208 protein-coding genes (1 of these 208 cut by a window edge) are annotated in these 230,686 nt (G+C 62.7%); 116 read left to right on the top strand and 92 right to left on the bottom strand.

The window, feature by feature from the left end; genetic code table 11:
- The 9 genes from JFC13_RS12030 to JFC13_RS19900 form a co-directional block, all read left to right on the top strand.
- Positions 1–1,053, top strand: the 3' portion of a protein-coding gene (locus JFC13_RS12030; RefSeq protein WP_198397309.1) for a GcvT family protein. It extends 1,551 nt beyond the left edge of the window; the window shows 1,053 of its 2,604 coding nt (coding positions 1,552–2,604); the start codon falls outside the window, past its left edge; its stop codon occupies positions 1,051–1,053.
- A 245-nt stretch (positions 1,054–1,298) separates the two neighbouring features.
- Positions 1,299–2,462 carry a thiolase domain-containing protein gene (locus JFC13_RS12025; protein ID WP_198397308.1) on the top strand — a complete coding sequence of 388 codons (1,164 nt, stop codon included), beginning with the start codon at positions 1,299–1,301 and terminating at the stop codon, positions 2,460–2,462.
- Positions 2,462–4,282: an AMP-binding protein gene (locus tag JFC13_RS12020; RefSeq protein WP_198397307.1), complete on the top strand. Its 1,821-nt coding sequence runs from the start codon at positions 2,462–2,464 to the stop codon at positions 4,280–4,282. The genes JFC13_RS12025 and JFC13_RS12020 overlap by 1 nt, the downstream gene beginning before the upstream one ends.
- On the top strand, positions 4,279–5,151 hold the full coding sequence (locus JFC13_RS12015) for an SDR family NAD(P)-dependent oxidoreductase (RefSeq protein WP_198397306.1): 873 nt from the start codon (positions 4,279–4,281) through the stop codon (positions 5,149–5,151). Before JFC13_RS12020 ends, JFC13_RS12015 begins: the two co-directional genes overlap by 4 nt.
- 109 nt (positions 5,152–5,260) lie before the next feature.
- On the top strand, positions 5,261–6,313 hold the full coding sequence (locus JFC13_RS12010) for a DctP family TRAP transporter solute-binding subunit (protein WP_232488538.1): 1,053 nt from the start codon (positions 5,261–5,263) through the stop codon (positions 6,311–6,313).
- Between the two features lies 1 nt (position 6,314).
- Entirely contained in the window at positions 6,315–6,878 is a 564-nt protein-coding gene (locus JFC13_RS12005) for a TRAP transporter small permease (protein WP_198397305.1), read from the top strand.
- Complete coding sequence (locus tag JFC13_RS12000; protein WP_198397304.1) at positions 6,875–8,452, top strand: TRAP transporter large permease; 1,578 nt, start codon at positions 6,875–6,877, stop codon at positions 8,450–8,452. Before JFC13_RS12005 ends, JFC13_RS12000 begins: the two co-directional genes overlap by 4 nt.
- 44 nt (positions 8,453–8,496) lie before the next feature.
- Complete coding sequence (locus tag JFC13_RS11995) at positions 8,497–9,264, top strand: SDR family NAD(P)-dependent oxidoreductase (protein WP_198397303.1); 768 nt, start codon at positions 8,497–8,499, stop codon at positions 9,262–9,264.
- A complete protein-coding gene (locus JFC13_RS19900) occupies positions 9,261–10,046 on the top strand; it encodes an MOSC domain-containing protein (RefSeq protein ID WP_198397302.1) in 786 nt (261 codons plus the stop codon). Before JFC13_RS11995 ends, JFC13_RS19900 begins: the two co-directional genes overlap by 4 nt.
- A gap of 42 nt (positions 10,047–10,088) precedes the next feature.
- Here the strand turns inward: JFC13_RS19900 and JFC13_RS11985 are convergent, their stop codons facing one another.
- The 3 genes from JFC13_RS11985 to JFC13_RS11975 all read right to left on the bottom strand — a co-directional run bounded on the left by JFC13_RS11985 (position 10,089) and on the right by JFC13_RS11975 (position 12,927).
- On the bottom strand, positions 10,089–11,051 hold the full coding sequence (locus JFC13_RS11985) for a PCC domain-containing protein (RefSeq protein ID WP_198397301.1): 963 nt from the start codon (positions 11,049–11,051) through the stop codon (positions 10,089–10,091).
- Positions 11,048–11,947, bottom strand: a complete 900-nt coding sequence (locus tag JFC13_RS11980) for an IclR family transcriptional regulator (RefSeq protein ID WP_198397300.1) — start codon at positions 11,945–11,947, stop codon at positions 11,048–11,050. Before JFC13_RS11980 ends, JFC13_RS11985 begins: the two co-directional genes overlap by 4 nt.
- 71 nt (positions 11,948–12,018) lie before the next feature.
- Positions 12,019–12,927, bottom strand: a complete 909-nt coding sequence (locus JFC13_RS11975; RefSeq protein ID WP_198397299.1) for a LysR family transcriptional regulator — start codon at positions 12,925–12,927, stop codon at positions 12,019–12,021.
- Positions 12,928–13,041: 114 nt separating this feature from the next.
- On the opposite strand from JFC13_RS11975, the gene JFC13_RS11970 reads away from it, so the two are divergent.
- Positions 13,042–14,562: a M20/M25/M40 family metallo-hydrolase gene (locus JFC13_RS11970; protein WP_198397298.1), complete on the top strand. Its 1,521-nt coding sequence runs from the start codon at positions 13,042–13,044 to the stop codon at positions 14,560–14,562.
- A 661-nt stretch (positions 14,563–15,223) separates the two neighbouring features.
- Here the strand turns inward: JFC13_RS11970 and JFC13_RS11965 are convergent.
- Positions 15,224–15,919: a YoaK family protein gene (locus JFC13_RS11965; RefSeq protein ID WP_198397297.1), complete on the bottom strand. Its 696-nt coding sequence runs from the start codon at positions 15,917–15,919 to the stop codon at positions 15,224–15,226.
- A 197-nt stretch (positions 15,920–16,116) separates the two neighbouring features.
- Between JFC13_RS11965 and JFC13_RS11960 the strand changes: the two genes are divergently transcribed.
- Genes JFC13_RS11960 through JFC13_RS11935 form a run of 6 tightly spaced genes read left to right on the top strand, consistent with a single transcriptional unit; the run spans position 16,117 to position 23,804 of the window.
- The gene (locus JFC13_RS11960) at positions 16,117–17,730 is read left to right on the top strand and encodes an ABC transporter substrate-binding protein (protein ID WP_332839399.1); all 1,614 of its coding nucleotides are present in this window, start codon (positions 16,117–16,119) and stop codon (positions 17,728–17,730) included.
- On the top strand, positions 17,727–18,683 hold the full coding sequence (locus tag JFC13_RS11955; RefSeq protein ID WP_198397296.1) for an ABC transporter permease: 957 nt from the start codon (positions 17,727–17,729) through the stop codon (positions 18,681–18,683). Before JFC13_RS11960 ends, JFC13_RS11955 begins: the two co-directional genes overlap by 4 nt.
- On the top strand, positions 18,680–19,594 hold the full coding sequence (locus JFC13_RS11950) for an ABC transporter permease (RefSeq protein WP_198397295.1): 915 nt from the start codon (positions 18,680–18,682) through the stop codon (positions 19,592–19,594). Before JFC13_RS11955 ends, JFC13_RS11950 begins: the two co-directional genes overlap by 4 nt.
- A 1-nt stretch (position 19,595) precedes the next feature.
- Complete coding sequence (locus JFC13_RS11945; RefSeq protein WP_198397294.1) at positions 19,596–21,401, top strand: gamma-glutamyltransferase family protein; 1,806 nt, start codon at positions 19,596–19,598, stop codon at positions 21,399–21,401.
- Positions 21,398–23,080: a dipeptide ABC transporter ATP-binding protein gene (locus tag JFC13_RS11940; protein ID WP_232488537.1), complete on the top strand. Its 1,683-nt coding sequence runs from the start codon at positions 21,398–21,400 to the stop codon at positions 23,078–23,080. Before JFC13_RS11945 ends, JFC13_RS11940 begins: the two co-directional genes overlap by 4 nt.
- The gene (locus JFC13_RS11935; protein WP_198397293.1) at positions 23,073–23,804 is read left to right on the top strand and encodes a GntR family transcriptional regulator; all 732 of its coding nucleotides are present in this window, start codon (positions 23,073–23,075) and stop codon (positions 23,802–23,804) included. Before JFC13_RS11940 ends, JFC13_RS11935 begins: the two co-directional genes overlap by 8 nt.
- Before the next feature lie 47 nt (positions 23,805–23,851).
- Here the strand turns inward: JFC13_RS11935 and JFC13_RS11930 are convergent, their stop codons facing one another.
- The 3 genes from JFC13_RS11930 to JFC13_RS11920 are packed head-to-tail and all read right to left on the bottom strand — an operon-like array spanning position 23,852 to position 26,138.
- Complete coding sequence (locus tag JFC13_RS11930) at positions 23,852–24,325, bottom strand: RidA family protein (RefSeq protein ID WP_198397292.1); 474 nt, start codon at positions 24,323–24,325, stop codon at positions 23,852–23,854.
- Positions 24,322–25,443: a PLP-dependent cysteine synthase family protein gene (locus tag JFC13_RS11925; protein ID WP_198397291.1), complete on the bottom strand. Its 1,122-nt coding sequence runs from the start codon at positions 25,441–25,443 to the stop codon at positions 24,322–24,324. The genes JFC13_RS11930 and JFC13_RS11925 overlap by 4 nt, the downstream gene beginning before the upstream one ends.
- Positions 25,440–26,138, bottom strand: coding sequence for a helix-turn-helix transcriptional regulator (locus tag JFC13_RS11920; RefSeq protein WP_198397290.1), 699 nt, complete (start codon positions 26,136–26,138; stop codon positions 25,440–25,442). Before JFC13_RS11920 ends, JFC13_RS11925 begins: the two co-directional genes overlap by 4 nt.
- Positions 26,139–26,277: 139 nt before the next feature.
- On the opposite strand from JFC13_RS11920, the gene JFC13_RS11915 reads away from it, so the two are divergent.
- Positions 26,278–27,711, top strand: a complete 1,434-nt coding sequence (locus JFC13_RS11915; RefSeq protein ID WP_198397289.1) for an APC family permease — start codon at positions 26,278–26,280, stop codon at positions 27,709–27,711.
- A gap of 59 nt (positions 27,712–27,770) precedes the next feature.
- Complete coding sequence (locus JFC13_RS11910) at positions 27,771–28,994, top strand: FAD-dependent oxidoreductase (RefSeq protein ID WP_198397288.1); 1,224 nt, start codon at positions 27,771–27,773, stop codon at positions 28,992–28,994.
- Between the two features lie 98 nt (positions 28,995–29,092).
- On the opposite strand, the gene JFC13_RS11905 is transcribed toward JFC13_RS11910, so the two are convergent.
- Together JFC13_RS11905 and JFC13_RS11900 are read right to left on the bottom strand one after the other, a co-directional pair.
- Positions 29,093–29,587: an SRPBCC family protein gene (locus JFC13_RS11905; RefSeq protein WP_198397287.1), complete on the bottom strand. Its 495-nt coding sequence runs from the start codon at positions 29,585–29,587 to the stop codon at positions 29,093–29,095.
- 1 nt (position 29,588) lies between these two features.
- Positions 29,589–29,984 carry an ArsR/SmtB family transcription factor gene (locus tag JFC13_RS11900; RefSeq protein ID WP_198397286.1) on the bottom strand — a complete coding sequence of 132 codons (396 nt, stop codon included), beginning with the start codon at positions 29,982–29,984 and terminating at the stop codon, positions 29,589–29,591.
- Positions 29,985–30,306: 322 nt separating this feature from the next.
- On the opposite strand from JFC13_RS11900, the gene JFC13_RS11895 reads away from it, so the two are divergent.
- From JFC13_RS11895 to JFC13_RS11845, 11 genes are all read left to right on the top strand, one after another.
- On the top strand, positions 30,307–31,755 hold the full coding sequence (locus JFC13_RS11895) for an APC family permease (RefSeq protein ID WP_198397285.1): 1,449 nt from the start codon (positions 30,307–30,309) through the stop codon (positions 31,753–31,755).
- Positions 31,752–32,672 carry a universal stress protein gene (locus JFC13_RS11890; RefSeq protein ID WP_198397284.1) on the top strand — a complete coding sequence of 307 codons (921 nt, stop codon included), beginning with the start codon at positions 31,752–31,754 and terminating at the stop codon, positions 32,670–32,672. Before JFC13_RS11895 ends, JFC13_RS11890 begins: the two co-directional genes overlap by 4 nt.
- A 266-nt stretch (positions 32,673–32,938) precedes the next feature.
- Entirely contained in the window at positions 32,939–33,790 is an 852-nt protein-coding gene (locus tag JFC13_RS11885; RefSeq protein WP_198397283.1) for a fumarylacetoacetate hydrolase family protein, read from the top strand.
- A 15-nt stretch (positions 33,791–33,805) separates the two neighbouring features.
- Positions 33,806–34,366: a hypothetical protein gene (locus JFC13_RS11880; protein WP_198397282.1), complete on the top strand. Its 561-nt coding sequence runs from the start codon at positions 33,806–33,808 to the stop codon at positions 34,364–34,366.
- Between the two features lie 418 nt (positions 34,367–34,784).
- Positions 34,785–36,032 carry a CaiB/BaiF CoA transferase family protein gene (locus JFC13_RS11875; RefSeq protein ID WP_198397281.1) on the top strand — a complete coding sequence of 416 codons (1,248 nt, stop codon included), beginning with the start codon at positions 34,785–34,787 and terminating at the stop codon, positions 36,030–36,032.
- Between the two features lie 263 nt (positions 36,033–36,295).
- A complete protein-coding gene (locus tag JFC13_RS11870; protein WP_198397280.1) occupies positions 36,296–37,216 on the top strand; it encodes a hydroxymethylglutaryl-CoA lyase in 921 nt (306 codons plus the stop codon).
- Complete coding sequence (locus tag JFC13_RS11865; protein WP_198397279.1) at positions 37,209–38,462, top strand: CaiB/BaiF CoA transferase family protein; 1,254 nt, start codon at positions 37,209–37,211, stop codon at positions 38,460–38,462. The genes JFC13_RS11870 and JFC13_RS11865 overlap by 8 nt, the downstream gene beginning before the upstream one ends.
- A gap of 166 nt (positions 38,463–38,628) precedes the next feature.
- Entirely contained in the window at positions 38,629–39,627 is a 999-nt protein-coding gene (locus tag JFC13_RS11860; protein WP_332839398.1) for a Bug family tripartite tricarboxylate transporter substrate binding protein, read from the top strand.
- Positions 39,624–40,196 (top strand): tripartite tricarboxylate transporter TctB family protein, encoded by a 573-nt coding sequence (locus tag JFC13_RS11855; protein ID WP_198397277.1) that lies wholly within the window; start codon positions 39,624–39,626, stop codon positions 40,194–40,196. Before JFC13_RS11860 ends, JFC13_RS11855 begins: the two co-directional genes overlap by 4 nt.
- 9 nt (positions 40,197–40,205) lie before the next feature.
- Positions 40,206–41,720, top strand: a complete 1,515-nt coding sequence (locus JFC13_RS11850) for a tripartite tricarboxylate transporter permease (RefSeq protein WP_198397276.1) — start codon at positions 40,206–40,208, stop codon at positions 41,718–41,720.
- Positions 41,721–41,731: 11 nt separating this feature from the next.
- Complete coding sequence (locus JFC13_RS11845; RefSeq protein ID WP_232488536.1) at positions 41,732–42,481, top strand: helix-turn-helix domain-containing protein; 750 nt, start codon at positions 41,732–41,734, stop codon at positions 42,479–42,481.
- A 55-nt stretch (positions 42,482–42,536) separates the two neighbouring features.
- Here JFC13_RS11845 and JFC13_RS11840 read toward each other — a convergent pair whose 3' ends face one another.
- Entirely contained in the window at positions 42,537–43,187 is a 651-nt protein-coding gene (locus tag JFC13_RS11840) for an SRPBCC family protein (RefSeq protein WP_198397274.1), read from the bottom strand.
- Positions 43,184–44,299, bottom strand: coding sequence for a LacI family DNA-binding transcriptional regulator (locus tag JFC13_RS11835; RefSeq protein ID WP_198397273.1), 1,116 nt, complete (start codon positions 44,297–44,299; stop codon positions 43,184–43,186). Before JFC13_RS11835 ends, JFC13_RS11840 begins: the two co-directional genes overlap by 4 nt.
- A gap of 146 nt (positions 44,300–44,445) precedes the next feature.
- On the opposite strand from JFC13_RS11835, the gene JFC13_RS11830 reads away from it, so the two are divergent.
- A complete protein-coding gene (locus tag JFC13_RS11830) occupies positions 44,446–45,846 on the top strand; it encodes an APC family permease (RefSeq protein WP_332839397.1) in 1,401 nt (466 codons plus the stop codon).
- Entirely contained in the window at positions 45,843–47,480 is a 1,638-nt protein-coding gene (locus JFC13_RS11825) for an amidohydrolase (protein WP_198397271.1), read from the top strand. The genes JFC13_RS11830 and JFC13_RS11825 overlap by 4 nt, the downstream gene beginning before the upstream one ends.
- A gap of 140 nt (positions 47,481–47,620) precedes the next feature.
- Here the strand turns inward: JFC13_RS11825 and JFC13_RS11820 are convergent, their stop codons facing one another.
- From JFC13_RS11820 to JFC13_RS11810, 3 genes are all read right to left on the bottom strand, one after another.
- Positions 47,621–47,950 carry a putative quinol monooxygenase gene (locus JFC13_RS11820; protein WP_198397270.1) on the bottom strand — a complete coding sequence of 110 codons (330 nt, stop codon included), beginning with the start codon at positions 47,948–47,950 and terminating at the stop codon, positions 47,621–47,623.
- Positions 47,951–48,023: 73 nt separating this feature from the next.
- Positions 48,024–48,809 carry an acetoin reductase gene (locus tag JFC13_RS11815; RefSeq protein ID WP_198397269.1) on the bottom strand — a complete coding sequence of 262 codons (786 nt, stop codon included), beginning with the start codon at positions 48,807–48,809 and terminating at the stop codon, positions 48,024–48,026.
- Positions 48,810–48,918: 109 nt separating this feature from the next.
- Positions 48,919–49,689, bottom strand: coding sequence for an IclR family transcriptional regulator (locus JFC13_RS11810; RefSeq protein WP_198397268.1), 771 nt, complete (start codon positions 49,687–49,689; stop codon positions 48,919–48,921).
- A 150-nt stretch (positions 49,690–49,839) separates the two neighbouring features.
- Between JFC13_RS11810 and JFC13_RS11805 the strand changes: the two genes are divergently transcribed.
- The 8 genes from JFC13_RS11805 to JFC13_RS11770 all read left to right on the top strand — a co-directional run bounded on the left by JFC13_RS11805 (position 49,840) and on the right by JFC13_RS11770 (position 60,517).
- Positions 49,840–50,415 (top strand): hypothetical protein, encoded by a 576-nt coding sequence (locus JFC13_RS11805; protein WP_198397267.1) that lies wholly within the window; start codon positions 49,840–49,842, stop codon positions 50,413–50,415.
- Entirely contained in the window at positions 50,415–52,016 is a 1,602-nt protein-coding gene (locus JFC13_RS11800) for a GMC family oxidoreductase (protein WP_198397397.1), read from the top strand. The genes JFC13_RS11805 and JFC13_RS11800 overlap by 1 nt, the downstream gene beginning before the upstream one ends.
- An 11-nt stretch (positions 52,017–52,027) precedes the next feature.
- Positions 52,028–54,934 carry an FAD-binding and (Fe-S)-binding domain-containing protein gene (locus tag JFC13_RS11795; RefSeq protein ID WP_198397266.1) on the top strand — a complete coding sequence of 969 codons (2,907 nt, stop codon included), beginning with the start codon at positions 52,028–52,030 and terminating at the stop codon, positions 54,932–54,934.
- A gap of 70 nt (positions 54,935–55,004) precedes the next feature.
- A complete protein-coding gene (locus JFC13_RS11790; protein ID WP_198397265.1) occupies positions 55,005–55,763 on the top strand; it encodes an HpcH/HpaI aldolase family protein in 759 nt (252 codons plus the stop codon).
- A gap of 271 nt (positions 55,764–56,034) precedes the next feature.
- Positions 56,035–56,892: an ABC transporter permease gene (locus JFC13_RS11785; protein ID WP_198397264.1), complete on the top strand. Its 858-nt coding sequence runs from the start codon at positions 56,035–56,037 to the stop codon at positions 56,890–56,892.
- Between the two features lie 20 nt (positions 56,893–56,912).
- Complete coding sequence (locus JFC13_RS11780; RefSeq protein ID WP_198397263.1) at positions 56,913–57,932, top strand: ABC transporter substrate-binding protein; 1,020 nt, start codon at positions 56,913–56,915, stop codon at positions 57,930–57,932.
- 13 nt (positions 57,933–57,945) lie between these two features.
- A complete protein-coding gene (locus tag JFC13_RS11775) occupies positions 57,946–58,725 on the top strand; it encodes an ABC transporter ATP-binding protein (RefSeq protein ID WP_232488535.1) in 780 nt (259 codons plus the stop codon).
- 142 nt (positions 58,726–58,867) lie between these two features.
- Positions 58,868–60,517 (top strand): M24 family metallopeptidase, encoded by a 1,650-nt coding sequence (locus JFC13_RS11770; RefSeq protein ID WP_198397261.1) that lies wholly within the window; start codon positions 58,868–58,870, stop codon positions 60,515–60,517.
- 159 nt (positions 60,518–60,676) lie between these two features.
- Here the strand turns inward: JFC13_RS11770 and JFC13_RS11765 are convergent, their stop codons facing one another.
- From JFC13_RS11765 to JFC13_RS11725, 9 genes are all read right to left on the bottom strand, one after another.
- Positions 60,677–62,737, bottom strand: a complete 2,061-nt coding sequence (locus JFC13_RS11765) for an aldehyde dehydrogenase family protein (protein WP_332839405.1) — start codon at positions 62,735–62,737, stop codon at positions 60,677–60,679.
- Positions 62,738–62,940: 203 nt separating this feature from the next.
- Complete coding sequence (kdgD, locus tag JFC13_RS11760; protein WP_198397259.1) at positions 62,941–63,888, bottom strand: 5-dehydro-4-deoxyglucarate dehydratase; 948 nt, start codon at positions 63,886–63,888, stop codon at positions 62,941–62,943.
- Between the two features lie 106 nt (positions 63,889–63,994).
- Positions 63,995–64,873, bottom strand: a complete 879-nt coding sequence (locus JFC13_RS11755; RefSeq protein WP_198397258.1) for a LysR family transcriptional regulator — start codon at positions 64,871–64,873, stop codon at positions 63,995–63,997.
- 92 nt (positions 64,874–64,965) lie between these two features.
- Positions 64,966–66,084, bottom strand: coding sequence for an alcohol dehydrogenase catalytic domain-containing protein (locus JFC13_RS11750; protein WP_198397257.1), 1,119 nt, complete (start codon positions 66,082–66,084; stop codon positions 64,966–64,968).
- Positions 66,081–66,785 (bottom strand): phosphonatase-like hydrolase, encoded by a 705-nt coding sequence (locus JFC13_RS11745; protein WP_198397256.1) that lies wholly within the window; start codon positions 66,783–66,785, stop codon positions 66,081–66,083. Before JFC13_RS11745 ends, JFC13_RS11750 begins: the two co-directional genes overlap by 4 nt.
- Positions 66,786–66,868: 83 nt before the next feature.
- Positions 66,869–68,548 (bottom strand): phosphonate ABC transporter, permease protein PhnE, encoded by a 1,680-nt coding sequence (phnE, locus tag JFC13_RS11740; protein WP_198397255.1) that lies wholly within the window; start codon positions 68,546–68,548, stop codon positions 66,869–66,871.
- Positions 68,548–69,507 (bottom strand): phosphonate ABC transporter ATP-binding protein, encoded by a 960-nt coding sequence (gene phnC, locus JFC13_RS11735; RefSeq protein ID WP_232488534.1) that lies wholly within the window; start codon positions 69,505–69,507, stop codon positions 68,548–68,550. Before phnC ends, phnE begins: the two co-directional genes overlap by 1 nt.
- A gap of 11 nt (positions 69,508–69,518) precedes the next feature.
- On the bottom strand, positions 69,519–70,460 hold the full coding sequence (locus JFC13_RS11730; protein ID WP_198397254.1) for a phosphate/phosphite/phosphonate ABC transporter substrate-binding protein: 942 nt from the start codon (positions 70,458–70,460) through the stop codon (positions 69,519–69,521).
- Positions 70,461–70,549: 89 nt separating this feature from the next.
- The gene (locus JFC13_RS11725) at positions 70,550–71,734 is read right to left on the bottom strand and encodes a TIGR03364 family FAD-dependent oxidoreductase (RefSeq protein WP_198397253.1); all 1,185 of its coding nucleotides are present in this window, start codon (positions 71,732–71,734) and stop codon (positions 70,550–70,552) included.
- Positions 71,735–71,939: 205 nt separating this feature from the next.
- Between JFC13_RS11725 and JFC13_RS11720 the strand changes: the two genes are divergently transcribed.
- Positions 71,940–72,707: a GntR family transcriptional regulator gene (locus JFC13_RS11720; protein ID WP_198397252.1), complete on the top strand. Its 768-nt coding sequence runs from the start codon at positions 71,940–71,942 to the stop codon at positions 72,705–72,707.
- A gap of 30 nt (positions 72,708–72,737) precedes the next feature.
- Here the strand turns inward: JFC13_RS11720 and JFC13_RS11715 are convergent, their stop codons facing one another.
- Both JFC13_RS11715 and JFC13_RS11710 read right to left on the bottom strand, forming a co-directional pair.
- Entirely contained in the window at positions 72,738–73,883 is a 1,146-nt protein-coding gene (locus JFC13_RS11715; protein ID WP_198397251.1) for an SLC13 family permease, read from the bottom strand.
- Positions 73,884–74,026: 143 nt separating this feature from the next.
- A complete protein-coding gene (locus tag JFC13_RS11710; protein ID WP_198397250.1) occupies positions 74,027–74,911 on the bottom strand; it encodes a divalent metal cation transporter in 885 nt (294 codons plus the stop codon).
- Between the two features lie 58 nt (positions 74,912–74,969).
- Between JFC13_RS11710 and JFC13_RS11705 the strand changes: the two genes are divergently transcribed.
- The 3 genes from JFC13_RS11705 to JFC13_RS11695 all read left to right on the top strand — a co-directional run bounded on the left by JFC13_RS11705 (position 74,970) and on the right by JFC13_RS11695 (position 77,369).
- Complete coding sequence (locus JFC13_RS11705; protein WP_232488533.1) at positions 74,970–75,380, top strand: MmcQ/YjbR family DNA-binding protein; 411 nt, start codon at positions 74,970–74,972, stop codon at positions 75,378–75,380.
- 14 nt (positions 75,381–75,394) lie between these two features.
- Entirely contained in the window at positions 75,395–76,345 is a 951-nt protein-coding gene (locus JFC13_RS11700) for a phosphoglycerate dehydrogenase (protein ID WP_198397249.1), read from the top strand.
- A 172-nt stretch (positions 76,346–76,517) separates the two neighbouring features.
- Positions 76,518–77,369 carry an aldo/keto reductase gene (locus JFC13_RS11695; RefSeq protein ID WP_198397248.1) on the top strand — a complete coding sequence of 284 codons (852 nt, stop codon included), beginning with the start codon at positions 76,518–76,520 and terminating at the stop codon, positions 77,367–77,369.
- Between the two features lie 38 nt (positions 77,370–77,407).
- Here JFC13_RS11695 and JFC13_RS11690 read toward each other — a convergent pair whose 3' ends face one another.
- Positions 77,408–78,061 carry a TetR/AcrR family transcriptional regulator gene (locus tag JFC13_RS11690; protein ID WP_198397247.1) on the bottom strand — a complete coding sequence of 218 codons (654 nt, stop codon included), beginning with the start codon at positions 78,059–78,061 and terminating at the stop codon, positions 77,408–77,410.
- Between the two features lie 132 nt (positions 78,062–78,193).
- Here JFC13_RS11690 and JFC13_RS11685 point away from each other — a divergent pair, with 132 nt between their 5' ends.
- From JFC13_RS11685 to JFC13_RS11675, 3 genes are all read left to right on the top strand, one after another.
- Positions 78,194–79,141 (top strand): ketopantoate reductase family protein, encoded by a 948-nt coding sequence (locus JFC13_RS11685; protein ID WP_232488532.1) that lies wholly within the window; start codon positions 78,194–78,196, stop codon positions 79,139–79,141.
- 252 nt (positions 79,142–79,393) lie between these two features.
- Positions 79,394–80,023: a hypothetical protein gene (locus tag JFC13_RS11680; RefSeq protein WP_332839395.1), complete on the top strand. Its 630-nt coding sequence runs from the start codon at positions 79,394–79,396 to the stop codon at positions 80,021–80,023.
- A gap of 100 nt (positions 80,024–80,123) precedes the next feature.
- Positions 80,124–81,641 carry a PepSY-associated TM helix domain-containing protein gene (locus JFC13_RS11675; RefSeq protein WP_198397246.1) on the top strand — a complete coding sequence of 506 codons (1,518 nt, stop codon included), beginning with the start codon at positions 80,124–80,126 and terminating at the stop codon, positions 81,639–81,641.
- Positions 81,642–81,696: 55 nt separating this feature from the next.
- Here JFC13_RS11675 and JFC13_RS11670 read toward each other — a convergent pair whose 3' ends face one another.
- Complete coding sequence (locus tag JFC13_RS11670) at positions 81,697–83,100, bottom strand: SLC13 family permease (RefSeq protein WP_198397245.1); 1,404 nt, start codon at positions 83,098–83,100, stop codon at positions 81,697–81,699.
- 474 nt (positions 83,101–83,574) lie between these two features.
- Between JFC13_RS11670 and JFC13_RS11665 the strand changes: the two genes are divergently transcribed.
- Positions 83,575–84,738 carry a pyridoxal-phosphate-dependent aminotransferase family protein gene (locus JFC13_RS11665; RefSeq protein WP_198397244.1) on the top strand — a complete coding sequence of 388 codons (1,164 nt, stop codon included), beginning with the start codon at positions 83,575–83,577 and terminating at the stop codon, positions 84,736–84,738.
- A gap of 73 nt (positions 84,739–84,811) precedes the next feature.
- Complete coding sequence (locus tag JFC13_RS11660) at positions 84,812–87,718, top strand: FAD-binding and (Fe-S)-binding domain-containing protein (protein ID WP_198397243.1); 2,907 nt, start codon at positions 84,812–84,814, stop codon at positions 87,716–87,718.
- A gap of 151 nt (positions 87,719–87,869) precedes the next feature.
- On the opposite strand, the gene JFC13_RS11655 is transcribed toward JFC13_RS11660, so the two are convergent.
- From JFC13_RS11655 to JFC13_RS19685, 5 genes are all read right to left on the bottom strand, one after another.
- Positions 87,870–89,387, bottom strand: a complete 1,518-nt coding sequence (locus JFC13_RS11655) for a tripartite tricarboxylate transporter permease (protein ID WP_198397242.1) — start codon at positions 89,385–89,387, stop codon at positions 87,870–87,872.
- A gap of 9 nt (positions 89,388–89,396) precedes the next feature.
- A complete protein-coding gene (locus JFC13_RS11650) occupies positions 89,397–90,011 on the bottom strand; it encodes a tripartite tricarboxylate transporter TctB family protein (RefSeq protein WP_198397241.1) in 615 nt (204 codons plus the stop codon).
- Positions 90,008–91,066 (bottom strand): 4-hydroxythreonine-4-phosphate dehydrogenase PdxA, encoded by a 1,059-nt coding sequence (locus JFC13_RS11645; RefSeq protein ID WP_232488531.1) that lies wholly within the window; start codon positions 91,064–91,066, stop codon positions 90,008–90,010. Before JFC13_RS11645 ends, JFC13_RS11650 begins: the two co-directional genes overlap by 4 nt.
- Before the next feature lie 2 nt (positions 91,067–91,068).
- Complete coding sequence (locus tag JFC13_RS11640; protein ID WP_198397239.1) at positions 91,069–92,040, bottom strand: tripartite tricarboxylate transporter substrate binding protein; 972 nt, start codon at positions 92,038–92,040, stop codon at positions 91,069–91,071.
- A gap of 83 nt (positions 92,041–92,123) precedes the next feature.
- Positions 92,124–92,852, bottom strand: a complete 729-nt coding sequence (locus tag JFC13_RS19685) for a GntR family transcriptional regulator (protein ID WP_198397238.1) — start codon at positions 92,850–92,852, stop codon at positions 92,124–92,126.
- 130 nt (positions 92,853–92,982) lie between these two features.
- Here JFC13_RS19685 and JFC13_RS11630 point away from each other — a divergent pair, with 130 nt between their 5' ends.
- Together JFC13_RS11630 and JFC13_RS11625 are read left to right on the top strand one after the other, a co-directional pair.
- Complete coding sequence (locus JFC13_RS11630; RefSeq protein ID WP_198397237.1) at positions 92,983–94,188, top strand: CaiB/BaiF CoA transferase family protein; 1,206 nt, start codon at positions 92,983–92,985, stop codon at positions 94,186–94,188.
- Between the two features lie 25 nt (positions 94,189–94,213).
- Positions 94,214–95,008 (top strand): enoyl-CoA hydratase, encoded by a 795-nt coding sequence (locus JFC13_RS11625; RefSeq protein WP_198397236.1) that lies wholly within the window; start codon positions 94,214–94,216, stop codon positions 95,006–95,008.
- A 1,211-nt stretch (positions 95,009–96,219) separates the two neighbouring features.
- Here the strand turns inward: JFC13_RS11625 and JFC13_RS11620 are convergent.
- Positions 96,220–96,432, bottom strand: coding sequence for a hypothetical protein (locus JFC13_RS11620; protein WP_198397235.1), 213 nt, complete (start codon positions 96,430–96,432; stop codon positions 96,220–96,222).
- A gap of 31 nt (positions 96,433–96,463) precedes the next feature.
- Positions 96,464–96,874: a hypothetical protein gene (locus JFC13_RS11615; RefSeq protein WP_198397234.1), complete on the bottom strand. Its 411-nt coding sequence runs from the start codon at positions 96,872–96,874 to the stop codon at positions 96,464–96,466.
- Between the two features lie 286 nt (positions 96,875–97,160).
- Here JFC13_RS11615 and JFC13_RS11610 point away from each other — a divergent pair, with 286 nt between their 5' ends.
- Complete coding sequence (locus JFC13_RS11610) at positions 97,161–97,715, top strand: class I SAM-dependent methyltransferase (protein ID WP_332839394.1); 555 nt, start codon at positions 97,161–97,163, stop codon at positions 97,713–97,715.
- Positions 97,716–98,441: 726 nt separating this feature from the next.
- The gene (locus JFC13_RS11605) at positions 98,442–99,479 is read left to right on the top strand and encodes a beta family protein (RefSeq protein WP_198397233.1); all 1,038 of its coding nucleotides are present in this window, start codon (positions 98,442–98,444) and stop codon (positions 99,477–99,479) included.
- Here the strand turns inward: JFC13_RS11605 and JFC13_RS20030 are convergent.
- The 8 genes from JFC13_RS20030 to JFC13_RS11565 form a co-directional block, all read right to left on the bottom strand.
- A complete protein-coding gene (locus tag JFC13_RS20030; RefSeq protein ID WP_408610767.1) occupies positions 99,412–100,002 on the bottom strand; it encodes a sce7726 family protein in 591 nt (196 codons plus the stop codon). The genes JFC13_RS11605 and JFC13_RS20030 overlap by 68 nt on opposite strands.
- 1,037 nt (positions 100,003–101,039) lie before the next feature.
- Positions 101,040–101,930, bottom strand: coding sequence for an NAD(P)-dependent oxidoreductase (locus JFC13_RS11595; protein ID WP_198397231.1), 891 nt, complete (start codon positions 101,928–101,930; stop codon positions 101,040–101,042).
- A gap of 39 nt (positions 101,931–101,969) precedes the next feature.
- Complete coding sequence (locus JFC13_RS11590) at positions 101,970–102,779, bottom strand: SDR family NAD(P)-dependent oxidoreductase (RefSeq protein ID WP_198397230.1); 810 nt, start codon at positions 102,777–102,779, stop codon at positions 101,970–101,972.
- Entirely contained in the window at positions 102,776–103,720 is a 945-nt protein-coding gene (locus JFC13_RS11585; protein ID WP_198397229.1) for a sugar phosphate isomerase/epimerase family protein, read from the bottom strand. Before JFC13_RS11585 ends, JFC13_RS11590 begins: the two co-directional genes overlap by 4 nt.
- Entirely contained in the window at positions 103,717–104,490 is a 774-nt protein-coding gene (locus JFC13_RS11580) for a GntR family transcriptional regulator (RefSeq protein ID WP_198397228.1), read from the bottom strand. Before JFC13_RS11580 ends, JFC13_RS11585 begins: the two co-directional genes overlap by 4 nt.
- Complete coding sequence (locus tag JFC13_RS11575; protein WP_198397227.1) at positions 104,487–105,308, bottom strand: triose-phosphate isomerase family protein; 822 nt, start codon at positions 105,306–105,308, stop codon at positions 104,487–104,489. The genes JFC13_RS11580 and JFC13_RS11575 overlap by 4 nt, the downstream gene beginning before the upstream one ends.
- Before the next feature lie 3 nt (positions 105,309–105,311).
- A complete protein-coding gene (locus tag JFC13_RS11570) occupies positions 105,312–105,767 on the bottom strand; it encodes a ribose-5-phosphate isomerase (protein ID WP_198397226.1) in 456 nt (151 codons plus the stop codon).
- Positions 105,764–107,548 (bottom strand): dihydroxyacetone kinase family protein, encoded by a 1,785-nt coding sequence (locus JFC13_RS11565; protein ID WP_198397225.1) that lies wholly within the window; start codon positions 107,546–107,548, stop codon positions 105,764–105,766. The genes JFC13_RS11570 and JFC13_RS11565 overlap by 4 nt, the downstream gene beginning before the upstream one ends.
- Before the next feature lie 224 nt (positions 107,549–107,772).
- Here JFC13_RS11565 and JFC13_RS11560 point away from each other — a divergent pair, with 224 nt between their 5' ends.
- Positions 107,773–109,083, top strand: a complete 1,311-nt coding sequence (locus JFC13_RS11560; protein WP_198397224.1) for an aspartate aminotransferase family protein — start codon at positions 107,773–107,775, stop codon at positions 109,081–109,083.
- 1 nt (position 109,084) lies between these two features.
- On the top strand, positions 109,085–110,122 hold the full coding sequence (locus tag JFC13_RS11555) for a phosphotransferase (protein ID WP_198397223.1): 1,038 nt from the start codon (positions 109,085–109,087) through the stop codon (positions 110,120–110,122).
- Positions 110,123–110,184: 62 nt separating this feature from the next.
- Here the strand turns inward: JFC13_RS11555 and JFC13_RS11550 are convergent, their stop codons facing one another.
- From JFC13_RS11550 to JFC13_RS11530, 5 genes are all read right to left on the bottom strand, one after another.
- Complete coding sequence (locus tag JFC13_RS11550) at positions 110,185–110,670, bottom strand: ABC transporter substrate-binding protein (RefSeq protein ID WP_232488530.1); 486 nt, start codon at positions 110,668–110,670, stop codon at positions 110,185–110,187.
- A gap of 73 nt (positions 110,671–110,743) precedes the next feature.
- Entirely contained in the window at positions 110,744–111,364 is a 621-nt protein-coding gene (locus JFC13_RS11545) for a type 1 periplasmic-binding domain-containing protein (RefSeq protein WP_198397221.1), read from the bottom strand.
- A 284-nt stretch (positions 111,365–111,648) separates the two neighbouring features.
- Complete coding sequence (locus JFC13_RS11540) at positions 111,649–111,903, bottom strand: hypothetical protein (protein ID WP_198397220.1); 255 nt, start codon at positions 111,901–111,903, stop codon at positions 111,649–111,651.
- Between the two features lie 222 nt (positions 111,904–112,125).
- A complete protein-coding gene (locus JFC13_RS11535) occupies positions 112,126–114,102 on the bottom strand; it encodes a hydantoinase B/oxoprolinase family protein (protein WP_198397219.1) in 1,977 nt (658 codons plus the stop codon).
- A gap of 10 nt (positions 114,103–114,112) precedes the next feature.
- Positions 114,113–116,230 carry a hydantoinase/oxoprolinase family protein gene (locus JFC13_RS11530; protein ID WP_198397218.1) on the bottom strand — a complete coding sequence of 706 codons (2,118 nt, stop codon included), beginning with the start codon at positions 116,228–116,230 and terminating at the stop codon, positions 114,113–114,115.
- Between the two features lie 220 nt (positions 116,231–116,450).
- Between JFC13_RS11530 and JFC13_RS11525 the strand changes: the two genes are divergently transcribed.
- From JFC13_RS11525 to ltaE, 8 genes are all read left to right on the top strand, one after another.
- Complete coding sequence (locus JFC13_RS11525) at positions 116,451–117,572, top strand: helix-turn-helix domain-containing protein (RefSeq protein ID WP_198397217.1); 1,122 nt, start codon at positions 116,451–116,453, stop codon at positions 117,570–117,572.
- Positions 117,573–117,663: 91 nt separating this feature from the next.
- The gene (locus tag JFC13_RS11520; protein ID WP_198397216.1) at positions 117,664–119,961 is read left to right on the top strand and encodes an MMPL family transporter; all 2,298 of its coding nucleotides are present in this window, start codon (positions 117,664–117,666) and stop codon (positions 119,959–119,961) included.
- An 88-nt stretch (positions 119,962–120,049) separates the two neighbouring features.
- A complete protein-coding gene (locus JFC13_RS11515; RefSeq protein WP_198397215.1) occupies positions 120,050–120,424 on the top strand; it encodes a GNAT family N-acetyltransferase in 375 nt (124 codons plus the stop codon).
- 170 nt (positions 120,425–120,594) lie between these two features.
- A complete protein-coding gene (locus tag JFC13_RS11510; RefSeq protein ID WP_198397214.1) occupies positions 120,595–121,038 on the top strand; it encodes a MarR family winged helix-turn-helix transcriptional regulator in 444 nt (147 codons plus the stop codon).
- A gap of 54 nt (positions 121,039–121,092) precedes the next feature.
- Complete coding sequence (locus tag JFC13_RS11505; RefSeq protein WP_198397213.1) at positions 121,093–122,172, top strand: pirin family protein; 1,080 nt, start codon at positions 121,093–121,095, stop codon at positions 122,170–122,172.
- Complete coding sequence (locus tag JFC13_RS11500) at positions 122,169–122,537, top strand: GNAT family N-acetyltransferase (RefSeq protein WP_198397212.1); 369 nt, start codon at positions 122,169–122,171, stop codon at positions 122,535–122,537. The genes JFC13_RS11505 and JFC13_RS11500 overlap by 4 nt, the downstream gene beginning before the upstream one ends.
- A gap of 3 nt (positions 122,538–122,540) precedes the next feature.
- On the top strand, positions 122,541–123,023 hold the full coding sequence (locus JFC13_RS11495; protein ID WP_198397211.1) for a carboxymuconolactone decarboxylase family protein: 483 nt from the start codon (positions 122,541–122,543) through the stop codon (positions 123,021–123,023).
- A 4-nt stretch (positions 123,024–123,027) separates the two neighbouring features.
- Positions 123,028–124,056 (top strand): low-specificity L-threonine aldolase, encoded by a 1,029-nt coding sequence (gene ltaE / locus JFC13_RS11490; protein WP_198397210.1) that lies wholly within the window; start codon positions 123,028–123,030, stop codon positions 124,054–124,056.
- A 45-nt stretch (positions 124,057–124,101) separates the two neighbouring features.
- Here the strand turns inward: ltaE and JFC13_RS11485 are convergent, their stop codons facing one another.
- A complete protein-coding gene (locus tag JFC13_RS11485; protein WP_332839393.1) occupies positions 124,102–125,277 on the bottom strand; it encodes an MFS transporter in 1,176 nt (391 codons plus the stop codon).
- Positions 125,278–125,331: 54 nt separating this feature from the next.
- Complete coding sequence (arr, locus tag JFC13_RS11480; protein ID WP_198397209.1) at positions 125,332–125,742, bottom strand: NAD(+)--rifampin ADP-ribosyltransferase; 411 nt, start codon at positions 125,740–125,742, stop codon at positions 125,332–125,334.
- 240 nt (positions 125,743–125,982) lie between these two features.
- On the opposite strand from arr, the gene JFC13_RS11475 reads away from it, so the two are divergent.
- Entirely contained in the window at positions 125,983–127,293 is a 1,311-nt protein-coding gene (locus tag JFC13_RS11475) for an Nramp family divalent metal transporter (RefSeq protein ID WP_198397208.1), read from the top strand.
- 53 nt (positions 127,294–127,346) lie between these two features.
- Here JFC13_RS11475 and JFC13_RS11470 read toward each other — a convergent pair whose 3' ends face one another.
- Positions 127,347–127,973, bottom strand: a complete 627-nt coding sequence (locus tag JFC13_RS11470) for a TetR/AcrR family transcriptional regulator (protein WP_198397207.1) — start codon at positions 127,971–127,973, stop codon at positions 127,347–127,349.
- 54 nt (positions 127,974–128,027) lie between these two features.
- Between JFC13_RS11470 and JFC13_RS11465 the strand changes: the two genes are divergently transcribed.
- Entirely contained in the window at positions 128,028–128,567 is a 540-nt protein-coding gene (locus JFC13_RS11465; protein ID WP_198397206.1) for an HXXEE domain-containing protein, read from the top strand.
- A 61-nt stretch (positions 128,568–128,628) separates the two neighbouring features.
- On the opposite strand, the gene JFC13_RS11460 is transcribed toward JFC13_RS11465, so the two are convergent.
- The 3 genes from JFC13_RS11460 to JFC13_RS20025 are packed head-to-tail and all read right to left on the bottom strand — an operon-like array spanning position 128,629 to position 130,122.
- Positions 128,629–129,651, bottom strand: a complete 1,023-nt coding sequence (locus JFC13_RS11460) for an aldo/keto reductase (protein ID WP_198397205.1) — start codon at positions 129,649–129,651, stop codon at positions 128,629–128,631.
- Positions 129,648–129,812 carry a MerR family transcriptional regulator gene (locus JFC13_RS11455; RefSeq protein ID WP_198397414.1) on the bottom strand — a complete coding sequence of 55 codons (165 nt, stop codon included), beginning with the start codon at positions 129,810–129,812 and terminating at the stop codon, positions 129,648–129,650. The genes JFC13_RS11460 and JFC13_RS11455 overlap by 4 nt, the downstream gene beginning before the upstream one ends.
- The gene (locus JFC13_RS20025) at positions 129,745–130,122 is read right to left on the bottom strand and encodes a MerR family DNA-binding transcriptional regulator (RefSeq protein ID WP_198397204.1); all 378 of its coding nucleotides are present in this window, start codon (positions 130,120–130,122) and stop codon (positions 129,745–129,747) included. Before JFC13_RS20025 ends, JFC13_RS11455 begins: the two co-directional genes overlap by 68 nt.
- A 136-nt stretch (positions 130,123–130,258) precedes the next feature.
- Between JFC13_RS20025 and JFC13_RS11445 the strand changes: the two genes are divergently transcribed.
- Complete coding sequence (locus tag JFC13_RS11445) at positions 130,259–130,822, top strand: dihydrofolate reductase family protein (RefSeq protein ID WP_198397203.1); 564 nt, start codon at positions 130,259–130,261, stop codon at positions 130,820–130,822.
- Between the two features lie 61 nt (positions 130,823–130,883).
- Here JFC13_RS11445 and JFC13_RS11440 read toward each other — a convergent pair whose 3' ends face one another.
- Complete coding sequence (locus JFC13_RS11440; RefSeq protein WP_198397202.1) at positions 130,884–131,153, bottom strand: DUF3263 domain-containing protein; 270 nt, start codon at positions 131,151–131,153, stop codon at positions 130,884–130,886.
- A gap of 450 nt (positions 131,154–131,603) precedes the next feature.
- Here JFC13_RS11440 and JFC13_RS11435 point away from each other — a divergent pair, with 450 nt between their 5' ends.
- From JFC13_RS11435 to JFC13_RS11425, 3 genes are read left to right on the top strand one after another with little or no spacing between them, the layout of a single operon-like run.
- Positions 131,604–132,551 carry a CPBP family intramembrane glutamic endopeptidase gene (locus JFC13_RS11435; RefSeq protein WP_232488528.1) on the top strand — a complete coding sequence of 316 codons (948 nt, stop codon included), beginning with the start codon at positions 131,604–131,606 and terminating at the stop codon, positions 132,549–132,551.
- 46 nt (positions 132,552–132,597) lie between these two features.
- Entirely contained in the window at positions 132,598–133,854 is a 1,257-nt protein-coding gene (locus JFC13_RS11430; RefSeq protein ID WP_198397201.1) for a sensor histidine kinase, read from the top strand.
- Positions 133,851–134,513: a response regulator gene (locus JFC13_RS11425; RefSeq protein WP_101570182.1), complete on the top strand. Its 663-nt coding sequence runs from the start codon at positions 133,851–133,853 to the stop codon at positions 134,511–134,513. The genes JFC13_RS11430 and JFC13_RS11425 overlap by 4 nt, the downstream gene beginning before the upstream one ends.
- Positions 134,514–134,545: 32 nt before the next feature.
- On the opposite strand, the gene JFC13_RS11420 is transcribed toward JFC13_RS11425, so the two are convergent.
- The 4 genes from JFC13_RS11420 to JFC13_RS19895 form a co-directional block, all read right to left on the bottom strand.
- Entirely contained in the window at positions 134,546–135,832 is a 1,287-nt protein-coding gene (locus JFC13_RS11420; RefSeq protein ID WP_198397200.1) for a TRAP transporter large permease, read from the bottom strand.
- Complete coding sequence (locus tag JFC13_RS11415; RefSeq protein WP_198397199.1) at positions 135,832–136,407, bottom strand: TRAP transporter small permease; 576 nt, start codon at positions 136,405–136,407, stop codon at positions 135,832–135,834. The genes JFC13_RS11420 and JFC13_RS11415 overlap by 1 nt, the downstream gene beginning before the upstream one ends.
- A 2-nt stretch (positions 136,408–136,409) precedes the next feature.
- A complete protein-coding gene (locus JFC13_RS11410; RefSeq protein WP_198397198.1) occupies positions 136,410–137,453 on the bottom strand; it encodes a TRAP transporter substrate-binding protein in 1,044 nt (347 codons plus the stop codon).
- Positions 137,454–137,702: 249 nt separating this feature from the next.
- Positions 137,703–138,383: a GntR family transcriptional regulator gene (locus tag JFC13_RS19895; RefSeq protein WP_198397197.1), complete on the bottom strand. Its 681-nt coding sequence runs from the start codon at positions 138,381–138,383 to the stop codon at positions 137,703–137,705.
- A gap of 154 nt (positions 138,384–138,537) precedes the next feature.
- Between JFC13_RS19895 and JFC13_RS11400 the strand changes: the two genes are divergently transcribed.
- The 6 genes from JFC13_RS11400 to JFC13_RS11375 all read left to right on the top strand — a co-directional run bounded on the left by JFC13_RS11400 (position 138,538) and on the right by JFC13_RS11375 (position 145,964).
- The gene (locus JFC13_RS11400) at positions 138,538–139,725 is read left to right on the top strand and encodes a CaiB/BaiF CoA transferase family protein (RefSeq protein ID WP_198397196.1); all 1,188 of its coding nucleotides are present in this window, start codon (positions 138,538–138,540) and stop codon (positions 139,723–139,725) included.
- A gap of 5 nt (positions 139,726–139,730) precedes the next feature.
- Positions 139,731–141,449 carry a FumA C-terminus/TtdB family hydratase beta subunit gene (locus JFC13_RS11395; protein WP_198397195.1) on the top strand — a complete coding sequence of 573 codons (1,719 nt, stop codon included), beginning with the start codon at positions 139,731–139,733 and terminating at the stop codon, positions 141,447–141,449.
- A 93-nt stretch (positions 141,450–141,542) separates the two neighbouring features.
- Positions 141,543–142,691 carry an acyl-CoA dehydrogenase family protein gene (locus JFC13_RS11390; RefSeq protein WP_198397194.1) on the top strand — a complete coding sequence of 383 codons (1,149 nt, stop codon included), beginning with the start codon at positions 141,543–141,545 and terminating at the stop codon, positions 142,689–142,691.
- Between the two features lie 35 nt (positions 142,692–142,726).
- Positions 142,727–143,905, top strand: a complete 1,179-nt coding sequence (locus JFC13_RS11385) for an acyl-CoA dehydrogenase family protein (RefSeq protein WP_232488527.1) — start codon at positions 142,727–142,729, stop codon at positions 143,903–143,905.
- 1 nt (position 143,906) lies between these two features.
- Positions 143,907–144,776 (top strand): FAS1-like dehydratase domain-containing protein, encoded by an 870-nt coding sequence (locus tag JFC13_RS11380; protein ID WP_198397193.1) that lies wholly within the window; start codon positions 143,907–143,909, stop codon positions 144,774–144,776.
- A 9-nt stretch (positions 144,777–144,785) separates the two neighbouring features.
- Positions 144,786–145,964, top strand: a complete 1,179-nt coding sequence (locus tag JFC13_RS11375) for a CoA transferase (protein WP_198397192.1) — start codon at positions 144,786–144,788, stop codon at positions 145,962–145,964.
- 196 nt (positions 145,965–146,160) lie between these two features.
- Here JFC13_RS11375 and JFC13_RS11370 read toward each other — a convergent pair whose 3' ends face one another.
- From JFC13_RS11370 to JFC13_RS11360, 3 genes are read right to left on the bottom strand one after another with little or no spacing between them, the layout of a single operon-like run.
- Positions 146,161–146,916 (bottom strand): hypothetical protein, encoded by a 756-nt coding sequence (locus JFC13_RS11370; RefSeq protein ID WP_198397191.1) that lies wholly within the window; start codon positions 146,914–146,916, stop codon positions 146,161–146,163.
- Positions 146,853–147,836, bottom strand: coding sequence for a DNA (cytosine-5-)-methyltransferase (gene dcm, locus JFC13_RS11365; protein ID WP_198397190.1), 984 nt, complete (start codon positions 147,834–147,836; stop codon positions 146,853–146,855). Before dcm ends, JFC13_RS11370 begins: the two co-directional genes overlap by 64 nt.
- Positions 147,823–148,356 (bottom strand): hypothetical protein, encoded by a 534-nt coding sequence (locus tag JFC13_RS11360; protein ID WP_198397189.1) that lies wholly within the window; start codon positions 148,354–148,356, stop codon positions 147,823–147,825. Before JFC13_RS11360 ends, dcm begins: the two co-directional genes overlap by 14 nt.
- A 582-nt stretch (positions 148,357–148,938) precedes the next feature.
- Here JFC13_RS11360 and JFC13_RS11355 point away from each other — a divergent pair.
- On the top strand, positions 148,939–150,438 hold the full coding sequence (locus tag JFC13_RS11355) for a peptide MFS transporter (protein ID WP_198397188.1): 1,500 nt from the start codon (positions 148,939–148,941) through the stop codon (positions 150,436–150,438).
- Between the two features lie 43 nt (positions 150,439–150,481).
- Entirely contained in the window at positions 150,482–152,155 is a 1,674-nt protein-coding gene (locus JFC13_RS11350) for an amidohydrolase (protein WP_198397187.1), read from the top strand.
- Positions 152,156–152,429: 274 nt separating this feature from the next.
- Here JFC13_RS11350 and JFC13_RS11345 read toward each other — a convergent pair whose 3' ends face one another.
- The 4 genes from JFC13_RS11345 to JFC13_RS11330 all read right to left on the bottom strand — a co-directional run bounded on the left by JFC13_RS11345 (position 152,430) and on the right by JFC13_RS11330 (position 157,476).
- Positions 152,430–152,693, bottom strand: coding sequence for a hypothetical protein (locus JFC13_RS11345; RefSeq protein ID WP_198397186.1), 264 nt, complete (start codon positions 152,691–152,693; stop codon positions 152,430–152,432).
- Between the two features lie 456 nt (positions 152,694–153,149).
- On the bottom strand, positions 153,150–153,824 hold the full coding sequence (locus JFC13_RS11340; RefSeq protein ID WP_198397185.1) for a hypothetical protein: 675 nt from the start codon (positions 153,822–153,824) through the stop codon (positions 153,150–153,152).
- A 128-nt stretch (positions 153,825–153,952) separates the two neighbouring features.
- Complete coding sequence (locus JFC13_RS11335; RefSeq protein ID WP_198397184.1) at positions 153,953–155,917, bottom strand: primary-amine oxidase; 1,965 nt, start codon at positions 155,915–155,917, stop codon at positions 153,953–153,955.
- Positions 155,918–155,922: 5 nt separating this feature from the next.
- Complete coding sequence (locus tag JFC13_RS11330; protein ID WP_198397183.1) at positions 155,923–157,476, bottom strand: APC family permease; 1,554 nt, start codon at positions 157,474–157,476, stop codon at positions 155,923–155,925.
- Between the two features lie 146 nt (positions 157,477–157,622).
- Here JFC13_RS11330 and JFC13_RS11325 point away from each other — a divergent pair, with 146 nt between their 5' ends.
- Positions 157,623–158,225, top strand: coding sequence for a TetR/AcrR family transcriptional regulator (locus JFC13_RS11325; protein ID WP_198397182.1), 603 nt, complete (start codon positions 157,623–157,625; stop codon positions 158,223–158,225).
- 546 nt (positions 158,226–158,771) lie between these two features.
- On the opposite strand, the gene JFC13_RS11320 is transcribed toward JFC13_RS11325, so the two are convergent.
- The 5 genes from JFC13_RS11320 to JFC13_RS11300 form a co-directional block, all read right to left on the bottom strand.
- Positions 158,772–160,283 (bottom strand): aldehyde dehydrogenase family protein, encoded by a 1,512-nt coding sequence (locus JFC13_RS11320; protein WP_198397181.1) that lies wholly within the window; start codon positions 160,281–160,283, stop codon positions 158,772–158,774.
- Between the two features lie 36 nt (positions 160,284–160,319).
- The gene (locus JFC13_RS11315) at positions 160,320–161,669 is read right to left on the bottom strand and encodes an MFS transporter (RefSeq protein ID WP_198397180.1); all 1,350 of its coding nucleotides are present in this window, start codon (positions 161,667–161,669) and stop codon (positions 160,320–160,322) included.
- Positions 161,670–161,771: 102 nt separating this feature from the next.
- Positions 161,772–162,965 carry a M20 family metallopeptidase gene (locus tag JFC13_RS11310; RefSeq protein WP_408610742.1) on the bottom strand — a complete coding sequence of 398 codons (1,194 nt, stop codon included), beginning with the start codon at positions 162,963–162,965 and terminating at the stop codon, positions 161,772–161,774.
- Complete coding sequence (locus tag JFC13_RS11305) at positions 162,962–163,645, bottom strand: DUF1028 domain-containing protein (protein ID WP_198397179.1); 684 nt, start codon at positions 163,643–163,645, stop codon at positions 162,962–162,964. Before JFC13_RS11305 ends, JFC13_RS11310 begins: the two co-directional genes overlap by 4 nt.
- Positions 163,642–164,070 carry a RidA family protein gene (locus tag JFC13_RS11300; protein ID WP_135447548.1) on the bottom strand — a complete coding sequence of 143 codons (429 nt, stop codon included), beginning with the start codon at positions 164,068–164,070 and terminating at the stop codon, positions 163,642–163,644. The genes JFC13_RS11305 and JFC13_RS11300 overlap by 4 nt, the downstream gene beginning before the upstream one ends.
- Positions 164,071–164,275: 205 nt before the next feature.
- Between JFC13_RS11300 and JFC13_RS11295 the strand changes: the two genes are divergently transcribed.
- The 3 genes from JFC13_RS11295 (at position 164,276) to JFC13_RS11285 (ending at position 168,305) form a co-directional block, all read left to right on the top strand.
- On the top strand, positions 164,276–165,208 hold the full coding sequence (locus JFC13_RS11295) for a LysR substrate-binding domain-containing protein (RefSeq protein WP_198397178.1): 933 nt from the start codon (positions 164,276–164,278) through the stop codon (positions 165,206–165,208).
- A 241-nt stretch (positions 165,209–165,449) separates the two neighbouring features.
- Complete coding sequence (locus JFC13_RS11290) at positions 165,450–166,742, top strand: flavin-containing monooxygenase (RefSeq protein ID WP_198397177.1); 1,293 nt, start codon at positions 165,450–165,452, stop codon at positions 166,740–166,742.
- A 60-nt stretch (positions 166,743–166,802) separates the two neighbouring features.
- Entirely contained in the window at positions 166,803–168,305 is a 1,503-nt protein-coding gene (locus JFC13_RS11285; protein ID WP_198397176.1) for an aspartate ammonia-lyase, read from the top strand.
- A 45-nt stretch (positions 168,306–168,350) separates the two neighbouring features.
- Here the strand turns inward: JFC13_RS11285 and JFC13_RS11280 are convergent, their stop codons facing one another.
- Positions 168,351–169,391, bottom strand: a complete 1,041-nt coding sequence (locus JFC13_RS11280) for a DUF2891 family protein (protein ID WP_198397175.1) — start codon at positions 169,389–169,391, stop codon at positions 168,351–168,353.
- Positions 169,392–169,491: 100 nt separating this feature from the next.
- Between JFC13_RS11280 and JFC13_RS11275 the strand changes: the two genes are divergently transcribed.
- From JFC13_RS11275 to JFC13_RS11265, 3 genes are all read left to right on the top strand, one after another.
- Entirely contained in the window at positions 169,492–169,818 is a 327-nt protein-coding gene (locus JFC13_RS11275; RefSeq protein WP_198397174.1) for a CHY zinc finger protein, read from the top strand.
- Between the two features lie 72 nt (positions 169,819–169,890).
- A complete protein-coding gene (locus JFC13_RS11270) occupies positions 169,891–170,193 on the top strand; it encodes a VOC family protein (RefSeq protein ID WP_198397173.1) in 303 nt (100 codons plus the stop codon).
- 78 nt (positions 170,194–170,271) lie between these two features.
- Positions 170,272–171,030 (top strand): VOC family protein, encoded by a 759-nt coding sequence (locus JFC13_RS11265; RefSeq protein ID WP_198397172.1) that lies wholly within the window; start codon positions 170,272–170,274, stop codon positions 171,028–171,030.
- 12 nt (positions 171,031–171,042) lie between these two features.
- Here JFC13_RS11265 and JFC13_RS11260 read toward each other — a convergent pair whose 3' ends face one another.
- Positions 171,043–171,822 (bottom strand): SDR family NAD(P)-dependent oxidoreductase, encoded by a 780-nt coding sequence (locus JFC13_RS11260; RefSeq protein WP_198397171.1) that lies wholly within the window; start codon positions 171,820–171,822, stop codon positions 171,043–171,045.
- 74 nt (positions 171,823–171,896) lie between these two features.
- Here JFC13_RS11260 and JFC13_RS11255 point away from each other — a divergent pair, with 74 nt between their 5' ends.
- Complete coding sequence (locus tag JFC13_RS11255) at positions 171,897–172,847, top strand: AraC family transcriptional regulator (RefSeq protein ID WP_198397170.1); 951 nt, start codon at positions 171,897–171,899, stop codon at positions 172,845–172,847.
- Positions 172,848–172,854: 7 nt separating this feature from the next.
- On the opposite strand, the gene JFC13_RS11250 is transcribed toward JFC13_RS11255, so the two are convergent.
- The gene (locus tag JFC13_RS11250) at positions 172,855–173,442 is read right to left on the bottom strand and encodes a TetR/AcrR family transcriptional regulator (RefSeq protein WP_198397169.1); all 588 of its coding nucleotides are present in this window, start codon (positions 173,440–173,442) and stop codon (positions 172,855–172,857) included.
- Positions 173,443–173,536: 94 nt separating this feature from the next.
- On the opposite strand from JFC13_RS11250, the gene JFC13_RS11245 reads away from it, so the two are divergent.
- From JFC13_RS11245 to JFC13_RS11235, 3 genes are all read left to right on the top strand, one after another.
- Positions 173,537–174,571: an NAD(P)-dependent alcohol dehydrogenase gene (locus tag JFC13_RS11245; protein ID WP_198397168.1), complete on the top strand. Its 1,035-nt coding sequence runs from the start codon at positions 173,537–173,539 to the stop codon at positions 174,569–174,571.
- Positions 174,572–174,588: 17 nt separating this feature from the next.
- On the top strand, positions 174,589–175,164 hold the full coding sequence (locus JFC13_RS11240) for a YdeI/OmpD-associated family protein (RefSeq protein ID WP_198397167.1): 576 nt from the start codon (positions 174,589–174,591) through the stop codon (positions 175,162–175,164).
- Between the two features lie 96 nt (positions 175,165–175,260).
- Positions 175,261–176,103: a PhzF family phenazine biosynthesis protein gene (locus tag JFC13_RS11235; RefSeq protein WP_101573539.1), complete on the top strand. Its 843-nt coding sequence runs from the start codon at positions 175,261–175,263 to the stop codon at positions 176,101–176,103.
- Between the two features lie 64 nt (positions 176,104–176,167).
- Here JFC13_RS11235 and JFC13_RS11230 read toward each other — a convergent pair whose 3' ends face one another.
- Entirely contained in the window at positions 176,168–177,376 is a 1,209-nt protein-coding gene (locus tag JFC13_RS11230; protein WP_198397166.1) for a Fic family protein, read from the bottom strand.
- Positions 177,377–177,795: 419 nt separating this feature from the next.
- On the opposite strand from JFC13_RS11230, the gene JFC13_RS11225 reads away from it, so the two are divergent.
- Both JFC13_RS11225 and JFC13_RS11220 read left to right on the top strand, forming a co-directional pair.
- Positions 177,796–178,266 (top strand): helix-turn-helix domain-containing protein, encoded by a 471-nt coding sequence (locus JFC13_RS11225; protein WP_198397165.1) that lies wholly within the window; start codon positions 177,796–177,798, stop codon positions 178,264–178,266.
- Positions 178,267–178,451: 185 nt separating this feature from the next.
- Positions 178,452–178,658: a ribonuclease HepT family protein gene (locus tag JFC13_RS11220; protein WP_198397164.1), complete on the top strand. Its 207-nt coding sequence runs from the start codon at positions 178,452–178,454 to the stop codon at positions 178,656–178,658.
- A 4-nt stretch (positions 178,659–178,662) separates the two neighbouring features.
- Here JFC13_RS11220 and JFC13_RS11215 read toward each other — a convergent pair whose 3' ends face one another.
- On the bottom strand, positions 178,663–181,710 hold the full coding sequence (locus JFC13_RS11215) for a DEAD/DEAH box helicase (RefSeq protein ID WP_198397163.1): 3,048 nt from the start codon (positions 181,708–181,710) through the stop codon (positions 178,663–178,665).
- A 45-nt stretch (positions 181,711–181,755) separates the two neighbouring features.
- Between JFC13_RS11215 and JFC13_RS11210 the strand changes: the two genes are divergently transcribed.
- Positions 181,756–182,103 carry a biopolymer transporter Tol gene (locus JFC13_RS11210; RefSeq protein ID WP_232488526.1) on the top strand — a complete coding sequence of 116 codons (348 nt, stop codon included), beginning with the start codon at positions 181,756–181,758 and terminating at the stop codon, positions 182,101–182,103.
- Positions 182,104–182,125: 22 nt separating this feature from the next.
- Here the strand turns inward: JFC13_RS11210 and JFC13_RS11205 are convergent, their stop codons facing one another.
- Complete coding sequence (locus JFC13_RS11205) at positions 182,126–182,296, bottom strand: KOW domain-containing RNA-binding protein (protein WP_198397162.1); 171 nt, start codon at positions 182,294–182,296, stop codon at positions 182,126–182,128.
- Between the two features lie 121 nt (positions 182,297–182,417).
- On the opposite strand from JFC13_RS11205, the gene JFC13_RS11200 reads away from it, so the two are divergent.
- Positions 182,418–183,182: a MerR family transcriptional regulator gene (locus tag JFC13_RS11200; protein ID WP_198397161.1), complete on the top strand. Its 765-nt coding sequence runs from the start codon at positions 182,418–182,420 to the stop codon at positions 183,180–183,182.
- Positions 183,183–183,310: 128 nt separating this feature from the next.
- On the top strand, positions 183,311–183,925 hold the full coding sequence (locus JFC13_RS11195) for a small multidrug efflux protein (RefSeq protein ID WP_198397160.1): 615 nt from the start codon (positions 183,311–183,313) through the stop codon (positions 183,923–183,925).
- A gap of 38 nt (positions 183,926–183,963) precedes the next feature.
- On the opposite strand, the gene JFC13_RS11190 is transcribed toward JFC13_RS11195, so the two are convergent.
- Positions 183,964–184,221 (bottom strand): hypothetical protein, encoded by a 258-nt coding sequence (locus JFC13_RS11190; protein WP_125240327.1) that lies wholly within the window; start codon positions 184,219–184,221, stop codon positions 183,964–183,966.
- 169 nt (positions 184,222–184,390) lie between these two features.
- On the opposite strand from JFC13_RS11190, the gene JFC13_RS11185 reads away from it, so the two are divergent.
- From JFC13_RS11185 to JFC13_RS11170, 4 genes are all read left to right on the top strand, one after another.
- Positions 184,391–185,023 (top strand): homing endonuclease associated repeat-containing protein, encoded by a 633-nt coding sequence (locus tag JFC13_RS11185; protein ID WP_232488525.1) that lies wholly within the window; start codon positions 184,391–184,393, stop codon positions 185,021–185,023.
- A 230-nt stretch (positions 185,024–185,253) separates the two neighbouring features.
- On the top strand, positions 185,254–186,693 hold the full coding sequence (locus tag JFC13_RS11180; RefSeq protein ID WP_198397158.1) for an MFS transporter: 1,440 nt from the start codon (positions 185,254–185,256) through the stop codon (positions 186,691–186,693).
- Complete coding sequence (locus tag JFC13_RS11175) at positions 186,690–187,091, top strand: RidA family protein (RefSeq protein WP_198397157.1); 402 nt, start codon at positions 186,690–186,692, stop codon at positions 187,089–187,091. Before JFC13_RS11180 ends, JFC13_RS11175 begins: the two co-directional genes overlap by 4 nt.
- Positions 187,088–187,717 carry an RraA family protein gene (locus tag JFC13_RS11170; protein WP_232488524.1) on the top strand — a complete coding sequence of 210 codons (630 nt, stop codon included), beginning with the start codon at positions 187,088–187,090 and terminating at the stop codon, positions 187,715–187,717. The genes JFC13_RS11175 and JFC13_RS11170 overlap by 4 nt, the downstream gene beginning before the upstream one ends.
- A 409-nt stretch (positions 187,718–188,126) precedes the next feature.
- Here the strand turns inward: JFC13_RS11170 and JFC13_RS11165 are convergent, their stop codons facing one another.
- Positions 188,127–189,353 (bottom strand): metal-dependent hydrolase family protein, encoded by a 1,227-nt coding sequence (locus JFC13_RS11165; RefSeq protein ID WP_198397156.1) that lies wholly within the window; start codon positions 189,351–189,353, stop codon positions 188,127–188,129.
- Positions 189,354–189,438: 85 nt separating this feature from the next.
- Here JFC13_RS11165 and JFC13_RS11160 point away from each other — a divergent pair, with 85 nt between their 5' ends.
- Complete coding sequence (locus JFC13_RS11160; protein WP_198397155.1) at positions 189,439–190,281, top strand: MurR/RpiR family transcriptional regulator; 843 nt, start codon at positions 189,439–189,441, stop codon at positions 190,279–190,281.
- Positions 190,282–190,369: 88 nt separating this feature from the next.
- Positions 190,370–191,800, top strand: a complete 1,431-nt coding sequence (locus JFC13_RS11155; protein WP_198397154.1) for a sodium:solute symporter family protein — start codon at positions 190,370–190,372, stop codon at positions 191,798–191,800.
- Positions 191,801–191,890: 90 nt separating this feature from the next.
- Here JFC13_RS11155 and JFC13_RS11150 read toward each other — a convergent pair whose 3' ends face one another.
- Both JFC13_RS11150 and JFC13_RS11145 read right to left on the bottom strand, forming a co-directional pair.
- Positions 191,891–193,060 (bottom strand): pyridoxal phosphate-dependent aminotransferase, encoded by a 1,170-nt coding sequence (locus JFC13_RS11150; RefSeq protein WP_198397153.1) that lies wholly within the window; start codon positions 193,058–193,060, stop codon positions 191,891–191,893.
- A gap of 61 nt (positions 193,061–193,121) precedes the next feature.
- A complete protein-coding gene (locus tag JFC13_RS11145) occupies positions 193,122–194,576 on the bottom strand; it encodes an NAD(P)/FAD-dependent oxidoreductase (protein WP_198397152.1) in 1,455 nt (484 codons plus the stop codon).
- A 138-nt stretch (positions 194,577–194,714) separates the two neighbouring features.
- On the opposite strand from JFC13_RS11145, the gene JFC13_RS11140 reads away from it, so the two are divergent.
- Positions 194,715–195,074 carry a cupin domain-containing protein gene (locus tag JFC13_RS11140; RefSeq protein ID WP_232488522.1) on the top strand — a complete coding sequence of 120 codons (360 nt, stop codon included), beginning with the start codon at positions 194,715–194,717 and terminating at the stop codon, positions 195,072–195,074.
- A 14-nt stretch (positions 195,075–195,088) separates the two neighbouring features.
- Here the strand turns inward: JFC13_RS11140 and JFC13_RS11135 are convergent, their stop codons facing one another.
- Complete coding sequence (locus JFC13_RS11135) at positions 195,089–195,829, bottom strand: N-acetyltransferase (RefSeq protein WP_232488521.1); 741 nt, start codon at positions 195,827–195,829, stop codon at positions 195,089–195,091.
- A gap of 83 nt (positions 195,830–195,912) precedes the next feature.
- On the opposite strand from JFC13_RS11135, the gene JFC13_RS11130 reads away from it, so the two are divergent.
- Positions 195,913–196,470: a hypothetical protein gene (locus tag JFC13_RS11130; protein ID WP_198397150.1), complete on the top strand. Its 558-nt coding sequence runs from the start codon at positions 195,913–195,915 to the stop codon at positions 196,468–196,470.
- Positions 196,471–196,593: 123 nt separating this feature from the next.
- On the top strand, positions 196,594–197,790 hold the full coding sequence (locus JFC13_RS11125; protein WP_198397149.1) for a pyridoxal phosphate-dependent aminotransferase: 1,197 nt from the start codon (positions 196,594–196,596) through the stop codon (positions 197,788–197,790).
- 135 nt (positions 197,791–197,925) lie between these two features.
- Here the strand turns inward: JFC13_RS11125 and JFC13_RS11120 are convergent, their stop codons facing one another.
- Positions 197,926–198,468 carry an acyl-CoA thioesterase gene (locus JFC13_RS11120; protein ID WP_198397148.1) on the bottom strand — a complete coding sequence of 181 codons (543 nt, stop codon included), beginning with the start codon at positions 198,466–198,468 and terminating at the stop codon, positions 197,926–197,928.
- 155 nt (positions 198,469–198,623) lie between these two features.
- Between JFC13_RS11120 and JFC13_RS11115 the strand changes: the two genes are divergently transcribed.
- The gene (locus tag JFC13_RS11115; RefSeq protein ID WP_198397147.1) at positions 198,624–198,923 is read left to right on the top strand and encodes a glutaredoxin domain-containing protein; all 300 of its coding nucleotides are present in this window, start codon (positions 198,624–198,626) and stop codon (positions 198,921–198,923) included.
- A gap of 5 nt (positions 198,924–198,928) precedes the next feature.
- The gene (locus JFC13_RS11110; protein WP_332839392.1) at positions 198,929–199,234 is read left to right on the top strand and encodes an MGMT family protein; all 306 of its coding nucleotides are present in this window, start codon (positions 198,929–198,931) and stop codon (positions 199,232–199,234) included.
- 60 nt (positions 199,235–199,294) lie between these two features.
- Here the strand turns inward: JFC13_RS11110 and lgt are convergent, their stop codons facing one another.
- Positions 199,295–200,212, bottom strand: coding sequence for a prolipoprotein diacylglyceryl transferase (gene lgt, locus JFC13_RS11105; protein WP_198397146.1), 918 nt, complete (start codon positions 200,210–200,212; stop codon positions 199,295–199,297).
- Between the two features lie 77 nt (positions 200,213–200,289).
- On the opposite strand from lgt, the gene JFC13_RS11100 reads away from it, so the two are divergent.
- Entirely contained in the window at positions 200,290–201,210 is a 921-nt protein-coding gene (locus tag JFC13_RS11100) for a LysR family transcriptional regulator (RefSeq protein ID WP_198397145.1), read from the top strand.
- 18 nt (positions 201,211–201,228) lie between these two features.
- Here JFC13_RS11100 and JFC13_RS11095 read toward each other — a convergent pair whose 3' ends face one another.
- Positions 201,229–201,402: a hypothetical protein gene (locus JFC13_RS11095; protein ID WP_198397144.1), complete on the bottom strand. Its 174-nt coding sequence runs from the start codon at positions 201,400–201,402 to the stop codon at positions 201,229–201,231.
- 57 nt (positions 201,403–201,459) lie between these two features.
- The gene (locus JFC13_RS11090) at positions 201,460–201,777 is read right to left on the bottom strand and encodes a metal-sensitive transcriptional regulator (protein ID WP_198397143.1); all 318 of its coding nucleotides are present in this window, start codon (positions 201,775–201,777) and stop codon (positions 201,460–201,462) included.
- Between the two features lie 250 nt (positions 201,778–202,027).
- On the opposite strand from JFC13_RS11090, the gene JFC13_RS11085 reads away from it, so the two are divergent.
- From JFC13_RS11085 to JFC13_RS11075, 3 genes are all read left to right on the top strand, one after another.
- Entirely contained in the window at positions 202,028–203,347 is a 1,320-nt protein-coding gene (locus JFC13_RS11085) for an MFS transporter (protein ID WP_232488519.1), read from the top strand.
- Between the two features lie 145 nt (positions 203,348–203,492).
- The gene (locus tag JFC13_RS11080; RefSeq protein ID WP_198397142.1) at positions 203,493–204,905 is read left to right on the top strand and encodes a M20 family metallo-hydrolase; all 1,413 of its coding nucleotides are present in this window, start codon (positions 203,493–203,495) and stop codon (positions 204,903–204,905) included.
- A complete protein-coding gene (locus tag JFC13_RS11075) occupies positions 204,902–206,419 on the top strand; it encodes an amidase (protein WP_198397141.1) in 1,518 nt (505 codons plus the stop codon). The genes JFC13_RS11080 and JFC13_RS11075 overlap by 4 nt, the downstream gene beginning before the upstream one ends.
- A 2-nt stretch (positions 206,420–206,421) precedes the next feature.
- Here JFC13_RS11075 and JFC13_RS11070 read toward each other — a convergent pair whose 3' ends face one another.
- Positions 206,422–207,447: a restriction endonuclease gene (locus JFC13_RS11070; RefSeq protein WP_198397140.1), complete on the bottom strand. Its 1,026-nt coding sequence runs from the start codon at positions 207,445–207,447 to the stop codon at positions 206,422–206,424.
- A 208-nt stretch (positions 207,448–207,655) separates the two neighbouring features.
- Here JFC13_RS11070 and JFC13_RS11065 point away from each other — a divergent pair, with 208 nt between their 5' ends.
- Positions 207,656–208,993, top strand: coding sequence for an amidase (locus tag JFC13_RS11065; RefSeq protein WP_198397139.1), 1,338 nt, complete (start codon positions 207,656–207,658; stop codon positions 208,991–208,993).
- Between the two features lie 115 nt (positions 208,994–209,108).
- Here JFC13_RS11065 and JFC13_RS11060 read toward each other — a convergent pair whose 3' ends face one another.
- Positions 209,109–210,503 (bottom strand): lipase family protein, encoded by a 1,395-nt coding sequence (locus tag JFC13_RS11060; RefSeq protein WP_198397138.1) that lies wholly within the window; start codon positions 210,501–210,503, stop codon positions 209,109–209,111.
- Positions 210,504–210,934: 431 nt separating this feature from the next.
- On the opposite strand from JFC13_RS11060, the gene JFC13_RS11055 reads away from it, so the two are divergent.
- On the top strand, positions 210,935–212,482 hold the full coding sequence (locus JFC13_RS11055; protein ID WP_198397137.1) for a Na+/H+ antiporter NhaC family protein: 1,548 nt from the start codon (positions 210,935–210,937) through the stop codon (positions 212,480–212,482).
- A gap of 44 nt (positions 212,483–212,526) precedes the next feature.
- On the opposite strand, the gene JFC13_RS11050 is transcribed toward JFC13_RS11055, so the two are convergent.
- The 3 genes from JFC13_RS11050 to JFC13_RS11040 form a co-directional block, all read right to left on the bottom strand.
- Positions 212,527–213,963: a purine-cytosine permease family protein gene (locus JFC13_RS11050; protein WP_198397136.1), complete on the bottom strand. Its 1,437-nt coding sequence runs from the start codon at positions 213,961–213,963 to the stop codon at positions 212,527–212,529.
- A 183-nt stretch (positions 213,964–214,146) separates the two neighbouring features.
- Positions 214,147–215,286, bottom strand: a complete 1,140-nt coding sequence (locus JFC13_RS11045) for an acyl-CoA dehydrogenase family protein (protein ID WP_198397135.1) — start codon at positions 215,284–215,286, stop codon at positions 214,147–214,149.
- A gap of 4 nt (positions 215,287–215,290) precedes the next feature.
- Positions 215,291–216,460 carry a CaiB/BaiF CoA transferase family protein gene (locus JFC13_RS11040; protein ID WP_198397134.1) on the bottom strand — a complete coding sequence of 390 codons (1,170 nt, stop codon included), beginning with the start codon at positions 216,458–216,460 and terminating at the stop codon, positions 215,291–215,293.
- A 331-nt stretch (positions 216,461–216,791) separates the two neighbouring features.
- Between JFC13_RS11040 and hutU the strand changes: the two genes are divergently transcribed.
- Entirely contained in the window at positions 216,792–218,558 is a 1,767-nt protein-coding gene (gene hutU, locus JFC13_RS11035) for a urocanate hydratase (RefSeq protein WP_198397133.1), read from the top strand.
- A 202-nt stretch (positions 218,559–218,760) separates the two neighbouring features.
- Here hutU and JFC13_RS11030 read toward each other — a convergent pair whose 3' ends face one another.
- A complete protein-coding gene (locus JFC13_RS11030) occupies positions 218,761–220,068 on the bottom strand; it encodes a PucR family transcriptional regulator (protein ID WP_198397132.1) in 1,308 nt (435 codons plus the stop codon).
- A 145-nt stretch (positions 220,069–220,213) separates the two neighbouring features.
- On the opposite strand from JFC13_RS11030, the gene JFC13_RS11025 reads away from it, so the two are divergent.
- The 6 genes from JFC13_RS11025 (at position 220,214) to JFC13_RS11000 (ending at position 228,483) form a co-directional block, all read left to right on the top strand.
- Positions 220,214–221,827: a class I adenylate-forming enzyme family protein gene (locus JFC13_RS11025; protein ID WP_198397131.1), complete on the top strand. Its 1,614-nt coding sequence runs from the start codon at positions 220,214–220,216 to the stop codon at positions 221,825–221,827.
- A gap of 169 nt (positions 221,828–221,996) precedes the next feature.
- On the top strand, positions 221,997–223,271 hold the full coding sequence (gene hutI / locus JFC13_RS11020) for an imidazolonepropionase (RefSeq protein ID WP_198397130.1): 1,275 nt from the start codon (positions 221,997–221,999) through the stop codon (positions 223,269–223,271).
- Between the two features lie 82 nt (positions 223,272–223,353).
- Positions 223,354–225,063 (top strand): histidine ammonia-lyase, encoded by a 1,710-nt coding sequence (hutH, locus tag JFC13_RS11015; protein WP_198397129.1) that lies wholly within the window; start codon positions 223,354–223,356, stop codon positions 225,061–225,063.
- Position 225,064: 1 nt separating this feature from the next.
- Entirely contained in the window at positions 225,065–226,327 is a 1,263-nt protein-coding gene (locus JFC13_RS11010; protein WP_198397128.1) for an allantoate amidohydrolase, read from the top strand.
- Positions 226,324–227,730 (top strand): formimidoylglutamate deiminase, encoded by a 1,407-nt coding sequence (locus JFC13_RS11005; protein ID WP_198397127.1) that lies wholly within the window; start codon positions 226,324–226,326, stop codon positions 227,728–227,730. The genes JFC13_RS11010 and JFC13_RS11005 overlap by 4 nt, the downstream gene beginning before the upstream one ends.
- A gap of 3 nt (positions 227,731–227,733) precedes the next feature.
- Complete coding sequence (locus JFC13_RS11000) at positions 227,734–228,483, top strand: IclR family transcriptional regulator (protein WP_198397126.1); 750 nt, start codon at positions 227,734–227,736, stop codon at positions 228,481–228,483.
- Between the two features lie 183 nt (positions 228,484–228,666).
- Here JFC13_RS11000 and JFC13_RS10995 read toward each other — a convergent pair whose 3' ends face one another.
- Positions 228,667–230,340, bottom strand: coding sequence for a BCCT family transporter (locus tag JFC13_RS10995; RefSeq protein ID WP_198397125.1), 1,674 nt, complete (start codon positions 230,338–230,340; stop codon positions 228,667–228,669).
- Positions 230,341–230,686: the final 346 nt, after the last annotated feature.

The raw sequence follows: 230,686 nt of genomic DNA, 5'->3' as shown, positions 1-230,686 counted from the left end.
GCTCTCAAACGCTTCGAGGTCAAGGGGCCAGGAGCCGGCGAGCTGCTGCACGGGCTGACCACCTCGTCGATGCTGCGCAAACCCGGTGCGGTCAGCTACACCCTGCTGCTGGATGACGAAGGCGGCATCACCAGCGACATCACCGTCGCGATTCTCGATGAGCAGACCTACCAAGTGGGAGCGAACTCGAACATCGACTTCGCCAACATCACCCGCGCAGCACGGGAACAGTCGGCGGCAGATCCGAGCAAGTGGGCCACCGTGCGCGAGACGACGCAGGGAACCTGCTGCATCGGTCTCTGGGGGCCGCTGGCTCGCGAGGTGATGTCCCAGGTCAGCAAAGACGACCTCAGCAATGATGGACTCAAGTACTTCCGCACCAAGGAGATCACCATCGGCGGCATCCCCGTCACAGCGATGCGCCTGTCCTATGTCGGCGAACTCGGCTGGGAACTCTACACCTCGGCGGACCTGGGGCATCGTCTCTGGGATGTTCTATGGGAGGCCGGCAGAGAATACGGACTCATCGCCGGCGGACGCGAAGCCTTCAACTCGATGCGCCTGGAAAAGGGCTTCCGTTCCTTCGGCTCGGATATGACGAGCGAGCACGAGCCCGTCCAGGCGGGACTCGGCTTCGCGGTCAAGGCCTCGAAGACCGATGACTTCCGCGGCAAAGCTGCGTTGGCGGACCGGGCCGCAGCCGCGACTCAGAAGCTGACGTGCCTGACTCTGGACCGGCGCGAGGACGTGGTCCTGGGAACTGAGCCGGTGTACCTGACCGGTGGGGCAGGCAACGGGTCTGATACAGCCAGTTCCAGTGGTGGTGCCGGGGTTGGTGCTGAGGGCGAGGCGAACGAAGCGGGCAAGGCTGACGGCTATGTCACCTCGGCGTCCTATGGGTACTCGATCGGGCAGACCATCGCCTACGCCTGGCTGCCGAACACCTTGTCCGTCGGCGACGGCGTCGAAATCGAGTACCTGGGACGCAGGTTGCCGGCGACTGTCACCGCCGAGCCCATCTTCGACCCGGAGATGACCCGACTGAAGGGCTGACGAGAAGAAGAGCTGAGGAGCCCCGCACCGACATCATCGAACCAACGCCGCCCTGCCGAGACACCTGTGCAGACATGTGTGTCTCGGCAGGGCGGCGTTGGTTCGCCAAAGTGGGCTGGGGGTGCCAGGCCACCGGTGTTCCATATGGTGGATTCGTATTGACCGATAACTGGGACTGACGAAAGTATGACAGCAAGAGTTACTGTCGACTTCCCCACCTCGGTGGCGGACCCAAAGGAGTGTCCATGCCCAAGCCTGCGATCATCGGTTGGTCCCACGGAAAGTTCGGACGTTCCGAATCTCCTCTTCCCGAGATGATGGCCGAGGTCGCCCGAGGGGCCATTGCCGATGCGGAGCTCGAACCGGCCGACATCGACGTCATCCACGTCGGCGTCTACAACAACGGTCTGTCCAAGCAGGGATTCGAGGCAGCGCTTCCCGGGGTCGTCTTCCCCGAACTGGCCCTCACACCAGCGCACCGGCATGAGAATGCCTGTGCCACGGGCTCGACCGCGGTCTTCGCCGCCCATGATTCCATTGCCGCCGGCCGGCATAAGACTGCCCTGGTCATCGGGGCAGAACGTATGACCCAGGCATCGGGTCATGACGTCAACGAGGTCCTGCTCAGTGCCAGCTACCGGGAAGAAGAGGAGCACTTCAAGTCATTCGCCGGTGTCTTCGGAGAGATCGCCCGCCAGTACTTCGATCGCTACGGTGACCACTCGGAAACCCTGGCCAGGATTGCCGCGAAGAATCATGCCAATGGCTCCCACAATCCGCTTGCCCACATGCAGAAGGACCTCGGCTTCGAGTTCTGCAACACGGTCTCGGCGAAGAACCCCTATGTCGCGGAACCACTGCGCCGCACCGACTGCTCGATGGTCTCCGACGGAGCAGTCGCTCTTGTCATGGCTGCCGAGGATGTCGCCGCCTCAGCACCGCAGGCCGTGACCTGGCGCGGCATGGGCAACGCCAACGACTACTTGCCGCTGTCGAAGCGTGATCCGCTGGAGTTCGCCGGGGGCCGGGCCGCCATGAACCAGGCGCTGAAGGCCGCGGACGTCAACATCTTCGACCTCGACCTGCTTGAGACCCACGACTGCTTCACCATCGCCGAACTCCTCGAATACGAAGCCTTCGGACTCGCCGCACCCGGCCAGGGCCACCGCCTCATCGACGACGGAACCACTGCGGTCGGTGGACGGCTGCCGGTCAACGCCTCCGGCGGACTCAAGGCCAAGGGCCACCCGATCGGCGCCACCGGAGTCTCCATGCACGCGCTCGCCGCCGCCCAGCTCACGGGCCGCTCACCAGGCATCCAGATCAAAGATCCGCAACTGGCCGGAGTCTTCAACATGGGCGGAGCCGCCGTATCCAACTTCGCCTCGATCCTCGAGCGCGCACGCTGATGCGCGCCATCTCCCAGACCTCGCCGGCCAAGGACTTCACACCCACACCTCGGCGAGGGGTCAACGTCTCCCGCTTCCTCACCCAGACGGCCCGTCGGATCCCCGACCGCACCGCGGTCATCGACGACGACCACTCAGTGCGCTGGACCTGGCGGGAACTCGACGACCGGGCAGAGGCACTGGCACTGGCCCTCCAAGACGGGGGAGTGGGCAGGCGTGACACCGTCCTCCTCGTCTCGGCCAACCACGCCGAGGTGATCCAGTCCTTCTGGGGCATCATCCGTGCCGGTGCCGTCATCGCCCCACCGAATGCGGCCCTGTCGACCGAGGAACTGCTGAGCATCTCGTCCGATGTCGCACCCGCAGCCGTCATCGTCGACCGCGCCCACGCTGACTTCGTTGAAGCGCTGAAGCAGGCAGGCTTCACCGGTGCCGTGCTGTGGATCGGCGAGCTGCCACATGAACTGCCCTCATCGAGCGGACCAGTTAGCGTCGAACGAGCAGGCTATAAAGGGTCCTCTCGACGCGAAGTGGTCCGCTCGATGGAAGCGGACGGAGAAGGGGTCCGCTCGAGCTCGGCTGCCCAGGGCGACGCGTCGTCGCCGACTGCTGCGGCTGCGGCACGTGACGAGATCGGAGAATTCGCGGTCGAGGAGGATGACCCCTGCTGGTACTTCTTCACCTCCGGGTCCACGGGCAAACCCAAGGCCGCGACGTTCACGCACCGTCACCTCGGCGCCGTGCTCATGAATCATCGCTGCGATCTCTTTCCCACCGAGGACGAGAACGGGGCCTCGCTCGTGCTCGCGCCTCTGTCACATGGGGCGGGAATCCATATGCTCGCGCAGGTATTCGGCGGCACACCGTCGGTCATCCACCCTGGTGGCAAGGTCGATTCGGCCACCCTGTGGGACTCGATCGACGGCTATGAGATCACCAACGCCTTCACGGTCCCGACCATTCTCAACCGCATCGTCGCCGGTTACCCCGCAGACCGCGGGCCGGGCGATCACAGCCTCAAGCGGGTCATCTACGCGGGTGCTCCGATGCTCGCAGCCGACCAGTCACGGGCCCTTCAACGCCTTGGTCCCTGCTTGGTGCAGTACTTCGGCCTCGCCGAGGTGACCGGTGCGATCACAGTCCTGCGCCCCGAGGAGCACGGAACGATTCCCGTCGACTCCGCCGGCATCGGCACCTGTGGCAGAGCCCGCACCGGAGTCGACATCATCATCCTCGACGAGACCGGAGCCGAACTTTCATCCGGTGAGCAGGGCGAGGTCTGCGTGGGCGGGCCCACTGTCTGCGCCGGCTACCTGGGACGCGCCGACGCCAACGCCGAATCCTTCGCCCATGGCGTCTTCCACACCGGCGACGTCGGCTACCTCGACGAGTCGGGTTTCCTGTTCCTCACCGGCCGCAAATCCGATATGTACATCTCCGGTGGGTCGAATGTGTACCCGCGTGAGATCGAGGAGCTTCTTCTCACCGACGCCGAGGTGGCTCAGGCCGTCGTCGTGGGCGTGCCCGATGCGCAGTGGGGAGAGATCGGAATCGCGATCGTCGAGCAGGCGAGCAGCGGCGGCAAGTCGAATGCCGGCGCCGACCCGGGCGCCGACCCGAGTGCCGACCCCAGCACCGCCCCGAGCGCCGGAACGGACCCGAGCGAGCGTCTGCGTGCGCTGTGCAAGTCCACGCTGGCGGCGTATAAGGTGCCCAAGGAGATCCATTTCGTCGCGGCGATGCCCGTCACCGCCTATGGGAAGCTGGCTCGCAAGGAACTCAGAGCCGAATACTCACAAGGGCGGGGGAGCGCACGATGAGCGATCTCAAGGACAAAATCGTCATGGCCATCGGCTGCGGCACGCCGGACGGGCAGGTCAACAACGGCTTCGCCGCAGCGAAGGCGTTCCTTGCCGCAGGTGCGAAGGTCTGCATCGTCGACCGTGACACTGTCGCCCTCGACCACGCTCAGGCTGCTCTCGCCGGAACCGGAACCGGCCCCGGCGGTTCGCACGCGACGGGGAACCTCCTCGGCGAGGCCGAACCTGGTGCTGACCTGGACTCGCGGGTGACCACGGTCGTCGCCGATGTCGGGGACGAGGCATCACTATCAGCGGCCTTCGACCACTGTGCGAGCAGCCTCGGCGAACCCACGGTGTTGCATTACAACGTCGGCATCGTCGTCAACGGCGGACTCGATACCTTGGAGACGGCTGCCTTCGCCAAGGCCCTCGACATCAACCTCACCGGAGCCTTCGCCGCGATGCAGCAGGCACTGCCCTATATGCGCAGGGCCGGAGGCGGATCGATCATCACGGTCTCCTCGGTGGGTGGAATGCGCTACATGGGCTACGACTACCCCGCCTATGCCGCATCGAAGGCCGGACTCATCGAACTCACGAAGGTCGTCGGCGCCCAATACGCAGCTGAGGGCATCCGCGCGAACTCGATCGCTCCGGGCCTCATCGAGACACCGCTCATCCACAACTCGATCAGCGGCCATTACGATTCGGTCGAAGACATGCTCTCTGCCCGGCACGCACTCTCCCCGACTGGGAAGATGGGCCAGCCGGAGGACATTGCGAAGCTCGCTGTGTTCCTCGCCTCGGACGACTCGAGCTATATCAACTCCACACTCATCCCCGTCGACGGCGGACTCGTCCACTTCGCCGGCACCCCGAAGACCTGACCCGGACGACCTGACCCCGGAGACCTGATCAGATCCCGGGCCTGAACAGATCGACAGAACCAGCCGTGACGAAGCAGTCGCGACGATGAAGACAGACAGGAACAACTCAATGATGGAGGCAAGGGTGCCGACAACACCGACGAAGAGGACCATGCTTGCCTGGTTCGCCGTGCTGGTCACGCTCGTGCTGCTGGTCAGCGGGTGCGGAACGAACTTCGGCACGACCGAGGACGGGAAGCAGAAGTACCGGTGGAAGATGACGGTCACGACCGGTTCCACGAGCACCTGGTACATCGCGGCGGAGAAGTTCGCGAAGGACCTCGAAGAGGAGACGAACGGCCGCATCACCCTGAAGGTCTTCGGCAACGAACGTCTCTCCGCCGGTGAGGCCACCGCAGGCGTCGAGCAGCTCATGGACGGGGCGAAGGACTTCTCCTACAACTCGCCGATCATCTACTCGGCCGTCGACCCGCGCTTCGGCACCGTCACCGCCCCCTTCATCTTCGACAGCGTCGAAGATGGGCAGAAAGCACTGGCGGGCACGGGCGGAGAGGTCTACGCCGACTACCTGTCCGAGCACGGCGTCCACCTGCTGGGCTTCGGCGAATCGGGGATGCGTCAGCTCACGAACACCCACCACCCGATCCACACTCCAGATGACCTGCACGGACTCAAGTTCCGCATCCCCGGCTTCGGTCTCTACACCGACCTGTACCGGGCGCTGGGCTCCAACCCGACGACCATGCCCTTCGGCGAGGTGTTCACCGCACTGCAGCAAGGCGCGATCGATGGCCAGGAAAACCCGATCGACGTGATCTACTCCTCGAACCTGCAGGAGGTCCAGCCCTACCTGACCCTGTGGAACTACTCCTATGACCCGCTGGTCTTCGGCGTCAACGAGGACCTCTTCGATTCCCTCGACGCCGAGGATCAGGAACTCGTGAGCCGCCTGGCCAAGGAGACCAATGAGTTCCAGATCAAGAAGAACCGCGATGGCGAGGAGAAGCTGATCAAGGAGCTCAAGGACAGCGGCATGGAGGTCAACGAACTCACCGAGTCCGAGAAGGACGAGTTCCGCACCACCCTGGAACCGCTGTACGCCCAATACCGCAAGATCTGGGGCCAGGACATGTCCGAAGCGTTCATTCCGGAAGGACTCTGAGATGAAAATCGTCAAATGGTTCGAAGACTGGGTCGTCATCGCCTCGTTCATGGTGATCGTCCTCGTCACCTTCGTCAACGTCGTCTCCCGCTACACCTTCCAAGCCTCGCTGGCCTTCAGTGAGGAGATCACGATCAACCTCCTCGTCGTGCTCACGATGATGGGAGCGGTCGTGGGCATCCGCCTCGGCGCTCACCTGGGTTTCACCTACCTCGTTGAGAACGCGAAGCCGAAGATCCGCAGATCCCTCATCATCATCGGCGCGGCCCTGATGATCGTCTTCCTCGCCGTCCTCCTCATCTGGGGCTCCGAGATGATGATCCACCAGGCCATCCGCGGCCGCGCGACCCCATCACTGGGCATCCCGCAATGGCTGTTCACGCTGTCCATCCCGCTGGCCGGGCTGCTCGGAATCGTCCGCACCCTGCAGGCCGCTCGTGTGTCGCTGCATGAGGACACCTCCGCCGAGGCGGTCGCGCAGCGCATGGCGCAGGAGGCCGCCCCCGTCATCGACGCTGCAGAGCTGAAAACCCCTCCCACCGACCGTCAGGAAGGCCGCAAATGATCACGCTGCTGCTGTTCGGAAGCTTCTTCCTGTTCCTCGCCCTGGGCATCCCGGTGGCGTTCGCCCTCGGCCTGTCCGCCGTCACGGTGCTCATCACCACCGACGGTCTCCAAGTTCTGGACGTGGTGCCCTCGGTGATGTTCCCGTCGCTGAGTTCGGGCACGCTGCTGGCGATCCCGTTCTTCGTCCTCGCCGGCATCGTCATGCAGTACACGGGCATCTCGCAGCGCCTCGTCGACCTCGCGTTCTTAGTCTTCGGTCGCTTCAGCCACGGCCTGGCCGCGGTGACGATCATCTCCGCCTTCTTCTTCTCCGCGATCTCCGGATCCGGACCGGCCACAGTGGCCGCGATCGGCGCGATCCTCATCCCCGCCCTGATCCGCAACGGATACCAGAAGAAGCACGCAGTCTCCCTCGTCGCGGCCTCCGGGTCGATGGGCATCGTCGTTCCACCCTCGATCGCGTTCATCATCTTCGCCGTCGTCGCCTCGGAGTTCGGGTCGATCTCGATCACGCGGCTCTTCATCGCCGGCATCGTGCCCGGCGTGATCATGGCCGTGGCGTTCTTCATCGCCGCGCTCTTCGTCCCCCGCGTTCGTGAGCTCGCGGGCCTGCCCGTGAAATCGGGCAAGGGGCTGCTGGCTGCAGGGCGTGAGCCCGCAACCACCACCGGCGCCGAGGTGGCCGTGTCCTCGGCGTCGACCGCATCGTCGACGACAGCGTCGTCCTCGGCGGCAGGAGCCGGTGGCACCAGTGCGACGAAGACCCGTCTGTTGAAAGCGAACAGGGCTGGAGCGCCCGTGTCGACGAGCCGCTCGGCCACCTCGGCGGGCACCGGTGTGACGACCGGCTCCGGGAACACAACCGGCGACGTGACCGGCACAGCCGCGCCTGCCGAAGGCAGCTTCGGCGAATTCCTCGCAGCCCTGGTCAAAGCCATTCCGGGTCTGCTCATCCCCGTGATCATCCTCGGCGGCATCTACGGCGGAATCTTCACCCCCACGGAGGCCGGTGCCGTGGCGTCGGTGTTCGCACTGTTGGTGGGTCTCTTCGTCTACCGCGAACTGAAATGGCCTGACCTGCCCAAGGTGTTCCTCGAGTCAGGTGTCTCGACGGCCGTCATCATGTTCATCGTCGGCGTGGCCAGCCTCTTCTCCTACGTCATCACGGTCGAAGGCATCGCCGAGACGGTGTCGACAGCGGTGCTCGGGGTCACCGACAACAAGTTCGTCATCCTCGCGGTGATCACCATCATCCTGCTCATCGTCGGCGCCTTCGTCGACGCGATCAGCGCGTTCTACCTGTTCATCCCGATCCTCGTGCCCATCCTTCTGGCCGTCGGCGTGGACATGACGACGATCGGTGTGTTCATGACCGTCAACCTCGCGATCGGCCTGTTCACACCGCCCGTGGGACTCAACCTCTACGTCGGAGCCGGCATCGGCAAGATCAGACTCGAGGAAGTGATCCGCGGGATCATGCCGTTCCTCATCTGCGCAATCATCGCCCTGCTCTTCATCACCTACGTCCCGGCGATCTCGAACTGGCTGCCCGACCTCCTCGGCGTCGGCTAGCTTAAGACCCGCCCACCACACCACTGACACACTTGAGGAGAACCATGGAACCTTATCTGCTGACGAATAGATCGGCCCTGGTCACAGGTGCCGCCCAGGGCATCGGTCTGGCCATTGCGACCTCCCTGGCCAGGCGCGGAGCCTCGGTGGGGATCGTTGATCTCAAGGGTGCCGAAGCGGCTGCCGAAAGTCTGTCCCAGCAGTGTCCGGAGCAGACGTTCACCGGTTTCGAACTCGATGTCCGCGACGCCGAGGCGGTCACCGCTGCCGTCGGATCCTTCGTCGAAGCCTCCGGTGGGATCGACATCCTCGTCAACAACGCAGGCACGGCGGCTCGGATCGGGATCGACGAGATGACGGCCGAACAGTGGCAGCGGGACCTCGACACCAACCTCGGCGGGACCTTCAATTTCATCAAGGCCGCCGTGCACCCGCACATGCTCCATTCCGGTGCAGGATCGATCGTCAACATCTCCTCGATCTCGGGAATCAACGGCGGCGCCATGTCCGATGGTGAGGCCGGTGCTCGATCGGGACCGGCCTATGCGGCGAGCAAGGGCGGGATCATCGCGCTCACGAAGTGGGTGGCCAAGGAGTACGGGCGGCAGGGAATCCGCTGCAACTCGGTGGCTCCGGGCCCAGTGGAATCCGCGCTCACCGCAGGGCAGGACTACGACACCTCGAACCAGGCCCTGGATCGCATGGGCACACCCGGTGAGATCGCCGAGGCGGTCGCCTACCTCGCCAGCGATGGCGCCGCATTCACCACCGGTCAGATCTTGCGCATCGACGGTGGGGCCGTGATGTCGTGAACTCACCAGCTTCACCACCGTCGGCGGCCTCGCTCCCGAACGGCGTTCTCGACGTCTGCTCCATCGGGTTCACCCCGATCAAGGGGACTCGGCACCAGTCGCAGCCCGAGGCCTCGTTCGACGAGCACGGACCCGTGGGGGACCGGCGCTACTGCCTCGTCGACACCGACACACGGCGGGTCCTGCGGACCGTGCAGAACCCGTCGCTGGTCGCGGTCGTTGCGGCGTTTCACGGTGCCCAGCTGGAGACCTCGCTGCCCGACGGACGGTCGGTCTGCGCTGTACCGGAGGCCTCGGGTGAGGTGCTGACCTGCGATTACTGGGGCAGACCCGTCGCAGCTGAACTGATGCAGAGCCCACATGATGCGCTGCTGTCCTCGTGGCTGGGCAAGCCTGTGCGTCTGGCTCATGTTCCACGTGGAGACGTCGTCTTCGGGGAGCCGATCACGATCGTGACCACGGCCTCCATCTGCGATCTCGGCGAGAGACTCGGGCATCCCGATCTCCTTGCCGAAGCGGCTCGATTCAGGGCGACGCTGCTCGTCGAGACGGACGTCCCCTATATAGAGGAGACGTGGAACGGCCGCAAGATGACTTTCGGCGAGATTCGCATTCGGGTCGGAGGGCCGATCCCACGCTGTGCGGTCATGGATCTTCATCCCGTCACCGGTGCGCGCGGCTCGCGGTTGCTGACGTCACTTGCCGCCTACCGACCCAGAAACGACGCTGGTGAACCCCATTTCGGGGTCTATGGGCAGGTCATCGACGTACCCAGAAGCTGACCGCAGAACGCGTGTGCCTGCAAAATGTTTGGGGCTAGCCGTTCACATCGACAGCACCAGGAGTTCGAAGGTCACAGCCACAGGGTTCGCCCCGAGGGTCAACTCTCCTGCGTGAACTTCGCCGGCGACATCGACGACTTCGCCCTCGAGGCTCACCTGCGGGTTGTCACCCAGAGCACCGCCGATCGAACCCGTCAGGTGAGTGAACTCCACGGCCGGCCATGGAGCTGTTCCATCAATGAAGACGGCGCCGGTGGTGCTGCCGAGACTGGCCCGCACCTCGGCGGTCTCGAAGCCGGCGGCACGGCAGATGGCCACGATCGCGTCATCGATGAGCTCACCGGGACGGACACGGGAGATGACCGCATCGGTCGATGCCGACACTGACGCCGACGCCGAAACTTGAGCAGACTCCGTGGCGGGGGAGCGCATCGCAGTCGGCGCGAACGCGAAGAACCCGGTCTCGGGGTCGGCTTCGCTGAGCTGCTGCGCATCGGCGAGGGCAAAGACGCGCAGGCGCATACCCGTCGGTCCGACGAGCGTGCCGGGCAGCAGATGACCACCTCTGACCACGCCTTCCTTGGTCAACCAGGAAGCGTGAATATGGGCGAACGCAACACCGCCCTTCTTACCCACCGTCGCCGAGGCATGCTGCAGCTCTGCTGCCCCATCGTGGTGGAACTCGGAGGTGAAGGACATGGGGTGCTCGGCGTCGGGGCCATAGGCCGGGTAGACGTAGTCGATCCGACCGAACTCACCGTCGGTGAACTCCACCATCAGCCCGGAGACATCGAGTGCTTCGAGGAGGCCGGTCACGGAGTCGAAGAGATCATCGCCGGCGGCGATATCGATGAGATGCTCGCTCTGACGGGTCGGCACCGAGACGATTCTCGGACTCGGCCGGGGCCCTGCATGGATGACGACGTCACCGGGCTCGCCGAGGCGGTAGCCGGGAGACTCGAGTGCGCTGATGGTGTCGTGTGGTTGCGCAGTGTTGTCTGTCATGTCTGGTCCTCCCCGCTCGCGCTGTTCACAGCCTCGGCGATCTGGCGAGCTTCGTGTTGGAGAAGCTCGGCGAGTTCGAATACACGAGCCCCGGTCATACGCTCCTCGATGCTGGCGATCGACAGGGCCGCGCGCGGCTTTCTGCCCTTGACCCGCAGCGGCACGCCGATCGCCCACGATCCCTGAGCGAAGAGCCCTGGGTTGTGGACGAACCCGTCGTGACGGCCACGGCGGATGATCTCCTTGAGTCTGGGCACAGAGACTTCGGGGTAGCGGTCGGCGAATATTCTTGAGTTGGCGTCGAAGGAGGCGTCCACCTCGGCGTCGGAGAACTGGGTCATGATGGCAAGACTTCCGGCGCCGATGCCCAAGGGGTGGCGATCGCCCACGGCCAGGGCGTTGTTGAAGATCGGGCCGAAGCCGTCCTCGCGGCGGGCGCAGATCGAGTAGCTGCCGGTGCGCATCGTGAGGAAAGCAGTGTCCTGAGTGAGCTCGGCGAGCCTGAGCAGACTCGACTCGGACTCTTCAATCGCGGGGTCGGCGGACTTCTGGGCCAGCTGTCCCATGATCTGGGACTGCACGCCGAGGCGGTAGCCGCCGTCCTCGCATCGTTCCACGTATCCCATGGCGATGAGGGCGTTGAGCATACGATGCACGCTGGCCTTGGGGCGACCGCTGATGGCCACGATCTCGCTGAGAGGCGCGCCGTTGGGGTTCTCGCTGCTGATGATGCCGACGAGTCCCAGCAGGGACAGGGCACGCTGGATGCTCTGGGCTCCAGTGCCCGGCCCCAGGTCGTCGACGGCGTGAGCGACGTTGAATGATGCGGAACGGCGCATGATCCGCCCGCGCATCTTCATCCGGTCGAGATCGTGTGTCTGCGCTTCATTGCCCATGCCCCGATTATCGGCTGTTGCGGGTCAAGGCCAGAAGTCGGATCCATGATGTGGACCGCGGATGGGCCGAACTACCTCGCCGCCAGGCTCCTGCGCAGGGAATCGATCATCAGGTCGAGACCGTCTGACTCCCGAAGCGGATCGGCGGCGAGGATCTGGATCGAACGATCGTCGAGGCCAGGATCGTCGAGCTCCACGGCAGCGCACCCCGCCTCGGCGAGGTTGTCCGGGATCGTCCGCTCCGCCATCATCGCGACCATCGTCGTTCCGGCGATGGCTCTCATCGTGAGCACGGGACACGTGGCTTCGATCGTCGGCGAGAACACCTGTCCCTGAGCGCGGACAGCCTGTTCGATCCTCATCCGAGCGGTGTTTCCCGACGGCAGCGTGGCGATCGGGAAGTCGACCAGGTCCCGGATGCGGACGGTGGCCCGCTGGGCAAGAGGGTGCTTCTTGTCGAAGACCGCAAAATTCCGGGCCGGGGTCTGATCGATCCGCCGGACGCCGGGAACCGAGACGAGATCATGGCCGTATACGGAGAAGTTCACGCACAGGTCAGCTTGCCGGTTCTTCAGCACCTGAACGGCCTCGAGCGACGTGGTGTCGATGATCGAGACCTGCACGCGGTCAGTAGTCGTCATGACATCGTTGATGGCGTCAGCGACGATGGTCTGGCCGAGCCCGGTACTGGTGACGATTGTGATGGTCTCGACCTCGCGGGAGTAGCTGCCGAACGAGTCGGAGAGGAGCTCGGATTCGGCGATCATCCGCCGCGCGAAGTCTGCGAGAGCCAGGCCCTGTCCAGTGGGAACGACTCCGCTCGCCGAGCGATCGAACAGCGTCGTGCCGTAATGCTCCTCAAAAGTTTTGATCTGGCGACTGGCGGTCGAATGGGAGACAAACAGAGCTCGCGCGGCGAGGTGGATGGAGCCGTATTCGACGACTGCCAGCAGGGTCTTCAGGCTGCGCAGGTCGGTCATGCCATTATGCTACTAGGAGCGGTGCATATTATGCACAGTCACCTTGCAAGAAACGCACCGGCATATGGACAGATCAGTCTTCCAATCCGAGCCGGACTGCGACAGTCTGAAGACATGAGCCCAGATCACAACCCCGGCCAAGGCGAAACGGCACCGAGGCGAACAGCACCGAATGAAATCCACGAAGTTGTCACTCGGGAGTCCGTCACCCGGGAGTCCGTCACCCGGGCCGCGGGCGAATTCGTCCGCAGCCAAGCCTTCTTCGATCTGCTGGCCACGCGTGTTGCAGAACGCACCGAAAGCCAGGCGCCGGGCAATGGCCTCGCCGCTCATGCCTACCTCGCCGAGGAGATCGCCCCCGAGCTCACGGCCCTGGGCTTCGCGACGACGATCCACGACAATCCCGAATCCGATGAGCACCCGCTGCTCATCGCCTCACGCATCGAGGACCCGCAGCTGCCGACCGTCCTCCTCTACGGTCACGGCGACGTGCAGTTCGCCCACGGCTCGCAATGGTCTGACAACCTCGACCCGTGGGTGCTCACCCGCGACGGCGACCGTCTCTACGGTCGAGGCAGCGCCGACAACAAAGGCCAGCACACCGTGAACACTCTGGCCCTGAAGACCGTCCTCGAGTCACTCGACGCTCCTGGCACAGCCGCTCTGGGCTACAACGTCAAGGTCCTCATGGAAACAGCCGAGGAGGCCGGTTCGCTCGGCCTCAAGGCATTCGCCGCCGCACACAGGGCCGAACTCGACGCCGATCTCTTCCTCGCCTCCGACGGTCCCCGGATCGCCGCCGAATACCCGACCCTCTTCCTCGGTTCCCGCGGGGCGTTGGGGTTCAAGCTCGTCGTCCACGATCGCGACGGCGACCATCATTCGGGCAATTGGGGCGGGAAGCTGCGCAACTCCGCGACCGTCCTCGCCGCCGCCATCAATTCCCTCGTCGATGGAAACGGCGTCATCAGGATTCCCACGCTGCGCCCCGATGACCCGCCCGCCTCGGTGCTCGAAGCCGTTGCGAAGCTGCCCGAGGTGGTCGAAGCCGGATCACCCGAAGTCGATTTCGATTGGGGAGAGCCAGGGCTCACCTCGGCGGAGAAGGTCTTCGCCTTCAACGTCATCGAGGTCCTCGCCCTCGACGCTGGGAATCCTGCCCAGGTGGTCAACGCGATCCCGGGAAGGGCCGAAGCGCACATGCAGCTGCGATACGTCGTCGGCACCGACGTCGACGACTTCGAGGGCAAGGTGCGGGCCCACCTGGAAGGCCAAGGGATCCACGGAGTCGATGTCGTCTTCGAGCACTGCATGCCGGCGACCCGACTCGACCCGAACGCCCGCGTCGTCGCGGCCGCCGCTGAGTCGGTCAGGACGACGACCGGGCTCGAGGCCGCGATCGAACCGAACCTGGGCGGCACCATCCCCAACGACGTATTCGCCGAGGTGCTGGGCCTGCCGACCGTATGGGTCCCGCATTCCTACCCCGGGTGCAATCAGCACGCCCCCGACGAACACGCCCTGATCTCGATCCTTCAGCAGGGCGCCGAGATCATGGCTGGAATGTTCTGGGACATGGGGCAGAGCCCCGACGACTGGTTCACCTCGAAAGAGACGAGGCCGGATGCGTATTGAGGCCACATCGGGCACAAGGAGCCGGAAGCCAGCACTGACTCTCACCATCTGGCTGATGTTCCTGGGCACATTGCTGATCGTGCTCATGCCCCCGGCTCTTGCCCCGTGCTCATGCCCCCGGCTCTTGCCCCGTGCTCATGCCATCGGCCTGGCCCCCCGCTGCACATCCTTCTTGCCCATGACTGATCGGCGTCATGGGAAATGCCAAGGCACCTGCCTATTGGGTGCTGCTGGCCGGTGCGCTCAGTGTGGCTGCGATCCTCGTGGTGTGGCAGAAGCTCGGTGTGCGCTGCTCCCACGCATGCCGTGAGACGCATGCTGGGAGACGCAGTTCGTCGAAAAACGGGGTGCACGTCGAGACCCTTATGCGCACTTGCGTGTCTCGACCTGCACCCCGTTATTCGGTTCGCTGACGTCCTCCGACTGCGCCCTTCTTGGCCTCTCTTCTACATCTTCGTGTTCATGGCTACCGCCTCGGTCCCCTTCGCAGGGCAGCTCTGGGAGGCTGCGGTCACCGGTGTCGCCAGTGTCGGGCGCGGGAACGGGAATTGGCCATACTCCAGCCGACCTGAGTTCCCAGCGGACCTGAGTTCCCAGCCGACCTGAGTTCCCAGTCGGCCTGAGCTCTCAGTCGGCGTGAGTTCTGTGTCGACCTGATTGATCAGGCGTGCGCGGGCGAGGTGACCGCCTCGGCGAGGGTCCGCTTCTTTGCCCCACGGTGACCGATGACGGTCACGACGGCGATCGCCGCAGCGACGAAGGCGATGCCGATCCACTGATTGATCATCAACGTGGCGGCACCGGCGATGGCGCCGATGAGGATGAGAAGGACGGCCAGAGCTCGGCGGATCCAGCGGACGCTGTCGCCACCGGCCAGCCGCGAATCAGATGCCAAGCCGACGATCGTCGAGGTGACGACGACGGTGGTGACGTCGGCGATCTTCATCCGCCGGGCCGCAGCGGCTTGTGCGCCCATCAGGGCCGAGAGTGCCGAGGTGAAGATGGTTCCGGCCAGGCCCACCTCGGGGTTGGGCATGAGTGCGACATAGACGGCCAGGCCCGCACAGCCGACGGCCACTCCGGCGTAGATGATCGTGGTGCGCACGTGCCAGTCCTCACCGATGCGGCCGAGGATGCGCCCGCCCAGGGCCGCCCCCACCATGAAGAACACGAGGGCTAAGGCGGGCCGCAGGACCGGAGTGTCCTCAGCTCCGGCTAGGCCCATGCCGAGGATGACGACGTTGCCCGTCATGTTTCCGGTGAAGACCTTATCGAAGCCCAGGTAGCCGATCGCGTCAACCATTCCGGTTGAGAATGTCAGTACGAGCAGCATGGCCAAGTCGAGTCGACGTGTCATTGCGTCCCTTTCATCGAGCTCGCCTGCGAACCCTGGTGGTCTCAGAACTCGAGTGGTTCCCGGGCGACGAGCAGCCTCGGGGTTGCTCGTGATCCCAGGATTCGATATTTACTGAAAGTTTGTATACAAAACAATAAGCACGGGATAGATTGTATGCAAATATTGATTTTTGATTCGATGCTCACACAGGAGTGCGCGTGAAAAAACGGATAATGGCGGTGCTTGCCAGCGTCGTCCTGCTGGCCGGGTGCACGCCGGTCCAACCGCTCGGCGAACCACCCGAGAGACCCGACGTGAAGTCGGTCGATGCCGACGCCGGAGCCTTCGAAGAAGGCGGAGATCTCGTCATGGCGCTGTCCTCGGAACCGGATCGCCTCGACCCGACGACATCCTCCTCTCTCTACACCCGATACGTGATGCAGACGATGTGCCAGAAGCTCTACGACATCGATGCGAACGGTGAGATCACACCGATGCTCGCAACCTCGCTGCCGGATGTCTCCAAGGACGGGAAGACCGTGCGCATCCCGGTCAGGGACGGTGTGCGATTCGCCGACGGCACCGACTTCGACGCCGAGGCGGTCAAGACGACCATCGAACGCGGGCTCAACCTCGAAGAGTCATCCCGCTCTGCAGAACTCGGCCCGATCAACGATGTGACCGCCATTGACGATCACACCCTCGAGGTCACCTTCGACGAACCCTTCGCGCCATTCACCGCGGCCCTGGCCGATCGCGCCGGGATGATCATGTCGCCGACGGCCCTGGACGAGGCGGGTGAGGACTTCGGCGACCACCCGGTGTGCGTAGGGCCGTTCAAGTTTGAGAAGCGCATCGCGCAGACGTCGATCAAGGTCGTCAAGGACCCCAACTACTACGACGCCGACAAGGTTCATCTCGACTCGATCACCTATCAGATCATGTCGGATGCAAACATTCGTGCCGCGAACATCCGCTCCGGCGATGTGCAGGTCGCGGACACGATCTCCCCGCAGGACGTCGACGCTCTCAAACAGGAATCCGGAATCGGACTCCTGCAGTCGAACTCTCTGGGATATCAAGGACTGACCGTGAACATGGGCTTCGGTGACAATCCGGAGAACTTCGAGACGCCACTGGGCCAGGACCCGAAGGTGCGCAAGGCACTGTCGATGGCCTTCGATCGCAAGGCATTGGTCAACACCGTATTCAACGGGTGGTTCTCACCGGCCTGCTCCGGCATCTCTCCGGACAGTCCCTTCGCAACCAAGGCGAGCAACGAGTGCGTCGACTACGATCCAGCTGGCGCGAAGAAGCTTCTCGAGGATGCCGGAGTCGAGCTTCCGCTCAAGGTGAATATGAAGGTCTCGAACACTCAGGACACACTTCGCTTCGCTCAGGCCGTTCAGGCCGCCACCAAGGAAGCAGGCTTCGACATCACGGTCCAGCCGATGGAATACACTGCCCTGCTCGATGCCCAGGACCGCGGCGACTACGAGCTCCTCCAACTTGGCTGGTCCGGACGCGTCGATCCGCACGGAAACCTCTACACCTTCCATTATCCGGGCGCCGGCAACAACGTCACAGGAGTCGATGACGACAAACTCAGCAATCTGCTCACCCGAGCCAGTGAATCCACAGACATGGATGAGCGCAAGAAGCTCTACGGTGAAGCCTCACAGCGGACCGGCGAACTCAACTCGATCATCTATCTCTACCGACAGAAGAACCTCACGGCCTACACCGATGATGTGTCCGGCATCGATGTGTTCTCCGACGGCGTCGTCCATCTCTCCGAAGCCGGATTTCTGAAGAAGGACGCTCAGCGATGACTCGATACGTGCTCACCAAGATCTTCCACGCCATCATCACCTTCGTACTCTCGGGCATCGTCATCTTCTTCGGTGTGCGCATGCTCCCGGGCGACCCGGCTCTGGCCATGGCCGGTGAAGAGGCGACCCCGGAACGACTCGACGCGATCCGCGCCGACCTCGGGCTCGACCAGCCTCTGCTCGTCCAGTTCGTCAAGTTCTTGGGCGACATCGTCACCGGCGACCTCGGCGAATCCACGCGGACAGGCTTGGCCGTGACCGAGATGATTGCGACCACCCTGCCAGTGACCCTATGGCTGTCGCTGTACGCGATCGTCGTCGCCGTCATCGTCGGCATCACCCTGGGTATGGTCGCAGAACGCTTCCGCGGAAAGTGGCCGGAGCTGGGCAGCAACTTCCTCGCTCTCCTCGGCCTGTCGGTTCCGAACTTCTGGCTCGGACTCCTCGCGATCTTGGTCCTGGCCGTCACTCTCGGATGGTTCCCTGCCTCGGGGTACGTCGACGTCCTCTCAGACCCGATCCGCGGCATCTACTACCTCACCCTGCCGGCCGTGATCCTGGGCACCAGCCTGGCCGCGGTCATCACCAGGCAGACCAGGGCCTCGATGATCGAGAGCATGGGCACCGACTATGTGCGCATGGCACGAGCCAAGGGACTGTCCAGACCGCGGGTCCTCTTCCGATACGGACTGCGCAACTCACTCATCGTCCTCGTCACGATCATCGGTCTGCAGCTGGGCGGCCTGATCTCGGGTGCAGTGGTCACGGAGAGGATCTTCGCCCTGCCAGGGATCGGCAAACTCACCCTCGATGCGGTCTTCTCCCGCGACTATCCGGTCATCCAAGCGGTTGTCCTCGTGATCACGGCCTCCTACATTCTCATCAACTTGGCCGTCGACATCCTCTATTCGGTCATCAACCCACAGATCCGAGTCAGCGAGGACGCCTCATGACCACCCCAATCGTCACGAACACCGACAAGAACACGCAGGGACTCGACCCCGAATTCCACGCCTCGAACAACCGGGCCTGGTGGCTGCTGCGCTCCATCCTGTCCAACCCGATGGGGCTCATCGGATCCGTCATGGTCGCCATCGTGGTGCTCGTCGGAGTCTTCGCACCACTCATCGCCCCCTATGGATTCGCGCAGACGAACTTCCACGCTCCATTTCAAGTGCCGGGCACGATCGGCTTCGTCCTCGGCACCGACGACCTCGGCAGAGACGTTCTCTCCAGGCTCGCATTCGGTGTTCGCGCCTCGCTCCAGGTGGGGCTCCTGGCAGTTGCGCTGGCCGTTATCGTCGGCACACCTCTGGGCCTCTTGGCCGGATACTTCCGGGGCCTCGACGCGGTCATCTCCCGACTGACTGATGTCACCCTGGCGTTTCCGTTCCTCATCATCGCCGTCGGGCTGGCAGCCATTTCCGGGCCCAGCCTGGCCAATGCCGCGATCGCATTGGGCATCTCCCAGGTGCCCACGATGATCAGAGTGGTCAGAGGTGAGACGATGCGGCTGAAATCTGCCGACTTCGTCAAGGCCGCGATCGCCACTGACGCGTCGAAGACACGTATTCTGGGCATGCATATCCTGCCCAATATCGCTTCGGCGATCATCGTGCAGGCCACCGTCATCATTCCCACCGCCGTGATCGGAGAATCGATCCTCTCCTTCCTCGGCCTGGGTATCCAGCCGCCCTCACCCAGCCTGGGCATCATGCTCTCCGACGCGCAGCAGTACATCTTCCGTGCACCGTCGACCGCGCTGTTCCCCGGGCTGGCGATCCTGGTCATCTGCTTGGCCTTCAACCTCTTCGGGGACGCCCTGCGCGACGCCCTCGACCCCAATTCGAAGAAGGGACACTGATATGTCGTTCACTCCACCCGCAGCTTTCACCACCCGGCCCACCCTGGAGGGCCACTTCGGAATGGCCGCCTCCACCCACTGGCTGGCCACGGCTGCTTCACAGGCTGTGCTCGAACGGGGCGGCAACGCCTTCGATGCGGCCGTGGCCGGAGCCTTTCTCCTCCACGTGGTCGAACCCCACCTCAACGGTCCCGGCGGTGACATGACAGGAGTCTTCGCCACCGCCGAGGACCCGGCGAACCCGCAGATCATGATGGGGCAGGGTCCGGCGCCGGCAGCTGCCACCATTGAGCACTACCGCAATGAGGGACTCGACATGGTCCCCGGCGCCGGGGCACTCGCCTCTGCGGTGCCCGGGGCCGTCGACTCCTGGCTCAATCTGCTCGAGCACCACGGCTCTTGGGAGCTCGCCGACGTCCTCGACTTCGCCATCGACTACGCCGAGAACGGGCATCCCGTCCTCGGCCGAGTCGTGGGCACCATCGAACGCGTACGCGAGCTCTTCACCGAACACTGGCCCACGTCTGCGGCCCAGTGGATGCCAGAGGGTCAGATCCCGACGATCGGTGATCTCATCTATAACCGCCCCTATGCCGAGGTCCTGAGGAAGCTCATCGCTGCAGGTGACGGTGTGGAAGGGCGCGCTGCCAGAGTTGCTGCGGCACGTGAGGAATGGAAATCCGGTTTCGTCGCCGAGGCGGTCGAGAAGTTCATCTCCACCCCGCACCGGCACTCGACCGGAGGTGACCACGCCGGAGTGATGACAGCCGCCGACTTCGCCGGATTCGACGCACATTTCGAGACACCTGTGTCCGTCGATTTCCGCGGCTACTCGATTGCGAAGATCGGAGCCTGGGGGCAGGGCCCGGTGCTGCTCCAGACGCTGAAGATCCTCGAGGGCTTCGACGACGACCGGCTCGATCCCTCGACCGAGATCGGTGCGCATACGATCCTCGAGGCACTCAAACTCGCGATGGCCGACCGCGACACCTACTACGGGGACGGAGATGTCGACCTCGACTGGCTGCTCAGCGACGACTACGCGGCCAGCCGCCGGGACCTCATCACAGATGTTGCCTCCCTCGAGTTCCGACCCGGCACGAACCGGGCAGGTTCTGTCTCGACCTTCACGCCGCCGCTCGTGCTCGAGGGCGCGGACAAGGAAGCCTTGGCCAAGGCGGGCATCGGCGAGCCGACTGTGCAGAAGAACGGCGTCAACAACGGCGACACCTGCCACATCGACGTCGTCGACCGGTGGGGCAACATCATCTCAGCCACACCCTCCGGTGGATGGCTGCAGTCCTCGCCTGTCGTCCCCGAGCTCGGATTCTGCCTGGGCACTCGTCTGCAGATGATGTGGCTTGACGAAACAGCTCCCTCGGCGCTGACCCCCGGGAAACGCCCGCGCACCACGCTGACTCCGACTCTGATCTCCAAGGACGGTCAGCCGATCATCGCCCTCGGTTCACCCGGCGGTGACCAGCAGGAACAGTGGCAGCTGCTGATGATTCTGCGCATGCTCATCGGCGGCTACGCGCCCCAGCAGGCGATCGATGCTCCCGCGCTGCACACCACCGCCTTGGCGGGATCGTTCTGGCCGCGCACCTGGGTTCCCGGCGGAGCTGTCGTCGAGGACCGCCTCGGCGAGGATGTCATCAACGGGCTGATCGCACGCGGTCACGTCGTGACCAAGGCCGGCGACTGGGAACTGGGCAGGCTCTCCTGCGTGACCCGGGATCCTGCAACCGGTCGCGTCACCGCGGGGGCGAACCCGCGCGGTGCCCAGGGTTACGCGGCAGGCAGATGATGAGTACTGCGACCAGCGGCGGTGTGAAACCGTCAGAATTCGTCCTCGAGGTCTCCGGCCTCGAAGTCTCCTACGAGAACCCGGTACTCCACGATGTGGGCTTCACACTGGCACCGGGGGAGCGTTTGGCACTCGTCGGTCAGTCAGGTTCCGGCAAGTCGACGACGATCAGCGCGGTCCTCGGACTCCTTCCGGGGGCAGGCCATGTCAGCTCCGGCTCCGTGAAGTACCGCGGTGAGGACCTCGTCCACGCCGATCGTCAGCGACTCCAAACTCTTCGGGGCCGTTCGATTGCCTTGGTGCCGCAGGATCCCATGGCCAGTCTCAACCCGAGCATGCGCGTGGGCGACCAGATCGCCGACGCTCTGCAGACATACGGAATGTCGAATTCCGCCGAGGTGACCCGCAATGTCGTGCGGCTGATGACGGAAGCGGGAATCCCTGACGCGGAGAACCGGCGACGGTCCTATCCGCACGAATTCTCCGGTGGTATGCGGCAGAGGATCCTCATCGCGATCGCCCTGTCCGGCGAACCCGATCTCATCATCGCCGACGAGCCGACGTCAGCTCTCGACGTGACGGTGCAGAAGCAGATCCTCGATCATCTGCAGAAACTCGTCACCGAGCGAGGAACCTCGCTGCTCTTCGTCACTCACGACCTCGGCGTCGCTGGGGAGCGGACGGACACCATCCTCGTCATGAACGAAGGCCGCGTCGTCGAACGCGGGACACCGCAGCAGGTGCTCGGGAATCCTCAGGACGAGTACACGAAGGCCCTGGTCAAAGCCGCGCCCAGCATTGTGGTCGAGCGAGAGGTGAGCCCGACGAACGGGAAGGAACCTGACCCAGCTGCCGCGGCAGCCAGCGATGACACGGTTGAGAGTAGTGCCACCTCGGCGAATGTTCTCGAAGTCAACGATCTGCACAAGATCTACAAGCTGCGCGGCCGCGGCAAAGAGGTCCACGCACTCAATGGTGTGAGCTTCACGGCCAAGCGCGGACAGACGACGGCAGTGATCGGCGAATCCGGTTCGGGAAAGTCCACCATCGCGAAGATCGTGCTCGGACTGGAGAAGGCCACCAGTGGGGAGGTCCTGGCGGGCGGCCGGAACGTCGACGCCACCTCACGCGCCGAGCGCAGCATTCTGCGTCGCTTCAGCCAGCCGGTGTTCCAGGACCCGTTCTCCTCGCTCAACCCGATGTGGGGCATCGAGCGGATCATCGCTGAACCCCTCGACGTCTTCAAGATCGGCACACGAGCGGAGAGGAAGGACAAGGTCGCCGAGGTGCTCGACCAAGTGGCTCTGCCCACCTCGATGCTCGAACGTCGACCCGCCGATCTCTCCGGTGGACAGCGACAGAGGGTAGCGATCGCGCGAGCGCTGATCAGTGAACCTGAGCTGCTCATCTGCGATGAGGCAGTGTCGGCACTCGATGTCCTGGTGCAGGAGCAGATTCTCGAACTGCTGCGTCGGCTGCAATCGGAGCTCGGCGTGAGCTGCTTGTTCATCACGCACGATCTTGCAGTTGTCGCGAACTTGGCAGACGATGTTGTAGTGATGAAGAACGGAGAGGTCGTCGAGGCGGGCGCGACGAGAGATGTCATCGATCGTCCAGCCGCGGAGTACACGCAGAAGCTGTTGGCCGCTGTGCCCGGTTCCGGTCTGCTCAATGCCTGAGCCCGGTTCTCTTTCGCGGTCGAGTTCGACCGCGAAGCCGAGTGCGGCTTCGACCTCGAACAGCATCGCGGTCGGGGCGAAGATCCGCCACGACATCATCACAGGTGTGCATCCGCCCGGCGGCAAGCTCCGCGAAGCGGCCCTGGCGAAGCAGTACGACGTCTCGCGGATCCCGATTCGAGAGGCGCTGCGCTCTCTCGAATCCGAGGGGCTCGTCGAGTCTCGGCCCTACAGCGGCAGCATGGTCGCCCCGTCACCGATCGAGGACGCTGAGGATCTGTTCGAGATTCGCATCGTCCTGGAATCCGCGACCGCCAAAAGAGCCGCGAAGCGCGCAGCGCAGCAGAGCAACGGTGAGGCCCCGGATGAGCGTTGGCGGATGATTCGCAAGGAGATCAACGAGATCCTCGCCGCCGGTGACATCGTCATCGGCGAGGAACGCTACGAAGATCTCGCGGTGCTCAACATGCGCTTCCATTTCGCAGTCGCCGAACTCAGCGGCAGCCTCTCCTTCGTCAGCCTCCTGCGCCAGATCTCGGGCAAGATCGAATGGCTCTACTCCCTCAACGTCACACGCCGAGGACCGCAGGCGTGGCCCGAACACCGCGACATCATCGCAGCCATCGATGCCGGGCAGGAGACGAAGGCCGCCGAGGTGATGGGACAGCACGTCCGTCGCAGCCGAGATTCGTACTTTGCCATGATGGCCGACAGGCCCTCCTGATGGCCGACAGGCCGACGTAGCAGAGCGGTCTCAGAGGTCAGAGGTGCTCAGACCTCGACGATCATCTCAACTTCGACGGGAACGTCGAGGGGGAGAACCGCCACGCCCACTGCACTGCGGGCATGGACGCCGACCTCACCGAAGATCTCGCCGAGGAGTTCGCTGGCGCCGTTGACCACCTGCGGCTGAGCAGTGAAGTCCGGTGTGCTGGCAACGAAACCCGTGACCCTGACGATGCGTGTGATCGCCGAGAGGTCACCGATGATCGCGCGAATGGCGGCCAGGGCGTTCAAGGTGCACTGGCGAACCGCGGCCTGGGCCTGTTCGAGGCTGACCTCTGCACCGACCTTTCCCGTGTGGATCGGCTGCCCGTTCTCAACGGGAAGTTGTCCCGAGGTGTAGATGTACTGTCCTGTGCGCACGGCCGGAACATAGGCGGCGACGGGCGCGGCGACCTCGGGGATCGCCAATCCGCGGTCTTCGAGGCGAGCTTCGGGTGTGCTTGTCGATTCTCTGTTCACTTGAGGACTCCTGTCGTCATGAATTCTTCGAGGCGCTCACGGTAGCCGGTGGTGTCGATCCCGGCTTCGGTCAGCCACTGGGGCGAATAGTATTTGTCGAGGTAGCGCTCGCCGGGATCACAGATCAAGGACACCAGGCTGCCCTTCTCTCCGGCAGCCTTCATCTGCGACACGATGCGGAACGCGGCCCACAGTCCGGTCCCCGTCGACGCTCCGGCCCGCCGCCCCATGAGCGTCTCGAGCAGTTGGATGGAGGCAATGGATGCCGCGTCCGGGACGTGCATCATCCGGTCGATGCTCGACGCGATGAAGCTCGCCTCGACCCGCTGTCGGCCGATGCCCTCGATCCGTGAACCCTGATCGGTCATTGCCGACGGGTCTCCGTCCCTCCACCCGGCGAAGAACGCCGAATTGTCAGGATCGGCTACACAGATTCCCGTGGCCCGACCGGTGTAGCGCACATATCTGGCCAAGGTCGCCGAGGTGCCGCCCGTGCCTGCAGTGGCAACGATCCACGACGGTTCGGGATGCTGCTCGCTCGACATCTGATCGAAGATCGACTCGGCGATGTTGTTGTTCCCGCGCCAGTCGGTTGCTCGTTCGGCATACGTGAACTGATCCATGTAGTGCCCGCCGGATTCTGCCGCCAGCCCGGCCGCAACCTCGTAGACCTCGTTCGCGTTGTCCACGAAGTGACAGGTGCCGCCGTAGAACTCGATGAGGGAGATCTTCTGGGCACTCGTCGACCGCGCCATGACGGCGATGAATGGGACGCCGATGAGCTGCGCGAAGTACGCTTCCGAGACAGCGGTCGACCCGCTGGACGCCTCCACGACGGGGCGTCCGGACCGAATCCAGCCATTGCACAGTGCATGGAGGAAGAGGGATCGAGCCAGACGGTGCTTGAGTGATCCGGTGGGATGACTCGACTCGTCCTTGAGGTACAGGTCGATCCCCCATTCGGCGGGTAGCGGTACATGCAGCAGGTGCGTGTCAGAGGACCTATTGGCATCGGACTTCACGGCTCGGATCGCTCCGGCAAGCCAGGCGCGAGCATTCGGATCGTAGCGGTCGATGTCGTCTTCTGGGGGTGCGATCAGATGATCCTCGTTGGTCATGACTGTCCTTCCGGCGCTCTGCCTTGGAGCTCGTTGATGTAGTTGTAGATCGTGTAACGGGTGACGTCCAGGGCCGAGGCGACTCCGGACACGGCCTCCTTGACCTGGAAGACCCCACGGCGGTCGAGCTCGGCAACGATCTCGAGCTTGTGGGACTTCTTCATCAGTTCGACAGGGATATCGGCACTCTCGATCACCTCGGCGACGATCTGAGCGGTCAGCTCGCTGACCGTGTGCGGGAAGACCTCACCGGAGTCAGCCTCGGCGGTGGCCTCTGCGACGGCAGGAGTGGGCGCGAGCAGGGAGCCGAGCAGCTCGTGCGCCATTCTCACGTTGGTGACATCGATGTTGAGGCAGAGGGCGGCCATCGCCTCACCCGACTCGGGTTCACGAATGATGATCGTGCTCGACCGCCCGGTGCGCCCACCGGGCAGGGACGTGGGATAGCCGATGACATCGCCCTGCGCCCCGCTGAGAACGTGCTGCAGCAGCAGATTGGTCGGTGGGGCTCCCACCTCGCGTCCGGTGACGCCGCCCGCGATGGCGTACACGGAGTTGTCGAGGTTCGTGAGGTCGTGGACGACCACTTCGCAGCCCTCGCCCAAGGCGCGGGCGAGCGGCTCGCTGATGCCGGCCAGGAGGTCGAGGGTCTCTCGAACCTTCTGGGCGTAACGATCCGAATTGAACGCTGTCACTGATGTTCTCCTCTGGCCTGGCTCGCAATTTCAACTTCTAGTGGAAGTCTTGCACATTAGTTCATTATGTGCGAATGTGTACTCGCTCACCTAAATTTCCACACCAAGTTGAAACCTTAAAATAATATTTAGGAGAAAGATGTCAGAGCTTGGCAATGACGCCACAGGCCCCAGCAATCTCAAGAGGACAATCGGGATCCCAGGGGCGCTCGGTATCACCTTCAACCAGATCGTCGGCGGCGGAGTCATCGCCCTCACGGGAACGGCCATCGCCATCACGGGAGGCGGAACTCCGCTCGCCTTCGTCCTGGCGACGGCGGTGGTCATTCTGGTCACGGCGCCCATCGCAGCTTTGGGGGCGGCGATGCCGACCACCGGCGGAGCGTTCACCTACGCCTCTCGCCTGATCCACCCCGTCGCCGGATTCGCCAATATGTGGCTGTGGACCCTGGGTAACCTGTCCATCAGCATCTACGGTCTGGCGGCCGGCCAGTATCTGCACACCCTGGTCCCGGGCATCGACCCCGTTCTCATAGCCCTGGCCATGCTGGTCATCTTCTACGTCGTCAACCTCCTCGGCGCCTCGGCCTCGTCCTTCGTCGGAATCATCATCGGGGTGGCGATGATGGCGGCCTTCGCGCTGTTCGTCGCGGTGGGGATGTTCAACGTCGAGTGGGCAGTCTTCGCCCGACCGATGCCCCACGGTGCACTCGAGCTGTTCAAGGCCGCGGCCCTGCTGTCGTTCGCGACTCGCGGTGGCCAGGTCATCGCCGAGATGGGTGATGAGCTGAAGAACCCCGGACGCGCGATTCCGATCGCGGCGCTCGGCGGAACCCTGCTCTCCGGGTTCCTCTATGTGCTGCTGGCGATTCCCGCCACGGGAGTCCTCCCTCTCGACCAGGTCGCCGGTCAGCCGATGACCGCCGTCGCCGCACATATCCTCAATCCGGCAGGGCTCGGGTTCTTCATCCTCGGAGGAGCGGTTCTCGCGCTGGTCGGTTCGCTGAACTCGAACATGCTGTGGGGGACCAAGGCGATCCTCGCCGCGGTCGAGGCTGGATGGTTTCCGCGCTGGCTCGGCGCCGTCAATCGTCGGTTCGGCACACCGCACTGGCTGCTGACGCTGATGTTCATCATCGGGGTCGCCCCGATCCTGCTGTCACTGGACATGGAGAACATCGCCAATGCCGCCTCGGCGCTGCAGCAGGTCAACGCGGTGATCATCCTCATCGCCTCCATCCGCCTGCGAAAGCTGTTTCCCGGGTTGCACGCGGCGTCGACCTTCACGATCAAGCGCAGTCTCCATTGGGTCCTGCTCGTGGTCGGCATCGCGGTGTCGTGTCTGCAGTTCGTCCTGCTGACCTCGGACCTCACCGGCACCGTGATCATCTCCGCGGTGATCTGGGTCGGCTGCGGCACCGCCTGGTGCGCGTGGCGATACCCGCGCCTGCCGCGCGCATCTGTACCTTCGTCCGCACCCTTCGGGTCCCTCGCCGAGGAGGGTGATGGCTCCTCCGCTCGTGAAGTCGGTCCCGTGGAGGAGCTCAGCCAGCCCGGTCGTACCGACCGCTGAACGAACACGTTTCCCGAACGAACGCAATATCTCGAATCCCGATGGAAGGAAAACACAACATGTCAGGAATCATCGTCTACGGCACCGACTGGTGCTCGGACTGCATGCGCAGCAAGCGCTTCTTCACCGCCCACAACCTCGAATTCGACTTCGTGGATGTCGAAGCCGACTCCTGCGCGGAGGAGGAAGTGCGCAGGCTGCAGGGAGGGGAGCGGAGAATCCCCACCGTTGTCTTCGAAGACGGCAGTCACCTCGTTGAGCCGACTCATCAGGAGATCGGTGAGAAGCTGGGGATCATCCCACGCGCAAACCGTGAGGAGTACGACCTCGCTGTGATCGGCGGAGGGCCGGCGGGCCTGACTGCCGCCATCTATGCCGACAGGCAGGGGCTCTCCACGCTGGTCGTCGATTCCGCCAGCTTCGGCGGACAGGCGGCGACGACCAAGCAGATCGACAACTATCCGGGCTTCCCCGAAGGAGTCGGCGGAGGAACTCTGGCCGAGACTTTCCTGAATCACGCCGATGGTGAGAACACAGAGCTGCTCTCGGCGACCAGCGTCCTCGACCTGCTGGAGGCCGACGATGACCGGGTTGAACTCGCCATGTCGAACGGGCAGAGAGTCCGAGCAAGGAGCGTCATGGTGGCGACCGGGACGACCTACCGCACTCTCGGCGCACCGGGGGAGGAATCGCTGCTGGGGAGTCGAATCCACTTCTGCTCCACCTGCGACGGCCCGGCCTACCGGGGGCGTTCCCAGTTGGTGGTCGTCGGCGGTGGAAACAGTGCGTGCGAAGAGGCCCTCTACCTTGCGACCCTGGTCGATGAAGTCATCATGCTCCAGAATCTTCCCGAGCTGACCGCCGATATCGTTCTGCGCGAGCGCGTGCTTGCGGATCCGAAGATCACCGTGATCACCGATTCGGCGATCACGGGATTCGCCGAGGCGCAATCCTCATCAACCGACGGTGCTTCGGTGTCTGTCGACTTCATTCACGGTCCCGATCGCACTGCCGCACAACTGAGTCCCGATGCGGTCTTCGAATTCATCGGTCTGCGAGCCAACAGCGCGAACTTCACCGGGAGACTCGAGGTGGACGCCCAGGGCTATATCTGCACCGGATCCGATCACACGACATCGATGAATCGGGTCTACGCCGCTGGTGACGTGCGCAGGGGAAGCACGAAGCAGCTCGTCTCCGCCGCAGGCGACGCGGTCTCCTGCTTCCTGGTCATCAGAGACCTCGTCCTCGCGGAGAAGAAGCGAAGCCTCGAGGCGGTCTGAGGCGGAAGAAGTCGATGTGACGTCACTGAACGACCCCGGCGCCGGACGTGACCACGCCGGGGTCGTTCAGTGACGTCAGGATGTTTAGCGACTCAGATTTATCCCTCCGCCAGCAGCTTGTCGAGCTTCTTGTAGCCTTCGACGATTCCCTGCTCCATGCCGGACGCGACCATGCCGTCCCTCGATTCCATCGAGTCGAAGATCGACGTCGAGCTCAGGCGAGTCCGTCCGTCGCCGAGGTCGGTGAGCGTGAGTATTTCCAAGCTCACCGCGTCCGGGAAGCCCTCGAAGGTGAAGGTCTGGACGATGCGTTCGTTCTCCCGCACCTCGTGGAAGGACCCGAAGAAGCCATACTCACCGTTGTCATCGGTGGAGAGGTAGCTCCAATTCCCGCCGGTCTGCGGGTCCCATTCGCGGATCGTGTTGGTGATCGTGTCCGGTCCGCACCACTTCACGAAGACCTCCGGGTCGGTGTGTGCCCGGAACACCTTGCCCGGGGTGGCTGCGAAATCGCGAGTGATCGACAGTGCCTGGCTTCCGTCGGGGACGTCGAGCTTGAGGCTCGAATAGTCGGTGTCGTTGGTGGTGGTCATGTCATGCTCCCTTGCGTGAATGTGCTGTGGATTCCTTCGCCGAGGCGGCTGTGGAGTCCGCGTGTTGAGTGTCCTCGTCCGCGTCCATCGATTCCAGGACTGCGTCGAGGCGTTGGTAACGTTCTTCGGCTTGGCGCCTGTATCTCTCGATCCATTTCGTCATCAGATCGAACACATTGTCTTCGAGGTGGACTGGTCTGCGCTGGGCGTCCCGGGTGCGAGTGACCAATCCGGAGTCCTCAAGCACCTTGAGGTGCTTCGACACGGCCTGGACGCTGACCTCGTAGGGTTCGGCGAGTTCGTTGACCGTGGCGTCGGCGATGGACAGCCTGGCCACCATGTCTCGTCGAGTCGGGTCGGCCAGGGCCGCGAACACCTTTGTCAGCTGGTCTGCCACTGACCCTCCATCCTGTATTCAACTAGTAGGTTAAATACAACTGTAGGCCAGCACCGACACGTATTCAACCGTTTCGTTGATTAAGTTTTTCGTAGGAGACGGACAAGCCCTCTGGCCAGTGCCGATAGTCGCCCGACTCCGATCTTGACTGTCTTCAACGACCGATTCCGCACTCATCATTTCCACTTCGCACCACCTCGGCGAGGCAGGACTGTCGTATGGTCGCAGTATCGAAAGTGCCGGATCAGGACTGGCGGTCAGAGCGATGATCGACAGTTTCGGTGCTCATGCTCGACAAGACGACGACGTCTGGGGAAAGACAATGGCAACTTTGCGACAACAGCTGTTCCGAGTGAAACCCGTGCCGCAGCAGGGCGAGGAGGCGGAGAGCGACCTCAAGCGCACAATCGGTCTGTTCTCGCTGACCATGATCGGCGTCGGGTCGACCATCGGCACCGGCATCTTCTTCATCCTCTCCGAATCCGTGCCCGTCGCAGGACCGGCAGTCATCTGGTCCTTCGTCATCGCCGGTCTCGTCGCCGGCCTCGCAGTGATCTGCTATGCGGAGCTCGCCGGCAGCGTGCCCGTCTCCGGTTCGTCCTATTCCTACGCCTATGCGACGCTCGGCGAGCTGCCGGCCATGGGGGTTGCGGCCTGTCTGCTCCTCGAATACGGGGTCGCAGGTGCCGCCGTCGCCGTCGGCTGGTCACAGTACGTCAATCAGCTGCTGTTCAACCTCTTCGGATTCGAGATCCCACACGCCCTTGCCTACGCCCCGGAGGAGGGTGGAATCGTCAACCTTCCGGCGATCCTGCTGCTGGCCATGTGCTGCTTCCTGCTGGTTCGCGGCACCGGCGAATCGGTCGTCATCAACACCATCATGGTGTGCACGAAGATCGGAGTCCTCCTCTTCTTCGTACTTGTCGGAGTCACCGGCTGGAATGTCGACAACTTCGCCGATTTCGCCCCCTTCGGCTTCTCCGGGGTGGTGGCCGGCTCCGGTCTGATCTTCTTCAGCTACGTCGGTATGGACGCCGTGGCTACGGCCGGCGATGAGACGAAGAATCCGAAGAAGACCATGCCCCGGGCGCTCATCGCCGCCCTCATCATCGTCACCACTGTCTACGTGCTGGTGGCCGTCGCCGCCCTGTCTGCTCAGCCCTGGCAGGAGTTCGAAGGGCAGACCGCCGGGCTGTCGGCGATTCTCGAGAACATCGTCGGCGCCCAGTGGCCCGGCACCGTTGTCGCCGCCGGAGCCGTGATCTCGATCTTCTCTGTCACCCTCGTCTCGATCTACGGCCAGACGCGCATCCTGTTCACGATGTCGCGCGACGGCATGATGCCCAAGCTCTTCGGCGAGGTCAATCCCCGCACACTCACCCCGGTCAAGGGCACGATCGTCGTGACCGTGGTCATCGCCATCCTGGCCGGCTTCATCCCACTGAACTTCCTCGCCGAGATGACGAGCATCGGCACCCTCGTGGCCTTCGTCGTCGTGTCCCTGGCCGTCATCATCCTGCGCGTGCGCGAACCCAACCTCGAGCGCGGCTTCAAGGTGCCCTTCTACCCGGTCCTGCCGGTGCTCGCGATCATCGGCTGCCTGTGGATCATCAGCAACCTGCAGCCCATCACGATCGTCGTCTTCCTCATCTGGACCGCGGTCGTCCTCGGGCTGTACTTGATCTTCGGTCGCAAGAATTCGGTGCTCGGCAAGCAGCGAGCAGCACATGACAGCATTGACGGAACTGGTTCCACGGGAGGGAAACAATGAGCATCGTCGTCGGCATCGCATCAGGTCAGGACAACCGACCAGCAGTTGAGTTGGGAATCGTGCTCGCCCGGTCCTACGGGCACCGGCTCGTCGCAGCGGCCATCGATTCCGCCGCCTGGCCGATGAGTCCCGTGCTTTTCGAAAGCGAATACCAGAAGAAGCTTCGCAGCGTCGCCGAGGCTGCCCTGGACGAGGTTCGGGTGCTCCTTCCCGATGACATCGAGTCCGAATGCCTCATCCACGGTGCTCGTTCATCGCGACGTGGACTGCTTGAGGTGTGCCAGAAGGAGAACGCCTTCCGCCTCGTCGTCGGCCCCGCGGCCGATGGGAAGCCAGGGCGGATCGCGCTGGGGTCCGTCTCCACCGGACTGCTGCACAGTGCCAGCCTGCCGGTGGCACTGGCCCCGGTCGGATACCGGGCCGCATCGGGCGCTCGCCTGCGGAGGATCACTGCCGCATACAGCGGTTCGTCCACCTCGGCGGATCTCATCCTCGGGGCCGCGGTGGTCTCTGCCGAGTCCGGCGTCCCCTTCCGCATCGCCTCGTTCGCTCCCCGATCGAGGGTGATCTCGGCGGCCGGAGTGGGACTCGACGTCGAATCCAGCGTCATCGACGAATGGGCCAACGTGATCCGGCGAGACACCGACGAGATACTGTGCTCGATCGATCATCTCCACATCAAGCCCGGCGAGACCGACGTGGCCATCGGGACAGGACCCGACTGGGCCAGTGCGCTGACTGCGGTCCAGTGGGAAGATCCCGAAGTCATGATGCTCGGCTCTTCCGGGCTCGGGGCGATCAAGCGCGTATCTTTGGGCAGCCACGCCATGCGGATCCTGCAGCACTCCCCGGTGCCCATCATCGTCGTCCCCCGGCGGGCCAAATCTGGTTACACCTCGGGGGCGTTCGGGGAGTAGTGCGCCGTCTGTCTGCGCACCGATATTGAGTGGTCTGAGTCAGGATAGACCGGTTGCAACCTATCTATCCTGACTCAGGCTGTATGTTTCTGGCGCGTGGAGCACCTGGCCCGAGGCGTGTACATCAGCGACAAAGAATCCGTCCAATACTTGAACGAATCCAACTTAGGATGCGAGACGTCGCTACCGTGGTTCCACAGGTTTACATAGCGCGTCCGTCCAACGACGGCCGGATGCGGGAGCCTGGCGAACAAGGAAGGAACCGTATGGAATTGCTGCGTTTGGGCCCCATCGGCCACGAGATCCCGGTAGTGCGCGACAACGACGTCCACTACGATCTGCGCCCCCTGACCACCGACATCACCCCAGAGTTCTTCGCCGAGGACGGCATCGGCAGGGCCCGCACCGCACTGGACGAAGGCAGCCTCGAACCCCTCGACGGAGCGGAGGGCCTGCGCATCGGAGCGCCCGTCACACGCCCCTCGGCCGTGGTGTGCGTGGGCATGAACTACGCGGCGCATGCTCGAGAGGCAGGGGCGGAGCCGCCCGAGGCGCCCGTCGTCTTCTTCAAGATGCCCTCGACGATTGCCGGCCCCTACGACCGACTTGAGCTGCCGCCCTATGCCACGAAGGCCGACTGGGAGGTCGAGCTGGGGCTGGTCATCGGCAGCCGGGCCTTCAGGGTCGCCTCGGCTGAGGAAGCGAATTCGCACGTGGCCGGCTATGTGCTGGCCAACGACCTGTCCGAACGCAGGTTCCAGATCGAGGAATCCGGCGGCCAGTGGTCGAAGGGGAAGAACCTTCCCGGCTTCACCCCACTGGGCCCGTGGATCAGGCCCGCCGCCGAGGTGGACCCCGGGTCCCTGCAGCTGCGCAGCTGGGTCAATGGCGAGGTGCGGCAGGATTCGTCGACGAGCGACCTGATCTTCGACGTCGGGCAGATCATCTATCAGCTCAGCCAGACGATGCCCTTCGAGCCCGGAGACGTGATCCTGACCGGCACACCTCAGGGCGTGGCGATGTCGGGGAAGTTCCCGTTCCTGACCGATGGCGATGTCGTTGAGATGGAGATCGACGGCCTCGGTCGCCACCGCCAGGCGGTGGCCGTCACGCAGTGACGACAGCCCAGAGGCATGCAAGAGGGGCGGTACTCCCGATCGGGAGTACCGCCCCTCTTCAGTTACTGCGTAAAGCTGTGGGAATCAGCGCTGCTGGTCGAAGCCGCCCTGTTCCTGGCCGCCTTCGTTTCCGCCACCGAAGCCACCCTGCTGCTGGCCACCCTGCTCGTTGTCGCCGCCGAAGCCGCCACCCTGCTGGTCGCCGCCACCCTGGTTGCCTTCGTTGCCGCCGAAGCCGCCCTGTTCCTGGCCACCGGACTGCTGTCCGCCCTGGCCGCCTTCGTTTCCGCCGCCGAAGCCGCCCTGCTGCTGGCCGCCCTGCTCGTTGTCGCCGCCGAAGCCGCCGGACTGCTGGCCTCCCTGGGACTGGCCGCTCTGCTCGTTGCCGCCGCCGAAGCCGCCCTGCTCGGACTGCTGCCCGCCCTGGCCGCCTTCGCTGCGCTCGTTGTCGCCGCTGCCGAAGCCGCCCTGCTGGCCGCCCTGTTCCTGGCCGCCACCGAAGCCGCCGCCCTGCTGCTCCTGGTCGCCGCCGCCGAAGTTCTCGTTGTCCTGTCCAAAGTTTTCCGACATGTTTAGCTCCTTGGTTGATGGCATACGGCCGCGTCTTGCGGCTTGGTTGCCAGTCTTAAACATCAACGGTCCTGACACAAGGGGGAACAAGGGAAATTGCGTGAAATTGGCTCAAGTCTCAGAGGCTGTTCATTTCCTGCCGATCTTCACAGCAAGCTCTGAGAAAACAGTCGGGGTGAATGACGTTTCAACAAGATAGGGTCACCGCTTCCACCTCCCGTCAGTCCTCCCGTCACTACTCCCCGTCAGCGGATGGACGCTGGATTCGTCGACCCGAGGGCGTTCTGAATTTCGAAATGTCGCTGTTGATCTTGCTGACCTGGCACCATTGCAGAAAGACAGAAACCGGAACAGACCGGTACGGCATCGACCGGCGCAGTCCGGTAGACAGATCCGAGCCCGATCGACGAACAGGAGTATCGACATGACAGCACGTCGTCTTCCACTGAGCGGTGTGCGAGTCCTCGAACTCGGCAACTACATCGCGGCACCCACCACCGGGCGCATGCTTGCCGACTTCGGTGCAGAGGTCATCAAGATCGAGCGCCCCGGCACGGGTGACGAGCTCCGCAACTGGCGCCTCAAGCAGGGCACCACCTCGATGCTCTACCGGACCATCAACCGCAACAAGAAGTCCGTCGTCCTCGACCTTCGCTCAGAGGAAGGCAGGGCCTCGGCTCTCGAGCTCGTGCGCCGCAGCGACATCGTGCTGGAGAACTTCCGACCCGGAACCATCGAGAAGTGGGGTCTCGGACCAGATGTCCTCGAAGAGGCCAACCCCGACATCATCCTCGTGCGCATCTCTGCCTTCGGCCAGACAGGGCCCATGTCCGAGCGTCCCGGATTCGCCGCCGTCGCCGAAGGCTATTCCGGCTTCCGCGAACTCGTCGGCGACCCCGACCGGCCGCCGGTGCGCGTGGGTATCTCGATCGGCGACTCCATCGCCGGTATGCAGGCCGCATTCGGTGCTGTGATGATGCTCTTCGATCGACAGCGCCAGAAGATCGCCGGTGCCGCTGAGGCTGTTACCGGCTCCGATCACAGCTTCGAAGGCAGGGCGTCTCTGGCCGATCGCACAGTCGACGTCGCACTGAATGAAGCCATGTTCTCCGTCATGGAATCCCTCGTCCCCGACTACTCCGCGTTCGGTGAGACACGCACTCGCACCGGCGGACGGATGGAGGGCATCGCCCCATCGAACGGCTACCTCTGCGCCGGCGGAAAATCCGTGGTCATCGCCGGCAACGGCGACGGAATCTACAAGCGCCTCATGGAGGCCGTTGACCGTCCGGACCTGGGCGAGGACCCTGATCTGCAGTCCAATGCCGGTCGCTGGGATCGGCGTGAGGAGCTCGACGAAGCCATCGGCGCCTGGTGTGCGAAGCGCGATGTCACCGAAGTTGTCGACACTTTGGAGACCGCCGGCGTTCCCGCCGGGCCGATCTACACCGCAGAGGATCTCGTGGCCGACGAGCAGCTCGCCGCACGCGGCATGATCCAACATCTCGATGTCTCGACCGGTGAAGAGACGCTGCCCGACGTGGCCTTCCCGGGAATCACCCCGGTCATCGGCGGCTCCTCGATCCCGATCGACCACCTCGGCCCGGATCTGGGTGAGCACACCGACGAGGTGCTGGAGCAGCTCGGCGGACAGCTGCCCGAACGCGACTGAACAATCACGACAGCATTGGGCGACGGCTCGGGCCAGAACCGAACACCCACGTCCGAACTGTCGAGATCCTGCGTCCCATTTAATGGGAGTGATTGCCTTCACTTCATTGCCGCTTCTCATATAGCGAACATTTCATGTCCGCGCTCACCGCAGGGATGTGGGGAACAGCTATGTTGGGTGCAGACGACAGCACGCAAAGGAGCGTGGTGCCGCTCTCGTCCCGCTCTCCGGGAATGAGGCAGGTCAAAGAAGGAGCTCTCACCATGGTTCGGCCCACATCGGTCACGATTCTCGACACCACGCTGCGCGATGGTCTCCAGATCGAGGACGCCATCGTTCCCACCGACGCCAAGGTCGCTCTGGGCGAGCAGCTCATCGCCGCAGGACTCAAGGAGATCGAGGTCGGATCGTTCGTCAATCCGAAGAAGGTCCCACAGATGGCCGACACCGGCGAGGTCCTGCAGCGCCTCCAGTCCCACGAGGCCGAAGGCGTCGACTTCTTCACCCTCGTCTTCAACCTCAAGGGTGCCCAGCGTGCCGTCGATGCCGGGGCGAAGAACATCAAGCTCGTCCTCTCTGCCTCCGAGGGCCATTCCCAGGCGAACTCCGACGCCCCGATCGCCCAGGCCACGCAGCGTCTCCTCGAGGCCGCTGACTTCGCCCGTGACAACGGCGTGCGCTTCGACATCACCACCGCGGTCAGCTTCATCTGCCCCTTCGACGGCATCACCGACGCGGGCCACCTCGTCGAGGTTCTGCGTCCCTTCGTCGAAGCCGGGGCACACGGCATCGGGGTCGCCGACACGATCGGAAACGCCAACCCATCATTGGTGTCCAGGAACACCTCGGCGGTCGTGGAAGCCTTCCCGGGCAGGCCGGTGAGCCTGCATCTGCACGACACGTACAACTTCGGAATGGCCAATGTCATCGCGGCCCTCGACCTGGGAATCTCGAATTTCGACGCGGCCATGGGCGGCCTCGGCGGCTGCCCCTTCGCACCAGGCGCGGCTGGCAACATCGGCACCGACGACCTTGTCCACCTCCTGCACCGCGAAGGCGTGAACACCGGCGTCGACGTCGAGGCGCTCTCGGCAATCCGGGAACCGCTCACCTCTGCCGTCGGCCACGAGCTGACCTCCAGCCTCTCCGCGATCCCCGCCGTCCCGGCTGCTTACCATGCTTGAGCAGGGCGAATCCTCGACCGTCGGCGCGGAGGAGCTGCCGCTGGCTGGCATCCGCGTCATCGAGTTCTCCCATATGGTCATGGGCCCCAGCTGCGGAATGATCCTCGCCGATCTGGGCGCCGAGGTGATCAAGGTCGAACCGCGCGGTGCCGGGGACAAGACCCGTTACCTGCCCGGCTCGGGGTCCGGCTTGTTCCCCGCCTTCAACCGCAACAAGCAGTCAGTCCAACTCGACATCGCCGAGGCGGCCGACCGTGACGTCGCTCTGTCTCTCATCGATTCCGCCGATGTTCTCCTCGAGAACTTTCGGGTCGGGAAGATGGAATCCATGGGCTACGGCTACGAGGAACTCGCCAAGCGCAATCCGCGCCTCATCTACTGCTCGCTCAAGGGATTCCTGTCCGGACCCTATGGTCAGCGCACCGCCCTCGACGAGGTCGTGCAGATGCTCGGCGGCCTTGCCTATATGACCGGTCCGCCCGGACAGCCGCTGCGCGCCGGAGCCAGCGTCAACGACATCATGGGCGGAATGTTCGGGGTCATCGGCGTGCTCTCGGCATTGCGCGTGCGCGAACGCACCGGTGAGGGACAGGTCATCAACTCCGCCCTGTTCGAGAACAACGCCTTCCTCGTCGGCACACACATGGCACAGGCCCAGCTCAGCGGGGAGCCGCTGCGTCCGATGCCCACCCGCCGGGCCACCTGGGCCGTCTACGACATCTTCCGCGACAGGCACGATGACCAGATCTTCGTCGCAGCCGTCAGCGACGGACAATGGCATGACCTCTGCGACGAGTTCGACCTGACCCAGCTGGCCGGTGATCAGGACCTCGAGACGAACCAGGGACGCGTCGATCAACGCGATCGCATCCACCGCGAGCTGCAGGCCGCACTGTCCCGACTCGACCTCGCCCAGATCGAGGAGAAGTGCACGCGCCGCGGACTGCCAGTCGCCCCGGTGAACACCCCGGCCGACCTCACCACCGACGCCCACCTCGTCGCCTCCGGGGCTCTGGCCAGCACCGGCCTGCCGAGCGGAGACCAGGTCGTTGTTCCCCTGCTGCCGCTGACCTTCGGTGGTCGGCGATTGGGACTGCGCAGCGATGTGCCTGAACCCGGTGAGCACAATATCCGCTACCGGGATGGTCCAGCCGAAGCCTCGGCGCGGGAACCCGGCCTCGAGTCGGATCCGAGAGACGAACCCGTCGACGCCGAAGTCGGCGAATCGAAGACACAGTCGCAGTAACACCCCGGTGCCCGGGCTCACCGCATGCCTCACCAGTACTCCCGGTGCCACCAGCACAGTCATTCCACAACAGCAGATATCAGTTGCATTCGAAGGAGAAGCAATGCGGTCAACGGCGATCACAGGACAAGGACGGGCCACCTCGGCGAGTCGGAAGAATCGGGCGGTGAAGCCCGCACTCACAGTCGGTGCGGTGCTCGCCTCACTGGCGCTCGTCGCTACGGGCTGCGGAAACAAGGCACAGGCGCCGGGGGAGGGCAGCGACTACCCGAAGGGCCCGGTCACGGTCAACGTCCCATCCGAACCCGGCTCCGGTTGGGACACCACCGCGCGTGCCCTGGTGGAAGCCCTGCAGAAGGAGAAGATCGTCTCCTCCCCGCTGCCGGTCCAGAACAAGCCCGGCGGTACGGGCTGCATGTGGATGACATCGATGATGCAGCAGGAGAAGGGCAAGGACGACCAGATCGCGATCACCTCGCTGGCCAGCCAGACGATGAAGGCTCGCGGACTCTGCGAATTCGGACCCGAGGACACCACCCTCATCGCCACCATGTACGTTGAGGACTTCATGGTCGTCTCCCCGGACAAGGGTGACATCAAATCGGTTGAGGACCTGGTCAAGGCACTGAAGAAGGACCCGCAGAAGGTCACTGTGGCCGCATCCGGCGATGACACGCTGCCGTTCGCACTGTTCGCCAAGGAAGCCGGAGTCGACCCGGCCGATATCAACTTCGTCAACTACGAAGGCGGCGGCGAGCAGACCACCGCCATGCTCAACGGTGATGCGAAGGTCGCCATCGCTGGGCTGAGCGAATTCCGCTCCGTGCTGGAATCCGGTGACATCAAACCACTCGTGACCTTCGCAAAGGAGCCGCTGCAGGCCCCATACGACTCGGTTCCCACGGCTGCGGATTCCGGTTACGACGTGACCCTGGGCAACTGGCGTGGAGTCTACGGACCGGCCGAAATGCCACAGGAAGCCGTCGACTATTGGGCCAAGACCCTTGAAGAGGTCAGCGAGACGAAGACCTGGAAGGACACCTTGGACAAGAACCAGTGGGCGCCGGAATTCCTCACCGGCGAGGAAGCCAAGAAGTATGCCGAAGACACAGCCGCCACCGTTGAGGAGGGCGTCAAAGAGACCGATCTGGGCAACAGCAAATGAGGACGCTGACTCCGGCGCTGAGGGGTGATGTCATCACCGGCATCGCCGTCACGCTTGTGGGCGCGGTCTACTACATTGCGACGTTCTGGATCCAGGGCACGAAGAACATCGTCACCCCGGCGACCTTCCCCGCGATCGTGGGCATCGCGCTCATCGTGCTCGGCGTCTTCCTTCTCGGACAGGCCCTGTACCGGAGCCGGAAGCTCGCCGAGGTGGTCCCAGCTGGGGCCGCCTCGGCGGGCAGAGCCTCGGCGAGAGGCGGTGCCGGCGCTGACGCGTCCGAGGAGGTGGTGGAGGTCGAGCCCGATGGGGTCGTCCTCGATGCTCCCGAGGGACCGAAGTCGAAGCAGGTCGTGCTGCAGTTCGCGCTCTTCTTCATCTACCTGGGAATCCTCATCCCGGTCGGCTTCTTGCTCTCCACGGCGGCCTTCCTGATGACGATGACCAGCATCTATGCCCCGCACCGGTGGGTGCGCAACCTCATCTTCTCGGTGCTCTTCTCTGTCGTCATCTACATCGCGTTCGTCTATGGGCTGGCCGTGTACCTGCCCGTCGGAATCCTGGGATAGGGGGCGGGCATGGACACACTCATCGATCTGGGCGGCGGCTTCGCCTCGGCGCTCGAACCACTGAGTCTGGCGTTCGCGCTCCTCGGCGTGCTGTTGGGCACCGTCGTCGGCGTGCTGCCGGGCATCGGCCCGATCTCTGCCATCGCCATTCTCATCCCGGTGTCCTTCGGGATGGAGCCGGTGCACGGCCTCATCCTGCTCTGCGGCATCTACTACGGCTCGATGTACGGTGGCTCGATCACCGCCACTCTCATCAAAACCCCTGGTGAGGTCGCCAGTGCGGTGACCGCCATCGAAGGCTATGAAATGGCTCGCCGAGGTCGGGGCAAGGCCGCGCTCGCGACCGCCGCAATCGGATCCTTCCTCGCCGGGACCCTGGCCATCATCGGGCTGACGTTCCTGTCTCCCGTGCTCGTGAAGCTGGCGAACGTCTTCGGCTCCACCGAATACTTCCTGCTCATGGCCACAGCACTCCTGCTGGCCTCGACGATGTCGTCCGGCTCGCGGGCGAAGGCCCTCATCTCGATCTTCATCGGCCTGGCTGTCGGCCTCGTCGGTCTCGACTTCCAGACGGGCCTGCCGCGCCAGACCTTCGGCATGAGCTTGCTCTCAGACGGCATTGACTTCACGATCTTCGCCATGGCCCTCTTCGCCATCCCCGAAGCGATCCGCAACCTCGCGCTGGGGCGCGGAGCCAAAGATGTGATTCAGAGCTTCGGAGACGACAAATGGATGACGAAGCAGGACTGGCAGCGTTCGGCCATGCCCTGGGCCCGCGGCTCGGTGCTCGGTTTCATCATCGGCATCCTGCCCGGAGTCGGCCCGTCCCTGGCCTCGTTCATGTCCTACATCATGGAGAAGCGGATCTCGAAGCGGAAGTCCGAGTTCGGCCACGGTGCCATCGAAGGCGTCGCCGGACCCGAGGCCGCGAACAACGCCGGAGTCGGCGGTGCCATGATCCCGCTCTTCAGCCTCGGCATTCCGGGATCGGCGACTACGGCCCTGCTGCTCTTCGTCTTCACCATGTACGGGCTGCAGCCGGGACCGCTGATCTTCCGCGACGAGTCGGGCCTGATCTGGACGATCATCGCCAGCATGTACATCGGCAACGTGGCCCTGATCATCCTCAACCTGCCGCTCGTGGGTGTCTTCGTCAAACTGCTGAAGATGCCCAAGGAGATCCTGTTCTCCTCAATCCTCGTCCTCGTGGCCATCGGTGCCTACGCGATCGAATTCAGCCTGTTCGGACTGATGCTGCTCGGCATCTTCGGCGTCATCGGCTATCTCATGGACAAGGGCGGAATTCCACTGGCACCGTCCATCCTGGCCCTCGTCCTGGTGCCGCTGCTGGAGGACAACTTCCGGCGCATGCTCCAGATCTCGGGCGGATCGTTCATGCCGTTGCTGACCCGACCGGTGTCACTGTCGATCATCGTGCTCATGGTCCTGGGCATCGTCGGACCCATCATCTTCCGCTGGTGGGTGCGCCGCCGCCAGCTGTTGGCCGATGTGAGCGTGGCATGAAAGAGAACCCCATGACTGATAACTCCGCGACCACTGGCAGCTCCGAGGTCTCTTCCGTTGCGTCTGCCTCGTCTGGCATCACCGCCCCGGCGAAGGAGATCGGCGTCATCGACCGCAGTGCCGCGATCCTCACAGCACTGCAGGACTCACCGATGACCGCCGCCGAGGTGTGCCGTCGTCTGGGGTATTCGAAGTCCACGACCTACCGGCTGCTGGCAGATCTGCGCACTCACCGCTTCATCGTCCGCGACAACAACGGACTGCTGCGCCTGGGCCCGTTCCCGGGCAGACGCAGCATCGCAACGACGAACTCGGTGCTCGAGCATCTGCGAACTCTGACCAGTGAATCGGTGCAGCTGTGGGTCCGCGTCGGCGAAGATCGGGTGTGCGTGCGCAACGTCGAAGCCGACCACGAACTCCGCGTCTCCCGCAGCGTCGGCACCGTCCTCCCGCTCGTCGACGGCGGATCTGCCGCGCTGGCGCTGTGCGGGCCGGGCAACCCACAGGAGTTCTACGCCACGAAGCAGGCACGGGTGAAGGGAACCGCCTCGGCGAGTGTGGCCTTCACAGTCGGTGGAGCGATCCTCGCACTCTGCGTGTCCTACCCGCTGACCCGGGAGCCGGACAATGTCGCTGGCGCCTACCGGGCCGTGCTGGGTCAGGCTGCGGTCGAACTCAAAGGGCTGCTCGAGGATAGCGAAGAGTTCGCAGTTCTCAGGGATATCGCGCGATTGGCCCTGGGAGCGCGTCGGACTGAATGAGGGGTGGTTCGAGCACGATCGCCGGGAGCGATCAGGGCGGACCTACGCGGTGTGATCAGGCCGGGGGTTGGCCGAGGTAGAAGCCGGTGGTGCGCTCGGCGGCCGCGGTGGCATCGGCCTCGGGCGTTCCCTCTTTTGCCGATGCTTCACCCCAGCGCCTGCTGGATTCGCGGACGAACGTCTCTCCCGCCTCCGACTGGATGAAGGCCTCTTCGTCTTCGGGCCTGCCCGTGCCTGCCATCAGGTGCAGGGCGAGGCCCAGGAACGCCAGGTCCCAACCCACACCCGTGGCGCCGGGGCCGAACTGGGTCCAGAAATCTGAACCGGCCTCGGCGGAATGGGAGTGCTCCAGCGTCATCCGGGCACGGTCGCCATCCTCTTCGACTCTCACGGTGACCTGACTCGAGTCTCCGCCGAACTCCCAGGAGATGCTGTAGGACTGCGTCGGCTCGCAGGCGGTCACCGTGCCCGAGGCGTTGCCTTCGATGTCGTAGCGGCCGCCGAGCTCGAGGTTCCCGGTGACTGGTGCGAACCAGCGTTCCAGACGCTCGGGATTCGTGCACGCATCCCAGAGGTCCTCGACCGTGGTCGGGTATGACTGGCTGATCGACTGAACCGTGTGCTGGGTGCCGTTGTCGAGTTCGATGGACAGGCCCCGATCGACGTTCTCGGCCTGTGCTGCGATGATCTCATTTTGGTCGGTCATGATCTCTCCTCTGGTGTGGCGGGTGGAGTCGTCGAATCGGTGGATCGAGGTCTGTGGAGGGGGCCCGCTGTGGAGTCGCGGTGGATGACGTGGGTCTCGACCGACTGCTGGAGTGCATCGGTTTCTTCGGCTGATGTGGCCGCAGTCTGAATTCCTTCTGCGTGAGGGGCTCGGCCATCGCCTCGTGAGTCCGAAGAGTCGAGGGCGCGGGTGAGCAGCCTCATGCAGGCGCGGCCGAACTCGCGGGGGCGTAGGTCTACGGCTGTCACGGGCGGATCCATGTAGCCGAGAACGGGTGAGTCGACGGCGGCTGCGACGAGGAGGTCAGTGCCGAGCGTTCGACCGTGACTAGCCGCCGAGGTGACGACAGTGAGGACCGAGCCGTCGGTCAGAGCTAAGATCGCGTCGACCTCTCCGGACTCGAGCAGCCTCTTCGTTGCGCGCCGGGTCGTTTCCGACATTCCGTCGAGGGAGGCGGATTCGATGCGTGTTTCGACACCGTGGTCGCCGCACCATTTCCGGTATGCGTCCTCGATCGTCATTGACCAGGACATGCGCTCTTCAGGGGAGATGATGGCAGGAGAGTGTGCTCCTGCTGCGGCGAAGGCGTCGAGGATCTCCTCTGTTGATCCGGCATGGTCCGAGGTCACGGTGCCGGTCAATTGGGCAGATTCCTGTGGCATCTCTTCGCCGCTGATGACGGGCAGCCCGAGTTCGAGTAGGCGTGGGATGACGGGGTCGTCGAGGGTGGGATCGAGGATGATGACCCCGTCGGCACGCAGCCGTGCAGCCGACTCAGCAGAATGCGGGACGAATGTGACCGTGTGGTCGGAGAGCTCGGCCTCATCGATGATGCCGAAGGTTGCCTCCATGTAGTAGCTGAGGACGCTGACGTCCTTCGGCAGATACACGGCGACGATGCCCGTCCGTGAGGAACGGAGGTTCTGGGCCGTCCGATTCGGTGAGTACCCGAGCTCGGCGGCGATCGCGAGCACCCTCGAGCGGGTCGACTCAGAGACGCCGGGGCGCCCGGAGAGTGCGAACGACGCCGCTGACCGGGACACCTGCGCGCGATCAGCGACCTGCTGCAAGGTCACGGGCGAAGTCGTCATGAGCCGACCGTAGCAGAATCTTCAACTGCTGTTGCGCATGTCACTAAACCGATTTAGTATTGGTGACCGAAGCACCGCAATTCGCACCCAGTACCACCTGCACCCCAGTGCCACCCATGACGCAGTACGACTCAAAGGAGAGCATCGTGTCTCAGGAATCGCCCCCGCAGCTGAGACGGGCCCTCGGTCTCGTCGGACTCACCCTCTTCGGGCTGTCCTATATGGCTGTGGCCACCGTGTTCACCACCTACGGGATCGTCAACCAGGTCACCGATGGGCACCTGCCTCTGGCCTATGTCGTCGCCCTCATCACCATGATCTTCACAGCCCTGAGCTACGCCGCCATGGTGCATCGGTTCCCTGTGGCGGGCTCGGCCTACACGTTCGTCCAGCAGTCGTTCGGCGGTACGGCCGGATTCCTCACTGGCTGGCTGCTCCTGCTCGACTACCTCTTCATCCCGATGATCAACTTCATGATCCTCGGGCTCTACGTCGGCACCCAGTTCCCGAGCATCCCGACCCAGGTATTCTCTCTGGCTGCCGTGATCATCGTCTACGTGTTCAACGTGCTCGGCATCAAACTCGCCAACCGCTTCAACATCGCCACCATTGCGATCTCCGTGGCCACGGTCATCGTCTTCGCGATCCTCGCGCTCAAGATGGCGATCAGCGATCCCAATGCTCCCGGTCTCCTCGAGCCCTTCACCATCGGAGCCGAGGGCTTCAGTCCGATCCTCACCGGTGCCGGCATCCTCGCCCTGTCGTTCCTTGGCTTCGATGCCGTATCGACGCTGTCCGAAGAAGCCAAGCATCCCAAGCGGGATATTCCGCGAGCCATCCTTCTCACCACGCTGCTCGGCGGAGGCATCTTCATCATCGTCTCCTGGGTGGGTGCGCTCGCCTATCATCCCGACGATTGGAGCAGCGTCCCGCAACAGCTTCTCGACGCGGCCGGTGTCGTCCTCGCCGACCACGTGGGCGGTCAGGTGCTGGCTGTTGTCATGGTGATCTCCTCGATCGCTGGATGCCTGGGATCCGGACTGGCCGGCCAGGTCTCGGTGTCGCGAATCCTGTACTCCATGGGACGTGACGGCACCCTGCCGCGAGTGCTCGGCAAACTGTCCGCGCGGTTCAGGACACCGGCTGTCGCGACCACCGCGGTCTCCATCGTCGCTCTGTCCTGCCTATTCCTGTCTCTCGACCAGGCGGCCTTCATGATCAGCTTCGGCGCACTCGCCGCCTTCAGCATGGTCAACCTGTCCGTCGTCCGTGCCTATATCTTTCCCGCATCCGGCGAGGCGCACCGGAGCCCCTGGGGAATCATCCGCTACGGAGTCATGCCGCTCATCGGCTTCGGACTCAGCATCTGGCTGTGGACTTCGCTGGAGCCCTTCACCTGGGTGATCGGAGCTGTCTGGGCCGTGATCGGTGTCGCCATCCTGCTCGCCAGAACCCGCTTCTTCCGCCGTCCCGTCCCGACCTTGAACTTCGCCGAAGACGACCCGAGCGAGACCGAATCAGCAGCGACGAAACAGGAGCAGAAGTGAGCGCAGGAACCATCCCGGAGATCATCGTCCGCGCGAACAACGTGCACACGATGAACTCGAACGCAGGCAACGACAGTGAGAACGACCCCACCGGGGGTGTCTCAGCGATTGCTGTGGCAAGTGGACTGATCACGGCAATGGGCACACGATCCGAGATCGAGGCACTGGCCACCTCGGCGACTGAGATCATCGACGTTCGGGGGACGATCGTGCCCGCGTTCACCGATGCGCACGCACACCCGATCATGAGCCTGTCGATGACCCGAGGTGTCGACCTCACCACCTGCCGGAACCAGGACCAGGTCGCTGAGGCCCTCCGTGCGGAAGCTGCCGACCTGGGCCCGGGCGAGTGGGTGCTGGGCTGGGGGCTTGACCCCAACGCCTTCGCTGATGAGGCCATCACGAATGCCGTAATCCACCGTGCTCTCGGAGCAGAGACGAAGACCTTCCTGTCCTTCTTCGACGCCCACTCGGCACTCGCCTCCGAGGCCGCTCTTGCGGAAGCGGGCATCGACGAGTCGCGCACCTATCCCGGGAACTCCTCGGTCGTCGTCGATGAGTCGGGGCGCCCCACCGGACACCTCCTGGAGTTCGCGGCAATGGAGGAGATCCGCTCGATCATCCCCGCACTGAGCTTCAAGGAGCAGGTGGACGCCCTGATCGACCTGCTCAACGCGATGGCGGCTCAGGGCATCGCCGCCATGCACGTCATGGACATGAACGACCCCGAATCCTTCGACCTGCTCACTGCTGCCGAGGCGCGAGGACCGCTGCCGGTGAAACTCAGGTTCTCGCCCTGGTGTGCTCCGACGACGACCGACGCCGAAGTAGCTGAGCTCATCGAGTCCCAGGGCCAAGGCGGCGACCGGTGGCAGATCGGGGGAGTGAAGCTCTTCATCGACGGCACGGTCGAAGGCGGAACCGCCTGGCTCGAAACGCCGGACTCGAAAGGTGAGTCGACCACCTCGGCGTGGGGCGCCATCGATGACTACGCGACTCGTGTGTGCGAACTCAACGCAGAGGGAGTGCCCACGGCGACCCACGCGATCGGGGAACGAGGCATCCGTGAGGTCGTCGAAACCCTGGCGGCACTGCCCAGCACCGGAGTGCAGCACCGGATCGAGCACATCGAATCTGTGGCCAAGGACGTCATCGACCAGCTGGGTGCGGCGGGAATCGCGGCGAGCATGCAGCCGACCCACTGCACCCATTACACAGCAGCAGACGGCAGCGACGACTGGTCGCAGCGCCTCGGCGAGGTGCGCGCCGCACGTGCGTGGTGCACCCGCGACGTCATCGACGCCGGGGGAGTACTGGCGCTGGGCTCCGACTACCCGGTCGCCCCGTTCGCGGCACTGCCGATCATGGCCGATGCCCAGTTGCGCCGCCCGGTCGAGGACTCCGACGTTGCACCCGTGCTTCCCGAGCAGGGACTGAGCCCCGCCGAGGCGCTGGCCGGGTACACGACTGAGCCGTTCGCTGCGATCGGAGAAGAAGGCGGGTACCTTGCAGTGGGACGAGCGGCGACCTTCGCCGTCCTCGACGTCGACCCGCTCGTGGCCGCACCGGAGGATCTGGGGCATGGGAAGGTGCTGCTGACGGTCTCCGATGGCATCATCACGCATCGCGCATGACGCGTCGGGCTTGAAGCAGCGCGCTGCGATTCTCGATGAGCGGGTGGAGAAGCAAGCTGGCTATCTGCCGGGGTCGAAGGCCCGAGCCTGATCTCCCGACACAGGGGCGTCGGGGCTCTGTGTCGGGAGACCAGCAGGGGTCAGCTGACCTGAAGCTCTCCCATCTCGTCCCAGCCCTCACCGTCGATCTGGCGAGAGATGATCTTCGGAGTGGACACGAGGGCGCTGTTCATCGGTCCGCCGTCTGCGGTCGCCTTCTGGAAGTGGTCGGACTTCACGTGCGCTTCGGCAGCGTCGTCATCGAAGGCTTCGACGAGCACGTACTCATTGGGGTCGTCGAGGCTGCGTGACCAGTCGAACCATTTGTTTCCTGGCTCGGCTCGTGTCGCCTCGGTGAACTCCTTGGTGATCTGCGGCCATTCCTCGGCCTTCTCGGGCTTGACCTGGAACTTGACGACGATGAAAATCATGTGGATCCTTTCGTAGCTGATTGGGTCGGCGGGGTCTTCGCCGACACTGGTGCTGGTTGAGGTGCGGTGTGTCTCAGGAGAACTGCATGCCGCCGTCGACGAGCATGGTCTGGCCGGTGATGTAGTCCGAGTCCTCGCTGGAGAGGAACGACACGAGGTTCGCGACATCCTCGGGAACTGATACACGTCCGAGAAGGATGTCTCCCGCGTACTTCTTGATTGCTTCCCCTTTGGCCAATCCCTCCTGTTCTCCGAGCTTCTCATCGATGAGATCCCACATCGAGGTTCCCACAATGCCTGGTCCGTAGGCGTTGACGGTGATCCCGTGTTTCGCCCATTCCATCGCGGCACCCTGCGTCAGTCCGCGCACAGCCCACTTCGTGGCCGAATAGGGTGAGAGCAGTGCGAACGGGCGGAAGGCGACGATCGATGCGGCGCCGATGATCTTTCCGCCGTTGCCCTGTTCGATCATCTGCTTGGCAGCGGCCTGGTAGGACAGGAATACGCCGGTGATGTTGACGTTGAGGATCTTCTCGAAATCCTCTTTCGAGTAGTCGATGAGGGGTTCGACCTGAGCGATGCCGGCATTGGCCACGAAGACGTCGAGCTTTCCGCCCACCTCGACGGCGGTGGCCACGAGTGCTTCCACCGAGGCCTGATCGGTGACGTCGACTTCGGCTCCGGTGGCCTTGCCGCCGGCGGCTTCGATGGTCGATACCGTTTCCTGTACTCCCTCCTGCATTGTGGGAAGGTCGGCCACGATGACGTGATGTCCGTCGGCGCCGAGGCGCTGTGCGATGCCTTGGCCGATTCCTCGTGCTGATCCTGTGACGACGGCGATGCTGTTGGTCGTGCTCATAGTTGTACCCCTTCGTGTCTCGTCCTTGAGTGAGCACGATCAGTCTGTGTGGGAACGGACCGAAGAGAATACAGGCGTTCTCATGTGACGAGAAACTGAAATCGGCGCCTCAGGAGGCCTCTCGATGGGTGCCGCCGCGCAGATACCTCGAACACAGCCCGGCATGCTGACGCAGGGTCGACTCGAGTACCTGCATCCGTCCGTTCGCCTTGCTCGACGGGGTGCTCACAGCGATCGCCCCGACCTGCATGCCGGTGCCGTTGCGGACGGGAACCGCGGCGCAGGTCTGCCGTGGCAGGAACTCGTCGTGTTCCCATGCGATGCCTCTGGTGGCCACCTCTTCCAGGTGGATGTCGAGAAGATCTCGCCGCACGATCGTATGTGGAGTGAGCACCTGCATTCCACGCGCGTCCAGGTACTCGGTGCGCTGAGCCTCGGGCATGGCCGAGAGCAGGATCTTGCCGAAGGCAGTCGCGTGGGCAGCCTCATGGAAGCCGAAGCGCAAGGGACGGAGCCGCGGATGCTTCTCGCAGTCGGAGGAGTAGGTGAGCAGAATGTCCGACCCACGATAGATCGCGAAATAGGCGGCCGTGCCCAGACTGCGATGAAGCTCATCGGTGATCTGGCGGATGGGGTGCGGTGCAACGAGACGCTGCTGAAAGGAGAGCCCGAGTTCAAAGCACTTCGGCCCGAGCTCGAAGCACTTGTCTTCCTTGAGATAGACGAGGTAGTTGCAGTCTTCGAGTTCGTGGAGCAGGCGATACACCGTGGGAAGAGGGATCTCCAGACGGTTGGCCACGGTCTTCGCCGAGGCGCTGCCGGAAGCGGACACCGCCTCGAGCACGGAGAAGGTCCGATGGATGACGGCACTATTCGACATTTGCGCTCCTATGATTATCGCCTCGCGAGAATAAGGATAGCGGCTGGTGTTACGGATCACATAGGTTGCTTGTGACCGGTTCGGCAAAGGTGCCCGGGATCAGCGAGATATCAGCACCGGGACACCAGAAGAGGAGCAAAGGAGCACCAGATGGCATTCCCCGCCAAATTTCCGTCGCTGAATGCGATGGAGATGACCGATGAAGCTCGGCGAACACTCGTCAGAGTTCTGCGTGTGGCGTTTCCACATGAGAATTTTCCCGATGGACCCTATGAACGGACCGCCGACAAGATCCTCGTCGAAGCCGACGCTGAGACCTGGTTCCGGGTGGCACTGATCCAGGGTCTGCAGTCACTTGATCAGCTCTCGGACAAGAGCTTCTGCTCACTGGGTGACGACGAAGCCCTGCGGGTGCTGCGCCGGGTCGAAGGCACGGAGTTCTTCGGATTCGTTCGCCGCACCGCGGCACTCGGCCTCTACGACGACGAAGAGGTGTGGGAGATCCTGGGATACCAAGGTCCGTCGTTCGACCTCGGCGGCTATGTCCATCGAGGATTCAACGATCTGGACTGGCTGCCCGAACCGCGCATCCTCTATCCGGAAGGCGAGGACCTGCCAGAACTCGGCCCAGGTGCGCACCTGGGACCGCAGACGGTCAACGTGGCAGACGAATCGACGAATCAGCCGAGCGCTGAGCAGGCCGACATGGGCGAGGTGAAGAGATGATGGCAGCGAAACCAGCGTCCGGTGGCAGTGTCACCGGCTACAGCATCGACCAGAACGACGAGGCAGTCGTCATCATCGGGTCAGGCGCCGGAGGTGGCACGCTCGCGTATGAGCTGACGGCCAAGGGAATTCCCGTCGTCGTCCTCGAAGCAGGTCCCCATCTGGGACATGACGATTACGTCAACAACGAATGGGAAGCGTTCAACCAGATGGCCTGGCTGGATCCGCGGACGACGACCGGATCGTGGCGAATCGCGCAGGACTTCCCCAACCTGCCGGCATGGATCGTCAAAGCCGTCGGAGGCACGACGACCCACTGGTCCGGAGCCACCCCGCGTTTCAAGAATCATGAGTTCCGTGCCCGCAGTGCCTACGGACGCATCGAGGGAGCCAATCTCCTCGACTGGCCGATCACGCTCGCGGAGATGGCTCCGTACTACGACCGAGCCGAGAAATCGATGGGTTCGACTCACGTCCACGGACGTCCGCCCCTGCCGGCGAACAACAACTACAAGGTCTTCGCCAACGGCGCCAAGGAGGTCGGGTACCGCTACTACGCCACCGGCCCCTATGCCACCAATGCCGAGGAATACGATGGCCGTCCCGCTTCGATCCAGGATGGCTTCAACTTCCAGGGAGACAAGAACAAGTCGAAATGGTCGACCCTGGTCAGAGAGATCCCACGAGCAGCGGAGACGGGCCTGCTCGATCTCCGTCCCGATTCTCAGGCCGTCCAGATCACCCATGATTCAGAAGGGAACGCCGACGCTGTCCTCTACCTCGACGGGGAAGGAAATCTGCAGCGTCAGGCCGCCAAGCTGGTGTGCGTGGCCGGAAACTCGATCGAAACGCCCAGGCTGCTGCTCCTCTCGGGCACACCGAGCTTCCCCGACGGGCTCGCGAACTCCTCGGGACAGGTGGGGCGAAACTACATGCGCCACCTCACCGGGACAGTGTGGGGGCACTTCGACAAGCCCGTGCGAATGTACCGGGGTGAGACCATGGCCGGCGTCATCGCCGATGAGTCGATCCACGATCCCGACCGCGGATTCGCAGGAGGCTACTACATGGAGACGATCTCGCTGGGCCCGGCCTTCATGTCGGCATTCGTCGAGCCCGGCGCCTGGGGTCCTGACTTCGCCGCGCTCATGGATCGCTACCTCAACACGGCCGGCATGTGGATCGTCGGAGAGGACCTGCCGCAGGAGTCCAACCGGATCACACTGAACACCACGGTCAAGGACCAGTACGGTCTTCCCGTACCGAACGTCCACTACGACGATCACGTCAACGACCTGGCAATGCGCGAACACGCCTACGCTGCAGGTGAGAGCGTCTACAGGGCGGTCGGGGCACAGACCTCGCATCGGACACCGCCGTATCCGTCGACGCACAATCTGGGCACTGCGAGAATGAGCGAACGACCTGAGGACGGTGTGGTCGACAAATGGGGCCGCTCCCATGATGTGAAGAACCTCTTCATCTCCGACGGTTCGGTCTTCACCTCAAGCGCGGCGGCCAATCCGACTCTGACCATCGTCGCACTGGCGATCCGGCAGGCGGAATACATCGCCGAACAGCTGCGGACTCAGCAGCTTTAGGAAGGAACCACATGTCCCTGCTTTCTCCCGCCGACACGGGACTCATCGATCATCTGCGGGCCGCAGCTGATGAGGTCGGCGCCCGCGCCAGCGACCGGCTGGCCGCCGCACACGACGCTTCCCACTACCTGCTGACACCGCAGGCCGTGGTGAAGCCGAGGAACCGTGAGGAGGTGGCGGCACTGTTCTCGGCCTCACGGCGGAGCGGGGTGCCGATGACCTTCCGCTCCGGTGGGACCAGCCTGTCCGGGCAGTCCGTCTCGGACGGAGTGCTCGTCGACACGAGAAGGCATTTCAGGGACATCGACGTCCTCGACGACGGTGCCCGGGTCCGCTGCGGACCCGGGGCCGTGGTCAGGGCTGTGAACGCGCGGCTGCTGCGGCATGGGCGCAAACTGGGGCCGGACCCGGCCAGTGAGATCGCCTGCACCATCGGCGGAGTCGTCGCCAATAACTCCTCCGGCATGGCCTGCGGGATCGAAGCGAACAGCTATCGGACGCTTGATTCGGCCGTGCTCGTCCTTCCCAGCGGAACCGTTCTCGACACCTCGGCGGCAGACGCTGATGGGCAGCTGCGGAGACGGGAACCAGCTATCCACGCGGGTCTGCTCGAACTCCGAGATCGGATCCGGGCCGACGCCGAGGCGGTCGCGCGGATCACGCAGCTCCACTCCATCAAGAACACCATGGGCTACGGCCTCAACTCGTTCCTCGACCACGATGACCCGGTGCGCATCCTCGAACATCTGGTCATCGGCAGCGAGGGGACACTCGCCTTCGTCGCCGAGGCGACCTTCCGCACCGTGCCGCTGATGGCCCACGCCTCGACAGGTCTGCTCGTCTTCGACGATCTGCCCACGGCCACCTCGGTGCTCCCGGAGATCATCGCCACCGGTGCTGCCACCGTTGAGCTCCTCGACGCCACGAGTCTGCGGGTCGCCCAGCGCGATGAGAAGTGCCCGGAGGAGATCCGTGGCCTCGAGGTGGACTCGCACTGCGCTCTGCTCGTCGAATTCCAGGAGGAGACGGAGGAAGGCCTCGGCCGGGTCGTGTCTGCGGCGCTGCCGGTCTTCGACGCATTCTCACTGAGCCGACCGGCCGAGCTCACGATCGATCCGCGGCGGCGCTCGGCGCTGTGGCATACCCGCAAAGGGCTGTTCACAGCCGTCGCCGGCAACCGTCCCTCGGGCACCGCGGCACTGCTTGAGGACATTGCGGTTCCGGTCGACCGCCTCGGCGAGACCTGCACTGCTCTGAGCGAGCTGTTCGACCAGTACGACTACGCCGATGCCGTGATCTTCGGGCACGCGAAGGACGGCAACATCCACTTCATGATCACCGAGGAATTCGGGAGTGGAACCGGCGGCGAGGACTTCGACCTCGGTCGGTACGCGGCATTCACCGAGGAGATGGTCGACCTCGTCCTCTCACGTGGGGGAACGCTCAAGGCCGAACACGGCACCGGGAGGATCATGGCACCGTTCGTCAGGCGCCAGGTCGGTGACGATCTCTACGCAGTGATGACACGGGTCAAGGAGCTGGTCGATCCGCAGTCCCTGCTCAACCCGGGTGTCCTGCTCAGCGACGACCCGAAGGCGCATCTGCGCGATCTCAAGACCACACCGACCACCGAGGCGGAGGTCGACCGCTGCGTCGAATGCGGGTACTGCGAACCCGTGTGTCCCAGCCGCGATCTCACGCTGACCCCGCGCGAACGCATCGTTCTGCGACGCGAGATCGCCCGCGCCGAGGCGGCAGGGGACGAGGAGCTGACCCGAACCCTGCGCAGTGAGTACGACTACGACGGGATCGACACCTGCGCCGTCGACGGCATGTGCCAGACGGCGTGCCCGGTCTTCATCAACACCGGGGATCTTGTGCGCAGGCTGCGGCAGGAGAACACGAACGCGATCGAAGAGACCGGCTGGAACACTGCCGCTAAAGCGTGGGGGCTGGTCAGCTCGGCTGGGGGAGTGGCATTGAGCTCCGCGAAGGCGATGCCCACACAGCTGCCCGCGGCGGCCACGGGCATCGGTCGCAGACTTCTGGGTGATGACACTGTGCCCAGCTACTCCGCTGATCTTCCGGCCGGAGGGTCTAAGCGTGTGGCCGTCTCGGCGTCGAATCCGGACGTCGTGTGGTTCTCCAGCTGCACGAACACGATGTTCGGGCCCGAAGACGGCGGCAGAGGTGATGGGGTTGCCGGTGCCTTCCGTCGCCTGTGCGAACGAGCCGGGATCTCGTTGCGCACGCCGCGGGGCATTCCCTCCTTGTGCTGCGGCACCCCGTGGAAGTCGAAGGGGATGGCCGAGGGATTTGCCACGATGCGCAAGTACGTCCGCAGAGAGCTGTGGGAGGCCACCGACGGTGGACGAATCCCCGTCGTCTGTGATGCGTCCTCATGCACGGAGGGGTTGCGGGTGCTCCTCGGTGACTCGACCGGGTCGACCGACAGCGGCGATGACAACGTAAGCGGCGATGGTGACGATGCAGTGGAGGAATTCGAGATCATCGATGCGGTGGCCTTCGCCAAACAGACTCTGCTCCCTGCACTGCAGGATCGAGGTGTGATCTCGACGGAGCATCGTCTGCCGTTGATCACCCTCCACCCGACATGCTCCTCGACCCAGCTGGGAATCAACGAGGATCTGAGTGCGCTCGCCGGGTCCATCGCCGATGAGGTCAGCGTGCCCGATTCCTGGGGGTGCTGTGCCTTCGCGGGGGACCGGGGCATGCTCCATCCCGAACTCACCGCCTCGGCGACGAAGGACGAAGCCGCCGAGGTCGAATCGATCGGCGCGGACGTTCACGCCTCGACGAATCGGACGTGCGAGATCGGGATGACACGGGCGACGGGGAAGCCGTATCGCCACATCCTCGAAGCACTCGACGATCTCGTGGGACAGTCGAGTATTTGATGCAGTACTGGGATGATCCGGATGCCGGGCATCCCTGGCAACGGCGAGCCGCGTGTGATTCGATGCACATATGACTGAAGCATTGGAAGCCCACCGCGCTCGCCTCGCCGCCGGAGAGATCTACAACGGACTGTGGATGATGTCGACGAGCCAGGAGCTCGCGAAGATCGGATCGGCCGCAGGCTACGACTATGTGTGCCTCGACATGCAGCACGGCTTCACCCGAGCCACCGATGTTCTGCGGCTCACAGATGCCATCCGTGCCAGCGGATCCGCCCTGGTCACTGCCCGGGTTGCGGCGAACCGCTTCACCGAGATCGGGATGCTCGCCGACGCTGGCGTCGAGGCGGTCATCGTGCCGCTGGTGTCCTCAGTCGCTGATGCCGAGGCTGCCGTTGCCGCCCTCGATTACCCGAGCCGAGGCGGCGACCGTTCATGGGGACCAACCGCCGAACTCATGCACAACGCGGTGCAGGACACCCGCGACGAGCGGCCACTGCTCTTCGTCATGATCGAGAACAAGGATGGCCTGGAGAACGTCGAGAAGATCTGTGAGACTCCCGGAATTGACGGCGTCTATATCGGCCCCGCAGACCTCGCGTTCGCCGTCGATGCTCTGCCCGGTCAGCCCAATGACGCCCACGCCGAGGCGGTCGCCCGGATCCGCACGGCAGCTGACAAAGCCGGCATCATCCCAGGCATCCACTGCGGTGATGGTGCGGAGGCCAGGACTCGCAAGGAACAGGGCTTCCGCTTCATCACCTCGGCGGGAGACATCGGCGCAGCCGGCCGTGCCTTCCGGGAGGACCTGGCGACAGCGCGGGGCTGAGCCTAATGGCGTCTTATGCATAACGTCAGCTGAAGGTCGGGGATCTCGGGGCACAGTTCGAGCTCCCCGACCTTCTGTCTCGTCGATGAAAAGGCGGCATTCGTGGTGAGGAGTCGGCACTCGGTGATTCCCTCAGGGTATTGAAACATGCGAAAACAATCTTGGACAGGCATTACTAATTCACGAATACTGGAACGCACCACAGTTGTTCCACGTCACATACGCACTGCCAATTTTGCTCATGGACCACGACCCAATGGAGGGATCGCCGATGACCACCACACCTCGCATCGAAGCCGATGCAGTTCGACACGTGGAGGCCGGCCCTCCTCCGATGAGTCCACGGAAACAACCGAAGCAGTCACTGATCAAGTCTGAGTCAGTCTCTGCAGGCATCAAGGCAGTTGTGGGACTCGTCGCGCTGTTCGCGCTATGGGAACTAGTGGTTTTCATCTTCAAATTCCCGAAGTATCTGCTCGTCGGTCCGGTCTCTGCATTCGAAGAACTATTCACTAATCCCGGCTATTTCGCGCTCAACGCACTGACCACACTGCAAGAGGGTCTCGCGGGCTTCGCTCTCGGTACAGCACTGGGTGTTCTTTGCGGGGCGCTGCTCTACTATGCCTCGTTCCTTCGGCCCTTCCTCTACCCGGCGCTCATCGCCATCGATACGATTCCTAAGGTCGCGCTGGCGCCCCTATTCATCGTGTGGTTCGGCTTCGGCTTCGAATCGAAGGCTTTTGTGGCGATGGCCATCGCATTCTTCCCGCTCGTCATCAATACATTCGACGGGCTGAATTCGGTACCCCACGAACTTCAGGATCTGGCGCGTATCAACCGTGCATCGAAGCTGAAGAAGATGATGAAGATCGACTTCATCTATGCGCTCCCTTCGATCTTCACTGGCGCGAAGATCTCAATCTCGCTTGCCGTCGGCGGTGCAGTCGTCGGTGAGTTCATTGCGGGCTCCAAGGGACTCGGCTACGTCATTCTGCTGGCCAACGCCCAGGTGGACCTGCCGTCGATGTTCGCAGCCTTCATTGTTCTTGCAGCCATTGCTCTTCTGCTCTTCTTCATCATCGACCTCGTGTCGAAGAAGTTGCTGCCATGGAAGAACTACACGAAATGAGGCGCGGAACGATGCATATCATGAAGAAGCTTCTTGTGGCTCCGCTCCTCCTTTCCGTCGTGGGTCTGGCAGGTTGTGCACCCGAGGACGGTCTCGATGACTTCAACCTCATGGTCGACGTCGCCTATCTGCCCAAGCACGCACCGTTCTTCGCCGCCGAGGCGGAGGGGTTCTTTGAAGAAGAAGGCTTCGACGTCTCGCTCATGCCCGGGTCGGGTTCGACGAACACGGTGACCTCGGTCGAGACGGGGCGAGTCGACGCCGGTTGGGCCGATTTCGGCGCCACGATCCTCAGCCAGGGCAAAGGAGCACATGTCAAACAGGTGAACCTGCTCCAGGCGCGCTCGGCCTACGCGACGATTGCCCTCGAAAGCTCAGGCATCGAATCCTGGGAGGACATGAAGGGCAAAACCGTCGCCACCGAAGGTGCCGGAGCCATGACGGCCATGTGGCCACTCGCAATCGAACGGAGTGGACTCAAAGAGGAAGACGTCAACGTCGTCCACGCGACAGGTGAGTCGAAGATACCCGGGCTCCTGGCAGACCGGTGGGATGCGAACCTTGCCCTCTACGTGTCGGATGAGCCAGCGCTCATGGCGCTCGGTGAGAAGGCGACCATACTCAAATGGTCCGATGTGGGAATCGACCTCTACGGCAACGGAATCGTGGTCTCAGACGAATCTCTCGCCAACGAGCCTGAACGAGTTAAGAGGTTCAACAGGGCCATGCAGAAGGGTTTCCTCTGGGCATGTGAGAACCCAGATCAGACCGCCGAAGACTTCACAAAGGAAGTCCAGGGCTATGAAGCAGACACTGTGACCTATGCGCTCAAGTCTCAGTGCGAACTCAACTGGGCCACCGGAGATGCCGATGATCAGTTCGGCACGATGAGTGACGACGGCGTCCAGCAGATGCTCACCGTGGCCACCGACTTCCTGGGCCTCGAGGATTCGACCGAGCTCACGGTCGATGACATCTATTCCAATGACTACATCGATCCGATTCGCCACGACGAAGACGTAGTGGCCCCCACCAAGTGAATGGAGAATGACCATGACCGCTGATTACGCGATTTCAGTCAATAACGTCGGCAAGACCTACACCTCCCGAGACGGTCAGGAGAACGTGGTCCTCAAAGATCTCGATTTCCACGTCAACCCCGGAGAGTTCGTCTCGATCGTCGGGCAGTCAGGCAGTGGAAAGACCACACTGCTCAACACCATCTCCGGACTCCAAGACGCCACGGAGGGAGAGATCCTCATCCGTGGTCGCGAGATCAGCGAGGCTCTCAAGGATATCGGCATGGTGTTTCAGAGCCCGGTGCTCCTGCCATGGCGCAACAACCTCGACAACGTGCTGTTGCCCCTGGAGTTTCGTGATTCCGTCACTCCGGAGTCCAAGGAGCATGCCATGGAACTGCTGCACATGGTCGGACTTGGGGAGAAGGCGACCCGATACTCCTACGAACTCAGTGGTGGCATGCAGCAGCGAGTCGCTATCTGCCGGGCATTGGTTTCGCGCCCGGAGATCCTGCTCATGGACGAGCCCTTCGGGGCCCTCGACGCCATGACGCGAGACTCGATGAATTTCGAGATCCAACGCATTTGGCGCCGCACGGGCTGCAGTGTCCTCTTCGTCACCCACAGCATCTCCGAAGCGGTGTGGTTGGGAGACCGCGTTGTGGTTGTCGGAGACCGTCCCGGACGAATCATCGCCGACGTCAAGATCGACATCGAACGTCCGCGCGCAAAGGAGCACAAGTTCTCGGAGGACTTCGCGCACTATGTCGCGGAAATCGAATCACACATCGGAGTGACGGCAGGAATCAGCTGAGCGGGCTGCTCGCTCAGTCTTCTCGGCTCGACGAAAACACCTGACGGATGGCCGACCGCCCGAAATCCATTCGACTTCGGATGCCATTCGCACCGGAAGAGACGAACGAGTCTCACGAAACACATATGGAGTTGGATACACAATGATCAAATTGACAACAGACAAGACGCGTCTGGCGGATTCCTTCGGACTGAATGCCCAGAAGAGTCTGCTGTTCTCTGCGATTCGGCTTGATTCGAGCCCTCTGGTCGCCCCGATCGTCGCTGATACCTCCGAAGGCGAGGTTCTGCTTGTACGTCAGCAGGAACAGGGAAACGCGCTGTCCGCCGGAGTTCCGCAGGATCGAATGAGGTTCTATGCGCCATGGGTGACGATCGACCCGCGGATCGTCGCCGACACCCCCGCATCTGCTTCACTGACAACTCTGGTGGGCGAGCTGGCTGATGGCGAACAGGTCGGTCTTGCGTCCGATGTCGTCATGAAGCACTACTCGGCTCTATCGAAGAGCCTCGACGTCGTTGCCGACAAGCAGCCGACCACTCCGGTCGTGGCCTATGAGGTTGACACCGAGGCTGTGCTCGAACGGTTCGCACAGTGGCGCAGGCTCGGAGCCGAGACCGCCAAGAGGCTCATTCAGGACGTCGACCATCTTTCGGATCTCGCCAAGGAGATCCAATCAGAGACCGATACACGCTATGAGGCATTGCAGTCTCTGGCGAAGAACGAGAGTCTCGACGCCGTCCTCATCTCAGCGCCCCCGAACTTCAGCGAAGTCGTCGGGGCTCGGCAGGGCGGGGACCAGCTGGCCCTATGGTCTGCACGCGATGAAAAGCTCTATGTGCTCGCACCCGAAACCGCTCATGGCGTGGGAGGCACTCCGGTTGGTCGGTTCGCCGGGTACGGCGCCGGCGCTGTGGCACTTGCACACGGCACTCAGATCGGCGTCGAGGAAGAATGGATCCCAACCGGACTGGTGCTGGAACTGGAATCCGAAGGTGCCAATGTGAGCGAGCTGTCGACTCCGCTTGGACACTGGCGGGACATCCGCGATCACGAAGATCTGGGATTCCAGGTCGTCGCTGCCAGGTGCAGCGTCTTCGCCATCGAGGAGGCGCTGAGTTGGGCCAAAGACTCTTTGGCAGCAGGCGAGGAATTCACCGAGCTGGACATCTATTCGCGTTACGTCGATAAGATCGTCGAGTTCCGGACGGACAATGCGATTCCCTTCGCGATCGAGCCCTATTTCACGAATCTGCATTCATCGAACCGGATGCTCTTCCCTGGGCCTCCGGTCGATTTCCCGATCAACGTCGACACCAAGTGCATTCAGCTCGACGCCGGTGTGCGCATCACCTTCGACGGTGTGACCGTTGCGACATCTGACATGGCACGTTCCCTGCCGCGCACCGAGGGTGCGATACAGGCCTATGAGTTCTTCTTCGATGTCGTCCGTGAGGGCATCATCGGTCAGCTGAAGCCCGGGGTAGTCTGCGAAGACGTCCACGAAGGGACCTTGGATTATCTGGCACCTCACCTCGAGCGCATGGTCGAAATCGGCATGCTCGGAGAGGACGTGGACTTCAATACGGAGTACCGCAAGCGCAATGTCGGACACCTCATGGGCAAGCAGGAATCGTTCGCCAATGAACTGCGGCCCGGCTACAAGCACGTGCTGCAGGTCGGATCCTTCGGAGCAGCGGAGATTCCATGGCGCTATGGCGATGTCGCAATCGGCACGGAGGATCTCTGGTACGTCGGCAACGATCGCACGTATATCCTCTCGAAGCGCTGAGACAGGCTCCTCGCAGGCACAATAAGGCGGGCACTTCCGAATAGGAAGTGCCCGCCCATTGCGTTGAAAGTATGCGGGGCAGAATCTGTCACCAGGCAGCAAGGCACAAATGAAGCGGCCCGGCCGTGATATCGACCGGGCCGCTGTGCTGTTGTGCTCTCAGCTTTTGAGTTTGATGACGGCTTCGATCTCGACCGGTGAGTTGGCAGGGAGGCGGGGAACTCCCAGTGCGGTCCTTGCATGCCGGCCGGCTTCACCGAGTGCGTCGACGAGGAGCTTCGACGCACCCTCCGCGACGATCGGATGCTTGCTGAAGTCGGCGGGGCTGGCCACATAGACGTTGAGTTTGGCGATGCTCTCGACGTTCTCAAGACCGAGGTTCGTTTCCAGTTGAGCGATGAGGTTGACCGCGCACAGCTGAGCCGCTGCGATACCGTCCTCGACGCTCAGGTCGTCACCGACGACACCTTGGACCGGAACCTCACCGCCGTGCTTGGCGATCTGTCCCGAAACGAAGGCGAGATCCCCCGCGACGGTGACCGTCTTGTAGCTGTAACTGGCTGGATTCGCCTCGGGAAGGTCGAACCCGAGATCGCCGAGGCGACGACGTACTCCCTCGGAGACGGACTCCCTCGCCGCGTTCGCAGGAGAGTCCCCTTGTTGGTCCCCACCCTGCCCGGGGGTGTACCTGCCATCGACGGCGCGACCGATTCTCCAGGGATTCGACTGCTGGAGAACTGACGGCAGAATCGCATCGGGAATGTTCTGATAGGCAACAGGCCGAAGGAAGCGCTCGATCGCGGTGGCACCCACCGAGGTGGTCTGGGGAGCCGAAGTCGCAGGGAACGGTCCGCCGTGGATCATCGCATGACCCACATCGACGCCGGTCGGCCAGCCATTGACGATGATCCGACCGACTTTGAGCTCGAGCTCTGAAACCAATGCGTTCGCAGTTGTGCTGTCCTGTTCGCTCATCTGCAGCGTCGCGGTCAGCTGTCCTTCGAGTTCCGTGACGACAGGTGCCAACTGGTCGGTGGTCTCGTAGCGCACGATGAGAGCGGCCGATCCGAAGATCTCATTCTGCAGCTCTGCGTTCGAGGTGAAGTCCTTGACCGAGACGGTGAAGACGGCGGGGCCCGGGGCGTTGAGAGTCTTGCCGTCGGCTCCCTGTGCTAGTGCCGTGACGCCGGGTTGAGCCGCAAGCTGATCGACACCTCGCTGCCAAGCTTCGGCGATGGACGGGGTGAGCATCGTCTGCCCCGTTGCTTCCGAGAACTCCTTCGCAATGTACGTGGTCAGCGCATCTCCTCGAGTGCCAGTGGGGACGAAGAGAATCCCTGGGGAGGTGCACAACTGACCCGAAGAACCGGTCACGGCCGTGAAGAACCCTCGGGCCACCTCGGCGACGTCATCGGCGATCGCACCGGGGAGCACGAAGACGGGGTTGATCGAGCTCATCTCCGCATACACGGGGACCGGCACTGGCCGCGCGGCGGCGGTGGCGGACAGGGCCAGGCCCGCAGTTCTGGAGCCGGTGAATCCCACTGCAGCGATTCGAGGATCGGCTGCCAGCTGCTGGCCGACCTGTGCGCCAGAACCGTAGACAAGCGAGAAGACACCGGGGTTGAGATCATTGTCGGCAACGGCGCGGGAGATCGCTGCTCCGACCAGTTCATTGGTGCCGGGGTGAGCGTTGTGTGCCTTGACGATGACCGGGCAGCCGGCGGCCAGTGCTGAAGCAGTGTCACCGCCTGCCGTGGAGAACGCGAGTGGGAAGTTGCTGGCTCCGAAGACGGCAACCGGACCCAGCGGCACCTGACGCTGACGGATATCGGGTCGAGGCAGCGGTGCGCGATCCGGAAGTGCAGGATCAATGCGCACACCGTGGGCATCGCCGAGGAGGACGACCGATGCGAAGAGGCGCAGCTGATTGGCCGTCCTGGTGATTTCTCCGTTCAATCGTCCGACGGGAAGTCCGGTCTCCTGGCCTGCCCGTTCGACGATGACGTCTGCGGCGGCTTCGATGTTCACCGCAATGTCAGTGAGGAACTTCGCGCGGAGTGTGGGGGAGAGGCTCCGGTAGGAGGCGAAGGCTGCGTGTGCCTCGGCGATGGCGGCAGAGACCTGCTCCTCACTCAGAAGCGTGAACACGGGTTCCAGTTCCTCACCGGTCGCAGGATTGACCGCGCGTGCGGTCCCGCCCTCTCCAGGTGTCTTCATGCCGGCGACGATAGAGGAGCCGGAGATCGACGGGATTGAGGTTGGGGTGTCGGTGTTCGTTGTGGTCTTCGTGTCGGTGAGCTGAGTCGTCATGAGTGACCTCTTTTCGGTTGAGCGATGTCGGCGCCGACCGGCTCAAGCCGATCGGCGCCGATCTGTGGTTGTGCAGCTGTGGTGCGTTGGTGCCTGCAGTCTGGTGCAGGTCAGGCGACCGCGGAGGTGGTGCGGTCGAGTTGAATTCCGGCAGCAGCCATTACCTGTTCGAGATCCCGCAGGTCAGTCTGTGTGAGGTTCTGCAGGGGAGGTCGGACCGGGCCGCAGTCTCGACCGATGACCTTGAGGCCGCCCTTGACGATGGAGACGCCGTAGCCCGCGACACGATCTCGGATCTTCGAGTAGGGAAGCACGAATGAATTGAGCTTCTCCGTGACTGCAGCACGATCCTGGCGGCGGACCGCTGAGTAGAAGTCGAGGGCGAACTCAGGCGCGAAGTTGAACATCGCCGACGAGTAGGTGCTCATCCCGAGCTGGAGCAGAGGCAAGGCGTAGACCTCGGCTGTGGGCAGACCTCCGAGGTAGAAGAGGCGGTCGCCGGTGCGGGCGTAGACCTTGGTCAGCTGTTCGATGTCACCGATGGCGTCCTTGAAGCCGATGAAGTTCTCATGGGTGTCGGCGAGTCGTTCGACGGTCTCGGGTGAGTAGATGGCGTTGGCTCGGTTGTAGACGATGACGCCGATCTTCGTGGCCGCACAGATGGCTGACACATGTTCGAAGAGGCCATCTTGACTGCACTCGGTGAGGTACGGCGGGAGGACGAGGAGGCCTTCGGCACCGACCGCCTCAGCGTCGATCGCATTCTGCACAGCTTGGACGGTGGCCCCGCCGGCAGAAGCGAGCACCGGCACCTCCTGTCGGGAGGTCGAGACGGCCAAGCTGACGACTTCCTTGGCTTCAGCAGGAGTGAGACTGAAGCCCTCGCCGGTACCGCCGGCCGCGAAGAGCCCGGCGACGTCGAAACTTGACTGCCAGGCGATGTGGTCGGTGTAGGCATCGGCATCGATCGTCAGGTCGGCGGTGAAGGCGGTTGCAGGGAAGGAGAGGAGACCGTCCTTGAGGTGGTCGGCGAGTTCTTGAGGCAGGTAGTTGGCCACGGAATGATGTCCTTGTTAGTCGGGATGATGATCCCACTGTAGGAACGCCGAGTGATTCCTGTCCAAGATTATTTATATATGCATTGATACTCTAAAAGTATTGCTTCTACTCGTCGCGGATGAGGCTGAGGACTTCCTTCAGTGCGGGGTTGCGCGACTCGGGATTCCAGATCGCATGCAGCTCCACGACATCACGTGGGGCGCCTCGCAGCGGCACGTATGTCACGCCTTCCACGCCGAGGCGCGCAGCGGATTCGGAGACGACGGCGATACCTCGGCCAGCTGCCACGAGATTGACGATGGTCAGAATCTGGCTGAGGGAGTGAGCGACCTCATTGGCCTCGACATCAATGTAACGAACGGTGAGGTCGTAGAAGTATCGAGCTTTCGTGGCATCATGCATGAGCAGCCTCTGCCCGGAGATGTCCGTCGTCGCAATCGACTCCCGTGCGGCGAATTCGTGGTCCGATGGGACTGCGAGGACCAGCTGTTCCGAGAGTACGAGGGCAGCGTCGATGGTCTCCGGTATTCTGCCCACCCGGCCCAGGCCGATGTCGATCCGCCCTTCCGACAGTGCCTTGACCTGCTCAGCCGTGACCATTTCAGCGATCTCGACGCTGACGCCCGGAAGTCGCTGCGCCAGTGTCGACACCAAACTGCCGAGGACGCCGAAGGTCGAGACTGCTGTGCAGCCGATGGTGATCTGCCCCCACGATCCCTCGGCGATCTTCTGTGCGCGCCGAGGTGCGCGTTCGACAGAGGCAAGCAGGCCGTAGGCTTCTGCGAGGAAGGCCTCCCCCGCTGGCGTCAGGGTCACCGTGCGGTTGTTGCGTTCGAAGAGATGGACACCGATGGACTTCTCGAGCTTCTGTATCTGCCGACTCAGCGGCGGCTGAGTCATATTGAGCTCCTCAGCGGCGCGTCCGAAGTGGAGATTTTCGGCCACAGCGATGAAGCCGGTGACCTGGGCTAGGGTGAACTGCATTGCTCGCTCGATTTCTTTCGGGGTCTCGTGCCGCTGCTGTTCTGCAGTGTATCCGCCGACCCCACCTCTCACCTTGCTGCGAGCACAGCCTCTCACCCGTCGATGTGCACCACGGTTCGCAGCCCCGGACTCGGCTCGGCGAATTCCTGCGCCAGGTCTGACAGTCCGATCGGGCCGCCGAGAATGTACTCCCACGGCATATCACCGCCGTCAGCCGCCAGGAAGTCGACGGCTTCCTGCAGGTGGTGTGGTTCGAAGTTGTGCACACCCGTGATGGTGCGCCAACCTCGCACGAGCTGTTCGGGGCTGATCTCGATGTTCGGTCCCGGGCTCACGCTTCCGGCGAGAACTGCGGTACCGCCGATTCCCAGGCTGGCAACACAGGTCTCTACGCCCGAGGTGGTGCCGGAGAGTTCGAGTGCAACATCGACATCCGCGGGCATTTCGTCTTCCATGATCGTGCTCGCCCCGGTGAATAGGGCCAGATCCTGGCGCCGCGGCGTAGGGTCGAAGGCGAGCACCTCGGCGGCGCCGCGGGACTGGGCGGCGGCCACTGCTGTGAGCCCCAGCATTCCGAGCCCGTTGACGAAGACCCGGCGGCCTCGCAGATCACCGGCGGCCTCCAACATCGCCATGACGGTGGCGACGGCACACCCTGCTGTGGAGGCCACGGCGTCGGGCACCGAATCCGGTACCGGGACGGCTGCCACGCCCCGGGGCAGGTGGATATGTGAGGCGTAGGTGCCGGACAGCGTCCAGCCGCTGTCGGTGGATTCGTGACCGACCTTGGCCACCGACTCGCATTTTGCGCTGAGTCCGCGCCTGCATTTCTCGCATTCCTCGCACACCGAGGTGACAGAGAAGACCACGCGTTGGCCGAGCGGGAGGCCGGCCCGCGAATCTTCTACCACGCCGACGCCCTCGTGGCCGAGCACGGAGGGGCATGCTCCGGGGCGACGCCCGCGCACGGTGTGCCGATCTGAGCCGCAGACGGTGGCAGTGGACAGGCGGATGAGGCTCTCGCCCGCAGCAAGGTCCGGGAAGTCGAAGGACTGAGTCTCGAATTGATCCCTGCCGAGCCAGACGACGGCCCGGACCGTGTCCGCGGCGACCTCAACATTCGCCGAGGCCTCCGCCTTCACTGAGGTGTCGGCCGGGGAGGCCTGAACCGGAGACTGTGACTGAACCCGCGATTGAACCTGCGCCGTCACTGGTTCACCCCGGCTGAGGTTGCTGAAGTCGGCAGGTCGGCCAGAGCGTCGGGAAGCTCCGCAACGGAATCGAGAACGAGGTGGGCACCTTCGGCGGCGAAGTCCTCACGCGTGAGGTGCCCGGTGAGCACACCGACCGAGGTGACTCCGGCGCGCAGGGCCGCCTGCACATCCGCCGAGGTGTCGCCGACGCTGACGACCGCTGCTGTCTCATCCACTCCGAGTTCCTTCATGACCCTCTCGATCATGTCGGGTGCCGGCCGACCGGCCTCGACCTCGTCGCCGCAGGCAGAAGCGTCGAAGGTCTCGCCCTGCTCCCATCCCATGGAGGCGAAGATGAGATCGGCGATCTCCCGGGCGAACCCGGTCGTCAGGGCGACCTTGATGCCTTGTTCGCGCAGAGTCGTCAGTGCTTCCTCGATCCCGGGCAGAGGCTTCGGCGGATTGTCGGTATAGGTGCGGCGCAGTTCGGTTCGGAACCATTCCCAGGTCTTCTCGTGGAGTTCGTCATCGACGTCGACCCCGCCGAGGCGGAGCAGGTTTTCGATCGCCCACTTCTTCTCAGTGCCCATCCACTTCTGGAACACCTCGTCTGTGTAGTTCGCACCTTCGCGTTCCGTGGCCTCCCGCAGAACGCGGTAGACCTCGTCTCGGTCGTCGATGGTGGTGCCGGCCATGTCGAAGATGGCGAGTTCAATCATGGTGTTTCTCCTTCTGTGGTGGATCGATGCGTGTCTGTGGTGGATCAATGCGTGCAGGTGGGATGTGTGAAATGACGGGACTGTCAGCGAACGGCCTGGCGCAGCCACATCGACAGTGCTTCGACTGCGAGGACGACAGCGACCATGAGGATGAGCACCATGGTGACCACATCGAACTGGTTGACCCGCGAAGCGTTGAGCAGTAGGAATCCGATGCCTCCGGCTCCGACGACTCCGAGGAGTGTGGCTGAGCGGATGTTGTTGTCGAGCAGGTACATCGTGTGGGCAACGAACGCCGGGGCCGCCTGACGCAGAGTGGCCGAGAAGAACACCTGCGCCTCGCTGGCACCGGTCGCCCGCAGCGCCTCTTGCACCTGGGTGTCCGTCTCCTCCAGCGAATCGGCGATGAGCTTCGAGAGCAGGCCGATCGCCCCGATCGACAGCGCCAAGGTTCCGGCGACCTCACCCAGGCCGGAGATGACAACGAAGATGATCGCGAGGATAAGCTCGGGAATGCCGCGCACGATCACGATGATCACGCGGAAACTTTGGTGCACATAGACGTTCGCGACGGCATTGCGGGCGGCGAGGATGCCGATCGGAAGAGCGAGAACGGCACCGATGAGAGTGGCCGCGAGCGAGATCTGGATAGTCACCAACAGCTGTTCAAAGAGGTTGGACATGGACCCGCCGGCTGATGGCGGGAAGAACAGCGCCAGGGTTTTCGGCAAGTCGAGAAGCCCCTGCGCGAGTGCTGACCAGGACACATCCACGCGCCACAGGGCCGCCACAGTGAAGATCACAATGAGCGCAATCGAGAGGAAGCGCTTGAACCGCGCCGAACTCCACGGCGGCGTGAGGTGGAGATCGTTGACACCCGATTCGCGGCCGCGGTTGAACAGGTGATCGACCCAGGTGCCACCGGTGATCCTCTGTCCGGCCGATCTCATCAGCGCTGCCCGGATGCCTCCCGAGAGCAGTTCGATGCCGATGCACAGCAGCAGGACCAGCACGGCCAGGGCCATACCCCGCTGATAGTCCAGCGTCCGCAGGGAATCGGCGATCGCCAGGCCGATGCCTCCGACGCCGACGTAGCCCAGCAGTACCGAGGTGCGCAGATTGATATCGAACCGGTGCAGCGCCGTCGCGACGAGCTGCGGCATCAGTGTCTGTGGAATGGCCGCCATGATCTGCTGAGCACTGCCAGCGCCGAGGGACTCCATTGACTCACGGGGGCCGTCGTCGAGTTCCTCGATTGCATCGGCGTAGAGCTTGGCGATCATGCCGACCGAATGGATGCCCATGGCGATGATTCCGGCGGTGGCTCCGAGGCCGAACATGCGCAGGAAGATGATCGCGAGCACCAGATCGGGGATTGCCCGAGCCAGCACAGTCAGAGCGCGCGCGACCCACTGCGAGGTGACTCCCCAGCGGGTCGGTCGGGCGGCGGCCAGAGCCACCGGAACGGACAGTGCGACCGAGAGCAGCGTGGCAAGGAAGACGATGGCCAAGGTCTCGAACACCAGCGAGAGAGTCTCTGACACAGGCGGGAAGTCGAGAGGGAACACGCGGGCAAGGAAGCGTCCCGCATTGTCGACGGAGTCGACGATGGTGCCCAGATCGATGCCGAGAGAACCGATCGACCATACGCCTCCGATGACCAGGACGATCATCACGATGACGGTGGCGATGCTGTGTCCGGTCGGACGCGGACGCGCCGGCGGCGTCGGAGCCTCGAGCGGGGTCTCGACGAGCGTGGGCATCAGTGAGTCACACCTGACACGGCCGCGGGGCGCAATGCGCTGACATGATGTGAGGCGCTGACCCTGGGTGATGTGATCGTCGGGTCTGACGAAGCGGAAGAAGACTCGGCTTCTGCTCGGGGACCGACCGCAGCCTCGGCGAGGTCCATTCCGGAGACGCTCGAATAGATCGTCGACGCCTCGTCGGCACTCAGGCCCTCGGTGGTGCGATCGAGGACCGCCTGGCCACTGCGCAGGCCGATGATCCGATCGGCGAACTCGATGGCGAGCTGGACCTGATGGAGTGAGGCGATGACGGTGAGATCGTCTTCCGCGGCGATCTGGCGCAGCAGATTGATCACGTCAAGAGCCGAGACCGGATCCAGCGAGGCCACTGGCTCATCGGCCAGCAGCACCGTCGGGTGCTGCATGAGCGCACGGGCAATCGCCACGCGCTGCTGCTGACCTCCGGACAGGGTGTCCGCTCGCTGGTAGGCACGATCGGCCAGACCAACGCGGTCGAGCTTCTCGATGGCCTCCCGGCGCACGGACTTCGGGTACATCATCAGCGAGATCCGGGGCCCCTTGAGAGAGCCCAGCTGGCCGGCGCAGACGTTCTCCAGCACGGACATCGGTCCGACGAGGTTGAAGGACTGGAAGATCACGCCGATGTTTCGGCGCAGGTCCCGCAGTCCTCGTTTCCCTGCTGAACTCATGTCCTGACCCAGGACGCGCACGGTGCCCGAGGTGGGGGTGTGCAAGCCGTTGATGTGACGCAGGAGCGTCGATTTCCCGGAGCCGGACAACCCGAGCAGGACAGTGACCCTGCCGGTGCGGAATCCGATGTTGACGTCGTCGAGTCCGAGGACTCCGCCGCCGAAGTCCTTGGTCACGTGGTCGAGTTGGACGGCGTAGATATCGTCGATCTCTCGCTGGAGTTCAGCGTTCTTGGTGCTGCTGGCATTTCGATGATTGCTCATGGGTGTCTCTCCTAGCCGATGTTCTTGCAGGCGTCTGCCTGGGTGGCGTCACAGATGTCTCGGATCGAATCGAAGTCCGAGTCATCGACGGGTTTGTAGCCGTATTCGATCTCTTCGGGCAGGACGCAGTCATCCTTCGAGGAACAGATTCCCGCCTCGACCATGGCCGGGACGTTGGCCTTCTCCCGCAGGACCGTGGTGATCTGCTTGGCCAGCTCTGGATCGAGGGAGTCGTTGTTGACCGCAATCGGGTCCTCCGTGATGGGATCGGACTCCCACACCGCCTCCAGGCTGCCCGCCTTCACCTGCTCGGACTCTTCGAGGGTGCCCAGCATGGTGTCGTGGGCGAAGGCAGCATCGCATTCTCCGGAGTCCAGGGACAGCAGCGAGGCGTCATGACCGCCGGTCAGAATCTGCTTCAAGTCCTGCTCCATGTCGAGGCCCTCGTCCATGATCCCCTTCATCGGCACGAGGTAACCGGAGGTGGAGGCCTTGTCGACGAAGCAGACGTTCTTGCCCTTGAGGTCGCTGAGGCCCTTGATGTCCGAACCCTTCTTGACGTAGGCCAGAGACGTGTAGGCCGGGGCCTTGTCTGCGTCGTGGGTCGGAGCGGCTGCCGGTTCCATGTCGATGCCGGAGTCCTTGGCGATGACATAGGCGAACGGGCCGAACGAGGCGGCATCGATCTGGCCTGCGCGCATCCCCTCGATGACGGCCGCGTAGTCGGAGGCATTCTGGAACTCGACCTTCTTGCCGGTCTCCTCCTCGAGCAGAGCGGTGACGTTTTCGAAGGTCGACTCCAGCGTGGAGGAGGACTCGGCAGGGACTGCGGCGAAGGTGATGGTGTCACCCTCGTCGCCTGAGGAGCCGCAGGCGGCAAGCAGAGGAAGCGCGAGGGCTGCAGCCGTGAGTGAGCGGACGGTGCGGGATCGGAAACGTGGGAACAGGGCCATGGGCGGCCTGCCTTTCGAGTGGTCGGGATGATCGCTTGGTGCCATTCTTCGACAACTCGAAACAACATGTCTATACAATTCGTGCCTGTTCACCGATCTGACATGACAACTTCACCGGCGGTTGGGGTGAGGGGAGATGAATGCGGCGCAGGTCTCGTTCCCGTCGCGGCTGTGTCCCCACCGAGGATGCGGTCCGCGATCCCGAAGGACAGGGTCATCCCGATGCCCGAGGTGACCACGGCGACCGTCGTCTGCTCATCGGGGTGTTCGAGGATCAGGTTGGTCTCGGCGCTGTCCGCATACTGGCCGAGCCACCGTTGGTGAACGAGGGGTTCAGCGATGCCGAGCATGCTGGTGGCGCGCTCGAGCAGCAGGTTGCCGACGTGTTCGTCGATGAAGGGCTCAGGACTGAGGGCATAGGCGTGGGAGTCGCCGACGAGCAGTCCGTCGGCGATATCAGTGACCATGAGGTTGGCGATGACATCGACGAGCTCGGGTTGCCGTTGGGCGAGATCCTCCCGCAGAGCCGATGCCCCGGGCATGGCGGCGAAACCGTCGTAGCGGGCCAGCGAGGTGCCAGTGAGCATGGCGAACCCTGCGGGGGTCTGCGGCGGTCGCTCGATCAGGGACATGACGAGCGTGCAGATGCGCACCCCATGTGTCTCGGCGATCCGGGGGAACAGGGAGGTGAGCTGGTAGCCGGGACAGACGACGACCTGCTTGCCGTGGACATCGCCTCGGTTGGTGGACACGGTGCCGCCGCCCACCTCGGTGACGGTGGTGTTCCAGGTGAAATCGACACCTTCACTGGCCAGCCAGTCGGCAATTGCGGGGGCGGCCTCACGCGGGTCGACTCGCATGTCCAGGGGCAGGTGGGCCCCGCCGATCGCGCCCAGGCTCGGGTTCCCGATGGCCGCAGCCACCTCCTCTGCGCTGAGCATCGTTGCCTGATCCGGACCCCGGTGATCGGCGAATTCCTGGAGGACGCGAAGCTCTGGTTCGGTCATGGCGGGAATGAAGGAGCCGGTCTCTGCGGCCCAGATTCCGGTCGCGGCGGCGACCTCTCGCCAGCCGGCACGAGACTTCATGGCCAGGTCCTGGGCTGCGTCTGCCTGTCCGGTGAAGCACGCGTGTCCGAAGTTCTGGATGGAGGAGCCCACAGGGCGAGCGGAGCGATCGATGACATGGACCCTGCGGCCCTGCTGGTGTGCGCGGAATGCGGTGGCCAGGCCCAGGATTCCGGAGCCTACGATGATGAGATCTGATTTCGACATTCCCCCATCTTGGTCGCTCTCTGCCGTACGATGACCACATGTATGTACAAGTTTGACGATTGTTCATCTGAACGTGATGTCGAAGATCCCGAGGAGCACTCTCGGTTCATTCGGCGGGAATAGGAAGTAGAGGAGAGCCCCGCTCGAACCGCAGCACCCTTGGAAGCACGTGCCCCCATCCCCGACCCCGACGAGACCAGCACACATGACTCAGCAGCGCACGCGACAGCAGCACGACGAGATCGCACATTACCTGCGAACGGCGATTCGTGAGGGCTATTTTCAGCCCGGGGACGAACTTCCCTCCGAAGCAGAGCTCACCCGGAAGTTCACCAGTTCCCGCGGCCCGGTTCGACAGGCGATGTCGACTCTGCGGACTGAGGGACTGATCTCCTCCGGGAGAGGGCGCCGGACGGTCGTCCTCGACAATGTGCCCACCCAGTCCTTCGACGACATCATCTCGTTCTCCCAGTGGTGCCACAACGCCGACATCGTCCCGGGTCAGTGCACCCAGTGGGTCATTCGAAGGCCCGCCGAGAAGTCCTTGGCGGCGAGCCTGCGCATCCCCGACGGTGATCCGGTCGTCTCCGTGTTCCGGCTCCGCCTCATGGATGATGTGCCCACCATGGTGGAGCGTTTGAACTATCCCCTCGAAGTCGGGCGCCACGTGCTTGCCTTCGACACCGATTCAGGTTCGATCTACCAGGAACTCATCGACCAGGGCGTCGACATCAGTCGAACCTCACGGACCATCGATGCGATCGGAGCCAACGAGGACGATGCCGCTCTGCTCGAGGTTCCGGTCGGCACGCCGCTGCTGCGGGTTCGCCGGCGCGCGTTCACGAGCGCCGGCGAACTGATCGAGTCCTCGGACGACCGCTATCTTCCGTGGAAGGCCAGCTTCACGATGAACTCCACCAGGGGCAACCCCAGCTCGATGGCCCTGACGTCGACCCACCTCGGCGACGTCTGATGATGAGGTCCTCGGCACCCTGCGATAGATTCACGAGACCCACAGAACCAACACCGTGGATGGGATGATGAACACGACGAGCAGCAGCCCCAGCAGCATGAACCTGCGCCAGGAGATCTCCACGCCCATGCGACTGAGCCGCTGATGCCACAGCAGGGTGGCCAGTGACGCCCACGGTGAGACCAGGGGTGCGAGGTTGACCCCGATGAGCAGCGCACCCATCCGCAGCGGAGTCTCAGCGGCCGTCGACAACGCCAGGAACGCAGGGAGATTGTTCACGGCATTGGCGCCGAGAGCACCGAACGCCGCCAGCCGCAGCAGAGCCCAGAAGTCCTCGCCGGAACCCGAAGCCGCGGTCAGAGCAGAAGTGAGCCCGTGGGCCTCGGCCGCCGTGACGAGCACGAAGAGACTGCCTGCGAAGACGACCGTGCGCCACGGCACCAATCCGAATCCGAGTACATCCCTGTTTCTGACGGCGAATGCCGCGACCAGGACCAGGGCTGCGCCGCAGGCCACGACCGCGACCGGGAGTCCGGACACGAGCAGCGGCAGCATCACTGCAACGACGATCAAGCCCACCACCAGCAGAGGGCGGTCCGAAATCCGGGTCCGCTCCGATAGTTCGAATCGGCCGGTGAGGGAACCTCGGTGGATGAGAGTGAGCATCCCGATGGTCATGACCACGGCTACGAGAGCGGGTACCCACAGTGCGCGAACGAAGGCGAACGGAGTGCTGCCGAAGGTATCGGCGGCGAGCAGATTGGTCAGGTTCGACACCGGCAGGAAGAGGGAGGCCGTGTTGGCCAGCCACACCGTCGCCAGGGCGAACGGCAGCGGCGAGCGCCCGACATGTCTGGCCAGCACCACGATGATCGGAGTGATGAGCACCGCTGTGGTGTCCAGTGACATGAAGGCCGTAGTCAGGGTGATCATGATGAGGACGAAGATCCAGAGCAGCATCACCCGGCCGCGACCCCAGGCGGCCAGCTGTTCGGCGATGACGGTGAAGACGCCGGCGGTGCTGGCGAGCTCGGCGACGATGGTCATGGCGACGACGAAGATCAGTACGGGGCCGGTCGTCGTGGCCAATTCGGCGGCGTCGGCGAAGGGCAGCAGGCCAGTGGCGACGACGACAACGGCCGCGCCCAAGAAGACCCAGGGCACGATCCTGGTCACACGCTGAGGGGAAGGGACTGAACTCGCTTCGCTCACATCTGCACAGTAGTCCGCAGGAGCCCGTCAGAGCGAGATCTCTGACATCTCGGCTCAACTCGGGACGCGGTGTCCGACCACCCAGCGGGCGTCCGTGACCGTCGGGCTCAACCGGCGAACCAGCCGATGAGCACCTGAATGGTCACCCAGATGGTGAGAAGTGTCGTCGCCACCAGGATGATGTTCACGAACAGATTGACCTTGTGCTTGCCGAAATGGCTCGTCTTGTTCGCCAGGATCAGCAGCCCGATGGCCACGAGCGGAACGATGATGGCCTGCAGTCCGGTGACGAACACAGCCATTTCCACAAATCCCGGCGTCCCAGGCACGGACCACAGGATGGGGGAGATGAGGATGAAGAGGCTGAACCATTTGAACAGAGGATCATCTTCGAACTTGGTGCCGTACTGTTCGCGCCTTGAAGGGAGGATGATGTGCAGACAGTCGATGATCACCTTCGGGAAGCCATTGGCGAAGCCGATGACGCTGCTGTAGAGAATGCCGAAAGCACCCAAGTAGAAGATGACTCCGCCGAAGGCTCCGAGATGAATGGTCAGAGCTTGTGAGATGTCATCGAGGCTTGAGACCTGGATTCCCTGGGGCCTGAGGATCTCGGCGCCCACCACCCAGATGGAGAGGCTGATGACGATGGCGGCGGAGATGCCGAACACGCCGGTGTTGGCCGGGATTCCGAAGCCGATGGTTCCCTGAATGAGCTCGCCGACATCGGGGACCGAGTAGATTGCCAGCCCGAGGAAGACCACCGTCATCATTGCCAGCAGGAGCTTCATGCCCTTTTCGATGGTGTTGTAGACGTTGCGGCCGATGACGAAGATGCTGGCCACGACCAGAATGCACGACCACAGGAACGGGTTGCCGACAGTGACGATTTTGGCGACCGCCTCACCTGCGCCCTTGATCATGCAGCCATTGAGAAGGTGACCGCTGATGAGTGCTGCAATGCCGATCGCCCATGGATAGAACCTCGACACATGCGCGGCAAGGAATTCTGCTCTAGCCAGTGACTGAAACCATGAATAGGGTGGGCCCATGGCACATCCGCAGATGTTCGACCCCGACGACCCGCAGCTGGCGCGCCTCCGAGAGATCGCTTTGAGCCTTCCCGAGGTGCAGGAGAAGGTCTCGCATGGGCGACCTGCGTTCTTCACGAAGAAGATCTTCGCTCACTTCGGAGGCACACGGAAGCTCGTCACGGGTGGCATGGAACAGCATCCGCAGGCGCTGCTCATTCTGCCTGATCCGATGGACGCCGAGGTGCTGATGGAGCGACCGGATGCCTTCGTTCCCATGTACCTGGGTCCGACCGGGTGGATCGGTCTCGAAATGGAGAGCCTCAATGAGGACGAGGTTCGTGAGCTGCTGACCGATTCCTATCGGAATACCGCTCCGGCAGGTCTGGTCCGCCAGTTGGCTTCGGAGGCGCCGCCTTCGCAGACGTAGCTATCCTCGAACACATGAGCAATCGCATTGTCATCACCACGGACTATCTCCGCCCAGGCGGCACCGTCGATACAATGCTGCGGGAGCGCGGCCTCGAACCGGTCTACTCACCTGCGAGGGGAACTCGCACAGATGATGAGAAGCTGGCGCTGTTCGCCGGTGCCGTCGGCGCGATCGCCGCGAGTGAACCGGTGACGGCTCAGATGCTTGCGGCCGCTCCCACCTTGAAGGTCATCGCCCGTGCCGGAGTCGGCTACGACAATGTCGACATCGATGCGGCGGGCGAACTCGGCATCCGTGTCTGCAACACACCGGGAGTCAACCATCACGCGGTCGCCGAGATGACGCTTGCCCTCATGCTCTCCTGCGCCCGGCGTCTCGGCTCTGTGTTCGAGGACGTGGGCAAGGGTGTTTGGCCACGTGAGGCGGGAACAGAGCTGCGAGGAAAGACGCTGGGCGTCATCGGCTACGGGCCCAGCGGCCGAGCGATAGCGGCTCTCGGTGCGGCCCTGGGCATGCGAGTCCTCGTCTCCACTGCCCACCCCGACGTAGGCACCGACGTATCGCCGAGCGTTGAGTTCGCTGACTTCGACGCGACGATCGGCTCCGCCGACTACCTGACTCTCCACAGTCGGGCGGGTAAGGGCGATCCGATCGTCGATGCGGCGAGCTTCGCTGCGATGAAGAACTCCGCGATCCTCGTCAACACGGCCCGCGGCTCCCTCGTCGATGAAGAAGCGCTGGTCGCCGCACTCAAAGCCGGTGAGATCGCCGGCGCAGGGCTCGACGTGTTCCAGTGTGAACCTCTCGTGGCGGACAACCCGCTGCGGGCGATGAGCAATGTCGTCATCACTTCCCACCTCGCCGGACAGACGCTGGAGGCCAGGGAACGCGCCGGGGTCGCGGCAGCTCAGGCCGTCATCGACGTGCTCGACGGGAAGACGCCCAGGGGCACGGTCGTCTGAGCTCAGTGTGCATTCAGCGTACCGAGACACGGGTGGAGCGCCGAGACTGCTGTGCACACGCAACGGTTACGACGCTCCGCCGTTGTCTCGACGCCGCACGGCCAGAGGGCCACTTACCTCGCTGCCGCGTGACCTCTGGCCCGAACCACCTCGGCGGTCATAGGGTTGGGGCATGTCCACTTCAGAGCACAGCTCAGCGATTCCGACCCTTGAACTCAACGACGGGGCGACCATCCCCCAGATCGGCCTCGGCACATACGCCATGCGCGACGCCGAGGGGATCGGCGCGATCATTGCCGGCATCGACAACGGATACCGGCTCCTCGACACTGCAGTCAACTACGAGAATGAGCGCGAAGTCGGTCGGGCCGTCATCGATTCCACGGTCGGTCGGGACGAACTCTTCATCACGAGCAAGGTTCCGGGTCGTCATCACGGCTTCGACGAAACGATCGCCAGCACCGAGGAATCTCTGGCCAGGCTCGAACTCGAGCGCCTCGACCTTCATCTCATCCACTGGCCCAACCCCAGCGTAGGCAAATACGTCGAGACCTGGCGCGGACTCATCGAACTACGCGAACGCGGCCTGGTGACCTCGATCGGAGTCTCGAACTTCACCGAGCCCATGCTCGAACAGCTCATCGCGGAGACCGGGGTGACTCCGGCGGTCAACCAGATCGAACTCCACCCCTACTTCCCGCAGAGCACGCTCATCGCCTTCCACGAATCCATCGGCGTCCAAACAGAATCCTGGTCACCGCTGTACCGCGACCAGGGTCTGTTCGACGAGGCTCCCATCGCCGAGGCGGCTCAGGCTCATGGGGTCGAGCCGGCTCAGGTGGTTCTGCGCTGGCACCTCGAGGTCGGCAGCCTGCCGATCCCGAAGTCGGCCAACCCTGACCGGCAGAGGCTCAACGCCGATATCTTCGGCTTCTCTCTTGCTCCCGACGAGGTGGCTGCCATCTCCGGCCTAGAGCGCGGTCGGATGAAGAACCGTGACCCGCTGACCCACGAAGAGATGTGAGCAGTCACCTGGGCTGAACGGTGACCGAGGTTGAACGCTCACTGGGGCTCGGCGAAGACTTCGCCGAGCCCCATGCTGCTTGGTCCGGGAAGTGATCGTCCGGCCTGCTGACCATTCGCCTCGAAACTCTGCAGAAGATAGGCGATGAGCCGTCGTGAGAGGTCGTGAGCATGTTCGGGTGGGGCCCCGCTGACGCCGCCGTTGGCGAGGAAGATCAGCATGAGGTCGCTGGGACTGAAGTCGGGTCGGAGCCTGCCTGCCTGCTGAGCACGATCGACCAGGTCTGCGAAGGCCGCTTCCGCGTGCAGGCGCTTCTCATCAATTCCCGCGTCCTCGGCGAAGGCTGAGAGGAACGCCTCGGTGAACCCGCGATCCTCGATCTGCATTCGGCCGAGATCTTCGACGAAAGTACAGAACCCATTCCAGGGATCTGGATCGGCCACGGCGTCGCCGAGGACCGATTCGCAATGTGTGAGCTGAGTGGCGAACACTTCGGAGATCAGTGATCGGCGATCAGGGAAGCGTCGGAACAGGGTTGCGGCGCCCACTCCTGCCCGACGGGCAATCGCGGTCATGGGCACGTCGATGCCACGCTCGGTGAAGATCTCGCGCGCCGCTGCGAGGATCCGCGCTCTGTTGTCCGCGGCATCCGCACGCAGCTTGGGGCGGTCGATCTGAGTCGTCTCGGCCATTTCTTCTCTCACTTCCGTGAAAACGGAATGCGGCGATGGGATCACTGCTTAGTCTATATGTAAGTGGAAACCATCTTCCACATATTGTGGAGAGTTGAGAAGCGCCGAACGGTGCAGAGGAGAGACGCAGATATGAAGATTCTGATGTTCGGTCGCGGAGTCATTTCGACACTGTACGGATGGGCCCTGGAGAAGGCAGGAAACGAGATCGACTTCTATGTCCGCCCCGGACGATCGGACGATTTCGGGTCCTCGGTCGATCTGGACATCAGGGACGGCCGGGCCTCTGGGAAAGGGAAGCCGGTTCACGAGAATTGGCCCATCACGCTGCGAGAGGACCTCGAACCGGATCACGACTACGACCTCATCATCGTCAGCGTCAATCACGACCAGTTGGATACCGTGATCGACTTCCTCAGCAGCCGAGTCGGCCGAGCCACCGTCCTCATCTTCAATAACATCTGGGCCGAGCCTGCTGCCGCCGTGGCTGGTCTGCCCCGCGAGCAGATCGTCTGGGGGTTCCCGGGCGGAGGAGGTGGGTATTCCGGCAACTCCCTGCACGGCGGATTCGTCAAGAGCATATTCCTCGGCGACATCGATGGTTCGAGCCGCACCGACAGACATCGAGCCATCCGAGACCTCTTCACCACGGCCGGGTTCTCAATCTCCGAGGTGAAAGACTTCCGCAGCTGGCTGTGGTTCCACTTCATCCTCGATGCCGGAATCATGATCGGATGGCTGCGGATGGGAAGCTTCGACGCGCTCGTCCGCTCGCGCCCCGCACTGCAGGAAGTTGTGCGACTTGTGCGGGAGATGATCCCGGTGCTCACAGCGAAGGGCGGCACCTCGAGACTCGGCGCTGCTGCGGCGACATATATTCCCGCAGGAGCTATCGGCTTCGCGATGCAGAAACTGCTCACCGGCGACAACATGTTCAGCGTCATCATGGACCAGGCGCAGTCCACCGGCCATATCAACTATGAGGCGCAAGCCGTCTACCCTCGCGATGTCCTCGCCGACGCCCGACGGTTGGGAGTCGCGGTTCCGAAGCTGGCGGAGAATGAGCCGGCCTTCAGGTAGGCCTCGGCGCGGTAAGGAGGCCTCGGCGCGGTAAGGAGGCCTCGGCGCGGTTAGGGGGTATCGAATCGTCGATATCGCCGAGGTGGTGACGTCGTCCGTGTGAGAATGTTCCTTGTGAGATCCCAGCCGCAGAGCCGACGCACACTGAACTCCCGCGGCCCGAGGGGGTCGTGCGAGGCGCGGAGTTCGAGCGCGCCGCAAGATCCGGGTGCATCGCGTGGTCAACGTGCCCTGCGCGGGGCCGGCGCTGCAGTGTTCGCCACCTTCGTGGCACTGACTTCTCACGTGGTCGGAGGCGGTTCCCTGCCCACGGCAATGGGTGTCGTGGTGCCCCTGGCTCTGTCGACTCTGGTCTGCGTTCTCCTTACCGGCCGGCGGTTGTCATTGCCGCGGCTGTCCCTGTCCGTGCTGGCCAGTCAGTCACTGTTCCACCTGCTCTTCTCCGTCTTCACCCCGATGTCCGGGAACCACGCGCCGACGAACGCCGTTGCACAGCATGCGCTGCACCATTCTGATCCGGCCGCCACGGCCGCAATGATGTCCGGGGCAGGACACGGGGCGATGCCCGGAATGTCCGGTGCAATGACAGCGTCGAGCACAAGCAGTGGCATGCATGCACATGCTTCACCGGCGATGCTCCTGGCGCACCTCGTCGCGGCCGTCCTCACCATCGCCGTGATCTACTGGGCGGAAGCACTGCCGACGAAGATCAGCAGTTTTCTCCGACTCGTCATCCACGCACTTCTGCCCACTGCGGTGCGGCCGATGCCGGTTCCGACCGGACCCAGGCCCCACCTCGGCGTCTCCCGGATCCTGCCTCGCCACCTCGGCGTTCTGCGCTCTCCTGTCCTCACCAGAGGACCACCCGTGGAAGCTTTCTGACCTCAAGATCTCTGACCTCAGCGCCGGCGGACTTCCGTTGGCGCGCGCTCGCCTGACCGCCTTTCAGCGCGGTCGAGCGCACTCCACAGAAAGCTTCACCATGACCACACCTGTTTCATCCCTGCCCGAAACCGGGCGGACCACTCCACGAACACCCCGCCGAGGCTGGTTCGGCCAACTCCTGCGCCGTCTCCACTTCTACGCGGGAATCTTCGTCGGTCCCTTCATCCTCATCGCCGCACTCAGCGGCGCCCTGTATGCGATCAGCCCGCAGATCGAAGAGGTCGTCTACGCAGATGAGCTGACCACACAGGCGACAGGTCCCGTCCTGCCGCTGGCCGACCAGGTCGCGGCCGCGACAACCTACACCGGGGGAGGCGAGGCCATCAGCGCTGTGCGTCCGGCACCGGAACCCGGAACCACGACCCGGGTGATGTTCGAGGACCCGAACCTGGACGAGAGCGAATCCCGGGCGATCTTCATCGATCCCACCACCGCCGAGGTCAAGGGCGACCTGACCGTGTACGGGACCTCGGGGTCCCTGCCGTTGAGAACCTGGGTCGATCAGCTGCACCGCAGCCTTCACCTCGGCGACTTCGGGCGCTACTACAGCGAACTCGCCGCATCTTGGTTGGGCATCATCGCAGTCGCGGGACTGTGCCTGTGGGTGATGCGCGCCCGTAAGACGCGGAATGCTTCAGTGATGCTGCGGCCGAACATGAAGCACAAGGGCATTCGCCGCACCTTCTCATGGCACGCCTCTGTCGGAGTGTGGGCGGCGATCGGGATGCTGTTCCTGTCCGCCACCGGCATCACCTGGTCCCAGCTGGGTGGAGACAATGTGACGAAGCTGCGGGCGGCGCTGGACTGGTCGACGCCTGCGGTCTCCACGGATCTCGATCGAGAATCGGCAATGGGGGAGTCGGGCGCTGGAGGGCAGGCAGGCCAAGAGGGGCAGGCAGGCCACGAGGGGCAGGCAGGTCACGCGGGCCACGCGGGCCACGAGGGCCACGACGACGGCGCTCACATGGGACAAACTGGTGCGACTGATGCTGGCGGAATCGACCCGGCCGATTTCGACATGACTCTGGCCATGGCGCGCGATATCAACGTCAACACCGGACTCGTCGAAATTCTACCTCCGGTCGATGCTGATTCGGCATGGGTCGTCCAAGAGATCCAACGCAGCTTCCCCACCGAGGTCGATGCCGTGGCGGTCGATGCCAAGACCATGGAGATCACCGACCGCGTCGACTTCTCCGACTACGGGTTCGCGTCGAAGCTTGCGCGGTGGGGCATCGACATGCACATGGGAACCATGTTCGGCCTGGCCAACCAGATCGTCCTCGTCGTCCTCGCAATCGCAATCGCGTCCATGGTCGTGTGGGGCTATGTGATGTGGTGGCAGCGCCGACCCAAGCATGATCCGAGCAAGAAATTCGGCGTCACACCTGTCCGTGGTGCGCTGACGAAGGCATCCTGGTGGTCGGTGGCTGCAGTCGCGCTCGTTGCGGTGGGGATCGGGGTATTCCTGCCGATGGTGGGGATCAGCCTTGTTGGGTTCCTCATTGTTGACGGTGTGCTGGCGATGTGGGCTAGGAGGCGAGCCCGCAGGTGAGACCAGAACGCCGGACCGACTGATCTCGGTCCGGCGTTCATTTCCTGCTTGCAGATCAGCCCCAACCGGGGACGACGAAGATGAGCCAGGTGACGATCGGTGCGATGAGGACCATCGAGAAACCCCACCTCATGAGCTGCTTGAAGACCTGATCACGCTGCTCCTCCGGCGAGTTCGCGACGACCAGTGCGCCCGATGTGGAGAAGGGGCTCGAGTCGACCACCGAGGACGAGATCGCCAGGGCGATGATCATCCCGATCTCTCCGATGGTGCCGGTGAGCAGGAACGGCACGGCCAGTGGGATGAGAGCTCCGAGGATGCCGGTTGTTGAGGCGAAGGCCGAGACGACGGCACCGATGAAGCAGATGAGCAGCGCCGCGAAGAGCGGAGCTCCCATGCCGGCAACGAGGTTGCCCAACCAGTCGATGGTGCCCAAGCGCTCCATGAGTTCGACGTAGGTGACGATGCCGCAGATGAGGAGCACCGTGGGCCAGGCGATCTTGCTGACCGCGCCCTTGCTCACCTTCGGTGAGAAGAACGAGATGATGACGGCGATGCAGATCGCTGTGAAGCCGACGTCCTGGTTCAGCGGCGGAACCACCATGACAGCCAGGACGATGAGGCCAATGAGGGTGACGATGCGATTGCGATCCAGCGTGGTCACCGGTTCATCGATGTCTTCGTCCTTGACCATGGTCGTCTGCACCGACCTGCGTGCAGCGCGACGCTGCGGATCATTGCGGGGGACTTTCGGCTGAGCGCCGGACCCGGTGCCACCGCTGTCACGTGCCCCATCGTCGGCATTGGCGTCGGTGCCGTGGGTGTCTTCCAGGCCGTGGCCCATATCCCGCTTGCCCAGCAGGTCGCGTCCGCCGAAGAGGAAGAAGCAGATGAGGCCGAGCAGGAAGTTGAAGACGAAGGAGGCGAGGAACAGGAGTATGGGGCTGCCAGGCAGGTCGTTGCGTTCGACGACCTGGTTGGTGATAGTACCGAAGATGCTCAGCGGTGAGAAGCCGCCGGCAGTGGCCCCGTTGATGATCATGAGACCCATCAGCAGCGGCCGGATGTCGTAGCGACGGGCGAAGCCCATGCCGATCGGAGCGATGATCGCGATGGCGGCGGGAACGACGGAGCCGAAGCCCGAGAGGAGCGCGGTGACGACGAAGAACACCCACGGGATCAGGGCGATTCTGCCTCCCACCGCCTTGACGAGGACATGAACCAGCCAGTCGACCGTTCCATTGTCCTTCGCCAGAGCGAACAAATACGTCACGCCGACGAGTATGAGGAAGAGGTCGGCCGGGAAGCCGGACAAGAGCGTGTCGGCATCCTCCCCGAGGACGAAGGTGCCGAAGAGGAAGGTCGCCATGAGCGCCAGCGCACCCATATGGACCGAGACGAAGGTGGCGATGACGAACAAGGCCACGAGGACGAGGATGGACGCGAGTTCAAGAGACACAATTCGCTCCAATGCGATGTGTAGAGTCGCCGGAACAGCCTCTTTGCCGCCCCGTACTTTCCATGATGCGGAATCTTGATGGACCTTTTGTGAAAGTTTGCCCCTATCGGCCTGACGAGTCAAGGGTTTCCTGACTAATGGGAAAAGGCAGCCGTCGATGCGCATGATTCTTGCATTCGTGCTGGTGAGGGAATCGCGGTCCACTCTGCGTACTGCCCATTTTCTGATCTCGCTCCTTGTGGTAGCGTAAAATGAAACCTTTGTATCGCATCGTGGAATCAGAGAGGATTCTCCGACGATGAACCCGACAGCAGAAGTCATCAGACACCGTTTCGCCAGCTCGGTCGTGACGAGCCTCGCCCCTCTGCGTCCGGCTCTCACCCATCCGTACTCTGCTCCTCGGCATCTCCTGGCCGCTCGGCCGAACTCGACTCACACTCCGTGCCGATCGGCACGCGAAAGGGATGGAAGATCATGACACACAGCGGACGGCACTTTCTGCAGATCCCAGGGCCCAGCAACGTCCCCGACTCCGTGCTGCGAGCCATGTCCATGCCCACGATCGATCATCGGGGACCGGACTTCCAGGAGCTCTTCTCTCAGGTCCTCACCGGAGTCGCCGATATCTTCGGCACCTCCAACCAGGTCATCATCTACCCCGCTACCGGCACCGGAGCCTGGGAAGCCGCCTTGGTCAACACGTTGAGCCCAGGCGATGAAATCCTCTGCTACGAGACCGGCCACTTCTCCAGTCTGTGGAAGGCCATGGCCGAGAAGTGGGGCCTCAAGCCCACAATGATCCAAGGTGACTGGCGCACAGGAGCTGACCCGGAGAAGATCAGCGCAGCCCTGGCCGAGGACACTGCCCACCGGTTCAAGGCAGTCTGCGTCGTCCACAACGAAACATCGACCGGCGTGACGAGCCGCATTCCCGAGATCCGCCGCTCCATCGATGCTGCAGATCATCCCGCACTGCTCATGGTCGACACGATCTCCTCGCTGGGATCCGTGGACTATCGTCACGACGAATGGGGCGTCGACGTCACGGTGTCCGGTTCCCAGAAGGGATTGATGCTGCCACCAGGTATGTCCTTCAACGCTGTCAGCGACAAGGCACTGGCGGCCCATGAGAAATCCACTCTGCCCAAGTCCTTCTGGAACTGGACTGAGATGCTCGCCTCCGGGAAGAATGGGCAGACCCCCTACACACCGAACACGAACCTCCTCTACGGACTCAAGGAATCCCTGCGAATCCTCAACGACGAGGGAATGGACAACGTCTTTGCCCGCCACATCCGCTTCGGCGAGGCAACCCGGGCAGCGGTTGAAACGTGGGGGCTCGAAGTGCTGTGCACGAACGAGAACGAACACTCACCGGTCCTCACCGCCGTGCTCATGCCCGAGGGCTTCGACGCCAACGAACTGCGGGGAATCATCCTCGAGAGGTTCAACATGTCTCTGGGTGCGGGACTGTCGAAACTCAAGGGAAAGATCTTCCGCATCGGCCACCTCGGCGACCTCAGCGACCTGACACTGGCCGGAACCCTCTCCGGCGTGCAGATGGGCCTGCAGCTGGCAGGGGTCAAGGTCAATCCCTCGGGCGTGGAAGCCGCGCTCGACATCCTCCGGGACACGTGAGGGGCGGCCCCACCTGCACGGCAACGCTTCACTCAATGAGTCAGCCTCCGCACGATCGATTGGTGAGAAGACAATGGGCGACTTCATCGCAGACCTGACCCACAGCATTGCAGGCACGGTCGACACCTCGGCACGCAGGCGAGCCGAATACGCGGTCGACGCCTCGAACTACCGCGTACCTCCGCAGGCCGTCGTCTTCCCGACGACGACGGCCGATGTCGCTGCCATCCTCGATGTGGCACGGTCCCATGAAGTGCCGATCACCTCCCGCGGCGGAGGCACGTCTCAGGCAGGCAATGCCATCGGGACCGGCGTCGTCATCGACTTCTCCCGACACCTCAATCGGGTCCTCGACATCGACCCCGTCGCCAAGACCGCACGTGTTGAGCCCGGTGTTCTCATGAGCGATCTGCAGAAGGCCGGTGTCCCGCACGGTCTGCGCTTCGGACCCGATCCGTCGACGAAGAACCGTGCCACGATCGCAGGCATGATCGGCAACAACTCCTGCGGACCACACGCGATCTCCGCGGGACGCACCGTTGACAACGTCGTCGAACTCGACGTCATCGATGGGCTGGGACGACGCTTCACCGCTGGAGATGGACTCACCCCGGTACCCGGGCTGTCCGATCTTGCGGCGAGCCACCTCGGCGTCATCCGCACCGAATTCGGCCGCTTCAGTCGACAGGCGTCGGCCTATGCGCTGGAACACCTGCTGCCGGAGAACGGACCCAATCTCGCACGGTTCCTCGTCGGCAGCGAGGGCACTCTGACGACGACGATGGAAGCTGTGGTATCCCTCGGGGACGTGCCGAACTCACCGACCGTCCTGGCCCTGGGCTACCCGGACATGTTCGTCGCCGCCGACGCGGTTCCACGTGTGCTGCCCCACGGACCACTTGCCGTCGAAGGCATCGACTCTCGCCTCATGGACATGGTCCGCGCCCACAAGGGCAAGGACGCGGTCCCCGAACTCCCCGCTGGTTCCGGGTGGCTGCTCATCGAGGTCGCCGGAGCCACCGCTGCGGAGGCTGTTGCGAACGCGCAGGTCATCGCCGACGATTCCGGCACAGATTCCTACCGGATCATTCCCGCCGGCCCAGAGGCCTCGACTTTGTGGGGCATCCGGGCCGACGCCGGGGGACTGGCTGGACGCACCGAGAAGGGCGACCCGGCCTGGACAGGATGGGAAGATGCCGCGGTTCCCCCGGACGTCCTCGGCGACTACCTGCGTGAGCAGGACGAGCTCATGAACAGCTACGGGGTCGTCGGACTGCCCTATGGCCACTTCGGCGACGGGTGCGTCCACATGCGCACGAATTTCCCCTTCGACCAGCCGGAGGGCACCGAGATCTTCCGCAGCTTCCTCATGGAGGCCGGCCGACTCGTCACCAAGTTCGGAGGATCTGCCTCCGGTGAACACGGTGACGGTCGCGCCCGCTCCGAACTGCTGGCACTGCAGCACTCAACCGAAGCCATCACCGCATTGGAACAGGTCAAACGCCTCTTCGACCCGAAGATGCTGCTCAACCCCGGCATCATCGTCGATCCGCTGCCACTCGACCAGGATCTGCGCCGGCCGCAGGCGATCTCGATCCAGGCGGCAGGCGGGTTCTCCTTCTCCCATGACAAGGGAAGCTTCACCGATGCGGTGCACCGCTGTGTGGGGGTCGGCAAGTGCCGTGCGGATACCACTGGTTCCGGTGGTTTCATGTGCCCGTCCTATCTGGCCACGCGCGATGAGAAGGACAGCACTCGGGGACGCGCCCGCGTACTTCAGGAGGTCACCAACGGCGGCCTCATCAACGACTGGAACTCCGCAGCCGTGCACGAATCGCTGGACCTGTGTCTGAGCTGCAAGGCGTGTGGCAGCGACTGCCCTGCGGGTGTCGACATGGCTCAATACAAGTCCGAAGTCCTCCACCGCACGTACAAGGGAAAGGTCCGACCGCTCTCCCACTACTCGCTGGGATGGCTGCCCATGTGGGGCAAGGCCCTGACCGCGGTTCCGGGAGTCAGTGCAATCGCGAACGCAGCACTGTCGTTGAGGCCGTTGGCCAAACTCGTGCTGGCAGGTGGCGGGATGGACACCCGGCGCGGCATGGTCAGCTTCAACGCTCAGCGCTTCTCCCGCTGGGCGAAGAGGAACGTCACGGAGGCCCAGGCCCGTGACGAGTTGGTGGGAGAACACTATGTGCGCAGCTCAACGGTGCAACGCGGACACCGGCCGCAGGTCCTTCTCTGGGCGGACTCATTCTCCGAGTACCTCTCGGATGCCGGGGCCAAAGCGACCGTCGCAGTGCTGGAGGCCGCCGGTTTCGAAGTTCTGCTGCCGGAGTCACAGGCATGCTGCGGCCTGACTCTGATCTCCACCGGTCAGCTTGATGCGGCACGGGCCCGGCTGACCCACACCATGGAGGTGCTGGTCCCGTATGCGCAGAAGGGGATCTCCATCGTCGGCATCGAGCCGAGCTGCACCGCTGTACTGCGCAGCGACCTGAAGGACCTGTTCCCCGATGACACTCGGGCCAGCCTGATCGCGGCGCGCACCTCCACCATCGCTGAGGTGCTGGTGGAGTCGGACATCGATGTGCCCGATCTGTCCGGCCGGACCATCGTCGTCCAGCCGCATTGCCATCAGCATTCGGTCATGGGCTTCGCCGCGGATCGAAAGATCCTCGAACGCACCGGAGCCACCATCCGCGAACTGGCAGGGTGCTGTGGGCTGGCGGGCAACTTCGGAATGGAGGCCGGTCACTACGAGGTCTCGGTCGCCGTGGCCGAGAACGCGCTGCTGCCAGGACTGCGTGACGCTCCGGAGAACTCGATCTTCCTGGCCGATGGCTACTCGTGCAGAACCCAGGCGAATGATCTCGCCGAAGTGCAGGGCATGACCTTGTCCCAACTGCTGACAGGGGAGGCTGCGGGCTCCGACCACTCCGCGAGGGCGAAGCGGCTGCCGGAGGGTGTCGGGGCCTGATGGCCTGAGCGCTGATGGTGCTGGGTATCGGGGCTGTGCCTGACCAGGCCGCGGCCGACACGCTCCGGAACGCACAGGTGCGACGCATCAGATTGATGCGTCGCACCGCAGCGCACACGCGTTGCTTGTTCGTGTCCTCAGCTCCGTGGGGTCAGCGAAGTGTGTCCTCCTTCGCCGCAGCATCAGCCTTCCGTGTTCTGAGGTTACGGATCACCGCACTCACCAATGGGTAGGCGAGAGCGATGAGAGCCGCGACCGTGAGAATGAGCGAAAACGGACGCTGGAACATGATGAAGAGGTTCCCATCGCCCATCGCCGAGGTCTGGACCAGGTACTTCTCCAACAGCGGGCCCAGCACCAGGCCGAGAACGAATGGTGCCGCCGGGAAGTCGAAACGCTTCATGAAGTAGCCGAGCAGCCCGGAGAAGAACACGATCCACAGTGTGAATGTGTTGTTTCCCAGCGCGAAGGCACCGACGAAGCTCATCATGAGCACGATGGGGTAGAGGAAGACGTACGGAATCCTGAGAATCTGAGCGAAGACCGGAGCCAGCGGCAGGTTGAGCACCAGCAGGATGAGGTTGCCGAAGAAGAAGCTCACCAGCAGACCCCAGACCAGGTCAGGTTCCTGTTGAAAGAGCAGAGGGCCCGGCTGGAGTCCGAAGATGACGAAGGCCCCCAGCAGCACCGCAGTCGTTCCGCTGCCGGGGATCCCGAGTGCAAGTGTGGGGATGAAGCTCGCATTGGCGGCAGCGTTGTTCGCAGCCTCCGGCGACGCCACGGCCTCCGGGGCACCCTTCCCGATGAGATGCTTGAACTTGCTCACCTGCTTCTCCACTCCGTAGGCGAGGAATGTGGCCAGAGTGGCTCCGGCGCCGGGAAGGACACCGACGGCAAAGCCCAAGACGGTGCCGCGCGTGGCCGCAGGGGCGGAGCGGGTCAGCTCCTCCTTCGTCACCAGCAGATCCTTGAAACGTGCACGGATGGGTTTCTCACCGCCTCGGCGGATCTGGTGGAGAACCTCACCGACGGCGAAGATTCCGATCATCACGGCAACGAAATCGAGCCCGGAGAGCAGGTTCACGCTGCCGAAGGTGAACCGTGCTGTGGAGAACCCGGATGCCACACCGACCATCGACACGAGGAGGCCTGCCGCGGCCATTGTGATGCCGCGCAGAATGTTCTCGCCGGCAAAGGACACGATCGTGGCCATACCCAACAATATGATCGCGAGATTCTCCGCAGGCCCGAAGTTGAGCGCGAAATGTGCGATCGGTTGGGCCAAGGCCATGAGGCCGATGAGCGAGATGATCGCAGCGAAGAAGGACGCCAGGGCAGAGATCGCCAAGGCGGCTCCTGCTCGGCCTTTGCGCGCCATCTGATAGCCGTCGAGGGTGAGCACGACGCTCGATGCGTCTCCGGGGGTGGAGATGAGGATCGAACTGATCGAAGACCCGTACTGGGATCCGTAGTAGATTCCAGCCAACATGATGAGGGCTGTGACCGGTTCGAAGGCCAGGGTCACGGGCAGAAGAATGGCCACACCCGTGGTGGAGCCGAGGCCGGGGAGCAGCCCGATGACGGTTCCCAGGAGGACGCCGACGAAGCACCATAGAAGGTTTTCTGGGCTGACCGCGGTTTCCAGCCCGAGCATGAGATTGTCGATCATGGAGAGTCCTCAGATCAGTCCGAGCATCCCTGTCGGCATGGGAACCGACAGGACGAGCCCGAAGACGATGTAGACGAAAACGGCTGCGCCGATCGTAGTGGCCGCAGATGTCCACCATTTCTGCTTCTCCACGACGAGGAGCAGGAAGAGGATCGCGGCGGCCAAAGAGATGATGAGACCGATGACGGGTATGAGCGCGAGCGCGACTCCGAACGTGATGAAGATATAGAAGGGTGTGCGGTTGCGCTGCTTCTCAGTCCGCCCGAAGGTGTCAAGGTCACTGTCGGTGCCGTCATCGGAACGAGACTCAGCAATGGAGTCGATCGACTCCGCCGCCCTGGCTTCGATGTCTTCGACCGCAGACATGATGCGACCTCCGGAGGTGCCCACGCGGGCGAAGAAGAGCCGGAAGATCTCAGCCGCAGAGGCGAGGAAGATGAATGCCCCGGTGAGGAAGGGGAGCATTCCCGGCCCGACCTGCCCGCCTTCCACGGTGAGACCGTAGCCGAATCCCATGATGGCGGCCGTTCCTCCGATGACTCCGAGGATCGAAGTCCCGACGATATCGGCGAGATCCGGCTTGTTCCGAGGCGGAATCTTCTCTGTGTCGGTTGCCGTGCTCATCGTGGACTCACCTGCACTCCCGTGGCCGCTCCAGCCGCAGCTCCCGCAGTTGCGCCCGCTCCCGCGACTGCATTGCCGGTATCTGCCGTGGCCCGACGGCTCTCAGCCATTCGCACCGCCAGGTCGAAGGCATGGGTGCTCGGCCCGAGGTCGGCCTTGCCTGTGCCGACGATGTTGTGGGCGGTTCCGTGTGCAGGGGTAGCGATGGGAACCGGAATTCCACCGTGGACAGTGACACCCTGATCGAAGCCGAGCAGCTTCATCGCGATCTGACCCTGATCGTGATACATCGTCACCACACCGTCGTAGTCCCCGCCGACCGCGCGGGCGAAGAGAGTGTCACAGGGGAAAGGCCCCTCGACATCGATTCCACGCGAGCGGGCCAACTCGATGGCCGGGGCGATGTCGTCGATCTCCTCTCTGCCGAACTTCCCGCCCTCACCTGCATGCGGGTTGAGCGCGCAGACGGCCAGGCGAGGCGTCGAGGTGCGCGTCTGCGCCACAACACGATTGAGCAGCTCGATGGTCTCAAGCACCTTGCCGGCACTGATTCCTCCGGCGATCTCCGAAACCGGAACATGCGAAGTGACACGTGCCGTGACGAGCGATTCGATGAAGTTCAGCTCCGAGGTGAAGCCGTCGAAGTCGAGCCGCTTGGCGAACCAACGCAGCTCGTCCTCCTCGGTCATGCCCGCCTGCCCCATGGCACCCTTGTTCAGAGGGAGGAACATCACAGCATCGGCCTCACCGCCGGCGCACAGATCGAGCGCTGTGGCCAGATCGGCCAGAGCGCGCTCGCCTGCGGCGATGCTGACTTCACCGACGGGAATGGCAGGCCCCCGGTAGTCGGTGCCGAGATACTCGATGCCATCGCGATCGGCAATCGTCACCGCCGCAGTTGCGGCGAAGGAGTCCAGTTCCTCAGCCGTCGCTGTGACGAGCAAACGCGCCCGAGCGCGATTGGCGGGATCAGCGAGGAGCCGAGCCATGAGCTCGGGCCCGACGCCGGAGAGATCTCCGGGAACGAGGACGATTCGGGGGATGTCTGGCATCATGATCATTCCCCGATCGCGTCCCGAAGCTCTTTGTCGTTCTCGCCGAGGTAGGTGGCGAAGTCATCGCCGTAGGCGGCGTTGGGCTGCATCATGTTGTCTTCGATGTAGGTCTTATATGCGTCCGACTTCTCAAACTCCTTCGCCTTCTTGATCCAGTACTCCTTCGCCTCCTCGGGAATGTCTTCGGGAGCGATGACACCACGGAACTGTGCGAAGGCGACGTCGATGCCCTGTTCCTTTGCCGTCGGAATATCCTTGAGCTCCGGATATTCGTAGCGTTCATCGGCCGCGGCGCACAGAGGTTTGAGGTCCCCTGACTCCAACTGGCCGGAGACCTCGCCCGGATTGACTGAGATCGCCTCGACCTGGCCGCCGAGAGCCGCGGTGATCGCCTCGGCCCCGGACTCGAAGGGCACTCGATCGAATTTCGCCTTGGTGGCCTTCTCCATCAGGGTGAACGTGATGTTATCGAGACCAGTGGCCCCGGAAATGGCGACGACAGTACGCTCCTTCTTAGCCTTATCCGTGAGATCGGAACAGGTCTTCAGAGGAGAGTCCGCCTTGGTGACGACGAGAGTGTAGTCATCTCCGAGCTTCATGATCGGAGTGAAGCTCTCGTGGGTGAACTCCACATCCTGGGTTGCCGGCAGAGCGAGCATCGCCGTCTCCGTGGCGAGGAGATAGTTCGGATCGCCGCTGCGCCCGAGGAACTCCGAATAGCCGACGGCTCCCGAGCCGCCATCGATGTTCTGAACCGTGATGGTCTTATCGGTGGCCTCCTCCAGCCCCGAGGCAGTGGCACGGCCGGCGATATCGCTTCCGCCGCCTGCGGCGAAGGGCACGATCATCGTGACATTGCCCTTCGGCTCGAATTCTCCGCCGGCGGTATCTCCCGAGGCTTGGCCGCAGGCGCTGAGACCCAATGCGAGAGTGCCGGTCACGGCCGCGGTGGTGAGCAGTTTCTTCGAATGCATTTCCATCTCCCTTGACAGAATTTTCTGTGGTGCCCGATATTGTTTTGCTGATGTTGTAGTCGGCTGGTGTCAGCGTCGACAGCTCAATTGGTCGCAGACAGCGAAGCGCGTACCTCCTCGAGCCAACGATCGGATTCCGGGGTGGCTCCATCGAGCTGGTCGACGATGTCGACGAGGAACGACAGGTTTCCGTGGTCGTCGAATTCGCGTTCGATCTCATCGGGGTCACGACGAAGGATGACGTCGAGCATGCGCGCATGCCTGGCGACGTTGCCGTCGAGATCCTCGATCTCGCGCCTGGCCTGGTTGTTCAGCGCCATGCACATCTGCAGCTGCATCGCCATCGCCCGATACGTCGATTCGATCCTCGCGTGACCGGCCAGGCCGACGACTGCGTAGTGGAATTCGAACCCGGCCGCGACCATGTCGCCTTCGGTGCCGGATTCTGCGATCACTTCCATCGTGCGCAGCGTCTCGCGGCAGCGTTCGACCCTGTCCGGAGCGAGCTCGGGCAGCGTCAGGCTCATGGCCATTCGTTCGAGTTCGCGACGCAGGGTGGCGATCTCAAAGACATCGTGTTGGGAGATCGACATGATCCTCACGCCCTTGCGCGGCACGTGCTCGACGAGACCGGTGTGAGCGAGTTCTTTGAGTGCTTCACGCAGCGGAGGGCGTGAAATGCCCAGTTCTTCGCACAGGCGCTCCTCCACGAGTCGTTCTCCCGGCATGTAGTTTCCTGCCAGGATCGTCCCTTCGAGTGCTTGCCTGGCCAATGTCGCCAAACTGGGTTGAGATGCGATGAGAGTAACCACTTCCGGATAGATCCTCTTTTGTATACAGTAGTGTGAAGACTGTAACGCGGATCACATCAGCAAATCAATGGTTTGTCCAAGGTTGGGCACGTGATTCCTACAGGATCGACGAATATCAGAGGAGGATCTCATGGATGAAACCGAATCCGGCTCGACTGGCGGTAGCGAAGGGCCCCTCTCCGGGGTGACCGTTCTTGAGCTCGGAGTCTTCATGGCCGGACCATTCGCCACGATGCAGCTGGCCGACCTCGGTGCACGGGTGATCAAGATCGAAAACCCGATCGGCGGTGATCAGACTCGGAGCACGGGGCCCTTCATCAACGGAGAGAGCACCCCATACATGCTCATCAACCGGAACAAGGAATCAATCACCCTCGATCTCAAAAGCGAGGTCGGGCAGGAAGCCTTCATGCGACTGGCGGAGACGGTCGACGTTGTGGTGGAGAACATGCGGCCCGGAGTCATGCAGCGCCTCGGCGTCGCCTACGAGAACGTCCGTGAGCGCAACCCCGGGATCATCTACGCCTCGGCATCGGGGTGGGGTCAGGACGGTCCGCTGGCGAAATTGGCCGGGCTCGACATCATGGCCCAGGCCCGCAGCGGGCTGATGAGCATCACCGGCCAACCCGACTCGCCACCGGCCAAGGTGGGTGTGCCTATCTGCGATCTCACCTCGGCGATGTATGTGGCGCTTGCGCTCACCTCGGCGCTCTACGAACGCAACCGATCAGGGGAGGGCCAGTACATCGACGTCTCGCTCTTCGAGAGCGGAGTCTCCTACGCCGTGTGGGAGGCGGCGGGATACTTCGTCGATGGAAAGGTGGGCCGACCGAACGGTTCCGCACACCAGAACCAAGCCCCCTATCAGGCGGTCCACTCAGCCGATGGGTATGTGACCATCGGTGCGAACACTCCTCGCAACTGGGTGAGGTTCTGTCAGGGCCTCGGCCTGGCGGAACTGCTCGACGACGCACGCTTCCAAGAGTCCTATGACAGGCTCACTCACAGAGACGCGCTCATCGATCTCATCGAAGAGAAGACGAAGACGATGACGACCGACGAGGTCGTCGAAGTCCTCAATGAGGCGGGGGTGCCCTGCGCACCGATCAGTGACTATTCGCAGGTATTCACGGATGCGCACCTGGCCAGCCGCGACTTCTTCTGGGACTCTGAGCACCCGGTGGCCGGCACTGTCCGGCAGATCGGCTCTCCGATGCGATTGTCACGGACACCGGCCAGGCGAGGACCTGCCGGCCCCTCTCTCGGTGCCGACAACTCGATTCTCGATGAACTCGGGTTCTCAGAAGCCGAGCTGATGGAACTGAAGTCACAATGAGATGCGAACAGGGAAAGGCGCGACCATGACCGAAGCAGCGAACGCAGAGGCGAAGACAGGCAACCTGATCGTCGAGCGCGAGGACGGCGTCCTCACCGTCACCTTCAACCGGCCCGAGGCGCGCAATGCGATGACCTGGGACATGTACATGGGCCTCGCCGAGGCGTGTGAAACGGCCGATGGAGATGACTCCATCCGCGTCATGGTCCTGCGCGGAGCGGGCGGGAAGGCCTTCGTCGCCGGAACGGACATCGCTCAGTTCGTCGAGTTCGACGGCCCCGCAGGTGTCGCGTACGAAAAGCGCATCTCTGAGGTGCTCGCTCGACTGCGAGCCGTGAACGTCCCGGTCATCGCGGCGGTCGACGGCTACTGTGTCGGCGGAGGGCTCGGCATCGCAGCCTGTGCCGACGTGCGCATCGCCTCCTCGCGGGCACGCTTCGGGGTGCCGATAGCCCGGACCCTCGGCAACTGTCTGTCCGGGGACACCTTGAGCTTGCTCATCGAGCTGCTCGGCCGTGCCCGCGTGGTCGACATGCTGCTGCGTGCTCGCTTCATCGAGGCCGACGAGGCTTTGAGCGCTGGGTTCGTGGGACTCGTCACCGAGGACATCGCCGAGGCGACCGCAGAGTGGGCAGTCACGCTCAAGGGGCACGCACCGCTGACGATGTGGTCGGTCAAGGAAGTTGTGCGCAGGCTCTCGGATGCCAGCGGTTCAGTTGACGATGAGGACATCGTCGAGCGTATCTATGGTTCGCAGGACTTCCACAGTGCCGTGCACGCGTTCATCGATAAGACTCCCTACGAATGGCGCGGGCGATGAGTCGATTCCGGGCAGGTCCGAGACCGCATCGAGAGCACTACTATCCGGTAGGTATCCGATCGGAGGGCATGACTTTTGACCTGGGGAAACATCACTGATTAAATCAAGGTGCCTTCACAAAAGTGAAGTGTCTTTACGAAAGGAAAATCATGATCAACCTCAATCTCCCAGATATCCTTAACGCCATCCTCGGGGCACTCGGCCTCGCCTGATCCGATCACGGATCCCTGCGACCGCAACGGTCGCAACGAAGGCTTCTTCTCGTTTGAGAAGAAGCCTTCTTCGTCTCGGCGAGGCACCGGCTTGTGGTGGGACGCGACGGAGCAAACCTGTACGGGACTAAACCCCACGCTCTCGACGCACTACAAAGTGTTTGCCGGGGCCGCCATAACGCCCGGCCGACTTAGGTTCGGAAATTCCCATATCAACCATTGCTTGGCATGCCTCTACGTGCACTTTGCTGACTGGAGCTGTTGCACGAAATTCTCCTCTGAGCTTATCCGGGAGATACTTATCCCGGCGCCGAGTATCTCACACTGCCGGCCGCGTTTCTGATCAGCTGCGGTCACTTGTGCGTAGCAAATCTACTGTCCGAATAACGTGTCAGCTTGGTTCTCGGACTGGAAAGCACATGTGTCCAATGATCGAAACTGCAACCCGCTTAACAGCACTTCTTCGTAGTCGGGTTCGGGTGCCAGACGGGTATACCCAATAGACAGTCACACCTTAGGGCGTCAGGCGACTGAGCGAGACTAGGCCGCGGGCCGTTCAGCTTTGGGCGTTCTGTCCGTCACCGGACGTGCCTGGCCGCCTCGCTCATGACTCGTGTTTTGAGTACCTGCGTCGGGCAGGGCTCGACACCGGCGAGCTTGAACGCGCCAATGTCAGGCGTAGGAGCGGGTGGGCTCGGTTTTTGCGGTTCATGTTCCCGAATATGGCTCAGCCGAGAATGGAAGGTCTCGCCGGCCGACAACATTGAGGAAGTGGGTAGAGTGCCGTCATGGAAACTACTTGGGGGGGGGCAGTATCCGACTGGATCGCCACTGTAGGAACCGCAGCAACATTCTTGTGGGCTGTATTCCCGTACCGGCGGACGCCGGTGGGAACGCTACGACAGCCGCCCGGTTCATAAACTACCCAGACGGTCGGGTCAAAGCCCACGCATAAGCGGTCACCATGTTGACCGCTTATGCGTGGATTGTCTCTAGTCTCTAGAAGTCTGGTTCGTCGAATCCGGCGTTCAGACGCTCCAGGTCAGTGGCTACACGGACGGTTCTTGCATCGACTACATAGGGGCTGCCGTTCGCATCATCGATGTGAGCTTGCCCCTGGCTGTCGTACATCGACAGGACGCCAATCACCAACCCTTTTTTAAGGACACGTGCCTTCATTTTGGCGCTGACGCCGTTGGCTACTGCTGCCACTATGTCGCCTTCGCCTGGCCTGTCTAGAGGTTCAGCATTTGCTGGCACTGATATGTCCCCTTCCCCAGTAGGCAGTAATCATGCCAATCTTTTTGTTGGTGGAGTAAATGACGCACATGGTGCGCTTTTCCTTCTTCTTACCGACAGCGTAGTGCGAGCGGTAGATCCTCTTGGTTCCCTTAGTGTACTTGGGGCCGTTCAGAGCGCGCTTCCACTGCTTCTGAGCAGCTCTGGTCAGCTCATGGTTGAATTTGCGGCCGTGTGTGCCACCTCGCTTGATATGCGTGTAGCCCCAGTTCTTCGTTCCGTAACGAAGAATTGCCGTTTTCCCCTTTATTTTGGCCGACCACATAACAGTGGATGACTTAGGTTTAGCCTCGACAGGCTGGATGTCGGCCGATAGCCCGACACCGGTGAAGAGGATGGCGCAAGCTGCCAGCATTGCTATGAATCTGTATGCGCGGTTTCGCGAAGTCGTAGGGGTCACTAGGCCCAGGCCAATGGTCAACTTTTTCATTTGGTTCTTTCCGAAGATTGCAGTGGGTGTAACGAGACTATGGCTTGAATCAGTCGAGCACATCACACGAACAGATGAGATTGTGGGCGAACGGAAAAATAGGTCAGAGAATGGCGAGTTCCGCAAATGCGAGTGTCACTATGCGGGTGGGCAAGCTGCTAATCGGCGCGGCGACGACCGCCAACTCTGCAATTGAGACATAATCGCTTGCGTGACGAACATCCCGAAAACAGTCGAGAGTTCATACTCGAAATTGTCCGACAAATACGTCGAAATCGCCGGCACGATCTCGCAGACTCATCCCTCAGATCGAGCCCTTGTAAGCACCTGGGCCGAGAGTTTGGCCGGTCCGGTTCTCGATGCAGGTAGCGGTCCTGGACAGTGGACAAACTTCCTAGCGCAGCACGGACTCGACGCACACGGGATCGACCTTGTTCCGGAGTTTGTCGAGCACGCTAAGGCGACCTACCCAGACCTCACGTTCGAAGTTGGGAGCTTCGACGCTATCGACGCGCAGACAGGCTCTCTGAGCGGAGTGCTCACCTGGTACACCACCATCCATCACCAGCCCAAGGATCTGCCAGCTGTACTCGCCGAATTCGCGCGCGTGATCCGCCCCGGCGGTGGGCTTCTGGTCGGATTCTTCGAGTGGCCCGACCTTGAGCCGTTCGAGCACGTCGTAACGCAGGCGTATCGCTGGCCGATGGGACAGCTGCGTGAACTCATCGAGGACGCAGGGTTCGACACCCTGGAGACACGCACCTGAACCGAGAGAGGCGTGCGCCCACACGGCGCGATCGTTGCCCTACGCGCGCAATGAAGTCGGTACGCCAACGGCATCTGCACCGGCAGGCGGAAGGCGGACTGCACATTTACCCCCTTGCATGAGCCGACTGTTAAACGAAGGACGCTCAGCTCGCAACTACCGACCGCGTGGCTGCGCAATGGGCCTTCGAGTTCACAAGGCAAGATCAGCGCCACCAATTCCAAGGAGCAACACTTGCCTAACTCGCTGATGGACTCATCGCGGATCTAGCTCTTCTGGCATTGGTCGAGCCTATATGACACCGCCCTCTTGCACGCCGGGAAGATGGCGTTGCGCCCAACGGGGGACGCGGCCGAGAGCGCCAATGGAAAATTCACTTCGCAGTCGCCCGGGAGAAATTGACCCGCGTTCCCTCCTCTTCTTAGGCAACGTCGAGCGGTCGCCACAGATCCAAATTATTAGCCGAACTATTACCGACGAAGCAGCTGCAGGCACCTTCGTCCTTGGCCACTAAACACTGCGAAAACCATGCCATTTACCGTTGTGACTCACAAGTGTGCGAACTATCCGCGGATTGTTTCTACTTCAGCCCGAGCCTCCGCATGGACCCGAAGCCATTTGAAATCGACCACGACAAAACAAGTAATTCTGGCGTGCGTTGTAGGCTGAGTCACATATTGAGTCAAAGTGTGCGCCGGTCGGGCTGGCGCCTGACGAGGAGGAATCATGTATCAGCCTATTCTGAAAGGTAAGAAGGGCGAGTTCGACGCATGGGGCAAAGTAAGTGGCGCACGCCGCGAGAATATGGTGCCGCTATTCGAAGTCGTCGCCGAGAACGGCCCGGAAGCGGATCTAAAGAAGTTCAACAGCTATCTCGCTGACGCCATTGTGCCCGGGGACCTGATAGCGATAGATGCGGTCCAGCTAGGTTCCTCCTCGGTGACAGATGACGAGAAGAAGGCATATTCGTGGCTGAAAAGCGCACTCTCAAGCACCGTTCTTGCTTTTCGGCCTGTAGTGCATCTCGAGGATGACGAAGCTCTGGTTCGCGACGGACTAGCCGTGGCCCTTGACGGCATCGTTCTGCGAATCGGCGGCACAGATGGTGAGCCCCACCCGGAAGAAGAGGACACCACGTTAGCTGGTTGGTGCAGCCTATTTGGAATCGCGACAACGACGGTGCACTTGCTGATCGATTTCGAAAGCATCCATGGAGCCGAACTGGCTTCACAGGTGAAAATGGCCGATGCGTACTTGCGATGGGCGGACGCCAATGGCCCATGGGCTTCGGTCACGTTGGCCTCTGGTGCATTCCCATCGCAAATCACCTCGGTTCCCAAGGGTGTGCCTTTCCCAATTCCCAGAAATGACGCACATCTTTGGAACCATGCAAAGAAGACGAGCCCAGTGCCCGATCTGCATTATGGCGACTATGGAATCAGGCATCCGTCTCTCCCGACAGCAGGGTTTGGTAGGCCTTTGCCAAATCTGCGTTATACCGCGGATAAGGAGTGGATCGTTTGGCGAGAGGCCCGACTCACGAAGTACCCAAATAGTTCGTTCTTCTCCGCGTGTGCGGGCATCGTAGGACACAGTTCATTCAAGGGCGCTACATTCTCATGGGCTGACAATGTTATTGATACGAAGTCAAGACTTCAGCCTGGGCCTAAAGGGGCGGGAACTGGGACCGACTGGATCACTTACGGGATGAATCATCACTTTGAGCTGGTAGTTGACCGCCTGACCACTGGCGGCGCTGCTTGAGGCGATTAAGGACCACAGACCTGAGCTGCTTCTTGGGGATACTCTGAGCAAGACGCTCCCAGACGAAGTAGCGAGACGACGAGCTCAGTCCCCGAGCGTTACCTCTCGTTCGCAGTTCTTCCATAGCCTCTTCGCGCCAGAGCAATTGGGCCAGACAGAATGAATCAGTCGAGCGATTAATATGTGGAGATCTGCGGCTGACGAGCCGCACACCGTGGGGACTCGGCACGGCTTCCATGAGGCCCCACCAAGCAGGTAGAAGAATCGCAGCGCGGTCCAAATATTTACCCGTGGTCACGATTGTCATGTAGTCCATGACCCGGCTAAAACTCGTAGCTTGATTCGGTAGCCGAACCAGTGTGTCCACGTCACTCTTGATTTCCCAGCCTGTCAGATGTCCATTGAGAACGGCCACATCGACTCGACTACCGCCACTTTCTACGCCAAGCTCGTGCCGGATAATTGTGTCCGCGTCGTGCTCGAAGCGACGGTTGAGCCTTGCATCCAAAGCGGTACGGATCACGAGATCGTTTAGCACGAGCGCCTCTCACAGAATTTAGAATCTCCACAGAACTAACTTGCGTTAGAGTATCGCATCCGAGTCTTCAGCTCGAGCATCACAAATAGGGCAACTGACCTAATTCATAAGCTAAAACGCCTTATATCGCCTGCGATTTGGCTCGCTGTGGGCACGGAATTGAGCGAGGCATGCCTGCTTAGCGGCTTGACCCTCTGGTGTAGCCATCTCGGATCGGTTTCGCTGTCGTTCTTCGTCTCGTGCCCGCTGTTGGGCCTGCCGCTGCTTCTTGGCTGCGACTGCCCGGCGGATACGTGTCTGGGTGGGGGACTCGACGACAGCGCCATTATCTCGCCAGGTGTTGAGTCGCCAGTTCACCCAGTGTCCGAGGCGAGCTGCGGGGATTCCATCAGCTCCCGAGTAGGGCACCCACTGGCCGGCCATGAGCTGCCCATGTGCTCAACCGTCCGGGAATGAGTCGAGGGCGGTGATGAGATCCCGGATCGTCCAGCCTGCGGCGAAAAAGTCCTTGGCCAAGAACCTCAGATGCTTGTCTGAGAGCTTTCTCAGGGCTGGAACTCGACGCGCCCACTCACGACCGGCAAGACCGCGCTCGTCTTTGCTGGTTGGCGTTACGTGACATGGCCACGCTGGCAACGTTCGATGTGCTGGGGCGGTGCTCGGGCGGCCATCGGCCGCCTCTGAGGGTGAGGGCCGCAGCGGCTCCTGGTGGAGTTCCTGCCTCGTGCGCGCGTGCAGGGAATTCCTTATAGCCACTTACGGTGGGAGGGGTGCCATTTACATCCACATCTCGTTCGTCAACTGGTTGTCTGAGTGCGTCGGCTGAGGCGTCGTTGAGGAAGGCGTCGTCGCCTTTCCATCCTGCGGCCAGCTTGGCTGAAGTGCTGCGTTTGGCGGCGGCTCGGCCGATCGAGCCGGCCTCTTGGAAGCCGACTGTCGGGCCCGTCTGAACGCATGTCGAGACTTCAGCAGGGAAGGCCCGAGCGACCGTGTGGGCGCACTGCTGCGGCGGTGGGCGGCCCTTACACCTCGTAGGTCCGCATCACCTGCGAGTCGTCGCGGCGGAGGTGACCCAGTTCTGCTGCCTCGCCGAATTTCCGGGCGGCCACGGGGAGCAGCGCCAGCTCGATGTCGAGGCCTTCGGCCACCTCGGCGACGATGGCAGTGTCCTTGACGAGGATGCCGACGGCGCTGGCCACCTCGACGTCAACACCTTGGAGCATCCGGGGGCCGCGATCACCGAGCATCCACGAGTTCGCGGCACCGGCAGTCATGGCCTCGAGGGCCTTTGCCTGGTCAAGTCCCAGCCGCTCGGCCAGCGACAGTGCCTCGGCAGCGGCCACAACGTGGACTGAACACAGCAGCTGATTCACCGTTTTGAACGACTGCCCGTCTCCGATTCTCTCGCCGCAGTCGATGATCGTTCCGAGGGATTCGAGAACCGTCCGGCGCGACTCGAGCACCTCCTGTGGACCTGAGGCGAGCATCCGCAGGGTCCCCGCCAGAACACCGGCGATGCCCCCGGTGACGGGAACGTCGAGGACGCCGATGCCACGCTCTTCGGCGCGCTCTGCCGCAGCTCGCACCGCGTCGGGGCCCACGGTGCTCATGATGATGAGCACCGATTCCGGCGACATGAGTGAGAGCAATCCGGGAGACCCGGTCTGCTCGTCGCCATCGAGTGCCTGCTTGAGCTGATTGCCGTCAGCCACCATGACGATGGCCGTGCCTGCGGAGTCTGCAGACAGCGGTCGTTCCTCGGTCGGCAGTCCCTCCGCTGTGGCACGTTCCCGGGGCCCCGGGAACGGGTCGACGCCCGTGACATGGAATCCTGCCTGGTGCAGTCGCAGGGCCATGGGCAGGCCGATGGCCCCGATGCCGACGAACGTGATGTGATCTGTGCTGACGGTCATGGATCCTCCATTGGATCGGATTGATGTGAGCGTGGGAAATCAGTGGAAGTAGAGCCCGCCATTGATGCTCAGGGTTTGGCCCGTGATGTGTCCGGCGCCCTCGCTGATGAGGAATTCCACGGTGGCAGAGACATCTTCGGGCACAGAGATTCGTCCCAGGGCGGTCGCGGCCCCCATCGTCTCGCGGCGTTCGTCATCGAGCGGGCCGCCCATGATATCGGTGTCGACGGGGCCAGGGGACACCGAGTTCGCGGTGATCCCGTAGGGGCCGAGTTCCAGGGCGACACCGCGCATGAGGCCGACGATCCCGGCCTTGGCTGCGGCGTAGGCGGTTTTGGAAAATGTTCCACCGCCCTTCTGCGCTGTGACCGAGGACAGGCCGATGATGCGGCCCAAGCCGTTGTTCGCCATGATGCGTCCGAAGGCCTGAGTGACGAGGTGCGTCGAGGTGAGGTTGTTCGTCATCACCCGAGCCCACTCCTCGTCGGTGATCTCGAAGTAGGTCGTCGAGGAGGAGACGCCGGCGAAGTTCGCCAGCGCAACGATCTGGGGCAGGCCCGCTTCGAAGGCGGCCGCCGCCTCTGCGATCTCTGCTGATCGAGTCACGTCAACGCCCATGCCGAGGGCGGCCACTCCGTATTCTTGGGTGATCTCTGCGGCGAGTTCCTGGGCTTCGTCGGTGCGGCGGGCAATGAGTCCGAGGTTCCAGCCGGAGCGTGCCAGGCGGTGCGCGGTGTGGCGGCCGATTCCGTTCGCGCTGCCGACACCGGTGAGGACCGCGGTGCGTTCGGCAGGGAAGGCCGGTCCCAGGGAGATCGATGATTGGGAGTCAGGAGACGAGGGTGTCATGGGCCGGTCGTGCCTTTCGTTGATTGGGCGGTGGTGAGGAGCCCTTCGAAGTAGGTTCTGTTCTCCGCGCAGACGCCGAGGCTGTCGCCCCCGTACTGCTCCATGAGGAAGGGGCCGTTGAAGCCGAGCTCCACGGCGCGGGTGACCATTGCGCGGTAGTTGATGAGGCCGTTGCGCATCGTCGTCGGGTGGGACGTGAACCAGGAGCCGTCGGCGGCCTCGTCGCGCTGGTAGTTCTTCATGTGCCAGTAGTTCGCGTAGGGCAGTGTGAGTTCGTGCATCTCCCGCCAGTCGTCGATGGGGCGGTGCAGGCGGATGAGGTTGCCGATGTCGGGATTGAGGCCGACGTTGTCGAGTCCGATCTCCTCGATGAGACGGACAGCGGATTCGGCGGTGCCCAGGTACGTGTCCTCGTACATCTCCAAGGACATGGGCAGGCCCACCTCGGCGGCGTGCCGGCCCAACTCCCGCAGGCGTCGGACGGCCAGGGCGCGGATCTCGGGGTCGGCGGGGTCGGTCCAGCCCTTCGCCGTCCAGAACCACAGGGCCTCGCGTTGGGCCTGGGAGAAGGGCTGATGGAGCCCGGTGGAGAAGACCTGGCAGCCGAGTTCGGCGGCCGCATCGATCATTCGGTGCGCGTAGTCGAGGTTGGCTTCCCCACGGTGGGGGTCGATGATCGACTGGCGTTGGACATGGATGGAGGTGAGCTCGACTCCCGCCGAGGCGGCAAGATCTTTGAGGAGGGCACGGCGTTCAGTTGAGAGATCGGCGGGGCGGATATGGCTGTCGGCGATCTCGAGGGCGCTGAACCCGAGACCCGTCAGCGTGGAGAAGATTCCGGCCCACGTCTGCGGGGCAGCTTCCTGGAGCGGCAGGCCGTTGGAATCGGTGGGGGAGAAGCCGTGCATGCAGCAGGCGATGGTGTGATGGGTGGGGCTCATGGGTCCTCGTGGTTCTCTTGGGTGGGAGTTTGAGGGTCTTCGACGAGTGCGCGGTGAGCGACCATCCTGATGTGGTGGCGCATGGCCGCCTCCGGTGCAGTCGGGTCCGGTGAGGCGAAGGCCTCGATGATGGCGCGATGTTCGGCCAGAGCTTCGTTGACGTCGGTGATGCCGTGGGGTAGTGCCTGTCGCAGGCGGTGAACCTGTGCTCCCAGGTCCTGTGACATCGTGACGAGGTAGCGGTTGCCGCAGTGCTCGAGGATCCTGTCGTGGAAGTCCCGGTCGCGGGCGAAGTACTCCTGTGCTGCGCTCACCCGGACCCGGCGCGCCTCTTCGGGTCTTTCGGTGGCTTCGTCGCCCTGTTCTGCCGTCTCTCGCACTCGGTCACCGGCCTTCTCATGCTCGGCGTGGGCGGCTGCCAACGCGCTGAGCAGCTTGTCATCGGCCGGTGTGGCCAGTCGTGTCGCCGCGGTTTCCACCGTTTCCCGGGCGATGAAGAGCTCTTGCAGCTGTCCGCGTTCCAGCGGTGGTGAGACGCGGTAGCCGCGCAGGGCCTCGCGGACGACGAGACCGGTGCGTTCGAGGTCGACGAGTGCTTCCCGCACGGGGGTCGGCGAGACATTGAGCCGTCGGGCCAATCCGTCGATGGACACTCTTTCGCCCGGGGAGATCTCTCCGGTGAGAAGGATTTCGAGGATGTGTTCGTAGACGAGGTCGCGGAGTCCGCGACGTTCGATGTCTGCGCGGGGGATCGGAGGCTGTGCATTCATGATTTCAGCATAATGACATCGGCGAGTTCATCGAGGATTCTCGGCACTGATTCGGGATCGTGGGCGAAGCGGCCGAGGAAGAGTCCGTCGACGCTGGGGCCGAGGCGGGTGAGGAGACCAGGTCCCGCGCTTCCGCCGTAGATGAGGCGGAAGTCGAGACTGGGAAAGTGGATGCGAGTGCGGGCACGCACCGCTTCGCAGACGGCGAGGATGTGATCCGGGGCGGCGGGCCGCTGCGCACCGATCGCCCACATAGGTTCATAGGCGATGACGACGCCGCTCTCGGGTGGCTGGTCACCGGCCGTTGTGGGCAGGGCCGAGCGGATCTGAGCGACCACCTCGGCGGCGGCAGATTCCGGTGTACCGCTGGATTCCTCTCCCACACACAGGATGGGGACTAGCCCGAGTCGCAGAGCGGCGGCGATCTTCGCGCGGACGATGTCATCGGTCTCATGGAAGTGTCGACGACGTTCGGCATGGCCCACTTCGACGTAGCGGCAGCCGAGTTCGGCAAGCACGGCCCCGGAGACCTCCCCTGTCCAAGCACCGGGATCCTCGGCGGACAGGTTCTGGGCCCCGATCTGCAGCGGGCCGGGTACGTCGAGACAAGCGGGGATCGACGGAAACTGGGGGAGGAGGACCAGCCCTGCCTCCCCGGAGGTGACTGCCGGGTGGGCGTGCGTGAGTTCGGTGGCCCTGTAGGCCCAGTCCACTGTCTGCGCGTGGGACATGTACATCTTCAGACTGATTCCGATGAGCCGGTCCGGGAGAGCGGGTGACGGTGGCGAAGAGCGTGCGAGCGAGGAAGTGTCAGTCATGGATCAGCGGGACTCGTAGGCGCTGATCTGTGCCACTTTGTCATTTGAGGCGCTCGTCGGATCGAAGGTGTAGCCGATCCATTCCCGGGCCAGGCGACGGGCGAGTTCGAGTCCGATGACGCGTTGGCCCATGCAGAGGATCTGGGCGTCGTTGGACAGGACCGAGCGTTCGACGCTGAACGGGTCGTGTGCTGTGGCGGCTCGGATGCCCTTGACCTTGTTCGCCGCGATCGCGACACCGAGCCCGGTGCCGCAGATGAGTATCGCGCGATCGGCGTCGCCTCGGGCCACCATTTCGGCCGCGGTGGTCGCGATGGAGGGGTAGAAGGTGTGCGACTCGGAGTCGACTCCGACGTCGACCACCGAGGTGATGCGTGCGTCATCTCCGAGGTCGGACTTGATGATCTCTTTGTAGTCGAATCCCGCGTCGTCGGATCCGACGACCACTCGCAGGGTCATGATCGCGCTGCCTTTCGCTCGGTAGGTACAGGTATGGATGTGTCGGAGGCGAACTGTTCGGCAATCGCCGAGGCGATCATCGCCAGGGAGATCGCGCCCGGATCCGGTGTGCCCACACTTCGATCTCCGTGGGAGCGGGCCCGGCCGCGCATCGCGACGAGGTCTGCAGTGGACTGGGCCGCCTGAGTCGCTGCGTGCGCGGCACACGTGGTCGCCCGGGCGAGAACCAACGGCGTGGAGTCGTCGCCCGGGGAGCTGACGGCACGGGAGAACTCGGTGGCGAAGGGGACGAGTGCATCGAGAAGTGTCTTCTCGCCGACCTCGACTCCACCGAACGAGCGAACTTCATCGACTGCGGCATCGATGGCAGCAGTCATCGAAGAGGGAGTTGGGCGGGAGTCGCCGGCGAACCCTGCCGCAAGTGTGCCGATGATCCGTCCCCAAATCGCTCCGGAGGTGCCTCCTCCGACGTCGGCCCAGGCTTCACCGGCCGCGGACAATACCGCCTCGGCACCGTGGCCGGCGGCGGTTGCGTCAGCTGCGGCGCGTGCTGCTGCCTTCGATCCGCGCTGCATCCCGATTCCGTGGTCGCCGTCTCCGGCAACGCTGTCCAGGCGACCGAGTTCACCAGCAGCGTCATCGAGGACTGCGGCGATTCGCGTGATGGCGGCGGAGGCTTCTCTGCCCAGCTGCTGTGAAGCTGCCGAGGCGGGAGCCAGTGCTGCGGTGTTCACCTGTTCCTGCGGGAAGTCCTGTCCGGCGAGGCATGTCGGCAGATGCGGGGTCCCGAGTTCCCCGCGGGTGAACGCGGCCGATGAGCAGGGAGCGGCCCACAGCAGTTCGAGTTCATCGTCGAGCCACAGGAGGGTGAGGGAGAGCCCGGCCATGTCGAAGCTCGTACAGAACTCACCGACCTCCGGATCGACGAGCTCGTAGCCGGCATCTCTGAGTAGAGGGTCGATGAGTCCGTAGAGAAGGTAGAGCTCTTCGTATTTGACCGTTCCCAAGCCGTTGAGGATGGGAACAACTCGTTTCGACCGATCGGGTGCCTCGGCGAGGAGTCGTGCGACGAGAAGTTCGGCCAGCTGGATTGCGCTGGGGAGGGGGACCTCGTCGATCCCCGGTTCTCCATGGATGCCCAACCCGATGGCCATCTGCCCGTCTGGCACTGTGAACAGAGGCTCATCGGCCCCGGGAAGGGTACAGCCGGAGAACGCGACTCCGATCGACCGGGTGCGATCGTTCGCCAGGGAAGCCAGCCGTTCTACTTCGGCGATATCGAGGCCCGCCTCGGCGGCGGCTCCGGCGACCTTGAAGACGACGAGGTCACCGGCGATGCCGCGACGCTTCTCGATCTCTCCGCTGGGGGCGCTGAAGATGTCGTCGGTGACGACGACCGTGTGCGCATCGATGCCTTCGGCCCGCAGCTGTTCCTGGGCCTGGTCGAAGTTGAGGACGTCTCCGGCGTAGTTGCCGTAGCTGAAGAGGACGCCCCGGCCCTGGTCGCAGGCGCGGGCCACGGACATGATCTGCTTCGTCGACGGTGAGGCGAAGACGTTGCCCATGGCCGTGCCGTGCGCCAGTCCCGGGCCGACGAGTCCGGAGAAGGCAGGGAAGTGGCCGCTGCCGCCTCCGATGACGAGCGAGACCGTCGGCTCATTTGCTGCGGTGGAACGCACGACTCCGCCGTTGACGGCTCGCACCCAGCGAGACGAGGCGAGCGCAAAACCACGCGACATGTCGGAGACGAAGTCATTCGGGTCATTGAATAATCGGGTCACGAGTTCCCCTTCGAACTGATTCCTATTTCATAGATCCTATAGGATTTCACGTCGAGTGCAAGGGAATGAGGCAAACAGGCGGTTGGGAGTTGTGCAGGCAACAGGTGCCTCGGTCCGCGATCTGGGAAGTGCTTCACTGTCGATGCGAGTGCACTTAGAGTGGCCATGGCGGAGGTGGAGGGGCAGAGCACTGGAATCCGTGAGTTCGACGATGAAGAGGTGCCATGACAGATCAGACTGTGACTTCGAAGCGAGAGCGCGTTCTAGGCGGGACATACCGGACGTTCTATTCCAGTCCGCTCATCGTCGAATCTGCTGCCGGTTGCACCATCACCGATGTCAATGGGAACCGCTATCTCGACGCATACAACAACGTTCCTGTGCTCGGACATTCAGTGCCCGAGGTCAGGCAGGCCGTCGATGTGCAGCTCGGGCGTGCGAATGTTCACACACGGTATGTGGACACAGCGATTGTCGACTATGCGCAACGCCTCGTCGCGACTTTTCCGGAACCGCTCGAATCTGTAGTGTTCGCCTGCAGCGGTTCTGAGGCCAATGACCTTGCACTGCGGTTGGCGGCACACGCCACCGGCCGCGACGGCGTCATCGTCACAAACCACGCCTATCACGGGACCACCTCGGCGGTGGCCGCGATCTCTCCGAGTCTTGTGGGCCCCGGAATCGGCGTGCATGTCGAAACACTCGAGCTGCCGGCCTGGGGACACCCGGAATTCGACAAAATGCTGGCCGCTGCTCTTCGAGACGCGGCTGAGAAACTAGACGATCGAGGTCATCCGTTCGGAGCCTTCATTCTGGACTCGGCAGTGACCAGCGACGGGATCATCGAATCGCGGTCACTCGAGGTGACGGCACGTACCGTGCGTGAACTCGGCGGGCTCTACATTGCTGACGAAGTGCAGTCCGGATTCGGGCGGACGGGAACCAACTGGGGATTTGAGCAACTCAGTGTCGTCCCCGACCTCGTCACCCTGGGTAAGCCGATGGGAAACGGCCTGCCGGTGTCTGCCGTGCTCGGCCCCCACCAGGTGTTCGAAGCCTTTGGTGCACAACAGCGCTACTTCAACACGTTCGCGGGGACGGCAGTGCCGATAGCCGCAGCTGAGGTGGTTCTCACCGAACTCGAATCCGGTGCCCTGACCACTCGCGCCAATGACGGTGGAGCAATGTTGAGAAAACTCCTGGTCAAGGAGATTGACCGATCGACGCTGCCTGCGCTGGTACGTCAGAACGGGCTCATGGTCGGAGTCGACTTCGAGGTGCTCGGCACTGCAGAGACCGCAGCCGATTCAACTCAAACTGCAGCATGGCGAGCGAAGACAATGGTCGAGCGCCTCTATGAGGAGCGGATCCTCGTGAGCTCAACGGGCAGTTCAGGGACTGTCCTGAAGATCCGTCCCCCGTTGGTCATCACCGATGAGCAGCTGCGGGAACTAGCACTAGGTTTCGGCCGTGCTCTCGACAGGCTCGAGGTCTTCGAGAGTTCAAGAACCAGACCGATTGGCGATGGTGCCTGAGATGGCGAGTGATTCCATACTGTCTTCCACGACTGCTGGAAATGCAGACGTCGCCGAGGTGGTTGCCGTCGTAGAACGCGAATACGGCTTCTGCGTACGCAGTCCGAAATTGTATAAGGGCGAATATGACACAAATATCCGTTTCTACGACCCCGATCGTGGCTTGCTGCTGGCTAAGGTGAGTACCGTCGACCTCAGCGAGGAGGTCATCAGGTGGCAGGAGACCGTTCTTGACGCTGCGGCAGTCAGCAGCGAAGTGAACTTCGCGACCCCGATCATTCTGCCTACGTTGGATGGGCGTAAGCATGTGCGAACGGCTCGGTTCCTCGTGCGCGTCGTCACCTGGATTTCCGGGCGACTGATGAACGACAGGAGCGAATCGAGCAGATTCAACACCGAGTTGCTGATGTCCCTGGGGGAGGCCTCGGCGCGGCTCACGCGTGCGCTGAGGGCAGTGACGATGCCCCAGGCGGTTCGCCAACACGAATGGATGCTCCACCGTGGTCCGGAGATCGTTGGGGAGTCGTTGACCGTGCTCGAGGCGCGAGCAGTGACTCAAGGCATAGCAGACGTGGGGCAGATCGAAATCGTTCGCGAGATCGCAGACCGGTTCCGAACGACTGTGCTTCCCAGGATGCAGGGGCTGCCTTGGACCGTCATCCACCATGACCTTCATGACGGCAACGTCGTTCTCAATGACGAGGGCACCTCTGTGGCCGGAGTCATCGACTTCAACGACGCGGTGTTCGCACCGCGCATCTCGGACCTGGCGATCTCCGCCGGCTATGCAATGCTGCGCCAAGACGCCCCCGAACGGGCGTTCGGGGCCGTCGTCGACGGTTACCGTTCAATCACCGAACCGACATCGGAGGAACTCGAGGTCGTCGGTGAGATGGCACTGATGCGGCTGTGCATGAACTGGGCACAGTGGCAATCGCGCGCGCTCGATTCCGAAGACAACGAGTACGCGCTGATGCGGTCGAAGTTCACCTGGCCACTCATCGACCACCTTGCCGGTGTCGGAGTGCCACAGGTGTGAGGCGGCTGGACGACGATCTCTTCAACGGGTGATCATCGGGGCCGACTCGGGGAAGGGCCAAGTCATATGTCGAGCGGTTTCGACCGGCCAGTGGCGATGACGAAGGTCAGGCACGGTTGGCCGATGGTGGGATCGTCGGTGTCAAAGGGGTAGCAGAGCGCCTTGCGACGGCCATTTTCGAAATGGAAGCTGCCGGTGACGCCCTGGAACTGAACCTCTTGGAGAGTCGCGACAAGGTCATCGGCGTGGGTACTGTGATGGGCTTGGGACCAGGCGCGTTTCAGGAGGGCGATCATATCGGAATGGATCGCGGCGCTTCCGATGCCCGGGTCGGAGCCATATTCTGCTTCGAAGGCGCGGCGAAATCGAGTCCCGAAGTAGTTGCCCGAGTTTCCCACCAGTGTGGTCCAGATGAGCCCTTCTGTAAGTTCCGGATACCGTTCGATGAAGCCTGGAATGCCGGGTACCCAGACGCAGTAGAAGCGGCTCTTCACTCTCGCGCCTTGCAGCTTCTCGAGGACAGCGGGCAGAGATGCCTCAAGATACACGCCGAGATAGTCAGCATGTGGACGAAACTGCTGGATCTCCAACGATAGTGAAGCCCAACTGACCGTCGCGTCGTCATACCCCACAACCTGCACTTGCTCCGGTTCGAGACCCCTCGATGAGTTGTTGGAAGGCATCTTGTACGGCAGGGCTCTCGTCGCTGCGCAGCACTAAGGTGATTCTGCTCGATCCGCTCTCTGAGCTCAGCTGCTTGTCGATGTACGAGGCGAAGGCGCGGATGTAGACGGTCTCATCGGCGCACATCTGGAATATATGGCCGAACTGGGTCGTGGGCCCGACGAAACCGCGCAGTCGAGTGTCAACCATCGAAGGGAGGAGGGGGAGTCCGAGATCCTTGGTGCAGGTCAGAAGTTGGTGAGCGATCGACGGACTGAAGTTTCCCAGGACGAGCGCATGAATGCCCTTGTCGATGAGCATTTGCAGGGCGTCCTGAGCAGATTCCTCGGGGCTCTGTATGCGAATGATCTCGACTGTCCGATCGGACTCCGGGGCAACTCCGCGTAGGCTCGTCGTTCTCGCGAGGTCCTCTCCCCTGGACATCGCAAGGGCATCGTCGAAACGATCTGGTCCGGCAGGAATGAGAGATCCGATGCGGAACCGCTCGGTGACATCTGTCGTGTCTTCGGCGGGCGCAGAAGCATCCTGAGTGGTTCTCGCCGAGAGCGAGGCGAGCACAGCTGAGCGGTCGTATAGTGTGTCGCTGTGCGGAAGAGGCAGAGGCCATCTCCTGTGAGCGCCACGAGAGAAGCGATCTGGCCACGATTGTCGAAGCCAAGTCGGGACAGAACATTGCTCACGTGTCGGTCAGGGGGTCGAAGAGCAACGGCCGGTGGAGGGCCGCGAATCCACGCCCTCCCGGGTCGCCCGGATGGTGAAGCTCTCCTGCTCAGTCAGCATGGTCCAGCGGGGCTACCTCGTCCTTCCGGCCAAGATGACCACCGGCGTCGACCGAAATGGTTTCACCATTGACCAAGCGCGACGAGGGGCTCAGCAGCCATATGAAACTGGCGACCAGGTCCTTGCTGCTGCGAAAGTGCTGACCACACGGGCGGGAGCGATCGCATTGGAATGGAAGAGATCGGCGAGATCGCCAGATAACCGTAGACAAGGTTGTCGTAGCTTTCCATGAGGTTGCCGAAGCTGCTGGCCAGGATTGCGCGTTTTGCTCCGAGCGGTCGCTTTTCGGATCTGGATCGGGTCACTGTCGTTGACATGGGTATCTCCTTTGATGACGACCAAGTTCACTGCGATTCTGCTCGGCTAATCCGATCAGTGAATGCGTGGAATCACCCATATATGCCATTGCAGACATCACGATTCGATAAACAGGGTGACCAAACCGGTGAGATTGTCGCCGAGGAAAGTTCGACAAAGAGCATCCCGTGACACTGCGCAGTGTCACGGGATGCTCTCGTGGGTTTAGAGCTCTCTGGCAATCAGCCCCAGTGCGCCCCTGACCGGGCCCGCATGCTTTCGCGGAACTGTCCTGTCGACTTCGGCAGCAATTCACCGGTACCCCAGTCAAGAACGACTCCGTACTTCCGGACGACGTCATGGACCGTGATTTCACTGTCGCGATAACGGCGGGCCACCTCGGCGGGATCAGCATCCAGCCAGGAGGCGCGCTCCGAACGAATCTGTGCACGCATTTTCGTCGAAGCTGTCTCATCGATCTCGTATTCGTCGAGCTCGGCGTCGACCTCCGTGATGACGACGCCGTAGTCCTTCGCGGCGCGATCAATGGAGACGTAGCCGTCGATGACATCCTCGAGTACCTCAGCGGTGGTGCGCTCGAGCGGATCGCCGAAGCCGCCACCACCAGCGCTGGGCCGCTCGAACGTATCGCCAGGGGAGATGGAGACGTTTGAGAACGTCGCTCCCAGATACTGCGGGTCCTCTGACGTGGGATTGAGCCACACGCCATGGGGGATCGATGGCAGGCCGCCGTTGATTCCCCAGGTCGTCGACCGCCCTCGGTCGCAGCAGTAGCTCATGACCGCTCCTGCGGCGTCAGTGAGGATTCCGCCCTTGTTGACACCGCAACCGCCGCGGAAGCGACCGGGTCCGCCCGAATCGGTGTTGATCGAATGCTGGGTGGTGATGACTGGTGTGAGCCGTTCCTGGCCTTCGACCGGCTGCACGGCGAGTCCGGTGCCGAAGACCGGCGAGGTCGCCGAGGATCCGTCCTTCGTCGACCGGCCGCCCCAGCCGCCTGCCATCCAGTCGTACCACATGAAGTAAGGGCTCGACTTCACTCGCGAATCATGGCCTCCCACCAGCAGGTACTCGAGGTTGAAGGCGCAGGCCATGGCCCGTTCGGGCATGACATGCGACCACAGTTCGAAGATTGCATTCATCACTTTCTCATACGGCCCGGAACAGAATCCGGTCACTGCATGCGGCCAACCAGCATTGACCACGGTGCCCTCCTCGCCGATGTCGGCGGTCACCGCCTCATAGAACCCGGAGTTGAGCGGCACCTCGGGGAAGAAGGTCTTCGTGCCCGCGTAGATCGCGGAGAACGTCGTGCCGTAGCCCGAGTTGAGGAAGGTGGAGACCGCCTCGGCGGACCCGGTCAGGTCGTAGTGGATGCCCTCTCCATCGAGCGTGAGCTTGACCCGGATCGGAACCAGGCCCTCCCCTTTGGCCGGATCGCCATCGAGGAAGTCCGTGGTCTCCCACTCTCCGCGCGGCAGGTCGCCGAGGCTCGCCAGCACCGTCCGGCACACGTAGTCCTGGGTTTCCTGCATCGCATCGAGGACCGTGTCCTTCGAGTACTTGTCAACGAGGCGCAGGACTTCGCGCTCACACACAGCGGTCGCCTCGGCCTGAGCATTGAGATCGCCCAGGGCCTGGTCGGGGGCCCGGGTGTTTGAGACGAGCAGCTGCGCGACATCATGGAGGAAGCGTCCCTTGTGCCACACGCGCAGCGGAGTGATCCGCAGTCCCTCGCCGAAGTGCTCAGAGGCGGAGACGTCGAAGGAGCCCGGCACCGAGCCGCCGATGTCTGCCCAGTGGCCCTTGTTCTGGGCGAAGCCGATGATCTCGTCCTCGGAGAAGATCGGGCGGATGAAGCTGACATCGTTGAAGTGGGTCCCACCCCGATACGGGTCGTTGATGAGGAAGACGTCTCCGGGGTTGATGTCATCGCCGAATTCCTCCATCACTGCCTTGCACTGGAAGTGCAGAGTGCCGACGTGAACGGCGATGTCTGCGCTGCCCTGCATGACCGTGTTGCCGTATTTGTCGCACAGCGCCGAGGAGAAGTCCCGAGAGTAGATGACGAACGAGTAGCAGGTGCGCAGGATCTGCTCGCTCATGAGATCGACGCTGGTGGTGAAGGCGTTCTTGAGCACTTCGAAGGTCACCGGGTCGAGGGTGGACGGGCGTTTTGTGGTCGCGATCGTGGTCATTGTTCTCTCCTCACGCGTCGCTCTGGGCGGGGGCTGGGATGGCGATGGACTCTGCTCCATCGGCCTCGGCGCTCTGGGCCTCGGCGCTGCTCGAGTCCTCGTCGATGAGACTGATGCGGATATTGAGCCACTCGTCGATCACGGCCGAGGAATTCGGCGGGATCACTGTGGTCGAGTCGATCTGATTGAGGATCGCTGGGCCGATGAAGGCAGCTCCCGAGGCCAGATTCTCGCGCTGGTAGACCGGCGTGCGGTGCCAGGTGCCGTCGAAGAGGACCTCACGGGTCTCGATCGGCTCTCCTGGGTCCCCGTTTCCGGTGGGTGCTGGCTTGAAGCTGGGCTTCGGGGTCTTGCCGAGAGCCTTGAGGTGGAGTTGGTAGATCTCCACCGGCGTCGCGTCTTGGCGGAAGGCGTACTGCTTCTCATGCTCTTCGTGGAAGAGCTGGACGGCTTCGGCCAGTGCGTCCGGTCCGGTGCCGATCGAGACTTGCAGGGAACGCCACTGCCCCTGATATCGCATGGAGATCCCGCGTTGGAGCACCGAGTCTGCCTCATCGACCTTCTCGTGGCGCAAGCGCTCGCGTCCTGCTCGCTCGAGTTCTCCGAAGAGCTCTTCGACGGCCTCAGCGTCCGCACTGCTCGCAGCGCCGGTGTACATCTGTGAAAGATCGTGCTGAATATCGACGAGGAGGCAGCCCAGCGCCGAGGTGACCCCTGGGTTGGGAGGAATGATGACGGTAGGGATGCCGAGTTCTCTGGCGACGTCGGCTCCGTGGAGCGCGCCCGCACCGCCGAAGGCGATGAGCGCGAAGTCGCGGGGGTCGAGCCCGCGACGAATTGACACGAGACGCACGGCATCGGCCATATTCGCGTTGGCCACTTTGATGATCGAATCGGCGGCAGTGTCGACTTCGAGGTCGAGAGGGCCGGCGATGCGGTCCTCGATCACGGACTTCGCACTCTCCCGATCGAGGGTCATCTCGCCGTCGGCCAGGTCGGTGCCCAAGCGTCCCATCCACAGGTTCGCGTCGGTGTTCGTCGGTTCGGTGCCGCCCCGGCGGTAGCAGGCAGGACCGGGATCGGCTCCTGCGGACTGCGGGCCGTTGCGCAGCGACCCGGCGATGTCGATATGGGCCAGTGAGCCTCCGCCGGCGCCGATGGTGAGCACTTCGATGCTGGGGAAGACGATCGGGTGGCCGTACTCGACCTCCCACTCGTTGGTCTCACGCAGCTCACCGTCTGCGATGAGCGAGATGTCTGTGGAGGTTCCGCCCATATCGAGTCCGACGGCGTTGGCGAAGCCGCACTGTTCGGCGACGTGCTGGGCGGCTATCGCGCCAGCGGCGATGCCGGAGGCGGCGAGCCGGACAGGGAAGCGCTTGACCATCTCCGAGGTCATCGAACCACCCCCGGAGTGAAGAAGAAGGAGCTCGCCGGCGTAGCCGTCTGCAGTGAGGCTCGAGTCGAGGTTCTCGACATAGCCTGAGACGAGTGGGCCCAGCACGGCGTTGGCCACCGTGGTGTTGAAGCGGCTGTGCTCGAAGATCTCGGGAAGGATCTCCGCCGAGGTGGAGATATTGGCCCCGGGAAGCTCCTCTGCGAGGATCTCGCGCATCCGCGTCTCGTGCTCGACGTTCGCGTAGGAGTTGATGAAGCAGACCGCCACGGTGTCGACTTCCCGCTTGCGCAGCAGGCGGCCGAGCCGGCGGGCCTCGTCCTCGTCGAGGGCGGTGACGACATTGCCCGCATAGTCGATGCGCTCGGTGACCTCGAAGCGGTCACGACGTCGGATGTAGGGACCGGACACGTCCGAATAGGCGTCCCACAGGTCATCCTTCGTGCCATCGCGGATTTCGATGACATCACGGAATCCCTTCGTCGTCACCATCGCCGCCTTGGGGAAACGACGGGTGATGAGCGCATTCGTCGCCACCGTCGTGCCATGGGAGAAGAGCTCGACATCGCTGAGGTCGATCTTCGCTCGCTCGACGCCTTTGAGCACTGCGGTCATCGGATTGTCGGGTGTGGAAGGCACCTTCGTCACCCGCATGGTCTGGGTGGATTCGTCGAAGATGCAGATATCGGTGAATGTGCCGCCCACGTCGACGGCTACTCTGAGATTGGCCACGAGATCTCCTTTGATTGTGATCTTGACGACATCCTGGTCGGCGGCAGGGGTGGACGTCAATGGAAGAAGTCAAAGATCGTGTCACTGGTATTGTGGAAATCACAAACGGAACGTGCCTGCGCAGGTGGTGCACCCGCGCAGCCTGTGCAGCAGCGAACCTGGGAACACCCTGAACGACGATGGCGTGTGCGGGGCGTCTGTCTGAATCGGAGGAGAGGCCATGGAGCAGTCGCGTGAGCGTGTTTTCGAGGAACTGCTGGCCGCTCTGGGCACGACTGATCCCCTCAGCTCCGTCCTGCAGAGAGCGGCGGCCGTGTCTCGAGGTTCAGGTCTGGTGGTCAACGAGCTCGGCGAGGTGATCAGGGCTGTCGGTGCGGCACCGAGCCACCTCATCTCCGAGTGGCTGCTCTCAGCCGCCCCGGGAAGCGCAGAGGAAACACAGATCGGGCGGTGGATCGTGTGCGCGCGTGCGGTGCGGATCCGTCAGCGGGAGCATTCGATCGTCATCGCCGTCCATGAGGAGCAGGAAGCAATGCGACGGGGGCCCGGGGCTTCCGGTGTCGAAGTCGGCCTCGTCCTCGACACGCTCGCCAAGATCCTCCACGCGTTCGAGGGCTTCGAGTCCTTTTCGATCAGCACCCGCCAGGAGGAGTCCTCGCGTCTCATGCGCGATCTCGAGGCAGGGGTCTCGCCGGGCCGTGAGCCGGCCCGTTGGCGCGCACTGGAGAGCTTCGGCTTCCCGCCCTACCGGTCTGTCCGGGTCGTCCGGGCTCAGCTGGAGGCGAACGCTCAGGGGGCAACGGGGGCCTCTCCGACCCCACAGCCGGGAATCGTCGTCGCCGATGTCGGGCACGCCGCCTCAAGAATCGAGCACACGGCTCTGTGCACCGAGGACTTCGACATCGAGGGGCATTTCTCCGTCGCCGTCATCGGGGTCGGGATCTCGGAGCCCTTCACCGGACTGGGTCAGGTCCCGGAGATGCTGCGTGCCGCCGATGTCGCCCTCGTCGCCGCGGCCCCGGGAGCTTTCGTTCGGGTCGAAACGATGCGTCCCGTCGAATGGGCCGGAGCGAGGATGAGCTCCCGTTCCGACCACGCGATCGCCGAGCGCTTCCTCGAGAATACCGCGGTCAGTCCGGAGTCGTGGGCGACGTTGACGACCTACGTTGAGTGCGCCGGTGGGATCGCCGCCACGGCCCGGCGTCTGCAGGTCCATGAGAACACCGTGAGGTACAGAATCGGTCAGATCGAAGGGAGCCTCGGAGGTCGCCTCAGCGATCCTCGAACCATCGCAGACGTCGTCATCGCGCTCGAGTGCCGCCGCCCGCCCTCTGGCGAGTGAATGCCGCCGCGAAGTGCAGTCCGGGGGAGTCCGGCGCTCGCCACGGCAGGAGTCAGATCTGACGGCGTGTCCGACACCGTAGAGTGGCTGTATGCCTCACCGTTTGCTGACAACCGAGCCCGCGGCGCCCGATCCGGAACCGACGCCGTCGACGCACGAAGCTCGGCCCGTCCCCGCTCGTCACTGGCTCATCGCCCTCTTCGCCGTTCTGCTTGTCGCGTGGGTCAGCATCGCCGGAGTCGGAGGACCGTACTTCGGCAAGATCTCCGAGGTCGCCACGAACGATCGATCGACATTCTTGCCGGAGTCTGCAGAATCGACGAAGGCGCAGTCGCTCATCGACGAGTTCAGCGATGATGACTACGTCCCTGCGATCGTCGTCCTCGAGAACCGCGATGGCATCACCGACCAGGACACTGAAGATCTCGATGATCTGACGAAGACGCTTGGCGACGAAGGACTGCTGGCCGCCGAGGCTTCACCTGCTATCCCGGCCGAGGACGGTGACGCCCTCGAACTCATCCTTCCCATCTCGTCCGAGACCACAGCCGAGGACGTCGAAGCCATCCGGTCGCTCATCACCGATGAGTTCTCCCCCACCACGAACGGCACAGACGGCACGAGGAGCGACAGTGGCACTGGGGTCTCCATCCACGTCACTGGCCCGGCCGGGTTCTCCGCCGATCTCTCTGAGGCATTCGCCGGCATCGACGGTATCCTCCTGCTCGTCGCACTCATCGCGGTCTTCGTCATCCTCATCATCGTCTACCGCTCACCCCTGCTGCCGGTCATCGTGCTCTTCACCTCGGTGGCAGCGCTCTCGGCCTCGATCTTCGTCATCTGGCATCTCGCCGACGCCGGAATCCTCCTCATCAATGGGCAAGTCCAAGGAATTCTGTTCATTCTCGTCGTCGGCGCGACCACCGACTACTCCCTCCTCGTCGTCGCTCGCTTCCGTGACGCTCTGCTGACCGAGCGCGACAGAGTCAGAGCGGGGCTGGCAGCGTTCAGGGGTGTCCTCGAACCGATTGCGGCATCAGGTGGGACCGTCATCGCCGGACTCCTGGTCCTGCTGCTCACCGATCTGGCGTCGACCCGGGCGCTGGGTCCGGTGGCGGCGATCGGGATCCTCGTGGCGATGCTCGCGGCACTGACGTTCCTGCCCGCGGCCCTGATGATCATCGGCCGTGCCGTGTTCTGGCCCTTCCGCCCGCAGATGCGCACGGCCAAGAGTGCACCGGCGAAGAAGGGATTGTGGAATCGCATCGCCGAGGTGGTCGCCAAGCGTCCGCGAGTGACTTGGATCGCTCTCGTCGTCCTCCTCGCCCTCCCGTTGATCGCATTCCCTCAATTCAAGGCCTCGGGTGTGGCGCAGAGTGACTTCGTCCTCGGCGAATCCGAGGCCCGCGACGGCCAAGCTGTCCTGTCCGAGCATTTCCCCGGCGGGTCGGGTTCGCCCACTCAGATCGTCGTGGCCGAAGACCAGCTCACGGATGTCGCGAAAGCCGTGGGCAGCCTCGGCGGGGTCGAATCGATGACCGTCGTGGCCAATGATTCGCCAAGCGGAACTCTCGCCATCGACGGCGACGGACAGCTGCAGACACCTCAGGACCAAGCACCCCAGGGCCAGGGCGGGCCCGACGCACAGTCGACGCAGCCCGCATCACAGCCGGCACCCACCGAGGTCGACGGGCAGGTGCTGCTCGAGGCGACGCTGTCCGACGCAGCCGATTCCCTCGCGGCCGAGGACACCGTCACCTCGATCCGTGACGCCGTCCATGATGTCGACGCCGAGGCGCTTGTGGGCGGGGAGACGGCGGTCGACCTCGACACGAACACCACCGCCGAGGCAGACCGCGCCCTGGCGATCCCGCTCATCCTTCTCGTCATCACCGTCATCCTCATCCTGCTGCTGAGGTCGCTGCTGGCCCCTCTGCTGCTCGTGGCGCTGACCGTACTGTCCTTCGGCACGGCGCTCGGGGTCTCCGCTCTGGTGTTCAACCACATCATCGGCTTCTCCGGGGCCGACCCATCGGTGCCCCTGTACGCGTTCGTGTTCCTCGTGGCGCTGGGCATCGACTACAACATCTTCCTCATGTCCCGCGTGCGTGAGGAGTCGCTGCGCGTGGGCACTCGCAAGGGCGTGCTGTCCGGGCTCGTGGCCACGGGCGGGGTCATCACCTCGGCGGGGATCGTCCTCGCCGCGACCTTCGCCGCACTCGCGGTCATCCCGGTCATGTTCCTGTTCCAGCTGGCCTTCATCGTCACCTTCGGCGTCCTCCTCGACGCCATCCTCGTGCGCTCACTCGTCGTCCCGGCCCTCGTCCACGACATCGGCCGACGCATATGGTGGCCGTGGCGGAAGCGCATCCCGATCGACGACAGGTAGGCGAGCCCGAAGCGATTCCCGTAGGGGGATGGGCAGGGCCGCCTCGCGCATGCACAATGGAAGTGATGCCGATCGAGGAGGCTTGAACATGTCTGAAACAGTGCAGGATTCCACCGGTGCCAGAGTCAGAGTGGAACACGATGAGCAGAACTCGGCGTTCGTGGTCAGAGACGACTCAGGCGAGGTGGCCGGGCGGGCCCATTACCTCGTCGGTCCCCGATCGGAGGCCGAGAGGATCATGTATCACACGGAAGTCGGCGAGGAATTCTCCGGTCGCGGCCTGGCGAAGATCCTCGTCTCCCACGCGCTCAAGGAGAGCAGCGACAGCATGAAGACTGTGGTGCCTGTCTGTCCGCTGTTTGCCGAACGCCTCAAAGAGCACGGCAACGACTTTCTCGCCATCGGCGGCCGTTTCCGCTGGGCGACCGAGGCTGACGTGGAGTATGTGAAGCAGAACGTCTGACCCGGTCACACCCGGCCCTCGCCGTTCATTGCTGCGGCCGGAATGACCCTGGACTTCGGCATCCGACTGTGGAATTGTTGTTGATGCAACAAATTGTGCAGATGCGCCGAGTCGAACCGTCGGTTCGACCGCGATTCATGATGGGTGCCGAGATGACCAGGGGAGGATCCATGGAGCTGTCTGGCGCCATCGGGGTCTGGCGACGCATGCTGGAGACGCACGCGGACCTCGTCGACGCCTTGGAGGCCCGGTTCCGAGCCGATCACGGCCTCACCGCCACTGAGTTCGACGCCCTCGTCAACATTCCCTCGACGACCACGATCCGTCACCGTGAGCTGCTGGATGAGATCGTGCTCAGCCGCAGCGCACTCTCACGCCTGCTGCGCCGCCTGGAGACGCGAGGACTGGTCAGCCAGTCAGCCGATTCCGCCGATCAGCGCGGTGTGTGCGTAGCGCTGACACCCGAAGGGCTGAGACTGAAACGCGAATCCGCGCGCACCAATGCCGATGTCGTCAGGACCGCCTTTTCCGCACTCACGGAGGACAACCTCGGCGAGCTTCTTCGACTGATCGACAGGATCCATCCACAACCGGCAGAACCGATCGAGCAATGACGGCAAAACAGGCAATGATCGCCGAGGTGGTTCGGCAGTGAGAAGGAGACCGCAATGAGCAACGTCGAAGCCCAACCGGACCAAGTGGTCTGCCGGGCAGGCGGCCTGCCCGGACCACAATGCGATGTGCAGGGCCGAGCCCCGGTCGAGATCATCACGGCCAGGGACGTCCCCCTCGGCGGGCCCCGGGCGATGACCGTGCGCCGGACTCTGCCGCAGCGGCAACGGTCGCTCATCGGCCCGTGGTGTTTCGTCGACCACTACGGTCCCGACGACGTGGGGCTTTCGGGCGGCATGGACGTCGCCCCTCACCCGCATACGGGTCTGCAGACCGTGAGCTGGCTCTTCGACGGTGCCATCGAGCACATCGACTCCGGTGGGCACACCGGGCTCGTGCTGCCCGGGGAGGTCAACCTCATGACTGCCGGCCGCGGCATCTGCCACTCCGAGGTCTCGACGGAGTCCACCTCGACCCTCCACGGTGTGCAGCTGTGGCTGGCCCTGCCCGAGAGCTCCCGCCATCAGGAAGCACGCGAATTCGAGCACTTCGCGCCCGAGGCCACTCGTTTCGACGGAGGCGAATTCCTCGTCTTCCTCGGTGAGCTGTGGGGTTCGTCCTCACCGGTGAGCACCCATTCGCCGCTCCTCGGCGCGGAGATCCGCCTGGACCCCGGCGCGAGCATCGACCTGCCCATCGATGAGACCTTCGAACACGGCGTCCTCGTCGACTCCGGTGACATCGCCGTCGAGAACGTTCCGCTGCCGGTCAATGCCATCGGCTACACCGGGGTCGGAATCACAGAGATGCGGATCAGCAACAGCGGAGAGTCCACGGCACGGATCGTCCTCCTCGGCGGGGAACCCTTCCCCGAGCAGATCGTCATGTGGTGGAACTTCGTGGGCCGCACCCACGAGGAGATCAGCCGGTTCCGGCAGGAATGGCAGGACGAGGGTGAACGGTTCGGCGAGGTCGAGGGCTATGTCGGCCAGGGCGGGCCAGGATCCAACGCCGAGGGTCTCGGAAGGCTTCCCGCGCCGAGGCTGCCCGACGTCGTCATCAAAGCCCGAAAGAACCCGCCTCCACATGTCCAAGGCGGACCCGAGACCACAGCGAAGAAGGAGACAGAACAATGAGCGAAGCACTCAAGGATTCGACCGGCGCAGACGTGCATGTGGACCTCGACGAACAGGGTCAGTCCTACGTCATCACCGTTGAGGACGGAAAGGTCGCGGGGCACGCCTACTTCCTGCCCGGACCGGAGACCGAGCGGATCTTCTACCACACGGTCGTCGACGAGGCCTTCGGCGGACGTGGACTCTCCAAGGTCCTCGTCGCCCAAGCGTTGGCTGACAGCCGAGAGAAAGGCGTGACGGTCGTGCCGGTCTGCCTCCTGTTCGTCAAGAAGCTCAATGAGACCGGCGACGACTACGTGGCCGAAGGCGGTCGTTTCCGCAAGGCCACCGGAGCAGACATCGACCTCGTCAAACGGGAGGCCTGAACGGTGGCAGGAGTCAACGTCAATCGTCCCTACATCGACAAGGCCCACCCCGAGGTCTACAAATCCATGGTCCAGGCCGCGGCCGCCTCGCGGAAGGCCGCGCGGGCCACAGGCCTGAGCGATGGACTCCTCGAACTGGTCAACGTGCGGGTCTCCCAAATCAACGGATGCCGCACGTGCTTGAGCATCCACGCCCCGGCCGCCAGGCAGGCCGGCGTCGACGAGATCAAACTCGACGTGCTTCCGACGTGGCGTGAGGCAGAGATCTTCGACGATCAGGAGAAGGCCGCACTGCTTCTGGCTGAGACGCTGACCATCATCGACAAAGCCGCTGATCGTGATGCGATCGCCACCGAGGCTGGTGAGTTTCTCTCCGCGGAGCAGATCTCAGCGGTCGAATGGACCGTGATCCTCATCAACTCGTTCAACCGCATCTCGATCGCCAGTAACCACCCGGTCGCCCACCCCCGGAAGGCGGAGGTCTGAGCGCATGAACGCAACAGATGGTCCGCGGGTCGATTTCCGCTCCGACACCGTGACCAAACCCAGCGCGGGAATGCGCAAGGCCATGGCCGACGCCGAGGTGGGCGACGCAGTCTATGACGAAGACCCGACGACCAACCGGTTGGAGTCGATGACCGCCGAAATCCTCGGGAAGGAATCGGGACTGTTCTTCCCGTCGGCAACTCAGGCCAACCTCGCCGGGATCATGGCCCACTGCGGACGCGGTGATGAGTACATCGTCGGTCAGACCGCGCACGCCTACCGCGACGAGGGCGGGGGAGCAGCAGTTCTGGGATCGATCCAGCCCCAACCCTTGCCCAACGAACCCGAGGGCATCATCGATCTCGACGCGATCACCTCGGCGATCAAGCCCGATGATTTTCACAATCCGATCACCCGGCTGCTGACGGTGGAGAACACCTTCAACGGTCGTCCTCTGCCCGAGGGCTACGTGAAGGAGGCGACCGAATTGGCGCGCAGCCGTGGTCTGGCCACTCATCTCGATGGGGCACGGATCATGAATGCTGCTGTGGCCACCGGCCGCGAAGCCTGGGAACTGACGGGTCGATTCGACTCGATCTCACTGTGTCTGTCCAAGGGCCTCGGCGCCCCAGTGGGTGCGCTGCTGGTCGGGACCAAGGAGCTGGTGGGTCGGGCCAAGCGCATCCGCAAGACGCTCGGCGGGGGCATGCGCCAGACCGGTGTCCTCGCCGCCGCAGGCATCTACGCACTTGAGAACAACGTCCAGCGTCTGCGTGAGGACCACGACCGTGCGACCCGCCTGGCAGAGGTTTTCGCAGACTTCCCGGAGCTCGGCGCCGGTGAAGCACGGACCAACATGGTCTTTCTGTCCCCGGACGGTGTCGACATGTCCGCGTTCGCCAGGTTCTTCGCCGAACGCGGCATCATCACCGGCGGCGCACACGGCAAACTGCGCTGGGTCACCCACCTCGACATCGACGACGAGGCGATCGAGAACGTCCGTCGAGCGTGCAAAGAGTTCTTCGGACGGTAGGTTCGTCGGATCAGCTCAGCTCAACTCAGTTCAGCTCAGTTCAACTCAGCTCTTGCGCGGACCCGCGTAGATGCGGCGGCTGACCACGATGGATACGGTGAGCACGAGGCCGACGGCGCACGTGATCGCGAACAGCAGCGTCCATTGATTCTTGTCGCCGAGTCCACCGCCGAACGCGGCACCGACTGCGCTTCCGGCGAAGAGGGTGCCTGCGAAGAATGAGACGACGGTCCCGCGGGCCTGCGGCAGAACACCGGTCGCCCAGGTCTGCAGGGATGAGTGCTGGAAGGACCAGGTCGCGCCGAGCAGGAGTGCGGCGATGATGACCGTGGTGATCGACAGGTGCGCGGCGAGGAGTCCGAAGGCGAGCACCGTCGCGCTGCCGCCGATTGCGATGAGCCGCGGCATTGACAGACGAGAACTGAGGGCCTTGACCATGCGACTGGTGATGATGACGCCGACACCGTAGGCGGCGGTGGCCAGGCCGGCGATCGCCGCGCCGGTGCCTTGGGACTGCAGGGCCGGGGCGAGCAGGGTGAGGACCCCGAGGACCACGGCGCCTTCGATGAAGGCCAGGCCGATGACGATGAGCACCCACCGGTGGGTGATCGCGGCACGGATGGTGGCAACGACGCTACCCTGCTGCTCCCGGGGCGGTTCAGGCAGTCGGCGCAGACCGAAGGCGCATCCGACGGCGAGGACGGCCGGGATGGCGAAGACCACTCGCCAGTCGATGAAATGTGCGAGGACCCCGGCCAACGCTGTGGCACTCGCGGTTCCGAGGGCGATGGCGGCCATGAGATCGGTGAGTGCGGGCTGACGATTCGCCTCGTCGACGGTGTCGCCGACATAGGTCATCGAGGTCGGGACGATGGCTCCGTAGAACGCACCGGACAGAGCGCGAGCGATGACGAGGATGCTCAGCGTCGGGGCGAAGGTCGCTGCCACGCCTGTGAGGGCCGCGGCGAGGAGTGTCCACTTCATCAGGCGAACCCGCCCGAGCTTGTCGGAGAGGATCCCCCATACGGGTTGGCTGACGCCGTAGGCCAGGAAGTAGGCGCTGGCGATCGTCAGCGCTTCGGCAAGGGTCGCGCCGAGGTCGTGGGCCACGAGAACGATGAGCGGACTGATCGCGAAACGGTCGAAGCTGGAGACGAATGCGGCCAGCGAAATCGACAGCGGGGGACGCGTCGGGCCTGGTTGGACGGCTGCATCACTCACGATCGACTACTGTACTCCGCGTGGTTACGGCCCAGATCCACTGTCCGGGAAGTGTCAGTTGATGATCTCGGCGCTGTCATCGGCGAGCAGGGCAGCCAGTTTATCCCTCCATGACTGGAGCTCATCTGGACTCAGCCGCTTCCACCCGGTGACTTCGCGCAGCACCCTCAGCGGAGCCGTGCTGCGATAGGACCGTGTGGGGTTGCCGGGGAACTTCTTGTCCGTGACGTTCGGGTCGTCCTCGTAGCCCCCGGTCGGTTCGACCTCGTAGACATGAGGGTGCCCGTCGAGGGCTGCGACCTCGGCCGCTAGCCCGGCACCGTCCGTCATGGCGGTGAAGTAAATGTGGTTCATGACCACCTCGGGCCGGTAGTTCGAATTGAATCCCGGAGTCAGCAGGTCGCCTGGCTGCAGAGCAGCCCCTGTCCCATGGAAGAACGGGCCTTCGTCGAGTGCTTCAGACATGTGACGAATATACGTGTGGAACCTGCACATGAGGCTCAGATCGGAAAGCTACACTGACAATGCGGACGGTCCTTCCTGTCCGCTCAGATCCGTTGTCGGTGAAGCAACCTTCCTCTGAGATCCCTGCCCGAGTGTTGAGACCTTGGGGTGGGGCCGGCCTCGATGGGCCATACTCGCTGGGACAGCTGACGCTCTCTCAGCCGTTGACGATGATGCCCTCAGAAGGAGCTGTGCCCACCGATGTCCGCCGAAACGACCCAGACGACGCAAGGAAGCGCCACCTCGGCGCCGGGATCATTGGCCGGGAGACTGCGGCTGATCGGACCTGGCATCGTCCTTGCCCTGGCCAGCGTCGGAGCCTCGGACATGATCACGACGATGAACTCCGGAGCCGAGTACGGGCTGGCGCTGATCTGGGTCTTCACCGTCGGTATCATCCTCAAGTTCGTCCTCTCCGAGGCGGTCTCCCGCCTGCAGATGAGCGGCGACCGATCGTTGCAATCGCACCTGACGAGTTTCGGCGGGAGACTGTTCCCCGCCTTGTTCCTCATCGCCGAGCTGCTCGTCGGTCTCTTCTTCGGTGCGGGCGTCATCGCGGTGACCACGAACATCCTGCAGGCGCTGTTCCCGATTCTGCCGTTCTGGCCCACGGCTGTCGTCGTCCTGCTCTCCGCCGCGATCCTTGTGGGCATCGGCCGCTACGGGCTGGTCGAGAAGGCGATGATCGGCTTCGGCATCATCATGTTCTTCGGCATCATCGCCCTCGCGATCTCCGTGTTCCAAGGCCAGGATGCTCAGGGCGTTGCCGTCCAGACCATCGCTCCGACCTTCCCGAATGGATCGATCATCACCGTGATGTCCCTCATCGGCGGGGTCGGCGGAGCAACGGGAATCCTTGCCTACTCCTACTGGATCCGCGAGAAGTCCTGGCGCAGTGCGGACTGGAAACCAGTGGTGCGCATCGATCTGCTCATCAGCTACAGCCTCGTCTTCGTCTTCGCTGTCGCCATGAGCGCCGTGGGCGCCTTCATCCTCTATGGCCAGGGCTTCACGATCTCCGACAACGACTCGCTGTTCGCCATTGCCGACAGTCTGGTCTCGCGCATCGGCGAACCAGGTCGCATCGTCTTCCTCATCAGCTTCCTCGCCGTCGTCTACACGAGCGTGCTCGGCGGGTTCTCCGGCATCGCCTACGTCACCGCCGACTGCATTCGAGTGCTGCGACGGTACCCGCATCAGGTCGAGTCCGAGTTCGACATGTCGGCCAAGTCCATCGAGTTCCGCGGGGCTATCGTCTACCTCAGCATCGCGACACTGGTGATCATGGGGCTGGGCAAACCGGTGACCCTCGTCCTCGTCTACGCCGCGATCAGCGCATTCATCCTCCCGGTGCTCGCGATCGCGCTCCTCGTCATCCTCAATCGAATCTCGGTGCCGACAGCACTGCGGAACAAGGGGCTGTCCAACGTACTGCTCACGGTCTGCTTCCTGCTGTTCGGATTCCTAGCCGTGCTGCAGGTACGGGAGTCGTTGATGGGGCTGCTGGGGTAGAACGCCCCTGTCGCCTTGAAGTGCGCAACGAGGAGGATTGCAGCGCCTGTTCGTTACTGGGTGCGATTGGGATGCTCAGCATCTGACTTGGCGAGGTAATGATCGAGCAGGCGAGCACCCAAGTGGGCTGCCTCGTCAGGATCCAGGTCCGCAAGTTGAAGCGATAGGCCGTCAATGACAGCCTGCAGGATTGCTGTCTCCGGGAAGTCAGTCTGAATGGCCTCCGGGGGAGCATCGTCAACCTTGCTGGGGGATGCTGCCTTCCTGGCTCGGAGGAGTCGCTGGTACATTTCCCCGAGTCGGGTTGAAAAGATGTGCTTGAGCTCTGTCAGCGCGGGGTTCGTGTCGGCATGGGTAGTGAAGGCGAGCCAGACCTTGAACTCGCGCTGTCGCTCTGCAGTGAGAGGGAGCAGTTCCAGCAGGATCGCCCGCGTCCACTCGTGCGTCGGCCCGGTCCGCGGCATGGCAGTGATCCGCTGCGTGAAACGGTCTGCGAGTAACTCCATGGCGTCGTGCACCATTTGAGCCCGCGTAGGGAAATAGTGCTGGATTGTTCCCCCCTTGACGCCGGCCTCGGCGGCCACGGTTCGCACGCTGACTCCCGTCATGCCATCCCGGGCAACAACGCGCCACAATGCCTCGGCCACCAGACGCTTTCCATCCCCTATTGCTTGTCCCATGGGATCATCTTACACTCGTAAGAGGCGTCCATACGAGTGTAAGAGAGCAGCGAGATGATGCACATCGCGACTGATGTAAGTACGAAGCCCGAACTGCCCGCCCAGAAACGTCTTGCAGTCTTCTGGGCGGCGACTATTGTCGCTTTGGCGTTGCATAATGCTGAGGAATGGCTGCTGGGTCTGACGGGGTGGATAGCTGCACACCCCTGGCTGCCGGGACGGTCGCTTCACGGAGATCAGGAGCAGTTCGGTCTCGCGCTCGTGATCGTCACTGCGGCGGTTCTCACGGTCGCCGTGATCGCGGTGTCGACCCGGGCGAAATGGAGCGTCGAGGCGTTGGTGTGCGTTGCCTACGCCCTGATCGCCAACGCTGCTGGCCACCTCGCCATCAGTGTGGCGTCATGGAGCCTGATGCCCGGGGCGCTCAGCGGCATTCTCATATTGCTTCCGCTGGGCGTGATCATTGTGCGAACGCTGCCGCCCGTGCGGTGGACGATGTCCATAACCGTGATGACGGTGATCGCTGCCGTGGCGATTGTGATTGGAGCACTCCTTGTCGCTGCAGTCCTTGCACCAATCATCTCTGCGCTCTGATGACCTCTTCGAGAACCTCCCGGCCTCGGACCCGGCAGCACTGGCTGTCAGAACCTCAGGCTCACTCCCTCCCGGAGCTGATCCAGCTCGGGTTGTCCACGATATTGCGAGTGCCCTCGACCAGTGACCGAATCGAATCGAGCTGTGTCATGTCATCGGCGTCGAGAGACACCTCCACGGCACCGAGGTTCTCAAGTGCACGTTCGGGTTTGCGCGATCCCGGGATCGGAACCGCGGAGACACCCATCCGGTCAGCGCGCTGGAGCAGCCAAGCCAACGCCACCTGAGCGTTGGTGGCGTTGTGGCGGCGGGCCACCTCGGCGACGATATCGACGATCTTCTGGTTGGCATCCCAGGCCTCGCCCATGCGGGAGGTGCCACCGCGGAAGTCACCGGCGACCTGCTCCTTGGTCAGCGTGCCGGTGAGGAAGCCCCGGCCCAGGGGGCTGTAGGGCACGAAGCCGACCCCGAGCTCGGCGCAGGCCGGCACGACACGATCCTCGACGTCGCGTGACCACAGGCTCCACTCCGATTGGAGTGCGGCGATCGGGTGGACAGCGTGCGCTCGCCGCAGCTCTTCGGAGGTGACTTCTGAGAGGCCGATGTGGCGGATCTTGCCGGCCTCGACCAGCTCGGCCATGGCACCGACGGTGTCCTCGATAGGAACATCCGGATCCGGGCGATGGTGGTAGTAGAGATCGATCGTCTCCACGCCGAGGCGGGTCAACGAAGCATCGCAGGCTGAGCGAACGTATTCCGGGCGTCCATCGGTGCGTTTGGCCGAAGCGTCCGTCCCGTCTCGTCCGGCGGTGATGCCGAATTTCGTTGCCAGCTGCACCTCGTCGCGACGTTTGGCCAGAAATGGTGCGAGCATCTCCTCGTTGGTGCCTGCAGGCCCGGTGGTGCCCTCGCGGGGTTCGCCGTAGACATCTGACGTGTCGAGGAAGGTGATGCCGGCATCGACTGCGGTGTTCAATGTGTCCCGTGCTGCGTCATCGGTGGTGCCGCCGTAGACGTGGGACAAAGCCATGCAGCCGAAGCCGATGGGGGAGACGCTGAGGTCGCCGAGGTGGGTGGTGGTCATGATGGATCTCCTTCTTGGTGGTGGGAGCTCGGTGAGGTATCTGCCGGTGCGCGGTCGTCATCGGGAACCCCGCCGTATTTGGCGATTTTGTAGTCAGTTGTGAGGAGGGCCAGTTCCAGCTCGTGAAGTTGGGAGACGATGCGCTCGCGCTGGCCGAGCATGATCTGCAGACGCTGCCCGGTCGTCGCCTCTCAGACGCGGACCAGATCGACATATCGACGGAGTTCGCTGATACCCATCCCGGAGGTCCGCATGCGAACGAGGAAGTCGAGGCGAGCGATCATAGATTCTGTGTCCCGAGTGGCTCCGAGGCACCTCGAGGAGCCCAGCGCGTTCATAGTAGCGGGCGGTGTGTGCGTTGATGCCGAGGAGTGCACAGACCTCGGAGATCGAGAGCTCCACATCGTCATCGACCGAAAGCGCTCGCTGGAGACTTTCGGGGCGTTGAAGGTTTGTGGTGTGCCGTGTCATGGAAGCCAACCTACGACTGTGAGTGCACTCTAAGTCAAGGGGTGGAATGAAACTGATTGTGAACGCAAGGCCGCAGTGCCTGAGTGTTGCCGATTTTCCTTGATTGTCGTCGCTCGCAGCAGACATACTTGATCCTGTGCCCACAGTGCAGAAGCCTCTCCGTGCCGTCGTCTTTCTCGGGCTGAGTGTCGATGGCCGCATCGCGCGACCGGACGGGGACCTGGAGTGGCTGACCAGCCGTGGCGCAGCCGCCGGAGATGCGGGTTTCACACCGTTCGTTGAGTCGGTTGACGCGGTGGTGATGGGCCGGAAGACCTACGAGGCCATCGCTTCCATCCAAGAGTGGCCCTACCTCGATCGCCCGATCCATGTGATCAGTACGACCCTTGCCGCAGACGCCGACCCACGCATCATTGTGCACCGATCGCCCGAGGCGGCCATTGACGCACTGCAACGGGACAGTCGCCGCCGCGTCTACGTCGACGGTGGGGCGACCGTCCGGTGGTTCCTTGCTGCCAAACTTGTCGACGAGCTGACGCTCTCTCAAGTGCCTGTGCTCATCGGCGATGGGCCATCACTGTTCGGCTCGCTTGGCGGAGATGTGGACCTCGAGCACGTGCGGACCACAGTCCTCGATGGCGGGATGGTTCAGACGATCTACCGCGTCGTGGACGGGCCAACTCCTCAGGCGTTCGACTAGGACGGTATGATCGGGGCGTTTCTCCTCTGACGGGGTGAGGCTCGAGAGGTGCCGCGCGGAGCTAAGAGCGAGGGTTCTTCCACCGCCCGTGCCGTCGTTCGAACGCAAATCTCTCCGCCCTCAGATGCCTGACTCGATCCACGACTTCTGGGGCATAGCTATAGGCCGCATCTGTATCAACAAGCCCCTCAAGCACGATGGTGTACTCATCTGGTGGCAGCTCGATGCGTCGGCATAGCGCGTCGCGAGCAGCTGACGTGTGCTCTGCCTTCTCCAGGTCGAGGATCATGCGGTCATGCGCTGAGAGTTCATTCACGGTTCCGGGGACCATACGGGCCAGTGTTGCACATTGACTGAGAGGCCGACGCGACTGGGCCGTAGGGAGATCCCAGGTGAACATCGGAGTCCCAGCGTGCATGTCGAACAGGGCCACCGACGAATCGGCAGAGCTCCACCCATTGGTTGATGCCCAATGGGTAGATCGGCTGTCCCTTCGGATGGTTCGCTGAGCAAGCCTCCGACGCGGACGAGCGATCCAGACTCAAGGATCGCCGAGTTGGTGAACCCTAGAATCCGGCACTGCGACTGCTGGCATCGTCTGCCGCGAGCAGATAGCTGAGCACGTCGGTGACCGTGACCACCGCATGGCCGAAGCTCAGACCGACCGCGGCTCAGGCCGATCAGGCCGTGCGAGCAAGCGATTTGCAACTAAAGTATGCATCTTCGCAGTGCGCCCTTTTGGGTCTGGAAGCAAGGTTCCCGATCTCCATAGCATCAATGCATGACCTTTGAAACTGATGAAACCAAAACCGAAACCATGCCACGACCACGCACTTCACCGCCTGCAGGAAAGCTCATAGGCCTGGTGAAGCAGCGACCATTGCTCAGCTTCTTCATTCTGGTGAACGCACTGAGCTGGCTTGCCTGGACCCCTTATATCCTCTCGCAGAACGGGCTTGGACTGTGGGACTTCAGCTTTCCCGAGCTTCTCGGAACCAGCCAGCTTCTCGGCGTTCTGCCTGGCGCCTACCTGGGTCCGATCGGCTCGGCCTTCCTGCTGACGGCACTTGTCGACGGACGACCGGGGCTGAAGGCGTGGGTAAGGCGATTGCTGCGATGGAAAGCGGCGCCCAGGTGGTATCTCATCGCCTTGCTGGCCGTCCCCGCCGGAATGGTCCTCACCGGGGCCATGTTCGTCGGAACAGACATTGCCACGCCCTCGATGACTGCGCTCATCGCCTATGTCCCGATGCTGCTCATCCAATTCGTCACGACGGGTCTTGCCGAAGAACCTGGATGGCGTGATTACGCCCTGCCTCGCCTGCAGCGCATGCACTCTCCGATGAAGTCGGCGTTCATCCTCGGCCCGATCTGGGCAGTATGGCACCTGCCGCTGTTCCTGACGGAATGGGGCGGATATCCAGACTCCTCCTGGACGCGTCTGCTCGCCTTCATGGTCTTCTGCATTGCCTTCAACATCGTCATGTCCTGGGTGTTCAACCGCACCGGAGAAAGCCTCCCGCTGTCCATGCTGATGCACGTGAGTGTGAACAACTTCGCCACCGTCATGTGGGCCGAGGTCTTTCCCACCCTGGATGGCGAGGGTGACGTGATTTGGATCGCCATGGCACTGGGCTCCGTTGTGGCCGCGACCCTGATCGTCATTGCGACTCGGGGAAGGCTGGGGCACCCGGCGGTCGCGAGCGAATCGCTGCGGAATGTCTCATGAGAACGGTCCTGGTCATGGTCTCGAGACCTTCACGTATGATCGGAACATGGTGCCAGTGAAGCTTCCGCGATGGAGATCGGCACTGATCATCGCCTTCTCGACCGCGGTCGTCTCCCTCGCCCTTCTGGCTCTCACAGCCTCGCTCTTCTCTCATGATCCGTCGTTGCACGACGAGCCCATGTCGGACGCAGACTGGATTGCCACGGGAGCGACTCTCGTAGTGCAGGCGCTTGCACTTGTCCTCAGGGTCCGCTGGCCCGTTGCATCAATGCTCCTCATCGCTGTTCTGCCGTTGGGCTTGGCATCTGTGCAGCCGAGCTCGGCTTTTACTCTCACAGTCCTGCCGATCATCGTCAGTGTGTTCCTCACCGGCCTCAGCAATACGGTGTCGCGGTTGAGCATATGGGCGCTCCTCACCGCGGTGATCGTCGCCTCGGGGCAGTGGGTCAACAGCCTCGGCGCTGGCGAGGAGAACATGATCGCGTCGGCCTTTGGCGCATTGGGTCAGGCTGCGATCGTCGTTCTTCTGCCGCTCATGCCGGCGGTGTTCATTGCCTCCCAGCGAGCGTTGTCTGCGGCTCAGCGAGAGACCGTCAATGCCCTCACTCGCGAGCGGGATGCTCAGATCGGAGAGGCCCTGGCTCGTGAACGATCGACAATGGCACGCGAGTTGCATGACATCGCCGCACACCACCTGTCCGGCATCTCACTGATGGCCGGAGCCATCGCACGTCAGATCGCTACCGATCCCGAGGTTGCACGCGACGGTGCACTGCAGATTCGGGAACAGAGTCGAGCGATCCTCGACGACCTGCGCCGGCTCGTCGGGCTCTTGCGTGACGATGACGACCAAGGTCTCAAAACTTTGGCCACCATCGCCGACCTCGTCACCGCAGTTCGGTCGAGTGGCGCCGAGGTTGAACTGCAGATCCAGGCCGGAGAAGGAACGGACCCCGGCCGAAGGGTGGGACCGTTGGCCCAGCTCGCTGGATACAGAATGGTCCAGGAGTCTTTGACCAACGTTCTCCGCCACGCCCCCGGTTCGTCCTGCACAGTCGTGATTGACGGGGCGGACCCGGAAGCGTTGTATTTGACCGTGTGTAATACTGCGCGAGACTCCACCGGCGAAGCGCAAACGACCAGAAGCGGCGAAACACATACCAGTGGAAGCGGCCTTGGAATACTCGGCATGGTGGAACGTGCGGCACTCATCGGCGGAACCTGTGAAGCAGGGCCAGATGAGAATGGCGGATGGGTCGTGCAGATGACCATCCCACGTGACCCAGATCGAGGAATCTCATGATCCGTGTACTTCTGGCCGACGATCAGCCACTCGTACGAGGGGGACTGATCGCATTGCTGGACGCAGAACCCGATATCGAGATCATAGGCGCAGCTGCAGACGGGGGTGAGGCGCTGGAGCTCGCGCTCGAACTGCGTCCGGATGTCGCCTGCCTCGACATTCGAATGCCCGTGATGGATGGCATCGAGGTCGCCGCCCGAATCTCACCCCCACAGCTGGATCCGCCTATTCCCGTCCTCATGCTGACGACCTTCGATATCGACGACTACATGTTCCGTGCTCTTGAGACCGGTGTCTCGGGGTTCCTGCTCAAGGACTCCGACCCCGAGGAGATCCTCCGTGCGGTCCGGCATGTGGCGGGCGGTTACGGCACACTCGACCGCTCACTGACTCGGCGGGTCGTCAGCGAATACGTTCAACGTCGTCGGCTGCAGCCGGTGACTCCCTCTCGTGCTCTCTCTGTGATCACCACCCGCGAGCGTGAGATCCTCATGCTGCTTGCGCAGGGAATGACCAATAGTGAGATTGCCGAACAGTTGACCGTCGAGGTGGCGACGGTCAAATCCCACCTGGCACGAATCCTTCCCAAACTCGGAGTGCGCTCGCGCCTTCAGGCCGTGGTCTGGGCATACCAGAACCACATTGTTGAGATTGAATAGTGCATCCGAATCACTCCGGAAGGTCCTTCCGACTACGACCCAACGAAGGCCGTCGCGAAGAACGGCACGAAGGTCACCAGCGCCAGAGCAGTCAGCAGCACCAGTGCGCTCGGGATTGCGGCCTTGGCCACGCGCATGACGCTCATGCCCGACATCCCGGAGGCGACGAATAGGTTGAGTCCCAGTGGCGGCGTGATCATGCCGATCTCCAGGTTCATCACGACGATGATGCCGAAGTGGATCGGGTCGATGCCCAGCTCGATCGCGATCGGCAGGAGGATCGGGGCGAGGATGAGGATCGCCGAGGACGTCTCCATCACACAGCCCACGAACAGCAGCAGAATGTTGACGAGGATGAGGAACTGCCACGGCTGCAGGTCCCAGTTGGTGATCGTCTCCGAGACCGATCCTGGAATCCGCTCGCTGGCGAGCACGAACGTGAAGAGGATGCCGTTGGCGATGATGAACATGACCATCGCCGAGGTCTTCACCGATGACAGCGTGACCTCCCAGAGCTGCGAGATCTTGATCTCGCGGTAGATGACCAGGGAGACCACCAGGGAGTAGGCGACGGCGACGGCCGCGGCCTCGGTGGGGGTGAACCAGCCTGAGTAGATTCCGCCCAACACCAGGAACGGCAGTGCCAGGGCCAGGATCGCGTCGCGGAAAGCCTTGAGCTTGTCCGCGTTCGAGAGTTTGAAGCCGGCTCCGGCGTGACCATAGCCCTTCCTCCACGCCACGAACACGGCCATGCCCAGCAGCATGACGCCGGCGAGTACACCCGGCAGAATGCCGGCGAGGAACAGGTCACCGATATTCTGCTCGGTGGCGATGCCGAAGACGATGAGCGGAATCGACGGCGGGATGAGGATGCCCAAGGATCCCGAGGTGGCCACGAGTCCCGTGGAGAACTCCTTCGGATAGCCGTTTCGCATCATGGCAGGGATCATCAGCGCACCGACGGCCACGACCGTGGCAGGAGATGAGCCGGAGACTGCGGCGAAGAACATGCAGGCCAGCACCGTGGTGATCGCCATGCCGCCGCGCAGGTGCCCGACCATGGCGGCACCGAAGTCCGTCAAGCGCCGCGAGATGCCGCCGCGGGACATGATGTTGGCCGCGAGGATGAAGAACGGGATCGCCATGAGCGGGAACGAGTTCAACGCGTTGAAGAGACGTTCCGAGACCTGGGTCATCGGAGTCAGCGTGAAGTAGTAGAAGTAGACGAGGCTGGTCAGGCCCAGGGCCACCGCGATGGGCGCCGAGGTGACGCGCAGCAGGAGGAGGACAGCAATGAGGACGAATGTTGCTTCGAGCATCAGCGATCCCCTTCCTTCGTGTCGTCGTCATCGATGGCGATGTCGTTCACGTCGATGCCGACGGCCGCGGCTTCCTCAGCGAATGCATCCTTGTCGAGTGCTTCGGGTGGAGCCTTCACCGCACGGATGAGCATCTCGGCTGCGCGGATGAAGAACAGTGTCATGCCCACAGCTAGGGAGAGTTCGACGACCCACAGCGGCAGCTTCAGTGCTGGTGTGATGGTGGTGCGGGAGAAAGGCTCGCTGATCAGAGCCCACGACAGGTAGGCGATGAACCCCGCGTAGATCAGGGTCATGAGCCCGCCCAGGACGACGAAGAACTTCTTCTTCCGTCCCTTGAGCAGCGTCGGCATGATGTCGACCGCGACGTGTTCGTTGTGTCGCAGGGTCACGACGGCGCCGAAGAACGTCGAGCAGATGATGAGGTAGATGATGGCTTCCTCTGACCAGAAGAGCACGTCACCCGTGATGTTGCGCAGGAGGACCGCGAAGACGGCTAGCACTGTCGCAGCGATGAGACTGCCGCCGGCGAGGAAATTCTCTACCCGGCAGAGATATTTGTCGAAGGTTCGCATGCTCAGCCCCTTTCCTTATCGCGTTGGAGGAGCTCGTCGACGACCTCGGGTCCGATGACGTCCCGGTACTTCTCGTACTCGGAGGGCACGACCATGTCCTTGAACGACTGTCGCTGTTTCTTCGTCGGAATGACGATCTCCGTGTTGCCGGTCTCTTCGATGGTCTTCTTGGACTCGGCGTTGACCTTCTGGGCTTCCTTGCGGTTGAACTCGGAAGCCTCATCGGCGGATTCGTCGACGACGGCCTGCAGGTCATCCGGCAGTTCGTCATACCAGCGTTTGTTCACGGTGAGGATGTAGCCGATGTACCCATGATCGAGTTCGGTCACGTACTTCTGGACCGTGTGCATGTTCTGGGATTGGATGTTCGAGTAGGTGTTCTCACCACCGTCGATGAGCCCCTGCTGCAGTCCGTTGTAGACCTCGGCGAAGGCCAGCGGAGAGGGGATTCCACCCCAGGTCTCAAACTGGGTGCGCAGCACATCGGAGGGTTGGATCCGGTACTTCTTGCCCTTCATGTCCTTGGGCGACAAGGTGGGGTTGTTCGAGTGGATCTGCTTCATTCCCGAGTCCCACAGGCCCAACACCTTGACCCCATTGGCCTCGAGGTCGGGGTTGGCGTAGATCGCCTTGCCGATTTCGGTGTCGGGGCTGACGATGTCCGGGATCTCATCGGGTTCGTCGAAGATGAACGGCAGGTCAAGGACCTGCAGGCTCGGTGCGATCGTGGTGAACTTGGCGCTCGCCGGGGCGAGCATCTGCACGGCATTGGACTGCAGAGCCTGCATCTCGTCCTTGTCGCCGTAGAGCTCCGAGTTCGGGAACACTTCGACCTCGATGCGGCCCTCGGACTTCTCTTCGATCTTCTTCGCGAAGTAGTCGGCGGCAAGTCCCTTCGGCGTACCTGTCGACGTCACATGGGCAAAGCGCAGTTCGAACTTCTCGTGCTTGCCGCTGCGCGCGGGATTGCAGCCGCTCAGAGCGAGCAGGCAGATCGACAGGCAGGCAACCAGCGGTTTCCACCCGGGTCGTCGTATCGACGTCATCGTCAGCTCCAGTAATTGAGACCAGTGTCGTGTCAGTCTCCGAGCTTGATGACCGTAGACGTCGCAGTCTGCTGCAGTGTGCACGACAACGTGCGCACGTGACCCGGTCAACCACTCTCAGAGCCAAACGATCTTGAGCTTAGACGAGAATCAGGCGATTTCCAATATTATCTCTCAAAGAATGCATTATTGATTGAGATGTGGGAATAGCGCGGTCGATGGATGCGGGGAATGGGGGAGTGGGGTTGCTCAGTCTGCGTCGAAGTCGAAGGGGTCTGCGATCGGTTCACCCGTCGTCGACTCGGCCAAGCGCAGGAACCCGTTGGTGATGTGATCGCCGAGGTGGGTCGCCGCAGCGTCCGGATCGATCCGTTTCACGGCATCGACGATTGCCTGGTGTTCACTGTGGACCTCATTGAGTCGGTCCGAACTGTCGAGAGTGAGATCCCAGGGGAAGGCCCGCCACCTGGTGGCGATGTCATCGCGTAGGGCAGGCAGCCCGCAGCGATCGTAGAAGAAGAAGTGGAACTCCTCATTGTGGGTGTTGCGTCCCATCGCATCGCCCTTGTCGCTGGCGACGTCAAGGGCTTCGAGGAGCTTCTCGGCTTGTCGCAGCTCATGCCGGGAGATCCTAGTTGTGGCGCGGGCGATCGCGAAGGTCTCGGTCAGTCTGCGGGTGATGAAGAGTGATTTGAGACGCTCGACGTCAACGCCGGCAACGCGCACTCCACGATGGGCCTCGGAGGAGACGAGTCCTTCGGATTCGAGGATGCGCAGGGCCTCGCGGACAGGGGTGATGGAGGCCTTGAACCATTCAGCGACCTCGTCCTGGCGCAGGCGCTCACCGCGCTCGAGCTCACGGCCAAGGATCTTCCGGCGCAGGCCGAGGACGATCTTGTCCCGCTTCGTCGATGCCGATTCCTGATCCACTCCACAGCCTTCCGTTGCCGTTCGTTGCCTATCGTTGATGATCTGTACTCAGTGAAGTGTATCCCGGCAGTGGGTTTGTGGATGAATAATGCATCATTCGTGGGATGATGTATTATGTCGGGGAAAGCTTAAAAAATCTCGTTGTGGAGGCCCCTTGCACGCTGAACTTCCCTTGTCCGGGATCACCGTCATCAGTTGCGAGCAGGCTGTGGCAGCGCCCTTCGCCTCCAGGCAGCTCGCTGATCTGGGTGCTCGTGTGATCAAGATCGAACGCCCCGGAACCGGGGACTTCGCTCGCGGCTATGACACCACGGTCAACGGAATGGCGAGCCACTTCGTGTGGCTCAACCGCAACAAGGAGAGCCTGAGCCTCGACCTCAAGCACCCGCAGGGCAAAGCGATCCTCAAGGACCTCGTCGCCGAGGCCGACGTGTTCATCCAGAACTTCGCCCCCGGCGCGGCCGAGCGACTGGGCTTTGGTGCCGAAGAGCTGCGCGGCATGAACGATCGACTCATCTACGCCTCGATCTCCGGATACGGACCAGACGGACCGTATAAGGACGCGAAGGCATACGATGCACTTGTGCAGGCCGAGGCAGGTTTGGTCTCCGTGACAGGGACCGAAGATCAACCCGCGAAGACGGGAATCTCAACGGCGGACATCTCCGCCGGCATGTACACGTACTCCGGAATACTGACCGCCCTGTTCAATCGTGAGAAGACAGGCGAAGGCGCCACCTTGCAGATCAGTCTCTTCGACTCCCTTGTCGAATGGATGGGCTACCCCCTCTACTTCACCCACGGCAGCGGCACCCGCCCCACGAGGGCAGGAACCTCGCATGCTGCCATCGCCCCCTACGGGGCCTTCACCTGCGGTGACGGCACCCAGATCATGCTCGCAATTCAGAATGAGCGCGAATGGAAGAGCTTCGCCACCCAGGTTCTGGGCCGTGACGACATGGTCACCGACGAACGCTTCGACCGGGCAGCCCACCGCTACGCCCACCGCGACGAACTCCAGACAATCATCGAAGGTGTCTTCGCTGACTTCACCGGCGCGCAGTGCGACGAGCTCCTCGAAACCGCCAAGGTCGCACACTCGCGGCAGCGGGACATGACCGAGATCGCCGACCACCCCCAGCTGGTCGAACGCGAGCGCTGGCAGGACGTCGGTTCCCCGGTCGGGCCGATCCCGATGCTTCTGCCACCGGTCGAAATGTCCGGGGTCGAACCTCGAATGGACCCGATTCCTGGAGTCGGAGACCATACGGAGTCCATCCTCGGCGGCCTGGGATTCAGTCCCACGCAGGTCGCCGAACTCCATCGTGAAGGAGCCATCTGATCACCATGTCCGATCAATCCACGGCCTCAACTCCTGCCTTCGCGTACACCTCTCTTCTGCCCACTGACGGTGACGGCCCGGCCATGCGTCGTCTCGACATCGACGGTGTCGCGACGGTCCACGCCGAGGTGGCCGACCAGTCCAGATCTTTCCTGCAGGTCGCGCCCTCAACGCTGACCGGCCTCGCCGAGGTGGCCTTCACAGAGGTCTCGCACTACCTGCGCACCGACCACCTGGCCAGCCTGCGCGCCATCATCGACGATCCGGAGGCCAGCGCCAACGACGTCTTCGTCGCCCTCGACCTGCTGCAGAACGCTTCGGTCTCAGCCGGGGAGATCCTGCCGATGTGCCAAGACACCGGCACCGCGATAGTCTCCGCCAAACGCGGACCCAATGTGCTCACCGATGGTGACGATGCGAGGCACCTCTCAGCCGGCATCCACAAGGCGTACGAAGAACTCAACCTTCGCTACTCACAGTTGGCCCCGGTCAGCCTCTTCGAGGAGAAGAACACGGGCACCAACCTGCCCGCACAGATCGAAGTGGGCCTCAGCCCGGACGATGACTATGAGCTGCTGTTCATGGCCAAGGGCGGGGGAAGCGCGAACAAGTCCTTCCTCTACCAGGAGACGAAGGCCGTGCTCAACGAGTCATCGATGCTCGACTTCCTCGCCGAGAAGATCTCGACCCTCGGCACCGCAGCCTGCCCGCCATACCACCTCGCAGTGGTCATCGGCGGCCCCTCAGCGGAGTTCACGCTCAAGACCGCGAAGCTTGCCAGCGCCCACTACCTCGATGACCTGCCGACGGCCGGTGACGGGACACTGGGCCACGGATTCCGCGATACGGACTTCGAAGACACCGTGTTCAAGCTGACGCAGACACTCGGGTTCGGCGCCCAGTTCGGGGGTAAGTACTTCTGCCACGACGTGCGCGTCGTCAGGCTCCCACGCCACAACGGGTCGCTGCCGATCGCCATCGCTGTGAGCTGCTCGGCCGACCGGCAAATCGTCGCCCGGATCAATGCCGAGGGTGTCTTCATCGAAGAGCTCGAGCACGATCCGGCACGGTTCCTGCCGTCTATGGGTCGGGTCGAGGAGATCGAATCGGGCAATGTCACCGAGGTGGACCTCGACCGTCCCATGCCCGAGCTTCAGTCACAGCTGAGCCAACTGGCCGTCGGCGACAGGCTTTCGCTGTCGGGCACCGTGATCGTGGCCCGCGATATCGTCCACGCGAATCTGCGACAGCGACTGGGCGAGGGCGGCGAACTTCCCGACTACTTCAAGGACCACCCGATCTACTATGCGGGACCGGCCAAGACTCCCGAAGGAATGCCCTCGGGATCGTTCGGGCCGACCACCGCTTCACGGATGGACACCTACGTGCGCGAGTTCCAGGAAGCCGGCGGGTCGATGATCATGTTGGCCAAGGGCAACCGCTCCAAGCAGGTCAAGGACTCCTGCGCGGAATTCGGTGGCTTCTACCTCGGCTCCATTGGCGGGCCCGCGGCACGTCTGGCCCAGGACTGCATCACCGAAGTCGAAGTCCTCGACATGGAAGACCTCGGGATGGAAGCAGTCTGGAGGATCACAGTTGAGGACTTCCCAGCCTTCATCATCACCGACGACAAGGGCAACGACTTCTTCGACGCCACGGGGCCCGACACCACGATCGGACTCGGGCGGACGAGAACAGCCAAGGACGGCGCCCGGCTGGACTGAACCGGTCACGAACCACCACGAACACGGCCACGTCGGGCCACCTCGGCGAGGCAGACAATCACAACTTCAGCAGCAGAGGAAAAGGAATTCGAGATGGCAGTCAGCAGTGAAGAGCAGATGATGATCGATACGGTCGCCGAGTTCATCGACCACGACGTCAAACCCCACGTCAACAGGGTCGAGCACGCCGACGAATACCCGCAAGCGTGGATCCAGACCATGAAGGACATGGGCATCTACGGACTCGCGATCGACGAGCCCTGGGGCGACGGCAAGGTCTCGACCGAGGCCTATGCGCTCATCACGCAGGAACTGGCTCGTGGGTGGATGTCCTTGGCCGGTGCCATGGGCGGGCACACTGTCGTAGCCAAACTCATCGCCGAATACGGCACGAGCGAGCAGGAGGACAAGTACCTGCCGCGTATGGCCACCGGTGAACTGCGCGCGACCATGGCCCTGACCGAACCCGGCGGTGGCTCCGACCTGCAGGCCATGCGCACGGCCGCGGCCAAGGACGGCGAGGACTACGTCATCAACGGGTCGAAGACCTGGATCACCAATGCCCGCAAGTCCGATCTCATCGCACTGCTGTGCAAGACCGACACGAGTGCCGAGCCCAGGCATAAGGGCATTTCGATCATCCTTGTCGAGAAGGGCGAGGGTTTCACGGTGTCGAAGAATCTCTCGAAGCTCGGTTACAAGGGTGTCGAAACCTGCGAACTCGTGTTCGAGAACCTGCGTCAGCCGCAGTCCCAGCTGCTCGGCTCGGTCGAGGGCGTGGGCTTCAAGCAGATGATGAAGGGCCTGGAGATCGGCCGTATCCAGGTCGCGTCACGCTCGCTCGGCGTGGCCCAGGCTGCGCTCAACGACGCAGTGAAGTACTCGCAGGAACGCGAGTCCATGGGCAAGCCGATTTGGCGTCACCAGGCCGTGGGCAATCAGTTGGCGAAGATGGCCACGAAGCTCGAGGCTGCCCGGCAGCTCGTCCTCCACGCGGCTCGCATCTATGACTCGGGTGAGCGCGTGGACATGGAGGCCGGCATGGCCAAGTACTACGCCTCAGAGATGGCCGCCGAGGTGGCCCTTGACGCCATCCGTGTCCATGGCGGTTACGGATATTCCACGGAATACGACGTCGAGCGTTACTACCGTGACGCCCCGCTGATGATCGTCGGCGAGGGCACCAACGAAATCCAGCTGAACGTCATCGCCAAGCAGCTCATCGGCCGCAATAAGGCCTGAGGCAGATCAGCTCAGGGAAACGAGGGAGACGCACCATGACGCACAAGCCCAGGCCACGTCCGGACACCCCGCACTTCATGACCGACGAACGGTTGGAGATCCAGGCGCTCGCCCGCGAGTTCGCCCACGACGTCGTCTTGCCCTTGGCCAACGAACTCGACCCGATCGAGGGACAGTTCCCTGACTGGTTCGTGTCTCAGATGGCCGACATGGGGTTCTTCGGCATTTTGATCCCCGAGGAATACGGTGGTCTCGGCCTTGGCGTCTTCGAGTACTGCCTCGTGGCCGAAGAACTCTCCAGAGCCTGGATGTCCGTCGGCGGTCTTCTGGCCCGTGGCAATGGCATGGGCGGTGGCTTCTCACCCGAACAGGAAGCCCGGCTGCTGCCGAAGGTCGCGACCGGCGAATACCTCGGCGCCTTCGCCCTGTCCGAGGCAGAGGCTGGGTCGGACGTCGCGAACATTCGCTGCAAGGCCACTCGTGCCGATGACGGCGGCTGGGTCATCAACGGCACGAAAATGTGGTGCACGTTTGCTGACCAGGCTGACTATTTGATTCTCTTCGCCCGCACCTCCACCGATGAGACCAAGCGCCACCGTGGGATCTCGGCATTCTTGGTCGAGAAGAACCGCGGTGAATTCCCCGAGGGCATGTCCGGCACTGCTGTGAAGAAGATCGGGTACTTCGGATGGAAGACCTGGGATCTGGCCTTCGACGACTTCCACCTGCCAGCGGATGCGTTGTTGGGTGAAGAGGACAAGGGCTTCTACCAAGCAGTCTCCGGACTCGAAGTCGGACGGGCACATACCGCGGCTCGGTCGATCGGTCTGGCACAGGCCGCACTAGAGGACTCGATCGCGTACTTGAAGCAGCGGGTCCAGTTCGGCCATCCTTTGGCCGACTTCCAGCACCTGCGGTTCAAGGTCGCTGACATGGCTGCCCAGATCGAAGCCAGTCGGGCTCTGATGTATCACGTGTGCACAGAGATCGATTCGGGTCGCCGGTGTGACAAGGAGGCGGCGATGGTGAAGTATCTGGCTGCTGAGATGGCGGAGAAGGTCACTTCAGAGGCAGTGCAGATCCATGGTGGTGCCGGATACACGAAAGACTTTGCCGTCGAACGCCACTGGCGAGACGCGAGGTTGACGAAGATCTTCGAGGGGTCGTCTGAGATCCAGATGCGCATCATCTCCGATGAACTGTTAGGACGTTGACATGACTGAGATCAATCTGCAGGACTGGGTCGGTCGATCCACCACCGAAGAAGACATTGCTTCGGGCGTCAATGCCTCGCGCCTGGCCACACTGCTGGAACAGGATGGACGCTCTTCGGCCGGACCGGTGACTCTGTTCCCGCTGGGACATTGGCTGCACTTCGCCGAGGACGACGTCCCGATGAGCGAGCTGGGAACAGACGGTCACGTGAAGCTCGGCGGATTCATGCCCCCAGTAGAACTGCCTCGGCGCATGTGGGCCGGCAGCAAGCTGCAGTTCCACGCACCGATTCTCGCCGGGCAGAAGCTGTTGCGGACAACGACTATCGAATCGATCACGGAGAAGACCGGCGGCAGCGGTTCCCTCTGCTTCGTCGTGCTGTGCCACGAGGTCTCCGCCGATGGCAACCTCGCGACGACGGATCGGCACACGATCGTCTACCGGGAAGCCACGTCGGCGCCCGAAGGATCCGCTGCGGCTCCACCGCGAGGCGATTCACCTGCACCCGAAGGGTGGGGCTGGGTGCGCTCGGTGCGACCCAACGAGGTCACGCTCTTCCGCTACTCAGCTCTGACATTCAACTCCCACCGGATCCACTACGACCACCCGTATGTGACGGGCGTCGAAGGCTACCCGGGACTCGTCACCCACGGCCCGCTCACCGCCACGCTTCTGCTGGATGCGTTCATGAGGAACCACCCCGAGGCGACCGTCGCCACGTACGACTTCCGCGCGAAGTCACCCCTGTTCGCGAACGAGCAGATCCACCTCGTCGGGCGCAGCACCGGAGCGAACACCCACGAACTCGAAGCCATCGGACCTGACGGTCAGACAGCGATCGCGGCAACAGTGACGACCACGGAAAGCTGAGGAGCACCCATGTCAGAGCCACGACTGGCACCACTGACCGGACTGAAAGTCGTCGAGATCTCCGCCTTCATCGCAGCACCTCTGGGCGCGATGACCCTGGCACAGCTGGGTGCCGACGTCATCCGCATCGACCCGATCGGCGGCAACATCGACGCCAACCGGTGGCCGATCAGCGATGACGGGACGTCGATCTATTGGTCGAGCCTGAACAAGGGCAAGCGCTCGGTCACCCTCGATCTCAATTCCGAAGAGGGACAGAAGATCGCGACCGACCTCATCGCCGAGGCGGGCACGCTGATCACGAATCTGCCCGCCCGTGGGTGGCTAAGCTACGAGAATCTCGTCCAGCACCGCGAGGATCTGGTCATGCTGCGGCTCAACGGGTCCCATGATGGGAAGCCGGCCGTGGATTACACGATCAACGCGGCCAGCGGCTTCCCGATTATCACCGGCGATGACGAGCGTCCCGTCAACAATGCTCTGCCGGCCTGGGACGTCGCCGCGGGGCTCTATATTGCGAACGGGATCATGGCTGCTGAGCTGGATCGTCGGTCCTCGGGGAAGGGGCAGGAGATCACCCTCGCCCTGTCTGACGTTATGCTCGCGACTGTCGGCAACCTTGGCTACATCGCCGAGGTGCAGGCGACCGGGAAGTCGCGTGGGCCGTTGGGCAATGGACTCTATGGTGCCTATGGGCAATCGTTTAAGACCTCGGATGGTCGCGAGATCATGGTTGCCGTCATCTCGAACAAGCACTGGCGCGGGCTGGGTACCGCGACGGGGCTGAGCGGGAAGCTCGAGATGATCGGGCCGATGTTGGACGTCGATCTGTCCACAGAAGGTGGGCGCTTCGAGGCTCGCGAGGCTATCGACGCTGTGGTGCGTCCGTGGTTCGCTGCGCACACTGCCGCCGAGGCTGCAGAGGCGTTGAGCGGCGCGGGTGTCCTGCAGGGGGAGTTCCAGACTTTCGAGGAGCTCGTGAATAACGACCCGTGGTGCTCGCTGGAGAACCCGCTGTTCAGCGAGATCGATCAGTCGGGAGTCGGGACTGTGCTGGCGCCACGGGTGCCGTTGGCGTTCTCAGGGTCGCCTGCTGGGGCGGCTGTTCCGGCTCCGCAGCTCGGTGGGGATACTGAGGCTGTGTTGGCGGAGGTGCTTGACTTCCATAAAAGTGACCAGACGATGTAACGGGAAGTTGGCTTTGGCAAACGGCAGGTGTTACATAAGAGCTGAAATCAAAACATGGGGACTACTGCGCCAGACTGTCCCCGATGCGTGGCTCGACAGCTTCGAAGCCGTGGTCCACTTCTCAATGTGCGATCTAATTCACATGGTCCGAGCTCTTTCTTAGCCGCGGATGGCCCGCAATGAATGCAAATACTAATCAATTGTTATTTGGCAGAATAGTGGTCCAGTCGGACGAGTAATCCATATCGTCTAATGCTGTTTCTATGCTCACAGGGGGCGGGTTCATTATCCGGAATCGACGCGCACTATTTGGAACACGGGAGTGAACTGTGAACTGAGACCCGTGAAACTGCCATGTGAAACAGGTTTTTCCGGAAATGCGGTCGATTGCTTCAAGGTTCCGCTTAGCGTTATATCGCCATTCGTACTGGCTAACATCATATCGGTGAAGCGGTTCTTCAAAAAGCGAATATGACAGCATATCTTTGCTGCGAATCAAGACAGCAGTACGGTTGGGCCAGTACTCATTTTCGGCCAGATCAATTCTACCGTTCCAAATTTTTAGTACTGCTTCTCCCGTCTTCTGAATGTCAGAGTGAAGGTCCGTGATCCCCAGGGAATAATCTGGAGAGTTGCGGCCAGAAATAAGTCGTATTCTATCTGCGCCAATAGCACCAGCCTTTTTTGCTGTTTTTACGGTTTTAACTGACCATCCAACCTGTTTTGATACTACGTCAACCAGGCCGAGGGGGCGGGCCAAATGCTTTCCGGTAATTGCATTGGCCCAGATGTCGCCCCAGTCGTCGCCGTTTATGTCACGTCTACCAAAAGAAAGTAGTCCTGTAATTTGTCTGGCTATGGAATAGATTACAGAGTCTGGAATCTGATTTATGCGGAAAGGCTCGCGACGGGTTTGTCCTCCATCGCGAAGTCGTGGTTCTCTGTCGTCCATGTGTCGAGATTTGCCTTTCTGGCTTGTTCCATCCTATTTGCTACAGCTCTCACCATGTTAACAGAAACGGAGTTTCCGGATTGCCGGCGAACTTCTCCATGCGATACTACAATTGGCAGATAGTCGGGGAATCCTTGTAGCCGCAACAATTCTCTGGATGTTGGTCGCCGAACTCCATTGACTACGAGGTAATTGTATGATGCCCCTGTCCGCAGCGCGCAGGAGTAGTTCAATACTGATACGTTGCCAGACTTGTTCTCGTGCCAAATGCTGGGATAGAAGAGCTTCTTTCCTTGAACGCGCTCTATCCTGCGATTTTTTATATAGTCACTAACATAATGCTTTTCGTCAACATCTTCGTCAGGCTCAAGTATTTCACTCAGATCGTAGGGGTCATGATTATTCGGCCATTCAAATGATTTGGCCGTGGAGGAGTCAAGGAACCCAACAATAATAATTCGTTCGCGCTTCTGGGGCAGCCCAAAATCGAGTGCGTTTAAAATCTTCCAGTCAACACTGTATCCAATATCTTCCAGGACGGAAATAATTACTTTTAGTGTACGCCCCTTGTCGTGTCCTCGTAGTTGCTTGACGTTTTCTAAAAGTATCATCTTTGGTCGATGGTATCTAAGGATCTTTTCGATCTCAAAGAACATGGTTCCACGGGTGTCGGCAAACCCGGCTTGCTTTCCCATAATTGAAAAGGTTTGACATGGAAATCCCGCCAATAGCAGGTCGTGACTTGGGATTGAAGACGGCGTGAACTGAGTAATATCTCCAGATGGGCGTTCGCCGAACCATGCCTCGTATGTATCGCATGCAGCTGAGTCCCATTCGGACGAAAATACGCATTCGTGTCCGAGCTCATCGAATGGAAGGCGAATTCCTCCGATTCCGGCAAATAAATCAATGAATTTCATTGGAATTCGTTCTCCATTCGGGGTATCTGCCGATGCTTTGCTTTTCATTAAGGCGTTCAACCATGCCAAAAGCCCGCATCCAATTTAGCCGAAATCGTATTTGCCAATCGGATTTCCAACTAATATCGTACTCGTCATCCATTGCTTCAGCAAGCTTTGAGATAGTCATTTGGTTCTTGGTTAGCAATTGTTCTATTTCGGAAATTGCACTGAGGTTATCTCGTAGTGCCTTTTGCACTGGTTCGTCCGCATTGGTGAGCAGATAATGTTGGCCTATTTCGCTAGGTGTAAATTTCCCGTTAGATGTCTTTTCTAGCAACCCCATTCCAGAGAGGTAATTGCGCAGCTTCATTGCTGATGTGCGTGATTTTGCGAGTCCATTTTCGACCAGTGCTTCAAGTGCATCTTCATTCGTTTCCCGGTCTTGATACGTCTTTAAGATTTCACGGAGTGTTTTGGGGTAGCCGGACCAGTGCCCGAGGAGGGGCCAGCATGAAAGACTCCGACGGTGTTCGCTCATGTAGATCATACTAGCGCTATGGATAGCCTGGTCCAAGCAGACGGCGGTTGTATATTGCCCGTTTGGGTTGGTCTCCACTAGTGGATGTGATTCGGCAATGTGCGCCAACGTCGAGATTTGATCGTTCATTTGTCGGGCTTGGTTCCTCTGTGAGGGTCAATGTGTTTACTGTGGCATCCTTTCAGTCGGGTCTGACACCAGTTTTTGCGTCTTTCGGGGCGGGGTCTTCAGTAGATCTTCTGAACACATCGAATGTGGCGTGGCTGCCGCGCCGCTTGTGACCAACCCGGACTTATGCTTCTATTTTCGGTTCGCTTCGCTCAGGACGATGGTGTTCGGTTCCGCCTTCCTGAGATTCGGGTAGTGGACTGTGCTTCTTGGCATATTGGTGGGGCGGATATGAATTCTGTTTGTTCTGCCATCTGAAAATCAGACAGTGACCATCTAGAACGACTGTTGGAACTCGCGAGCGAGCGTTACTAGGCTCAAAATGTCATAGCCGCACGCTCTCAACGCTCGATGCACGGTGTTGGTACGCACGCGAAAACTGCTCGTCAGAGCACCCAACATGCCGAGGAAGTCATGTCCGAATCCCAGACAGTCGATGCCACTGGTGCTGCCGAAAATTCCGGCAACGCTCAGCCAGCAGGCCCAAAGGTGAAGCAGCCGATCGGGCTTTTCACCCTCTCGTCCATCGAGATGTGGGAGCGCTTCAGCTTCTACGGACTCCAAGTCATCCTCGCCTATTACATCTATTACTCTGCAGGCGACGGCGGACTGGGGCTGACTGAGGCCGAGGCGCTGGCAATCGCCGGTGCCTACGGTGGCGTCGTCTACCTCGGCCAACCCGTCGGAGCCTGGTTCGCTGACCGCTTGGTGCCAGCGCGAACAATGGTTATGGCCGGTGGAGTCATCATCATGGCCGGCCACATCAGCCTTGCTGTGCTTCCAGGAATCACCGGACTTCTCACCGGGCTGGCGCTCATCACCATCGGTACCGGTGCCCTGGCTCCCAACACCCACGCAATGGTTGGTCGGCTCTACAAAGAACAGTCACCTCGGCGGGATTCAGGGTATGCGATCTTCTACACCGGCATCCTCATTGGTGCACTCTTCGGCCCGCTGGCAACTGGATACCTGCAGGTCGAATTGGGATTCCACTACGGCTTCGGAGCCGCCGCAGTCGGTATGGCCATTGGACTCATCACCTACTTTCTCGGCCGAAACACGGTCCCTACCGAATCAAGGATTGTGCCCAACCCAGTGAGTTCGGCTGGCAGATTGAAAGCCGCGGGCTTCGGCATCGCCGTCGTTGCCGCCGTCGCGGTGCTCATGAGCACCGGAATAATGTCGACCGGCAACCTCAACAACTACGTGCTCGGGACAATACTCGTCGTCTCCGTCGTCTACTTCGTCGTCATGCTCCGGTCGAAGAAGGTCACCGCCGACGAGCGGCTGAAGGTCAAAGGGTTCATTCCACTCTTCATTACCGGCGCAATCTTCTGGACCATGATTCTCCAGCTCTTCACCACCTTCGCCGTCTACGCCGACACTCGCGTCAACCTCAACATCGGCAGCTACTCGATGCCCGCAGCCTACATCAGCACCTTCGAAGTCGTCGCGGGCATCATTGCCGGGCCGATCATCGCCGCCTATGGACAGAAGCTCGCAGTCCGAACCAACCGCAAGGTTCCCAGCACGACCTCGAAACTCGCTCTGGGTTTCGTCCTCATGACGCTGACTTTCGGACTCTTCGCCGTATTCCCGCTGCTCTTCACCGGCCGGATTCCTCTCATCCCAGTCATCATCGGCATGATCGTCATGGGAATCACCGAAGTCATGTACGCCCCGATCGGCATGTCTGTGGCCTCTCAGCTGTCCCCAGTCGCCTTTAACTCGCAGATGATGGCCTTGTGGGGACTGACCGCCGCTGCTGGTGCCAGCCTCTCCGGCTTCATGGGCCAGCTGTACTCCGGAACCAACGAGGTCGGATTCTTTACCCTCATGACCGTGATCAGCTTGCTCACCGCTGCATTCCTCTACGGACTCCGCGGGCCGCTGCGCCGCCTGGGCGTCGCTTAACTGCCCACCCTTCTCAACTTTCCTCACCATTAAGGAGTGACCCATGCCGATTGCCGACAGCGTCTTTCGAGGCGGAACCATCCACACCATGGATCCTACGACGCCGTCGACAGATGCCGTCGCCGTTCACGACGGGACGATCATCGCCGTCGGTGAGACCGACTGCGCAGCAGTGACCGGCACCATCACCGAGGTGGTCGACCTGGACGGTCGCACCCTCATCCCTGGTTTCCATGACGCGCACGCCCACCCAGTTCTCGGCGGGCTGGGCATGGTCGACTGCAACCTTGATGACATCCACGGCTACCAGCCATACCTCGACCGCATCGCAGAATACGCCGCCGAACATCCAGGCGATGACTGGGTGCTCGGGTCCGGCTGGTACGGCGATGTGTTCACCGATGGCTTCCCTCATCGCAGTGATCTCGACTCCGTCATCAGCGACCGTCCCGCCTCGATCACCAGCCACGATGCCCACGGCACCTGGGTCAACACCCGCGCCCTCGCGGTCGCCGGAATCACCCGCGACACACCTGACCCTGATGGAGGACGCATCGTCAAGGATTCCGAGGGAAACCCGACGGGTCTGTTGTTCGAAACGGCAGCGGAACTCGTGACGGGATTGTTCCCGGCGAGCACCTCGGCGGATGTGGAACGGGCACTGCTCAACTCGCAGGAGTACTTCCATTCGCTTGGCATCGTCGGCTGGCAGGACGCCGGCGTCGGAGTCCTCACCGGTTCACCGGTGGACACCTTTCACCCGTATGTCTCGATTGCCGAGGGCGGCGGATTCGCCAGCAAGGTCACGGCCGCACTGTGGTGGGACCGTGCTGTGCCCTATGCCCAGCAGATCGAGACCATCAAGGAACGACGAGCCGCGATCCAGGGAATCGACGGCAACCGACGCCGAGGTGGTCTGCAGGCCACGGTCGTCAAGATTATGCTCGACGGGGTCTGTGAGAACCTCACCGGCGCCCTCAAGCGCTCCTACCGCGGTCATGATCATGAACACGGTCTTCTCATGTTCGAGGCCGAAGAGCTCAACGAAATCGTCCGCGGTCTCGAATCCAATGACTTCGACGTCCACATCCATGCCGTGGGCGACAACGCCCTCAAACTCGCCGTCGATGCACTCACCCAGAACGGAGGACCCTCGCCGGAGCGCCGCCACCAGGTCGCCCACCTCGACATCGCCGACCCGGCCGAGCTGGCACGGATGGCCGAGGCCGGCATCATCGCCAATGTGCAGCCGCTGTGGGCCAGGCGTGACTCGGTGCTCGTCGACACGAAACTGCCGCTGCTGCACGAGGATCAGCAATCCCATCACTTCATCTTCGCCTCGATGAGGGACGCAGGAGTCCGACTCTCCTTCGGCAGTGATTGGCCGGTCTCGAGCCCCGATCCGATCTGGGGAATGCATGTGGCAGTCAATCGCACGGCTCCGCACCACGACCCTCATGGCCAAGATTATGTGGCGCAGAATGAGCCGCTACTTGGTGATGAGAAGATCACTGTCGCCGAGGCGCTGCGTGCTTACACGCTCGATGCAGCATATGCCAATGGCTACGACGATGTCTCTGGACGCATCACGGTGGGCAAATCAGCGGACTTCGCGATTCTTGATCGTGATCTGTTCGAGGTTGAGCCGGGGGATCTTGGCGACATCCTGGTGGAGACATCGGTGTCTGCGGGAGTGGTCGTTTACCAGCGGTCTTGAACAGCAGCTGGGGCCGAGTCTTGGCCTGAATCTTGTCCGACACCGCGTTACGGCTAGCCTCGAGCACATTGATCCTCTCTCGACGGCACGATGGATCGCTGCAATAAGTACCCGACGAATACTTGGCGTTCTGGCCGGTCACATGGGAGACCTCAAATTAATGGAGTCTGGCGGACTGGAAGTGCGAACTAGCCAAACATGACAGCATGGTTCCCGCTTCATCTCACATACTGTGAACCCATGACTGAAGCCATGGCAATCATCGTCCAGACAGTTAGTCGTTGTTGCGGCAGCCGGTGTCGTTGTGGCGCTCTGGATGGGCATCATTGATCGCAGAGCAGCTGACAAGCGGGCGCGAAATGACCGCCTCGCTGCCGACATTCGCGCCGATCGAGACCGCCATGAAGCGAGAATACTCGCTGACCACCACTTCCGACTGGACATGCTGGTGCGTCTTGCAAGAAACGTAAATGATCCTGAGCACACCGACGGAAAAGTAGGCAGCCAGCTTGCAGCCGAACGCGCAGCACTTATCCACGTGCTCGGCCCCTCCGGGCTCGAGCTGACCTGGGATACTTACGTGGGCCCAACGATTGATGAATCAAGAACAATAGCCAACAACGATAGCGTGGCTGACCATAGACGTTGTCAGAACGAGGTTGCCGTGCGGATTAGCGATGAGATCGCTGCGTGGAGGTCCAGCTCAGGCCTTAACCAGACCTAGGGGTGGTACCGCGCCCTGAAAATAATGGGTACCGTGCTTGAGAGCACCGCTACAGCTCTAGCGCTGCACGGCAATGTAGTTCAACCACGTGCGAGGGCAAAGAGACAACGATGTTCTCAGTCTGCTTCTCAAGAATGAGGTCGCTGCTGTTCTCGAAGGGTTCTGGTCCCGCAGAACGGGTATCCACTCGGTAGTAGGGCGATGAACGCCGAGGGGGTCCGACAAAGCGCTTCGTCGGACCGCCTCTGCGGTGTTGAGTTCAGGTCTGTGTCAGTGCATGAACTGCATGACCGTGAGCATCGTGGCCATGCCGAGGGACTCGAACATCAAGATCGGGCGCTTGCGTGCGAGCGCCTGCACCGTGCAGAGAGCGAGCAGCAGCACTACGACGATCACGCTCAACGTGATGACACCACTGACGAACGAGCCGTCGAAAGTGCTCCCGTGGTGCTGATGAGCGGAGTGCGCACCAGCGCCCGAAGCAGCGGCATGTGCCCCGTGGTTGAGAACCTGCCAGGCCATGATCGGGTAGGCCGCTGCGGACAGGATTGCGGACGTTCTTCCCAAGCGGGGGAACGGGCGGACCTTGTGCCATTCGGTCGGGCGTTCCAGTGACGATGACGCGGCCGTGCTGTCCATGGAATTGTGAGCGGGGGAGTGCGCGACATTGGCGCCGACAAGAACTTTCTCCGGCACGGCAGTAATTGCTCGTGCTGTCGATTCTTCCTTGAACCTCGACCCAAGCCTCACTGCCACACACAGTCCGACGAGGAGCAGAAGTCCCGACCAGAGGACGGTTGGCAGAGTGCTGACGAAGGCCAGGTCCACCATGGCCAGCAACATCACCGATGATGCAGTGATCGCCAGGCGACTCCGCGAATTGAAGGCCCCGATGACACAGGGAACTGCAGCGACGACCATGAGGATCGATGCGATGGGACTCATGCGGGGCTCGCCCTCCTTCGGGCATTGGTCGTCCGTGTTTGCCTACAGACGACCAGGTATTTGTGAGAGTACCGGAAAGGGCGGTGTTCGAGCACTCAGTCTCGAACACCGCCCCTAGTTGTGAAGGTTCAGCCGCACTCGCAGGAACTGCCGCCTTCCGAGCTGCAGTGTCCCGACTTGGGTCGGGGCACGTCGAGTGCGGGATTCTGGTCGAAGAAGCCATAGGGCTTCATCGAGAATCCGAGGCGGTCGACGGGCATGATCGGCCAGTCCTCGGGGCGCGGGAAGTGAGTCATCGCGAACGAGGGCCAGATGACGATGTCGTCACCGTCGACCGGACGCTGCTGCTGGACCCACTGGGTGATGGTGCCCTGACCTGGGTTCTGGTTCGGGTAGGTCCCGGATGGGAAGCGCTCGTTCTCGTCGAACTGAGTCAGCCACACGTGCTTCGACCCGAATCCGGCTCGCTTCGAGATCGACGAGCCCTCGGCCGCCATCATCGTCGGCTCGTCGGGCATGTGCAGCTGGTAGCCGACGGGGAACCCGTGACGGTTCTGCTTCTCCGGATTGATGACGTGCCAGACTCGACCGGCCTCACCGTTGGCGAGCCTGCCGCCCTCCTCGGTGAGTCGAGTCTGCTTGCGGGTGAACGCATTGCCATACGGGTTGTCGTCACCGAAGGGAACACGGACGACTTCCTGCTCGTCGACCGCATTTTCGATGCCGTCGACCTGCATGTCGAGGCGCGCGCAGAACATGTGCTGGTGGAAGGGCATGCCCAGGCCTTCGTCGCCGAGTGGTGATGACCAGCGCTGACGCTGAGCCTCATCCCCGTAGGCCGCGGTGTAGACGATGCCGGTGGCCTTGCACTCGAGTTCGATCGTGCCGTCGAGGTAGAGATACCAGTAGAAGCCGTAGTCGTAGTTGCCGACGGTGATGAAGAAGGAGATGACGATGCGACGGTTGCGGCGCACATCGGCGGCTCCGGTGAACTCATCGGTGTGCTTGAACAGGATGCCCGCATCCTCTTCGTGGATGCAGATGGCGTTCTTGATGGTGTGGGCGTGGCCCTGTTCGTCGGCGAGCACGGCATCGGAGTACTGGATCTCGCCGAGGCAGTCGCAGCCGAGTTCGAGCGAGTTCGCGCTCTTGCCCATCGAGTACTCACCGGCGTCGAAGTAGTTCTGCCAGAAACGCACGGGGCTCGGGTCGCCGTAGGGAACGACCATCTCCGCAACGGAGGCGCGGTAGACGATGGGACGCTGCCGGCCGTTGTCATCGAAGCCGATCTGGTGGAGGACGAGTCCCTCGACCGGATCGAAGCCGAGGCGAACCTGCCACTTCTCCCACGTCAGCACGTCGCCGTCGAAGGAGAAGCTCACGCCTTCGGGCTGCGAGATCTCGATCGGCTTCTGCGTGGTGCGAGGTTCGGGCAGCCACGAGTCGAGGTGGTAGTCGAAGCGTTCCTTAGGTACTGGGACGATGTCGGTGTCGATGACGTCGATGACCTCGCCGGTGTTGAGATCGAGGTAGGCGACGAGTCCCTCGAGCGGGTGCGCCCACGCGTTGTCCTGTGGGTCGGACTGGATGAAGGAGGAACCGCGCACGAGACGTCGGCCCTCTTCGCCGGGAATGTCGAAGCGGCCGGCCGAGAGGGCACAGATGCGCACGGTCTCGATGTCGGTGATGCCGCGAGCCTCGACCGCTGCGCGGAAGGTCGCGTCGTTGCGGATCAGCTGCTCGGCCGATTCGTATTCGGTCATCGTGATCGGGGCCTGGCCCTCGTTCGCGATGTCGAGCACGCGGGCGAGGAGAACCTTGCGCTCGGTCAGGGACACGAGGACCTCGGTCTGTTCGCCGCTGCCGCGCTCGATGAGCAGGGAGCGTACACGACGATCGAGGTCCGTGGCTCCGGCGATCACGTCACGCTTATCGGGTTCGACGAGGCTGACCAGAGCGAACAGTGTCTGCTCGCTGACGTGGCCCGCGTCGACGATGATGGCGCGGTTGAGTTCGATCTCCTCGTCGGTCAGACGGTCGAGGGGATGTGAAGTGGTCGACGCGGTTGACGTCGTCGAGGTGGTCGTGGTCATTTCGTTCAGACACCTTCCGGGGTTGTGAGTGGCTTGTCGAGGTTGTTGTCGAGACTGGCTTGCAGTGTCTCAGGGTCAAGGGCGGGCCGGTATGCGCGGATCTTCGCGCCGCGGACATAGCCGACGATCGCGAGGGCGGCGAGGACGATGAGAGTGCCGAGTGTGAGCGCGGTGAATGGGCCCTGGTCGACACCCCATTCGTCGAGGAAGTCATAGTCGAGACCGAAGAGGCGATCGAGAGTGCCAGGGAAGATGGCGACCCAGGATCCCAGCAGCACCCAGAGGAAGGCGAGGCCGCCGAGGATGGTGAAACCGACATTGCTCACGGGCACCCGGAACGGGCGCTCGATGTCCGGGTGCTTCCACCGGAGTTTGATGGCCGCCGGGATGATGAGCAGGTAGCTGAGCAGGAACGTCGAGATGGAGATTGAGAGGACGACTCCGAAGAGTGCCCCGGCGTCACCGCTGAGTTGCATGGCCGCGATGAGGAAGACGGTAGCCACCGTGCCGGAGAGCAGATTGACGTTGACCGGAGTGCCGAGGCCGCGCGAGATCTTGCCGAAGAACCCTCCGAAGAAGGCGCCGTCGGCGGCAGTGAGTGCCTGCATACGGTCGCTCATGATCATCCAAGCAGCACCTTGTGAAGCGAGGATGATGACGAAGAGCAGAGCTGCGATGACGACCATCAGTTCGGCGGCGGGGCCGTAGACGCTGAACACGGTCTGCACTGCGTCGAGGAGGCCGCCGATGCCGGTGATGGTCGTGGTCGGCAGCACAAGCAGCATGGCGAGGACCGGCAGGAGATAGCAGAGAGCCGAGATGAAACCCGAGCGTGCGATTGCGGCCGGTATGTCCTTCTTCGGGTCCTTCATCTCATCCGATGCGCTGTTCGAAGCCTCGAAGCCGAGGTAGGAGAAGAGCAGCAGCGGAACGAGGCCGAGGAACCCGCTGAGGCTGGGGCTGAAGTCGGCGAGGTGCAGCGGCTGGACGCCATTCTCGAACGCATAGATGATCGTGGTGAGCAGGAAGAAGGCGATGAAGATGACCTTGAGGGCGCCGCCGAGAGTGGGCAGCCACTTGGCTTTTGAGAGCGAGACGATTGCCGCGAGCACGGTGATCCAGATGAAGACGATCTTGAAGATCCAGTCGGCAACGGACCCTGACTCGAGCGGGCTGATGAACTGGTTCCAGGTTCCGGTGGCCAAGAACGCCATCGAACCGCCGACCCATACGGGCTGGGTGACCCAGCTGAGGATGGATGCGATTGCGCCGGCGGGTCGGCCGAAGGCTTGGCGGACCCACAGGTAGGCGCCGCCCTCACCGACGAACGAGCTGCCGGTCTCGGCGAACACGAGGGCGTAGGGCACGAGGAAGAAGATGGCGAGGACGAGGGTCCAGGTGAAAGTCTCTGCGCCGAATCCTGCGGTCTCGGCGAGGACTTCGATGCTGAGCACGGCCGACATGACGATGAGCACGATGTCGAAACGGCCGAGTGTCTTCTTCAGATGCTGTTTCTGCTCGTCCGCGTATGCGGTGGTCTGTTCGTGTGAAGACACCATCCACCTCCTTGTGAGTGGGCGTCCATTTGATTCTTTGGGCTACACCACAAAGAATGGCATGGACGGCCAGCATTGAACAGAGGAAAGTTGCGCTTTCGCCATAGCGATCAGTGTTGATCTAGATCACTTCAGGAGATGATGAGGATATGGCGAGACCGAAGAACCAGAAGGCGCGGCGTGAACAGCTGGTCCGCTCGGCAAAACGAGCGATTGTTGAGCGCGGCCTCAACGGCCTTCGTGCGATTGATGTTGCGGCATGCTCCGATCTGGGCGCTGGGTCGGTCGCGTACTACTACCCGGACCTCGGTGACCTGGTGCGCGATGTCCACGAGGACGCTGTCTCACGGTTCTACTGGAACCGGAGGCAGCAGGGGGCCGAGGGAGAGAACCCAGCGGTCAGGTTGCGGCGTACGATCCGCAGCGGAATTCCGACGTCGCTTGATGACATTGACTTCCAGGTGCTCAACGAGCTGCACACTCACGCCTATCGGGACGAGTTTCATGCGCAGCTCATGGCTGAGCTGTATCGTCTCGAAGTCTCGCTCTACTCAGATGTGCTCAGCGAAGGCGTCGAGGCGGGTGAGTTCACGATGGCATTGCCGGTCGAGACGGCGGCGAGCAATCTGGTGGCGATGGAGGATGCCTACGGCCTGCACTTCATGGGCGGAACACCGCTTGACGCCGACGACATCTATCGGATGATCGCCGCCAACGCGGAGGTCATGACGGGGTGTCGGCTGAGGGAATAGCGGCGATGGCGGCAGTTGGCGCTGAGTCGCAGGCGGTGTCGTATCTGCTGCTCTGGCTGGCGCAGCCGGAATCATTGGGGTCTGCAGTGAAGAAGACGGCGGCGTGACTTTCTACGAGCCGATCACGGGCGGTGCCCCCGTCTGCAACCCGCTGGCCTGATAATCAAACGTGGAAGAATGTTGATTCCAAACTACTTGGGGTAGGAGAGATCGAATGCCGTTAGCAATGAAGATCGCAGCCTGGAGCTTGCTTGCGATCGGAGCCGCTGTAAATATTGCATTCCTCGTCGGACCAGGGACCCAGGAATATCCACTTTGGGCTCTGTTGCCTGTCGTGGCAGGCGTGTTGCTTATGATCCCGATTGTGAGGCACAACCAAGCTCAACGGGGAGAGTAATTGATTCGTGCCAAGTAGCTGTGAACGGCCCAACTTCACAAATTGAGGTTGGGCCGTTCGTGGTTTCTACGTAGTCAATCATGGAGTCACGCGCCTGAATCGCCCTCCCGCGCCCAGCTGAAACCGGACGCGGGAGAGAGTAAGAGGTTTCACCCCCACTGCAGCCAGGTGGTCTTGAAGTCCGAGTAGTTCTCCAAGGCGTGTACCGAGAGGTCACGACCGAAGCCGGACTGCTTGAACCCGCCGAAGGGTGTCGTGAAACCGAGAGCGTCGACGGTGTTAACAGAGACCGTGCCCGCGACGAGGAGGGACGAGACCCGGTGGGCCCGGGCCATGCTGCCGGTCCACAGCGAGGCCGCGAGGCCATAGGGAGTTCCGTTCGCTTTCTCGATCGCCTCATCCTCGGTGTCGAAGGGCGTGACGAGGGCGACTGGGCCGAAGATCTCATGTTGGTGCAGGCGGTGGTCGGCGGGCAAGTCGGTGACGATCGTCGGGTCGATGAACGCCTTTGACCCGTTGATCTCCGGGCGGTTGCCGCCCTTGATGATGATGCCGTCGGCGCGAGCTTCCTCGACGCATTCCCACACCTGATCGGCGTGCTTCTCCGAGACCAGCGAACCGATCGCCGTCTCAGGGTCCAGCGGATCGCCGGGCTGGAATCCATCGGCCGCGGCCGTGAAGAGTTCAAGGAACTTCTCGTACACGGGGCGTTCGACGAAGATGCGTGAGTTCGCCGAGCACACCTCGCCCTGGTTGTAGAAGGCACCGAATGCGGACTTGCTCGCCGCAGCCTCGAGGTCGTCGCAGTCGGCGAAGATGATGTTCGAGCTCTTCCCGCCGGCTTCCAGAGCCAGGCGTTTCATGTTCGAGGTTCCGGCGTATTGCTGGAGCTGCATGGCCACCTCGGTGGAGCCGGTGAAGCCGAGCATGTCGACGTCCATGTGCATGCCCAGCGCCTGACCGACGACCGATCCGCGACCGGGGACGACGTTGAGGATGCCCGCCGGAACCCCCGCCTCGGCGGCGAGTTCGGCCAACAGCAGGATCGAGTGCGAGGCCTCGACCGGGGGTTTGACGACGAGCGCATTGCCCGCAGCCAGGGCCGGAGCGATCTTCCACGTCGCGATCTCCAGCGGGTAGTTCCACGGCACGATGATGCCGATGACCCCGAGGGGCTCACGGGTTACCAGCGCGGTCGACCCCACCGGGGTGACCGGGATTTCGTCAGCGGTCTTCTCGATCGCCTCGCCGTAGAAGCGGTAGAGTGCAGCGGAACCGGGAGCGTCGATCGTAGAGGATTCCCCGATCGGCTTGCCCATGTCGAGGGTGTCGAGCAGAGCGAATTCGTCGGCCCGCGCTTCGATGAGATCTGCCAGGCGCAGCAGCACCTCACGACGATGCGTCGCCGAGGCTCGTGACCACTCACCGGATTCGTAGGCGGTGCGTGCCGCACTCACCGCAGCATCGACATCGGCCTGCCCACCGAGGTGGAGCTGCGAGATCGTCTCACCGTTGGCAGGGTTCGTCTTCGCCTGGGTCTGGCCCGATTGTGCGTCGACGCGTTCGCCGTTGATCACAGGGCGTCCGTCGATGGTCAGCTTCGCTGCCTTGTCATGCCAGGTTGTGGCGACGGCGGTGGGCGCTGAGACGGTGTCAGTCATGGGAGAGTCTCCAGTCGTGTGTGGTGGTATGGATGGCTAAGCGCTCGCCGAGGCGGTTGCCGGGGTATCGAGATCATCGTCCTTGAGGAGGTCGATGCCTTTGGTCTCTGGAATCGAGACCACGGTGATGATGCCGACGACGCCCACGACGGCCAAGAAGAAGCCGGGGCTGAGCATGCTGCCGGTGTTCCCGATCAGCCAGGTCAGGGCGTAAGGCGCGGTGCCGGCGAACAGAGCGGCTGTGAGTGCATAGGCGATCGAGAGTCCGGTCTGCCTGGTCCGCGTCGGGAAGAGCTCGACGACGGTCACGGCGTGAGTGCCGAGGATGATGGCGAGGATGAACGCCAGCCCGAAGGTCGAGACGAACGCGGCCAGGTCGGACTGGACCTGCATGAGCATGAACAGTGGGATCGCGAGAACTGTCAGGGAGACTGCGGCGGTCATGAGCACGGGCTTGCGACCGAACCTGTCGGAGGCGATGCCCGACAGCGGAACGATGATGAGTCCGAGTGCCGAGGCCAGTGTCGAGAGCAGGGCCGCTCGCCCGGGGTCGAAGCCCAGCTCGGTCTCCTGGTAGGTGAGCAGGTAGACGAGGACGACATAGAACGTGACGTTCATGAAGATCTCCATACCGCAGGTCTGGAGGAACTGTTTCGGGTTGCGCTTGAAGACCTCGCGCAGCGGTGACTCGGAGACGGTCTCCATCTTCTGCAGCGCCTCGAACTCTGGAGTGTCCTCGATCTTGCGGCGAATGTAGAGGCCGACGAGACCCAATGGAACGGTGATGAGGAAGGGAATCCTCCAGCCGCCCGCCAGCACCTGTTCGGGGCTGAGCACCTGGGTGAGCAGAAAGACGACGAGAGAAGCGAGGAGGAACCCGAGCAGGGAACCGAATTCCAGCCAACTGCAGCCGAAGCCTCGGCGCTTCCTGGGCGAGAACTCACCGAGGAACGCCGCCGCGCTGCCGAACTCTCCACCGGCGGCCAAGCCCTGGACGATACGGGTGACGATGAGGAGGATCGGAGCGAGCATCCCGATCGTCTCGTAGGTCGGCAGAATGCCGAGGACGAGAGTCGAAGCCGCCATGGCAAGGATGACGACCGAGAGGGTGACCTTGCGTCCGAGCTTGTCGCCGAGGCGGCCGAAGATGATCGCACCGATCGGACGAACGAGAAATGAGACCGCAAAGACGGCGAAGGTCGCGAGCAGGCCAGCGGTTTCGTCGCCTTCAGGGAAGAAGATCGCTGCGATCGTCGTCGCCATATAGGCGTAGACGGCCCAGTCGAACCAGTGGACGAGCACGCCGATGGATCCGGCGGCGACGCTCTTCTGCAAGCCCTTCTTGTAAGCCAGGTCATTCGCGTCGGCAGGGTGTGCACCGCTCATATCGAGTTCCTCCTTTGGAACCTCAGGTCCGCCGGGGACCTTGTGGTGTGGTGTTGCATGCTGTGCGTGTGGCCTCTGGCTGAGACCGATGGTGCGGGTGGTTCAGGAACGCCGGGCGCTGACGTCTGCTGCAGTCCACGCCAGAGCCGTCGCGCCGTCGAGGAGTGTGCGTTCGGCCTCTTCCCCGACACAGGATTCGGCGAAGGCAGCCTGGTGGTTGCTGGCCTCACCTCCGACCCCGATGTAGGGGTGGATCGCATTGACGATCTGGGACACATTGCCCATATCCGTCGAGGCGCGGTTCATCGTGGCAGCAACCGGGTCGACATCGAAGTTGCGTCCAAGGGCGATGGCATTGCTCCGGTAGGACTCCAGTGCTTCCTCATCGGTGCGCATCTCGGCATACCGTTTGCTCTCCGGAGTGATCGACAGACTTGCTCCGGTGGCCAGCGCTCCTGCTTCGAAGCAGTTGATGACCTGCTTCTCGACATCGAGCAGTTCGTCGGTCGATTCGGCCCGGACGTACCATCGGCCCTCCGTCTTCGCCGGGATCGCGTTCGGTGCCTCACCGCCGTTGGTCATCACACCGTGAACCCTGACCGTCTTCGGCAGCTGTTGACGCAGCAGACCGAGAGCCACCTGGGCGACGAGGAATGCGTCATTGGCGTTGATGCCGCGCTCCGGGTAGGCGGCGGCGTGAGCAGCCCGACCGGTGTATTCGACATGCCAGTGCGTCACGGCGAAGGGCTCGGCTTCGGCGACATCGACGGGCGCGGGGTGAGCCATGAGGGCGAAGTCGAGCTCAGTGAACCCGCCGCGTTCGAGGAGTTCGATCTTCCCACCGCCGCCTTCTTCGGCCGGTGTCCCGATGACCTCGACCGTGATGCCGAGTTCATCGGCGACTGCGGCAAGGCCGATGGCCCCTCCCGCGCTCATGGCGGAGATGAGATTGTGCCCGCAGGCATGACCGAGTCCTGGCAGCGCGTCGTACTCGGCGAGGAATCCGATGATGAAGTCGCTGGAGCCGAACGTTGCACGAAAGGCGGTCTCGAGTCCGAGATAGGGATGTTCGACGGTGAAACCGTGAGCGGCCAAGACGCCGGCCACCGAGGCGGAGGACCGAAATTCCTGCCACCCGAGTTCGGGATCGTCGTGGAGCGAATCGGACAGACCGATGAGAGCCGGGCCCACCTCGGCGAGGCGGGCCGCGATCCGGTCCTTCACGGACTGATCGGCAGTCATCACTGAACCGGCGCCCGGTCTCGTGGGCTGTTCGACGTCGGCGGGCTGGTTCATCGCTCGTCTCCGGGGACACCGTAGGACGGTGAGGCCACGGGATTGAGACCGCGAGTGATGTAGTCCTCGCGTTGGGGCATCCAGATGTCGAGAAGCTCACCGAGCTCTCCGATGGGATCCTCCTCGGCCCAGTCCACGCGCAGATCAGTCACCCTCCACCCGGCGTCGCTGACGACGGCGAGCCCGGCCGAATGCACGGGACCGGCCTCTCCTCCGGCGTCGAAGGCGGCCTGGAAGGCTGCGAAGAGGCGACGCTCGATCGGCCCAGTCGAGGACAGTGCGGTCTCGATGAAGGCATCGAGGACGTCGAGCGACTTGAGCATGTTTCCACCGGCCACGGCATTCTGCTCGGTGCGGGCACCGAAGATCCCGAGAGCCTCGGCGCCGGAATGGGCAGCGGTGTTGCCGCCGCCGTCGATGACGAGGATCTGGCGATAGGCGATGATCTCGGACTCGACTTGGTCGACGATGGAATCCAGGGCCAACTGCGCGGGCCTTCCGGTTGCCATCTCGTCGAGAATCCGTCCGCCGAGGCGGGGATCCGTGATGTTCTGCGAGTTCACTCCGCCGATGCCGTCGGCCAGGTTGAGGCACCGGGCGGAGACCGCGGGGGAGGACGAGGCGATCGCGGCACCGAATTCGCCGGTGTCGGGATCGTGGAGGAGCAGGGAGAAGGTCACTTGGCCACCTCGGTGGGGGCTGTGATCGCGGTGCTGGGTTCGCTGATGACGGCGGTGGCGTCGATTTCGACGAGCCACTCGGGGCGGGCGAGAGCCTGAACGACGATGCCCGTCGAGACTGGGTAGACGCCCTTGAGCCACTTGCCCACGGTGCGGTAGACATCCTCGCGGTAGCGGGGATCGATGATGTAGATGGTGACCTTGACGATGTCCTCGAGCCGACTGCCCGCTTCTTCGAGGAGCATGGCGATATTGGACATGGCCTTCTCCGCCTGCGCAGTGACGTCGCCGATGCCCACGGACTCGCGAGTCTCAAGGTCCTGGCCGATCTGCCCGCGGAGATAGACGACACCACCGGCGACGACGGCCTGGCACAGATCGTTGTCGAGATTCTGTTCGGGGTAGGTCTCTTTGGTGTTGAACATTCTCAGACGTGTGTGCGTGGGTTCGGCCACTGCGGTCTCCTCTTCGAGCTGATCGGAACATGTCAAACGGGTTGTGGGGCCGTTCGGTGTGTGGTTCCATTCTCGGAAAGATCGGAGTATCTGTGAAATAGTTATTATCTAGAGACTCCATCTGAAAATCAGATTCCAAATCTGAATAATAGTTTCCAATGACGAAGAGGTCGCCATGGTCCACAGATTCTCGATCACGCTCACCCAGCTCTCGTACTTCGCAGAATGCGCGAAGACGCTGAACATGACGACGGCGAGCCAGGAGCTGCACATCGCGCAGTCGGCGGTGTCCACGGCGATCAATCAGCTGGAGAAGGCGCTCGGCGCACCTCTCTTCGTCCGCCAGCACTCTAAGGGCCTCGTCCTCACTCCCGCCGGAGAAGGGCTGCTTCACGAGACCCGCCAGATCTTCGGGCTCATCACCGATGCGGTCGAATCGATCCAGGCCGGGCAGAACGAGGTTCGCGGCACGATCGTCCTTGCCTGCTTCAAGACCCTGGCCCCCTTCATTCTTCCGCAGCTCATCGGGCGGCTCAACGAACGGCACCCGGAGCTGAGCATCGAAGTCGTCGAGGGTGATCACGAGGAGTGCATGGCCGCACTGCGCAGCGGGCGGGCGGAGATCGCGATCAACTACGACCTCACCGATGCCGAAGGCATCCAAGCCCAGCGGGTCGGCGAGGTGAGACCGCACGTCATCGTCGACACGAACCACCGGCTGGCCGGGAAGAGGAAGGTGAAGCTGTCCGCGCTCGCCGAGGACCCGCTCGTCCTCCTCGATCTGCCCGACAGCCGGGAGTACTTCCTCACTATGCTGCGTACGGCCGGCATCACGCCCAAGGTCAAGTACAAGTCCTCGAACTACGAGACCGTGCGTTCGATGGTCGCCATGGGGCTGGGATTCTCGATCCTCAACCAGCGCCCCGACATCGAACAGACCTATACGGGGGCCAAGACCTCGATCCTCGAAATCGCCGACCCTGCACCCAGCCTTCATCTCGTCGTCTCGGCATTGTCGCAGGCGGCCGAGACTGCGAAGGCGAAAGCCGTGACGACGATGATGCGCGAGATCCTCGCCGAGGCGGCCTCAGGCGAGGATTCCGTCTGACCTAGTCGATTCGGCTGAGTTCGGTGCTTTAGGCGGGGCTTCGAGATACCTGGAAATGATTGACTCCATGCAGCTACATCTATTCGGTAGATGCAATTGACCGTCAACAACTATTGGCATTGACACTCTCGCCTGCGGTTTGCTGGATCACGAGAGGGCGGACACCATCGTCGCCCCACGAGCAAAGACGCAAGTGCCGTATCTGCAGTTCAGACGCGGTTTTCGAGAACAGGAGTGTCCCATGCCGGGCAAGGAAACTGAGACCACCGAAGTCGTCATCATCGGCGCGGGCCAAGCCGGAATCGCGATGAGCGAGCATCTGCAGTCCAGGGGAGTACCCCACATCGTTCTGGAGAAGAACCGGATCGCCGAGGCATGGCAGTCCAGGCGGTGGGACTCCCTCGTCGCCAATGGCCCCGCCTGGCACGACAGGTTCCCCACCCAGGAATTCGCCGACGTCGACCCCGACGGATTCGCAACCAAAGACCAGGTGGCCGGATACTTCCGCACGCTGGTTGAACGCAACAACCTGCCAGTGCGCACCGGAGTCACCGTGACCACAGTGACCGAACGGGAGCATGCCCGCGGCTACCTCGTCGAAACCGACCACGGCACCATCGAGGCCGGCTATGTCGTTGCCGCGACGGGCCCGTTCCAGACTCCGAGCATTCCGGCCATCGTCCCCCAGAGCTCCGGCATCACCCAGATCCACTCGAACTCGTACAAGAACCCCGCGCAGCTCGACGAAGGTGCTGTGCTCGTCGTCGGTGCAGGCTCTTCGGGTGTCCAGATTGCCGCGGAGATCCAGAAGTCCGGCAAGAAGGTCTACCTGGCCGTGGGCCCACACGATCGCCCACCGCGGGCATACCGCAATCGCGACTTCTGCTGGTGGCTCGGAGCCCTGGGCAAATGGGACCTCGCAGCCCCGCCCGTGGGCGCCGATCACGTCACGATCGCCGTCAGCGGTGCCGAAGGCGGGCACACCGTGGACTTCCGCAATCTCGCAGCCTCGGGCATCACCCTGCTGGGACGCGCGAACTCTTATCTCCACGGCAAGCTGCAGATCGGTTCCGACCTGGGCGCAAACATCGCCCGCGGCGATGACAACTACCTGTCCCTGCTGCGTGAGGCCGATGACTACATCGAACGCAACGGCCTCGACCTGCCCCCTGAACCAGAGGCTCATGAGCTCGGTCCTGACCCCGAGTGCGTGAGCAACCCGATCCTCGAAATGGACCTCGCCGAGGCGGACGTGCGGACCGTGATCTGGGCGACCGGCTTCGGTGTCGACTACTCATGGCTGCAGGTCGAAGGCGTCCTCGACGAGCGAGGCTACCCCGTCCAGCAGCGCGGCGTCACTCCCGTTCCGGGCATGTACTTCCTGGGCCTGCCGTGGCTCTCACGTCGCGGATCGAGCTTCATCTGGGGCGTCTGGCACGACGCGAAATACCTCGCCGATCAGATCGAGATCCAGCGGAAGTACCGCGACTATGAGCCAGATCATAACGCCCTGCTTGAAGCCGCAGTACGGTGATTACCGAGGGACAACCTCGGCGATCATGACGCATCCTCACGACGAAAGAAGGCACCAGCGGTGACCGACAGCGCTTCCGCATCCACCCGCACAGAGACCGATTCGATCGGCAGCCTCGAAATCCCCGCTGCAGCGTATTGGGGTGTGCACACAGCCCGGGCGGGCGAGAACTTCCCGATCGCGCGCCGACCGGTCTCCGTCTATCCCGATTTCGTGCGGGCCTTCGCCTGTGTGAAGCAGGCGGCGGCGCGGGCGAACCTGGAGATCGGTGCCCTTGACGAACAGCGAGCGAACCTCATCGATGCCGCCTGCGAGGAGATCAAGGGCGGGCGCCTCCACGACCAGTTCACCGTCGGCGTGATCCAGGGTGGGGCGGGCACGTCGACGAACATGAACGCCAATGAGGTGATCACGAACCGTGCGCTCGAGATCGGTGGTCACGCGAAGGGCGACTATTCGTTCATCAATCCCAATGACCACACGAACCACAGCCAGTCCACGAACGACACCTACCCGACGGCGATCAAGATCGCGCTGGCCTTCTCACTGCAGAACCTCCTCGGCGAACTCACGCTTTTGGCGGATGCCTTTGCCGCGAAGGGGCGCGAGTTCTCCGACATCATCAAGGTCGGTCGCACCCAGCTCCAGGACGCGGTGCCGATGACCCTGGGGCAGGAGTTCAACGCCTTCGCCACCACCCTGCGTGAGGACGTCCAGCGGCTCGAAGACGCGGTGGCACTCCTCGGCGAGGTCAACATGGGCGCCACGGCGATCGGAACGGCGATCAACGCTCCGGTCGGGTACAGGGAAGCGGTGATCAAGCACCTGCGTTCCATCACCGGGCTCGAACTCGTCACCGCCGGCGACCTCGTCGAATCCACCTCCGACACCGGGGTCTTCATCACCTTCTCCGGGGCGCTCAAGCGAAGTGCTCTGAAGATGTCGAAGATCGCCAACGATCTGCGTCTGCTGTCCTCAGGTCCGCAGGCCGGATTCGGTGAGATCAACCTGCCTGCCCGCCAGGCTGGCTCATCGATCATGCCCGGCAAGGTCAACCCAGTCATCCCCGAAGCCGTCTCCCAGGTCGCCTACTCAGTCGCCGGTGCCGACGTCACCGTGTCCATGGCCGTCGAGGCCGGCCAGCTCCAGCTCAACGCGTTCGAGCCGGTCATCGCCCATTCCCTGTTCCAGTCGATCACCTGGCTCGAGCGTGCCTGCCAGACCTTCCGCGTCAACTGTGTCAACGGCATCACCGCCAACGAGGCGGCCCTTGAGGACACCGTGGCCCGTTCCGTCACCGTCATCACCGCTCTCGCCCCGGTCATCGGCTATGCCCCTGCCGCGCAGCTGGCCAAGCAGGCGCTGGCGACGAACGAACCGATCTCTGACCTCGTTGTGGCACAGGGGCTTCTCGACCGTGCTCAGCTCGAGGAGATCCTCAAACCCGAACGCCTCACCGGCTTGCCCGCTGATCATGGAGTCGACAACGCGGCGGACAGCGCCGAGGCGGTTCCCCGTGACGAGATGACCTCGGAGATCCCCGTGGTGCAGTCTGCGGAGTGAGGTCGTTTCGCTAGTCACAAGAGGTCGCACAAGGCAGTCGACAGCTCAGTGATTCCGCAGCACGAGTGACTCCCACGCAAACGTCGCGACCCAGTGAGAGGCCATGTATTCGTCGGAGACTGCAGCTTCGAGTCCCGGGGCCATGAGGTGGTCGACCGTTGTGAGGAGGCCCCTCGCGTGGTCGGCAACTTCGTGATTGCCCGAGTGCTCGGCGGATGAGAGCAACTTGGGTGCCAGACGCATCAGCGATGCCGCCACGGACAAACCCAAACCGTAGAGGTGACTCTGCTGCCCGTCGGTGGGATCGAGGATCTCAACAGGCCTCAGCGCTGGTGATTCAGGTGCCAGATCAGACAGGAATCCTGGCAGCCAGTCTGACAGTTCGTCCTGCCTGAGAATTTCGGCCATGAGGTCGGCCTCGCAGAGTCCGGGGGAGAGGAAGTCGTGGCCGCTGCGCTCCTGACGGAAGTTCCAGGCCTGGTCCTCGGCATAGAAGCGGCGGGCAGCCTTGGCGATGGCTTCGACGACATCGTCTCGGTCCTGTGTGCGGGCAGCGATGAGGATGCGGCGCAGAGCGAACGCCGTGTTCGAGTGGACGCCGTGGCGCACCGGCTCGGGGACCTTCGGCAGCCACTCGAGGACCAGATCGAAGACGGTATCGGTGAGGACCTGGGTATGCTTTCCCAGCGTTCGCAGCTCAGAGATCTCACTGGCGTTGAGAACTCGGTTGAGGTCGACGGCCCATGCCCAACCGTACGGTCGCTCCCAGCTCGGGTTGCTGCGGAGGAAATCCGCCTCGGCGCGCATATTATCCTCACTGAGGTGGGAGGCGAGGATCTCGATGGCTTCGTCTCGCCAATCCGCATTACGGGCTGACTTGGTGCCCAGAAGCGAGGCCAACAGGTAGTGCATGTGCACGCTGGAGTGCCAGTCGAACGAGTTCGCGAAGGCCGGGTTCTTCTCGCTTGCCGGCACGATGTCGACCAATCCGCGAGCGACGTGGTGGGCCGCAAACGGATACTCGCGGGTGATGTTGGCCAGGGCCACTTCGGCGAAGGGGCGGACGAAATCTTCAGGTGTGGGCATTGATCCTCATCGGCTCGGGGTCCCCATTTTACTTTGCCGAACAGCGCAGGCGACTAGTCTGGGAATACAGGGAGCAAAGCCAACAGGAGGCAGGTGAGCCGTGACGTCGTCACCCCGAGTTTTCGGCAAGACCGTCGATGAGCACACTCGATGCGAGCATTATTCGACTGAACTCGACATCATCGCCATTCGCTTTGCCTGCTGCGACAGGTACTTTCCGTGCCATCTCTGCCACTCCGAATGCGCTGAACACTCGGCCCAGCAGTGGCCCCGAGAGCAGTGGAATCAGAAGGCCATTCTCTGTGGACACTGTTGGACGGAGCTGACGATCGAGGCCTACCTGGGCGTGAGCGCTTGCCCGGATTGCGCGGCGCCATTCAATCCGCGCTGTGTGGCACACGCGGACTTCTACTTCAGTTCCCAGTAGAGGCACCGCACCAAGAGACAACATCGACTCCGTTTCTGCAGGGAATGCTGACGCAGTGTTCTCATGAGGGCGTTGAACAAGCCTCCGCGCCATGACACGGTCATGCACGCCGCTTTGACCATCGATGACACGCTGCTCATGGGATCCGATGACACTACGGGCGATGGTGGCCCCAGGTTGGGCATCGCACTGTCCTACATGGCCGCCGATCTGGCGACTGCTGACACGGTCTTCGCTGCGCTGGCCGACGGCGGCGAGATCCAAATGACTCTTGGCCCGACGTTCTGGTCCGAAGGGTTCGGCATGTGCCTCGACCGGTACGGAGTGCCGTGGATCGTCGATACCGCCCGGTCTTCTGAAGGTTCTGGGGAGTGACTGGCCGGGGAAGAGCAACTACTGTCGAATCATGAGCAGAGCTGAGAGCCTACGGCAATCCGCGATGGTTGGAAGGCAATGATGGCCAACGACAGCAGCTACCCGTTCGGCACGCCGTTCTGGATCGAGACACTCCAGCCGAACGTGTCGGAGGCGGCCGAGTTCTACACTCAGCTCTTCGCGTGGGCCGTCGAGGACCCTGGTGAGGGCCCTGGTGAGAACACCAATGTGCTCGTGGCTCGGCTGGATGGGCAGAGCGTCGCTGGTATCACTCAGGCACCAGGGGCAGTTCCAGCCGGGTGGTTGATCCACGTCCTCGTCGACGACGTCGACGCCTCGATCGCCGAGGCGCAAGCTGCCGGTGGAAGCTGTCTCCTGCCGTCTTTGGAACAGAATTCGGGTGGACGAGCCGCGATCCTCGCAGATCCAAGCGGCATCCCCTTCTGCGTCAATGATGGCGAGGGCGTCGAGGGGGCCGAGATTGTCGGCGAGACCGACTCCTGGTCAATGTCCTCGCTCCACAGTCCCGACTCTCGAGCGTCGCAGGATTTCTATGGTGCGCTTTTCGGCTGGGAACTCCACGAGGTGTCGGGTGCACCCTTCTCACGGTGGAGTCTCGACGGGCACACTATCGGTTTGCTCTCCGACGCCGGTGACACCCCACCTCACTGGGCAGTCAACGTTGCCATCAGCGACGCAGACACCACCGCGGCGCTCGTTGAGTCGCTGGGCGGCACGGTCGTGCTCGAGCCCTTCGACACAGAGACCCACCGGAATGTCGTCATTGCTGACCCCGCCGGTGCCGTCCTGGCCTGCAGTGCCGAGCAGTCGAGCTGATGAAGCTGCCGTTCACCACGGCACCGTGCCTTCGTCGCTGGTGAATGTTCCTGTCGGTCCGTCGGTCCCGCGCAGTGCCACGGTGACGATATGGGCCGCACCCTGTTCGACCGTCTTCGTTCCCTGGAAATCATTGAGTGCTGTTGATGTCATTCCCGGGTCGACGGTGTTGACCGGAATGCCCTCGGGTTCGAGCGCTGTGGCGAAGGCCAGAGAGACCGCGTGCAGGGCAGTCTTGGTCACGGAGTAGAGGCCGAACATCCGCCGATGCGGGTTTTCCGGATCGGCGTTCGCCGCCAGCGAGCCACCGCCGCTTCCGACGTTGACCACACGCGCCCCGGGCGTGGTGCGCAGCAGCGGAAGAAGAGCTTGTGTCAGCGCGATGACTCCGAAGACATTGATCTCGTACATGTTCCGCACTGTCTCAAGCGGCGCATTGGTCAGCAGTCCGGAGCGGGCTCTCTCAGGCAACGGTGTGCTGCGATCTCCGAGGAACGACACTCCAGCGTTGTTGACCAGCAGATCGAGGCGGCCGTACTCCGCGCTGATGTGCTCTGCGGCCGCCATGATGGAGTCTTCGTCGGTGACGTCGAGTTGGAGGGTGGTGGCATTGCCGTCGATCTCGGCAGCAGCCCGACGTCCGCTCTCCTCGTCTCGGGATCCCAGCAGGACGGTGAGGCCCGCTGCTGTCAGGTCCTTGGCGACCTGCAGGCCGATTCCTCTGTTCGCGCCGCTGATGAGGGCGACTGTATGTGATGTGGGCGGTGATGGGGCAGTGGTTTCTGTATTCATGCCTCCTACTCTTCCTGGTTCTTTTGGTACCTGGAATAATGCAGAGTCCGCAAATAATGCTCTATAGTTCAGACATGGCTGGTGATCATCTCTCAGAAGTGCTCGACCTCATCGCGGTCCGTGGTGTGGTCTCCGGTGGTGCTGCCGTCAGCGGCCAGTGGTCGGCGGAATCAGATGTCGACGAGGAATTGAAATTCTGCGCGATTGTGCGCGGACAGGCCACGCTGAGCACCGATGGAATCGACTCTCCGATCACGCTGGTTGAAGGAGAAGTAACGATCCTCAATGCCCGGTCGTGGCTCTGCCTGCGTGGAGGTGCCGGTGACGGGCCGCTGACAAAGGTGGCGCAGCCATCTAATGGAGAGATCGCTCGCCTCGACGTTGCTGACCCTGAGAATTCGGACATCTTCATCGGCGGACGGATCGACCTTGATTCCGCCGGCCATGAGCTCCTCTTTGATGCGCTGCCACCGGTGGCCCACATCCGCACCTCCTCCCCATCGTCCTCGCGCGTGAGCGGGACCATCGATCGCCTCTTCGAGGAGATCTCCTCGAAACGACCCGGCGCGGACTTCGCCGTCCGTGAGTACTGCCAACTGCTCATTCTCGACGTCCTGCGGGCGTTCGCCGATCACCCCGCCGTTCCATCGGGATGGCTGAGGCTGCTGGGAGACGATCGGCTGAAGCCTGCTCTCGACCTCATCCATGAACGCCCCGAAGTGGCCTGGGGGCTCAACGACCTCGCCCGAGCTTCAGCGATGTCGCGCACGGCCTTCGCGGTTCGCTTCCGCGAGGTCGCGGGCATGCCGCCGCTGACCTACCTCGTGCGGTGGCGGATGCTCTTGGCCAAGCGCGAACTCCGCTCAGCTGACTCGCGAATGCGACTGCTCGCTCTCAAGCTCGGGTACTCCTCGGAGAGTTCCTTCAGTTCCGCGTTCAAGCGCAGCGTCGGCGAATCTCCGCACAGGTATCGGACGCGCATGCTTGCTCAGCAGGCTTCGAAGGGGACTGCCGCCCACGTCTGACCATGCGTCAATGGGGTCTCATGGCCTGGGAGACACACTCGCGCAGCAACCTCCGACGGGAGGAGTGCGCCTCGGCGGGTTCACTGCTGTCGGCGGCGTAGACATTGCTCACCGGTGACCACGCCATCGACATCGCGATGACCATCGCCATGATGTCGAACGGGTCGCCGTCCCGGACCTGCCTCGCCTTCTGAGCAGCGGCGATGGCCGAGAGTTTGTGGTCATCGTAGTCATCGTGGGATTCGGCGAGGTGGCCCGTGGGCCGTCGCTCCAATCGCGTCCAGGTGGCCAGTCGGATGAGGTCGGGACGGCGGAGGTATTCGTCGTAGAGGCGCACGGCCCAATCGGCGAGGTCCTCGGCGTCGATGGGCACCGTGTTGGTGATGCTGTCGAGGGAGTCGAGGAAGATGGCGTCGAAGAGCTGGCCCTTGTCGCCGAAGTAGGAGTAGAGCTGAGCCTTGTTCGTCCGTGCGGCCGAAACAATCCGGTCGACGCGGGCCCCGGCGATGCCGTGCCGGGCGAACTCCTCGGTGGCTGCGTCGAGGATGCGCTGGTAGGTCGCCGCTCCGCGGGGGGTCTGGGGTTGTTCGGGCATGCAGTCACAATATCAAACAGACCAGTTGGTTTGCTTCGCCCGGAGTGCGGCAGTACGCTAAATAGACCGAATAGTCTGTTTAGGGAGATCTGTGATGCGAACGACCACTGGATGGCAGGCGACTGGCTCCTCGGAATTGAGTGCAGCCCCGCTGGAGCGGCGCGAACTGCGCCCGGATGACATTGCTGTGAGGGTCGACTACTGCGGGCTCTGCCACAGCGACCTGCAGGCACTGCGTGACCATGATGGTCACTCGCGCCTCATTCCAGGGCACGAGTTCACCGGCGTCGTCAGCGAGGTTGGGCTCGAGGTGGCAGCCTTCTCCGTCGGCGACAGTGTCGCGGTGGGCAACATCGTCGATTCCTGCGGTCAGTGCCCCATGTGCCGGGCAGGACAGGAGAACTTCTGCCACGAGTTTCCCACCTTGACCTATGGCGGGAAGGATCGTGTCGACGGATCGACGACCCTGGGCGGGTTCTCGCGGGAGTACGTTGTCCGCGAAGATTTCGCCTACCGACTTCCCGAGGGGTTGGATCCGGCCGCGGCAGCACCGCTGATGTGTGCGGGCATCACTGTCTGGGAGCCGCTGCGCGCGTTGGATGTCAGGCCGGGTGTACGCGTTGCCGTGGTCGGCCTCGGAGGCCTCGGCCATCTCGCAGTCAAGCTCGCGGTCGCACTCGGTGCCACCGCGACCGTGATCAGCCGCTCCTCGGACAAGGCCGACGATGCCGGCCGACTCGGCGCGGATGGGTTCATCGTCTCCACCGACTCTGCGCAGATGACCGCGGCGAGGGAGAGCTTCGACGTCGTCATCGACACCGTCTCGGCACCACACGACATCGCGCCCTATCTCAAGCTGGTCGGGCTGGACGGGACTCTCAGCGTCCTCGGCTATCTGGGCGCGCTCACCGTGGAGGTCACCGACCTGCTCATCGGCCGAAAGAAGCTCAGTTCCGCAGGCAGCGGGGGTCGACCTTCGACCGCTGAAATGCTGCAGTTCTGTGCCGACAGCGGGGTCGTCCCCGACGTCGAGGTGCTGCCGTCTTCACAGGTCGATACGGCGCTTGAACGACTCGCAGGAAACGACGTGCGGTACCGATTCGTTCTCGACATGTCCGACCTGGATTGATCCGGCAGGATGGAGTCATGACCGAGCATCCCCAGCACCACCCGCTCATCCTCGCCGATACTGCCGAGTGGCGAGACTGGCTGGCGCGCAATGACGGCACATCAGACGGCGTGTGGCTGCTGCTGGCAAAGAAGAACGTCACCACGCCGACATCTCTGAGCTACCAGGAGGCTCTCGAAGAAGCCCTGTGCAGCGGTTGGATCGACGGACAACGTCGAAAGTTCGACGAAACGACATTCGTCCAGCGCTTCACTCCCCGCCGCTCCCGCTCGAACTGGTCGAAGCGCAATGTCGAGATCGTCCAACGCTTGAGCGACGACAGACGAATGCGGGAGCGCGGTGCCGCCGAGGTCGCTGCTGCCAAAGCGGACGGACGCTGGGCCAATGCGTACCTTGGGCAGGCGCAGGTGACCATTCCCGATGATCTTCGTGATGCTCTCGCCAGGGCGCCAAAGGCCCACGCCGCGTTCGATCGGTTCACTCGTGCAGAGCGGTACTCAGCAATGCTGCCGATTCTCACTGCACGCAGCGACGAGACAAGGGCCAGGATCATCGCTCGACTCGTCGACCGCCTCGGCGAGGTCGACCAGTGACAAGGCTGAGGGCAGATTGACTCCGCCCAGAACAGCGATCTCGGTGAGTATGACGAAAGGCCGCCTGCCCGCAGGGGAATCGGTAGGCTTACTCCAATGATTCGTGGATTTCGTCAAGTGGACGTCTTCGGTACCCAGCCGTGCACAGGTAACCCGGTTGCCGTGGTGCTCGACGCTGCAGGAATCGACGACGAGAGCCTGCGCCGGTATTCGATCTGGTCGAACCTGTCCGAGTGCACGTTTGTGCTGCCGCCGACAGAGCCAGGTGCTGACTACCGAGTCCGCATCTTCAGTCTGAGCACCGAACTGCCCTTTGCCGGGCATCCGACATTGGGCACTGCCCGAGCCTGGTTGGACTCCGGCGGAGTTCCATCGACTCCAGGAGTCGTCATTCAGGAATGCGGGGCGGGGCTGGTGCCAATTCGCGTCGAGGAGGATCTGCTTGCCTTCACGCCCCCGCCTCGCCTGCGGTCTGGTCCAGTTGACTCAACGATGATGTCTGCATTGAACGACATTCTCGGCATCGACGGCCGCCACGTGATCGATTCCGAGTGGCTCGATAACGGCCCCGGCTGGGTCGGGGTTCTTCTCGACAGCGCACAGACCGTACTCGACTTGCGCCCAGACGCATCCGCGCATCCGGGACGGTGGGATATCGGTGTGATCGGAGCCCACGAGTCGGGTGCCGAGGCGGCATTCGAGGTTCGCGCCTTCTTCACTGAAGGCGATGAACCGTTGCGCGAGGACCCGGTCACGGGAAGTCTCAACGCTGCGGCCGCGGAATGGCTGATCGCCACCGACCGTGCCTCCGCTCCCTATCTTGCTGCTCAAGGCACAGCGATGGGCCGTGAAGGTCGCGTCCACATCAGTTACGACGATGGTCGACTGTGGGTGGGAGGTCGTACTGAAGTTGTCCTGTCTGGAACCATTGACTTGTGACTGCGGGGGAGTAGGGTGCGACGCGACTGGCCCGCTTAGAGAGACCCGTCCACTCAAACGGGGCTCAGCCCTTTCGGCCCCGGTGGTTCGCCTCCGGCAACTCAACATACGCGAGGTGCTGGTCTGCCGAATAGCAGACGATCTTGCCTTTGTGATTCTTGGTTTTCCTGAGGATCCCTGCCTCGGCGAGCTCGACGAGAGCCCTATGGGCAGCAGCGCGAGAGACTCCGTGCTCGACCGCCACCGAATCGATGGTGATCACCGGCTCTCGCGCTAAGCAGTCGAGGATTTTGAGGATGACCGAACCGGCCCTCGGGTGGATCGGTGACTTGCCGATTTCTCGGCGGAGCTCGGCGAGATCGAGGCGAACTGTCTGATCCAGCGCTTCGATGTCTTCGGCCAGGAGGACAGCGCTTGCGGCGGCCGCTTCGACCGCCTCGGCGAAGGAGATGACCCACTGATCAAGGTCGGCTGGGTCTTTGCGATACGCGTTCAGGCCACCGATATAGGCGTTCGTGTTGGCCGCGAAGACCGTGCTGATCGGCACGAGCACAGTACGGAGTGCATCGGAACGTTTGAGGACCGTGTGGACGAGCGCTCGCCCAGTTCGGCCGTTCCCGTCGGCGAAGGGATGGATCGTTTCGAACTGAGCATGGGCGATTGCGGCGCGGATGACCGGATTGCCCTCCGTGGCCGTGATGAACGCAGCCAAATTCGCGACGAGCCGTGGAACCTCAGCTGGTGGTGGAGGTACGAACTCTGCGCGCAGCGGGCTGTTGCCCGGGCCGCCCACCCAGTTCTGGGCTTCTCGCAGTCCAAAGGTAAGCCGCGGCTCGATCGAGTGCTGGAGGTCTTCGATGTCCTTGACGCTGATCGCCCGAAGTGGGTCGGCGATCTCGTCGATGGCGTTTTCAGTTGCCCGTACGTTGGCGATGACATCTAGGGCCACACGATCGCCGTACTTCAGACGCTCAGCGATAGCCAGTTTCTTCGGACTGAGTCGATTGCCCTCGATCCACGAGGAGGAGATGCTTTCGGACCGGATAAGCAGATGGTTGAGGTAGGTGCTGCCCGACGAACTGATCCGCTCGTCGAGTCGAGCGAGGACGACCGCCGCTTCCTCGGCTGCATACTGTGCTTTGGCGCCGAGTTCTGGGAGCGTGATGGCAAGCTCATCGGGCAGATATGCGCGGTATGTACCTGAGGCTCTGTTCTTCTTGCTCAGCCCGGCTGGGTTCGGAGGAGTCCATCGGAGTTCGACGGTGTAGGGCATGGGGCGACCTCCTCTCGGGATGGGCCGTAAGTGTGAACACTTCGCTTCAATATTTACTTTAGTGTATCTAAAGTAAATATTTGAAGCGAGTGTCTGACGTTGTTGATGTAGATTGCACATCTTGGTTGGACGGCTGGCATCGCAGTCCTGCCCCTCGAGCAGCTCCCGGATGTCATCGGCCGTCACCGTCTGACTGAAGGCCTGCCCGTTTGGACTGCGACCGTCGAAGGCCCCAGCGTCGGTCATGAGGGAGTCGAAGAGTTCAGCCTTCCTCTTCTGCAGGGCGAGGACCTTCTCCTCGATCGTGCCCTCGGCTCGATGAGGTCGAAGTCAAAGGGCAGTGGAAACTGAGGCGAGTGCGACGATCTTGCGAGTAGGTGACCTGGTGTCGTCGATAGCATCGCGCTATATTTGAGTGCATGGGACGGTTTCAAGCGCAGAATCCGGGCGAACTCATTCGCGAAGCGCGCCTTGATGCAGGACTTACGCAGGCACAGTTGGCGCGGCGTGCTGGATTGCGCCAACCAAGTTTGGCTCAGATGGAATCTGGGTCCCGGAACGTTTCGGAGGAAATGCTCGATCGAGTGCTCGAAGCAGCGGACTACCGGCCGTCGCTTGCTCTGGCTCAGTACTTTGACGAAATTCTCGATATTGCTGCCTCCCGAGGACTACGCAACGTAAGAGTCTTTGGCTCGGTGGCGCGTGGGGAGGACGGTTTCGACAGTGACATCGATCTTCTCGTCACTCCAGATGAAGGTATCGATCTCTTCGATCTTGCACTCTTCATGGATGACGTTCAGCGGCTCACGGGGTTCCCTGTCGACGCTGTCGTCGACAGCGGCCCGCAGCCCGCTGGCTGGGAAGTCAAACGGGAGGCGATTCCACTGTGACTGGTGAGGAGCGCTCGAACGCGCGGTTTTCTCCGCTGCCACGGTGCCGAGTGCCGAGGATCTCATCTCATGACGAGTCAAACATTCGAGAAGAGCTGAGGCGAATTCTGAATCGGGCGAAATCTGTGGCTTCCGGTGAGAGAGACGACTTCTTCGATGGAGACGCGTCTTATGACATTGCGAGCATGGTGATCAACCGGTTGGCATCGCTGACTGAGCGTTCTGAGTTTGAACCGTGGGCTCAGGTGCTCAGCCGAGATGAACTTGCTGCGATTCGAGCGATTCGGAATATCGCCGCACACGCTGGCTATGCGGTGATGAATGATGACCTGTTTTGGGACGCGGTCACTGTGCGCGTGCCCGAGATCATCGAACGGCTGCTCAGGCGCTGAACCCTTATCCCTCCAACAGCTCCCGGATGTCCTCTGCCGTCACCGTCTGGCTGAAGGCCTGCCCGTTTGGACTGCGACCGTCGAAGGCTCCGCCGTCGGTCATGAGGGAATCGAAGAGTTCGGCCTTCTTCTTCTGCAGGGCGAGGACCTTCTCCTCGATCGTGCCCTCGGCAACGTAGCGGTAGACCATGACGTTCTTCGTCTGCCCGATCCGATGGGCACGGTCGATCGCCTGATTCTCCGTCGCGGGATTCCACCACGGGTCCATGAGGAAGACATAGTCGGCCTCGGTGAGGTTGAGGCCGAACCCGCCAGCCTTGAGGCTGATGAGGAACACCGGTGCCGCACCTGTCCGGAACTCTTCGACGATTCTGCCCCGGTTCCTGGTGGAGCCGTCGAGGACGACGTAGGGAATGCCTCGGTGATCGAGGTCTTCGGCGATCTTGGTCAGGAACGACGTGAACTGGCTGAACACGATCGAGCGGTGACCTTCGGCAACGACATCCTCGAGTCGTTCCATCAGGGCCGCAAGCTTGCTCGACGGTACGCCTTCGTGTTCACCGTCGACGATGCGCGGATCCAGCGCCAGCATGCGCAGTAGAGTCAGTGAACGGAAGACGATGAAGCGCTGCTTGTCGTACTCGCTGTCGATGAACCCGAGGATCTTCTTCCGCTCCTTCTGCAGCACCCGATCGTAGAGCTTGCGATGAGCGGCATTGAGCTCGACGTTGATGACCTGCTCCTGCTTCTCCGGCAGATCCGCAGCAACGAGATCCTTGTTCCGGCGCAGCATGAACGGTCTGATCCGCTTCTGCAGGCCCTTCAAACGACCCGGGTCCTCACCAACTTCGATAGGCCGAACATACTCCTTCTCGAAACGGTGGGCGCTCGGGAACAGTCCAGGTGCTGTGATGGCGAACAGCGACCACACATCGCGCAGAGAATTCTCCATCGGCGTGCCCGTCAGGGCCAAGCGGAACGGTGCGTTGACCGACTTCGCCGCCTGATGGACCTGAGAGGAGCTGTTCTTCACGAACTGTGCCTCATCGAGGACGAACCCAGCCCATTTGAGGGCAGAGATGGGGTCTTCGTCCAGGCGCAGCATCGCATAGGACATGATGATGATATCGGCACCGGCGACCACCTCGGCGAGGGCGGTCTTCCTCTTCTGAGTCGACTCGGAAACGACACGAACGTCGAGGTCAGGGGTGAACTTCGCAGCTTCCTTCGCCCAATTGTCGACCACCGAGGTGGGGGCGACGACGAGGAACGGAAGCTCTGCCTGCGCATGAACGATCAGCGCCAGAGTCTGCAGAGTCTTGCCCAGTCCCATATCGTCGGCCAGAATCCCGCCGAGGTGGCACCTGTACAGCAGTGCCAACCACCGGAAACCCTGCACCTGATAGGGACGCATAGTGACCCCACCCAGATGTGGCACCTGGGTGGCAGGCAGGTGGTCGAGGTCGAGCAGGGCCTGTGCGGACTCCTGCCAAGACTGGGCCGGAAGCGTCTCATCGGCGAGTTCTTCGAACTCCGACCACAGCCCCACGTGCAGGCGAGTGATCTTCGGGGACTCCGGCTCCCACTCGGGGATGAGATCTGCTTCAGCCAGGAGCGCTTTGAGCTTGTCGAAGGCGGGCTTGTTCAGCGACAGGAACGTGTTGTCGACGAGCTTGATCTTCTTCGTTCCCGCAGCCAGGGCCTTGTAGAGCTTGACGAAGGGGATGGGTTTGCCATCGATGGTGATCTGGAATCCCAGGTCGAACCAGTCGTTCTTCTCCGATTCGACCGAGGTGATCGTGATGTTGGGCTCCCCGCCGAGCTCGCGATAGGGCTGCTTCTTCCCGCGCGTGATGACCTTGACGTGCTCGATCTCCTCAAGCCCAGGCAGGACGTTGACGACGAAGTCCGCAGTGTCGGCGTCCGTGAGTTCCATGTCGCGGGGGTGGCCGGGCGGTTGGGTATCGGCGAGGATCGATTCGACCTGCCTGAGGACGGAGGCCTCATGCTCGAGGTCACGGTTGTCGCGGGGACTCGGCATGGGGGTCGTTGCAGTGCTTCGACCGGCTGCGCTGCTGCGGATGGCGGAGGTGCCGAGCTTGGTCAGGGGCACCACGGGCAGGGTCCGTCTGGGTCCCGAGTACTCCCAGTACCATTGCAGACTCAGGTGGTCCTTCGCTCCGAACGCCATGAAGAGGACCAGCCGCGGGTGACTGAACTGGGGGAACTTCACTGTGTCGTCGGTGCTGACAACCTCGGCAGATGTGCGCAGCAATGGATAGTACTCCTCGAAGAACTCCTCGGACTCACTGCCCGGAATCGTGATCGGACCGGGTGATGCGAAGACGGACAGTGCGGACTGCGCCGTCGGCTTCGACGCCGGCGCCAGTGTCACGGCAAAGCCCGAATCCAGGCCGACACCGAAGAACCCATGCGTCCAGATCGGCTTAGTCAGGCCCGGGGAGAATTCGCGTTCATCAATCGTCACCCGCGGCTGTACCCGCAGCTGGCTCTTCACCCGATTGACGTCGATGATGGCCTTCGCCTCGCGTCCGATGTGCACGTGCATGCCCTGATTGACGCCGACGAGTTCGATCCCGATCTCGGTAGCCTGAGCGAACATGTCCCACAGCAGCGGAGTATGGAAGTCGCCGAGGTTGTACGGCGCCCCATCGGGTGTGAAGTCGGTTTTGTCCCGGGTGCGCAGTCCCGCGAGCTGGGTGAACCATTCCTGGTGACGGGGGTCGACGTTGAATTGCCTGGCCATGCGATCGATGGTCCGCCATGTGAGGGATTTCTTCACCCAGTTACCTGATTCGCTGAGGATCAGGGGGCGGATCGCCAGGCTGGGATCCGTGCCGGGGGAGACTGCTTGCTTCTCCAGAACCACAGAATGCTTCGGTTCGAACCACGTCCGGGCCACCACCTCGACGAGTTCGAATCCCAGGGCCACTGGCGTGTACTCCTGCGGGGCCGCCTCGGCGAGGGAGGCGAAGGCGTCGCGCCAGCCGGCGGTGGCGGCGTCGGAGGACGCGGTGGGATTCTCAGGCACCACGCCATCTTCTCATTGCCCACGGACATATCACGTGGACACTCGATGTGGACACAGTCGTTCGAGAAGAACAGACTGTTGATCATGGGCCAGGATGGGGAGCGCGAGTACAGCGACGAGCAGAAGTGGATGGTCATCAAGGGCCGGAAATGGCGCAGAACCGATCCGGAACTGCCTGAGGAGATGGTTGCAGAACTGAAAAGCCATCTCGGCACAGCGCGGAACGCTGTCCGCACCGCACAGAAGGCGGGAACGGACGAGGATGTGAGTGCTGCCCGAAATCGAGTTTCCATCGCCAAGCACGGACTCGGAGAACGGGGCGACTATTGGTGGCAGATGGACGTGGACCAGCGAATTGCGCGCGCTGAGGAATCCTTGGCCCGTCTGCGGTGACGACCGTGGAGCGGTAAGTGCGTCAGGGGTTGAACAGCTCGATCTCGTCCGGGCCGTAGTAGTCCTGTGCCCCGGCGCCAGTCCGCACGAGGTACTTTCCGGTCTTCTCATAGAGGTAGACGACGGTGCCGACACTGTGTGCCATTGCTCCGGAGGTGACCTGGACGGTATCGCCGATATTGAAATCAGTCATGGTTCAGTCTAAACATGCCGACTCGAGGAACAGGCCAATACACTGGACACAGTCAGGCAATGATGAGGCACCGACGACGCGGCGGCGAGGGGAACGGCTAGTGGGGTGGAGCACCAGTGAGTTGGCGGAGCTGACCGGGACGACGGTCAACACGATTCGGCACTATCACAAGCTCGATCTGCTCGCGGACCCCGAGCGGATGAGCAACGGGTACAAACAGTACGGACCCTCACATGTGCTCAGGCTCCTGCAGATCCGACGACTGCGCGAACTCGGAATCCCCCTGGCCGACATCAGCTCCGTTGAAGACGACCACGAAGCGCAGCAGCTCGCGCTCAAGCGGCTCGACGTCGAACTCGGGGAGAACATTGCAGAGTTGGAGAAGGCTCGTGAACAGATCGCGAAGCTGCTGCAACACGGCGCCCCAATCGACACCGCCTCCGAATTCATCGACATTGCGGCCACGATGTCCAGCCCCGATCGCAGCCTGATGTCCCTCTACTCGCGTCTCTACGATGAGGCGACGATGGCTGAGATGAAGACGATCATGACCGCGTCGACTCCCTATGACCGAGAAGTCGATGACCTCGCCGAGGATGCCGATGACGCCACTCGCGCGAGGCTGGCCGAAGCGATTGCGCCAAGTATGAAGGAGCATCTAGAGACCAACCCCTGGCTGCTCGCCCCGCACCACGGGATGCGCGGAGACGTCGCCATGGGGCAATCGGCCATCATCGGATCGATCACCGAGCTCTACAACGAAGCCCAGATCGACGTCATGCAACGAGCCTTCCTCCAGGTGTACCCGACCTTGGACGTGGCGGAAGAACACCGTGAGCGTTTCGCCGCCTTCATCAAAGCCCGCATAGCCGAGGAATCCGGCTGAGGATTTCCTGAGTTCAAACCTCAGGACTTGACCCTGTTCTGAGAACACAGTTTCCACTGGTAGTAACCAGACGGCAGAGCCCGCACCACAGCGATTCAGTCTCTGCCGACCGACTTCCAGAGGACATCATGAACACCGTCATCACCTTCTTCCAAGACCTCGCCTCCCACGTCCCCGACCTCTTGCAGCCGCTCATCATCGCGCTCGCCGGCGCAGTGCCCTTCGTCGAGGGGGAGGTCTCTGCCGTCATCGGCGTGTGGGCCGGACTCAACCCGATCGTCGCAGGCCTCGCCGGGGCCATCGGCAACTTCGTCTGCGTCACCGCCATCGTGTTGCTCGGTGCCCGGGCACGCAGGGCCGTGGTTACTCGCCGGAGCCGAACTCGGGAGAGCGTTCCCGTTGGGGTCGGAGGTCCCGGAGCAGCCATTGCCGACGAGAGCACACCTGCCGATTCGAGCACAACGGCGGAGGGCGAAGCGAGGTTCCTCGACCAGCCACCTGCCGAAAAGAAGCCCGAATCGAAGGGCCGCATCAAGTTCAAACGCTTCCTCAACCGCTTCGGAGTCCCGGGCGCGAGCCTGCTCGGCCCCCTGGCCATCCCCACCCAGATCACCTCGACAATCTTGGTCAGCGCAGGCGTCAAGACCTCCTGGATCCTGCTCTGGCAAGGGATCGCCATCGCAGCCTGGACGACCCTGACCACACTCATCGCCACCGGAGCACTCGCTGTCTTCGCCGGGTGAACATCTTCGGTGGGCAGGGGCCGATCGTCCAGTGGTCCTCAGCCGATGGAGGTGACCACGCCCATATATTTCTCACCCGGACGGACGACGTAGCACTGCTTCTTGATCACCTTCCTGCCCTGGAACTTTTGGGCGAGGGATCTGCCCAACACCCACTGCTCGCACCGTTCGAGGGTCGGGTAGTAGCCGTAGGTGGTTTTGCTCGTGCCCGCTTGCGCTGGACTGGCGCCGACCACGCTCACCGAGGCCAAGACGAGCGAGGTCACTCCGATCCCGAGCATTCTTTTCATCCTCATCGCAGTCTCCTTCTTCAGAGTTTTTCCCAGCCGGTCGGCCGGGAATACGACTGACTCTAAAGTCGATCCTTGTCTAGGTGAGACGATCGATGTACCTGGTTCGGCACGCGGTGTGACCAGCTTGGAACGACCGATCCTTCTCCTACATCTGCCGCGTAAGATGGCAGGGATGACTGATTTCGCTGCTGACAAGACTCATATCTCCTCGCCTGCCGTGCTCGGGGCGTTGCTCTTCATCGCTGCCACGGGTGGATACCTGCGCTCGACGTCTCCGTCCGCGCTCGGTCCCAAGGACCGCGAGATCCTCGCCGAGGTTGAGGTGGCCCTCCGTAATCAGCTGTCCGACGAGCCGGGTGTGAAGAAGGCCCTCGCCGAGGTGTCCGACTCCATTTCGTGCGTGCGGAGTCAGGCCGAGGCGGTGTCGCTGACCGCAGCGAAATACGAAAAGCAGCGCACTGCAGCTCTCGCACACCTGGGCGTGGCCTCAATCAAGGGCGCGAGCGTGTGGCCACCGACCAGCCAGACGGCAGTCCAGCGATTCGGTTCCTGGAACGACGCGCTCAAGGCCGCGGGCCTGGCGACCAGCTCGAGTGGCAGAGCTCGCGGTCAACTGCGCTTCGACGAGGCCGCCTACGACAAAGCCATCGCCATGTTCGTCGCTGATTGCGACGACCGTGATCTCGGCGCCACCTACAAGGCCTACGGCGAATACGCCGCCGAACACAAGGGTGAAGTGCCCTCGGCCGCGGCGGTACGGAAGTTCTACGGAAGCTGGAACGCAGCGCTCGCCTCGGCGGGGTGAGTCACCGGTCGCCATCGGCTACCCGAACCTGCAAAAGCGCGGCGCAGGTGGAGTGGTCGTGCAGGTTCGGGTAGCTGGTGGCACAAGGACCGCCCAACACCGCAAATGTGCAAATACACAATTTCGGCAACGACACCGGTGTGAATCGTCATTGTCGCGGGAGTGCTCGCACGGAAGAGTGATGACAGTCACTTCGTTCACTGTTCATCTGCCCTTCTGGAGGCACCACCATGAGTTCGCCAACTCGCACCGACGACGGATCCGTCGACAACTCGGGCGCCGGCACAGCTGCCAGCGCTCGCCTCGATCGCGCGAAGATGCGCAAGATCGCGACCGCCAGCGTCATCGGCACCACCGTGGAATGGTACGACCTGTTCCTCTTCGGCACCGCCTCGGCGCTGGTGTTCAATCAGGTGTTCTTCCCCGAGCTCTCACCGGCTTTGGGCACGATCCTTGCGTTCCTCACCTTCGCCGCAGCCTACCTGGCGCGCACGGTGGGAGCGGTCCTGTTCGGACACTTCGGCGACCGCCTCGGACGTAAGTCGATGCTGCTCGTCTCCCTCCTCGTCATGGGTGGTGCGACCCTGGCCATCGGCTTGGTGCCCGACTTCAACACGATCGGCATCGCCGCACCCTTCATCCTGCTCACCCTGCGCATCATCCAAGGGCTGGCGCTCGGCGGCGAATGGGGCGGAGCGGTTCTCATGACCGTCGAACACGCACCCGAGGAGCGTCGAGGCTGGTACGGGTCGATGGTCCAGGTGGGAGTCCCCGTGGGGACGCTGCTGGCCAACCTCGCCTTCCTCATCGTCACCGGTCTCGTGTCCGAGGAAGCACTCATCTCCTGGGGCTGGAGGGTTCCGTTCATCGCCTCCGTCCTGCTTGTCGCCGTGGGCATCTACATCCGCCTCAACATCGAAGAGACCCCGAGCTTCCAGCAGGTCCGCGAACAGGGAGCGAAGGCCAAACTGCCTTTTGCCCACCTCATGCGCCACTACTGGAAGCCCGTTATTCTCGGCGGCATCGCCACCCTGTCGACCGGGTCGACCTTCACGCTCATGGTCGCCTCCGGCGTCAACTACGGCACCCAGGAGAAGGGGCTGTCGAGTAACTTCATGCTCTGGGTCGTCCTCGTCGCCTGCATCGTCGGACTCATCTTCATCCCGGTCTTCGGCCGCCTCTCCGACAAGGTCGGACGGCGACCGATCATCGCCGCAGGAATCGCCGGCGAAGTGATCCTCGCCTTCCCGTTCTTCTGGCTCATCAACACCGGGAACGCCGCCGCAGTCTTCCTCGCCTACGGGCTGATGATGATCGCATTCTGCGCGAACTACGGTCCGATCGCGACCTTCCTCGCGGAGCTCTTCGGCGCGAAGATCCGCTACTCCGGGCTGTCCGTGTCCTACATGCTCTCGGGCCTGCTGGGCTCGGCCATCACCCCCGCGATCACCGTGTGGCTGCTCGACGTCACCGGTCAGTCCGACTCGATGGCCTGGTACATCGCCGGCTCCGCGGTCCTGTCCCTCATCGCCCTGTTCCTGCTCACGGAGAATCGGCTGCAGAGCATCGACCAGGCGGATACCGCCGAGGCGAGAGTCGATGGCGGCACGTCCGTCGAGGTGGGGGCCAAGCCTGAGGCCGTCACCGAGGTGGGGGTGGAGAACCGATGATCCGTTGCATAGAAACCGCGCCAGGTCTGGCCCCGAGCATCGGTCCGTACTCACAGGCTGTGGTCGCCAATGGGTTCGTCTTCACCACAGGTCAGGTGCCCTTCGCCGCTGACGGTGGCACCCCAGAGGCCTTCGAAGACCAGGTGAGAACGTGTCTGACTAACTTACGATCGGTTCTTGACGAGGCGGGCAGCGGGATTGACCGGGTCGTCAAGGTCAACGCCTACCTGACCGCACCCGAACAGCGGGAGCCATTCAACCGTGTCTATGCCGAATTCTTCAGTGAGGCGAAGCCGGCGCGGACCACCGTGTGCGTCTCGATCTGGGACATCTCACTCGAGGTCGAATGCGTGGCGGTTGTGGGAGACACGTCCGAAGCCAAGGGTGGGGCTGCATGAGCGCTGCGATCCCAGCTGAATTGATCGAGACACTCCGGGAGGTCGAGCTGCCGACGCTCGGTCACTTCCTCGAGGACGGGTTCTGCACTCCGCGTATGGTTCCGATCAACGAGGGGCCGCAGATGATCGGTCCGGCCCGAACGCTCGATCTGCGCGAACCCGATGCGCTCGCCGTCAACAGGGCACTGCACTCCCTGAACCCGGATGACGTTCTCGTCATCCGGGTGGCCGGTGGTCGGCATGCTCCAGTCGGTGCAGTCACTGCCGCTGCAGCGATCGCGAAGGGTGCCGCAGGCATCGTCGTCGACGGCCCCGTCACCGACTCCGAGGCGCTGCGGATCGTGCAGGACAAGCTTCCGGTCTTCGCCATGGGGCTGATCGCACGGACGACGAAACGCACCGGTAGCCTCGGCGATGATGTCCTCGACTGTGAGGTTGAGATCGGTGGCGTCACGGTGAAGCCGGGCGATCTGGTGCTCGGCGACCGGCAGGGCATACTCGTGTTGCCGCCGACGGGACCGGGAGACGAGATTCTGCAGGCGGCGTTGGCCTCCGACCGAGGCGAGTCGGCCTTACTCGCGCGAATCGCGGAGGGGGAGGACCTGCGGGAGCTGCTGCCGGGGTGACCGGTCACAGGCGTTCGCAGCTTCCGACCATAGTGTTGCAGGCCTCGTATCTTCATATGACTGTGCGCGAAAACGTGACGTTCTCCAAAGCGCACCTCCTGAAAAAGGCGCGCGTTGAAGCGAATCCGTGTGGTGTCTGCCAGTTTGTGTCAGCAGAAGTGTGGTGCGCGGGCTCTGAACCTTTATCGGCAAACTCCGAGATTGCGTTTGCTGCGTGATCGCCACTGGGATCCGGAATCAGCGACACCGCGCCATCGGTTCGTCCACCGGTACTGCACGGGCGGCGTGCGACCTCGATATAGACGTCGTAGGAATTTCGTGTTCACGCGCGGTTCCTGGCGCCAGTCTCTACGTCAACGAGCGGCACACCTCCGTGCTGTCCAGTGGAAACCGCAAGGGGGACAGAACCTCACTCGAGGAGGCGTCCTCCCTTGATGACGGAGTGAATCGAGCTGTCTGCGTCGCCCAGCACTGAAACGTCGTCCAGTGGATTGGCGTCGAGGACCAGAAGGTCGGCGGAGGCCCCTGCCGCTACCACGCCGAGGTTACCTTCCTGTCTGAGCAGTTCGGCGGCTGTGGTCGTGGCCGAGCGCAGGACTTGGTGGGAGGTCTGAACTTTGGCGCGAATGGCAAATTCCTGGCCCTGGTGTGGGTGCATTCCGCCCAGCAGATCAGAGCCGTAGGCGATCTTCACATTGTGCTCAGCTGCCAGCTTCAGCGCATCCAGGCCAGCGTAGAGGACGTCGTCGACCTTATTCTGGCTAGCTTCCGGCAGGCCGAATGCAGCGCCATCCTGCTTCAAACGCTCGTATGTCACGAGGGTGGGGACGAGGAAAGCGTTCTTCTCGAGAAGGAGGTCGACGCTCCGACGATCGATGAGGTTGCCGTGCTCGATGGAGCGAACGCCGAGTTCAAGACCGCGATTGACCGACTTCGCAGTGTAGGCGTGTCCGAGTACATACCGATTCGCCGCTTCTGCTTCTTCGACTGCTGCTCGGATCTCATCGTCTGAGAACTGAGTCGAATCGACGCGGTCGGTGGGGGAGGCCACTCCGCCTGAGAGCATAATCTTGACGTGATCCGCACCTGTGCGCAGATTTTCCCGGGCGGCTTTTCGCACCGCGTCAGCTCCATCGCAGACAATGCCGATATTCGGACAGCACAGGTGTTTGTCCATGACATGGGTTCCGGGCCCGCGCATATCTGCGTGCCCTCCGGTCTGCGACAGCGCCTTGCCGCCGAAGAACAGCCGCGGCGCAGGGAAGAGATTCTCGCGCGCTGCCGCCGCAATACCGAAGTCTGCGCCTCCGGCATCACGGACGGTGGTGAAACCGCGACCGAGCATGTCTCCCATCAGGCGTGCGGCCTGGGCGCCGAGGTAGTAGGGCGATTGATCACCCAGGTTGCCGAGGTTCGCGGTGGCGGCCAAGACATGGACGTGAGCGTCGATCAGCCCGGGGGAGACGATTCTGCCTTCGGCATCGAAGCAGTCGGACCCCGAAGGAGGGCCGCTTCCGCCGACCTCGATGATCTGCTCGCCATTGATGGTCACTGTCGTCGGCTCGGATATCGTTGCCGTATCCACGTCGAGGACCCGCGCGTTGGTGATCGTGCTGATGCCCTGACCGAGATGCATTCCGTGTCTCCTTCATTGGATCCGATTAGGATGATGGGCCCAGAGTAGATGAAATGCAACATTTTTTGCAATGGAGGTCCGAACTGTGAGCAGCTTCTCCGAGTGGGTCGACACTCTTCGATCGGCTGCACGGCTGACGCGTGCGACGAAGACGATACTGGGTGTGATCAAGACGGACCCGGAAGAGGCCGCATACTGCTCTGCCCAAGCTCTTGCTGACATGGCACAGGTGAATGTCGCAACTGTCGTTCGGGCCGCTCAGTCTCTCGGATACTCCGGCTGGCCGGCCTTCTCCGCCGAAATCCGCACCCGCTATCTGGCGTCGCTGAGCCCACGCAGTTTGTATCTGCACAATCGAAGTCAAGGGCTGTTGGCGACCACGATCGACAAGGACATCGAACTGCTCGAACGCATGCGCGATGGTCTCGATGAGAGCACTTTGAACAGAATGAGCGAGCGCATCATCGCCTCCGAGTCCACGGGTGTGTTCGCGACAGGCTCCTACGCCGCCCCCGGCATGCAGCTGTCGCATGTGGCCCAGATGCTCGGCTACCGAGTGCGTCTGCACTCGGGCTCCGTGACGTCGATGGTCAACGAGGTCAATCTCCTCACCTCGCATGACTGCTTCCTTGCAATCACCCTGTGGAAGTCCTCCCGTGCCGTGGTGCAGCTGGCCGAGGTCGCGCGTGAGCAGGGAACCACGGTCCTCGTCATTGCCGATCGACAGACTGCGTTGACCGACATTGCCGACGAGTATGTCCTCGTGCCCGCCGAGTCCTCTGAGCTGATCTCATCGCTCGTGTGTGCAACCAGCGCCGTCCAGTACCTGCTGGGGTGCCTTGCCCGACATGACGAGGAGCGGACCCAGAGCATGCTCGGACGCATCGACGACCTCTGGGGAGCCACCTCGGCGATTGCCGAAGAATGAGACGTTTGCAAAATATGTTGCATTCACCTGTGCTCATCGTTGAGAATCGTGGTCAGCGCATCTGTGCTCCACGACACAAGGGAAACCTATGAACCTCACATTCGTCATCGTCCTCATCGCCTACGTGGCGATCATGATCGCCATCGCTGCGTGGTTCGGTCGCGCTTCTGCCATGAAGGACGGCGAGGACTTCGTCCTGGCGGGCAAATCCCTGCCCACCTGGGTTCTCGCCGGGACCCTGCTGGCGACCTTCGTCGGCTCCGGTTCGATCATCGGCGGAGCGAACTTCATCTTCAGCAATGGTCCGCTGGCGGGGATTCTGTTCTTCGGCGGCACCTTCTGCGGGATCATCGTCCTGTACTTCATCGCTCCCAAAGTCCGGAGAAACGGGTTCCGCACCGTCCCGGAACTGTTCGAATCCAAGTTCGGCAGACCGGTTCGCGTTTCAGGCACCATTGTCGTCCTCGTGGCGTTTATCGGCATCACCGCGTACCAATTCACCGGAGCCGGTTACATCCTCACTCTCATCACGCCGCTGAGCACAACCCAAGCGACGATCGTCGCCACGGTGCTCATCACGTTCTTGTCGCTGTCAGGCGGGCTGAAGTCTGTAGCCTGGACCGACTTCCTCTCGGCCGTTCTCATTGTGATTGCACTGCTTGGAGCTCTCGTCTGGGTATTCCTCAACGATCTCGGCGGATTCGGCAGTTACGTCGAACGGCTGGACCCCGCGTTCAAGTCCTTCACTGGTGTACTCACACCATGGCAGATCCTTGGCTACTTTCTGCCCCTGTTCCTCCTCATCCTCGGAGATCAGAACATGCACCAACGCCTCGCATCGGCCCGCTCTCCCAAAGTCGCCCGCAACGCGACGATTCTGTTCTTCATCGGAGCTGCGCTGATCGTTGCACCGATCATTCTGCTTGCCTCAGGCTCATCCATCCTGATGCCTGCGATCAACCCGGACATGGCTGTCCTCGCCCTCGCAGAAGGCCAGTTCACGCCCGCGGGCATCGGTGCCGTACTCCTCGTGGCTGCGCTTGCGCTCATCATCACCACCGGGTCGTCCTATCTCCTGACTTGTTCCGGCAACGTCGTCTACGATCTTGTATTCATCAATGACAAGGAACGAGGAAACTCCAAGAAGGGGGTCCTGGTCGGCAGGGCTTCTGTTCTTGCGATCGCGATCTTGGGCTTCATCATGGTTCAGTTCTTCGAATCTGTGCTCGCTCTTCAGATGTACGCCTATACGATGTATGGCGCCGCGATCACCCCGACGGTTCTGGCCGCCCTGTTCTGGAAACGAGTCACGGCAGCCGGCGCATTGTCGTCAATGGTCACAGGTGGCGTCGTGACGGTTCTCTGGGAGGTCAGTGGCAGATCCGAGGACATCAATTCCGTCATTCCCGCGCTGCCTGCAGCTATCGCTGTCCTCATCGTGGTCAGCCTGCTGACCAAACCAGCCGCTGCTCGGAGGAAATCACCTGAGACGGACAGCAGGGTTGTGCGCGAGTTGTAGCAGCAGCCTCAGAGCGTACCTGCTCCAGCCACCTGAACCTGCATAAGCGTCGTGCAGTTGGAGTGGTCTTGCAGGTTTGGGTAGCTGAGATCACCGCGTCGCGGCAAACGCCTCCAGACGGTCGCACGCTGTCTCGATGGTCTCCGGCGACACCGCGAAGGTCAGGCGCAGGTAGCCTTCTCCTGCAGGTCCGAAGGCCGATCCGGGAATTGTGGCCAGGTTGTGTTTCTCAAGCAGTGCGATCGCGAGTTCCCAAGAACTCAGGCCCCACTCCGTGATGTTGACGAAGGCATAGAAGGTGGCTTCGGGTCGGATGACGTGCAGCCCGTCGATGGCGTTGATGCGATCGATGAGGATCTCGCGCCGTTCGGCATAGGACTTGACCATCATGGCGACGTCCGTCTGCGGTCCCTCGATCGCGGCGACCGCAGCCTCCTGAACGAATCCCGGCAGGCTCGAGGTCAGCCCCTCCTGGAGCAGAGACATCGGCGCGATGAGGTCCTCACCTCCGATGACGAAGCCGCAGCGCCACCCGGTCATCGCATAGGTCTTCGAGAAGCTGCCGATGGCCAGGAACCGGTCGAAGTCCGGACGCACCTCGGCGATGGAGGCGAACTCGGCGTCGTCGAAGACCATCTCGTCGTAGACCTCGTCGGAGATGACGGTGAAGCCATGGTTGTCGGCGAGCTCGGCGATCCGATCGAGCTCGATGCGGTCCATGACCGAACCGAGTGGGTTCGAGGGGCTGTTGATGATCACCGCCGCGGTCTTGTCGCTGATGGCAGCTTTGACATCTGCGGCGCGGAGTTTGAAGTCGTTGTCCTCTTGCACTGGAACTGACACGGCGACCCCGCCGAGGCGGTGGACCTGTCCCATATAGTTCGGGAAGCTGGGATCGGGAATGATCACTTCTTCGCCCGGGGAGACGGTGATGTCGAGGGCGAAAGTCAGCGCTTCCATGGCACCGAAGGAGACCATGACGTTCTCCTGCCCGATGCCGCGATCCCAGCGGCCGGAGTACTTGCGGGCGATCGCGCTGCGTAATTCGGGGATGCCGGCATTGGCGACATAGCGGGTGTTGTTGTTCTCGATGGCTCTGATACCGGCGGCCTTGATGTGCTCCGGGGTGTTGAAGTCCGGCTCGCCGACAGTCAGCTTCACCGCGTCAGGGAAGTCGAGCGCGAGATTGAACATCTTGCGGATGCTCGAGGCCGGGTAATTCTCGGCCACGGGTGTGATGCGCCGGTACGTGCGGGTCATTGGGGGCCTACTTTCGTGTGTGGTTGCAGCTTCGGCTAGCCAGTGGTCGACGGGTCGATCTCTATTCGTGCAGGCCGGCCAGGCGGGAGCCGAACTGGGCGAGCAAGCTCGTCTTCTTCGCGCCAGTGATGCGTTCCCATTCGTCGGCGATGTTGAAGATCTTGTACATCGAGCGGATGCCCAGCCAGCGGATCGGCTCGGGCTCCCACTGTCCGGAGAAATGATCGTTCCAGGGCAGTGCGGTCAGCGGCGTGGCGGCTCCAGAGGCCCGGTCGAGCAGCGTCTTCGCCGCCAGATGCGTCGCCGTCACTCCATGTCCGGCGTAGCCGCGGGCTACTCCGATGCGCTGGTCGGTATCGAAGAAGATGCCGGTGCACCAGTCCCGAGTCACGCCGAGGGCGCCACGCCACGCATGGGCGACCTCGAACTCAAGGTCGGGGAAGAGCGAGGACAGGCGCGCACTCAACGCATCGACCACCTCGGCGGGGACTTGGCCGTCACCCGGCAGGCCGGATCCGAACTCGTAGGGTGCGCCGCGACCGCCCAGAGCGATCCGATCATCGTCAGTACGCTGAGCGTAGATGAAGGTGTGCGCGGTGTCGCCCAGGCATTCCCGGCCGTCCCAGCCGATGGCATCCCACGCCGAGGCGGGGAGCGGGTCGGTCGCAATCATCGACGAGAACACGGGGATGACTTGACGTCCTTCCAATCCTGGAAGATCACCGGTGACGGTGTCCGAGTACCCCTCGAGGCAGACGAAGATCGTGTCCCCGGTGACAGGCCCCCGATCGGTGGCGACGACACCCTTGCCGATATGACCCGCCGAGGTGTCTTCGCAGATCGTGACTCCCTGCTTCCGGAGGACGTCGGCCAGTCCACGTGTGAGCAGGGCCGGGTCGATGCGCGCTGTGCCCGGGAAGAAGACACTGCCGCGAGCGTTGTCGACGTTGATGTGTGCCTTGGTCGCCTCGGCATCGAGGAACTGCATGTCCTCGGGCCCGTACCCGTACTGTTCGTCGCCGTCGAAGAGTTCGCGCAGCCGGGACATTCCGGCCTCGGTTTGGGCGATGTCGATGTGACCGCCGCGGACCTGATGGGCGTCGATGTTCTCCCGTTCCAGGACCTCGAGCACTTCGTCGATCGAGTCGAAGAGCGCGGATTGGAAGGACCTCACGGACTCGACTCCAGTCAGTCCTGCCGAGCCGACCGGGCCGGTGGGATCAGCAGTGCGGGCACGGTCGACCGCCTCGGCGTATTTGGCTCTGTTGCCGGGCATCAGCGTCGAGAGCCAGCCGCCGTTGCGACCCGAGGCCCCGTAGCCGATGTGCTTGGCCTCGACGATGGTGATCTGCCAGTCGGGGTGAGCCTGGCGGGCGTAGTAGGCCGACCACAGGCCCGTCATACCGCCGCCGACGATGACGAGGTCCTGCTTGTCGGTGGGGGGTGGGGAGGGTGAGGTGGTCTCGGGCGGTGACTGGGTCAGCCAGTGGGAGGCCTCGCCGTTGAGGTAGGACATGGAATCAGTTCTATCCCACCGCTGGAGCTAAGTAAATGGTTGCTGGGCGGCGTATTGCCATATGGAATCCGTGACGACCGGTTCTGATTCTATGGGTGCTGTCGTGCGCACGGCAGTCGTGCTGCATACACTGAGTTCATGAGCGCAATGAAGCCGATTCGCACGCACGATTTTGCACTTGACCACGAGCCCTTCGAGGACTGGCAGCGGGTGGATGCGACTGCCGACGCAACCACAGCCTTCGCCGAACTCGGCACGATTGCTGGAGTCGACTACGGACTGTGGGAGATGAGTGCCGGGGCCATGCGGGACGTCGAGGGCGATGAAGTCTTCATCGTCATCAGCGGCACCGGCCGCATCGAATTCGACGAACCGGACCTGCCGCCGATTGAGCTCTCATCAGGCACATTGGTCCGCCTCGAAGACGGTATGAAGACTCGCTGGTACGTCGACGAAGCACCACTGCGAAAGCTGTTCATTGCACCCAGCGAGGATTGAGTCTGCGCTGAGATTCAGGCTCCGGTTTGGTGCCGCACCCACACGTTGGGTTCGGTATAGACCGCGGTGCCATGTTCGACATCGCAGAGTACCGGCGTGAGCGCCTGCGGGACGTTGACCGGCCCCGAAATATCCATGGGCAGATCAGTCCAGAGGCGCCATTCAGCAAGTGTTCCGGCGATGACCATCGAGCGATGCGCCACGCTGTCGATCATTCCACCTGCGCGTATATGGGTGCGCAGCCACGGGTCGACAGGCAGGCCGTCCTCCCTTGTGCGATCAGCGTAGGAAGTCATCGGCTCGTGGATGTCGTGCTTGCCATTGGGGCGGACCGGAACGACCACCTCGGCGAATCCCTGATCCTTCGCATGCTCTCGCAGCGCGGTGAGGATCTTTCCGGACAACCCCAGCCCTTGCTTGTCAGAACGCACGAAGATCTCGAGGGCGGCCAACATGTTCGGCACCTCACCCAGGACCTTTGCCTGGATGCCGCGTCGGATCGCCCAGTCCCATCCGTCTTCGGGCAGGCGCTCGCCCTGGAACCGCAAGGGAATCGCATGTGCCTTGCCCACGATCCCGTCCGCGGAGGTGTGGGCGATGAGCAGGTGATCAGCGAACTGGGCGAGAACGTCCCGCTGATAGTAGAGGTCGCCGAGCGGATCGTTCCGGATGAATTCCGGCCACGTATTCTCCAGGTCGAGGAGCTCGTCCTTGAGGTCCGGGCGCTGAGCCAATGTGAAAATCGTGAGGTCCATGGCCGCCAGTCTAGGCATCCTGCGGTTGTGAACCGACTGTGGATAGACTCGAGGCACGGCCGATTACTGCGAAAGGGTCAACGATGATCGACCAGTCCTTTCCGCGCGACCTCGTGATGATCAGCGCGGTGTTCTCTATTGCAGCTTTCGTGTGGTCCGGGTGGGCTCAGGAAGAGCCGCCCAGCCACTTTTCGTATCGATTCATCCTCGGTGGGCTCGGGGCAGCAGGACTGGCGCTGGCAGTGCCCAGCATTCTCATAGCGATCCGCAATTGGGGCGAACCGAGCGCGATCAGCACCGGTACCACTGCGTTCACTGTCTACATCGTCGTCGTCTGGGTGGAGGTCATCGCCGGCGGGGTGCTGGGCTTCCTCGCAATTCGTTCTGGCCATTCCGAAGGGGTCGCCCCACTGATTCTCGCGATCGTCGGAATCCATTTCTTCGCACTGGCCTTCGTCTTCGCCCAGCCTGTTCTCCACCTTTCCGGTGCGCTCATCACACTGATCGCGATCGTGGCGTTCTTTCTGCCGCGAGGCCCCGCGGCTCCGAGTTTCTGGTGCGGTCTGCTCGGCGCCCCAGTGTTCTTGGTCATCGGCCTATGGTGCCTGTTCGCCGGGCGCAGCGCGATCGCCGCGAACTGACTGCCCGGTCACCGCTGACATTCGAGGTTGCGGTGATCTATCGTGAGGGAAGCGACGGTTCTCGGGCGGTGCGAGTACGCCGTCCGACACTACCGTCATCCCGCCTGCACAAAGGAGCCGACAATGAAGACTGCTCAACGCCTGGACAACCTGGGCACCGAGACCGCGTTCCGGGTCGCCCAGGCCGCCAACGACTGGAAGGCTCAGGGCAACCAGGTCTATCCCTTCCACCTCGGCGACCTCAACTTCCCCATGGCAGGCCACATCGTCGAGGCGATGGATCAGGCCATCAAAGATGGCAAGACCGGGTACTGCCCAGGCCCCGGAATTCCGGAGTTGCGTGCGGCACTGGCAGCAGACATCGGATCCCGGCGAGGCATGAGCATCGACCCCGCCGAGGTGATCGTCACCACCGGTGGCAAGCCCGTGATCACGAAATTCCTCCAGGCTGTGATGGATCCCGGTGAGGGAGTGCTCTACCCCAACCCAGGGTTCCCGATATACGAATCCCAGATCGAGTACCTGGGCGGGACCGCGCTTCCGTACAGGTATGTGCCCACTGACGACGGGTTCGCCATCGACCTCGACCATCTGCGGGCCTCCATCGATGACAAGACAGTGGCCATCATCTACAACGACCTGCAGAACCCGATCTCGGCCGAGTCCACCGTTGCCGAACGTGAGGCGATCGCCGCGATCGCGCAGGAATTCGACCTCTGGGTTCTGTCCGACGAAGCCTATTTCGAGATGCGCTACAAGGGCCGCTCGACGTCCATCGCCTCACTCGACGGTATGCGCGAGCGCACCGTCATCCTCTACACGTTCAGCAAGAAGTTCGCGATGACCGGGTCCCGGCTGGGTTGTGCCGTGGCTCCGACGAAGGTCGCCGAGGCGATTTCGACGATGAATACCAACGACGAATCCTGCACGAACCAATACGTCCAGTGGGCAGGCATCGCCGCACTTCAGGGTCCGCAGGATGAAGTTGGTCGGATGCTCGAAGTGCTGCGCAAACGACGCGACGCCACGTGCTCGATCATCAACTCGATCCCGGGCATGAGCGTGGCCGTTCCCGGCTCGACGTTCTACGTCTTCCCTGACGTCACCGAGGCGATGGAGGCCAAGGGGATTGCCACTCTCGCCGACTTCTCGACTGAAGCGTTGCATCAAACCGGAGTCTCCTTCTGCACCCGCGAGCACTTCGGCAGACGGCAGGACTGGGAGGACCGGGGGTACATCCGCCTCGCCTACTCGGGCATCGGCGAGGACGACATCACTGAGGGACTGGGCAAGCTGCGCGACTGGATCACGCAGGTGTGAGCGCGAGCAACGGCGTCCGTGAGTGTGGAATCCCGTGTCGTGCTCCGTCATTGTGGACTCCCGTGCGAAAAATCGTGCTGCGACGAACGCGAGTCCACAATGACGGGCGCCGGTTCGGGGAATGCGGGGATCCGGTTAGGCCCAGTGGTGTGCTGCCGGTCGCTTGGTGGACGGCAGTGAGTTGTTCAGCCGCCAGTCGTGGAGCCAGTCAGGCAGTTCCACGTCAGGCGGTGGCGGCCCGAATACTTCGACGAGTTCGTCGTTGGTGACCGTGCCGTTCTCAGAGATCAGCCGTGTCGCAACGAAGGCACGGGCGTAGATCTCTTCGTCAACGACGATCCGGTGCTCGAAGTACACGGCACGTTCGTCGTATCCTGCGATCTTCGATTCGACGCTGTAGCGCTGGCCGAGTTTAAGTGACTTGCGGAAGCTGATGGTCTCTGAGCTGACGACGCCGCTCCATTTTCTGCTGCGCATCGCCTTCCAGACTCCGCTGCGGACCATGATGTCGAGCCGGGCCAGATCCATGATTGAGAAGTACATGCCGTTGTTGACGTGCATGAAGATGTCGATCTCGGACGGCAGCACCCGCAGAGGCAGAGAATAGCTGTCCCATATGCCCCGCGCGGAACGGCGGCGGGCTTTGAGCAGCTGCAGAAGCATTCGCATGAAGTGCATAGCCTCCATGTTACCCAACCGTAGATTCGAGCGACGGCGGGGGTGAGAGGCCAGGAGGCCAGATGATTCTTCGAATGCGGGGGCTCGGGCATCTCCGATGAGTCGATGTTGAGTGGGGGTTCCGTTGAAGCGAACTGCGGACCTATGGTGAAGGTATGACTACAGACGACACACAACGTCAGCCGCAGACGACGTGGGCATCTGCGCAGTCTTTGCTCGCCGCTGACCACGCCGTCGTGCTGTGGAAGCCTGACTGCGAGTTCTCTGCACAGCTCATGGAGGAACTGAAGGACCATCCGGCTATCACGTGGGTCAACGTCCGCGAGGACGAAGACGCCAACGCCCGGTTGCGTGAGCTCAACGATGGCAATGAGTTGACTCCGACCGTACTCGTGGGTGAGCGGGTGCTTCGCAATCCGAGCGCAGACGAGCTGCGAGCGATGCTTCCAAGTTGATTCGGGTGACTGAAGCTGACGGACCCGCGGTGGATCTCATCGACGAAGTGCGCAGCACCGTCAACACCATTCCTGACGGGAAGGTGGCCTCCTACAGCGATATCGGTGCCCATCTCGGCGTCGGGCCGCGTCGGATCGGGCGAATCATGGGCCTGCTCGACGATGACGTCGCCTGGTGGCGGGTCGTCTACAGCGACGGTAGGCCGGCGGTCTGCCACTGTGGGACGGCGCCCCAGATCCTCGCAGCGGAAGGCACTCCGTTCACCGGTGAACGGGTTGCCATGACGCACGCGAGGCACCGCTTCGACTGAACTCTTTGCGGCGAATCTCTCGTGCAGAAGGACTGGCGAGGAGCGCGGTGTCCGTGCTGATCAGTCGGTGCGCACAGCTTCCCGGCCGGGGATGAACGGAGATTCCTCGGGCTCGGGGTGCCGCAGCCTCTGGACGACGATGATGGCAATGCCCAGGGCAACCGCACCGATTGCCGCCCACACATTGGTGCGCAGGCCGAGGACGACGTAGCTCGGGTCGAGGCGGATGGACTCCCACACGATGCGGCCCGCGCCGTACCAGACGAGGTACATGCCGAAGAGGCGTCCCCACTGGAAGAACAGGTGCCGTCCCAGCCACAGCAGGGCCAGGGCGCCGAGGCTGTTCCAGATCACTTCGTAGAGGAACGTGGGGTGGAACAGGGTGTCCACCGGCAAGCCTGCCGGAAAACTCGGGTTGCTCGGGTCGATCTCCAGACCCCAGGGCAGTGTCGTCGGCATGCCGAAGAGCTCCTGATTGAACCAGTTGCCGAAGCGTCCACAGGCCTGGGCGAGAATGAGTCCCGGGGCGATGGCGTCGAGGAGTGCCGTCAGTTTGATGTTGAGTCGGCGGCACATGATCAGCGCGCCCAGGGTGCCGCCGATCAGCGATCCGAAGATGGCGATCCCGCCCTCCCAGATCGCCCATACGGATCCCGGTTCGAAGGGGTTCCACGGGTTGCGGCCAGGCCCGAAATAGTCCGTGTAGTGCGTGATGACGTGATAGATCCTGGCCCCGATGATGGCCATCGGGACGGCCAGAGTTGCAATGTCGAGGACCTGCCATTCCTCGACTCCGCGCTTGGTCAGGCGGTGGTTGGTCAGCACGATGGCGATGATGATTCCGGCGAGGATGCACAGCGCATAGAAGTGGATCGTCAGAGGACCCAGCGAGAAGCTGGAGACGCTCGGGCTTGGAATGGAGGCCAGAACATCGTAGGGCAGAGTGGGCAGGTCATCGACCGCTGAAAAGGCAAGCACGGGTTCAGTCTATTTCCAACCCCCTCAGACCGACAGTTGAGCGATCTCCGCAGCTTGCCCATGGGAAGATGTGAACTATGGCCCTCGACTTCACCCTCGTCCAACTGCGGTACTTCCAAGAGGTTGCCCGCCGCGAGAACATGACAGAGGCGGCCAAGCACCTCAATGTCACGCAGTCGGCGATCTCGACGGCCATGGCTCAGCTCGAGAGGACCCTGGGCATCGACCTGTTCATTCGGCAGAAGAACCGCTCGGTGGTGCTCTCACCTGCAGGCCGACGTTTTCTCTTCGAAGTCAATCCCTTCCTCGAATCCTCCGACGCCCTGGGGGAGACAGCGCACGGACTGGCCCAGTCGCTGAGCGGCAACCTCACGGTCGGAGTGTTTTCACCCATCGCCCCGACCCGACTGCCGCTCATCCACGCGGAGTTCGAAAAACGCTATCCCGACGTGAGAGTCAATTACTTCGAGGCCGACCTCCATGAACTGCAGACAGCGGTCATCGCCGGGGTCTGCGACATCGCACTGACGTACACGCTGGGTCTGACCGATCGGTTCAACTCATTCCTCATCGACGTCGTCGAACCGCACGCGCTCGTCTCTCTCGATCACCGCCTCGCTGGGGGAGCGGAGGGACCGCGTCCGGTCCATCTGCGTGAGCTTGCCGACGAAGACTACGTTCAGCTCGATCTGCCGTTCTCCCGTCAGTACTACGATGAGCTCTTCCGCATCGCCGGGATCGTGCCGAGGGTGCGACACAGCTTCGCGGGCTATGAGACGGTCCGGTCGTTCGTCGCGATGGGCCACGGGTACTCGCTGCTGAGCCAGAGCGTGTCCTCTGGAACGTACATCGGGTCGATGACGGTCGACGTACCGCTGCTCGACGATTTCCCGAGCATCGACCTGTCCATGGTGTGGCCCAAGGACGTGCGTCTGAGTAAGCGCGCACGCGCTTTCAACGAACTGACCCGCGAAATTCTGGGGCCGACGGAGGTGTAGGCAGACGAATTCCTTGTGTCAGTTTCCCAGACCGAACAGTCTCTGGATGAGGTTGCCCTTCTGCTTGGGGGCGTCTTCATGTCCGCCGCACCACTGATGTGCAGGCACCTCGCGTTTGACGGAGTCGATGTGTTGTCCGCATCCGGCCCAGGTGGTCTTGCCGCAGGTCTTGCAGGTAGCTGCTCGGCACATAGTTCTTCTCCTTGAATAGTTCGCGCATGGTGATTGGCACTTGTTCGGGCTGGTAGTTCAGGCCAGGGACAGGAAGAGTTTTTCGAGCTCCTCGATAGTAAGAGAGTCCTCTTCGTGTGGCCTGGAATCTGTAGCAGCAGAAGCGTCGGCAGAGGCGTCGTCGGTTTCTGCGGCGTTGAGGCAGTGCTTCATCGCGTTGGAGACGATGAGGAACCCGGCGCGATCAAGCGCTGTCGACACTGCCGACAACTGTGTGACCACATCCCGGCACGAACCTTCGTTCTCCACAGCATCAATCACGGCGTCGAGTTGACCACGGGCCCGCTTGAGGCGATTGGCAATCTTCCGCTGAGTAGCCGGGTCTGCGTTCTTCATTGTCTATGTCCCTGAGTAGGTGATGCCGAGGCTGGGTGGACTCTCGTTTGAAAATATACCCTATGGGGTATTCGGGAGGCAAGAGCGTTCAGCCAGATCTGGCGTTCAGCCAGATCTGTCAGCATCCCGACGGCTGAACGAGAGTCATATAGATTGAATTGATTGTTGCACTAAGCATTATCTGTTGGACTGATGGGTTGGTTCGGGCAACAATGGTGCCCACACCTGAGGACTAGGCAAGGGAGCTTCTATGTCCGCGACATCTGCGACGCCGGAGACACAACCGAAACACACCGGCAAGACCACGAGCATGCAGAAGAAGGTGCTCGTCGGCGGCAGCATCGGCCAGTTCGTGGAGTTCTACGACTTCACGCTCTACGGGCTCTCGGCCGTCATCCTCTCCGAGTACTTCTTCCCCGACGGCGACAAGGTCACTGGGCTGCTCGTCATCTTCGCCACATTCGGCGTTGCCTTCGTCATGCGTCCCCTTGGCGGACTGTTCTTCGGTGCCCTCGGTGACAAGGTGGGCCGGCGCAAGACCTTGACCATCACGATCTTCCTCGTCGGGATCTGCACCGCCCTCATCGGCGTACTGCCCGGCTTCGACCAGATCGGCTGGTTTGCCCCGATCCTGCTCATCCTCGCCCGCCTGGGCCAGGGCTTCTCCGCCGGCGGCGAATCCGTTGGCGGACCCTCCTTCGTCTACGAACACGCGCCGGTGGGCAAGCGCGGCCTGTGGATCAACATCACCCTGGCCGCCACTGCGCTGCCCTCGGTCTTCGCCGGTGGCCTCATCCTGCTGCTCTCGACGGTGATGAGCGATGCCTCGTTCGACTCATGGGGCTGGCGCATCCCCTTCCTCCTGGCTCTGCCGCTCTCAGCCGTCGGCCTCTGGATCCGCTCTCGGACCGACGAGTCAGAACTGTTCAAGAAGACCGCGGCCGAACGCCCGAAGGAATTCAGCCCGATCCGTGATTCCTTCCGCGAGAACTCGGTGGGAATGCTCCAGGTCTTCTTCGTCCTCGGGCTCACCGCTCTGGGCTTCTACATGCTCTCGGCCTACTTCGTCACCTACATCCAGACCACCGGCGATCTCACCCGCGAGCAGTCGCTGCTGACGAACGCCATCGCCATGGCCAGCTACACGATCTTCCTGCCCATCGCCGGAGCCATAGGAGATCGGGTCGGGCGCAAGCCGATGCTCATCGCAGGCTCCATCCTCTTGGCCGTCACCTCTATCCCCGCATTCGGGTTGGTGACGAGCGGAAACATGGGCCTGGCATTCCTCGGGCAGACGATCTTCGTGATCTCCCTGTGCTGCTACGGCGGAGGCTGCTACACCTTCTTCTGCGAACGCTTCTCCACGAAGACCCGGTTCACCTCGGCGGCGATCAGCTACAACGTCTCCTACGCCATCCTCGGCGGGACCGCTCCGTTCGTCGGCACCTGGCTCGTCGACATCACCGGAGTCAACACCGCACCCGGGTACTACATGGCCATCTGCGCCGTGATCGTCCTCGTCCTCATCTTCATCACCCGCCTCCCCGAGACCCGGGGCCGGCTGGGCTGATCGACAGATGCCCACGAGCCCTTCGTTTCCGCGGACCTCGATCACCTTTGGTGCAGGGGGCCAGTCTGCAAACTGCCTTCCTGCACCAAAGGTGACCGGCGCCGCTTCACCATCCACTTCTGAGCACCAGTGAAAGAGAAACACCATGACAGAACCATCCTCTCGCCCCTCGACAGTGCGTGACGCCTCCGACCGTTCCACCTCCCTCTCGGCAGCGAGCGACGCATCCTCGACAGCAAGCGACTCGACCCCGGACTCGACCCCGGCTTCTTCGTCCGACGCCGCCTTCCTCACCGACTTCCACCACGTCGCCACACTCGGCGCAACCGACAACGACGGAGTCGATCGGCAGGCGCTGACGCCTGAGGACAAGCAGAGCCGTGATTGGATGCGCGGCTGGGCCGAAGGCAACGGCTTCGAGGTTCGCGTGGATGCGATCGGCAACATGTTCGCCTGCCTCGAACTCGTCCCTGATGCCCCCTACGTCCTCATCGGCTCCCACCTGGACTCCCAGCCCCTGGGCGGTCGCTTCGACGGTGCCTACGGAGTCATCGCAGCCCTCTTCGCAGCCCTGCGGGTGAAGGAGAACGTCGTCGAATCCGGGCAGAAGCCCCGGTTCAACATCGCTGTCGTCAATTGGTTCAACGAGGAGGGCGGACGCTTCGCCCCGTCGATCATGGGCAGCTCCGTCTACGCCGGACTCTTCGGCCTCGACGAGATGCTCGCAGTCCAAGACCTCCAGGGCACTTCCGTTGCCGAGGCGCTCGCCGCCATCGGCTACAACGGCACCGACACCCCGCCCGAGGCGATCTCCTACGCAGAGATCCACATCGAACAGGGACGCATCCTCGAACGCGAGGCCACGAACATCGGCGTCGTCGAATCCAGCTGGTACACACAGAAGCTCGACATCGACGTCCTCGGCGAACAGTCCCATACCGGCGCCACCGCCATGGCCGATCGCCACGATGCGCTCGTCGCAGGTTCCAAGATCGTCCTCGCCGTCGCCGACGTGGTCAACGAGTTCGCCGACGAGGCGCTCGTGTCCTCAGTCGGCCAGCATGTCGTCGAACCCAACTCACCCATCGTCGTACCCCGCCGCGTGCATATGGTCGCCGACCTTCGTTCCTCCGACCCGGACATCGTCAAGGCTGCCCGGGACTCCCTGCACCAGCAGATCGCGAACATCGCCTTGGAACACGACATCACCATCAAGGTTGAGGACTTCGATGTCCGCGACAAGCTCTACTTCCCGGAGACCGGCGTCGAACTGGCCGAGAAGGCCGTGGCCAATGAGGGGCTGTCGATCCGGCGCCTCGAGACCATGGCCGGCCACGACTCCGTGGCAATGAACCACCGGGTGCCCGCCGTGATGATGTTCGTACCCAGCGTCGACGGCGTCTCCCACTGCGAACGCGAGTTCACCACGGACGAGGACATGATCCGCGGCCTCGGCGTCCTCACCAACGTCGCCACGGAGTTGGTCAATGGTGAACTCAGTGAGGAACGCGGAGGCGATGTGTGGGTCGGTCAGTCCGTCGCCGAGGCCCGGGCATGAGCGGCAGCGAGACGTGGGCGCTGTCCGCAGCCGAAGCCCTCGCGAAGTTCCGGTCGAAGGAACTCTCTCCGGTCGAGTACCTCAGCGCGCAGATCGGACGCATCACCACCGAAGATGACCGCATCAATGCGGTCACGGAGGTCGTGGAGGAAGCGGTCACCTCGGCGAAGGAAGCGGAGAGCTTCTACGCGAACGCCAGCTCCGATGATCTCGCCGAGGCGGTCGCCGCCCGACCGCTGCTCGGTCTGCCCGTCATCGCCAAGGAGAAGCACGCAATCGCCGGACGCACGCTCACGCAGGGTCTCATCCACGAGACCGACACCATCGCCGGGACCGACGCCGTGATCATCCGGCGCATCCGCGCGGCCGGAGGATTCGTCCATGCCAGGGCGACCTCGCCGGAATTCAGCTGCGCGACGATCACTCACTCGCCGATGTGGGGAGTGACCCGCAATCCCTGGAACACCGAGCTTTCACCAGGCGGTTCCTCGGGCGGGTCCGGGGCGGCCCTGGCTGCGGGGTTCGGCCCCCTGGCGACAGCCTCGGACATCGCCGGATCGACGAGGCTGCCCGCCGCATTCACGGGCACGGTCGGGTACAAGGCGCCCTATGGTCGGATTCCTGGAGCACAGCCGCTGTCCGCGGACTGGTATCGGGGGGACGGACCGATGGCGCGCACCGTCGCCGACACCGCCCTGCTGGCCCGTGTGATGGTCGGTGTCGACCCCAGTGATCACGCATCGATCGAATCGTCTGGATTCCTCGACGGCTTCGATGCCTCTTCCGCCGAGGTGGTCGAGGGTCTGAAGGGCAAGCGGATCGCTCTGTGCCTGCGGTTGGGGGACTTCCCCGTCGGCGAGGACATTATCCGCAATACCCGCGCAGTCGCCTCGGCGCTCGAGGCTGCCGGTGCCATCGTCGAGGAGATCGAACTGCCGTGGACGGCGGAGCGGATCTTCGACACCGCGTTCACCCATTTCGGGAACATCCTTGCCCCCGCCATGCGGGCCGCCACCCGTGGCCACGAGAGCACATTGGCCGATTACACGCTCCGGTTCATGGCCGATGCCGAGGCGGTTGCCGCCCGTCATTCGCTCTACGAAGGGCTGGCCGCCGAGGCGCAGATCCAGGCGGAACTTGCGACCGCAATGGAGGGATTCGACGTTTTCCTGGCTCCCACCTCGGCGGTGGCAGGGCTCGAGGCCGACGGCAGCTATCTCGACGGGATCACGATCGACTCGAACGGTGTGGGCCGAGAGGCTTCCGGTGCTGGTCACAGCGATGATGGTGACGGCGGGGGAGTGCGGCTTGATCATTATTGGCAGTCACACATGACGATGCCATTCAACATCTGCAACCGGGTGCCGATCGTCAACGTACCCTCGGGCATGGCCGACTGTGGAATACCAACGGGGCTGCAGGTCATCGCCCATCCCTTCGATGACCGCGCCGCGTTCGACGTTGCGGCCGCGGTCGAACAGTTGGTGCCGTGGACGGGGTTGGCGCCGGGGTGAGGTTAGAGCTCTGTATGATCAGCCACGACGAGGAGGCTTGTCAGCGGGATCTGTGAACGCCATTTCTCGGGGAGATTCGAGTAATTTTCGACTACGAGAGAGACAACGTCTTCACCAGTCAGCAGGCGAAGTCCGGGCCTTTGCCGTTCGATATTCAAAGCGTCTCGACTGTAGTTACCCAGGGTGACGAAGAGCGAGAGCTCCCCGGGACCTTGAGTGCCGACAAGTTGCTGGACTTCCGGCGCTCCAATTGTCGAAACACGATGTTTGCACTGCACCTTGATTTGAGGAGGTTCCACCCCGAGTGGATCTCTATGAGCGATGACGTCGACTCCACCATCCTGGGAGTACTGGGTGACTCGTGCTTCGTATCCCAGCGCCCGAAGTAAAGCTGCTGTGAAATGCTCGAACTCGTTGTGGCTGATCCGCCGGTGGAGGCATTCCAAGATGAAATCGCGAGTATGACGCTCGATCCGTGAAGCTCTCGGCTCGTCACTGGCGGCTGACTCATCGGTGCTTTCTAGGACTTCATCAATGCTGTCGGCAACAACATCAATCGAGCCGTCGGCCGAGTTGAGAGCTGCGATAAATTCTTCAGAATGTTTGCGAATCTGGAAAACCGAAATGAACGAACCAATTTCGTAGAGTGCTGCTTGAGTGAACACTGTCCGGGACAACCCCACGCGCTTCCACTCGACCGGCAAGCGATGCTGATGAGTACGCGCGTTCTGGTCATAATAATAGGTACCGGTGACGGTGCCGATATTGACAGTACTGTCCGGTTTATAAGGAGCTACCACGATGTCGCCAACTGCGATGTCAGTGCCGAAGCGATAGAGAACGCCCGCCTGTCCAGCGATGGACTGTGGTTTTGCATCCGGGTTAGTAGTCAACAGTGCTCGCTTGATTCCTTCACGACCGTCGGGAATCGTTCTCAAATCTGCGACGTCGTCCCATCCGATGCTGACAAAACCCTCGTCGACTAGTTCATTCGTCAATGTATCGTTGTGGATTCCCCACATCTGCATTCTTGCTCCGATTGTGAAAAGCCCTCAGGGGAGGACGCGATAAGAGCGCAATCACTATTGCGTCAACGGTATAAAGACCACGGTAGTCTGCGAATGACCAGACGCAGTCGGAGCAACGCCATCAGAGTTGGAGTGTCGTGAGAAACCCAGCGCTAAGAGGACAGAGTCCGACTGCCAGCCCCACCCATGTGATCAGACTTCTGACAGGATGGACAATGTGGACGAGAAGCGCGAACTAGAACAGGCAGCTGACTCAATGATGGCCTTCGAACAGACTCTCGCCGCCGTCGAAGGAATCGGGCGAGAACTCAATGCCGTCACCTCGGTGATGAGTGACCGGGCACACAACCTGGCGCGGAAGTCAGCCGATCGTGTCTCGGCGGGCGAACCGGCGCGCAGACTCGAGGGTGTTCCCTTCGCTGTCAAGGACGTCATCGATGTAGCGGGCGTTCCCACAACAATGGGGTCGAACGTCAGCAGCGGACCTGACCCCAGCACGAGCGCCCCCGTCGTGAGCCTCTTTGAGCGAGCCGGTGCGCTGCCCGTGGTGAAGACGAACTGTCAGGAGTACTCATACGGCATCCTCGGCGATGAAAGCGCCTTCGGTCGAGTCATCAACCCGATCGATCGCACGCTGTGCACGGGTGGTTCGAGCTCGGGTTCGGCAGCCCTTGTCGCTGCCGGGGTGGTGCCGCTGGCTCTGGGAACGGATACTGCGGGTTCCGTGAGAGTGCCGGCTGCTTGCCAGGGCGTCATTGGGTTTAAGCCGACCTTCGGCAAGGTCTCGGTCGAAGGTGTGTTCCCTCTGTCTCCGTCCTTCGACACGGTGGGCCTGTTCGCACGCGATCTGCCGCTGCTCACCGCGGCATTCGCAGTGATATCCGGGAATGGGTCTGGCTCAATCCCAACAGGTTCCTCACCGGCGAAGGCTCCGACCGTCGATCTGAGCCTGCTCAACCCCACCGATGAGTCATCGGCAGAAGTACGGACTTGGGTCCACAAGCACCTCGGTGATTCAGCGATCGCCTCAACCACCTCGGCGAACTTCGACTATCTGACGGGGCTCATCGAGCGAGGGATCGACTACTACGACATTGTGCGCCGCTATGAGGCCTATGTTCTGCACAAACAGTTCCTGGATGACCAAGGAGAGAAGTACCAGCCGGGCGTCTGGGCGAAGATCCTGTCGGGGCAGAACATCACCGTGGCTGAATACCAGTCCAATGTTGCCGCGCTCGAGGAGCTGCGAGCCGTTGCCGAATCGTTCTTCGACGACGTTGACTTCATCATCACGCCCGCCATCGACGGTGACGTGATCGCGTGGGATGAACTCAGATCAGACTCGGCGGCGAAATTCATGCGCTACTCGCTGCCGTTCAACGTTCTCGGGTGGCCGGCAGTGACGGTGCCGATCGGGGCGGTCGTGGGAGGACCTGACACAGCGTCGGCGGGGCCCGAACCGAGCCCGACGAGGCCGGAGTCGGTCCAGATCATCGGTCCTCCACACTGTGACGAAACGCTGCTCAAGTTCGTAGCTGGGTTCTGAAGTGGCCGCTGGCAGGGCAGTCGCCGCAGCGAAAAGTGCGGCGCCGCCTGCTCAGTGAACAGGTGGCACCGCACTCCGCAGCGTTGGTCAGGGCGTCAGCTCATCGCTCGATGCCTCACAGCCTCCAGCAGCTGTCGAGGGGCGCTTTGCCGGCGAATGTGCGGTTTGTGAAGGTCTCGACACGAGGGAGTGCGGCTATGTAGCCGCCGACGTGTCCGGGCCCGAGATTGTCCTCGAACGCCACTTTGTTGCCCGCATCGCACCACGTCGAGGCCAGTTCCTTGCCCATCTCGAAGGGTATGATGTCGTCGAGACGGCTGTGGTTGACGAGCACAGGAATGTCCGGGATCTCTGCCCTTCCCAAGCGCTGGTTATCTACGACGTCCCGGAACTCTGTTTCGACGAGTTCCTGGAGAGGGCTGCCGTCCTTCGTCAACGTGGTCGTATCGGTGAATGCATGCGACAGCGTCGCCTCTAAGGTGCATTGGTTCGAGGCGCTCTCGACCGCATCAAGCCCCTTCTGGTTGAGGTATTTGGACAGGTCAACATCGGTCTGGTCTGCAAACGATGCGACTCCATAGAGGAGGAAGGCTGTATATGTGCTGGACATCTCGGTGACAGTTTTATAGAGGTCCGTCGGTACGGCGCCCGCCGAGGCGGAGGCGATGTTGAGTCCAGGTGCCCAGTCATCTGCGAGCTCCAAGGCTGCCGTGGTGGCGTGCCCGCCCTGCGAATACCCTCGCAGTTGGAGCTTCGTGTCGCCATTGATTCCACTGCCTTCGACGTTCTGGACTGCTTTGGCCGCGTCGAGAACCGAGCGACCTTCCTCCACGCGGTTGACGTAGTGGTGAGTGCCTTCGGTGCCGAGTCCGAGGTAGTCGACGACGATGACTGGTCGTTTGGCTGCCAGCGCCGAGGTGACGGAGACTCCTTCGTACTCGGTGCCCATTCCCATTTGCCGACTGGGAGCGCACTTGTCGGCGATCCCCTGAGTGCCGGGTGAGATGACAACGGCATCCTTCGCCTGCTCGCTCGCACCTTCGGGGGTCAGGAGCGTGGCGGTGGCCGCTCGCGCTGTGCCCTTTTCGTCGGTGGTCTTGTACATGTACGTCGTGGACTTCGCACTGTGCTCGATGAGTTTGACGGGATCGAGATAGAACTTCGATGGCGTCTGTTTGACTACGCCGCCGTTCTCCGTCGGCAGCTGTTCCGGGGTCTTGTAGAATTCCTCCGGAACGCCTGAATCGGGGAGGTCCTCGAGAGCAGCCGCATACTCGACATCGGAGGCGGTGATCTCATCGGACTTGTCGACGGCTTCCTTGGCCTGCTCGACACTCACGCCCTCGGGGACGTTGCTCTTGTTCAGAGAGCTGGAATCCTCAGCTTGTCTGTCTTTGATCATGCGCTTGGCCTCGTCGTCGGTCTGCGGGGCCAATGATTGCGCCTGGGCAGGCGCTGCCACTGTGCCAAGCGCGAGCGTCAGCCCAGTGACGGCTGCTGCGCTCAGCATTGCGATGCGTCGTGCGTGTGGAAGCGTTCTATGACGAGCCGTTCTCATAAGCGTGTAGTCCTGTTCTGTCGTGTGTCTCGGCATTGAGAGTGCGCGGACAGTTGTGGTATCGCAGGCCGGTCGGACGAGTGTGCCCGTCCTCGCAGTCGTCTCTGGTGCAACGTCTGTGTGGTGACAGACATCACAACCTTACTCGATAGTAGAACTGGTTGGTAACATTATTTTCGGTCAATCGAACAGTCCGCATGAGCCGTGCGTCTAGGCGAAGTTGCACCTCGTCAGGCACTGGAACAGTCGTGGAGGATCTCAAGAGCGCGGTTGACAAGGACAGGTGTCATGAGACCGGATATTGTGAATCGCCTGACAGCGAACGAATGGTCGGCCGCCCATCGAGGCACTACGACACGAAGGACAACTCAAACATGGACCATATGGGAGTCATTTCACTGATTCCGCCGCTGTTGGCCATCCTGCTGGCGGTGCTCTTCAGGAACGTCGTCATTGCACTGTTCACCGGAATCTTCGTGGGTCTGCTGATTGTCATCGGACCCAACCCGGTCACCACCACCATGGGCCTCGTCACCGATCATCTCGCGTCCGTCGTCACCGACAGCTATAACGCGGGTGTCATGATCCTCCTGTTCTTCATCGGAGGCTTTGTCGCTCTCGTTGAGCGTTCGGGCGGCGGGGCCGCGCTCGCATCGAAGGCTGCGCGGCTCATCAATACTCGGGGAAAGGGGCAGATCTCCGCCTGGCTGGGTGGCCTGATCATCTTCTTCTCCGATCTGGGCACCCCGCTCATCGTCGGACCGATCTTCGAGAAGATCTTCGACAAGCTCAAGCTGTCTCGCGAGAAGTTGGCCTGGATCCTCGACTCGACCTCGTCCCCCGTGGCAGTGCTCATTCCCTTCATCGGGTGGGGCATCTACATCATGGGACTCATTCGAGAGGAGTTCGACAGGGAGGGCCTACGAATTTCTGAGTTCACGGTGTTCGTGCAGGCGATCCCATTCCAGTTCTACGCGATCCTCGCTGTGACCGCGATCCCCGTTGTGGCGCTGACTCGCACTGACTTCGGGGCGATGCGACGAGCTGAGCAGCGCGTTCAGGAGACAGGTGAACTTCACTGGCCCAATTCGAAGCCCCTGCGGCAACCGGATTCCATTTCAACTGATGGAATGAATTCGGAGAGCCGGCCGATCGTCATCTGGCTGCCGCTGCTCGTGCTCTTCGTGACTCTGTTCTCGATCCTCACGACCCTCGGGTTCCCCGCCGAGCCAGTGCCTGGTGAGGAATTCCGTGCCGCGTTGAGCACCGCCTACCTGTTCGGTGCACTTGTACTCATTGCGCTCATGCTCATCTTCAAGATCAATCCGATCGGCGCGATCCTCGGCACCTACGTCAAAGGCATGGAGAAGATGATCAGCGTGGTGTTGATCCTTGTCCTGGCTTGGACTCTGGGCGGGTTGCTGGAGGCGATGGGGACGGCGAACTTCCTCGTCGAGATGATGTCCGGAGTCGTTCCCGCCGCCTTTGTTCCGGTTCTCGTCTTCGTCTGCGCAGCCGTAATGTCCTTTGCCACAGGGAGCTCCTGGGGCACCTTCGCTATTATGATCCCCTTGGCGCTTCCCGTTGCCTTCGGGCTCGATGCGCCTGTGATCGTCTGCATCGGAGCTGTCCTCTCAGGCGGGATCTTCGGGGACCACTGTTCCCCGATCTCCGATTCGACGATCCTCGCATCGACCGGTGCCGGAACGGACCTCGTTGACCACGTCAAGACCCAGCTGCCGTACGCCGTCATCAATGGGGCCATCGTCGCTGTGTCGTTCGTCGTGGCCGGCTTCCTCGACAGCCCCTACATCGTCATCTTCAGCATTGCCGCGATGATCACCGTTTACCTTGTCATCTCGCGAGTGAGTGCTTCGCAACAGTCACGTGCCGTCAAGACGGACACCTCGAGCACCGCCGAGATGGACTGACCACCTGTCTGCTCGTCGAGTGTGTTGGCGAAGCTCCCGCAGTCTCAGCTGCGCAGCGCGTCCAGCTCCTCCACCTCGGGGTAGATCGTCGCTTCCGGGGCAACGCTGCGGTTGCGGAGCATGAAGTAGTAGAGGACGAAGGTCACAGCGATGCCGACGATCCACGAGATGTCTGCGCCTCCCAGCTTCTCGACCAGAGGCCCGGTGTAGAAGGACTGAGCGAGGAACGGGATCTGCACAACGACGCCGACTCCATAGGCCACCAGTGCTCGCCAGTTCCACTTCCCGTAGCGACCCTTGTGGTCGTAGAAGGCGGGGATGTCGAAGCGGTCCTTCGAGATCAGGTAGTAGTCGGTGAGGTTGATGATGCTCCACGGGGTGAAGACCATGAGCAGGGCGAGGACGAAGTTCTTGAAGTTCGCCAGGAAGTCGGCCGAGGCCAGTAGGGCTACAAGCACGGTCAGAGCGACGATGCCGATGACGAAGACCGCACGCGTCCAACGACGGATGTTCGTCTTCTCCCCGAAGGAGGTGAGGATCGTCAGCGTGCACATGAAAGCACCGTAGGCATTGAGCGTGTTGACGGTGAGCTTGCCCAGCAGGATGACGATGAAGATGAGGAGCGCGTAGACGCCTCCGCCGACGATGTCGCCGACGAAGCCGACCTGGTTCTCGACAAAGGAGTTGCCGGTCTCCGTCATAGCTGCCGCACCGATGAGTGCGCCCAGGGTCATCGACCACTGTGATCCGATGACGGAGCCGCCGAAGGTGAACCAGAAGGTCTTCGATGCCGGAGTCGACCGTGGCAGGTACCGCGAGTAGTCGGCGACGTAGGGGCCATAGGTCAGCTGCCAGCCGACGGAGAGCGCGATCGCGGACAGGAATGCCGGAAACGCGAAGGATGAGTTGGAGATCAGTCCGGGAACGTCGACCTTGGTGAACACGCAGTAGGTGATGAAGAGGAACCCGAGCAAACCGGTCACCGAGGAGATGCGGCCGAGAACGTGGATGTACTTGTAGCCCAGCAGAGCGACAGACGCGGTCAGCGCACCGAAGATGACGATGCCAACCGCAGGAGTATCGACGCCGATGATGAGGTTGACGGCCTGGCCGGAGAGCACTGCACCGGTCGAGGCGAAGCCGATGTACATGAGCACGACGAGCACCAGCGGGATGATCGCGCCGATGATGCCGAACTGCGCTCTGGAGGAGATCATCTGCGGCAGGCCCAACTGTGGGCCCTGCGCTGAGTGGAGGGCCATGACGATCCCGCCGATGATGTTGCCGATGAGCAGGCCGATGATGGCCCACAGCGCATCGGCACCGAAGACGACGGCGAGCGCTCCGTCGACGATGGCGGTGATCTGGGTATTGGCGCCGAACCACAGCGTGAACTGGGAACGTGCGGTGCCGTGACGTTCATTGTCGGGCACCATTTCGATGGATCGTTTCTCAATCCCCGAAGTGGACGAGCTCGCCATGGTTTTCTCCTTTGAAAGTTGAATCAGGAACAGTGTGGCACCGCCCTGAGGTCCCAGACGAGGTCCACATCACATCTTTTGTCCGATATCTCGGAAAATTCGGAGGACAACGTTTCGCGCCGAGGCGGCCCGCCGTGATCGTTCACGTCAGGTCCCGCCTCGGCGAAGTTCTCGCGTTCGCCCTCAGACCGAGAGGCTGCGGGCGATGATCGTGCGCTGGATCTCCGAGGAACCCTCATAGATGCGGTAGATCCTGGCATCGCGGACGTATCGTTCGAGCGGGAAGTCCCTGGTGAAGCCGTAGCCGCCGTGGATCTGCAGCGCTTCGTCGGCGATGAACGCGGCAGCCTCGGACGCGGCGAGTTTGGCCGTGGCCGAGGACCTGGTGAAGTCCACCTCGGCGTCCCTCTGCTCCGCGGCATCCATCGTCAGCAGCCACGCCGATCGGTACTTCATGTACATGTCGGCGAGCTTGAAGGCGATGCCCTGCAGGCGGTTGAGCGGTTTGCCGTTGATCTTGCGCTCGCCGGACCAGGCCACTGCCGCGTCGAGGGCGGCCTTCGAGATTCCGAGGCTCATCGCCGCGACCTCGATGCGGCCCCGGTCGAGGACGCGCATGGCCGTGGTGAAGCCCTCGCCCTCGACGCCCAGCAGCGCGTCGTCGGCAACGATCGTGTCGATAACGAACTCGTAGACCGGGCTGCCGCGCAGACCCATCGTCTTCTCCGGGGGATTGAAATTCAGCCCGTCACCGGCCACCTTGGTGTCGACGATGAATGCGCTGATCCCCTTGTGCCCGGCCTCGACGTCGGTCTTTGCGTAGACGACGATGAAGTCGGCGAATCCGGCGTTCGTGATGAAGCATTTGGTGCCCTTGAGGTGCCAGCCGTCTTCGACGCGTGTGGCCCACGTCGACATCTCGGCAGGGTTAGACCCCGCCCCCGGTTCGGTCAGTCCGAAGGAACCGATGATCTCACCGGCGGCGGCCCTGGGCAGCCAGTTCTCGCGCTGGGCATCGGTGCCGCCGAGCAGGATCGAGTCGGTGGCGAGGAACTGTGCTGTGATGATGGACGCCGTCGAAGCGCACGCCTCGGTCACTGCGGCGACCATTTGGCTCATCGCCACCGAGCCGACTCCCGGCCCACCGAATTCCTCGGGCAGGTTCAGGCCAAGGACCCCCACCTCGGCGAGGGTCTGCAATGTTGCGTCCGAGACGCGTTCGTTCGCATCCGCGGCCGCGGCCTGCGGTACGAGGACATCTTTGCTGATCTGTGTGACGGCGTCGACGAGTTCCTGCTCGTCCGCGCTGATGTCGAATCCCATGGTCCTACTCCTTCGTCGGTTCTGCTGAACGGGGTGCGTCAGTTCGTTCTGCGCTCAGCTCGTCATTGTGTTCGCCGAGGTGGGGCACCGGAAGCGCGGATGTCGGCCTGACACCGTCGACGAGGAGGGGGTGGCGCAGGTGCGTATGACCGGTGCGGGCATCAATGGTGGTGAGATCGCGGTCGGCGGTGATGGTGCCGTCGATCGCCTCGGTGAAGTTGAGAACCGGGGAGTTGGGGACTCCTGCCGCGTCGAAGATCGCGCACAGCTCGGCCACCGTGTGAGTGCTGGTGAACTCCTCGATCTCGGTGCGCAGATCCTCGTCGTTGTCCGAGCGGAGTCCGTCTGTGGCGAACCTGGCATCGGTGGCGAGCTCGGGCTTGCCGAGGGTCGCAGAGAGGACTCCGAAGAGCTTGTCATTGGCGACGGCGATGACGACGAGCCCGTCGGCCGCTTGATAGGTGTCGAAGGGCGCTGAGATCGGGTGGCGGTTGCCGACCCGGCCCGGGGCGGAGCCGGCGGCGTGGATGGCTGCGTTGGTCGGCTGCGTGGCGAGCATGACGTCGAGCATCGGAATGTCGATGTGGGCCCCTTCGCCGGTGGTCTGGCGGTGGAAGAGGGCGCTCGAGACGCCGAAGGCAGCGAAGACTCCGGCGGAGACGTCGGCGATGGATTCCCCCACGCGGGTGGGGGAGCCCTCGGGGAAGCCGGTGGACGACATGAGTCCGCTGAGGGCCTGGATGACGGTGTCGTAGGCAGGCCGTTTCGCCTGTGTGCCGGTCTGCCCAAAGCCGGAGATCGAGGCGTAGACGATGTCGGGTTTGACCTCTTTGATGTCCTCAAAGGATAGGCCCAGTTTGGCTGCCACGCCCGGCCGGAAGTTCTCGACGACCACATCGCAGGTGCGGAGGAAGTCGAGCAGCTGCGCATGCTGCTCGGGATCCTTGAGATCGGCCTCGATGGAGCGTTTGCCCCGGTTGAGGGACGTGAAATACGTCGAGCCCGTGTCGGTGAAGGGGCCCAGGTGGCGGGAGTCATCACCATGGCCCGGCATTTCGATCTTGAAGACCTCGGCGCCCTGATCGGCGAGCATGGCGGTGGCATAAGGGCCGGCCAGCACGCGGGAGAAGTCGGCGACCCTGACCCCGCTGAGAAGTTGCTTCGTTGCGTTCATGAGGACAATCCTCGAGGTGAGGAGCGCGGAAGACAACGCTCTCACCTCGAGTTTCGTCCGAGGTGTCGGATTGTCTGTGGAGTCGCTAGTCGACTATCCAGTGCTGTGGAGGCATGGACCATGGCTGGCGAGACTCAGAGTTGAGGCACGCCGACACCGCAGTCCGAAATGTCGGACAGAACTTGATCCAGGCCACTATCGCTTTTCTGCGCAGAGGACAGAATGGGATGTGTAGTCAGCGATGACAATGAGGGGGACTGGTTCCCGCTCGCCATGATCCGAACATGAGAATCGTTCCGCTCCGTCAGACAGAATGAAGAAGGAGAGTCACATGACCAGCGTCTCCGAAACCTCGGGCACCTCCAACTCGAGCACCGCAGCGACGAAGCCGTCGTTCACCCAGCATGACCCCTCACGCGTGATCCGCGCCGACCGTGGCACGCAGATCACCGCCAAGTCCTGGCAGACCGAAGCTCCTAAGCGGATGCTCATGAACAACCTCGACCCCGAGGTTGCCGAGCGTCCCGAAGACCTCGTCGTCTACGGCGGCACCGGTCGCGCGGCTCGCTCCTGGGAGGCCTACGACGCGATCGTGCGCACCCTTGATGACCTCGAGGACGATGAGACTCTCCTCGTCCAGTCGGGCAAGCCGGTCGGTGTCATGCGCACCCACGAATGGGCGCCTCGTGTGCTCATCGCCAACTCCAACCTCGTCGGCGACTGGGCCAATTGGGAGCACTTCCGTGAACTCGAGGCCGAGGGCCTCATGATGTACGGCCAGATGACCGCCGGCTCCTGGATCTACATCGCCACCCAGGGCATCCTGCAGGGCACCTATGAGACCTTCGGCGCCATCGCCCGCAAACGCTACAACGGCACCTTGGCCGGAACCCTGACGATCACCGGCGGCTGCGGCGGCATGGGCGGCGCCCAGCCGCTGTCCGTGACCCTCAACGGCGGCGCCTGCCTCATCATCGACGTCGATAAGACCCGCCTGGACCGTCGCAAGTCCAAGCGCTACCTCGACGAGGTCGAGACCGATCTCGACACCGCACTCGCCAAGGTCATCGAGGCCAAGAAGAACAATCAGGCGCTGTCTGTGGGACTCGTCGGCAACGCCGCTGAGATCCTGCCGATGATCCTCGACCGTCCTGAGGCCGCAGAGGTCGACATCGTCACCGACCAGACCTCGGCGCACGACCCGCTGTCCTACCTGCCCATCGGCGTCAGCGTCGATGACTGGCATGATGAGGCCGAGCAGGACGCGGAGAAGTTCACCATCCGCGCCGAGGAGTCCATGGCCAAGCACGTGCGTGCCATGGTCGAATTCCAGGATCGCGGCGCCGAGGTCTTCGACTACGGCAACTCGATCCGCGATGAAGCCCGCAAGGCCGGCTATGAGCGCGCCTTCGAGTTTCCCGGCTTCGTCCCCGCCTACATCCGTCCGCTCTTCTGCGAAGGTCTCGGACCGTTCCGCTGGGTCGCCCTGTCCGGTGATCCCAAGGACATCGAGGTCACCGACAAGGCACTCAAGGAGCTCTTCCCCGAGAACGAGCACCTCCACACCTGGCTCGACGCTGCGAACGAATACGTCGAGTTCGAGGGTCTCCCGGCTCGCATCTGCTGGCTCGGCTACAAGGAGCGTCAGCAGGCCGGGTTGCTGTTCAACCAGCTCGTCGCCGAGGGCAAGATCTCTGCCCCGATCGTCATCGGCCGTGACCACCTCGACTCCGGCTCGGTCGCCAGCCCCTACCGTGAGACCGAATCGATGCTCGACGGCACCGACGCTGTGGCCGACTGGCCGCTGCTCAACGCCATGGTCAACACCTCCTCGGGTGCCACCTGGGTCTCCATCCACCACGGCGGCGGCGTCGGCATCGGCCGCTCCATCCACGCCGGCCAGGTTTCCGTGGCCGACGGCACCGAGCTGGCTGCCAAGAAGTTGGCCCGCCTGCTGACGAACGACCCAGGCATGGGCGTCATCCGCCACGTCGACGCCGGCTACGACCGTGCCGCCGAGGTCGCTGCCGAGCGCGGCCAGCGCGTGCCGATGATCCCCGAGCTCGACAAGCGCGACGAGGAGTCCGCCGCCCAGTAGGGGCAGAGCCTCGATTCAACAGTCGAAGTCAGGGTGAGCAGGTTTGAAACTGCTCACCCTGACTTCGACTGTTGAACTACGCCCACCGCCTCACGCCTCACGCGTCACGCGTCACGCGTTTCGCGTTTCGCGTCTCGCGTCTCGCGACTCCCGTTTCGCGTCACGCGTCACCCATCTCCCGTCTCCCGTCTCGCGCCGAGGCTCAGTCGGGTGTTTGTTCTCCAGGTACAAAGATGAAGCTGTGAGCATAGAGGGCTGCCTCGATGTTGAGCCGATTCGAACTCAACTCCATGCCGAGCATCGCCTCCGCCATTTCCACCCGGTACCGGATCGAGTTCTTGTGCATCGTCATGGCAGCGGCCGTGGCCGTGTAGCTGCGGTCGTGTCGCAGGAATGTCAGCAGGGTCGAACGGTGGCGAGCATTGGCCTCGGAGTCCTCCGCCAGTGGGCCGAGCACGGAGCGCACCCAGCTGCGGGCCCCCTCGACATCATTGGCCAGCAGTGAGACCAGAGCCATCCCAGGCTCATCGTGCGAGCTCAGCGCCGCAGGAGTTCGTCCGGCCAGGCACACGTTCTGGACTCGCATGACTTCATGGTGAGAGAGTCGGAATCCCGCCGCTCCCGTGTGAGCGGAGCCGAGGGCCAGGTGCACGAATTCGGTGGCATTCAGACGATCACCGAGGGACTCCTCGTACTCCCAGCCCTCGGGTACCGAGATCCACCCCCAAGCGGTGTCCTGGTCGCGACTGATGATCAGACTGGATCGTGGGGAGCCCATCGCTGCGGCCGCGGCGTTGATGGCGGAGGTGAATCTGCCCAGGCCATCGACGGTGTCCGGTGCAGAATGGTGGGTCCAGGCGATGACCGCCACATGACGGGCGGCGAGGTTGTATCCCAACGTCGCCGCGGCCGCCGTGGCGTCGATGTGCCCGCCCTCGATGATGCCTCTGACCTGGGATTCGCGGGCGGTGGTGCGATTGGCCAACCAGGCGTCACGTTCCTGCTGGTAGAGGAGGGCGACCTTCTCCGACATCCAATCGATGTATTCCGACACCTCGTCGACCAGACGCTGGAACACTGCCGGGACCAGATCGACCGAGAGTTCGGCATCCTCGGCGATGTAGTCGTAGGCGGCCTGCAGCAATCGCTGCTGCCCCAGGCGGTAGGCCCTGACCAGCGCATTCACGGAGATACCGCGCTGTGCCAGCCGTCTGGCGTATTCGTAGGCCGCGACCGGTGGTTCGAGGTTGTCTGAGGCGATTCCATGCCGGATCGCATGGAAGATGGTCTCGATATTTCCTTCGATGCTCGCACTGAGCAGGTCAAGGAGCGTGGGTTCCTCGCCGAGCTCTGTGATCCGCGTGGCCAGATAGTCGTTCACGGTCCGAGTCAGCTCTGGTACGCGCGGACTCAGCTCGGCGGAGATCCGGGCGAGGTGCTCCATCACCTCGGCGGTGTCATGTGTGGGATCGTGCCCGTCATCGGACGTCCCTGAAGGAGAGGGGGCCATAGGGACAGATTAGCGCGACCTGAACTTCGTGGTGAGAACATCTGAGGCGGTTCCGGGGTCCTTTTGTACCCTTGACCGAACATTGGGAAGTGCTTTGACGTGCGCGTCCAGTGTGCTGACCTTGATGCTTGGATACGATCGGACTATGCAGATCTCGAATACCGCCTCCGCGTCGACCAGGAGCTATACGCCGACCCGCGACGATGCAGAAGCCCGCGCTGATGGCCCGGCAGGTGTCGACGATCTGTCATGCGCCGAGCAGAGGGTCGCCGAGGCGGCTGTGGCCTCAGCCTTCCCCGTGGCCGGTGTGGTCGGACTCCCTGCCGATCGCGCTCTGTTCGATCCCAACGGGCCGTGCCTGAGTTGGCCCGGTGGCAGCTTCGACAACTCCGAATTCGCATCCGCTGTGGCTGCGACCGCACACGCAATGAGAACCAAGTTCAGGGTCGGTCACGGCTCTGTGGTCGGTGTGCTTCTGCGCAACGTCCCCGAGGTCATCACGACGATGTTCGCGACCTGGTCCCTTGGTGCGGCGCTGACCCCGATCAACCCTGCCCTGACCGACGACGAGGTGAGCTTCCAGCTCGACGACTCCGGTGCCGTGGTGCTCATCGGCGACTCCCGCGCCGGGATGATCGCTGACGTCCGCGGGCTCGGTTTCCTCTCCGTCGACGAGGACTGCTTCCGCGGAGGCGCCGAACCCATCCGTGATCTCGATATCCGCGGCGAAGACGCATCACTCATCATCTACACCTCGGGTACGACAGGCAGGCCGAAGGGCTGCGTACTCGACCAATTCAACATCTCGTCCATGGTGTGGTCGATCCTCAGCGGGATCGACTTCGGCCAGGACGCTCGCAGCCTCCTCGTACTCCCTCTCTTCCACTGCAACGGACTCCTCGCCGGCACAGTGGCACCGCTGATGTTCGGCGGCAGCGTCCACGTGCTGCCGAAGTTCGATCCGAGAACCTTCTGGGATGCCGTCGAAGAAGAGCGCCCCACCTACTTCTCTGCGGTGCCGACGATCTACTCGGTCCTTGAGGCCACAACCCAGCGCAGCGTCGATACCTCTTCCCTCCGGTACGTCATCTGCGGTGCGGCTCCGATGTCGGTCGACGCGATCACCCGTTTCGAATCGAAGTTCGACGTGACCATCCTCGAAGGCTACGGTCTCTCGGAATGCTCGGTCGCGGCGACCCTCAACCGCAACGACGGCACCCACCGCCCGGGGACCGTGGGCACAGCCTTGCCGGGAATCACCGTGGCGGCCAAGGACCCGGAGGGACGATTCATGGACGTCGGCGAGGCCGGGGAGGTTGTCATCTCCGGGCAGACCGTCATGAAGAGCTATCTCGGTCGCTCCGGGGCGACAGCCGAGACGCTCAGGGACGGATGGCTGCACACCGGGGACATCGGATACCTCGACGAGGAGGGGTACCTCACCCTCGTCGACCGAATCAAGGACATGATCATCCGCGGCGGAGAGAACATCTACCCCAAGGAGATCGAGGACGCGCTCCTGGGCCACCCGCAGGTCACCGAGGCGGCTGTCGTCGGCAGCCCGGATGACAAGTACGGAGAGATTCCCATCGCCCATGTGGCACTGCGCACCGACGCGAAGACCACGGGCGAAGAGCTCCAGGAGTTCCTCGAGACCAAGCTTGCTCGGTTCAAGGTTCCTGCCGCGATCCACATCGTCGCCAGCCTGCCGAAGAACTCGGTCGGCAAGATCCACAAGGGTGACCTGCGCGAGAAGTGAGGGCGTGAGGTAACGACGCCGAACTGCGTCTGCGGCGGGCTTGAGGGCTATGAGGCGTCGCTCACGAACTGTCCGAAATGTCGGACGAATTTCGCTGATCCCGGTTCAGTGGTGAGCCTGCGCGGTCCATACTGAGAGTGAACTACTCTCGATCGCGAAGGACACTCCCTTGCAGCTCATCACCGGGATCAGCGAATTGGTCGTCAACGACCTCGACAGCCTCGGCGCCCTGGACGTCATCGACGATGCCGCCGTGCTCATCGATGACGGTCGGATCCTGTGGTCAGGCCCGTCCGCTCAGGCGGACAGCGCAGTCAAGGATCACCTCGGCGATCGGAGCACCTCTTCGTCGCTGGACGACGATGACATCGAAAACGGCACCCTCACCTCGGCGAGCGGGGGAGTGGAGCTGGAGACGATCGACGTGGGCGGCAAGGCCGTCCTCCCCGGCTTCGTCGACAGCCACAATCACCTCATCTTCGCCGGTGACCGGTCCGAGGAATTCGCCGCGCGCATGGCCGGCCAGAAGTACTCGGCCGGAGGCATCGCGACAACCGTCGCCGCGACCCGTGCCGCCGGCGAGGAGGAGCTCGAGGCCAACCTCGTCCACCTCATGAGTCAGGCTACCCGGCAGGGCACGACGACCTTCGAGGTCAAGTCCGGCTACGGGCTCACGCTCGAGGACGAACTGCGGGCGCTGAGGATCATCAACCGGCACACGCCCGAATCGACTCTCATCGCCGCACACGTGGTGCCACCGGAGTTCAAAGAGAACCCTCAAGGCTATGTCGACCTCGTCGTCGATGAGATCATCCCGGCCGCGACCGGTCAGGCCAAGTGGATCGACGTGTTCTGCGAAAAAGGTGCCTTCACCGAAGACCAGACACGTCGGATCATCGAGGCCGGCAAGGCCGTGGGCATGAAGCCGCGACTGCACGCCAACCAGCTCACCGAGGGGGGAGCGCTCAGACTCGGCGCGGAACTCGGCTGCGTCTCCGTCGACCACGCCACCTTCGCCTCGGACGAGGACCTCGCGGCCCTCGCGAAATCCGGCACCGTCGTCACGCTGCTGCCGAGCATCGAATTCTCCACCCGCCAGCCCTACCCAGACGCCCGTCGATACGTCGAGGCTGGCGTGAGCCTGGCGATCGCCACGGACTGCAACCCGGGATCGGGATTCTCCAACAGCATCCCCTTCACGATCGCCATCGGGGTTCGCGATATGCACTTCACCGTCGAACAGGCTGTCTGGGCCGTCACCGCCGGTGGAGCCAACGCCCTGCAGCGCACCGACGTCGGGCACCTCGGCGCCGGAGCCCGGGCCGACCTGATCATCCTCGACGCCCCCAGCTACCGCCACCTGGCCTACCGGCCCGGAGTCCAACTCGTCGAACGCGTCTACTCCGGTGGCGAACTCGTCGCCGACAACCGCCCGCAGGTCTGAACCGCCCGCAGGTCTGAACCACTCCACAGGTCTGAACCACACATAACACGTACGTATAACTCACTCAACCGAAAGGTCCCAGATGTCAGTCTTCATCGATCTCGATCCCGATACCCTCACATTCGCCCAGGTCGTCGACGTCGCCCGCCACGATGCGAAGGTGGCCCTGAGCGAGACCACCCTGGCCCGCGTGAACAAATACCGCGAAGCCATCGACGCGCTCGCCCAGGCTGAGAAGCCCGTCTACGGAGTCTCCACCGGCTTCGGTGCCCTGGCCCAGCGCCACATCCCCGCCGAACTGCGCACCCAGCTGCAGAAATCACTCATCCGCTCCCACGCGGCAGGCGTCGGCGAACCCGTCGAACGCGAGGTCGTGCGCGCACTCATGCTCCTTCGTGCCCGCACCCTGGCCACCGGCCGAGCAGGGGTGCGCGCCGAGGTGCTCCAGACCTACGTCGACCTCCTCAACGCCGGCATCACCCCGGTCGTCCACGAATACGGATCGCTGGGCTGCTCCGGTGACCTCGCGCCGCTCTCTGCCTGTGCGCTCGTCGTTATGGGTGAAGGCGTGGCCGCCGGACCAGACGGGGTCGCCGGACCCGCCGACGAAGTGCTGGCGAAGGCCGGAATCACGCCCGTGACCCTCGCCGAGAAGGAAGGCCTGGCACTCGTCAACGGCACCGACGGCATGCTCGGCATGCTCATCATGGCCCTGACCGACCTGGAGAACCTGCTCACTGCCGTCGACGTCTCCGCGGCTATGAGCATCGAGGGACTCTTCGGCACCGACGCCGTCTTCGCCCCCGAACTCCACTACGCCCTGCGCCCGCACGACGGCCAGTCCGCGGCAGCCGCGAACATGCTGACCTCGCTGAAGGACTCGGGCATCACCGCCAGCCACCGCGACTCGACCCACCTCGTTCAGGACGCCTACTCGATGCGCTGCGCCCCGCAGGTCAACGGTTCCGCCCGCGATGCTGTGGCCTTCGCGACTCAGGTCGCCGAGCGTGAACTGCGTGCGGCCATCGACAACCCCGTCGTGCTCACCAACGGCATGGTCTCCTCCAACGGCAACTTCCACGGCGCACCCCTGGCCCACGCCCTCGACTTCCTCGCCATCGTCTCCGCCGACGTGGCCTCCATGTCCGAACGCCGCACCGACCGGATGATGGATGTCACCCGCAACCAGGATCTGACCCCGTTCCTCGCCGACGATGCCGGCGTCGACTCGGGACTGATGATCGCCCACTACACGCAGGCCGCAATGGTCTCCGAGGCCAAGCGCAACGCCAGCCCCGCCTCGGTCGACTCGATCCCGTCCTCGGCCATGCAGGAAGATCACGTATCGATGGGCTGGTCGGCTGCCCGCAAGCTGCGCAAGGTCGTCGACAATCTCGCCAGCGTCGTCGGCATCGAGTTCTACGCCGCCGCCCGTGCCTGCGATATGCGCGAAGCCGCACCGGCACCGGTCACCGGAGCCGTGATCTCCGCGATCCGTGAGACTGTGCCCGGCCCCGGCCCGGACCGCTTCCTGTCCCCGGAGCTGGCCGAGACGATCGCCAAGGTCAAGGACGGCTCCCTGGTGGCCGCTGCCGAGTCGGTCTCACCGCTGCGCCACACCGTCACCTCGGCTGCTGGAACCTGGCTGCCCGAAGGCGGGTCACCGGCGGTCAACGACCCCGAGTTCACCGCCCTGGGCAACCTCGACGCGGCCGCCGCAGCCTCCGGCACGGATGCGGCAACGACCCATCAGGACGAATCCGGCACCAACGGTTCGGGCGAGGCGAACTGAGATGAGCGACGTCGTCTCCCTCCTGGCCCAGATCGAGGACACGGGCCGTGACACCCGCGGTCCCGGCTACCAGCGGCCCGGGTTCTCCTCGACCGAGCGTGAACTGCGCGAATGGTTCCTCGCCGAGGCGGCCCGCCGTGGCCTCGACACCGAGATCGATGACAATGGCATCACCTGGGCGTGGGCGACCGCGCCCGGTGACAACGCCGTCGTCACCGGCTCTCACCTCGACTCCGTCCCCGGTGGCGGAGCGTTTGACGGCCCCCTCGGCGTCGCCTCGGCGCTGGCGGCCTTCGACGAACTCAAGGCATCGGGAGCACTCGAGCGCGCTCAGCGGCCGCTCGCGCTCGCCGTCTTCCCCGAGGAAGAGGGTTCACGCTTCGGCGTCGCCTGCCTCGGATCGCGCCTCATCACCGGCGCCATCGAGGCCGACCGGGCACTGGGTCTCACCGACGCCAATGGTGACACCTTCGCCGACGTTGCCCGCGGATACGGGCTCGACCCGAACCGCGTCGGTACCGACAAAGCCCGGCTGGAGAAGGTCGGATCCTTCATCGAACTCCACGTCGAGCAGGGTATCGGTCTCATCAACACCGACCAGGCAGTGGCGATCGGCTCCTCGATCATCGGCCACGGCCGCTGGCACTTCGCGTTCTCCGGCCAGGGCAACCACGCCGGCACCACCCCGATGAGCCACCGCGCCGATCCTGTCGTCGCGGCCTCCCGCGTGATCGGCGATATTCCGACCCTAGCGGCCGCCACTGACGCGAGTGCCGTAGCCACGGTCGGCCGTACCCTCATCCACCCGGGCGGGACGAACGTCATTGCCTCGGGCATGAGCTTTTGGCTCGACATCCGTCACGCCGATGACGCTGTCGTCAAGCAGGTGCTCGAAGCGATCTCGAAGCGCGCGCAGGACCACGCCGGTGACACCGGGGTTCAGGTGAGCATCTCGCAGGAGTCCTACTCACCGACGACCTACTTCACCGCCGAACTCAACTCCAGACTGACCTCTGTGCTGCCGAACGCACCGCTGCTGCCCTCGGGCGCCGGACACGATGCGGGCATCCTCGCCCCGCACGTGCCCTCGGCGATGCTCTACGTGCGCAACCCGACCGGAGTCTCCCACGCACCCGAAGAGGCCTGCGAAGTCGATGACCAGCGGGCCGGTGTCGATGCGCTGGTGAAGGTCCTCGAAGGCGAACTCGGAGCAAGCAGCTTCGGTGCAAGCAGCCTCGGGGCGAGCAGCGGAGGTCCACAGTGAGCACGCGTTTCTGGTGCGAAACCGCCTGGGTCAACGGTCAGGTCGCCACCGGCGTCCTGCTCACCGCCGATGAGACAGGCACCCTGACCTCAGTCGAGACCGGAATCGACACCCCACCCACCATCGCCGAGGTGGTCCCCGGGTTCACCCTGCCCGGTGGAGTCAACGCCCACTCCCACGCCTTCCACCGCATCCTGCGGGGGCGCACCCACGGTGACGGCGGGACCTTCTGGACCTGGCGCGAAGTCATGTACTCCGTGGCCGCGAAGCTGAGCCCGGAGAACTACGAAACCGTGGCTCGTGCGGTCTTCGCGGAGATGCTCACCGGCGGCTACACCTCGGTGGGGGAGTTCCACTACGTCCACCACGAACCCGACGGGACACCGTACGGTGCCGAAAGTCAGGACGAACGTCCCCGCGGGGACGTTTCGGCGCACGACGAACCCCGCACTCACGCGATGGAACGAGCGCTGGCACGAGCGGCCGCCTCGGCGGGACTGCGCATCCGACTCCTCGACACCTGCTATCTCACCGGCGGCATCGACACCGATCTTTCGGCCGAGCAGGCCCGCTTCGGCGACGGGACCATCGACGGATACATGGACCGCCACGTGGCGCTGTCCGAGTCTTTCGCCACCGAGTTCCCGGTCGGATCTCCTGGTGAGAGCTTCGTTTACGTGGGATCGGCCATCCACTCGATCCGCGCCGTCCCGGCCGCGAACCTGCCCCGGTTCGCCGAACTCGAGGGACCGGTCCACGTCCATCTGTCCGAGCAGCCGGCGGAGAACGAAGCCTGCCAAGCCGCGTACGGCACGACACCCACGCAGGTCCTTGCACGTTCCGGTGTGGTCGCGTCGAATCTTTCGGCTGTCCATGCCACCCACCTCAGCGATGAGGACATCGCGACCCTGGGCAGGGCAGAAGCCAAGATCGTCATGTGCCCGTGCACCGAGGCCGACCTGGCCGACGGCATCGGCCCGGCCCGCGAACTCGCCGACGCTGGGGCCACCATCTCGATCGGCTCCGATCAGCACGTCGTCCTCGACGCCCTGCGCGAGACCCAGGGCCTGGAAGCCGGGGAACGACTGCGCTCAGGCCAGCGGGGCCGATTCTCGCCTGCCGAGCTCATCACCTCGCTGACGACGGGTGGGGCGCGCAGCCTCGACCTGCCCGTCGGCGAACTGGCCGTGGGCACGGCATGTGACTTCATTGCAGTGGCCACCGACAGCATGCGCACCTTCGGTTCGGTGGGAGAACAGATCATCCTCTCGGCCACCTCGGCGGATGTGACGATGACCGTCAGCGGCGCCCAAGTTCGGGTCCGCGACGGTGTGCACACCGAACTCGGCGAAATCTCTGAACTGTACCGGGCTGCGTTCGCGGCCCTCGGGATGGAGGACTGAACCGTGGCTGAGGTCCCGGCACTGCGGCGGTCGATCGCGATTCTCAGGCACCTTGCCTCATCGAATCGGCCGATCACCGCCGGTGCACTGGTGCGGGCGCTGGAGATCCCCCGCTCGAGTGCCTACGAGCTGCTCACCGTGCTCGAAGAATTGGGGCTCGTCGTTCGCACCGAATCGGGTTACGCACTGGGTGCTGGCGTGCACGAACTGGGCAGCTCCTATCTGCGCACGAACCCTCTGCAGCGTTTGGCGCAGCCCATCGTGCGGCAGCTTGCCGAGGAGACGTCGGCGACGACTCAGCTGGCCGTCATCCGCGGTTGGGAGACCGTGTATGTCCTCAAGGAGCAGTCTCTGAAATCGGTCGCGGTCATCACCGCCACCGGTGTGCGCATGCCCAGCTACCTGACGGCGACTGGGCGGGCGATACTCGCGCATCTGCCCAAGTCAGAGGTGCTGGCGATGTTCCAATCCGAGTCCGGATTCGTCACCCGCACCGGTCAGGGCCCGACCACGGTCAAGGCGCTCAACGCGATCCTGGCACAGGATCGGCGAGCCGGGTGGGCAATCGAGCATGGTGAGGTCACCCCCGGGATTTCGACGATCGCCGCTCCCGTTTACGATGTCCTCTCCCGTCCGATCGCCGCAATCGGACTCTCTCTGGCCGGGGAAGCGCTGACCGAGGACACCGACACCGAGCCACTCGTGGACAAGGTCCTCGCGGCCGCCGCCGAGGTGACCGCCAAGCTGCGGTGAGGAGCGCGGCGCTGAAGTGATTCCTCAGTGCAACAGGCGCCCGCCGTCACGATGACCGCAATATCCAATACTCATAACTAGCCACTTCAATTTTTATGGCTGAGGCCCGTTTCTCATAAAAGTGACCGCAGCGCATTATGAGTTCAACCGCCGCAGAGGTGAAGCCTCGATTCAAAGTAAGGCTCAGAGCCCCAGCACCCGCCTTTCGCGGGCGACTTCCTCGACGATTTGATGGTCGCTGCGCAGTTCCTTGATCAAGGCGATACCGAGGATGATGACGATGACGGTGAACGGCACTGCTGAGAGCATCGCCGCCTGTTGCAGTGCCTGCAGTCCGCCGACGAGGAGCAGCACGATCGCGCAGGCGCCGGTGAGGAACCCCCAGGTGGCGATCACCGGCCGGCGAGGTTCGAACGATCCCCGTGAGGACAGCGAGCTGAGCACGAAGGTGTTCGAGTCGGCGGAGGACACGAAGAACAGAGTCACCATGACTATCGTGAAGACCGATGCCAGGAGGGAGAGTGGGAGCTGATCGAGCAGGCTGAAGAAGGCCGTGTCGAGGTTGGATGCCGTCGCCTCGCCGATCTTGGCACCGTCCATGTCGAGCTTGATCGCGGAGCCGCCCATGATGGTGAACCAGACGAAGAAGACTGCGCTGGGGACGAGGAGGACGCCGGCGACGAATTCGCGGATCGTGCGGCCCTTTGAGATCTTGGCCAGGAAGATTCCGACGAATGCGCTCCAGGACAGCCACCAGGCCATCATGAAGTAGGTCCACGACTGCATCCATTCGCTGTCCGCGGCACTCGACGGGGTCATGAAGCTCAGTTCCAGGAAGTTCCCCGCGAAGGAGCCGACCGAACGCACGAACAGGTTCGCCACGAAGCCGCTGGGCCCGGTGATGAAGACGAAGAGTCCGAGGACGGTCGCCATGGTCAACGTGATCTGCGAGATGTATCTGATGCCGCGGCTGACGCCTGAGAACGCCGAGGTGGTGAATAGCAGTGTGAGCACACCGATGACCGCGATCTGGAGGACGATGGTCGCGTCGATGCCGAAGACGGTGTTGAGGCCTTCACCGATCTGTGAGGCGCCGAGGCCCAGCGAGGTTGTCGTGCCGAACAGGGTGGCGATGATGGTGAGGATGTCGATGAACTTGCCGATCCACCCGTCGACGAACCGGCCGAGCACCGGACGCAGCATGGTCGAAACCAGGGCAGGGCGTCCCTTCCTGTGTGTCGAGTAGCCGATAGCGAGTCCGAAGACGCCGAAGATGGCCCAGGCCTGGAACCCCCAGTCGAGATAGGAGAACTGCATGGCCCGGATCGCGGCATTCATGGTCTCCGGCTCGGCCAGGCCATGAGGCGGTGTCATGAAATGCGACATCGGTTCGGCCACACCGTAGCTGACTAGTCCGATGCCCATGACTGCGGCGAGGATCATCGACAGCCATGTGAGCGTCGAGTACTCCGGACGGGAGTCCGCTGATCCGAGGCGGATGCGTCCGAAGCGGCTCGCGGCGAACCACACCAGCATGGCGATCGCGGCGAAGGGCACTACGAGGTAGATCCAGCCGAAGCTCGACGACACTGCGGTCATCGCCGTGGTCATGATGTCGCCGAGACTGTCGGGCGAGACTGTGGCCCAGATGACGAAGACGATGACGAAGGCCACCGACCAGAAGAACACGGTGCCGACCGGGCTGCGCGAATCGGAGTCTGCCTCCCGTGCTGCTTCTGCTTTGTCTGCGGCGATCTTTTCAGAGGCAGTGGTGCTCGCCGCGGGGTCAGGCTCCGAGTCGGCTTCAGGCCCGGGGTCAGGCTCCGGTTCAGGTACGTGGTTGTCCAGCATCGTCATCGTGGTCTCCAAGCTCGAGTCCGCCTCGGCGGCGGGCAGGAGTCTTCATCAGGGGGCGGTGGGGGTAGTGCGCAACGGCAAGAAACAGGCTCCGCGAACTGGGGTGTTCGTGGAGCCTTGTAGGTGACGAGTGTATTCGCTTCAGCGTGGAATGTCCGCCTTGTTTCGGCACCTTGATGAAGAGTGTGACGTTTCTCGCGTGGTCTGACAGCCCTCAAATTTCGAGCCTGAGCAGGTCGCGTGCCTTTCCTCAGCGGCATCGGTCTGCAAGTCCTCCTCGACGCAGAGCAACGGTCGGTAAGTCCTGGTCGATCCAGGCGCCTGGATCGACCAGGACTTACCGACC

The sequence above is a fragment of the Brevibacterium antiquum genome (assembly GCF_016107655.1).
Lineage (GTDB): Bacteria > Actinomycetota > Actinomycetes > Actinomycetales > Brevibacteriaceae > Brevibacterium > Brevibacterium antiquum.
Note: the sequence above shows the minus strand (reverse complement) of the source record. Positions and strands in the feature narration are given on the sequence as shown.

What these genes read in the sequence shown, in the direction of transcription:
- JFC13_RS12025 (WP_198397308.1), top strand. Translation starts at nt 1,299, where the DNA reads ATGCCCAAGCCTGCGATCATCGGTTGGTCCCACGGAAAGTTCGGACGT.
- JFC13_RS12020 (WP_198397307.1), top strand. Translation starts at nt 2,462, where the DNA reads ATGCGCGCCATCTCCCAGACCTCGCCGGCCAAGGACTTCACACCCACA.
- JFC13_RS12015 (WP_198397306.1), top strand. Translation starts at nt 4,279, where the DNA reads ATGAGCGATCTCAAGGACAAAATCGTCATGGCCATCGGCTGCGGCACG.
- JFC13_RS12010 (WP_232488538.1), top strand. Translation starts at nt 5,261, where the DNA reads ATGATGGAGGCAAGGGTGCCGACAACACCGACGAAGAGGACCATGCTT.
- JFC13_RS12005 (WP_198397305.1), top strand. Translation starts at nt 6,315, where the DNA reads ATGAAAATCGTCAAATGGTTCGAAGACTGGGTCGTCATCGCCTCGTTC.
- JFC13_RS12000 (WP_198397304.1), top strand. Translation starts at nt 6,875, where the DNA reads ATGATCACGCTGCTGCTGTTCGGAAGCTTCTTCCTGTTCCTCGCCCTG.
- JFC13_RS11995 (WP_198397303.1), top strand. Translation starts at nt 8,497, where the DNA reads ATGGAACCTTATCTGCTGACGAATAGATCGGCCCTGGTCACAGGTGCC.
- JFC13_RS11985 (WP_198397301.1), bottom strand. Translation starts at nt 11,051, where the DNA reads ATGACAGACAACACTGCGCAACCACACGACACCATCAGCGCACTCGAG.
- JFC13_RS11980 (WP_198397300.1), bottom strand. Translation starts at nt 11,947, where the DNA reads ATGGGCAATGAAGCGCAGACACACGATCTCGACCGGATGAAGATGCGC.
- JFC13_RS11975 (WP_198397299.1), bottom strand. Translation starts at nt 12,927, where the DNA reads ATGACCGACCTGCGCAGCCTGAAGACCCTGCTGGCAGTCGTCGAATAC.
- JFC13_RS11970 (WP_198397298.1), top strand. Translation starts at nt 13,042, where the DNA reads ATGAGCCCAGATCACAACCCCGGCCAAGGCGAAACGGCACCGAGGCGA.
- JFC13_RS11965 (WP_198397297.1), bottom strand. Translation starts at nt 15,919, where the DNA reads ATGACACGTCGACTCGACTTGGCCATGCTGCTCGTACTGACATTCTCA.
- JFC13_RS11955 (WP_198397296.1), top strand. Translation starts at nt 17,727, where the DNA reads ATGACTCGATACGTGCTCACCAAGATCTTCCACGCCATCATCACCTTC.
- JFC13_RS11950 (WP_198397295.1), top strand. Translation starts at nt 18,680, where the DNA reads ATGACCACCCCAATCGTCACGAACACCGACAAGAACACGCAGGGACTC.
- JFC13_RS11945 (WP_198397294.1), top strand. Translation starts at nt 19,596, where the DNA reads ATGTCGTTCACTCCACCCGCAGCTTTCACCACCCGGCCCACCCTGGAG.
- JFC13_RS11940 (WP_232488537.1), top strand. Translation starts at nt 21,398, where the DNA reads ATGATGAGTACTGCGACCAGCGGCGGTGTGAAACCGTCAGAATTCGTC.
- JFC13_RS11935 (WP_198397293.1), top strand. Translation starts at nt 23,073, where the DNA reads ATGCCTGAGCCCGGTTCTCTTTCGCGGTCGAGTTCGACCGCGAAGCCG.
- JFC13_RS11925 (WP_198397291.1), bottom strand. Translation starts at nt 25,443, where the DNA reads ATGACCAACGAGGATCATCTGATCGCACCCCCAGAAGACGACATCGAC.
- JFC13_RS11915 (WP_198397289.1), top strand. Translation starts at nt 26,278, where the DNA reads ATGTCAGAGCTTGGCAATGACGCCACAGGCCCCAGCAATCTCAAGAGG.
- JFC13_RS11910 (WP_198397288.1), top strand. Translation starts at nt 27,771, where the DNA reads ATGTCAGGAATCATCGTCTACGGCACCGACTGGTGCTCGGACTGCATG.
- JFC13_RS11905 (WP_198397287.1), bottom strand. Translation starts at nt 29,587, where the DNA reads ATGACCACCACCAACGACACCGACTATTCGAGCCTCAAGCTCGACGTC.
- JFC13_RS11895 (WP_198397285.1), top strand. Translation starts at nt 30,307, where the DNA reads ATGGCAACTTTGCGACAACAGCTGTTCCGAGTGAAACCCGTGCCGCAG.
- JFC13_RS11890 (WP_198397284.1), top strand. Translation starts at nt 31,752, where the DNA reads ATGAGCATCGTCGTCGGCATCGCATCAGGTCAGGACAACCGACCAGCA.
- JFC13_RS11885 (WP_198397283.1), top strand. Translation starts at nt 32,939, where the DNA reads ATGGAATTGCTGCGTTTGGGCCCCATCGGCCACGAGATCCCGGTAGTG.
- JFC13_RS11880 (WP_198397282.1), top strand. Translation starts at nt 33,806, where the DNA reads ATGCAAGAGGGGCGGTACTCCCGATCGGGAGTACCGCCCCTCTTCAGT.
- JFC13_RS11875 (WP_198397281.1), top strand. Translation starts at nt 34,785, where the DNA reads ATGACAGCACGTCGTCTTCCACTGAGCGGTGTGCGAGTCCTCGAACTC.
- JFC13_RS11870 (WP_198397280.1), top strand. Translation starts at nt 36,296, where the DNA reads ATGGTTCGGCCCACATCGGTCACGATTCTCGACACCACGCTGCGCGAT.
- JFC13_RS11865 (WP_198397279.1), top strand. Translation starts at nt 37,209, where the DNA reads ATGCTTGAGCAGGGCGAATCCTCGACCGTCGGCGCGGAGGAGCTGCCG.
- JFC13_RS11855 (WP_198397277.1), top strand. Translation starts at nt 39,624, where the DNA reads ATGAGGACGCTGACTCCGGCGCTGAGGGGTGATGTCATCACCGGCATC.
- JFC13_RS11850 (WP_198397276.1), top strand. Translation starts at nt 40,206, where the DNA reads ATGGACACACTCATCGATCTGGGCGGCGGCTTCGCCTCGGCGCTCGAA.
- JFC13_RS11845 (WP_232488536.1), top strand. Translation starts at nt 41,732, where the DNA reads ATGACTGATAACTCCGCGACCACTGGCAGCTCCGAGGTCTCTTCCGTT.
- JFC13_RS11840 (WP_198397274.1), bottom strand. Translation starts at nt 43,187, where the DNA reads ATGACCGACCAAAATGAGATCATCGCAGCACAGGCCGAGAACGTCGAT.
- JFC13_RS11835 (WP_198397273.1), bottom strand. Translation starts at nt 44,299, where the DNA reads ATGACGACTTCGCCCGTGACCTTGCAGCAGGTCGCTGATCGCGCGCAG.
- JFC13_RS11820 (WP_198397270.1), bottom strand. Translation starts at nt 47,950, where the DNA reads ATGATTTTCATCGTCGTCAAGTTCCAGGTCAAGCCCGAGAAGGCCGAG.
- JFC13_RS11815 (WP_198397269.1), bottom strand. Translation starts at nt 48,809, where the DNA reads ATGAGCACGACCAACAGCATCGCCGTCGTCACAGGATCAGCACGAGGA.
- JFC13_RS11810 (WP_198397268.1), bottom strand. Translation starts at nt 49,689, where the DNA reads ATGTCGAATAGTGCCGTCATCCATCGGACCTTCTCCGTGCTCGAGGCG.
- JFC13_RS11805 (WP_198397267.1), top strand. Translation starts at nt 49,840, where the DNA reads ATGGCATTCCCCGCCAAATTTCCGTCGCTGAATGCGATGGAGATGACC.
- JFC13_RS11800 (WP_198397397.1), top strand. Translation starts at nt 50,415, where the DNA reads ATGGCAGCGAAACCAGCGTCCGGTGGCAGTGTCACCGGCTACAGCATC.
- JFC13_RS11795 (WP_198397266.1), top strand. Translation starts at nt 52,028, where the DNA reads ATGTCCCTGCTTTCTCCCGCCGACACGGGACTCATCGATCATCTGCGG.
- JFC13_RS11790 (WP_198397265.1), top strand. Translation starts at nt 55,005, where the DNA reads ATGACTGAAGCATTGGAAGCCCACCGCGCTCGCCTCGCCGCCGGAGAG.
- JFC13_RS11785 (WP_198397264.1), top strand. Translation starts at nt 56,035, where the DNA reads ATGACCACCACACCTCGCATCGAAGCCGATGCAGTTCGACACGTGGAG.
- JFC13_RS11780 (WP_198397263.1), top strand. Translation starts at nt 56,913, where the DNA reads ATGAAGAAGCTTCTTGTGGCTCCGCTCCTCCTTTCCGTCGTGGGTCTG.
- JFC13_RS11775 (WP_232488535.1), top strand. Translation starts at nt 57,946, where the DNA reads ATGACCGCTGATTACGCGATTTCAGTCAATAACGTCGGCAAGACCTAC.
- JFC13_RS11770 (WP_198397261.1), top strand. Translation starts at nt 58,868, where the DNA reads ATGATCAAATTGACAACAGACAAGACGCGTCTGGCGGATTCCTTCGGA.
- JFC13_RS11765 (WP_332839405.1), bottom strand. Translation starts at nt 62,737, where the DNA reads ATGAAGACACCTGGAGAGGGCGGGACCGCACGCGCGGTCAATCCTGCG.
- JFC13_RS11755 (WP_198397258.1), bottom strand. Translation starts at nt 64,873, where the DNA reads ATGCAGTTCACCCTAGCCCAGGTCACCGGCTTCATCGCTGTGGCCGAA.
- JFC13_RS11745 (WP_198397256.1), bottom strand. Translation starts at nt 66,785, where the DNA reads ATGATTGAACTCGCCATCTTCGACATGGCCGGCACCACCATCGACGAC.
- phnE (WP_198397255.1), bottom strand. Translation starts at nt 68,548, where the DNA reads ATGCCCACGCTCGTCGAGACCCCGCTCGAGGCTCCGACGCCGCCGGCG.
- phnC (WP_232488534.1), bottom strand. Translation starts at nt 69,507, where the DNA reads ATGAGCAATCATCGAAATGCCAGCAGCACCAAGAACGCTGAACTCCAG.
- JFC13_RS11730 (WP_198397254.1), bottom strand. Translation starts at nt 70,460, where the DNA reads ATGGCCCTGTTCCCACGTTTCCGATCCCGCACCGTCCGCTCACTCACG.
- JFC13_RS11725 (WP_198397253.1), bottom strand. Translation starts at nt 71,734, where the DNA reads ATGTCGAAATCAGATCTCATCATCGTAGGCTCCGGAATCCTGGGCCTG.
- JFC13_RS11720 (WP_198397252.1), top strand. Translation starts at nt 71,940, where the DNA reads ATGACTCAGCAGCGCACGCGACAGCAGCACGACGAGATCGCACATTAC.
- JFC13_RS11705 (WP_232488533.1), top strand. Translation starts at nt 74,970, where the DNA reads ATGGCACATCCGCAGATGTTCGACCCCGACGACCCGCAGCTGGCGCGC.
- JFC13_RS11700 (WP_198397249.1), top strand. Translation starts at nt 75,395, where the DNA reads ATGAGCAATCGCATTGTCATCACCACGGACTATCTCCGCCCAGGCGGC.
- JFC13_RS11695 (WP_198397248.1), top strand. Translation starts at nt 76,518, where the DNA reads ATGTCCACTTCAGAGCACAGCTCAGCGATTCCGACCCTTGAACTCAAC.
- JFC13_RS11690 (WP_198397247.1), bottom strand. Translation starts at nt 78,061, where the DNA reads ATGGCCGAGACGACTCAGATCGACCGCCCCAAGCTGCGTGCGGATGCC.
- JFC13_RS11685 (WP_232488532.1), top strand. Translation starts at nt 78,194, where the DNA reads ATGAAGATTCTGATGTTCGGTCGCGGAGTCATTTCGACACTGTACGGA.
- JFC13_RS11675 (WP_198397246.1), top strand. Translation starts at nt 80,124, where the DNA reads ATGACCACACCTGTTTCATCCCTGCCCGAAACCGGGCGGACCACTCCA.
- JFC13_RS11665 (WP_198397244.1), top strand. Translation starts at nt 83,575, where the DNA reads ATGACACACAGCGGACGGCACTTTCTGCAGATCCCAGGGCCCAGCAAC.
- JFC13_RS11660 (WP_198397243.1), top strand. Translation starts at nt 84,812, where the DNA reads ATGGGCGACTTCATCGCAGACCTGACCCACAGCATTGCAGGCACGGTC.
- JFC13_RS11655 (WP_198397242.1), bottom strand. Translation starts at nt 89,387, where the DNA reads ATGATCGACAATCTCATGCTCGGGCTGGAAACCGCGGTCAGCCCAGAA.
- JFC13_RS11650 (WP_198397241.1), bottom strand. Translation starts at nt 90,011, where the DNA reads ATGAGCACGGCAACCGACACAGAGAAGATTCCGCCTCGGAACAAGCCG.
- JFC13_RS11645 (WP_232488531.1), bottom strand. Translation starts at nt 91,066, where the DNA reads ATGATGCCAGACATCCCCCGAATCGTCCTCGTTCCCGGAGATCTCTCC.
- JFC13_RS11640 (WP_198397239.1), bottom strand. Translation starts at nt 92,040, where the DNA reads ATGCATTCGAAGAAACTGCTCACCACCGCGGCCGTGACCGGCACTCTC.
- JFC13_RS11630 (WP_198397237.1), top strand. Translation starts at nt 92,983, where the DNA reads ATGGATGAAACCGAATCCGGCTCGACTGGCGGTAGCGAAGGGCCCCTC.
- JFC13_RS11625 (WP_198397236.1), top strand. Translation starts at nt 94,214, where the DNA reads ATGACCGAAGCAGCGAACGCAGAGGCGAAGACAGGCAACCTGATCGTC.
- JFC13_RS11615 (WP_198397234.1), bottom strand. Translation starts at nt 96,874, where the DNA reads ATGCTGGCAGCTTGCGCCATCCTCTTCACCGGTGTCGGGCTATCGGCC.
- JFC13_RS11605 (WP_198397233.1), top strand. Translation starts at nt 98,442, where the DNA reads ATGTATCAGCCTATTCTGAAAGGTAAGAAGGGCGAGTTCGACGCATGG.
- JFC13_RS11595 (WP_198397231.1), bottom strand. Translation starts at nt 101,930, where the DNA reads ATGACCGTCAGCACAGATCACATCACGTTCGTCGGCATCGGGGCCATC.
- JFC13_RS11590 (WP_198397230.1), bottom strand. Translation starts at nt 102,779, where the DNA reads ATGACACCCTCGTCTCCTGACTCCCAATCATCGATCTCCCTGGGACCG.
- JFC13_RS11585 (WP_198397229.1), bottom strand. Translation starts at nt 103,720, where the DNA reads ATGAGCCCCACCCATCACACCATCGCCTGCTGCATGCACGGCTTCTCC.
- JFC13_RS11580 (WP_198397228.1), bottom strand. Translation starts at nt 104,490, where the DNA reads ATGAATGCACAGCCTCCGATCCCCCGCGCAGACATCGAACGTCGCGGA.
- JFC13_RS11575 (WP_198397227.1), bottom strand. Translation starts at nt 105,308, where the DNA reads ATGACTGACACTTCCTCGCTCGCACGCTCTTCGCCACCGTCACCCGCT.
- JFC13_RS11570 (WP_198397226.1), bottom strand. Translation starts at nt 105,767, where the DNA reads ATGACCCTGCGAGTGGTCGTCGGATCCGACGACGCGGGATTCGACTAC.
- JFC13_RS11560 (WP_198397224.1), top strand. Translation starts at nt 107,773, where the DNA reads ATGACAGATCAGACTGTGACTTCGAAGCGAGAGCGCGTTCTAGGCGGG.
- JFC13_RS11555 (WP_198397223.1), top strand. Translation starts at nt 109,085, where the DNA reads ATGGCGAGTGATTCCATACTGTCTTCCACGACTGCTGGAAATGCAGAC.
- JFC13_RS11540 (WP_198397220.1), bottom strand. Translation starts at nt 111,903, where the DNA reads ATGTCAACGACAGTGACCCGATCCAGATCCGAAAAGCGACCGCTCGGA.
- JFC13_RS11535 (WP_198397219.1), bottom strand. Translation starts at nt 114,102, where the DNA reads ATGACCACGATCGCGACCACAAAACGCCCGTCCACCCTCGACCCGGTG.
- JFC13_RS11525 (WP_198397217.1), top strand. Translation starts at nt 116,451, where the DNA reads ATGGAGCAGTCGCGTGAGCGTGTTTTCGAGGAACTGCTGGCCGCTCTG.
- JFC13_RS11520 (WP_198397216.1), top strand. Translation starts at nt 117,664, where the DNA reads ATGCCTCACCGTTTGCTGACAACCGAGCCCGCGGCGCCCGATCCGGAA.
- JFC13_RS11515 (WP_198397215.1), top strand. Translation starts at nt 120,050, where the DNA reads ATGTCTGAAACAGTGCAGGATTCCACCGGTGCCAGAGTCAGAGTGGAA.
- JFC13_RS11510 (WP_198397214.1), top strand. Translation starts at nt 120,595, where the DNA reads ATGGAGCTGTCTGGCGCCATCGGGGTCTGGCGACGCATGCTGGAGACG.
- JFC13_RS11505 (WP_198397213.1), top strand. Translation starts at nt 121,093, where the DNA reads ATGAGCAACGTCGAAGCCCAACCGGACCAAGTGGTCTGCCGGGCAGGC.
- JFC13_RS11500 (WP_198397212.1), top strand. Translation starts at nt 122,169, where the DNA reads ATGAGCGAAGCACTCAAGGATTCGACCGGCGCAGACGTGCATGTGGAC.
- ltaE (WP_198397210.1), top strand. Translation starts at nt 123,028, where the DNA reads ATGAACGCAACAGATGGTCCGCGGGTCGATTTCCGCTCCGACACCGTG.
- arr (WP_198397209.1), bottom strand. Translation starts at nt 125,742, where the DNA reads ATGTCTGAAGCACTCGACGAAGGCCCGTTCTTCCATGGGACAGGGGCT.
- JFC13_RS11475 (WP_198397208.1), top strand. Translation starts at nt 125,983, where the DNA reads ATGTCCGCCGAAACGACCCAGACGACGCAAGGAAGCGCCACCTCGGCG.
- JFC13_RS11470 (WP_198397207.1), bottom strand. Translation starts at nt 127,973, where the DNA reads ATGGGACAAGCAATAGGGGATGGAAAGCGTCTGGTGGCCGAGGCATTG.
- JFC13_RS11465 (WP_198397206.1), top strand. Translation starts at nt 128,028, where the DNA reads ATGATGCACATCGCGACTGATGTAAGTACGAAGCCCGAACTGCCCGCC.
- JFC13_RS11460 (WP_198397205.1), bottom strand. Translation starts at nt 129,651, where the DNA reads ATGACCACCACCCACCTCGGCGACCTCAGCGTCTCCCCCATCGGCTTC.
- JFC13_RS11455 (WP_198397414.1), bottom strand. Translation starts at nt 129,812, where the DNA reads ATGCTCGGCCAGCGCGAGCGCATCGTCTCCCAACTTCACGAGCTGGAA.
- JFC13_RS20025 (WP_198397204.1), bottom strand. Translation starts at nt 130,122, where the DNA reads ATGACACGGCACACCACAAACCTTCAACGCCCCGAAAGTCTCCAGCGA.
- JFC13_RS11440 (WP_198397202.1), bottom strand. Translation starts at nt 131,153, where the DNA reads ATGGTCCCCGGAACCGTGAATGAACTCTCAGCGCATGACCGCATGATC.
- JFC13_RS11435 (WP_232488528.1), top strand. Translation starts at nt 131,604, where the DNA reads ATGACCTTTGAAACTGATGAAACCAAAACCGAAACCATGCCACGACCA.
- JFC13_RS11430 (WP_198397201.1), top strand. Translation starts at nt 132,598, where the DNA reads ATGGTGCCAGTGAAGCTTCCGCGATGGAGATCGGCACTGATCATCGCC.
- JFC13_RS11425 (WP_101570182.1), top strand. Translation starts at nt 133,851, where the DNA reads ATGATCCGTGTACTTCTGGCCGACGATCAGCCACTCGTACGAGGGGGA.
- JFC13_RS11420 (WP_198397200.1), bottom strand. Translation starts at nt 135,832, where the DNA reads ATGCTCGAAGCAACATTCGTCCTCATTGCTGTCCTCCTCCTGCTGCGC.
- JFC13_RS11415 (WP_198397199.1), bottom strand. Translation starts at nt 136,407, where the DNA reads ATGCGAACCTTCGACAAATATCTCTGCCGGGTAGAGAATTTCCTCGCC.
- JFC13_RS11410 (WP_198397198.1), bottom strand. Translation starts at nt 137,453, where the DNA reads ATGACGTCGATACGACGACCCGGGTGGAAACCGCTGGTTGCCTGCCTG.
- JFC13_RS11395 (WP_198397195.1), top strand. Translation starts at nt 139,731, where the DNA reads ATGTCCGATCAATCCACGGCCTCAACTCCTGCCTTCGCGTACACCTCT.
- JFC13_RS11390 (WP_198397194.1), top strand. Translation starts at nt 141,543, where the DNA reads ATGGCAGTCAGCAGTGAAGAGCAGATGATGATCGATACGGTCGCCGAG.
- JFC13_RS11385 (WP_232488527.1), top strand. Translation starts at nt 142,727, where the DNA reads ATGACGCACAAGCCCAGGCCACGTCCGGACACCCCGCACTTCATGACC.
- JFC13_RS11380 (WP_198397193.1), top strand. Translation starts at nt 143,907, where the DNA reads ATGACTGAGATCAATCTGCAGGACTGGGTCGGTCGATCCACCACCGAA.
- JFC13_RS11375 (WP_198397192.1), top strand. Translation starts at nt 144,786, where the DNA reads ATGTCAGAGCCACGACTGGCACCACTGACCGGACTGAAAGTCGTCGAG.
- JFC13_RS11370 (WP_198397191.1), bottom strand. Translation starts at nt 146,916, where the DNA reads ATGGACGACAGAGAACCACGACTTCGCGATGGAGGACAAACCCGTCGC.
- dcm (WP_198397190.1), bottom strand. Translation starts at nt 147,836, where the DNA reads ATGAAATTCATTGATTTATTTGCCGGAATCGGAGGAATTCGCCTTCCA.
- JFC13_RS11360 (WP_198397189.1), bottom strand. Translation starts at nt 148,356, where the DNA reads ATGAGCGAACACCGTCGGAGTCTTTCATGCTGGCCCCTCCTCGGGCAC.
- JFC13_RS11355 (WP_198397188.1), top strand. Translation starts at nt 148,939, where the DNA reads ATGTCCGAATCCCAGACAGTCGATGCCACTGGTGCTGCCGAAAATTCC.
- JFC13_RS11350 (WP_198397187.1), top strand. Translation starts at nt 150,482, where the DNA reads ATGCCGATTGCCGACAGCGTCTTTCGAGGCGGAACCATCCACACCATG.
- JFC13_RS11340 (WP_198397185.1), bottom strand. Translation starts at nt 153,824, where the DNA reads ATGAGTCCCATCGCATCGATCCTCATGGTCGTCGCTGCAGTTCCCTGT.
- JFC13_RS11335 (WP_198397184.1), bottom strand. Translation starts at nt 155,917, where the DNA reads ATGACCACGACCACCTCGACGACGTCAACCGCGTCGACCACTTCACAT.
- JFC13_RS11330 (WP_198397183.1), bottom strand. Translation starts at nt 157,476, where the DNA reads ATGGTGTCTTCACACGAACAGACCACCGCATACGCGGACGAGCAGAAA.
- JFC13_RS11325 (WP_198397182.1), top strand. Translation starts at nt 157,623, where the DNA reads ATGGCGAGACCGAAGAACCAGAAGGCGCGGCGTGAACAGCTGGTCCGC.
- JFC13_RS11320 (WP_198397181.1), bottom strand. Translation starts at nt 160,283, where the DNA reads ATGACTGACACCGTCTCAGCGCCCACCGCCGTCGCCACAACCTGGCAT.
- JFC13_RS11315 (WP_198397180.1), bottom strand. Translation starts at nt 161,669, where the DNA reads ATGAGCGGTGCACACCCTGCCGACGCGAATGACCTGGCTTACAAGAAG.
- JFC13_RS11310 (WP_408610742.1), bottom strand. Translation starts at nt 162,965, where the DNA reads ATGAACCAGCCCGCCGACGTCGAACAGCCCACGAGACCGGGCGCCGGT.
- JFC13_RS11300 (WP_135447548.1), bottom strand. Translation starts at nt 164,070, where the DNA reads ATGTTCAACACCAAAGAGACCTACCCCGAACAGAATCTCGACAACGAT.
- JFC13_RS11295 (WP_198397178.1), top strand. Translation starts at nt 164,276, where the DNA reads ATGGTCCACAGATTCTCGATCACGCTCACCCAGCTCTCGTACTTCGCA.
- JFC13_RS11290 (WP_198397177.1), top strand. Translation starts at nt 165,450, where the DNA reads ATGCCGGGCAAGGAAACTGAGACCACCGAAGTCGTCATCATCGGCGCG.
- JFC13_RS11280 (WP_198397175.1), bottom strand. Translation starts at nt 169,391, where the DNA reads ATGCCCACACCTGAAGATTTCGTCCGCCCCTTCGCCGAAGTGGCCCTG.
- JFC13_RS11265 (WP_198397172.1), top strand. Translation starts at nt 170,272, where the DNA reads ATGATGGCCAACGACAGCAGCTACCCGTTCGGCACGCCGTTCTGGATC.
- JFC13_RS11260 (WP_198397171.1), bottom strand. Translation starts at nt 171,822, where the DNA reads ATGAATACAGAAACCACTGCCCCATCACCGCCCACATCACATACAGTC.
- JFC13_RS11255 (WP_198397170.1), top strand. Translation starts at nt 171,897, where the DNA reads ATGGCTGGTGATCATCTCTCAGAAGTGCTCGACCTCATCGCGGTCCGT.
- JFC13_RS11250 (WP_198397169.1), bottom strand. Translation starts at nt 173,442, where the DNA reads ATGCCCGAACAACCCCAGACCCCCCGCGGAGCGGCGACCTACCAGCGC.
- JFC13_RS11245 (WP_198397168.1), top strand. Translation starts at nt 173,537, where the DNA reads ATGCGAACGACCACTGGATGGCAGGCGACTGGCTCCTCGGAATTGAGT.
- JFC13_RS11240 (WP_198397167.1), top strand. Translation starts at nt 174,589, where the DNA reads ATGACCGAGCATCCCCAGCACCACCCGCTCATCCTCGCCGATACTGCC.
- JFC13_RS11235 (WP_101573539.1), top strand. Translation starts at nt 175,261, where the DNA reads ATGATTCGTGGATTTCGTCAAGTGGACGTCTTCGGTACCCAGCCGTGC.
- JFC13_RS11230 (WP_198397166.1), bottom strand. Translation starts at nt 177,376, where the DNA reads ATGCCCTACACCGTCGAACTCCGATGGACTCCTCCGAACCCAGCCGGG.
- JFC13_RS11225 (WP_198397165.1), top strand. Translation starts at nt 177,796, where the DNA reads ATGGGACGGTTTCAAGCGCAGAATCCGGGCGAACTCATTCGCGAAGCG.
- JFC13_RS11220 (WP_198397164.1), top strand. Translation starts at nt 178,452, where the DNA reads ATGGTGATCAACCGGTTGGCATCGCTGACTGAGCGTTCTGAGTTTGAA.
- JFC13_RS11210 (WP_232488526.1), top strand. Translation starts at nt 181,756, where the DNA reads ATGTGGACACAGTCGTTCGAGAAGAACAGACTGTTGATCATGGGCCAG.
- JFC13_RS11205 (WP_198397162.1), bottom strand. Translation starts at nt 182,296, where the DNA reads ATGACTGATTTCAATATCGGCGATACCGTCCAGGTCACCTCCGGAGCA.
- JFC13_RS11195 (WP_198397160.1), top strand. Translation starts at nt 183,311, where the DNA reads ATGAACACCGTCATCACCTTCTTCCAAGACCTCGCCTCCCACGTCCCC.
- JFC13_RS11190 (WP_125240327.1), bottom strand. Translation starts at nt 184,221, where the DNA reads ATGAGGATGAAAAGAATGCTCGGGATCGGAGTGACCTCGCTCGTCTTG.
- JFC13_RS11185 (WP_232488525.1), top strand. Translation starts at nt 184,391, where the DNA reads ATGACTGATTTCGCTGCTGACAAGACTCATATCTCCTCGCCTGCCGTG.
- JFC13_RS11180 (WP_198397158.1), top strand. Translation starts at nt 185,254, where the DNA reads ATGAGTTCGCCAACTCGCACCGACGACGGATCCGTCGACAACTCGGGC.
- JFC13_RS11175 (WP_198397157.1), top strand. Translation starts at nt 186,690, where the DNA reads ATGATCCGTTGCATAGAAACCGCGCCAGGTCTGGCCCCGAGCATCGGT.
- JFC13_RS11170 (WP_232488524.1), top strand. Translation starts at nt 187,088, where the DNA reads ATGAGCGCTGCGATCCCAGCTGAATTGATCGAGACACTCCGGGAGGTC.
- JFC13_RS11165 (WP_198397156.1), bottom strand. Translation starts at nt 189,353, where the DNA reads ATGCATCTCGGTCAGGGCATCAGCACGATCACCAACGCGCGGGTCCTC.
- JFC13_RS11155 (WP_198397154.1), top strand. Translation starts at nt 190,370, where the DNA reads ATGAACCTCACATTCGTCATCGTCCTCATCGCCTACGTGGCGATCATG.
- JFC13_RS11150 (WP_198397153.1), bottom strand. Translation starts at nt 193,060, where the DNA reads ATGACCCGCACGTACCGGCGCATCACACCCGTGGCCGAGAATTACCCG.
- JFC13_RS11145 (WP_198397152.1), bottom strand. Translation starts at nt 194,576, where the DNA reads ATGTCCTACCTCAACGGCGAGGCCTCCCACTGGCTGACCCAGTCACCG.
- JFC13_RS11140 (WP_232488522.1), top strand. Translation starts at nt 194,715, where the DNA reads ATGAGCGCAATGAAGCCGATTCGCACGCACGATTTTGCACTTGACCAC.
- JFC13_RS11135 (WP_232488521.1), bottom strand. Translation starts at nt 195,829, where the DNA reads ATGGACCTCACGATTTTCACATTGGCTCAGCGCCCGGACCTCAAGGAC.
- JFC13_RS11130 (WP_198397150.1), top strand. Translation starts at nt 195,913, where the DNA reads ATGATCGACCAGTCCTTTCCGCGCGACCTCGTGATGATCAGCGCGGTG.
- JFC13_RS11125 (WP_198397149.1), top strand. Translation starts at nt 196,594, where the DNA reads ATGAAGACTGCTCAACGCCTGGACAACCTGGGCACCGAGACCGCGTTC.
- JFC13_RS11120 (WP_198397148.1), bottom strand. Translation starts at nt 198,468, where the DNA reads ATGCACTTCATGCGAATGCTTCTGCAGCTGCTCAAAGCCCGCCGCCGT.
- JFC13_RS11115 (WP_198397147.1), top strand. Translation starts at nt 198,624, where the DNA reads ATGACTACAGACGACACACAACGTCAGCCGCAGACGACGTGGGCATCT.
- JFC13_RS11100 (WP_198397145.1), top strand. Translation starts at nt 200,290, where the DNA reads ATGGCCCTCGACTTCACCCTCGTCCAACTGCGGTACTTCCAAGAGGTT.
- JFC13_RS11095 (WP_198397144.1), bottom strand. Translation starts at nt 201,402, where the DNA reads ATGTGCCGAGCAGCTACCTGCAAGACCTGCGGCAAGACCACCTGGGCC.
- JFC13_RS11090 (WP_198397143.1), bottom strand. Translation starts at nt 201,777, where the DNA reads ATGAAGAACGCAGACCCGGCTACTCAGCGGAAGATTGCCAATCGCCTC.
- JFC13_RS11085 (WP_232488519.1), top strand. Translation starts at nt 202,028, where the DNA reads ATGTCCGCGACATCTGCGACGCCGGAGACACAACCGAAACACACCGGC.
- JFC13_RS11080 (WP_198397142.1), top strand. Translation starts at nt 203,493, where the DNA reads ATGACAGAACCATCCTCTCGCCCCTCGACAGTGCGTGACGCCTCCGAC.
- JFC13_RS11075 (WP_198397141.1), top strand. Translation starts at nt 204,902, where the DNA reads ATGAGCGGCAGCGAGACGTGGGCGCTGTCCGCAGCCGAAGCCCTCGCG.
- JFC13_RS11070 (WP_198397140.1), bottom strand. Translation starts at nt 207,447, where the DNA reads ATGCAGATGTGGGGAATCCACAACGATACATTGACGAATGAACTAGTC.
- JFC13_RS11065 (WP_198397139.1), top strand. Translation starts at nt 207,656, where the DNA reads ATGGACAATGTGGACGAGAAGCGCGAACTAGAACAGGCAGCTGACTCA.
- JFC13_RS11060 (WP_198397138.1), bottom strand. Translation starts at nt 210,503, where the DNA reads ATGCTGAGCGCAGCAGCCGTCACTGGGCTGACGCTCGCGCTTGGCACA.
- JFC13_RS11055 (WP_198397137.1), top strand. Translation starts at nt 210,935, where the DNA reads ATGGGAGTCATTTCACTGATTCCGCCGCTGTTGGCCATCCTGCTGGCG.
- JFC13_RS11050 (WP_198397136.1), bottom strand. Translation starts at nt 213,963, where the DNA reads ATGGCGAGCTCGTCCACTTCGGGGATTGAGAAACGATCCATCGAAATG.
- JFC13_RS11045 (WP_198397135.1), bottom strand. Translation starts at nt 215,286, where the DNA reads ATGGGATTCGACATCAGCGCGGACGAGCAGGAACTCGTCGACGCCGTC.
- JFC13_RS11040 (WP_198397134.1), bottom strand. Translation starts at nt 216,460, where the DNA reads ATGAACGCAACGAAGCAACTTCTCAGCGGGGTCAGGGTCGCCGACTTC.
- hutU (WP_198397133.1), top strand. Translation starts at nt 216,792, where the DNA reads ATGACCAGCGTCTCCGAAACCTCGGGCACCTCCAACTCGAGCACCGCA.
- JFC13_RS11030 (WP_198397132.1), bottom strand. Translation starts at nt 220,068, where the DNA reads ATGGCCCCCTCTCCTTCAGGGACGTCCGATGACGGGCACGATCCCACA.
- JFC13_RS11025 (WP_198397131.1), top strand. Translation starts at nt 220,214, where the DNA reads ATGCAGATCTCGAATACCGCCTCCGCGTCGACCAGGAGCTATACGCCG.
- hutH (WP_198397129.1), top strand. Translation starts at nt 223,354, where the DNA reads ATGTCAGTCTTCATCGATCTCGATCCCGATACCCTCACATTCGCCCAG.
- JFC13_RS11010 (WP_198397128.1), top strand. Translation starts at nt 225,065, where the DNA reads ATGAGCGACGTCGTCTCCCTCCTGGCCCAGATCGAGGACACGGGCCGT.
- JFC13_RS10995 (WP_198397125.1), bottom strand. Translation starts at nt 230,340, where the DNA reads ATGACGATGCTGGACAACCACGTACCTGAACCGGAGCCTGACCCCGGG.